Raw genomic sequence first — 230,686 nt, forward strand, 5'->3', positions numbered from 1 at the left:
TTTTGAGCGTAACAAGGGTCTATGGGGCGGTATTCCAGAAGTTTTGCGCTGGACCTGCATTGACCTGTACGACAATAACGGACTTTGTACAACCAACGTATCCTGCGGTGATTAGTGGAAGTCGCACGGGTATTTCAGGAGTCGCCTGTTTGCTTTGTGCTGTAAATGATGCAACGAATGTGGTCGATAATTCGAGTGCAAACTTTGCTGAAATTATTCTGACGGCAGGAGTTTTAGCCAACGGCTCGATTTCGATTAAAGATGGTGCTACAGTACACGCCGCAGGTGAGTTTGTAGGTTTTGATATTGAAAATGCGTCGTTGATTGGGGTAAACCTCGTAAATGCCGCGACTGTTTCGACCTACTTGAATGGTGTGCTTAGAGAAACGAGCGGAGGAAACTTAATTTCACTTGAACTGTTAAGCGCATCACGTCAAATTGTTGGATTTACCACCACACAAACCTTTGATGAAGTGCGAATTACTGTAGGTAACTTGGCTTCGTTAGATATTGGTAATACCAAAGTATTCAAGCTTATCATGAGGGGTGCTACTGCCGCAGGTTCTTTGCCTCCTGTAATCACAGCGACGACGGCAGCCAATACCTGTCCTAATGTAACGGTCAATTTGAATGCGTTGACAAATACAGGTACTGTACCAAGTGGTACGCATTTGGTTTGGAGTACTTCAAAAATTCCAACTTCAGCAGGTGATACACTGACAAATGCAACGGCGGTAACTACTGCGGGTAAATATTACGCTTTGTATTTCGACAAAAACACGGGCTGTTTTAGCTTCAGGGCCGACTCAGTGACCGTGTCAATAAACGCTTGTGTTTGTGCGGCAGGTTCGGTAGCTCCTACGTTATCAGCAACGGCAATTACCAATATATGTCCACTGCCAACCGTAAGTTTGACAGGTTTGGTGACAAGCACGTGTCCAATAGGTTCACTTTTGGAATGGCATACCACAAACACGGGCTTATCGGCCTCCACAAAAGTACTTCTACCAGGAACGGTGGGTGTAGGTGGCGTGTATTATCCTGTTTGCTATGATGCCATCAACAATTGTTATAGCCCTGCGCCAGCGGTTGGGGTCACGGTCACCCTTTCGTTGCCATGTGTGACTTTACCAGCAGTACAAACGGCCGTGACGGGAGAAGTCAAGACTGGAAATGCAGCTACTGAGTTACAACCACAAGGAGGACTTCCGCCATATACCTATTCAAATGGCGCTTCCGACCCTGGCTGCACCGCACCAGTTGGAGCAAACCCGCTACCTCTAGCTAGTAATTTGACCATTAATAGCACGACAGGTGCATACTCATACACCGCGCCAGCTACGCCAGGTACGTACTATTTCTGTGTCAAAGTATGTGATAGTACTAGCCCGATTGGGTTTTGCACAACTGTCACTTACACCGTAATAGTGACTTCCGCAGGGCCTGCAGGTACGATAGATTGCCCAAAAACCCTTATTTATCCAGCCCCAGTTGCAGGTACGCCAAGTCAGCATACGTTGGTGGTGACGGTCAATGTGACCACTGCGGGATGTTTTACGCCATTGACAGTGAGTGGTTCGGGCATAACACTCGCAAACGGTGTTACACAAGCATGTGCCACGAATACGGGAGTTCAGACATTGCACATTCCTATTCGCTATGACGGAACAGCGCTTGGTACGTTGAACTTCACCATTGGCTCTTTGACAACATGTACTGCTGATTTATTGACGATTACTCCTAAAAAGATTATTGCGGATGTCTGGACACTTGACAACTGTTCGGCAGTGCAGGTAGGACCACAATTGAAATAAATCATCATTACTCAACATAACGAACTTTGGATATGAGAACCAATAGAATCTTTATAGGTTGGGTAATGAGCATTGTTTGGTTTTTGGGTATATCTATAGGATATGCCCAAACGCCAACGGTGGATCTTACTACCCATCAGCCCACGGCGGCACCGCCAGCAGGGGCTACTTTTGAATGGCACAATGGCTTTCCTGTTTCAGCAGCCAACCTAATGACCAATACCCAGACGGCAGTAGCAGTCCCAGGGGTGTATTATGGTGTGTATAATTTTGGAACGTGTTACAGTCAAGCGTCGCCGCTTCGGGTGGCTACAAATTCTTGCCCTATCACAACGGTTGATTTACGGGCATTTGTAGATTCGACGGCCAAGCCATTTGGAACGATTGTTACCTTCCACAGCGCGCTTCCAGCAAGTAGTGTCAATAGGTTGACGGCTAGCGCCATAACTACTGCAGGGGCAGGTACGTTTTACGTAGCTTTTTATGATCCCGTGGCTTTATGTTTTAGTAGTGCAAGTGTGATTGTGGTGGCGAGCACCAGTTGCGTGATAAACTACCCACCTGTTGTTGTAGTTCCGCCTATTGTAACGAAGCCAGGGGTACCCAAGACGGTCTGCGGGGAAATCAATGACCCGAACGTTGGAGACACACATACGGTAACGGTATGTGGCGCAGCCAGCAAAGGGACGACTGTTCAGACGGTAAACAATCAGACGGGAAAACTCTGTATTACTTACACGCCTAATGTAGGCCAAACGGGAGTGGATAATGTATGTTTGGTTGTGTGTGATCAGGGCGGCTTGTGTGATACCGTCCGAGTTCCTATCACGATTGTGCCCGAGATACCGACTTCACCAACGAATCAGCCTCCTGTGGTGGTAGTGACGCCCATTATCACGGTACAAGACAGTACAACAACGACGTGTATGCCGATATTGGACCCGAATGGATTGGGAACCAATAGCTTCATCGTCTGCGGTGCACCCAAACACGGTACGGCGAATCCAATAACCACCGTCGGTGGGCAGTTGTGCATCACCTATACCCCTTCATCGGGTTATTTTGGACGGGATTCTATTTGTGTGATTGTGTGCGACAATGGCAGTCCGTCTCTGTGTGACACGGTGAGTATTCCAATTACGGTGTATCCACGGGTTCAGGTACCCACCATCCCCCAAGCACCGATTGTGTCCTTACCGCCAATCGTGACGAAGGAAGGTGTACCTGTGTCGATATGTGGGCCGATTAGTGACCCTAACGGCGGCGACACGCACACCGTAACGCAGTGTAATGTACCCTTGAAAGGCAGCGTATCAGGTTTGTCGGTCAACAACAGTAGCCACGAGGTATGTTTGACATACACGCCTCAGGCAGGCCAAACTGGGAATGACAAGGTTTGTTTAACGATTTGCGACCAAGGTAATTTGTGCGTGACCGTAGAAGTCCCCGTGACGATTATTCCGTCCAACTTCCCACCAGCTAATTACCCACCCGTTGTTGTAGTTCCGCCTATTGTAACGAAGCCAGGGGTAGCCAAGACGGTCTGTGGGGAAATCAACGACCCGAACGTTGGAGACACGCATACGGTAACGGTATGTGGCGCAGCCAGCAAAGGGACGACGGTTCAGACGGTAAACAATCAGACGGGGAAACTCTGTATTACTTACACGCCTAATGTAGGCCAAACGGGAGTGGATAATGTATGTTTGGTTGTGTGTGATCAGGGCGGCTTGTGTGATACCGTCCGAGTTCCTATCACGATTGTGCCCGAGATACCGACTTCACCAACGAACCAGCCGCCAGTGGTGGTAGTGACGCCCATTATCACGGTACAGGACAGTACAACAACGACGTGTATGCCGATATTGGACCCGAATGGATTGGGAACCAATAGCTTCATCGTCTGCGGTGCACCCAAACACGGTACGGCGAACCCAATAACCACCGTCGGTGGGCAGTTGTGCATCACTTATACGCCTTCATCGGGTTATTTTGGACGTGATTCTATTTGTGTGATTGTGTGCGATAATGGCAGTCCGTCTCTGTGTGACACGGTGAGTATTCCAATTACGGTGTATCCACGGGTTCAGGTACCGACCATCCCCCAACCACCGATTGTGTCCTTACCGCCAATCGTGACGAAGGAGGGTGTCCCTGTGTCGATATGTGGCCCGATTAGTGACCCTAACAGCGGCGACACGCACACCGTAACGCAGTGTAATGTACCTTTGAAAGGCAGCGTGTCAGGTTTGTCGGTCAACAACAGTAGCCACGAGGTATGTTTGACATACACGCCTCAGGCAGGCCAAACGGGAAATGACAAGGTTTGTTTAACGATCTGCGACCAGGGTAATTTGTGCGTAACGGTAGAAGTCCCCGTGACGATTATTCCGTCAAACTTCCCCCCAGCTTGTTTGACAATGGAGTTGAAGGTACTTCTTGAAGGCCCTTTTAACCCAAGTACAAGTAAGATGGAAACGACGCTCAACCAACGTGGATTGCTACCTGGCCAAACGCCAATCGGCGATTTTGCGGTGGCAACGCCAAAAGGGCAACCGTACAACGATGTGCCTTGGAACTATACAGGAACCGAAGGACACGCCAGTGGATTTATTTATCCAAATACAGTAGTTGACTGGGTGTTGGTGTCGTTACGGACTGATTCTGTGAGTGTAAGCAATGTTTGGAAAGGAGCGGGGCTGTTGCATGACGACGGTACGATTACCTTTATTCAACCATGTTATACAATAAACACGACAGCGTCGGCCTTGTTTGTGGTGGTCGAACACCGTAATCACCTCGGGGTAATGTCTCCCACAAAAGTGCCTATTGTAGCGGGTAAAATTTCTTTTGATTTTACCCAACAAGATAGCTACGTGACAACCGACCCGCCGTCGTTTGGACAAATCAAAGACGCCACCACCAACAAGTGGCTGATGTACGCGGCTGATGGCAATAAAGATGATTTCTTTGAAAACTTTGACATCAACTTCAACGACTCGAACAGGTGGAAACTCGAAAGTGGTATTTTTGACCAGTACAAAAAAGGAGACTACAACATGGATGCCGATGTGAACTTCTCTGACAGTGTACTTTGGAAGAAAAACAACGGACGTTATTCTCGTACTCCTCACTAATTCAGAAAAATGCGTTCGCCCTGCTTTGGTGGGGCGAACGTGTTGTTTCTCCGTAAAACGACTGGAATCATGAAAAAAATAACCTTATTATTCCTTCTCTTCGTCGGGCTGTGGAGTCAAGGAAACGCCCAAACCATGTTCAATGCCCGCCTTAGAGTAAGTAAAATCGACTGTAACGCCAAAATTGCCCAAGTGGATGTTGATGTTCGCGCGGTGTCAATGAACGATAATTTTAACATGGGAGATGCCAACTTTCGTTTTAGCTACGATAACCGTATCCTCAAAAACCCCATACTAAAAAAACAATACCGATTCAGTAGCGAAGCCGACAATGGCCAAGAATACGGCCCCCAAAACCTCAACGGCTCGACCGAAGGCCAGAGCAAAGGCTTGGTTTCGTTGAATTTGTTTTACACAGGTACGGGAAAAAGCCCCCAACGCTTGACGACGGATTGGACCACGATTGCCACCATTCAGTTTGATATTGTTAACACCACCACCGCTTCTACTTCACAATTGACGTGGTACACGCCTCAAACCTTTCCCAAATCAGGTTTGTCGCAGGTGTTGACGACAACCAGTGGCTATGACTTGAAGGAAGTAAGTGCAGGGCAGTTCTCCAACGGCTCGTTGGCAGCCCTGTCGGAAGCGTGTCCAAACGTGACAACGACTACGCCGCCAAACAACAATAACACCGCAGGAGGCGGCACGACAACAACAACGCCTCCCAACTCCTCAACAACCGACCCCACAGCCAACGTACCCGACCGCGTTGTGACGCCTACCGACGAGCCTGATTTGGTGATTCCCGAAGGGTTTTCACCCAACTCCGACGGCATCAACGACAAGTTTGTGATTACCAACAAACGTGGTATTAAGCTAAGTTTGGAAGTATATAATCGTTACGGAGGAGTGGTATATAGCAACGCCGATTACCGCAACGATTGGCAAGGGAAAAGTACTGATACGGGCAAAGAAGTCCCCGATGGTACCTACTTTTACATCATTAAGTTGGCCGACGGGCAGCTGTACCGTAAGGCATTTACGATTGTACGATAACTTTTAAATTTGTTGTAAATAATGCGAATCGGTACTAGAAGCCTAGTACCGATTTTTGTTTTAGCTCATCGCCCTGATGTGCCGTCGGGGCGAAAATGTGTATTAGTGGCTGCCACATTGGTTTACACGATTTTCAACGATTGAATTAATCCATCCTCAAATTCATAATGATACGTCATTGTAATCGGACTGCCAGGAAAAGTTCCTGATACTTCTGTTTTCAATGTATGTTCGATTTCTGAATATTCAAGAGGTTTCATCGTTGCTTGGTAGTGTTTATTGGCTTTTTCTATCCAATTTTCTATTTCTTTTCTTCCGTTGTGCGTTTTGCCCTCATCAAAAACTACGGCTGTTTCTGTAAAACACTTTGAATAAGCAGCGCTATCAAAGTTGTTTTGTGTTTTTACTAATTCTGCTACTACTTTCGGTAAGTTCATGTTTAATGTTTTAAGATTATTAAATTGTTGGCACTGTGCCACCATCTATTACAAAATTTGTCCCTGTTAAATAATTAGCCCTTGGTGAAACCAAAAAGCCAACGAATTCTGCTACTTCTTTCGGTTCGGCAGGCCTTCCAAAAGGTATTCCACCCAATGCGTCCATGACATTTTGCTGAGCTTCTTCTACAGTACTATTTGCATTTCTTGCGATTTCGCCCAACCAAGCTTTCGATGCTGTTGTATTTATCCATCCTGGCGAAACAGTTAGGACACGAACTCCTTTGGGGGTAACTTCATTTGATAAACTTTTGCTATAATTTATCAAGCCTGCTTTTGCAGCTGCATACGGCAATGTGGAATCATATAGCGGTAGTTTACCTTGAATGGAAGCTATGTGAATAATAACGCCACTTTTCTGATGTATCATTTGTGGTAAAAATCCTCTGTCCAGTCGAACAGGAGCAAGCAAATTAGCTTGTAGGGTTGATTCCCAATCTTTATCAGTTAATACAGCATAACCACCAGCAGGAGTTACTGAAGAACCAAGGTTGTTTACAAGAATATCGAGCCTACCATAAGTCGATAAGACCTCACTGACAACTTTTTGTGCATCTTCTGCCTTGCTTAAATCGGAAGGAATGAAATGCAGATTGCTGTTTTCTTTTTCTGGTGCGTTTCGTGCAGTAATGATAACTGTTGCCCCAGCTTGCAAAAGCCTTTCTGCAATCGCTCTTCCTGCTCCTTTTGTACCACCTGTTACCAAGGCAATCTTGCCCGATAACTCATTGTTGAAATCAAATTGTTGTTCCATTTGCTGAAATTATTTTATGCAAATTTGAGACTTATGTACGCTCCTCACAAGTACGGAATTGCGATTCAGATAGGGGTTAATTTTTCCCCTATTGCATAATTTGGAACATTGATTTACGCTCGTCTTATGTATGAACGAAAGATTTTGCCGAACTTAAATTGTGGTTTGGGTTTGATTGGCGAAGTGCTATACGGTAAGAATCTAGCCCGCTAAAAAGTTGGACTTGAACTAGGGTTCAACTTTTAAATTTGTGATTCAATGAGCAAACTGTCGATAGCGCGAGCGTTTCGCTTGTGCTGACTATTCCAAGGCTTCTAGCCTAGTTTGGTAATAGCAAGGCTAGAAGCCTGTAAATAAGGGATACGAGCGGGGACGCTCGCACCATCGAACGTCACTCGCCCCGACATTCGTCGGGGCGAAACAACCTAGCGTCTCCGACGCCATGGAAACGAATTCACTGCTTTTGACGAGTTACCCGATTCAAGGCAATCAGGGAGCCTAGCATGAGAGCGATGCCCATTAGTTGCGAGAAAGTGATGGGTTCTTTGAGCAAAAAATGTGCCGTCAATACCGCTACGGGCAGCTCGGCAGTAAGTACCAAACCGCTCGTCGAAGCACCAATTTTGGGCATACCGATGGCAAAGAGAATAGGGGGTAATACCGTACCGAAAAATGCTAAAAATACCCCCCATTTGAGCAGACCTAGGCCGAAGTGGTTTTCAAACACAAGGCTGTGGAAGTTCATCAAAAATATCGCGACCGCCGAGCCTATCATCATCCAGGCGCTTTTGGCTTGCCACGAAGTTGCTTTGTCGGCACGGCTGTTGATGACAATGTAAAGGGCATACACCACCGAGGCGCAGAGGACAATAACAACACCGCGCAACGACAACAAAAACGGCCCTTGCGCGAGTAACCCACTCGCCAATACGCTGCCCCCTAAAATAACAACCGTAATGATGCCTTCGGAAAGTAAAGGTCGTTTGCGGAAAAATAGCCATTCGAGCAATAAACTAAACCACGTAAACTGCATCAACAACACGATAGCGACAGAGGCGGGAATGTACTTGACCGATAGGTAGTACAAAAAAGTAGCCGCTCCAATAGCCGCCCCCGCCACGAGCAACAACGGAATTTGGGAACGGGAAGCGTTGGGTTTGCCCGATGCTCCCCATACGCCTAACAAAAGCAACGCCCCGAGCAGGGCTTGTAAAAACGCGATTTCGGCCGAATGATACCCGTAGCCGTAGGCCAACTTAACAAAAGAAGACAGAATTCCGTAACTAACAGCGCCCGTTAGTACCATCAAAATGTATTTAGTCATAAAAAAGATTGTCTAGCGATGAATACAATAAAAACTGCGTGCGTGGGCAGAAACTAAACAACCGAGCGGGCTTGCCAATAGGCAATAAAAGACACTTCTTCCAAGGAAGAGCCATCAAATACCAAGATAGGCTGCTTAGTTTAGCAGGCTACTGGCGGAGGAAGTAAGCTTGAAAATGTAGAAGGATACATAAACAAAAAATTGAATGAGGCGAAGGTAGCAATTTTTGGGGAAGTAGTAAAGCTGATAGCGCGAGCGTTTCGTTTGTGCTGACTATTTCAAGGCTTCTAGCCTATTTCGGTAATGGCAAAGCTGGAAGTCTGTAAATAAGGGGTACGAGCGGGGACGCTCGCACCATATAGCTATCAGTCTAAGCCACGTTTTTTTAATAATTCTTCTAACTCCTTGTTATTGTTTGGTTTCTTTAGCTGCTTATAAATGAGAATAACTGGAATCAACATTGGAATTAAGAATCCAAAATTCTTCTTTGAAGACAAGCTCCACGAAACAAGGCCGACTATTAATATTCCTGCAAGAAAACCAATGAATAAAGCATGGAAAATTTTGGAATTTTTCAGTTTTTGTTTCTCGGCTAATAGTTCTTCGTCGGTCATTTGGTAGATGTCTTTTGCATTCATATTGATTTGTTTAAGAAGTTAATATTTCCTACCGATAGTGCAATCTATTCCAAGATTTCAAGCCTTGAAATAGGGTACGAGCGGGGACGTTTGCACTGTCGAAATTATACGGCTATCTTTCTTGTATTACCATTGTTTCTTTACGTTTTTGAGTTTTTCGTTCTCAAATATAAGTAAAACTCTGTCAAGCGAAACGGTGTCTGATTTGAAGTCCATGTATTCAAATAGTCTATGGTCTTTAAGTTCTGTTTCAATTTGTTTTTTGGTCAAGTCCGTTTTGTTAATGATTTTAATTAGTTGGTTAAGATCATTTTCTGTGTCTGTGTAACCTTCTTTTTCGTATGTCATTGTTACGCCTTGGTTAGTAATCGAATATACTGAAAAAAATGTTACTGCAACCAAAATTGTCAAGCAACACCAAAATGCAATTTTCCATTTATTCATTTTTTGGTTTTTAAAAGTCAATTGCTAAAAAAAGCCCATCTGTCAGTCACCGATAGCACGAGCGTTTCGCTTGTGCTGACTATTATTCCAAAGTTTCTAGCCTATTTTGGTAATAATAAGGCTAGAAGCCTGTAAATAAAGGGTATGAGCGGGGACGCTCGCACCATCGAAAAGCGCCCTATAATTGAACCTGTATCCCAATCGTGTAAGTGCGAGCCCGAGGATAGGAGTCATAGTCTATACCGCGGTTTGCTGTATCTTGTCCGTACGCATTTACTTCGGGGTCCAAACTGCTGTATTTGGTGAGCAAAAATAGATTTTGCCCACTGATGTAAAAGCGACAATTACGTAGGTATTTGCTGGGGGGAAGCGTATATCCAATGGACATCCACTGTAGTCGGACAAACGAACCATTTTCAAGAAAAATGTTAGACCTACTCAATGTATTTGCAAAAGGGGAGGGATATATAGCATTTTGATTTGTTGGTCTCCATTGATTGTGATAAAACTGCGCTGTAATATTTGATGTGGCAGAAGTTAGGTTGGCCAGTAAGGCATTATTTAAAATTTTTTGCCCATGTTCTCCCCTTATTAGCAAAGAAAAGTCCATATTTTTATAGACTAGCTGCTGTTGAATACCCCAAAGAAAACTTGGGTTAGCAGTACCTGCCCAATTCAAATCAGGGACTCCATCTTTATCGGTATCTTTGTAAACAGCTTGCCCATTTGCATCCAATTTTTCGATGGTAAAGACCTGCCAACTGTTGGCAGGGCGATTTTCAATAAGTGCGTTATATTTGCCGTAAAGCGCAGGATACTCTAAGTTGGATAGCCTATTTTTTTGAAAAGTGCCCGTAAAGTAACTACTATGTTTAAATAGCTTATTGTTGGCGTCATCAAACTGGAAGCTCACCTCAATTCCCTGGTTTTTGAGTGTTCCCCCTGAATTAACATAAGGCGTACTGCCAGTAGTAGAGGGTACTACATATTGATATAAAATGTTTTTTGAGCTTCGATGGTAAATATCTATTGTACTTCTAATAATTCCTTTCTTTATCTCAAAACCAAGGTTTGTGTGTGCCTGTTTGGGTAGATAAAAAGGGTTAGAAAAATAAGCACTAGGTGGTTCGTTGGGAGATTGTATAGTTGACCATCCATGCGTAACTTTAGCGGTAAGAAGCAACGTTTCTTGGTTCCTAAGCCTTTCTAGCATTACCCAAGCCGCTCCAATGGCATTTGATGTCGTTGTATGGTTTGGGGAAATAAGGTTGGAATTTAATTCTCGCCTTTGGGATAGGCTAAAATTGAGCCTATTGGCGTAGGAATATTTTATCTGCCCGAAAAAGGCATTCCAACCTGTTTCAAGGGTATTTATTTGGATGCCAACTCCCGTTATTTTTTGATAGTAATTAATGTCTTTTCGTAGTTTGATGGCATTGTCGGAAATCAAGGTTGCATCAGAACTGTTTTGATGCACATAGTTGAGGCCTTCCATCTGTCTCGACAGCCCAGTTGTTAGCTCAAACGTGTGTTTTTTTAGTGCCAATCGGTAGTCCAGGCACGTTTCTAGGTGTTTGTTGGTAATATCAGCAATCATTTGAGAAAACCAAGGAAGGGTACTCGGGCCATTGTCATTACCAAAGCGGTCATTTTGAGAACTCCAACTGCCATATTGTGTTTTCCAAGAAAGATTTTTGGTAATGTTAATATGTAGAAAAGCGTTGTATTGAAGGTCAAATTGGTGGATTTGATGGGCACTAGACTGTATTAACTCAACAGGATTATACATATTAGGAGAACTTCTGAGAAAGGAGCCGTCAGCGTTGTAAATAGGCAAGACTGGAGAATAGCGAATAGCTTGAGAAACAGGATTCAGGAAAGAATCGTTATAAAGTTCATATTGCCCCATCATGTTTGTTGACATGTTACCTACCCAACCATTGAAACCTACACTAATTCTATTGCGCCACCAATTGGATACAAGCGAGACTCTTCCCGATAAACGCCCCGTATTGGTAGATTGGATAACCCCATTGTGTCGAAAATAACCAATAGAGGCCATATAGCTTAAGTGTGAAATACCCCCAGCTGCTTGAAGGTGATGCTGAGAAATCCCACCAAGCTGACTGATAGCTCGTAACCAGTCGGTTCCTTTGCCCAGCTCTTCGGGGTTGGGATATCGAGGCGGCATATTGTTCTGTACCCAAATTTCATTTACTCGTTGGGCATAGCTTGTTGCATTGAGCAATTGAGGTCGCCTAGCCATTGTTTGTACCGAATGAGATGCCTCATACGTAATTCGAAGAGGGCTTTCACTCCCTTTTTTGGTAGTGATAAGTACTAGTCCGTTGATGGCACGTCCCCCATACATAGCAGTTCCGATAGCATCTTTGTGAACTGTAATGGATTCAATGTCATAAGGGTTAATAACAGATAAAGGGTTGATGTCATATCGTGCTTTCCCTTGTATGAAAAAATTGTTATTGGTAAGTACACCGTACTGTGTGTTCATGGGTACTCCATCAATAACTATCAGTGGCTCAGCAGATCCATACAGTGCTCCTGTTCCCCTTAGCCGTAATGAGAAGACACTATTTGGAGCACCTGAAGTTTGCATTACCTGCAAACCAGCAATACGACCCGTTACTAATTGTTCCAATGTCCCTATTGGAAATGGAGTCTTTTTTGGAGCGTGTATCTGTCCATAACTACCTACAAAATTACGGGTGATTTGCTCCACAAATGGAGCCGATAGCAAAGAATCAGACTGTGCCAGCGCTTGCGAAAACATTAATACTGTTATACCAAGAGGAAAGACAATTCTCATATATGTTTGATAGCAATTGGAAATATGTCTTACAAAACTAAAAAAAGGCATTAAAAACCATTGCTAACCAATAAGAATTCGTTTTACCTTTTTCGCCCCGACAACATCCCGTCGGGGCAAAAAAGGTTTAGCGTCTCCGACGCCTTGGCAGGAAAAACTAAAACTGAATGGGTAACTCAATCACGGTGGTGTCCCAGCCCATGCGTAGTAGGGCATTGGGCCCTTTGGGAAACTGAATGGAAAAGTTTTCAATTACCGTTTCTGATTTTTTGGGCGTTACGGTAAAGCGAGCCACGTCGTTGGCTTCTTTGTACTGATACGCCCCCCAATAGTTGAGGTCTTTGTTCAAAATTACTACCCATTCGTTTTCATTGGGAATGGTAAAAAGGGAATACGTACCCGCCTTGATTTTTTTGCCTTGGAGGGTCGCATCTTGGTAAAACGTAATTTCGGTGTTTTCGTTGGCACCCGTTCGCCAAACTTGACCGTAAGGAATGAGTTTCCCAAAAATTTCACGGCCATTTTTCGCAGGGCGACTGTACAGAACGCGCACCAAGGCTTTTTCATCTCCTTTGCGGTCGTGGGCAAAGTTGTCAGGGAAGTAAGCCGCATCCATCGGACTTTTGTCCACGTTGCGAAACCCTTGGGCCGACGCTCCCACCCAAGCAAAAAGCACGAAAGCGATGATTACTAAGCTATTTTTCATAATTGTGAATTGGTTATCTGTGTATTGGTTATCCTTTATCCGTGTACTGGTTATCTGTTAACGAGGTTGATGTCAGCGAATAACAATTAACGGATAACAGTTAACGGACGACGTCCCCCTACCTCATACTAGGACGCGGTAAAACGGGGAGGCTTTCGTGGCCATCTTCGCCAACGGCTTGAACGGCAAAGAAATAATTGTCTTTGGAATAAGGCAACGTGAGGCCGTTTTTATCCGTAAAAAATTTCTTTTGCCAAAAAGGCCAGTTCGTTTCGCGCATCAACACGTAATAGCCTTTGATTTTGCCAGCCTTGGGCGCTTGCCAAAACAGCGAAGTGCTGTTGGTGAGGTTACGGGCTTCGAGCGTGACGTTTTGGGGCATCGACGGCGCTTTGGCCAAGTTCGACAGCGTAGCAAGGTTAACCGCCGTGTTTTTGCGCAAATACTCAAAATCCATGTTTTTGGCATAATCGCCGTATTCCACGCCTTTTTCGGTGCGCAGGTCTTGGTGCTGGTTGTTGAAATTTTCGTTCATTTCCGTCAAGCGTACAGCGGCAAAATCGCGGTTGACAAACGGAGTGTGGTCGCCGCCACGGAGGTAGCGGTCGTTGCGGTAAATGAGCTTGATTTCGAGGTTGTCCACGTAACGCTCGCCTATTTCCTTGACGTAACGGGCCAACGTACGTGCTTTCCCGTCGTTTTCGGTGCCGTATTGGCGAATGCCGTTGGCGCGTTTGTCGGTGTCAAACGCAGGTAATCCTTCGCTGAATACCCGCAGTTTGGTGTTGTCAATCAGGCGGGTGTCGGGGCTGTGGTTTGAGCCCATAATGTCGTTGTTGAGGAGCGCTTCCAAGTTCCATTTTTCGTTGGCGGCTTTTTCGGCCAAATGGTTCGCACCGTACAAGCCCTGCTCTTCGCCGCTGACTACCACAAAAATAATGGTGGCAGGAAACGAGGCTTTGCTCATTACCCGAGCCAACTCAATTACCGCTGCCGTGCCGCTGCCGTCGTCATTGGCACCTGGAGCGTCGGCTTCGCGGTTGTTGACGTCGGTCACGCGGCTGTCGATGTGCCCACTGACCATAAAGATGCGGTCGTCGTTGGGGTCGGTGCCTTTGAGGGTCGCCATCACATTCCCGATTTCGTGGGCCTTGTCCACGCGCCGCCCGTCGGGTTCCAGCATCCAGGTGTCAATGACAGCCGTCATGCGCCCGCCCGACTGCTTGGCGTATTCGTTAAATTTACTCAAAACCCATCGGCGCGCCGCGCCAATGCCCCTTTTGGGGTCGGTAACGGTGCTGAGGGTGTGTCGCGTGCCAAAACTGACCAATTTGTCAACGTGACAGCGGAGGCTGTCGGGCGAAACTTCGGCAACGAGCGACGAAATTTGCGGGTCGCGCAAAACGACCTGTTGTGCACGGACAAAAGACGAAACTAAGAGGGATCCAACAAGTAAAGTAGTGGTTTTTCTCATGCGTGTAGGTTTTGACGAATAACTTATGGCAACGACGAAAAGTTGATGGCAGGCGGCGACTTTGCGGCATTTCTTTGAAATGTGCCGTCGAGTGGGACAAAATCGTTGAAAAAACCACAATTTTTCAAGAAAAATGCGCCCTTTGAAAGTCCTCCTGCGTAGTCTTTTCGGTAGTTTTTGCGGGCCGTGGCGTCACCCGTAAACTTGGCTTCGGTCAGCTCTACCCATTGATTCTGAGACGTCCACACCCATTGGTTTCCGTACAAAGCCATGCGGGATTGGTTGCCCGTGTCAGGGGTGAAATTTTCCAAAAACGAATAAAGTGATTTGAGGTAAGTATTGGTTTTGGGACGCTTAAAACTGGCAATCAACCGCCATTGATTTTCTTCGGGGGCAAAGAAATAGGCCGTGTAACTGGTGTAATTGTCCGTGGTTGGTTTGCCCTGCAACAAAAAACGGTACGTGTTGCCTGCCTTCCACGGGTACTTGAGGTAGCTTTGGCCACCTGAGCCTTCGTTACCAAACTCCCCTGTGTAAACATCGGCGCCTTTTTTGAGCATCACAATCTTCTGGTCGTCGGGAATAGCGTTGGGGTTATCGGTAGAAAACGGACTCCAAACCGAAAACAGTACCCTACGCTCCGTCGGGGAGTTGACCTGCATTCCAAAATATCCTTCGCCAAAGCCGTTGGCCATGTAATACGAGCCTATCACGTCTTCTTTCTCAGGAACAGTCAGTTCGCTGTAAAACCACTCGATGTTTTGGTTGGCAGGAAGCGTATAGCGAAGGTGTACCGAAGGGCCTCGACGTCCCCAGTAAAAGTAATTGTCAGTATTGTTTTTGACAAAAATAGTACCACCCCCAAGCGCGCTTCCGCTGAGGGTAAATTGCTGTAAATCACCAAAGTTGTTGCCGCCTCGGCGCATACCTTGCGCGTCGATGGCAACATAGCCCGCTTGCGAGATTTCCCATTCGCCGATGGCGTATTCTTGCGTCGTAGTAGGGACGATTTTCACCTGAAAAGGTTTCCCCAAAACCGTAAATTGAACCTCACTTTCACCCGCCCCGCCTTTGAGGGTAGCCGAAAGTTTGAGCTTTCCTGCCTGACTTACCCGAACATAGGTGCGGCAAATTGTCGAAAGTTGATTCCATTGAACCAGTCCATCGTTGGTGATTTTTTCATTTTTATCGGTCGAATTCAGCAACCACGCGTTGCCTCCCACGGGTACGACTTGAGATGGGGTTTCGTGAAACGGAGCAGGAACTTGAGAGGTGGCAGTACAAGCCGACAAGCAGCTAAAGATAGCCCAAACGAGCAAATTAAAACGGCGAAATTGACGCATAGAAATGTAGAAAAGAGAGTGGTTTTGGTTGTTGGAACAAAACTACAGGAAAAAACGTGGAAATAGCTATCTATAACTTTTAGTAATAATTGATGCGTTTTTATGATTGGCGTACTATTGCAAAACGTTCTACTTTTGCTGTCGTAAATCTGACTGATTAAGCAGCGGATAAAACTGAAAAAAGTAATAAATTTTTCAAAAAATAAATCTTTTCTGTTAAAATCCGTGATAACCCGTGTTGGAACATCCGTTCAATCCGTGTCCCAATACCGTGCACCGATAAAATTACTAATAGTTATGATAACAACAGATATTTGTATTGTAGGAGCAGGACCCGTGGGGCTGTTTAGCGTTTTTGAAGCGGGACTTCTCAAAATGCGTTGCCATTTGATTGATGCCTTGCCGCAGGTAGGGGGGCAGTTGTCAGAAATTTATCCCCAAAAACCCATTTACGATATTCCAGGCTACCCCACCATCAAGGCGCAGGAGTTGGTGGACAACCTCATGGCGCAAATTGCCCCCTTCAAACCAACGTTTACGCTGGGCGAGCGCGTGGAAAAAGTAGAACGCCAACCCGACGGTTCGTTGATCGTACGTACGTCTGACGACACCGAGGTGCATTGCCAAGTGATGGTCATTGCGGGTGGTTTGGGGTGCTTCGAGCCACGTAAACCAGAAATTCCTGATTTGGAACGGTTTGAAGGCAAAGGAGTTGCTTACATGGTCAAAAACCCAGAGAAATTTAGGGACAAAAACGTGGTGATTGCAGGCGGTGGTGACTCTGCCCTCGACTGGACGGCCTACTTGGCCGACGTGGCCAAAAACGTCACCTTGATTCACCGCAGTGATTCGTTTCGTGGCGCACCCGATTCGGCCGAAAAAGTGTTTGAGTTGGCGCAACACGGTCGTATTAACCTGTTGTTGCAGTCAAATGTAGTCGGTCTAAACGGCAATGGTCATTTGAAGGAAGTCATTGTGGCGGCCAAAGACAAAAGCACCACCCAACTGTCGTCCGACTTTTTTATTCCGTTGTTTGGTTTGAGTCCCAAACTCGGTCCCATCGCCGATTGGGGGCTAAACATCAGTAAATCAGCCATTGAAGTAAACACGCTTGATTATTCAACCAACGTCGAGCGCATCTATGCCATTGGCGACATCAACACGTATCCTGGCAAACTCAAACTGATTTTAACGGGTTTCCACGAGGCAGCCATGATGTGCCAAAGCGCTTTCAAATACGTGTATCCCAATCAGCACCTCAGTTTTAAATACACGACGGTAAACGGAGTCAATGCTTTTTAATAACACTGCAAACGACATGATACAATTCACAATAGAAGACCGCACGGGTGAGCGCCAAGCGCTAGAAATTCCCGAAGGAATAGGACTCAACTTAATGGAGGTTTTGAAAGCTTCCGAGTATTCGATTTTGGCCACTTGCGGAGGAATGGCACTCTGTGCCACTTGCCACGTGGGTGTCTTGGACGGAGGAGAAAACTTGCCATCGGTAAGCGACGCCGAATTGGATATTTTGGACACTTTGCCCTCGGCTACCTCGTGCAGCCGACTCGCCTGCCAGCTACGCGTGGACGAGACCCTGCAAGGAACGACGTTTAAAATACTGGGGGAGGAGGAATAGCGCCTCCCCAATCTATAACTACTCTATTGACAGCCTTTTATTTCGGCCAGAAACGTACTTGTTTTTTCGGCAGAAAAGCCAGGGAGTAAGGTGATGGAGTTGCCTGCTTCATAGGCTACGTTGGCATTGGGCGTAAAGTTGACATTGCCCACTTTTTTATTGGAAGTAAGGGTCGTGGATGCCTTGAATCGCTCCTTTTCGGTGACCACGTTGTAACCTACTGCTACGGTATTGGTGGCTACTTTCACCGTGACAGTTTCCGTGCCGCCAGTGCTGCAATTGGCGGAATAAGAAGTAGTAAGCGCAGGGCTTACGGTGATTGAAGCCCCCGTTTGTGGGCTTGATTCACCCAACCAAGTTACCGTGCCCGCGCATCCACTCGCTGCCAGGGTGATGGACGTTCCTGGACAAATAGCGGGCCGCTCGGGTGAAATGGCAATGACCACTGGGATAGTGCAGTTTTTAGAATCTCCCGAGATGCTCCAGCCCTTGCCTCCCGAGGCGACGGGCGTAGTAAGGAGCGTGCGGGCCGTTTCTGCATTGCAGTACGTAAGATTTGAAGCGCGCATACTTCTCCCCGTAACCGAGCCAGCCGCAAAAGCGGTGAGCGTAGCATCGTAGTTGGCCACACTCATGCCGCAGTTATCCAAAAAGTAAGTGAGGTTGACATTAGCATTAAGTTGACTGCTCCAAGAGGCTAAACTTTGGTTAAATGCACTACAACCATAAAACATACTACCCAGATCGGTAACGGCAGCAGTATTAAAATTACTCACTGATTGGTTAAATGTACTACAACCCAAAAACATGTGGCTCATATTAGTAACCTTGTCAGTATTAAAACTGCTGACGGATTGGTTAAAGGCACTACAATCATAAAACATACCATTCATATTAGTCACAGCAGAGGTATTAAAATTGCTGAGTGATTGATTAAACGTACTACAACCCCTAAACATCCCACTCATATCGGTGACGGCAGCAGTATTAAAATTGCTTACAGATTGGTCAAAGGTTCTACAACCAGCAAACATATGGCTCATATTAGTAACCTTTTCAGTATTAAAACTGCTGACTGATTGGTTAAAGGCGTAACAATTCCCAAACATAAAGCTCATATTAGTAACCTTTTCAGTATTAAAATTGCTGACTGATTGGTTAAAGGTATTACAATCAATAAACATAGAACTCATATGAGTCACAGCAGCAGTATTGAAATTGCTTACTGGCTGGTTAAAAGCGTTACAACCTTCAAACATACCACCCATATTAGTCACAGCGGCAGTATTAAAATTACTGACTGATTGGTTAAAGTTTCTACAACCACTATACATAGACCCCATATTGGTAACCTTGTCAGTATTAAAGTTACTGACGGATTGGTCAAAGGCTCTACAACCAGTAAACATCCAACTCATATCAGTAACTGTGGCAGTATTAAAATTGCTGACTGATTGGTTAAAGGTATTACAACCATAAAACATATAGCTCATATTGGTAACTTTCTCAGTATTAAAACTGCTCACTGATTGGTTAAAGGAACTACAAGTATAAAACATCCCACTCATATTAGTCACAGCAGCCGTATTAAAACTGCTCACTGATTGGTTGAATGAATTACAAAAAGCAAACATATAACTCATATTAGTCACAGTGGCAAAGTTGGGGGTGTCAGTGGCCGTGAGTGTCATGTTTGAGCAGCCGTAAAAAGCCCTCTCCATACCCGCCCAAGTCACTGTGCCCCATTGCTTTACTTCCATAAGGCGTTGGCGGTCTGTTCCATTGTTGATGATAATCCTTTGAAAATTAACGGGGTCAATGCTTAGGTCGATGGTGGCATTGGCAGGTAAGTTTGTGATAGTGAGCGTACTTCCGCTAAATGTACCGCTGCCAGAGGCTGCTCCACCTACCTGCTGCCAAATATAACTTACGGTACCAGCGGTGGCTACGCCAAACGTCAAGGTAGTGGCAGCGCCACCTGTTTTTGATAAATCCCAACGGGTAATGAAGGGGGTGCTTTGGGCTTGGGCAGGGTGTAACATGGTTCCCCAAGCAAGGAAAGAAATAACGAGAAGTTGGAGGAAAGTTTTAGGCATAAAATGACTTTTTTTAAGGGAATACTTACAAATGTAGAAAAACGTAGGTTTTAAATACGAATACTTTAAGTGCTAAAGTACAAGTTATCCGTTCAATCCGTCTCATCCGCGTGCCATCAACGACGATTTTAGCCCACGGATGACTCGGATGCAGTAATAGGGCGCCAGAGAAGTTAAATGAAAAATAGGAGGAGAAATAGCTGCTTTATTGACATCCTTTTATTTGGGCTAGAAACGAACTTGTTTTTTCGGCAGAAAAGCCAGGGAGTAAGGTGATGGAGTTGCCTGCTTCATAGACCACGTTGGCATTGGGCGTAAAGCTGACATTGCCCACTTTTTTATTGGAAGTAAGGGTAGTAGATGCCTTGAATCGCTCCTTTTCGGTGACCACGTTGTAACCTACCGCTACGGTATTGGTGGCTACTTTCACCGTGACAGTTTCCGTGCCGCCCGTGCTGCAATTGGCTGAATAAGAAGTAGTAAGTGCAGGGCTTACGGTGATTGACGCCCCCGTTTGTGGACTTGTCCCACCCAACCAAGTTACCGTGCCCGCGCATCCACTCGCTGCTAGGGTAATGGACGTTCCTGGACAAATAGCGGGCCGCTCGGGTGAAATAGTAATCACTGCTGGGATAGTGCAGTTTTTAGAATCTCCCGAAATACTCCAACCCTTGCCCCCCGAGGCGATAGGCGTAGTAAGGAGCGTGCGGGCCGTTTCAGCATCGCAGTAGTTAAGATTTGAAGCGCCCATACTTCTACCCGTTACCGAGCCAGCCGCAAAAGCGGTGAGCGTAGCATCGTAGTTGGCCACACTCATGCCGCAGTTATCCAAAAAGCCAATGAGGTTCACATTAGCATTAAGTTGACTACCCCAAGAAGCTAAACTTTGGTTGAAAGAACGGCAATAAGCAAATATATAATTCATACTCTTGATGGAAGCGGTATTAAAATTGCTAATTGGTTGATTAAAAGTGCTACAACCAAAAAACATATAATTCATATCAGTAACTTTTTCAGTATTAAAATTGCTTACTGATTGGTTAAAAACAGTACAATCAAAAAACATATAACTCATATCAGTAGCCTTTTTAGTGTTAAAATTGCTCACCGATTGGTTAAATGAGCTACAATCAGAGAACATCGAACTCATATTAGTCACAGCAGCGGTATTAAAATTGCTGACCGATTGGTTAAAGGCATAACAACCATCAAACATCCCCCACATATCAGTAACTTTTTCGGTATCAAAATTACTGACCGATTGGTTAAAAGTGCTACAACCAAGAAACATCCCGCTCATAGTAGTCACAGCGGCGGTATTAAAATTACTTACTGGTTGATTGAAATTTCTACACTCCCAAAACATACTGCTCATGCGCGTAGCCTTTTGAGTATTAAAATTGCTGACCGATTGGTTAAATGAACTACAACCAGAAAACATCGACCAAAAATCAGTAACCTTTTGAGTATTAAAATTGCTGACCGATTGGTTAAATGAGCTACAATTACTGAACATTCCGCCCATAGTAGTCACAGCGGCGGTATTAAAATTGCTAACTGATTGGTTAAAGGCACGACAACCAGAAAACATCGAACTCATACTAGTTACAGCGGCGGTATTAAAATTGCTAACTGATTGGTTAAAAGAACGACAACCAGAAAACATATAGCTCATATTGGTAACGTTCTCAGTATTAAAACTGCTCACTGATTGGTTAAAGGCACGACAACCAGAAAACATATAGCTCATATTGGTAACTTTCTCAGTATTAAAATTGCTCACTGATTGGTTAAAGGCACTGCACTCCCCAAACATCCCACTCATATCGGTGACGGCAGCAGTGTTAAAATTGCTCACTGATTGGTTAAATGAACTACAGTAAGCAAACATATAACTCATATTAGTAACGGCAGCAAAGTTGGGGGGGGCAGTGGCAGTGAGTACCATGTTTGAACAACCCTCAAAAGCTCTTTCCATACTGCTCCAAGCCACCGCGCCCCATTGCTTTATTTCCATGAGTCGTTGGCGGTCTGTTCCGTAACTGATATTGATTCTTTGAAAATTAACGGGGTCAATGCTTAGGTCGATGATGGCATTGGCAGGTAAGTTTGTGATGGTGAGCGCCCTTCCGCTAAATGTACCGCTTCCAGAGGCTGCGCCACCCACCTGCTGCCAAGTATAGCTTACCGTACCAGCTGTTTCTACGGCAAAACTTAGTTCCGTAGCTGTCCAGCCTGGTTTTGATAAATCCCAACGGGTGATGAAGGGGCTGTTTTGGGCTTGGGTAGGGTGTAACATGGTTCCCCAAGCAAGTAAAAAAATAGTCAAAAACTGGAGTACGATTTTGGGCATAAAATGACTTTTTTCGAGAGAATACTTACAAATGTAGAAAAACGTAGGTTTTAACTACGAATACTTTAAGTGCTAAAGCACAAGTTATCCGTTCAATCCGTCTCATCCGCGTGCCATCAACGACGATTTTAGCTCAGGGATAGCTCAGATTTGACACAGTTTTTAGGAATGTAAAAATCTTCGGGTGCAGGAGAAGGATAAAAAAAAATGGGACTGGTTGTAAGCAACCAGCCCCACGGCAAAAACGGTTAATAATGAAAAAAACTATTGCCCCGAGTTAAACTGGAGCCATTCTACGCCAAACAAACCATTGCCTTCGGGCACCGATTTGGTGGTCGTGAAAACCAAATATAAATTGTGTACTTTGTTGTCAGGCTTGCGGAGCGATAACGTTACAGCCCCCATTTGACTGTTCGATACTTCGGTCTGACCAATCAACGCCCCCGTTGGACTATCCAAACGTACTTCGATGGTGCCGCCTACGGTGCGGTCAGGAGTGGCATACACCATGCACGATAAACTGCTGACATCGGTCAAATCCACGTCTTTGTAAAGTGCGTAGCTACCATTTTTCACTGGGGCCAATACTTCCGATTTTGTTGGAAGCTCAACCGTCGTGGCGTCTTTGGCTTCGTCGTTCCAAGTTGCTTTCAATTTGGCAGGACGCAAGGCCACTGTGCTTGTAGAAGTCTGAGGGCCAACGACAGGATTTCCTTTGTCGGTGTAGCTGGCTCTGAAAATATACGAACCTTCTTTTTGTTTAGCCGCCGTTACGTACTCGCCTTTCACAGGTTTTTTGTCAGGGCCTTTTTCGTTGCCCAACGACATGATGTACTTCACGATTTCTTTGGCTTCTTCTTTCTTGATTTGAGGGTGGGCGCTCATGGCTTGTTCGCCCCATACGCCACCACCACCGTTGATGATTTTATCGGCCAAACGGCTCTCAATATCGCGTGCTCCTTTGTATTTTTTGGCTACGTCGCGGTAAGCAGGGCCAATCGACTTCTTCACTACGTCGTGGCAGGCTTTACAATCCGACAAATCCATCAAGCGTTTGCCCGTCGCTACGCCCAAATTGGCTTGGTGGCCTTGTGCCAAAATCGTTTTGTCAAAGCCTTCCAAGTAATCCACCGTTACGGTGACATCCTCTGGATTGATTTTTTGATTGGCCAAACTGCCGTCTTCTTTGTCCGAAACTTTCACTTCGTAAGCAACGGGTTTGTTTTCCCAGTAAAACGATTTGTTTCCTGCCAATGCCACTTCTACTTTAGGAGGTTCGTTTCCTACTTTTACCTCTACGCTGCTGCTACTTGCGTTGCCTTTGCTATCGGTTACTTTGAGAGTAGCGGTGTAAATTCCTGGTTTTGTGTAGGTAAATGTTGGGTTAGCCACGGTACTTTTGGGCAAACCTTTTCCAAACGTCCACTCGTATTTGAGGGCATCGCCGTCGTAATCCACCGTTCCTTTTGATGAAAACTCCGCTTTCATGGGCGCTGCACCCGCTTTTTTCTGCACACTTGCCACGGCCAACGGCTTACGATTGCCCGCGTTGTAGGTGATGCGCGACAAGCGCGAGTCGTCGTTTTGGGCAAACCAAGTGTTACCGTATTCGAGTACGTATAACGAGCCGTCCACCGCAAACTGCATGTCGATAGGGTGGCTAAACTTGGTGTTAGGCATAAACTCTTCCATTTGCACAAAGTCACCGTCTTTGGTCATGGTCACGGGGTGAATCCAGTCGCGAATCCATTCGTAAGCAAACAACTTGCCGTCGTAGTGACGAGGGAATTTTACGTTGGTTTCTGGATAATCGTCGTAGTAGTAAACAGGCCCTGCCATGGCATTACGACCTCCTTTTCCTACAATCGGGCCAAACTCGGGTGAGTCGGCGTAGGGGTAAAAAATGAACGCTTTTTGTGCAGGAGGCAATTCGGTGATACCTGTGTTGTGGGGAGAATCGTTGATGGGCTTGAGCGGGTCAAAACGTTCACCCGATACTTTGGTGCCCATGTCATAGCGATTATAAGGACGGTTGTCGCCAATAAAAAGAGGATAGCCAAAATACCCTGCTTTACGGGCTTGGTTTACTTCATCATAGCCTCGCGACCCACGTGTTGGGCTGTCGTTGCCCGCGTCAGGGCCTACGTCACCCCAGTACAAATAATTGGTGCGTTGGTCCACCGAAATACGGTACGGGTTACGTGTTCCCATGGTGTAAATCTCTGGACGAGTTTTGGCTGTACCTACGGGGAATAAGTTACCCGCTGGAATGTCATACCCACCTTCAGGACGAGGCTTGATACGAAGTACTTTACCGCGCAAGTCGTTGGTGTTAGAAGATGTTGAGCGGCCGTCCCAATTGGCGCGACCAGGGCGACCATCGAGGGCACCGTAGCCTTCGTTGCCAAACGGATTAATGTCGTCGCCCGTTGAAAGGTACAAATTTCCTTGTTTGTCCCACGCAATCGACCCACCCGTGTGGCAGCAGTCGGTACGTTTGACGGGCACGCGCAACAAGACCTGTTCGGTGCTAGGCAGGAGCGTATCTTTTTCGGTATCGTACTTCATACGAACCAATCGCTGCGAAGTATCTGCTTCGGTCGATACGGGCGAATAGTACAGATAGACCCATTTGTTCTCTTTAAAATTGGGGTCTAGGTTGATACCCATCAAGCCGTATTCTTGCAGAATGTACACAGGTAGGTTGGCTACTACTTTGTACGAATTCGGTTTTTTGGGGTTGAACAATTTTACTTTCCCTTTGCGCTCGGTTAAGAGCACGCGCTGGTCTTCCAGTACTACAAGCTCAGTGGGTTCGTCGAGCTTTTCAAGTAGAATGTTTTTGGTAAAGCGGTTTTCCTCAGGAGGAGTGGAGGTTTGCCCCATCACTGAGGGCGACATCGCTGTTAGGAGCAAGCAAGCAGCCAGTGCCAATGATGACTTAGACCCAAAAAATGGCTTCATAATGTAGTTTAAAATGAAAATTTGTATTGTGTTACCTTATAAAGTACGGCTATCGAATAAACTAATTTGCTGACTTACAAGTTTTATGAATTATTAAGAAATTGTATATACTACGATGTAGGAGGTAAAATGAACTATCGAAAAAAATAATTCGTTCTTTTCTTGCACGGTTCATACAATTTAACCGATATTTGTCACGTTTTTTTTCAAAAACAAAATCACAAAAGTGGCCAAAACGCTCTCACATACTCGCTGCGCACATACTACGCCATTTATTTGTAGGTCCGAAAGGACACAATGATACTCGTTTGCCTATGTGGTAAACATACTTCGCACTTTCCCCAAAAATCATCAATTTTCAACACCAAAGCGGATTATTTGTCTCCGCAGAGGATTTAATCCTGACTAAACGACAATGTCAAACATCGAAATCGTATCTGACCAATACATTGTAGAAACAGCCGAAGAAAAACATTTTGACCTCGCCGAAACCATCTGCAAAGAGATGGAAGAAAGCGCCAAACAACGCGGAACAGGGATTGCCAAACGCTCTCCTGTTTACATCCGCGAAAAAATGGCCGAAGGTAAGGCAATCATCGCCACTACGCTTTTGGGCGAGTGGGTTGGTTTTTGCTACATCGAAACCTGGGAACATGGCAAATTTGTGGCTAACTCGGGGCTTATCGTTCACCCAGATCACCGTAAGAGTGGCATTGCAAAGGCCATCAAGCGCAAAGCATTTGAGTTGTCGCGCGTGAAATATCCTGAAGCAAAAATCATTGGTATCACTACGAGCCTAGCCGTGATGAAAATCAACTCGGATTTGGGCTACGAGCCAGTCACTTTTAGTGAGTTACCAGCGGATGATGCTTTCTGGAAAGGCTGTTCTAGCTGCGTAAACTACGACGTTCTGACGCGTACCAACCGTAAAAACTGCTTGTGTACGGGAATGATGTACGACCCGCATGTAGCCCATAAAAGTGGGAAAAAAGCACCTTGGGATTTCTTGAAAGAGTCGAAGTTGTACGAACGTTGGATGCGTCTCAAACAACGCGTGTTGCTACAACGCGAAATCAGAGAGGCAAAAGCACGTCATCGTCAACAAGAATTAGAAGTGGCGTAGGAAAAGCCTACCTTGCATACTAACCCGCTGGCGTTAAGGTCAGCGGGTTTATTTTTTTAGTAACCTTCCTTAGATTATCTTAACTTTGCGGCAACTAATTGTATTTACCACCGATGTCAGAAAAAAAGAAAGTTGTTTTAGCATTTAGTGGAGGTCTTGATACCTCGTTTTGTGTCAAATATTTGTCAGAAGACAAAGGCTACGAAGTTCATTCGGTATTGGTCGATACTGGAGGTTTTTCGGACGAAGAACTGAAGGCCATCGAAGCTCGTGCGTATTCGTTGGGTGTAAAGTCGCACGCGACTATCTCAAAAACAGCGGCTTACTACGACGAGTGTATCAAATACTTGATTTTTGGAAATATTCTGAAAAATAACACGTACCCACTTTCGGTGAGTGCCGAACGTATTTTTCAGGCGATTGCAGCGGCGGAGTTTGCCAAAGAAATTGGCGCAGCAGCCATTGCTCACGGAAGTACAGGCGCAGGAAACGACCAAGTACGTTTCGACATGGCGTTCCGCATCATCATGCCTGAAGCCGAAATCATCACTCCGATTCGCGATATGCGCCTTTCACGCGAAGCCGAAATCGAATATTTAAAGTCAAAAGGAGTTGATCAAGAATGGCATAAAGCAGCGTATTCTATCAATAAAGGTTTGTGGGGCACATCGGTAGGTGGAAAAGAAACCTTGACGTCAAATAACTACTTGCCAGAAAGCGCCTTCCCAACGCAAGTAAGCAAAACCGAGGCCGAACGTGTTACGTTGGGCTTTGAAAAAGGTGAACTTTGCTCACTTAATGGCGAAGCGATGAGTGCGGTAGAAGTGATTCAGAAATTGACCGAAATCGCCGCACCTTTCGGTATCGGACGCGACATCCACGTGGGTGACACCATCATTGGTATTAAAGGACGCGTTGGTTTTGAAGCAGCCGCGCCGTTGGTGATTATCAAAGCGCACCATACGTTGGAAAAACACGTATTGAGCGAGCAACAATTGTATTGGAAAGAGCAATTGGCCAACTGGTACGGAAGTCTGTTGCACAAAGGCCAGTTTATGGAGCCTGTGATGCGCAACATCGAGACATTCTTGGCCGATACTCAAGCGCACGTTTCGGGATTGGTACACATTCATTTGGCACCGTACCGTTTCCACGTTGAAGGCATTGAGTCAACATACGATTTGATGTCGTCGGTGTTTGGTAGCTATGGCGAAATGAACAACGCTTGGACTGGCGATGACGTTCGTGGTTTTGCCAAAGTTGCGTCAAACCAAGTGATGATTTATCAGAAAATCAGTGAGTTGAACCAGTAATTCGTTGTCTGTTAATTGTTATCTGTTATCAGTAGTGAACAACTAATAACAGATAACAATTAACGGATAACGAAAATCTCAAGGGCCGCATGAGAAAAGCTTTACCCTTTATAATCGCGTTTTTGTTGGTGGTGTTGGAGAGTAGGGCCCAAAACGAAGGGTGGGCTATCTGTAACAGCGGCGCTAATTTGTACTTCAAAATAGTAGGAAGTGGCAATCCCGTTCTCGTCGTTAGTGACGTGGGAAATTCTTCGAGCTACTTAAAAGAACTCGTCCAAAAGCTATCGGAAACCAACCGTGTTGTCTTCTACGACCCGCGTGCAACGGGCAAAAGCCGTTTTCCATACATTAGTGATTCTACGGTTAATTTCAACAAAGCCGTGGCCGACATTGAAGCCCTCCGAATGGTATTGCGTATCCCGAAATGGTCGGTGATGGCGCACGGTTTTGGGGCTAAAATTGCCTGTGCGTACGCGTCGCAAGCGGGTTCGCATTTGGGGCAGCTTATTCTTGTGAATCCCGTGTCGATGACAACCTTACCCAATAGCTCTGATGTGTATTTTGACACGCACGAGGACTATGGTTTTTCGGGAATGCTGTCGCAAGAAGTCATCAATCGGCGATTTGAAAAACTACAACAGCATCTTCAGACAATTTCGCCCGATTCGGTGGCACGCGCCAAAGCCATCATGGGTTTTCAGGCCGCCACTTACGTACACGATACCCTTCACGAGCCCATAGCGGCAGGGTTTTTGTACGAAAAAATTCAGAATATCGACGTAAAGAGCAGGGTAAGTAGTAAATTTGTTCCTAATCCGTTTGATTGTGTTACCAGCATTCGTCAGCGCGGAATCCCCGTCATGGTGGTATTGTCGCGACAACGCTTTAATCTCAGTGGATTGGTGAATTATTGGAAAAAAGCGCTGCCTGCGGCCTCTATTGCGGTGATTGACCGAGCGCATCATTTTCCTTGGTTGGACAATCCTGCGGTGTTTTACGCAAAAGTAAATACGTTCTTACAATCATTTATCCCCGAAACGAATGTCATCGTCGCCCAAAAAAAAGTTAGTCGTCCTGTCAGGCGCGGGTATCAGCGCCGAAAGCGGTATTAAAACCTTTCGCGATTCGGATGGATTGTGGGAAGGATATAGCATTGAGGACGTAGCCACGCCCGAGGGCTGGCGCAAAAACCCGCAGTTAGTACTTGATTTTTACAACGAACGCCGCAAACAGGCGCTTTCCGTCGAGCCAAATGCGGCTCATTTGATTTTGGCTGAATTAGAGCACCATTTTGACGTTCAGATTATTACCCAAAACGTCGATAATTTGCACGAAAAAGCAGGTTCAACCAAAGTGCTCCACTTACACGGAGAGTTGTTTCAATCGCGCAGTACGAAAAACCCCCGTTTGGTGTATGATATGAAAGGGTGGGAGTTGAATTTGGGCGACAAATGCGAACTTGGCAGCCAACTACGCCCCAATATTGTGTGGTTTCACGAAGAAGTGCCCATGATGGAACCCGCCGTTGAACTGACTGAGCAAGCAGATATTTTTGTGGTGGTTGGTACGTCGTTGGTGGTATATCCTGCGGCGGGCTTGGTGTACTACGTTCGTCCCCGTGTGCCGATTTTTGTGGTTGACCCCAAAACGCCAGAGTTGGCTGGGAGTACCAAGTACGTCACGTTTATTCCCGAAAAAGCAACGGTGGGTATGGAGCTGTTGGAAGAGACGTTGTTGGAAAAGTATTTATAGAAAATCATGAATCGTTTAATAAAAGATAATTTATCCCAGTTAAAAACAATTTTTCAAACACACAAGGTTGAAAGAGCCTATGTGTTTGGTTCAGGAGCAACTGAAAACCTCAATGATGAGAGCGATATTGATTTTTTAATATCGTTTGACAAAGAAATTGAACCGCTAGAGAAAGGGGAATTATGGTGGTCTTTGTATGATGCTCTAAAAACAGTTTTTAAGAGAGAAGTTGATTTATTGACGGAAAATTCACTTAAAAACCCTTACTTTATTAAAGAAGTATTGAGTACTAGGGAGTTAGTGTATGGACAATAAAGTCCATCGAACCAGTTAATATTTGGGCTATAATCATTAATTATCTCCCTATTTTAAAGGTAGAAGTACAACAGTTGTTGAACAGTTAAGAATATTTATACATACAAAATGCAACTTTTAGACGGTAAGGCCCTGTCGGCGCAGGTAAAAGCCGAAATCAAAGTAGAAGTGGATAAAATCAAAGCGGAAGGCGGAAAAACGCCTCATTTGGCGGCGATTTTGGTAGGAAACAACGGCGCAAGCGAAACCTACGTAGCGTCAAAAATCAAAAGCTGCGAAGAAGTTGGGTTTAAGTCAACGCTCGTGCGTTTGCCCGACACTACTTCAGAAGCGGAGGTTCTATCACACATCGAAGCTCTCAACAACGACGCAGACATCGACGGTTTTATCGTACAGTTGCCGCTTCCTTCTCACATTTCTGAAAACACCGTGATGGAAGCAGTAGCCCCTGAAAAAGACGTTGACGGCTTTCACCCCATCAACGTAGGTCGTATGTGCAAAGGCTTGCCTGCGTACATTTCGGCTACCCCGTTTGGGATTTTGGAAATGCTAAAACGCTACAACATCGACACCGCTGGAAAGCATTGCGTAGTAGTAGGACGTAGCCAGATTGTGGGGCTTCCGATGAGTATTTTGATGCAACGTAATACTGCCCCAGGCAACGCTACCGTGACGATTTGTCACAGCCGTACGCACAACTTAAAAGAGGTTTGCCAGAGCGCCGACATCTTGATTGCGGCCTTAGGACGCCCCGAGTTTATCACCGCTGACTACGTGAAAGAAGGCGCGGTTGTGATTGACGTGGGTATCACCCGCGTGGTGGACGAATCCAAAAAAAGTGGGTTTGCCATTAAAGGTGACGTTAAGTTTGACGAAGTAGCGCCCAAATCAAGCTACATTACCCCTGTCCCAGGTGGAGTAGGACTCATGACCATCTGTGGCTTGATGACTAACACGCTTTTAGCCTCGAAGAAGGCTATTTTCAAGTAGGGGATTTGGTTATCCGTTAACTATTATTTGCCATCAATACGAATAACGGTTAACAGATAACCAATAACTTTACCTAGCTAGGCATATAATTCAAATCATTGTTACGCTTGAGTTTGATGATACCCGTTGCGTTCAGGAATAAAATGAATGGATAGGTAGGGTCAAACTCATGCCATTTTACGCCAAAATTGGCCCTGCCACCTAATTTGTGGTGGTTGTTGTGATACGATTCTCCCATCATCAAAAAGTCGAATGGAAGCAGGTTTTTGGCCGTATCGTTTACTTTGAAATTGGTATAACCGTACTTGTGCGCGTACCAGTTGATGATAACTCCGTGCACAGGCCCCATCAAAAAGTGAATGGGCAACAGCAAAAACATCCACCAAGCCGTCGCAAATTTGATGTAAAATAGCGTGTACAAGACTCCCCAACCAATACGAATAATCCAATAATCGCCGAGGCGCTCCATAAACTGCCAGTGAGGAACATCCTTTTTAAACTTGGCAGGAATTTGGTCCTCGCGGTGTAAAATGTTGTTGTAATAATTCTTGGTTTTCCACATCATATCAAAAAGACTCGACGAAAAACTCGGCGAATGAGGGTCTTCTTCGGTGTCGGCATAGGCGTGGTGAAGGCGGTGCATTACCCCATACGCGTACGGACTCAAAAACGAAGAACCTTGAAAAATAAAGGTAAGTGTGTAAAAGAATTTTTCCCAAAACGGGCTCATTGTGAACATTTTATGAGCGGCATAACGGTGCAAGAAGAAGGTTTGCATCAAAAGAGACAAATACCAGTGGGCTACAAAAAAAACAAGAATATACATAAACGGAGAAAATGAATTGTGACTATACTACCACAAAAGTATCGGTCGGGTTTGGAAGAAAAGATGAGAAAAATCAGGTTTCTTTGTTTTTTAAAACCTCATAGAAAATGACATTTAACGATTTTAAACAAAGTCTCTCGCTCTCAGGACCATCGTCGGATTGTCCTATTTTAGTAAAAGCTCTATGGTACGACGCCAAAGGGCAGTGGGATGAAGCACACGATATAGCTCAGTCGCGTGAAGGCACGCGCGACTACGACCGCTTGCACGCGTATTTGCACCGCAAAGAAGGCGACCAATGGAACGCAGGCTACTGGTACCGCCGTGCCCGTGCCGAAATGCCTTCGTATTCGTTGGAACAAGAATGGGAAGAATTGGTAAAAATGTGGCTGTGATTTTGAATATCGAGGGTAGAAGGGAGAGTGTCGAATGTGTTTCTGGTTGCTCACAACCAGAAGACGCGACGTTGTCACGTGCCTCAGGTTTCTCAAAACCTGAGTAGTCTGTGCTTTTGGTTGCCCACAACCAGAGGACGCGACGTTGTAGGTAAATGCAAGAAGAAAAATACTTTTGGAGAACAGAATCTATTGACCCACTTTTTACTATTCTTTTTCCTATGAAGTCTTTCTTTTTTGCTTTGCTGTTATTGTCGGCATCTTTCTCAGGGTTTTCTCAAGATAAAATAGGGATTGTCAAACACAACCACATCGCACTTCAAGTGGTCGATTTGCAGGCGAGTGCGAAGTTTTATGGGGAAGTGTTGCAATTGGAACGCATTGAAGTGCCTGACAATTTAAAGGCGATTCGGGCGTGGTTTAAAATTGGCACTGACCAACAAATTCACCTGTTGGCTGGACGTACACAGCCCGTAGTCAACGACCGAAATGGTAGTCATTTTGCGATTTTTGTGGCTTCCATGGAAAAAGCAGAAGCGTACCTAACTCGCCTAAAACTCCCTTTTCACAAACAAACACGCTTTGATGGAGTCATTCAAATCTACGTTCCTGATCCTGATGGGTATTTGGTCGAACTCAACGAATGGAAACCTTAACGAGTGTCGAAGGTAGAATATCGAGTGCAGAGGGTTGCTTACAACCCGATTGAGCGCCAAGTGTGCTTCATATTTCGTTGAATTTGTTTCAGGTTTTGAGAAACCTGAAACACGTTGAGAAACCTGAAGCACGTTACGAGAATGTCGAATGTAGGGTGCCGCAGGTTGCTCACAACCTGCGTTTAAGTTTATCTGTTACTTCCTCGCATAAAAATACAAGTTAACTGACGGAACATTTCGGCGCTCGCTGAGGGTAAAATAACCTTTGTTGTTTAAGTCAAAACAAACGGCTTCGCCTTGAGGCTCAAAGATATACGGCAAGCTTTTGGTAGGGGCGCGAAGCAGCACTTCGCCTACAGTTTCGGTGGCTTTGCGTTTCCAATAATAAATGGCAGTATAGCCTCGAACGATAACTTCGGTACCAATTGTTGAAATTGCACCGCCTGTCAAATCAGCCCCGACGGTCATTTCTCCTACTTTTTCGGCAGTGATAACTTCCGTCGTAGATTGAGGGTAAGCCAAGCGATACACACGGGCGTTGGTGAGCCATTTGGTGACGACGTAAATGTCTTTTGTCAAAGGGTCAAGCAACAGCGTTTCGGAGTCATAAGCCCCGTCGGGAAAGCGAAAACGAATCCAATCAAAATTGGTAATTTTAGAGGTTAACGTGCTAGGCTCTGCAAAACGGTAGATTTGTTTGATGTCCCGAACGTTGGAGTTATCTCCAATATCAGCCAGATAAATGTACGACTCATTGGCATCGGGGCCTGGGCCAACGGCCATGTCTTCCCAGTCATAATTGATAAAAGGAGTGGTATAATTTGCCACAATTTTACCTTGACGGTCAAGTAGATAAATGCGGTCAGGCGAGCCAGCATCTTCGTGCGTCCAGAGAAAACCAGCTTGTTTTTTACTGTCGGCCAAGCCTGAAGCCTCGTCAAGTTCATCGGCAGGAGAAACAGCGTGAGCGGTCGGGGTTGCCGAAAAATTCTCAGACAACTCCGTGGGTTCACCAGGAGTTGGGGTCGGTTTTTCACACGATACTACTAAAAAGGCGCAGATACTTCCCAAATAACAAAGTTTATTCACGGCAGTTATTTTCAAAGTTTTGTAATAATCAGCTCCACGCGGCGGTTGAGCTGACGAGTTTCTTCGCGGTTGTTATTGGCAATTGGCCTACTGGAACCAAAGCCTTTGCCCGTAATTCGACTGGGGGAAATGCCTTTTTTAACCAAAAAAGCCTTCACAACTTCCACCCGCTGACGAGAAAGGGCTAGGTTTAAATCAAAATCCCCTCGGTTGTCGGTATGGCCTTGGAGCTCGATGTGCGCTGTTGGGTGTTCTTGCATAAATTTGAGCAAATTCTCCAATTCCGCACTCGACTCAGGCAGCAATTCTGGCTTGCTTTGGGCAAAACGCAGGTTCTGCAATACAATCGCTTTCCCAACAGAAACGTTTTTGTTGTCTAATGAAGTATAGTTTTTGGGAGGTTCGGGCGTATTTTCTTTGGGGGCTTCCTTGGGTAGAGGCGGAGAAACCACGGGCTGAGGGGCAACGGGGGTAGGGGTATTTACCACCAACGGCTGGCTGATTTTTTCTTCAAGTAGTTGAAAATCACGCTTGATGCTAGCGGGGTCAACCACGTAGTCGTACAATTTAATCATTGCTACAGCTCCGTCACTGGCTTCGTCTTTGACGATAAGGTCATCAAAGAAAAAGTTGAGCACGCCATCTTCGTCGATGATGCCTTGGGAAAAACGGTCAGTAAATTCAACTTTAGACTCCCCGTCCACGTACATTTTAAGCTGGTTTGTTCTGGCATCCCGCGCCACCACGTAGTGGGTATATTCGTTGGGGTTGACGGGGGCTTTGGTTCCGACTGCGAAATTGTAAAAATTGAGTTTACCGTAGAAGATATAGCACCCATTATCAGATTTACGATTTTTAAAATCAATGACTCGTTTCCAACTGTCTAAGGAGGTAAATCGGAAGTAAATCTCAATGGTATATGAACCGCTCAGGAAGCCATTGGCGGCACGGTTGTCAAATTGTAAACCACAGTTTCGGTCGAATACATAAACAGTGCGTTGGAGGTTTTTGAGTTCGGGAAGTTTTTCGTTTTGAAATGTGCCTTCTTGACCCAACACCTTGAGTTTCGGGAGCTTGCCCGACTCTTCTTCAAACGAGTTTTCAAAACGATAAACGGCAGTCCTCTGAGCTTGCACGCTCGACAACAACGCAACAATACACCATAAACACAGGATAGTGAAACGCATGGGCTAGAGTGGAAAGGGTGAATACTATGCCAAAAGTAGTGAAATTGATTCAGACTTTTCAGAGCCTTTCTATCTCCTCTTGGGTCAGCCCTGTTGATTTTAGAATGATTTCAATGGGGAGGCCATTATGTTTTAATTCGCGAGCAATTGCTTTTTTCTCGTCTTTGCGAACCCTTTCTTCTTCTTCTATTTGCATCGTCCACAACATACTAGCTTCATACCTTAGATTTTCGATGTGTTTATGGTAGTTGAGGCGTTCTTCTTCATTAAGGTTATCAACTCTCCAGAGTTCTTTGGCTTTCGAGATTCCTTTGGCTTTAAATTCGTCTTTGATTTCGTTGTTTTTAAAGTAATAAATCCATTCATCTAGTGAATCTTTGGCCACGTTATTGAACTGATTTACTTTTAAAACGTAATACTCGGGAAAAATTTGGTATGGTTCTATTTTTCCAAGAATTTCAATTTGTTTGTCCGAAAGCCTTAATCTGTCAGAAGTATGAATGCCTAGAAAGTCGGTTTTCCCATGATAGACGTAGTCGTTACCTTGGCCTAGGTCAAAATAGACGATATTGATGGAATAAACTTTTTTGATGTTTTTGTAAGGTTCCCCGACAGAAATATAATCAGTAATCACTTTGGAGGTGCCGTAAGCCATTCGATGAAAATAATCGTATTCATTTTGGTTCTGGATTTCTACAATCACTAGCTCTTCTTTGGCATTTTTAATAAGTATATCGACTCGATTAAACTTGTCAGAATCAATGCGTTGATTGCTTTCGCTCTCCAGAATAGTCTGAATCACAATATCTTCTTTGAACAATTCTGAAAGAAAGCCTTCCAGTACAGAGTAATCAGCTTTGTTCCTCAACAATCGCTTTATAGCCCAATCAAATCGTATTAAATTTCGGTTGTTCATTGTTTTGGTTTTTAAATTTTTGCCCTATTTCAGAATCTCCCCCGTCCACTGAAATCGCGAATCAAAAACCATTGGAGTTGTGTTGGTTACGTTGATTCGTTGCGTATCTGGGTGGTGGGGGTTGATGAGATAGTTAAATTCTTGCGGGACAATACTACTTGGAACTTTGAGCACTGCCGCTTCGCTGTCGAATACAAAATCGTCGCCAATTGTTTGGGTCGTGAGGGTAGGGGGCTTTGCATTCCAGTCGTCGGGTAAGTCGTTGAGGCTGACTTCCAAAATAGGTAGGTCGTCGGGAATGTCAATTTCGACGTAATATCTATCTAGTGGCAAGTCCTCGCTCAAATCGAGGTGAACGGAAACTTCCAAGGTCGCCAAGGCACGACTTTCGGCAGTATATACCAATCGGGTATGCAAACTATTCCATCGGTAGCCTTTGGTCATGGAAGCACCTATACCTAACAAAGTGGTTTTTAAGTATTTTTCTCGTTCAATCCTATAAACTTTCATTAGGCAAAATTTCCAAACTCAATTCGGTTGAGGCAAAAAGTTACTTCATCAATTCCCGTAACAGTATCTAATAAACTTTCGGGGGAGTGTCCACCAAGAGATAGGTTAGGTTTTTTTAACCAACGCTGAAATTTATCTTCCTCATTGTTAAACACTTCCAGTCCAAAATCAATCAGCTCAGTGATGAGGACTATTAATTCACTGTCGCGAGTGTCGAGCAACGAATGTTCGCTTTTTTTCTTGTTGTAGGTGGTTTGCGGCATTCCCACAATGGAGAGCACGGCCTTTACGGGGCGATTTAAGCGTTTGCTGATGAGTTCAATGCTATCGTACGGAATCCCACGTCGGATGATTCCTACTCGTTCCATCTTGTTACTCCAAGTATATTTTTTGCCTTCTGATTCAATCACCCATTTTTGGTGGGTTGTTGCTGCTTCGGATGCCTTTTTTACACTTCTTTGAGTGTTAAATGGCAAAGTATTACTGATTTTGTGTGCCATTATGCAACATATTTGTTGTGAAGATATAACAAATAGGTTGTATCTGAAAGTTCTTTGCGTTTAATTTGACGTTTCAATTCAACCAATTGCGATGAAACCTGCCTCAACCCTCGAAGTGTGGCTACGTGGGCCACTACCCGAAATTCCCGCTTTACTACAACCTGTGGCTCATGCACTTTTGCAAGCCCGCGAAGAGGTGGAAAAAATAGCCGAAGGGTTTCCCAACGAAAAACTATGGGAACGACCCGTTGGGGTAGCCTCGGTAGGCTTTCATTTACAGCACCTTACGGGGGTATTAGACCGTCTTTTTACGTACGCCAAAGGCGAAATGCTCAGTCCATCGCAACTCGAATGGCTGGCCAATGAAGGAAAGCCGCAGGCTGGTCAAGCGTCGTTTGAGGAACTGTTTCAGCATTTTAGCCAGCAAATCGACAAAGCCCTTGCCCAACTGAGCGCTACCGATACTTCTACATTGTTGGAGGGTCGCGGCGTGGGGCGTGCTCAAATTCCTTCTACGGTATTGGGACTTCTTTTCCATGCTGCCGAGCACACCCAACGGCACGTCGGCCAACTACTCGTGACGGTGGCAGTGGTGGGTAGGAATGTCGAAGGCAAAGTGCAGAATGTCGATTTATAAAAATAGGATGATTCAAAAACAAATGCCCCCAATATGTAAATGTTCGACATTTTGCACTCGACATTCGACACTTTCAAGATAGCTTTAGGTGAAGAATTGGATAGGGTTTGCCCAAGCCATCAGTTTCGGAGCGGTTAATGATTTGGAAACCCATTTTCTGGTAAAAACCTACGGCTTGGGGGTTTTGCTCATTGACATCGACCCGTGTTACGCCTAGTTCATGGATGGCGTGTTGAACAAAAAACGACCCCAATCCTTGTCCGCGAGCATCGGGGTGAATAAAAAGCATTTCAAGTCCATCGCCGTGGACACCCATAAAACCCATAATGGCACCGTCGGTACTCCGAATACATTCTAAATGGATGGCTTTGAGGTATTCGTTGAGAATGAGGGGTTTGAAGTAAAGAATGTCAGATTCGGGTAAAAAATGATGGGTGGCGCGCACCGAAGCTTCCCATACATCGGTGATTTCGACGTAATCGGTGACGGCGGCCATTTCAATGACGAACGGAGTAGAAAATTGTGGCATAGGTTTCAAACGTAATTTTTATAAAAGTACACCGATTGGAATGTTCTTGTATTTTTGCAACTCATTTTTCTGTTCCTAACCACTTCTTCAACCTATTTTATAATGGGCCCGACAACCAACTCATTTCTATTTTGCCGTAGCGCTGCGCGTTTATTCTGTTTTCTTTTGCTGTTTGGTTCAGTGTCGCTGAAAGCGCAGTTGGCTGCTCCTTCCTTGAAAATCAGCTGGGAAATTGTGGAAAACAACCACAAAGGTAAAACGGCTTCGTTGACTTCGTTTACTTTTACAAATACGTCTAAAAAAGCGCTTCCCAAGTCAGGATGGAGCTTGTTTTTTAATAACGTTCGTACGATAGATACGACGGTTTCTCCCGATTTTACCATTCGGCATGTCAATGGTGATTTGTTTCAATTGATGCCTACGGCGGCGTTTCAGGGGCTAAAAGCGGGTGCTTCCACCACAATTTCGTTTATTTCTTCGGCTTGGGTAGTCAATTTTACTGACGCCCCCGCGGGCTTGTATTGGGTGTGGGAACAACAGCCCGAACGCGGCTATCCGCTAACCGATTATACCATAAAGCCTTCTACCCAACCGCGCCAATACCAGCGTTTTGCGGGAGACAAATTGGGGTTGATTACGCCCGAAATGATTTTTAATCAAAACAAAGCGACGGAGGAAATTGCCGAAAAAGAATTGCCTAAAATTCTCCCTAGTCCACAACAATACCGCGAACGAGGTGGGTCGTATGTCATCACTTCTCAAACCGTTTTGTCTGTGCCTGAGGCATTTCGCAATGAGGCTAGTTATTTGGGTAGCCAACTTTCGTCGATGCTAGGTTCGCCTTTGGCGTTTTCTACCGAAAAACAAACCACTGGAATTGTACTTAAACAAGAAACCATGCCTAGCGAGGCGTACCGTTTGATGGTTAACCCGAGTGGAATCGAAATTACGGCAGGCGACCGAGCTGGGGCTTTTTACGGAATACAGTCGTTGTTGGCGTTGTTGCCACCGTCGGCTTGGGGAAAAACGCAGTCAAGTTTGTCTGTCACAGGCGTAGAAATCAGTGACCAGCCGCGTTTTGGGCACCGTGCGATTATGCTCGACGTCGCTCGGAATTTTCACTCAAAAGCGCAAGTAATGAAGTTGCTCGACTTGATGTCTTCCTACAAACTCAACGTGCTACACTTGCATTTTTCGGACGACGAAGGTTGGCGTTTGGAGATTCCATCCTTACCCGAATTGACGCAAATTGGCGCCGTGCGCGGCCACGGAACCGACCCCCTCAAATTGCTTCAACCATCTTTTGGTTCAGGCCCTGATGCTTCACAGAACGCAGGTACGGGCTATTACAGTCGCCAAGATTTCTTGGAATTGCTGCGTTATGCCACCGCGCGTCACATCAAAGTCATTCCCGAAATCGAAGCCCCTGGGCACGCCCGGGCGGCTGTGGTGGCGATGAAAGCCCGCTACTCCCAAAAAATGGCCCAAGGGCAAAAAGAAGAAGCTGAAAAATACCTTCTGCACGACCCCGCCGACCGCTCAGTGTATCGTTCGGTACAGTCGTGGAACGATAACGTGATGAACGTGGCCATGCCGTCAACCTACCGTTTTTTGGAAAAAGTAACCGACGAAATCGTGGCGATGTATCGTGATGCCAACGCGCCTCTCGAAACCATTCACTACGGCGGCGACGAAGTGCCAGGAGGCGTATGGACGCAATCGCCTGCGGTGCAGCAGTTGCGTCGTGACAATCCGAGTATTCAGTCAACCGACGACCTTTGGTATTATTTTTACGGAAAAGTAATAGACATTGCCCAAAAACGCGGTCTTTACGTCTATGGTTGGGAAGAAGTAGCGATGCGCAAAACCATGCTCGACGGTAAAAATTACGTCATTCCAAACCCTGATTTTGTGGGAAAAGGGGTACAAGTGGATGTGTGGAATAATGTGTTGGGCTGGGGAGCCGAAGACTTGGCCTATCGCCTTGCCAATGCGGGCTACAAAGTGGTGCTTTCGTGCGTTACGCACCAGTATTTTGACATGGCCTATTACAAGTCGTTTGACGAGCCTGGGTATTATTGGGGCGCGTACACCGACGTTGACAAGCCTTTTTCGTTTATTCCGTACGACTATTTCAAAAATTCAAAAGAAGACCGTTTGGGCAATCCGCTCGACCGCTCGATTTTCAATGGGAAGGAACGCTTGACGGATTACGGCAAACAAAACATTGTGGGAATTCAAGGATTGCTGTGGAGTGAGACGGTCAATTCGCCCGAACGGATGGAGTACATGATGTTGCCAAAATTACTTGGAATGGCCGAACGGGCGTGGGCATTGTCGCCAACGTGGGCGGAGAAAAACGACGATAAAGCCTATCAAAAAGCGTGGTCGGTGTTTGCCAATCAACTCGGCAAACGCGAGCTTCCTCGTTTGGATTTTCGCGCGGGCGGGTATGCGTATCGGGTGCCAACGGCAGGGGCTGTGGTTGAAAGCAACCAAGTAAAAGCCAACGTGCAACTCCCTGGACTGACGATTCGATACACCACCGATGGCTCCGAGCCTACAGCAACCAGTGCGGTGTATAGCCAGCCTTTGCCCGTAAGCAAAACGATTAAAATGAAGGTGTTTACGTCCAATGGACGCTCAAGCCGCACGGTAGAGGTGAATCCGTAGGAGGGGAAAATGATTTTTTACTTATTTTCATCAAAGTCTCCCATTAAATCCTGAAATGCAGTGGTAATAGCCTCTTTATAAGGGTTATCCTTTTTGATAATCAGAGAATTAAAGTAGGTTACATCCAGAAGCGGATCAATAAGCGAAATCATAATGACTAAAAAGCATTACGAGGCAGATTTTTTATGGTTAGGTAGGTGGAACAGCCTCAAGAATCTTGTTGGTTTCTCGGTAGCGCTCAGCCAATCGTCGTGAAACTTGTAAAGCTTTTTCATGCTTATCGGCTTTTGTTGAATTTTTTTAGTTTCCATGATGAGAATGTTTTTACAAATTTACAACGGTTCTTATCTTCATCTACGAAAACGATTTTGTGGGAAGGGGTATTGTCAAGGTAGTTAGCAGCCCCCTAAACCCCCGCAGGCTCAAAATAGACCTTCATCAGTTGATGGGCGGCGAGGGTAGGCAGGGCGTAAGTAACGCCTTTGGTATCAGCGAATTCGACTAAAAAAACATCTTTGTCCAATACCTCTACAATAGTTCCTAACTCTCCTTTACGGAGATTGGTGTGGGGCAATGCTTCCGTCAATACCACCACATCTAATAATTCAAGGGTTTCCATGTCTTTATTTGTTGATAACATAACAACTCGTTAGTCGTGGGAAATCTTCGTCAAATCTAACAATCCAGCTTGTTCTTACCAAGGCTTTTTTTGGTGGATTTTCTACCTCAATATCCACAACGTATAAGTCGCCATACTGGTTTGATTCCGTGAAATTAGCTTCATTTTTTAAAATAGATTGCAAAATAGCGTCTTTCAATTGTTGAAAATGCTCAATTGAGAACCCAAGTGCTGACTTAAATACCTTAGCTTTGTGTTTGCCAATGGGATGCGATTCTGATAAACAATAATCCATCAATTTTCGGTCGTCAATGAAGGCTCGATTAGCATTAAGCAGAGTCATGGAAGTAATGGTTTCGAACTCGATTTTGAAAATATAGATAAAATCTTGAAGGCTTTTTACTTCTCATTCAACCGCCTCACTCCCAAATACAATGGGTAGCTCAAAACCAAGAAAACTACGGCATACACACTGCTGCCAGGGTCTTGGAAACCTGCCCCAACTAGAAATGCCACCGAAGCAATGAGTACAATCCACGGCACGACAGGGAAGCCTGGGACTTTCCACGGGCGAGGAACGTTGGGTTCGGATTTGCGAAGATACAACAGCGACGCAAAGCCTGAGGTGTAGCCAATTACGAAGAAAAACGTAGCGATATCGGAGAGTTTGCCACTGGCTTCTTTCCCGCTCAAAATAAACACAATGGCCATCGCGACCGACAGCGGCATGGCAATGCTGGGCGTACCTCCTGCATTGACCCGTGTTCCCTGGCGAATAAACAACCCATCGCGACTCATCGAATACAACACGCGAGGGTTAAACATTACTTGCGCATTGACAATCCCCAAAATCGAAATCATCAAGAAAAAGGTCACTATTTTGCCCGATTGTTCCCCAAAAATGAGTGTAATGGCGTCGGCAGCGGCGAGTTTGGATTGTTGGAGAGCGGGCATGGGCAAAATGTATAAAATGGCCGCGTTGACCAATAAATAAATCACGACAATGAGCAACAGCCCTCCAATCATCGACTTGGGTAAGTTACGTGCAGGGTCGGCGTCCTCTTCGGCAAAATAGGCCGCCGTGTGCCAGCCGTCGAACGTGTAAAAAATAGCCTGTAAAGCAAAAATCAACGACCCAATCATCGAACCTTTGGCGACGGCATTGGTGGTAGTTTCGACGACTTGGTCGGTAGAAACATCGTTGCCGTACACAAAACAAATCACCACAAAGCCAAATAACCCAACGGCTTTGGCCACACTCATGATTTCTTGGGCACGGCTGGCGGTGCGTAGCCCCACCCAGTGCAATAAACCCAACCCAATGAGAATGGCTGTGGCCATGTAGCTTTCATAACCCGCCGTGGAGGGGAGAAGTAAAGCGATGTATTCGCTCATGGTAAATGCCCCAAAGGCCGTAGCCGCCGAGGTACCCAGCCAACTGTTGAACCCCACCACAAATCCTGCGTATCCTCCAAAAGCCCGCCGCGCATATACGTACCAAGCCCCTGCTTTTGGGAAAGTCACTCCTAACTCAATGGTACATAAGACTCCCAAAAGCGCATAAACACTTACCAGTATCCACACCCCCATGATGAGCCACGGGTCGCCAAGGGCTTGGGCAATAGGGCCTGGTTTTCGCAAAATTCCTGTGCCGATGGTTCCACCAATGGTGACGGCAATGCCGAAGCCTACGCCAAGAATTTTAAGCAGCTGATTGTCTTTAGGTTGGGTGTCTGTTGATTGCATTTCAATTAGGTTTAGGAAATTCCTTTCATTATTGTCGATACAACGATGAAAAGGGGAGTGGGCAGCCGTTGCTAAATTGGTAAAAAAAGGCCAATAAGCCTAATTTTTGGCGTCTTTTGGCATTTGTGAGATACTACTTCTGCACAAATAATCATTATCTTTGATACGATGTCTATTCCTAAACCCCTTTATCATTATGGAAACTCTTCACCAGTTTTTAAACAGAATTGCCAATCTTAAAACCTTTTTTGTGCTTTTGGCGGCGTATGTTGTATTCCCTGGGTATATTTTAAAAAACGCCGAAGCCAACATCAATCAGTTTGCAGGGAAACCCATTGGGCCTATTGACCTTACTTTTGGTTTAAATCCTTCCAAAACCCTAGAAATGGTGGCTGCGTATGGGGAGCAGGGGCGTTCCTATTACGCACAAGGGGAAATGACGATGGATGTCATTTATCCGATTGTTTATACTTTTTTATTCGCAGTTATTCTCACGCTATTGTTTCGAAATAAGCCATATACTCCTTTTCGGTATGTCAATTTGCTTCCTTTTGTCACAATGCTGTTCGATTTTATAGAAAATGTGTTTATTGTCATCTTGTTATACCGTTATCCTGAGCAGTCGATGATAGTGGCGGTATTGTGTGAAATAGCCAAATTGTTGAAGTGGTTATCGCTGGTTCCAGTAGTATTTGCAGTTCTGTACGGCCTTTTCAAAAAAATACGTATTCCTAATGCTTAACAATTATGACAAGTCAACAAACGCCCTCGGAAATTTATTCGTCATTAGAAACTACCATCAACCGTTACATTGCTTCGCTTGATAAATATACCAACGAACAATTTTTACACAAACCCGCCGAAGATGTTTGGTCGCTTGGACAGATGTATGAACACGTACTGATGACGGCTAATTTTTCTTTTTTGGCCAATACTGTTCGGTGTTTGGAACAACGCAAAGGACAACTTGGGGGTGAACATAATGCTTACGGCGATAATATTTTCAAACACAATGGTTTTCCGCCCATCAAAGTAAAAGTGCCTGAGGGCCTTGGAAAAATAGAACTTATCCCAAAAACCCAAGACGAATACCGCGAGCAATTGAAGAAAGTCTTGAGCGATGCCAAAGCGTTGATTGAACCCGTCGCCAACGACGCGGGAGAGTACAAGTGCTACCACCCTGTTTTTGCGTGGCTCAATGCCCACGAGTGGTTTCATAACCTAGAGATGCACAGCCGCCACCATTTGCGTCAACAGAAAGAGCTGGAGAGTTTAGTATTTTGAGACAATAATTCGTTATTTTTGTTAAAGATAAATTTTAGATAATAGACGGCTATGATACCCACTGCACAAACAACATCATTTCCTACCACGCTTGAAGAATTTGAGCGTTGGGAGTCTAACGATGGCTACAAATATGAATGGAATGATGGTGAACTGATTAGATTTACGGGAATGAAAAGAAAACATCTAAAAATTATTCAGGCTTTGAATCTTTTGTTTGATACAACAAAGGCAAAAAAACAAAAAGCACTACTTATTTGCGAACAAGATGTAATGCTAACGGGAATTCAAATGAGACGCCCCGATATGGCACTTTTTACTGATGAACAAATTAAAAGTGAAGGAGATGAACCTATTCCAGCTTTTTGTATTGAAATCATCTCTTCTAATGACCAAATCAACGACGTAAAGAAAAAACTCAAGGAATATTTCAAGCATGGTGTGAGAGTAGTATGGGTAATACTTCCCGAAGAAGACATGGTAGAAGTTTATACGTCAGTAAAAAACGTCAAAATTTGCTTAGAAGATGATATTTGTTCAGCCGAACCCGTGTTGGATGATTTTAAAATCTCAGTAAACGAATTACTCAAATAGTCTCTTTATTTTTCCAAAAGATACTTCACCATCAATTCGCCTGCGCGTTCGGACGCTCCTTTTTCACCCAAAATGGCTTTCACTTGTCGATAGTCGTTGATTTGTTGCGTTCGTTTGAGGCCATTGGGTAAAATAGCTTCTAGTTCGCTCGTAAGATTTTTGGGGGTCAGCTCATTTTGAATTAGCTCTTTAACGGCTTCTTTTTGCGCAATGAGATTGACCAACGAAATGTACGGAACCCGTATCAATCGCTTTGCAATGGCGTAGCTGACGCCCCCTGTTTTGTAACAAACTACCTGAGGGACTTCAAAAAGTGCAGTTTCGAGTGTGGCGGTACCTGAGGTGACAAGCGCGGCCGTAGCGACCGAAAGTAAGTCGTAAGCAGCGTCCGTGACGAGTTGTACCCCTTGTGCTACAAAAGGAGCATAGAGCGTTTGGGGAAGGTTACTAACAGCCGCAATCACAAATTGTGCACGGGGGAAGTGTGGCTTGGTTTGTACCATCAGCGTCAACATTTGCTCCACTTCTTGCTTGCGACTTCCTGGGAGTAGCGCCACAATGGGTTGGGCTGGGTCAAGTTGATGGTCGGCCAAAAAGGTTGGATTGGGCGTAAAATCGGCAATGGCGTCAAAAAGAGGGTTTCCTACGTAGTCCACGTCGTAGTTGTATCGGCGAAAAAACTCTTTTTCAAACGGGAAAATCACGAATAGGCGATCTACGTCGCGTTTGAGTTTGAGGGCACGTTTTTGATTCCAAGCCCACACTTTGGGCGAAATGTAGTAAAAGGTTTTAATGCCGTTTTCTTTAGCAAAACGAGCGATTCGCATGTTGAATCCTGCGTAATCAATCAAAATCACGACATCGGGTCGATAAGCGAGAATATCGGCTTTGCATTTTTTCATAAAACCCGAAATCGTACCTAGGTTTTTGGCCACTTCCCAAAAGCCCATAAACGCCATATCGGCATAATGCGTCACCAACTCAGCCCCCGCTTCTTGCATCATTTCACCACCCCAAGCCCGACATTCGGCTTCTGAATCGTGGCGACGAATGGCCTTAATGAGGTTGTTACCGTGCAAATCGCCCGAGCGCTCTCCTGCTATCAGATAATATTTCATGGGCTGCTAGTTGACCAATTTGGTGGAAAGCGAATCAATCTGAATCAATTGTTGTAAATAACGCAAATCGTAGCCTGTTCCTTTCGGACTAAGGAGTCCGATGCGATACGTGTCGGGGGCAAAATTTTCGTTGTAAACCGTCAATTCAAAACCAGGTTTATAGACCCGTGCCGAAGTGAAAAACGCGCGTTTCCCACCTTGAATGGGTAAAGTAGGAAGCAAATAGGTTTTATTTTTTGCTGATTTTAGCACCAAAAACACGCCAACACCTTCGCCAAATTCTGGCTGAAGCACGTCTGCATTAATCAAGGAAAACTGCGCAACTGTTTGAGGATGCCCAAAAAAATCAATGTTTTTTTGAGTGGTTGTAAGCGTAAGTTTCAATGCGTCGCGCTGAGTAGTATCGGCGGGTAAACTGAGTAATTGTTCAGTAGCGGCACCGAGTGGAAAATTTTCAAAACGGTATATGCCTTTTTGGTAGGCAGGAAGCGTGAAAAAATCGGCTAATTCGCTCCGAAAATGGGTGGTGAGTTTGCGGTGCTGTCGCCAGTTATAGTGGTCTGCAATGAGGCTTCGACGGCGTTCGTCCATATCTCTTTGGTATTGATACAAACTCATGGTCATAAAAACACCTCCAAAAACAACGGCTATCCGAAACACCCAAGAAGGAGAAATGGACTTCCAACTCAGCAACGCTAGGTACGTAAGTGTCAATAAATGAAGGGGATATAAACTATATCGACTCGTGAAAACCGAATAAACGTCGCGTCCTCCTCTTGATACCGCAATGATGCCAATCGTCAGAATCGAAAATACAAAAACCCCAACCCAAAGATAGGGACGACCCGAACGGGGGCGCTGAGGTGCCATAAATAGCTGATAGCCAAGCCACAACGTAATGCCTAGCAAACTCAACATTCCTACCAAAAACGAACTCCACAACAACCACTGAGGGCTACTGCCTTTGAAAGCCGCCATCCAGCCACCCGACAATGCCGCAAAACTTACCAGTAGATTTCCGACAAATTCGCCCGAGAAGGCCACTTTAGTCGCTTGTCCTACTTGATAATTGAGAAAATAAGCCAACAACGAGGCAATCATTCCGATGGTCCAGAAGGCACTTTTTTTCCAGTCTTGGGTCAAAAGTAAAACCGCTAACCCCGCAGGAAAAACCAGAAATCCGTTTCCATTGGTAAAAGTAGCGGCAAACCCAACGACCAAAGCCGCCCCAAAAGCCCAAGGGCTAGTGGAATAGGAAAGAAGAGCTAAGGTGCCGAATACCAGTAAGTTGAGGGTGGTATGCTGCATTCCATTAATTCCCCAAAGCGTCACATCAAACACAAAGGGGGTAAGGTACCACAACAATACTGGCAAGAAAAACCAAGCATTGAGTCCACGTTTGAGAAAACTCAAAAACCAAAATCCCAAAATCCCCAACAAACTCAGATTGACGACCCCAATCAGCGTTCGGTAATTGATAAACCCTTCTACGGCATAGTCTGTGAGCGCAATGGAGCGCGGAATAAGAATACGGTGGTCATTTTCAGGTTCTAAAAGCAGTTTGATTTTCTGCCACCAACTGAATTCTTGCGTCAAAAGCGTGTATTTTACCCGAACCAAATCATAGTCGTCAGTAATAGGAATATTGACAGCATACATGTTGATATACCACAGGTAGCTTCCGATGATTAGGAATACAAGTAGCCAGAAAAAAAGCCCGATACGTGGTTGATTCACAATGATTTTTGGGGATTGGAACGCGAATATCGTTTAAAGCGAGCTTATTCGCCGTAATACTCTACGTAGTTTTTGGGGGTTTCAATGAGCTTGATGTAGTGTAATTTGGCGTGAGGTGCCACTTCGTTTAGTCCTTTTGCTAGGATAGCCCAGATTTCAAGGACAAAATTTTCACAGCTAGGAATGATACCTTGCATAAAATCTACATCGAGATTAAGATTTCGGTGATCAACTTTGTCAACCACACTGTCTTTCATCAGTCTGCCGAGGAGTTTCATGTCCACCACAAAACCCGTTTCTGGGTTGATAGGGCCTTTTACTGTGACAATCAGCTCAAAGTTGTGGCCGTGAAAATTTGGATTGGCACAAATGCCAAATACTTCGGTGTTTTTTTCATCCGACCAGCTAGGGTTATATACCCGGTGGGCGGCATTAAAATGTTCTTTTCTTGTTACGTAAACTATCATTCTAATCGACAGTCAATAGTCCACAGCGCCGAGAGTGCCGTATTAAAAATAAGAGAAACGGAGTCACTTTGCTGTCTAATAAGTTTCGACAAAATTACGACCAAAAAACGGTATCCAAAAACATCCTAGATTTCATTGAAAATTCTTTAAAAAGTTAAATTTATTCATGGAATTTTCAATGATTTTTTGTGTGAAATAATACCTACCTTTGTAGCGTTTTTTTTGAGTATTTTTACTGTTCCAACTAATTGACTACCCACTATTTAAACGCCTTATCATAAGCTATTTCTATGATCATTGTCACTGGGGCTGCAGGCTTTATCGGAAGCTGTCTTATCAGCAAGTTAAACGAGGAAAATTTCAATTTTATCATCGCAGTTGATGATTTCTCGAAAATTGAAAAAGCACCAAATTTAGAAGGTAAAAAAATTCAAGAACGAGTGGAGCGCTCTGCTTTTTTTGAATGGTTAGACCAAAATTACTACGAAGTAGAGTTCATTTTCCACATCGGTGCCCGCACAGATACGACGGAGTTTGACCGTGATGTTTTGGAAGAGCTTAACGTTCGCTACTCACAGCAGATTTGGCAAAAATGTATCGATTATCAAATCCCGTTGGTGTATGCCTCTTCGGCGGCTACCTACGGTTTAGGCGAATTAGGCTACGACGACAACGAATCGCAAATCCCGCAGTTGAAGCCGCTCAACCCTTACGGGGAATCCAAAAACGATTTTGACATTTGGGCGTTGCAACAAGAAAAGAAACCTTTTTTCTGGGCAGGTTTGAAATTTTTCAACGTGTATGGCCCCAACGAATACCACAAAGGACGGATGGCATCGGTGATATTCCACGCCTACAACCAAGTAAAAGCCTCGGGTAAAATGCGCCTCTTCCGCTCACACCATCCCGATTTTAAAGATGGCGAACAAATGCGCGATTTTGTTTATGTAAAAGACCTACTGGAAGTATGTTCGTTTTTGATGCACCACCGTCGCAACTCAGGTATCTATAATCTTGGAAGTGGCAAGGCGCGTACGTTTAAAGATTTGGCCATCAATACATTTACGTCGATGGGGTTAGAGCCAAACATTGACTTTGTGGATACACCAGCCGACATTCGCGACAAGTACCAGTACTTTACCCAAGCTAATATGAACAAATTGCGTTCGATTGGCTACACCAAACCTTTCCATACGTTGGAAGAAGGTGTGAAGGATTATGTTCAAAACTATTTGTCGAAGGAAGCATATTATTAACCTTGAGGCAGGCTGTTTATCTCCCGCCTAAGCAAAAACCCCGACCACTGGTCGGGGTTTTGTCTTTTATGGCTTTGTAAGAGGAAAAAAAGCGATAGAACGGCTGTTAGAGCAATTCAACAAGGTCTTCTAATTTGTTGATGATAGTGCAATTGGCTCCCACTTCAATGTCTTGCCCGACTACTTGGTAGCCAGTAAGCAATATTTGAGCTTTGGGGAACTGCTGACAAAGTTTGTTGACGTATGTCTGAACTTCGTCGTGGGCAGGTACGGAGGTGATGCTTGCAAAGACATAGTCGGGTTGATGAACATCATAGGCAAAAACGAGCTCATTAAACGGCAGTGTTTGTCCCAAATAAACAACCCGATGGTGATGCGCCCGAATGACGTAGCTGGTAAACAACAGGCTGATTTCGTGCAATTCACCTTCTGGTAAAAACAGTAAAAATTTCTTAGAATTGGGATGGTATTTTATTACTTGACCGTCGATGGCAACAATGACTTTTTGTCGAATCAAGTTGCTCATAAAATGCTCTTGTGCAGGCCCAATAGAACCTGTAAGCCACAGCGTACCGATGCGAGTCAAGAAAGGATAAATGATATTGAGCATGGTATTTTCAAAGCCATTTTGAAGAAAATTGGTGCTAATAATTTTTTCAAAACGATCTTCGTCCAAGTCAATCATCGCAATTGTGAGGGCGTGAATTTGGTCTGGATAGTTCAGTTTTTGATCGGAAATAGCCATAACTTCTTGGCTAATTTCGTCCAAAGAAAATTTCGCAATGTCCGAAATTTTGTATCCGTGATCTTTCAGCAAAGAAATATTGAGGACCAACTTTAAGTCTTGGTCGTCATACATCCGAATATTGGTGTCAGTACGCTTTGGCTGAATAATGTTATAGCGTTGCTCCCAAATGCGAATTGTATGTGCCTTAATGCCAGAAAGTTGTTCTAAATCTCGTATGGAATAGTTACTCATTTGGCGTTCACTTTAAGTGTATCAAGCTTTTGGGTCTTACTGTATTGGCTTTTGCCAAAAGTCAATACATTTGCTCTTATTGTGGTAACTTTTTGTTTCCGAAAATGTTTTGACTTTTCTTTATCTGAATAAATAAAGTAGGATGTTGAGCCCCCAAAAAAACGAGCATTGAGCAAGGACGTACATGAATGCCACTGGATTTTCTTTGCGAAAATTAGCACGTTCAAAATACCAAAGTAAGCCCGCTGCAATAATGAACCAAGCGACGTAGTTTTGAAGAGGAATTGTGTTGTTTTCCCAACTCCAAAAGTCATACGTAATAGCGACTTTTTCAATCAAAAAGTCAAGAAAAACGATGCAGAAAGCAATAGAAATTATTCTGATGGGGGAGCTAACTTTCCAATCGACCATAAGAATACCTGCCGAATAAATAATTGCGAGCCAGTTAAGACCAATGGTCAATGGAACGCCAATGACTTTCCAGCCTAGTGTTTCACCGTACTGATAATGTCCAAAAATAAGACCTGTGTGGACGCCCAGTGCTTCTACACCAAATCCAATGAGATAGGTAACGATGCAATAAATCACAAAAGAACGGTTCCAGTCTTGGTGAAAAATCATCATGATGAACAATGAAGTTACCAAGTGAAAAGGAACGAGTGCTTTGAAGAACTCCTCGGATTCTCTAAGGAACAAACCTGCCAATCCAGTAAGGTTCATAGCAGGTAGTATAATCCAGCAGGTGTATTCAAAGGTGGACGAGGCGCGCAGAGATGAGAAAAATGTTTTCATATAAGTAGTACTTATCTAACAAAAACTCGGAGAAAAGGTTTTTTGAATCGATAAACACAAAAAATCCCAACGCTTTGCATTGGGATTTTTTTAGGGAGGAAGATGGGGTTCGAACCCACGGCCTTCGGAACCACAATCCGACGCTCTAACCGACTGAGCTACAACCTCCGTGTTTTGGGAGTGCAAAGATAAGCACACCTTTTTAAATTTTCCAAGCCTTAGCGCATTTTTTTCGTAGATTTGCAACATAATTTTGTAAACTATTTTAAATCATGACGCTGAAGAAACGCATAGACGAGGACATCAAGCAGGCCATGCGCGATAAAAATCAGGATACACTCCGCGCATTACGTGCCATTAAGTCGTTGATTCTCTTGGAAGAAACGAAAGAAGGAGCAAGTGGAGATTTGAGTGCCGACGATGAACTGAAGCTGTTGACCAAAGCCGCCAAACAACGTCGTGATTCGGCCTCTATTTATGAACAACAAAATCGTCCCGATTTGTTGGCAAAGGAAGTAGCCGAAATCGCGGTCATTGAAAAATATTTGCCACAACAACTTTCAGAGGAAGAAGTAAAGGCCAAACTCGTGGAGATTATCGAGCGGGTAGGGGCTAAATCGCCTGCTGAAATAGGTAAAATAATGGGCGTTGCTATGAAAGAATTGGCGGGCCAAACCGACGGTAAAGTGGTACAAACACTGGCGAAAAGCTTGCTCGTGGGATGAACACCCTAGATTTGCTCATTATTATCCCACTCGCTTGGGGAGCATTTAATGGCTATCGCAAGGGGCTACTCGTCGAAGTTGTCGGCGTAGCAGCCTTTGTGATAGCCATGATTGTGGGTTTTAAATTTCTTCGTTTTGGTACCGATTTGCTCGCACCTTACCTGACGGTAGAGCTTACGCGTAAGTTTTTGCCATTTATTGGCTTTTCAGTGATTTTCTTCCCGACCATCTTCATGGTCAACCGCATTGGGTATTCGTTACGCTCCATGCTGCGTTATACCATCTTAGGCACGCTCGACAACCTAGCAGGGGCTGCTGTTGGTATATTTACGTGGGTGTTTGGTATCAGTGTTTTCTTTTGGTTGCTTAGTACGATTGGGGTAGCCATGCCGCCCAAATACCGCAACGAAAGTTTTTTATACGAATATACCGTTCCCATTGCTCCCAAAATTATCAGTGTCATCTCTGATTGGATTCCCGTAGGTGGCAACCTCATTCGTGAATGGGGAAGAGGAGAGTAGGGAAGAACGTCGAATTTCATCTCTCATCACTCATCTCTCACCACTCCTTTATCGAACCCGCTGAATACTTTCAGACAAAACTTCATAGATGCCTTGCCAAGCAGGATAGCGTTCGAGGTAATCGAGGTGCGTTTCGATGGTTTGGTGGTCGCCACGGCGTGCTGGCCCCGTCTGGACGAGCGCAGGGTCGGGGCTTTGAAGGGCCTTGCGGAGTGTTTCGCGGATGAGGGGTTTGAGCAAGTCAAACTCTAGGTGCTCGGCATCCAAAATTCGTTTGGAGATGGCCAACAAATGATTGCTGAAATTGCAGGCAAAAACCGCCCCAATGTGCATTAATCGCCGTTCTTCGGAGGTCATAAGATAAACAACGTTGCTGATGCCTTGGGCCAATTGAATCAGCATTTTTTCCGTAACAGCTTCCGACGATTCGATGCAAAATGGTACATCAACTAGCGATAGTTCGACGTCTTTGCTGAACGTTTGGAGGGGATACAAAACGCCCGTTTTGGCAGGAATGTCGCTATAAATATCAATAAGCTGCTGAAATTCTGCCAGTGATTTTGTGCCTGAAGTGTGAACCACCGTACAGTTTTCGGGAAGTACCAACCGCGAAACCACGTCGGTAAGGGCATCGTCGGCAACGGCCAAAATGAGCAATTCGGCAGTGCTTTCGGCAAAGTCAAGGTCGGGTGCGATGTGGGTGTCGTATAGTTTATTGACAAGCCGACGAGCGTTTCGGGCATCGCGACTGTATATTTCGACAATATGGTGGCCTGCGTTTTCGAGGGCTTGGGCTAGGTGCCAAGCTACGTTTCCTGCTCCTACAAAAGAAATGCGCATAGTTTGGACAAGTCAGATTGAGGGTCAAATATAAAAAAATAACCCGTCGGCTGGTGAGCACGACGGGCGATCAAAGCAGGCTAGTTGAACGTTTGGTAATAAAAAATAGCTTTGGTGGCCTAAATGGCTTTTTTCCCAAACTGATACATGACCTTAAAGCGAATACCTAAGTTGCGGTTTTCGGTGAGGTACGATGGTTTTTGTAAATAAGGGGCAATATAAGTTTCTGCTTGGACGACAAGGTGTCTCCATTGTTTTTCAACACCAGCGGCCGCAATAAGGTCGTTTGACAGCGTAGGTTTAAGCACAAAATCTACCCGTTTTTGTGTCAATTCTCCGTTACGTTCGCGGGTATAAAAACTAAATGATTGACAAGCGGATAAATTAAAGTTGGTACCTCCCGATAATAAAAAGGCAAACCCGTCATTCATTGGCCAACGATACGTCAAACTCACGGGTAGTTGCCACAAAGTAGCACTGGTTGAGATATTGAACGCTTGAGGTGGCGCCATTGGCGGTTGAATGGGTCCTTTTTTGTTCCAATCTTTAAAATCGCTTTTCGTTTTTTCCTTAAAAATATCTTCGGTAAAGTATTGGGGCCCTATGATAAAAGCACGCGCTAGACCCACGTTTATACTCCAAAACTTGCCCAAAAGCAAGCTTGTATTGGCCGTATAAGTGGTTGAGCCATTGCTAATATTTAAGCCAACACCCATTCTGAATTTCATGTTTTTAAACGAAATTGAAGGAGGAGGAGGTGGTAGTGCGGCCGCTGAAGCCGCAGTGGTAGCCGCCGAAGTGGAGGTTGCCTGATTCGAAGGGTTTGATAACTTCGTATAGGCATACCGCTCTACTTTGGCTTCTGCGGGAGGGATACCCGCTAATTCTTCGATTTCGGTGCGGGGTTCTAGCAACGCTATGGCTCCCGACTCGCTTTCTGAAAGCGCACTTTCAGGGCGTATTCCATTGGATTCTTCAGAAAGAACTTTGGACGTTTGGTATGTGCCTGTATTTGTGTTGTTTTTGCTAGTTGATTGTTGCGAAACCAACGAGCTGTTTTTTGAATAAATCGACTCGCGAGCGGCAATTTGGTTGCGGTTGACACGACCCGCCTTTGCCGCGTTTTCACGAGCGGGGCGGACGGGATTGAGGACTGAGTTGGTATTTGCATTTACTCCATTTTCTCGCTGGATCACATCTTCTTTCTCAATTCCTTTTTTGTTGATAACATCGCTTTCAACTTCGCCCGACACGTCGCTAACAGCATCCACTTGTTTGGACGTACGTTCAAATGCGTTGCTGATTCGTTGGTTAGGACTTTGACGAATAATCTTTCCAACATTTTTGAGGCGTTCGGCTACGGCGGGTTCTTGGCCTATTGTTTCGTCGGGGCTTTCGTCATTTAAAGAAGGTACAGATGAATCATAGGTATTGAGTTTAGAAGATTTTACTTCGATGTATTTGGTAATATAAACAGTATCTATGCGGGTAGTCACTCGAACGGGAGCGTCTTTTTGCTTGGCAATAGTTGCTTTAAGCTCGACTACTTCGTGGTCCAGTTTTTTGTTGGTTCGATACTGATAGACATTGGCAAATACCATCATGGCAGCCGCTACACTAGCAGCAGTGTACCATGCAGTGCGCGCACTAAAGCGTTGGAAAAAGGGCTGTGAAGTATGAGCTGCTTGGTAAGCGGCAAACTTCGACCAGTCGTCTTCTTGAAAACTGGGCTGAATCCCTTCCAACTTTTGGCGTATAGCTTCGTCAAATTTATCGGGTTTCATTGTTGTTGGTAGCGTGTTTTCACACTTAGTTTATTGTTTTTGGGCTGAAAATCGCCGTTTAATTCAGTAATTTGGGGTACTCACTTAAACTTCTGTTCTACTTTCCCCTCGCTAAAAAGCGGGTATGATTGCTTGACTAACTCTTGCAAACGGGTACGGGCTCGTGAAAAATGCGAGCGTACGGTGGCTTCATTAAAATTGAGCACATCTGCAATCTCACGAAGCTGGTAGCCGTCCACCACGTGCATCGTAAAGACAGTACGATAAATCGGTTTCAACTGTTGCACCAAAGCCAAAATCTCCTCGGCAGATATTTGGTCAATGACCGAAGCGTCGTTTGATGGCTCGTGAATATTATCTAGCCCAATCTCGCCATGAAATTTTTGATGCTTTCGGTAATAGCTAATCGCGGTATTGACCACAATCGTCCGCAACCAAGCCTTGAAAGGTTGGGTGAGGTCGTAGCGGTCGATGTGCTGGAAAACCTTTAAGAAACTTTCGTTCAAAATTTCTTCAGCTTCTTCCATCGACGACGAATACCGCAAGCTGATTCCCTTGGCATAACCGAAAAATTGCTGAAAAAGCACCCTCTGCGCGCGGCTGTCGTTGCTCCTGCACGCTTGGATGACTTCCTCCAGGTCATCTTCGGTAAAGTTGGTTTTTTTTCGGAAAAACAAGGTAGTAACGGATTTGGATGGTTGTTAGCGGCTTCAATATCTGCCTGATATATACACGCCTGTACGCTACTTTGCGGCCTAGTGTTGCAACAAATTACACTTTTTTTTTCTTAAAAAAATTTAAAACTTTTTTGCCACGCCCTGCAAAAACCCTACGTAATGGCTACTGAAATCAATTTCCAACTATCAATTTTTCAACTTAACAAAAACAAACCATGAAAAAGACATTGTTTTTTGTGTTCGCGTTAGTAGGGCTATTTTTGGTGAGCTGCAACCGTGAAGACATCAACGTCAATTCGACAACGGAAGATTTGACAGAAGTAGTGCAGCTTTCGGCAGCTCGTGCTGCGGCCACAACCGACACGGTAACCAAACAAAAGTGTAAAGGCAAACTAACCGAAATCGAAGAAGCAGATTTGCCAGCAGCCGTAAGTTCTTACATTACCACAAACTACGCGGGAGCGGAAATTCAGTTTGCGGGAAAAGACGCAGCAGGACAAATTGTGGTAGGGTTGAAACTCGCTGACGGAACGCACACTGGCGTACTTTTTAACGCAGATGGTACTTTCAACAAAGTGCTTGAAAAGTATGGTAAAAAAGCAAAGTTGACAAGTGTAGAAATTGCTAGTCTGCCAGCGGCTATTACAACGTACATTACGTCGAACTACGCCACCTATACGGCGGTGAAAGCAGGAACAAATGACGCAGGGGATTTCTTTGTTGTGGTTGAACTTACATCGGGCACCGACGAAGAGAAAAAAGCATCTCGTAAAGTAGTACAGTTTACGGCAGCAGGTACGTTTACGCAAGAAACAACGCCGCCAGCGCACCCACAACGCGGTAAAAAAGGAAAAAAAGGCCGCTAGTTTAGCTCTTTCGCAACCCAAGCCATAAGCTTGGGTTGTTTTTCTTAATAATGTCTAGTTAGAAGTACATACACTATTACACACCTAAAGTTTATGAAAACAATCTCAAACCTCTTCTTAGGAAGCATTTTCGCGCTATTGAGTGCTGCCCTTTTGTCAAGTTGTTCCAAAACAACCGTCGATCCTGAGCCCGCCGACCAAGTGATTGGGTCGTACAACGGCACTACCTACACTGAGTCAATCAATGGCGTAGCCCAAAGCATTGACTTAACCAATACAAGTATCAAAGAAAACATAACGATTGAGATGTCAGTGGCCAAAAAATCGGCGAACATCGTCAATATTGTCTTGAAAATTTCGCAACGCGATAGCACAGGTACCATGCAATCTTATACCGAAACCTACGATTCCATTGAGCTCAAAGCCTTAGGCAATGGGTCATTTGATATGTTGTCGGTGGGTGAAACTATTGGGCAGATTGGCAATGGAGCCATAAAACTCCAAGAAACTTATACCGATACCGATGCCACAACGGGGGTTTCTGCTCAAGTGACAGTGACCATCGCGGCGGCCAAGGCGCTTTAAACCGTCGTCAGATTTTGACGATACATCTACACATAGAAAATTAATGCCACGCAACGACGGCAGGAAACGTACTCGAAGGTAATAAAACTACCGAACGACGTTACCGCCGTCGTTGTCGGCTTTTTGAACTATAATCCATACTTTATGAAACAATTATTACTCGTTCTTCTTTTGCTGGGGACGTTTGCTGGATGGGCGCAGGGGCCTGCGGAGGCAGAGCTTGTTATCAAAGACGAATTTTATAACAACAAGCCTTTGCTGTTTGTGTTGACTGATTTGAAGAAAAAGTACAATGTCAAGGTCGATTACGACGAAGAATTGGTCAAGAAGTACCGCGTATCGTATTGGTTTGATAATACCAAATTTCTCGATGGCTTGAAAGGCGTGCTGCGCGATACCAAAGAGCTTACCTTTTATATTACGGAGGCCAATACGGTTAAAATTGTCCCTAAAAACTCGCCTGAACTTCCGAAAGAGGCCCGTAAAGAATTTGATACGCGCTATCGTGGTGTACCTACCCGTACTGATTTTACGCTCGTGGGGCGAATTGTTGAAAAAGGAACTTCTGAAAACATGCCTTTTGCCACGGTAGCGGTTCGAGGAACCAACATTGGGGCACAGACCAACGTGGACGGATATTTTACGTTGTTGAAAGTGCCTTCCGATACTGCTACGTTGCTGGTTAGCTACGTGGGCTACAAAAATGCGACCGTGTTTCTATCCCCCAAAACACCGCTTGATAATTTTATTATCGAAATTGAGCCAGGCGAGCAGGAACTTGAAGAAGTGATGGTGTTGGGAGAAAAAACGGAAGTGCTAAAAGCCAACGAGATTGTGGGAATGATTAAAATGACTCCCAAAAATTTGGCCAAACTCCCCAACATCGGCGAACGTGACCCCTTTCGAGCATTTCAATTGATGCCTGGGGTCAGTGCCTCCAACGAATCGTCGTCGGGGCTATATGTTCGGGGAGGGACTCCCGACCAGACCCTCGTTTTGTACGATGGCTTCACGGTGTATCATGTCGATCACCTTTTTGGCTTTTTTTCAGCTTTTAATTACAACGCCCTCAAAGATATTCAGCTTTACAAAGGTGGTTTTGATGCCAAGTTTGGGGGGCGGATTTCAGCCGTGGCTGAAATTACGGGGAAGGAAGGAAATAAAAATAAAATCAACGCAGGCGCTGACTTGAGCCTGCTGAGTGCCAATGCCTACCTTGAAACGCCGTTGGGGAAAAAATTGACGCTTTTGGTGGCAGGGCGGCGCTCGTACAAAGGGCCGCTGTACGAAAAAATCTTTAATACGTTTACCTCCGAACGCCAAACGACGGTAGCCCAAACGGGATTCGGACGACCACCTGGTGGCCCAGGTGGTCGTTTTGGGAATAATGCCCTTCAAAACCAAACGGCGCAATCGTATTTCTATGATTTAAACGCAAAGTTGACGTGGAACCTCTCTAGAAAGGACATCTTGACGTGGAGTTTGTACAACGGAACGGATAAGATGGATAACTCGTCGGCGTCGTCGTTTAATTTTGGTCGCGGTGGTGACTTGGGGGCTTCCACTTCTTCCAATGACATTTCGGCTTGGGGGAATTTGGGAAGTAGCTTTAAATGGTCGCGGCGCTGGAACGATAAATTGTACAGCAATATGCTCGTAAGTTATTCTAACTTTTACAGTAACCGCGACAACACCCGCACCGTCGTAAGTACGATTCCTGCGACGGATACTTCGGTGGCGATTACGCGCAGACAAAATATTGGCCAGGTTGAAACCAATGATTTGAAGGATTTTACGGCAAAAATAGACTTTGAATACAAACTGACGCCGCATAACCAATTGGAGTTTGGAATCCACTCGACGGCCAATACCATTGATTATCAATACATCCAAAACGATACAGTCAATGTATTGAATAAAAGCGACCGCGGCCTCATCACAGCGTTTTATTTGCAAGACCAAATTCGGTTGTTTAATACCAAGTTGTTGTTGAAACCGGGTCTTCGCATCAATCATTTTAACGTGACCAATAAACTGTATTTTGAACCCCGCCTGAGTGCAACTTTTGCCCTAAGTGATAAAATAAAGCTCAAAATGGCGACGGGGCGTTATTTTCAGTTTGCCAAACAAATCAACCGTGAAGATTTGACGCAAGGTAACCGTAGTTACTGGTTGCTGGCCAACGGCGGAACGCTTCCCGTCACGCAGTCGGATCACCTCATTGTGGGGGGAAGTTATGAATACAAGCAGTACTTGGTGGACGTGGAGTTTTACCAAAAAAACAACACGGGTATCACCGAATATACCCTGCGTTTTGTGCCCCAAATCCGCCAAGGGTTGAGCGTTCAGGAAACGTTTTTTAACGGAAATGAAGTAGTACGCGGCGTGGACGTGTTGGTGCAACGCAAGTTTGGAGATTTCAACGGCTGGATAGGTTATACGCTCTCAGAAGCGCTTCGGAACGTGTCGGCGTTTTCTGATTTACCCTACCATTCCGACCAAGACGTGCGTCATCAATTTAAGTTTATTGGGGCATATCGTTGGAAAAACATCGACTTCTCCCTGACTCAAATAGTCTCGACAGGCCGCCCTTATACTTCCATTGTGGGGGCATACCAAGTTAAGTTATTGGACGGCTCGATACGTAATTTTACAATGCCGTCGGATAAAAATGCGACCCGTTTCTCGTCCTATAACCGCCTCGATATTTCGGCGACCTACAATGCGCGTTGGGGAAGCATCGGACTTTCGGTATTTAACCTATACAACCGCAAAAATGTGTGGTACAAACGTTTTGAAGTCATTACCGAAAACGGCGAAAGTGTGCTTCAAACTACTAATGTCAATTACTTGGGATTCACGCCAAACGTCACTTTCTCATGGAAACTCCGCTAGAAGGCGAGAGGAGACTGTGTTTTTGTAAACCTCAACATGAATTTTTCGATGAACTACATAGCAACTTTTTTCCAGAAATTTCAACAAATAACGCTGATGGGCCTGCTCTTAGGCGTGTTTGGCTTGGCGTCTTGTACCGACACGAACCAAGTGGTTTTTTCTAACCAAAAACCCGTCGTAGAAGCTTTCCTAGCGCCAGGAAAACCTGTAAGTTTAAAATTGACAACGGTGACTTCTTACGCCGCTTCGAGCGACGATGCTGATTCGGTTTCAAGACCAATAACGGGGCAAACGATTAAAATCCACGTAAGCAACGGGAAAGTTTTTACCTTAAAAGAAGTCAGCGAAGGAATGTACGAGTCGGCTGCGACAGAATTGGTGATTTTTGGCTTGACTTACACCTTAGATTTTGAGTATAAAGGATTGCCTGTTTCAGCAATTACCAGCATTCCGACACGCCCTACGGGTTTTGCCTTGAGCCGAAACGTAATTTATCGAACCCAAATCGACCTTAGTAGCGGCACGACGGGTGGTTTTCGTCCGCCGTCGGGGGAAGACCGTAGCCCAATTGAGGCAACGTGGAACAATCCCACCAGCGATTACCATTTTGTGGCGTTTATCAATACCGAAACAAACCCAACGCCTATTACAATTTTGCCCGCCGAAACTACCCAAAGCCCGTTTGCCCGTCGCTTCAATAACGAACCAACAACGGCGAGTTCGAGTAGCATTATGCCGCAGACATTTCAGTATTTTGGCAAGCATTACGCGGTTTTGTATCGGTTGAATGCTGATTATGCAGCGCTCTACAAATCAACAGGAACAACGACTCAAAATATCAGTACACCTCCAACGTCCATTACCAATGGTCTGGGTGTCTTTACGGGCGTAAATGCCGATACGCTGATTGTCAATGTATATCAGTTGTAGTCCGTGCAGGAGGTTGCTCGTATAGCGTGTAGGAGGTTGCTCACAACCTCCTTGATTAGCGTATAATGTGCAGGAGGTTGCTTACAACCTCCTTGGCTAGCGTATAGTGTGCAGGAGGTTGCTCACAACCTCCTTGATTGAGCGTATCTTTAGTAAAACTCAGGTTGTGAGCAACCTGAGACACAAGAAGGGAGGTTGTGAGCAACCTCCCTCACGCCCCCTCACGCTCTCTAATCGTGTTTTTCTTTTTGAAATACTTGAGCGCTATAAATGCTTGAGTGCCCCGAAAAAAGGTAAGCGATGACGCTCGATAAGGCAATAAAAACGCCACATTCGGCCCCAAAAAGCTCCATCCCCATCAGTGTACAGGCAATCGGCGTATTGGTCGCACCTGCGAAGACAGATACGAAACCCATCCCTGCCAGCAACGCCATCGGCAACGGAACGAAAGCCGAAAGTGCATTGCCCAACGTAGCGCCAATGAAGAAAAGGGGAGTGACTTCCCCGCCCTTAAAACCTGCGCCGAGGGTGAAGGTGGTCAACAAAAGTTTGAGTACAAAATCGTAAGGGGCAAGCGGCTCGGTAAAAGAGGCGACAATGGTTGGCACGCCCAAACCAATATGCCGAGTTGTTCCCAAAAGCCAAATACAAACCGCCAATACCGCTCCCCCAACCACGGGCCGAAGTGGGGGATAGGCAATGGTTCGTTTGAAAAAATCACCCCAAAAGTGTACGATTTTAGAAAAGGAAAGGGATGTTAGACCAAATAAAATGCCCGCAAAAACGACCCAAAGTAGCGTATCTGCATGAATATGAGGTACGTTGGGGATGCTATAATGCGTATGAGCTACTTGCCATGCGTGGCAGGTATAATCGGCGATCAGTGCCGTGAGAAGGCTAGGTAAAAGCGCTTCGTAGCGCATACGCCCCACAATCAGGACTTCGAGGGCAAAAACACTGCCCGCCAGCGGTGTCCCAAATACCGAGGCAAACCCCGCACTGATTCCAATGATTAGTAAAATGCGGCGGTCATCGTCCGAAAATCGGAAGAGTTTGGTAAACTGATCGGCAATAGCTCCCCCCATTTGAACGGCCGTACCTTCGCGCCCCGCTGAGCCGCCAAACAAGTGCGTAACTAGCGTTCCAAAAAGCACAAGCGGTGCCATTTTGAGCGGAACAATCTGGGACGGACTGTGAAATTCTTCGATGAGTTGGTTGTTGCCTTTTACCACATCTTGCCCCCAATAATAATAGGCGGCTCCGACGATAAACCCACCGACTGGCAAAAACCAGGTAATCCAAGCATGCGTTTCTCGCCAGTTGGTAACCCAATTGAGCGATACCAAAAAAAAAGCCGAAGCCGAACCCGCCAAAACTCCCACGATAAGGGCCATTACCAACCATTTGAACACAAAAAGAAAAGTAGCGCTGGGGAAGATGACGGATTTGTTATTTTTCACGGTTCGATGGGTTATTTTGCCCCGAAAAGTACGAAAAAGTGAATTATTACCCTAGAAAATTAGTATGCAACAGGCAGAGGGCTTGCTGTGAAAGATAAGTTGTGTAATTTTGAACATGAATTCTATCCTTGACTTTTTCCAATACCTCCTTAACTCCGAGGAACTTATCCGCACGGGAGGGCTAGTGCTCATAACGCTTATTATTTTTGCCGAAAATGGGCTGTTTTTTGCGTTTTTTCTGCCAGGCGACTACCTCGTTTTTTTGGCAGGTGTATTTTGTGCGCTCAAAATCCTCGACGTTCCCATCTTTTTGTTGCTGACATGCCTGTTTTTAGCCGCCATTGTGGGGTCTTTGACGGGCTACCTAACGGGACGTTTTTTTGGGGATCGCATACAAAATCGACCCGATTCGCTGTTCTTTAAGAAACAACACATCAACACCACCCGTAAGTATTTCGATAAGTACGGAAGTCGCACCTTGGTGATTAGTCGATTTTTGCCCGTTGTGCGCACCTTTGCGCCGATTTTGGCAGGATTGGTGCGGATGAACATTGGCGGCTTTATGTTGTTTAATGTGTTGGGAGCGGGATTGTGGATTTTTGGATTGACAGGTGGAGGATATTATTTTGGGGAAAAATTTCCGTGGATTATAGATTACGTACATTACATCATCTTTTTCTTTTTAGGAATTACGACGTTTACGGTAGTAAAAGGGTATTTTAACGCCAAAAAAGAAATTGCTGACGAATAAATTGCCAATATCAAAATAGCTAGTCGTTATTATGTTCGTTTTTCACATCGGTTTTTTGAACGTTGAGTGGGTTGACGTCTTGGATATTGCCTTGGTAGCTTTCCTTTTGTATCAGATTTACTACTTGGTGCGGGGAAGTTTGGCGAGTAGGGTATTTTTAGGGTATTTGTTGATTTACCTTTTTTACTTGGTCGTCAGGGCCATTGGTTTGGAATTGCTCACCAAAATCCTGGAGTATTTCATGGGTGTGGGCGCGGTGGCTTTGATTGTTATTTTCCAACAAGAGATTCGTCGTTTTTTGTTGTTTGTAGGAAAATCAACCGCTTTTGCCAATAACCGTCTCATTGGACGTTTTTTTCGCCAACCAACTTCGGCCGATAAAATCAATGAAATCAAGCCTATCATAGAGGCGGTTCGGGCACTGGCAGCTGAGTTTACGGGGGGCTTGCTAGTACTCAAGAAAAACGATGAACTCGATAAATACATCCAAACGGGCGAAGAGGTGGACAGTGTGTTGTCAAAACGCCTTTTTCTATCGCTTTTTAATCAATACAGCCCCATGAACGACGGGGGCGTCATCGTGGCCGATGGGCGCATCAAAGCTGCTCGTTGTATTTTACCCGTTTCGGATAGCGATGATTTCGGAAACTTGGGCTTCCGTCACCGCGCGGCACTTGGTATGAGCGAAGTAACCGACGCGGCGGTGATTGTCGTTTCGGAAGAAACAGGACGTATTTCGTTGGCCATAGAAGGCCAATTCCTTAGCAATATTTCGGCTTCAGAAGTCGAAGAACGCCTCAAAAAGTACTTGTTTGAGGTAGGCAGAAAGTAAACGGCGCCGTTTTTATCCTTCGTTTTTTAATAAGTACTTCCGACGGACATCGTTGAGAAGAAACTTCTTTTGGGCGGTAAAACTCTCAGGGTGAATTTGAGAGAACAGCTGCTCCCATTCCTGAAAACGCTCCGCTTCTTGTTGGCTAAAGGTTTTTGTGTCAATTTTTTTGGTGACAAGGTATTCTTCAAAAGTCATGGCAAAAAAGTTTGAGTATGAACCACTACTAGACTAAATCAAATCGGGTAAGGACGTCGTTGAAGTCGCTGTGCATTTGCTGAAAACGGGCAAACACACTTTTTAGGAAAACCTCGTCCGCGAAAACTTCTCTCAAAGCAGCTTCGTCTCCCAAAAAGTCCAATTGATTTACTTTATACATTTGTTCGTAAGGCCCAGCTTCAATCTTGACGATGTATTTTTCATTCCAAGTATAAAGCGAAATTTTGTACGAATCAGTCGTGGCGATGTCTCCAACGTAGCGCATGTAATTGTGTCTTATATTTTTGAAATTTACTCACACGCCTCTTTGCGGCGCGTATCAATGATGCTGAGGATTTTCCAGCCCGCAGGTGTTTTTATTAATTGAAACGCATTGACACCACAGTGGCTAAAATTGCCTTTGTAATAAAATTTGTAGGGAGTCCAAGCAGTAGCCAAGTCACCATCAATGCGAATTTGCATTCCTGAAAGGCGTTCGTCAAGGTCGCCAGGTGTAGCTTTGCCAATGCTTTTTAGAAACCCATCAAACGAATCGGACTTAACACTGATGTCACCTGATTTGGCTTTCACAATTGATTCGAGGCGGGCGTTGGCAAGCAATGTTTGGTGTACCATCGACGAGTCACTTTTTTTCATTCCTTCAAAAAGTTGTTGAATCGGCACTTTGACGGCAGCTTCTTCGGTTTGCGAAAAGCCAATAAATGACGTAGTGAGAAAAAAGCAAAGGAGAAAAAATGGTTTCATTGGTTTAGTAGAAGGTTGATGGAAACAAAAGAAGCGACGCTTGTTCGAGCGTCGCTTCAAATTTATAACAAATCCCGCAGAAATTATTTCGCTGCTACAACTGTATCAGCAGGAGTGGCAGCAGGAGCAGTAGTTTCTGGAGTAGCACCACCAAACAATTTTTCACGGATAGCGTTGGTACGTTGCTCCAATTCTGGTTTTGCCGTATATTTAATCTTGGTTTGACGAGCCGCCGAATCGGGATGAACGCCGTAAACGTATTCATCACCAGCACGCAAATCCGTCTGTTCGATGGTATTGTTCTTTTGATACTTACAAGAGGCTAAAGAAACCGTCAACAACAAAGCACTTATTTTCAAAAAGTTACGTTTCATCTTCAAGATTCGTTTATCAAATTTGTACAAAAATAGAGGTCAAATTTGAAAATGCCAACGTTTCTACATTTGTTTTGCAAAAAAAATGCCCTTATTGCCTTCTTAAATTTATCTATTTTCACATTGTCAAATTAACGGATGTCCTCACAATTAGATAAACTAACTCCCCGCGAAATAGTCGCCGAACTAGACAAATACATTATCGGGCAGCACGATGCCAAGCGCAACGTGGCGATTGCACTCCGAAACCGTTGGCGTCGGATGAACAGCACGCCCGAGATGCAAAAAGAAATTATTCCTAATAATATTTTGATGATTGGCGCGACGGGGGTCGGGAAAACCGAAATTGCCCGCCGCTTGGCCAAAATCGCCGATGCCCCTTTTGTGAAAGTAGAAGCTTCTAAATTTACGGAAGTGGGATACGTGGGGCGTGACGTCGAAAGCATGGTGCGCGACTTGGTAGAACAAGCCGTAAATATGGTGAAAACGGCCAAAAAAGAAGAAGTAAAACAAAAGGCACAGGACATCGTAGAGGAAATTATTTTGGATGTGCTGATTCCGCCGATGTATCCCAATAACACGCCCAAGAACAACAGCCGCCCAAGCGTAGGTTTTGAGATTACGGATGATACCGACGCCGTTAATCCTCCTCCGCCTGTTTCGTCGATGCCCGACCACGAACTCAACGAGCGCACACGCGTGCGTTTCCGCGATAAACTACGGGCGGGTGAACTCGAAAATCGGAAAATCGAGATTGATATGCAGTCTTCGTCGGCTCCAAATATTGGTGTTATGGGTGGACCTATCGACGATATGTCGATGATGAATTTGCAAGAAATGCTCGGTAACATGATGCCTAAGCGTAATAAAAAACGTAAAATGAGCATTGCCGATGCCCGCAAGATATTGTTGGAAGAGGAAGCAGCCAAGCTCATTGACATGGATGAAGTCAAAGAAGAAGCGCTGCTGAAGGCCGAAAATTTAGGAATTATTTTTATTGATGAGATTGACAAAATCGCCAATTCCAACGGAAAAGGCGGAGGCCCTGACGTAAGTCGTGAGGGGGTTCAGCGCGATTTGCTCCCGATTGTCGAAGGCTCAACGGTCAATACCAAACACGGCCCAATCAAAACCGATCATATTTTGTTTGTAGCAGCGGGGGCTTTTCACGTGTCTAAACCTTCGGATTTGATTCCAGAATTACAGGGACGTTTCCCGATTCGGGTCGAATTGCAAAGCTTGACGGAAAACGATTTTTACCGTATTTTGAAAGAGCCGCGTAACTCTCTCACGCGTCAATATTTTGCGTTGATGGAAGCCGAAGGTGTCGAATTGACGTTCCAAGATGACGCATTGCTAGAGTTGGCAAAATTGGCATTTACCATCAATTCAGAAGTGGAAAACATTGGTGCGCGTCGCCTTCAAACGGTGATGAGCACTTTACTCAATGACTTCATGTTTGACATTCCTGATGTTATCGGACCCAATGCCCACGTGATTGTGACCAAAGAGTTGGTGCAGGAGCGTTTGGCAGGGCTGGTCAAAAACCGCGATTTGAGTCAGTATATATTGTAATGCCCAACCTCCCGAATGTTCGCTTGCGTAGAGTACAAACATTCGGGAGGTTTGCTGTTTTAACGAATGTAATTTGTGCTTAACCTCCCGAATGTTCGCCTGCGTAGAGTACAAACATTCGGGAGGTTAGTTAACGAATAACAATTTGCCCTTCTAATTTCGCCAATAAGCCATCTCGATACTGCATTCCAATCGGAATCTGAGTGTGTGAATGAAATGATAACATATTGCCGCTGATGCTTTTGATTTTTGGCAAACTGGCAATGTACGATTTGTGTACCCGCACAAAGAGGCTTTCTGGCAGGCTTTCTTCCATTTTTTTCATGGTTAGGTACGTCACGATAAAACGGTCGCGGAGGTAAATTTTAACATAATCCTTCATTGCTTCTACGTACTGAATTTCATCAAATAGGACTTTGACCAAAGTTCCATCTTCTTTGACAAAAATCCCGTTGTCTTCCCCGCGAGGCGTTGGGGTAGTTTTTGCTTCGGTTTCCAGTGTCGGTTCTTGTAGTTCGTGGCGGCGTTTTTCGAGGATTTCTTTGGCCTCTCGCCGCTCTTTTACTTTTTGGATGGCCCTTAGAAAACGCTCAAAGGCGATGGGTTTGAGCAGATAATCAGTAACATCCAGTTCAAACCCATCGTGAGCATACTGGTGAAAGGCCGTTGTCATAATCACTTGTGGCCGATACGACAGCGATTTGAGAAACTCCAAGCCTGAGATTTGGGGCATTTCAATATCGCAAAAAATCAAGTCGATGGAGTGTTGCGATAGAAGCTCATAGGCTTCAAAGGCGTTGCTTGCCTTGCCTGCAAGTTCTAAAAAAGGAAGCCGTTTGACAAAAGTCTCGATGATTTCCTGGGCGATGGGCTCGTCTTCAACAATAATGCAACGGAGATTTTTCATAGCTCAAGTTTTAAATCAACTTTATACATTCCTTCATTTTCGATTACCTTCAATCGATGCTTGTTGGGGTACAAAAACGCCAATCTTTTTTGTACAGTTTCGATGCCCGAATGCTGGCAGTCGGGAACGTAGTCCGACTCAATTTTTAGCTCTAACACCGCGTCTTGCGTTTTTATATCGACCTCGCAGTTGGATTTTATACATTTAAAGGCTTTTTCTAACAGGGGGAAAATTAGTAATGGACTAATCGTCAGGCTGTCGAGAAAATGGGTTTTGAGCCGAAAATTGACGTTTACGTGGTCTGCGAGTCGCGTTTCTTGCAAATCAACGTAATTAATCATAAAATCCAATTCCTTCTGAAGCGCTACTTTCTCGGCATCTGTTTCATAAAGGGTATAGCGAATCATATTTGAGAGCTTGAGGGTCATTTGTTCGGCCTTTTTAGGATCGGTATTGACCACATTTTTGATGTTTTCGAGCGACTCATTGATAAACTGAGGGTTAATCTGCGATTTTAGAAGCTTTATCTCCAAGTCCATTTTGTTTTTATTCAGCGCATTGTTTTTGCGTTGCTCTAAGGCCAAGTCTATCATTATCTTTAAGGAAATGGGCAACCAACGGGAGGCTTGTATCAAAAATATAATAGGGTTGAGCAAAAAATCGGACAAGCGCTTCAGTAGCCCTCCTCCGTCGATATTGATCATTTTTTGGTAGTCTTGGTTGAACGTTCCAAAATCAAGGTGGTTTAGCGCAATTTGCCAGATGATTTCGTTGACAACTGTTTTGACCAAATGGCCTACTACATATACTAAAAACAAATAAATGACATACTTATAGTGCACAAACAGCCGACGCACACAGTACAACGCCAATCGGTAAGTGATGTAAAAAACGATGATGTTTCCGAACGACCAAAACAAGGCACCCGACGTGAACATATTGGTGGTAGAGCCGACGTAAATGGTATTGTTGAAAAACCAAAAAAGCCAAAACAAGAACTCAAAAATGCCTGCTCGTTTATCATAAAGGTAATCTAAGGTGGACTTCATAGCTGTTTGGGTTATCGTGGATTTGGAGCGAATGGTCGGGGTAAAGAAGCGATAGGCGGCGTTTGATATTGACCAAGCCTATTCCACCTACTTTCGTTTTCGATACTTTTAAATCGGGTTTTGAATTGTAGGTGTCGAAATGCAACTGATTGTTTTTCAGGGAAATGTGGATGTCGATTTGGGCGTGTTTGAGGTTGTCGCTTAGGCCATGTTTGAAGGCGTTTTCGACAAAAGGTAACAAAACCCGAGGGGCAATGAAATGCTTATTCACCGTGTTTTCGTCCACCTTAAAATCAATATGAACGTTTTGGTCGTGCCTGATTTTTTCGAGGCTGATGTAGTTTTTGAGGTAATTGATTTCTGAAAGTAGCGGTACGTTATTGCCCTTAGAATCATCAAAAGATTCTTTCAAAAGGCTCTGTAGTTGGCTGATGGCGGCGGTGGTGGTAGGCTTTTGGTTTAGAATGAGCCCATAGATATTGTTGAGCGAATTGAATAAAAAGTGAGGATTAAGCTGACTTTGCAAAAACCGAGATTCGAGGTCGTGGTTAAGGTCATTGAGGTGTTTTTGCTTGATGATATTTTCAATAAAGTACTTGACGGATTTTACGAAAATAATGAGTCCAAAATGAGACTTGAATTCAAAAAACACGACAAACGCAAACGATATGCTTCGAAAGTGTCCCCACAAACCGTATCGACTATAGACGTCGAGAAAGGCAAGGAAAGGGTTATCTTCTCTGGATGCTGAATAACTCACAACGGTATTGTTGCTGTACACTTCTTGAAGAAACGCGTGAGTGAAATAGCTAAAGACCGTAAAGTACCAGAAAGCGACGGGTAAAAAAAAGTACGAGTAGCGTTCTGTGACGAAGTAGGTAGGAAATAAATAATAAAAAATGGCGTAGGCAGCGGCTAAATTGGTGAGCCAGTACACATAAAAATGGACGCCGTATTTTAAGTCTTCAACGAAAAACTCGTTTGCAAGAAATGTATAGCTCAAGTAAATGTAACACAGATGGGCCAAAATACGCAGCCAAAGCCTAGAATTATAGAAATCTAAGGCTTGTTCAACGACATCAAATAGTTGTAGATTCGGTTGGTCGAGGCGATTCATACGTTCGTCTAAAAATTTGGGCAAATTTCGTCAAAGTGCATTAGTTTCTATCAATATGTGTCGGTGGTTATGTGCCTGCGGTTGCTATTTGTGCCTGCGGTTGCTCACAACCGCAGGAGTCTCAGTCAGTTGTAAGCAACCTCCTGCACCAGTCGTATTGGGGTCGGTTAGGAGTAACCTCCCGCCCATATCAGCACGATACGGGCGGTTGTGAGCAACCGCCCACACGTTCCCTCACGAATGCGACCTCGCACATATCACGTGCCTGCGGTTGCTCACAACCGCAGGAAATCGTCGTATTAGGGTTTGGTCGTAAGCAACCTAAACGTCCCATTTGTCGAGTTTTCGTCGAGAGGAAAGCGAGGTTCGTCAAAAAACTTTGGTAACGACAACGTATCCGTGCAGTTTTGAACCACGATTTCTAAACAAACCAAAGCGTATGGCAAACCGATTTTTTCTCTGTATTTTCTTACTTTTTGCAACTGAAAGCATGGCCCAAAACTGTGAATGCTCGGCGGTATTGGCTACGTATATCCAGAAAACAGAAGCCAACTATGCAGGTTTTCAAGACAAAGTAACTACCCAAATACGACCACGGTACGAACGATTACTGGATAGTTTGCGAACGGCAGCCCGTGACTTGCCAGGTGATAAACAGTGTTTTCAATTGGTACGGGCGTACAAGCGTTTTTTCAAAGACGGGCATTTTCAGGTTTCTTTTAATACACCCGAAGTAACGGTTCCCATTCGTACCATCAGCACCGACGAGCAGCAAGCGAAAAGCTACTTTGATGCCCACGTTGGCAAATTACACCCCTTGGAAGGCATCTGGGAAATCGTGGATGGTAGTTACCGCGTGGCACTCATGCGTGACCCACAACAACCCGATAAAATGGCAGCGGTGGTGTTGGCGGCTCAAAATAAAAAATGGCAAGTAGGCATGGTTAAATTTGAAGCCGCCGCTAGTGGCCCAAGCCCTTATAAAGGAATTTACTGGGCAGGCGACCTCAGTTCGTCTGAACGTACCTTTCCGCTGGAAGGAAACTTGCTCAACGTCCCTAATTCGGGCTACTGGGTACGGCAATATCCTCAAAAGGCAACCCCCGATGAGCTCGCTAAAGCACAGCAGGCTGAGGAGGAGTTTCATGTAAAAGCAATTGACAAACAAACTTTTTACGTACGAATTCCTTCCTTTGGTATTTCCTTTGAAATGGTGGATAGCGTCTTGAAAGCACACGATGCAACGATACGGAATTCCTCCCATTTGATTGTAGATATTCGTGACAACTTCGGCGGAATGAATGGGTCTTTTCCTGCCATTTTAAAATACCTCAATACCAATACTTTTCGAGATATTCACTCACATTTTAGAAGTACCCCCGACAATTTAAAAGCGGAAGAAGCGATGATTGACCGAGCGCTGACTCAAGGGTGGATTTCGGCCAAAGATGCAAAACCTTGGCAGGAATCACTGGCTAAAAACCGATTAAAAGTGGGACAAATGGTGGAATATCCTGCCGATACGATGTCGTACGGGGAGGTGCTGCCGTATCCCCAAAAAGTGGCGGTGCTAATGAATGAAAACTGCTACAGCAGCGCGGAGTACTTTGTGTTTTATGCCAAACAAAGTAAAAAAGTGACGCTCTTCGGCAACCATACAGGCGGAATGATGGACTATGGTAATGTGCGTGAACACGAGTTGCCGTGCAAAAACTTTGAATTACGCTTGCCCACCACCCGCACAGGTTGGGTCGATTATGCCCCCATCGACAACGTTGGTTTTCAGCCCGATGTTCAGATTCCAAGCTCGGAAAAAGATTGGATAAAATTTGTTCAAAATTACTGGCAATCAAAATAGCGTTTTAACCTTTTTTCTTAACAGTCATGAAACATCTTTTCGTTGTACTGACCCTGGTCAGCGGGCTATGCTTTGCCCAAAACAAAGGAAGCATCAAAGGACGCACGGTGGAAATAAGCACCCAAAAAGGGGTGGAGTTTGCGAGTGTAGCACTGTTGTTATCGTCAGATTCATCGCTTGTAAAAGGGGGCGTGACGGACACATTAGGGCGTTTTATGCTGCAAAATATCGCAGATGGACACTATTTGCTGGCCATTTCTAGCGTTGAATACCAGCGTTTTATGTCGGCTCCAATCCATATTAATGAAAACCAACGAGACTTGGATCTAGGGACGCTATTCTTACAAGCCGACCAAAAACAGCTCAACGAAGTCGTGGTGAAGGGGACTAAGCCTGTTTTTGAACAAAAAATGGGGAATATCATCGTAAATGTGGACAGCAAAATGTTCAAAACCGCCACCAATGCGCTTGAAGTTATGCGGCGTTCGCCAGGGTTATTGGTGGACATGAGCGGAAAAATTACGTTTAGAGGAACATCGCCCAAAATTTTGATTGACGGCAAAGACCTACGAATGACCGAAGAGCAGGAAAAAAACTACCTCAAGTCGCTGACCCCCGACCAAATCGAAACGATTGAACTCATGCCCACGCCGCCTGCCAAGTACGAGTCGTCGTTTCAGACGGTGATTAATATTAAGCTCAAACGTGATCAAAATTTGGGCGGGCGGGGCTCGATTTATGGGACGTATTTGCAGCACCGTTTTGCGACGGGCGACGCGGGTGGAAACCTAACGTATAAAACCCAAAAAATGGCGTTTTCGCTGAATACAGGCTGGAATTCATCCAATTGGTACCAAGAACTGACTGACCGACGTGTGATGGGGAAAGAAGGAAATAAAGATGTGTTTGAGTCGTATTCGTACCTCAAAAACCCCACCCAGAGTTTCAATGCGGTGGCAGGGGTAGAGTACGTGGTCAGTCCGCATCATAGCTTTGATTTTAAAGTTACGGGTGATGTGGGCAGGGCTCCCAGCTCAACCTATGCGGAAAATAAGTCGGTGTTGCGTGGAAATGAGCAACCGTTGACGGTGAGTCACAACCAAATGATGGAAAATAGTCGCTCTTTGACGGGATTAGCGGGCTATACATATAAAAATAACAAAGGCCGTGAGCTGATGGTGGAGGTGGCCTTGGCAGGTAGTCAGAAACCAGGAACGCAGAACATGGTATCGGAATTTGTGCGAAACAACGAACAAGTACGGGGTATCTCAGTTCAACGAAACGACCAACTCGCCAACTCAACTTTCAGAACATTGAATGCGATTTACACGGACGTTGTGGGGAAAGAGTGGAAATTGGAGGCAGGTTTTAAAATGAATTACGTAAAAAACCTTGCTAAAATTGACTACGATACGCTCATTCGGACGGATGCTTCTCGTTCGACTCCTTTGACAGTAGCGGATTTTCGTAAAGATTTTGGGCGAAGTAATGAGTTTACATTTGACGAAAACATCACGATGTTTTTTATGCAAATGAGCAAACAGGTTAAGAAGCTAGGTTTTACGGCAGGACTACGGGCAGAAAATACCGTTACGCAAGGTGAATCCGTCACATTGGGAGCGATTGTAAACCGCAACTATTGGAATATTTTACCTAACCTAACACTACAGTATAAACTCAACGACAACAGCAATTTGGTGTGGAGTTCGTCGCGCAAACTTTCGCGGCCTACTGTTTGGCAACTCAATCCTTTCCCTTTTTTCATCGACCCTTATACAGTAGCAATGGGAAACCCGTTTTTGTATCCTCGTATTCGGAATGTATCGGAGGTGACGTATTCGTACAAAAAACTCATGTTGGTCACGGGTTATAACTACAACCAAAACGGGGTGACTCAGTTGCCATTGTACAATGCCACGACGCGTCTTACGACTTGGCAGCAGGTTAATGCAAACAACCGTCGCCTATTTTTTGATGTGAGTCATTCAGCTACGTTACTGCCCAAATGGAACTATCAAATGTACCTCAGCACGGCCTACGGGGGCGAAAATGTCACCCTCAATGGCCAAAGCAATTCGGTGGCTGGGCTATCGGCCTCGCTCTGGGTGTCCAACATGTTCACGTTGCCCAAAGGATACACGCTCGAAGTATCAGGTTGGTACAATGTTCCCGAGCGTGCTAGTTTCTACCGTGCGCGCTCGTTGGGAGCAATGAATGTAGGCGTCCAAAAAAGCTTTGCCAATAACCGCTGGAATACGCAACTGAACCTCAACGATATTTTTTGGACGAGCATTTTTAGGGCAAACATCAAAGTGGATGATTCGGATATGACGTTTACCAACGTGCAGCCGCAGCGCTATGCGTCGTTTCGGGTGACGTACAATTTTGGGAAGTCGAAGTACCAAGCTCGGGGCCGAAAATCGGGGGTAAGTGAGGATGCGGCTCGTATTCGCAAATAATGCTGTGTTACTTTAATTGTCTCTTTTTCAACGGCTGCCTTTGTGCTTTGCAGAGGTAGCCGTTGCCATTTTTAGCCCTGTGCTGGTCGATACAAAAAGATTTTCCGAAAACTGGCGAATCTTATTGTTTATGTGGATAATGTCCTATATTTTGGGGTTTTATTCCAATAAACTACTTCAACCTTGAAAATAGCTATTTTGAAAGAAACCAAAACCTACGAAAAGCGGGTTGCGGTCACACCTGACATTGTTAAGTCTCTTCTCAAAGCGGGTTTTACCTGCGCCGTCCAACATGATGCTGGCGAGAAATCTTCCTTACTTAACACCGAGTACGAGAAAGCAGGCGCTCAAGTGGTAGCAGATGTCAAAACGCTCCTTGCCGACGCCGATGTCGTTCTAAAAGTCAACGCTCCTACGCTGGAAGAAGTGGCTCAAATGCGCGAAGGCGCAGTGAGCATTTCGTTTCTGTACGCCTACACGCAGCCTGAACTGGTTCAAGCCCTCAATGCCAAGAAAATTTCGGCCTTTAGCATGGATGCCGTTCCCCGTACGACCAAAGCCCAAAGCATGGATGCGCTCAGCTCGCAGGCCAACCTCGCGGGCTACAAGGCGGTATTGCTGGGAGCCAACGCGCTGGGTAAAATTTTTCCGCTGATGATGACGGCCGCAGGAACCATCAAACCCTCGCGGGTACTGATTTTTGGCGCTGGGGTGGCAGGATTACAGGCCATCGCGACGGCCAAACGTCTTGGCGCGGTGGTGGAAGTAACCGACGTTCGCCCCGAAACCAAAGAACAGGTGGAGTCGCTGGGTGGGAAGTTTCTGAGCGTCGAAGGCATGGAAGCCAACAAGTCGGAAGGTGGGTATGCCAAAGAAGTGTCGGCGGAGTTTCTCCAAAAACAACAAGACCTCATCAAACAGCGCATCAAGGACGCAGACATCGTCATCACAACGGCCTTGGTGATGGGTAAAAAAGCCCCCATTTTGGTGACGGAAGAAATGGTGAAGTCGATGAAAACGGGCAGCGTGATTGTGGATATGGCCGTAGAATCGGGCGGTAACTGTGCCTTGAGCGAAGCCAATCAGACGGTCGTAAAAAATGGGGTTACGATTATTGGAGAGTCAAATCTACCTGCACTACTCGCGACCAATGCCAGCGACCTGTACGCCAAAAACATCAGTACGTTGCTGTTGCATTTGGCCAACAAAGATGGTTTTAAGTGGGAACTGGAGGAGGAAATCACGAAAGGAAGCCTCATCACGCACCAAGGGCAGTTGGTCCACGCCTTTACCAAATCAATTTTAAAATAACGTCATCTTCAAACTATGGACGCAATCATCACATTTATTGGCGAAAACATACAACTCATCTACATCCTCATTCTCTCCATTTTTGTGGGGATTGAGGTGATTTCCAAAGTACCCTCCGCCCTGCATACCCCGCTGATGTCGGGTGCCAATGCCATCCACGGGGTAGTTATCATCGGGGCGATTATCGTCATGGGCCATGCCGAAGCGGGTAACTGGCCCGCGTTGATACTCGGCTTTTTGGCGGTTATTCTCGGAACACTCAACGTTGTGGGTGGTTTCGTCGTTACCGACCGTATGTTAGAAATGTTTAAAAAGAAAAAGTAACCGTCAACTGAAATGATACAACAATATTGGTTATACCTTATTTACCTTTTGGGCTCGGTATTTTTTATCGTAGGATTAAAAATGCTTTCGGGACCCAAAACTGCCCGTAATGGCAACTTCTTGGCAGCGGCAGGGATGGCGATTGCTATTTTGGGTACTATTTTTATGCATACCAACGAGGACGGCGAGCCTATTGGCAACTACGGCTGGATTTTCGGGGGGATTGCCATCGGAACAGTCGTCGGTTGGATTTCGGCCAAAAAAGTAAAAATGACCGATATGCCGCAAATGGTGAGCCTTTTCAACGGAATGGGAGGCGCTTGTGCGGCACTTATTTCGTTGGTCGAATTTGGACACCTGCACGACGATGCTTCTCCCGCCACCGTCCTGACGATTGTGGCAGGATTGGTCATTGGTAGCGTGTCGTTTTCGGGTAGTATCATCGCCTATGCCAAGTTGCAGGAAATTATGAAAAAAAACTTCCGCTTGCCTGCGCAAAACGTCCTTACCTTGGTGCTGTTGATAGCGACGTTAGGACTGACTGTTTACATTGCGTTGGGGCATCCAAGTGCGGTTTTGCTTTACACCGTTTTTGCGTTGTCGTTGGCCTATGGTGTCCTTTTTGTGTTACCAATTGGAGGCGCCGATATGCCAGTGGTGATTTCGCTTCTCAACTCTTTTACGGGAGTGGCGGCGGCTTTCGGTGGGTTTTTGTACGATAACCAAGTGATGCTGACGGGCGGGATTTTGGTAGGTTCGGCAGGTACGTTGCTGACGATTTTGATGTGTAATGCCATGAACCGTTCCCTTACAAACGTGATTTTTGGCTCGTTTGGCGGTGGTAGCGCTGCTGCCGCTGGCGGAGGTAGTGCCACAACGGGCGGGGCCGTAAAAAGCAGTACGCCTTCTGACGTGGCGATTATGATGAACTACGCCCAAAAAGTGATTGTGGTGCCAGGCTATGGTTTGGCAGTAGCGCAGGCGCAGCACGTAATTCACGAACTCGAAGCCTTGCTCGAACAGCGCGGGGTAGAGGTAAAATACGCGATTCACCCCGTGGCAGGACGGATGCCTGGGCACATGAATGTGCTCTTGGCAGAGTCGAACGTAGCCTACGATAAGTTGGTAGAAATGGAAGAAATCAACGACCAGTTTGCGACCACCGACGTGGTGTTTGTCGTAGGAGCCAACGACGTAGTAAACCCCGCAGCTCGCAGCAATCCCGCCAGCCCGATTTACGGAATGCCCATTTTGAACGCCGACAAAGCCAAAACGGTGATTGTCAGCAAGCGTTCGATGGCGGCGGGTTACGCTGGTATCGACAACGAACTGTTTTATTACCCCAACTGTATGATGTTGTTTGGGGACGCCAAAGATTCTATCACCAAAGTGGTAACTGAATTGAAAGGCATGGATTAATGGATTTCGTTAGTTTTCAGGAATAATAGGTGGACAGGCAATTCAACCGAATTGCCTGTTTTTTGTGCAAAATGCTCGGTTTTTTCGGGCGTTTTGCGTTTGTTTGAGGAGAAAACGTTTACCTCTTCCTTGAGAAAGTCGTTTATTTTAAATTTGCTGTTGTTGATGAACAATAACCAACTGAGTACTAAACCACACTACCAATTATTAGATGGACTTCGAGGTGTAGCGGCTATTGTCGTAGTATTTTTTCACCTTACCGAGCCACTCGCTAGCAGCCGCTTTACCAATGTTGTCAATCATGGTTACTTAGCCGTTGATTTTTTCTTTTTACTGTCTGGCTTTGTAATCGGTTATGCTTACGACGACAGATGGGACAAATTAACCGTTGGCAGTTTCTTGCGTCGTCGGTTCGAGCGATTACAACCGCTGGTAGTTTTGGGCATGACGCTCGGAGCTATGGGTTTTTACTTTACCGACTCCGCGATTTGGCCGAATATCCATACAGTCCCTTTGTGGAAAATGCTGGTTGTGATGCTGATAGGCTACACAATTTTACCCATACCTCTTTCAATGGATATTCGGGGTTGGCAAGAAATGCACCCACTCAACAGCGTCGCTTGGTCCTTGTTTTTTGAATACATTGCTAATATCCTTTACGCGCTAGGACTGAGAAAATTATCTAATAAAGCCTTGGCTGTTTTTGTTGCTTTAACAGGAATCTTGCTTCTGCATTTTGTAGTGACTAACCCAAACGGAGACGTTACGGGGGGATGGACTCTCAATTGGATGCACATGAGGGTTGGAATCACTCGAACGCTATTCCCCTTTTTTGCAGGTCTGCTTTTGTCACGAGTTGAACGACGGCTAATTTCTATCAAAAACGCTTTTTTGTGGTGTAGCTTGCTGCTAGTAGCTGTTTTGCTAATGCCAAGAATTGGCAGTGCCGACCATCTTTGGATGAATGGCTTGTATGAAGCTTTTTGTATCATCATTGTGTTTCCACTCATTGTATATACCGGAGCTAGTGGTGGGAGAAATGGCCAAACAGAAGAGAAGATTTGTGCGTTTCTGGGCAATCTTTCTTACCCTTTATACATGACCCACTACGTACTCCTCTATTTTTATGTGGCATGGGTAAGCAACCACAAAGTAACCTCCCTATCGCAGGCGTGGCCTTGCGCCTTGCTTACATTTTCGGGCGCTGTGTTGTTGGCATATGTGAGTTTAAAGTGGTACGATGAGCCAGTAAGAGCTTGGTTGAAAAAAAAGTTAAAGTAGTAAAACTTGAATAGTAAATCCCTCTCCACTATGGCTGAACAAAGTAGCATACAAGAGATATTTTTTACCTTTTTGATGCAGTATCAGTATCGGGAAGAAGACCTCGATTATACCGTCCTTCCTGCGCACGTGTCGGCTTTACAAACGCTCTCCCAGATTGGAAATTCGGGTATCAGTATTTTTGATATAAATAAGAAGCAAATTGCCTTTTATTCAGCCAACTATGGTAAGTTGTTAGGCTATTCACCTGCTGATTACGAAGGTTTAGGACATCAGTTTTTTGATGGTAAAATTCATCCCGAAGACAAAGTTCAACTGGCTCTGAATGGGATTTCTATCCTGAAAATGTTTAATGCGTTTTCGAGCGATGAAAAACTGAACCACAAGGTCATTTATGAATACCGAATGCTGAACGCCGAGAAGAAGTACGTTCGCCTTATTGAGCAGTATCAAATGCTGGAATTGGACCGAAAAGGGCAAATTTGGCTCATGCTCAGCATCGTGGATGTGTCGCCCAACCAAGAAGAAAACCTACCCGTTAAGTCCCAGCTATTGAACTTCCGAACGGGGCGTTTTATTCCTTTTGATACTCCCCCTAAAGCTGAATTGGAGTTGACCAAAAGAGAGTTAGAGATTTTAAAGTTGGTCAAAGAAGGGTTTTTAAGCAAAGAAATTTCGGACAAACTTTCCATCAGTGTGCATACGGTTAACACCCATCGTCAACGATTTTTGGAAAAATTAGGGGCCAATAACTCGTTTGAGGCCGTCAAATTTGCCTCCAAGTGGGGGCTTTTGGAGTAAACCTACTGATAAATCAGTATTGTGCTGGCAAGTGATTTGGGGGAATTTTGTGTCCTCAAATCACTCACTGCACAGTCCATGAAATATTTATTTTCTATCCTCTTTTTTTGGGGCATTGTCCTCACATCTGCCGCCCAGCCTACCCAAACCATTCGCGGAACAGTCATCAACGACGCTACTCATACCCCCATTCCGTACGCCTCCGTGGCTGTTCTTGCCACTACGCCTTTGCTGGGAGTGCTCACCGATTCACTCGGCAATTTTACCCTTTCCAACGTGCCCGTTGGGCGTTATACCCTCAGCGTGTCTTGCGTGGGTTACGAGCCTGTGCTCCTGCGCGAAACCGTGGTTAGTTCGGCCAAACAAACATTTTTGTCCATAAAATTAAAAGAAATCAGTCAATTGCTCGCTGAAGTGGAAGTGCGGCCTAAAGTCAACAAAGAACTTCCCCTCAACCCGATGGCTACCGTAAGTGCGCGGATGCTAAGCGTGGAGGAGGCCAAACGCTACGCGGGCGGTTTTGATGACCCTTCGCGGTTGGCGTCTTCGTTTGCAGGAGTAGCGGGCAACACCGACGATAACGGAATCATCGTGCGGGGCAATGCGCCCAAGTTTTTGCAGTGGAAAATGGAGGGAATTGAAATCCCTAACCCCAACCATTTTGGCGATTTGAAGTCGTTTGGGGGCGGGTCTTTGACGGCGCTAAGCAGCCAAATGCTGGCCAATTCCGATTTTTTTACGGGTGCTTTTCCTGCCGAATACAACAATGCCCTGTCGGGCGTGTTTGACGTTTCGATGCGAAAGGGAAACAACCAAAAGCACGAACACACCTTTCAGGCGGGGGTTATTGGCATTGACGCCTCGTCGGAGGGGCCGTTTAAAAAGGGAGGAAAAGCATCCTACTTGTTCAATTACCGCTATTCGACGTTGGCCTTGTTGACGCCCATTTTACCCGAAAATGTCGGCGGCCTGAAGTTTCAGGATTTCTCTTTTAAATTAAATTTTCCGACCAAACGAGCAGGTACTTTTTCGGTTTGGGGGATTGGGCTGGCCGATAAAACGGGCGCAAAAGCCAAAACCGATAGCACCCAATGGAAGTACGACGACGAGAGAGAACAAAACGATATTGAGCAATACATGGGAGCCGTAGGGGTAAAACATACATTGGTGCTCAAGAATAGTGCGTACCTCCAAACCACCCTCGCGGCCACTACAACAGGCACAGATTGGAGAACACAACGCCTCACGTCTGCCTTGGCTTTGGTACCAAAAAGCAATATTTCAGTGGCCAATGCTACGTTTGTTTTATCCTCTTTTATCAATAAAGCTTTTGGTACAAAACATACCAATAAAACAGGTATGTTGCTCACAGGAATGCAATACGACTTAGCCTTAGCCAAGGCGCAAGGAGGGAATGATGCTCCGCTAAAATCATTGGTCGATGCACGCGGGTTTAGTACTTTATTGTCGGCGTACAGCAGTTCTTCGTTTCAGCTGTCCCGCTCGCTTTCCATGAATGCAGGTATTAACAGCCAGTTTTTTTCGTTAAACAAGCACGTCACGCTTGAACCCCGAGTGGGATTCCGCTACCAGTGGAAACCCACTCACTCGGTGGGAGTGGCCTATGGGCTGCATAGCCGATTGGATCGTTTGAATTATTATTTTAACAATTCATTGGCAACGGGAGAAACGGCGGTCAATAAAAACCTAGATTTTACCAAAGCCCATCATTTAGTGTTAAGCTACGATTGGGCTATTTCGGACGTTGCTCATCTACGCATGGAGCCCTACTATCAATCGTTGTTTTCAGTGCCCGTGATGTTGGGAAGCTCATTTTCATTGCTCAACGTGCAAAATGACTGGTTCTTTGCCGAAAAGTTGCAAAATACAGGAACAGGGAGAAATTACGGGGTGGACATCACCCTCGAAAAGTACCTATCCAAAGGCTACTATTACTTGCTGACGGGCTCCCTTTTTTCGTCTGAATACAAAGGTGGCGATGGCGTATGGCGAAACACACGCTTTAATCGAAATTTTGTGGCTAATGTCTTGTTTGGAAAAGAATGGCAATTGGGCAACGAACACCAAAATGTGCTAAGCCTCAACGCTCGCGTTACGTACCAAGGAGGCAACCGTTATTCGCCCGTTAATCAGGCGGCGTCGGAAATAGCCAAACAAGTGGTTTTTGACGAAACGAAGGCATTTTCGATGCAAGTGGCTCCCGCACTCAATGTGCATTTTACGGCAAGTTATAAACTCAATAAGCGTAAAAGCTCCCGCGAAATTGCGCTGAAAATTCTGAACCTGACTTCCCAGCCTGATTTTAACGGGTTTCGCTATAACCTTCAAACCCGTGCAGTTGAGAAGGATTTGAACCCGATTGTTATTCCCAATTTGAGCTATAAAATCGAATTTTAAAGGGCGATAGCACGAGATGTTATCGTGCTATCGCGAACCATTACATTGCTTATTTGGACAATTGACTTGCCTCGTCTTTGGCCAAAATCGCCGCTGCTTCAGTATCGTCGTATTGTCGAATGAGTTGTTTTAGATCGGCCGTAAGCTGTTTTTGAATCTTCTGATAGGCGGGTTTGCCGTACAAATTATTCATCTCTTCGGGGTCTTTTTGGAGGTCGTACAACTCCCAAAACTCACCGTCTTTGTAAAAGCGAATCAGTTTGTAGCGGTCGGTGCGGATACCAAAGTGCGTCTGAACGCTGTGTTCGGCGGGGTATTCGTAATAGTGGTAATAGGTCGATTTGCGCGCTTTTTTGCTAAAAAACGACTGCCCTTGCATGTCTTCAGGAACACTCAGCCCTGCTTCTTGTAAAATAGTGGGGGCAAAGTCGGTATTGTTATGAATGGCTCGGTCGATGGTGCCTGCTTTGAGGCGTTTTGGATACCGAATCAGCATTGGCATGTGGTGCGATTCTTCGTACATAAATCGCTTGTCGAACCAGCCGTGTTCGCCCAAATAAAACCCTTGGTCGGACGAATACACCACCAAGGTATTTTCGGTTAAGCCTTTTTTGTCCAAATAATCAAGCACTTTACCCACGTTACGGTCGAGCGAAAGGAGGGTGCCCAAATAATCTTGCATGTACCGTTGGTATTTCCACTCATCAAGCGCCCGTCCCGACAGGTTTTGTTTCTTAAAATCGGCGGTTACTTGGTCGTAGTAAGCGAGCCACGCCTTGCGTTGGGCGGGGTTCATGCGTTTCACAAAAGGGTCGTTGCCCGCGTCCACTTTGAGGTCTTCTTTCAAGCGCATGGTTTTGGTGACGGTCATATCTTGGCGTTTGGCAGCAATCCGTCCTTCGTACGAATCGTAAAAACTCTTAGGAAGGGGGAATTTTACGTGGTCAAAAGCCCGCAAATCGGTGGTGTCAGGTTGCCAATTTCGGTGCGGACATTTGTGACCAATCACCAAACAAAATGGCTTCGAAGGGTCACGGTCTTGGTCGAGCCAATGAAGCGCTTTTTCGGTAATGACATCGGTAGCGTAGCCTTCTTGGCGAACCGTTTTTCCACCCATTTCGATAAAATCAGGGTTGTAATAAGCACCTTGCCCAGGCAACACCGACCAATAATCGAAGTATTGAGGGGTAGCTTCTAAGTGCCATTTGCCAATCCAACCCGTTTGATAACCAGCGGCTTGTAGGTATTTTGGGTACATCGGTTGGCCTGCGTCAAACTTGGTGAGGTTGTCGCGGTGGCCATTTTTGTGACTGTATTTCCCCGTTAGCAACGTAGCACGGCTAGGGGCGCAGAGGGAGTTGGTACAAAACATATTTTGGTACAATGCCCCCTCTTTGGCCAAGCGGTCGATGTTAGGCGTTTTGATGTAGGGACTGCCGTAAGCGCTGATGGCCTGCAAGGCGTGGTCGTCCGAAAACAAAATCAGGATGTTGGGGCGTTTATCTTTGGGCTTAAACGACAACAATCCCATGCCGAGTGTCAGCCCAAAGGCAATGGTGGTGAGGAAAGTTTTTTTCATGTTTTTCAGTTTCGTGTTTACAGTTTCGAGTTTGCTCTATGTTTCTTTCGAGCGGGTTGTGAGCAACCCTTGACACGAGCGTGCTACTTATCAATCACAATTCCTTCAAAATCTGCCAACTTAGAAAGCTTCAATTCGAGCACCCCGTTTTTCCACGAATACACTACGGGTTCTTTGTTGACCATCGAAAAAACCTTGGAAGGTTTGAACGGCGTTTGAACCCGAAAACTCAGGTTAGCAATGGGCAGAGGAGCAAAATACGTATTTCCACTAAAACCAGTAATATTCACCAAGTGCAAAATCAGACCATCGGAAACAGATTTATTCCTGTTTTCGGGTGTGTTTTTGGTATATTCTTTCAAAATCACCTCTACGCGTTCGTGGGCATTGGTTTGTACTAATTCCCCTGCTTCGGGATAAACGAGGTTGAGGGCATCGAGGAGAATGTTTTTGTGTTCTTCGTACCCGTGCAAGTAATAAAGCTTACCGAGGTTGATGGGCAATAGCACTGCTTTGCTCCGTGCATGTTGTTTCATCCCCATCGCAAAATACCCCGTCGGGTCGTGACCACCAATGATTTCGGGCGGGCCAGGGCGGCCTTTGGAAAGAATAGGTAATAGTCGTTGGTCGGTGCCCGAGAAGTCGTACAGTCCCAAGTTAAATTTCCAAAACACCATTTTTTGTTGGGCAAAACGTTTGAAAACCTGTTTGTTGTCGGGAGCAAGGTAAAAGCCGCTGCCTTCGTGGTCTTTGTTGATGATTTTTGCGCCAAACAATTCTTGCAAAGCCGCTGGGTTATCAAACATCGTTTGATTGGTGGCAATAAGCTGAACTCCCTGTTTGACAGCTTCTTTCAATGCCTCAATGGCGGTTTTGCTCAAATACGTAATGTCAGGTAAAATCACCACTTTGTAACCCTTTATTTTGGCGGCTAAATGCTCAATTTGGGCGTCTTCGATGATGTCAAAAGGCAAATGTGCTTCGCGTAACATGAGCTGAATGCCACGGTATTCTTGCATGGGATTGCCGCTGGGCCATGCGCCTGGGGCTACCACAGCTATTTTGGCCACCGAACCATACTTCCCAAAATAAGGCTCAAATTTTTTGTGGTGGGCGTATATTTTTTTGATGACTCCGTAATTGCGCTCGTCTTCGTAGCCGCGCATATCGCCCATCATGCTGATGTCGAGGCCAGAGCCATTGGCAATGTTTTCGTACAAACGAATGGATACTTCCTCGGGCTCCACGGCGTTGTAGCGCGACTGAAACGAGATTTGCTGAATACTACTGTTACTGATGATGTGGTTGGGAAACGAATTGATGGCATTGCCCACGTTGTCGGAGGCGGAGTAAGGCCAGTACGGCAAGCTGTTGGTTTGCGACTCGTGCCGAATGATGTCCACGAAACGATCCATGTAGGTGCAAATGGCGATTTGCTCGTTTTTCGACTTTACCAATGTATGCAACCGCTCCGACCAATCTTCGACCGTGAATTTTTTGAAAGCGAGGTATTTTTGAAAAACGGGGTCGGCTTTGTTTTCCTCGACGGGCAGCGACAGGCCATTGCTGTATTGCGCAAATCGCTTTTTATCTGCTTCGTTTTGGTCAATGCCGTGGTATTTGCCTTCGTACGGATTATTGACTTGGTACCCAGGCATGTTCAGGAAAATACCGTCGATGGGGTAGTTGTCGATGACCTCTTCGATGATTTTAAAAGCACACTCCTGAACGTAAGGCGCGTTGATGGACACCACGTACATATCTGTATTGATGATTCGTTCGCCTTTGGGAGAAATATAACACCAGTCGGGATGGACTTTGAAAATGCTTTCGTGAACGCGACTAAAATCAAACCGAACAATGACCTTGATGCCTTTTTGATGACAACGGGCAACAACGTCGCCCAGCATGTTGCCTTTCATGTAGGGGTTGGTGTAATGGAAAGGTAGTTTGGTGGGGTAAAACGCCATAATTCCACCCGCATTGATAAGTAGTGTATTGGCGGAACAAGCTTCCAAATCTTTCAGCAGTGAGTCGGCATTGAGGGTAGCGGCTTCGTAAGCAGGTAGGTTGGTTTGGATGACGCGCAGGTTATTGCGCTTCCACCAAGGCAAATCGGCAGGCCATGTGCTCGCTTTTTGGGCAAAGCTTAGGCAACTACACAAACTAAAAAATAGGCAAAACGTAACTGATTTTAACATTGAAAGGAGGGGTTAATCATTTCTCAAAGCATTTTATGGGTAACGTTTACCTAACTCTTGCTTATGTATTGCATTCTGCATTCGGTCAGACGACAGTCAGACCGTTTGATAGGTCATTTCGTTGTGCATTCGGTCAGACGATAGTCAGACCGCTTTATTGGCCATTGCGTTGTTTATCGGTCAGATGATAATCAGACCGCTTTATGAGCTCGGTCATCTTATATCGGTCTGACTGTCGTCTGACCTAGTCGTTTTTACAAACTATTTATGAAAAAGCTATTTTTGGTAAGCATTGCCCTTTCGCTACTGGCTTTGTGCGCGTTTCAAGCACCGCGTAAGGCGCCCAATATTGTTTTTATGTTGGCCGATGACCTCGGTTGGGCCGATTTGGGATGTTACGGCAATACGTTTCACGAAACCCCCAATCTCAATCAGTTGGCTACCGAGGGAGCGCAGTTTCAGCGAGCCTATGCTGCTTGTGCGGTTTGCTCGCCTACGAGGGCGTCCATCATGACAGGAAAATACCCCGCCCGCCTCCAAATCACCGATTGGATTCCTGGGGTGGTGTATCCTTATGCCAAGTTTCAGACGGCCAAAATGCGTTACGAATTGCCGAAAGAGGAAGAGATTTTGCCCGAACTATTACATAAAAACGGATACGCCACCTACCACGTTGGCAAGTGGCATTTGGGAGAAACCGAGGAGTTTTGGCCGCACAATCGGGGTTTTGATGTCAATATTGGAGGACATTCAAAAGGGCAGCCTGGGTCGTATTTTTATCCCTACAAAAACGTAACGCCTAACGCCGATTATTCCGTCAAATTCTTGCCCGAAGGTGGAAAAGAAGGCGATTATCTTACCGATTTTTTGACGGACCATGCGCTGAAGTTGATTGAAAAACACGCCAATAATCCACAGCCGTTTTTTCTCAATATGAGCTACTACCAAGTACACACCCCGCTGCAAGGGAAACCCGATTACGTTAAAAAATACGAGGAAAAGAAAAAGACATTGGGAGTCAGCAAGCCAAATCCCATCTATGCCGCCATGATTCAGAGTTTGGACGAAAGTGTAGGCCGAATCTTAAAAAAATTAGATGAGTTGGGAATGCGCGAAAATACAATTGTGGTGTTTACGTCGGACAACGGTGGGCTGGTGGAGGTCGATGGAAATGCGCCCCTGCGCGAAGGCAAAGGCTTTTATTACGAAGGCGGGATTCGAGTACCGTTGCTGGTGCGTTATCCTGCCGTAACTCAGCCGCGTTCTACGCCGCAAGACGTGGTCGCTAGTATTGATTATGTGCCTACGCTCCTCGAATTGGCGCAATTGAACAAGAAAAAAGACGTGGATGGGCAAAGTTTTGTACCGACATTGAAAGGGAAATCTCCCAAGGAAACGCGCACATTGTACTGGCATTATCCCCATTATCATACGCCGCAACGCCCGCCTACGGGGGCAGTGATGGCAGGAGACTACAAATTGATTGAGTTTTTGGGCGAAAACCGTTGGGAGTTGTACAACGTTCGTGACGACGTATCGGAGCAGCATAACCTTGTGACTGAAAAGCCCCAATTGGGAGCGCAATTACGAAAAAAACTCCAGCGCTGGCAGTCGGAGACGGGGGCAAGATTTCCGTCGCCTAACCCCAATTATGATTCGGAGAAACCCTTTCGAAATTCCATTACAGCTTGGAAAGGTGAAAATCGGCTGTAAGGTGTTTTCGGCTACCCAAAGCAAGTGTTTTCGGTTACTCCTAACCGAAAACCGAGGTTTCTCAAAACCTCGTTAAGTGTTGAACATGTATGGATTTTTGTTAACTTTGTTTAGAGCTCATGGTAAAGCCCCTTCTCCTATGAAATACCTTTGGTTGTCTTGGTGGCTTACATTTTCATTGGTACTAAATGCACAGCGCTATACCAAAGCAGATTCGCTCAAGATTTATGGATTACTCAATGCCGCAGACGCGGCTGAGGAGGTGTCTCAAGCATTACTTTTGGCAAAGCAGGCGTTGTCTTTGAGCCAACAAACAGCGATGTTGCGCGGTGAAGGTTGGGCTAATTTAAAAATCGCTTTTTTATTGGTAGAACACACGCCCAATACCGATGTGCGGCAATATTGGCAGATAGGAACCCGCATAGCCACACAACTCAATGACCCCTTCATGCTTGCATTGGCAGAGTTACAACAGGGTAAATATTGGATGTATAACAATGATTTACCCGTAGCAGAACAGTTTTTTCAAAAGGCGCTTACTACTTATTTTGACAAACAACCGTCGAACTATACGGCGGTATTGTACAATGATTTGGGGGTATTGGCAGGAAAACAAAACCAGCGCGAACAAGAAGCAAATTGGTACTTTAAAGCCATGAAACTGCACGAACAGCTTGGGGATTTGCATGGCTGGGCTAATTCGGCAGGCAATCTTGCCAATGCTTTCTATCGACTTGAGAACAAAGAGGAGGCTATCAAGTACGCCAAAGAAGCCTTGCGAGTTCACGCAAAAAATAACAATGTTTTGGGTTTGGCCACGGTAACAGGTAACTTGAGTACCATGTATTCAGCTTACAACCAGCTAGATTCGGCGACAGTTTATCGTCAAAAATCTGTCAAATATGCAACTATCAATGGGCAAAAAAAGCACCTAGTGCAAGCATACCAAAATTTGGCCTTGTTGCTTGAACGTCAGCAAAAATACCCAGAAGCGCTAGAGGCGATTGAGCAGTCGATTGCTTTAAGCCGAGCTACCAACGACTTGGCTAGTGCGGCGGCTAAAAGCCGTATTGCTGCCGAAATTTGCGCAAAAATGCAGCATAATGATCAGATGGTTCGGTATTATAGAGAGGCTGAGCGATTGGCTGATTCGCTTCAACGAAAAGATATTTTGCGCGATGTATATTTGAGCCAGTCTTCCTACTTTGCCAAGGTCAACGATTTTAAAAATGCGTACCTACATTCGGCCCAATACCACGCACTAAAAGATAGCTTAGAGGGCATACAGTTAAAAAAGAATATTTCAGATTTGCAGGTAAAATATGAATCGGAACGGAAGGATTTTGAAATAGCCAAGCTGAATGCCGAAAAACTCATTCGTCAGCTAGAAATAGAAAAACAAAAGGCGATTATTGTGGGGGATAAACTGGAAGCCCAACGGAAAGAAGATAAAATTCAACTCCTTACCCAGCAACAAAAGCTCCGAGATGCCATTTTTTCTCGACAAAAGGAGTTATTTGAAAAACAACTTTTGATTACTAAAAACAAGGAACAAGAACTTCAGTTGGCTCGTCAGCGATTGGAACTTAGCCAAAAAGATAAAGAATTGAAAGAACGGCAGCTTCAACGCCAACAGATGATTCAGATGGTGGGAGCAGGGCTGGTGCTGCTGTCGATGTTGCTTGCCTGGATTTTATTTAACCGTTATCAGCTTCGCAAAAAACTCCAAGAAAAAGAAGCGCTTCTGGCCGTCAGAAACACCATTTCAAAAGACTTGCATGATGAAATAGGCTCATCACTGACCAACGTTAATATTTTAAATGAACTAACCAAACGTACACTTTCTGTTCCAACTCAGGCCCAAGAATACCTTCAGCAAGCAGGGGAAAGTATCCAACAAATCAGCGAAAGTTTGGGAGATATTGTGTGGAACATTAATCCACAATATGACGATATTCAAAACTTGTTGGTTCGGATGCGCCGCTACGCCGCTGATATGCTCGATGGAGCTTCGATTCTTTACCAATTGGAATTCCCAGAAGACGTGAGTCACTTTAAACTTCCGATGGACAAGCGGCGAGACTTTTATTTGGTATATAAAGAGGCCATCAACAATTTAGTGAAATATTCAAAGGCCACCAAGGCGCAGATAAAGCTTGCCGTGATAGGAAATGTGTTGCATTTGCGAATAGAAGACAATGGAATTGGATTTGAGATGAATACCATTCGTAAAGGAAATGGCCTTAACAACATGCAGCACCGTGCCGACTTGCTCAAAAGTAAGTTTATGATTTCTTCTCAACCGCACAGAGGTACCTCAATTGAGCTTACTATGGAAGTATAACCGCAAACAAAAATCACCCAAAAGGGTACTTTACAAACCCATTAACATCCACTAATTTTGTGAAATGGCAACCTCACTCCTCATCTTTGAAGATAACAACCAACTTCGCCAGTCGCTCCAATTACTTTTGAACGATGGAATGTTTTTTAGCGTCAAAGCTGCGTTTGAAAACTGCTTGCGTGCGGCAGAAGAAGTCCTCTTGCATGAGCCCGATTTGGTCATTATGGATATCGATATGCCTGGACGTAGTGGGGTTGAAGGTCTTAAAGCTATCAAAGCAGTACGCCCAGCCACCAAAATCATCATGTTTACGGTGTTTGATGACGATGAGCAAATTTTTGAGTGTATTTGTGCAGGTGCTGATGGATATTTACTCAAACATACGCCTCCCGCGCGCCTCATGGCTGCTTTGCAAGAAGCAATGGAAGGGGGCTCGCCCATGAGTCCTCAAGTAGCCAACAAGATTTTTCACTACTTCCGACAGGCGTCAAAACCAGCGCCAGACTACAATTTGTCGGAGCGTGAAAAAGAAATTTTACAATTACTCATCAAAGGCAACGGCTACAAAATGATTGCTGCTGAGTGCTTTATTTCATTAGATACCGTTAAAAAACATCTCAAAAACATTTATACCAAACTCCACGTGTCGTGCGGAACGGAGGCTGTGGCCAAAGCCCTCAAAGAAAAAATTGTAGCCGTTTAACATATATAAACTTATGCTAAAAAGCCGTCGGGGAACTTATCCTCGGCGGCTTTTTGGTTTTAAAAATCACCCAAAAGGGTAATTGACGAGCGTGCGTTGACCCACTACCTTTGACCCATCAATTCAACATAACTTATTGATTATCATGAAAAAGCTAACAACATTATTATCGCTCGTATTAGGACTTGTAATCATGACAGCAAGAGTTCACGCTCAAGAGAGACGCACTACGTTTGACCCCATCAAGCATGGTTTTAAGTTTTCCAACGAATTTCAAACCCAGATTCAAATTGCGGGTCTTAATGGCCCTCGTTTTGGAGGTCTGTGCGGAGGGATGGTTTATTCGGCACTCGATTATTACAAAAACAACCAGCCTATTCCAGCCCAAACCCACCGCCCTGCTTCGGGTACAACTTTGCACCAGTATATTTTGACGAGACAAAATAACTCTACTTTACTCAACGTCAACGGTAGCTCAAATTCCGATAAGTGGGCCGAACTGATTTTTAATCCATTTGGCTGGCGTACCAATGAATTTTTTAACTGGGGGCTGCAAGGAACCAATGGTGGCAGGATACAAGAATTGGTCGAAATGATGCGCTCAGGAAGCCCAGTTCCACTAGGGTTATTTAAAAGCGGAAATGGCGGGGTAGGCCCTCACCATCAGGTCTTGGCTATAGGGTATGATTTGGGACGTTACAAAGGGGATTTGGGCGATAATAAAGAAGATTTTAAAATCTTTATCTATGATCCCAATTATCCGAACGAAACACAGACGCTGCGCGTCAATGTTACCGCCCAAAATTACTACTATCAAGAACGTCCAGCGAATAAGTGGCTCACGTACTTCGTAGATAAAAAATATACCACTGTGCGTCCACCTGTCATTTCTCCAACCCCCTTGGCCAACGATGGATTGGTGCGCCAATTACTGATTGAAATAGGCACAGGTGGCGACGACTTGCGTGGCGGTAATGACAATGTCAATGTGATTGTAAAATATGCCGATGGGTCAACGGATGTGTATGCCAATATCAATAAAAATGTCCGTTGGATGGACAATTATACCGAAAATGTACCGCTGACCCTTCGCCGTGCAGCTCCATTGAGTCAAATCAAATGTGTGATGCTCCAAACTACTTTTGGAGGAGGAATAGGAGGAGATAATTGGAACGTCGATTTGCTTCGGGTGGTAGCCAAAAGCAGTGACCAAGAGCGTGTTGTATTTGCCCAGACAGGCCGCCCGTTGGTACGATTTGATGGAAATAATCGCCCTTTTGAAGCTACTTTTCGCTAAAGCTCCCTAATCAGACATGAAACATCTTCTCACCCTCGTTTGTGCCGTAGTAGGGTTGTTTTTAGAAAACAACCAGGCCGTAGCTCAGTCGCCCGATAGCCGTATTTGTCGCTGCTTTTCTGAGGCTGTTACCACCAACTTTATGCTGGGTTCTAAGGCAATTTATGGCACTGTTGGCGTCATGATTTCACGAGATTTAGAATTGCCGCCCAGCCCCACACAACCCGTACAATTTATTATACCTACACTGCCAGTGCGTTCGGGTTGTCAGGGGCATTTCTCACTGTACATTACCAATAGTCGGAATGAAGTGCTTTACAATCAGACTTCTACGAGCAACGAATTTCGATATACTTTTCGAAATGTAAACGAAACCTACGATGTCATGTTGATGGCAACGGGGAGGTCAGTCACAGGGCGTGATGGAAATTGCAGCCGTTCGATTCGTTTCACTGTTAAGCCGCGCGTGTTAGCTCCTCGTTCCTGAATTTTCTTTACTTTTAATAACAACTACTTCCATGAAGCCTTCATTTTTTTCTTGCATTCTCATAACACTTTTGGCAGTTTCTTCTGTAGTGTTTTCTCAAACGAGCCAAATTCAGCCTAAACTCGCCGACCCCTCCGCTGCGGTGATTCGGGGAGCCAATTCAGGTCGCTTAGGTACTATTGACCCTGCCATTGATGACATCCGTTTTTCATTTCTAAAACTTAATACAGGCGACAAAATTCGTGTTACAGTCACCGTCAAAAACTTGGGTTTAATGAATTATGAAAGCGGAAGCAACCAGCAAAATGTTCAGCTTTGGGAGGAATATAGCAGCACAAATCGAAAAATGGTAAAGCTATTTCCCTTTCAAAACCTCAATGCAAATGCCTCTTTTAGTTTTTCGTACGAGCGCCCCGCCTTCAAGCCAAGCGATGAATTTCCTCCTCAGTACAAGGCAATTATTGTATATGAGCCAGATATTTTGAGTGATAATAATACAAAAAATGACGATTCGAAGGCGTCTAACAATTCGATGACGAAACATCCGCGAGACTAAGGCGACTCAGCCTTGCAAAAAGCGTCGAGGAAACCACCTCGGCGCTTTTTTGTTGATAACCTAGCATAGGTGGTGGCAACTGCTTTTGGTTACTCATAGCAAGTGCTTTCGGTTAATTACAGCAAGTGCTTTCGGTTACTCCTAACCGAAAACCGAGGTTTCTCAAAACCTTGTTAGGGAGTTTCGAGCGCTTTAATATTTTTCTAATGTAAAAAATTGGGCATTGCTTGGTAAATTGGGGCGTTGAAGTCACTTTTAGCATAAACTCTGACCCATGTCCAAACGCTTTTTAGGGCTGCTACTGTTTCTTGTGGGTAGCCTACACACCACTATTTCGGCGCAAGTGTCGGCCAGTCACGACCTTGTTTTTGATAAACTTCCGACGCGTTGGGACGAGGCATTGCCATTGGGGAATGGCTTTGTGGGAGAGTTGATTTGGCAAAAAGATGATAAGCTGCGTTTTTCACTCGACCATGCCGAACTCTGGGATTTACGCCCGATGGAAGGCATGAAAAAGCCTGAGTTTACCTACAAGTGGGTTCAAGAACAAATCAAGAAAAATAACTACAAAACGGTACAAGAATACGGAGATGTGCCGTATGAAAAAGAGCCTGCTCCCAGCAAAATCCCTGGAGCCGCCCTCGAAATCGCTTCAAAAGAATGGGGCGCCGTAACCAGTGCGCGTTTGGACATTCAACGGGCGGTGGCAGAAGTAAAATGGGCGAATGGAGCGCGCCTTACTTCTTTTGTTCATGCCAATTTGCCGTTTGGGTATTTTCGGTTAGAAGGCGTCAAAGAGATTGATATTCAGCTGTTGGCCCCCAAATACGAAGGCGAAGTGGACAAAACAGCGGGCGGCTCAGTAGCGGGCGACGATTTGGCACGGTTGGGGTATAAACAAGGGAAAGTAAAACAAAACTCAAAGTCGGCGACGTACCGCCAAAAAGGTTGGGGCGATTTTGAATACGAAGTAAGTGTTCGTTGGAAAGAAGTGGCTGACAAAACGTGGGAAGGCGTGTGGAGTATTTCGGCGCATTACCCCAACAAGCCCAAAACACCTGCCAATGAGTTGACGGCCACGGCTATGTCGTACGAAAAAGCGATGCTTCCGCACTTGAGTTGGTGGAAAAATTTTTTGGGAAAATCAAGCCTCAAATTGCCCGACCCATTGCTCGAAAAACAATACTACCTCGAACAATACAAATTTGGCAGTACGGCCCGCAAAGGAGCGCCGCCCATTTCGCTGCAAGCCGTGTGGACGGCCGACAATGGCCGCCTTCCACCGTGGAAAGGGGATTTTCACCATGACCTCAACACGCAGCTAAGTTATTGGCCGAGCTATGCCGCCAATCACCTCGACGAAGCAATGGGCTACCTCGACCACCTTGATGCCAACCGCGCGGCGTACCGCGAATACACCAAATGGTTTTTTCAAACGGATGGTATCAACGTCCCAGGCGTAACCACGCTGACGGGCGTGCCCATGGGAGGTTGGATTCAATATTCTTTTTCTCCAACGGTGTCGGCTTGGTTGTCGCAGCACTTTTACCTTCAGTGGCGCTACAGCATGGACCGCCGTTTTTTGCAAGAACGGGCGTATCCGTGGTTTAAACAAGTGGCCACTTTCCTCGAAAAAAACACCATTCTCAACGACGATTGGAAACGCCAACTGCCGATAGGCTCTAGCCCCGAAATCAACGACAACCGAGTGACGGCTTGGTTTTCGGAAAATACCAACTACGATTTGTCGCTGATGCGTTTTGCGTTTGGCAAAGCCGAAGAACTAGCCACCGAACTAAATTTGACGCAGGACATGGCCCGTTGGAAAAAACTGAACAAACAAATGGCCGATTATGCCTTGTCAGACAGTTTGGAATTGAAGGTTTCTCCGTCGCTGGCGTATGCGCAATCGCACCGCCATTTTTCGCACATGATGGCGATTCACCCGTTGGGGGATATTCAATGGGAAAAGGGGGAACGCGACCAAAAAATCATCCAAAAAAGCATAGCCTTACTTGATTCTATCGGGCCCGATTGGTGGTGCGGCTACTCGTACGCGTGGCTAGGAAGCCTGAAAGCGCGTGCCAAAGACGGCGCAGGGGCGGCCAAAACCCTCCGAACGTTTGCCTCGGCTTTTTGTTTGTCCAACTCGTTTCATGCCAATGGTGATCAAACCAAATCGGGTTTGTCCAAATTTACCTACCGTCCGTTTACCTTAGAAGGAAATTTTGCCTTTGCGGCGGGAGTTCAAGAAATGCTTTTACAGAGTTATTCGGGAGTAATTAGCGTGTTTCCTGCCGTTCCTGACGATTGGACTGAGGCATCTTTTCGTGACCTACGCGCGGAGGGGGCGTTTTTGGTAAGTGCCACGCGGACGGGCGGAAATGTGGATGAAATTCAGCTGTATTCAGAAAAAGGCGGTGTGGCTCGCCTGAAACTTCCTTTCAAAACGCATCTTGTAAAAGTACAACAAGGAATGATTGTGAAGCCCATTGATGAAACCGAAATTGAAATAGTAGCACAAAAAGGGGGAAAGATAGTATTGAAAAATGGCTACGAATAGGCCAGCATAAAAATATGACGATTTGTCCGTAACTTTGCCAGCCTTTAAACGAGCGATTATTGAATATGTATTCCCCAAAACCACTTATATTGGTCAGCAATGACGACGGTATTACCTCATTAGGAATCAGGACGTTAGTAGAAGTAATGCAGGAGTTAGGAGAAGTGGTGGTGGTTGCCCCCGATAGCCCTCAGTCGGGCATGGGACACGCCATCACCATCGGAGAGCCGCTTCGACTACACGCTACTCCCATTTTTGAAGGCGTAAAAGCCTACGAATGCAGCGGCACTCCTGCCGATTGCGTAAAATTAGGCAAGCACTATGTCCTCAAAGACCGTACGCCTGACTTGGTCGTAAGTGGTATCAATCACGGTTCAAACACCTCGATAAGTGTCTTGTACTCAGGGACAATGTCGGCGGCGATTGAAGGAGCCATCGAAGGAATTCCGTCGATTGGTTTTTCGCTTTGCGACTTTGCGTCTGACGCGGATTTTTCGCACGTTAGGCCGTATGTAAAACAAATCGCCAGCAATGTTCTTGCCAACGGACTACCAAAAGGGGTAGCGCTCAACGTTAATTTTCCGAAAAAATCGGAAGAAACCTTGAAGGGAGTACGTATTTGTCGCCAAACAAACGGCAAATGGCAAGAAGAATTTGACAAAAGAAAAGACCCACACGGCCGTAGCTATTTTTGGCTATCGGGCAATTTCGTAAATTTCGACGCAGGTCAGGAAGATACGTGCGAGTGGGCACTAGAAAATAACTACGTGTCGGTAGTTCCGTGCCAATATGATTTAACAGCCTACGAAACCATGAAGCTCATGCAGCAATGGCAATTCTAGTCTAACCTATAAAGAAAAGATACACAACACTAAAAACCCCTGATAGCATGGCACTTTTGGGAAACTTGTTAAAAGGAGGAATCAAGCTCTCAACTCGTATTCAGAAAGAAAATGTAGATTTTGCTAACATACAGCGTAAAACCCTGAGCAAGCTTCTTGCCAAGGCTCGTTATACGCAGTTTGGTGAAAAATACCAGTTTGAGGACATTCTCAACGCAGCCGTTTTTGACGAAAGCAAAACTTTTTACGAAAAATATAAAGAATTTGTTCCCGTTCACAACTACGAGAAAATCTACCGTGAGTGGTGGAGCATGGCGCGGGAAGGCGAGAAAAACGTCTGTTGGCCTGGGCGGGTTAAGTATTTTGCGTTGAGCTCAGGAACATCCGAAGCCGCTTCAAAATACATCCCCGTGACGAAAGCCATGGCCAAATCGTTTCGTAATACGAGTTTGCGCCAAATATTTTCGCTGGGACGCTACGAAGAAATTCCGAGTGATTTGTACGAGAAAAGTTTCTTCCTCGTTGGCGGAAGCATCGACCTGACGGCCATCGACGAAGGCCGTTTTGAGGGAGACGTAAGCGGTATCAACGCCAAAAACATTCCGTTTTGGTTTGAACGCTACTACAAGCCAGGGCGCGAAATTGCCCGCGAACGCGATTGGTCGCGTAAGCTCGAAAAGATTGTAGAGGAAGCCCCAAGCTGGGACATTGGTTTTATGGCGGGGGTGCCTGCGTGGCTTCAAATCATCATGGAAAAAATCATTGAGCGCTATAACCTCGATACCATCCACGACATTTGGCCCAACCTCACCGTTTTTGGTCACGGAGGGGTTTCGTTTGAACCTTACCGTGCAGGTTTTGAGAAACTTTTGGCGCGTCCATTGATTTACATCGACACCTACTTGGCTTCGGAAGGGTTTATTGCTTTCCAAAACCGCCCCCACGCCGATGGGATGCGCTTGGTGCTTGACAATGGCATTTTCTACGAATTTGTGCCTTTTAACGATAAAAACTTCAACGAGGACGGTGAGCTAATTTGCAATCCCGAAACGCTGATGATTGACGAAGTGGAAGAGGGCGTGGACTACGCACTTTTGCTTTCTACTTGCTCGGGGGCGTGGCGTTATTTGATTGGCGATACGGTCAAGTTTGTCAACAAAGAACGCGCCGAAATCGCCGTGACGGGTCGTACCAAGCATTATTTGAGCCTTTGTGGTGAACACCTTTCGGTCGAAAACATGAACAAAGCCATTGAATTGACGGCCGAAGAACTCGACATTACCATCAAAGAATTTACCGTAGCGGGCATTCGTTCCGATTCACTTTTTGCGCACCATTGGTATATCGGTACCGACGACCACGTGGCTCCCGAAGTGTTGCGAGAAAAAATAGACGGACACCTCAAAGTGTTGAATGACGACTACGTGGTAGAGCGCCGCCATGCGTTGAAAGATGTGTTGGTGACGGTCGTTCCTTCTAGTACATTTTACGGCTGGCTCGAAGCCAAAGGGAAAATGGGGGGGCAAAACAAAGTCCCGCGCGTATTGAAGAAAAACTTACTAACCGACTGGGAAAGCTACCTCCAAAAGCAAGGTCTAACTGTGTAAAAGTTAGTGTGGAGGGTTGCTCCCAACCCGACTTTTGCTAGAGCGCTTTATAAATAGAAAAGGAACCCAAAACACACCGTTTGGACATGATACCTACCCTTAGCATTATCCAAGCCGCCCACGAGCGCATTCGTCCGCACGTACACCGCACGCCTGTGCTTACGTGCCAAACGATTAACCGAATGAGTGGGGCAGAGATTTATTTTAAATGCGAAAATTTTCAAAAAATTGGCGCCTTTAAAGCCCGTGGAGGGGTAAATGCGGTGTTATCGTTAAGTCCAACGGAGTTAAAAAATGGCGTGACAACGCATTCGTCGGGCAACCATGCCCAGGCGATTGCGTATGCCGCAGGATTGGTAGGAGCCAAGGCGTACATTGTGATGCCTCGCACGGCTCCCCAAGTCAAAAAAGACGCCGTACGTGGCTACGGTGCTGAGGTAATTGAATGCGAACCCACGCTTGAAGCCCGCGAAAGTACCGTGGATGAGGTGATTGCCAAGTACGGCGCCACCATGATTCACCCCTTCAACGACTACCGTGTTATTGCAGGACAAGCCACCGCTACCAAAGAACTTATCGAAGATTACGGTAAGTTTGACACCATCATGGCGCCCGTGGGCGGTGGGGGATTGCTCAGCGGCACGGCCTTGGCAGCACATTACCTTTGCCCCACGGCCGAAGTCATTGCGGGTGAACCCGAAGGGGCGGCCGATGCGGTATTGTCCTTCAAATCAGGGCGGATTGAAAAAGCGCCTTACATCAATACCATCGCCGACGGACTGATGACTAATTTGGGGGATAAAACCATCGAAATCATTCGTTTGCACGTCAAAGATATTCTTCTTACGTCCGACCCCGAAATCATCGCTGCCATGCGTTTGATTTGGGAACGGATGAAAATTGTGATTGAACCTTCCTGCGCCGTACCTTTTGCGGCCTTGCTCCGTAACAAAGAGCGTTTTGCGGGCAAAAAAGTAGGCATCATCCTCACAGGCGGCAACGTGGACTTGGGGAAATTGCCGTTTTGAGAGTTGGTTGAACGTATCAAAACAAAAAGCTAGTATTTATTGCTCCAGAGGAGCTACATCTTAGTAGCAAGAATGAATCAGGTTCGAAATCAAGCCCCATCGGGGTGTCCTCTTTCTGAGCATCGGTTGCGCCGATGGGTTTTTCGGGGGAGGTTTTTTGTCTTTTTCTACTAAGATTTAGCCTCGCTGAGGCTTTTTTGTTTTTAATACGCTTAACCTGTCCCCTGAGTAAAGATGAAGATTTTAAAGCTTTATTAGCTAGGTTTTCAAACTAGCTTGAGAATTGGTGAAATTTAAAAGAGCGAGTTGAACTACACCATTGATTTTCATACTTAACCAGCCATTTTACAACCATGCGTTGCTCGCTCGTTACCGCTTGGACAACTATTGTCCTACTGATACAAGCATCCCTTTTTGTTCATGGACAAACCACCGCCACACTCACTGGCCACGTAGGAGATGCCACCACGGGAAAGCCCATGCCGTTTGCCAACGTATATGTGAATGGTAGCACGCGAGGAGCGGTGACCGACGAAAAAGGAGCATTTACGCTGGTTGGAATTCCGCTGGGTACGGTTGAAATTGTGGCTTCTTTTATTGGGTACGAATCCGAAAAACGTACGTTCAGGTTTGACAATGCCTCTCCCCAAAAAGCTGATTTTCGGCTAAAAGCAAGTGCACAAACCTTAGAAACGGTCATAGTACGGGGCAATCAAAAGCAACGAGAACAACAGCTACGTCAGTTTAAAAAGGAGCTTCTCGGTGAACCATTTGGTGGGCAGTGCCAGCTTGTCAATAGTGATGTGCTGTATTTTAACGAAGAGAACAATCACCTGTATGCGACGGCCAACGAGCCGTTAATGATTGAAAATCAGGCGCTGGGCTACCGATTGGTATATGATTTGCAACATTTTGATGCTGCGGCTTCAGGAAAGACGTATTCGGCGGGGACTGCGCGTTTTGAAGAACTAAAACCCGAAAGTGAACGGCAAGCCAATCGGTTTCGGCGCAATCGGTTAGCGGCCTACCAAGGCTCTATTCGGCATTTAATGGCCAGTTTGGTCGATAATACGTTTGAGCAGGCGGGCTTTATGGTTTTTCAGGAAGATGTCACTAAACCAATGCCCGCAGACCGTAAGTCCATTACGCTCGCCGCCGCCATTAGCGAATACAAGCGTTTGATTCCAGTCAAGGCTGCTACGTTGATTCAACCTGGAAAGATATCGACCGAACGCCGATTGGTTTCGTCCATGAAGCTCATTGTATTTTACAGGAATGCCTCTTCCAACTTTTCACCTTATCCCGATGCCCGTTACGAATACACCGAAATATCGCTCCCCAGCGGATACCTACAACTGGCTACCAATGGGGTGATTACGAAGCCTGAAGGAATGGTGGCGCAAGGCTCGATGGGCGATGACCGACTCTCGACCATGCTGCCCGCCGAATGGCAACCCGATGCGAATGCGAAGGAGTCACTTACAAACGATCCGTTGGCAATGCAGGGAAAAATTGCCCTACCTGATTCCAGCCTAAAACGCATTACTGCGGCTTTCAGTGAACGGTTTAAGTTGCTGGCTCCTACCTTGTTTGTACATATTGACAAACCCTTTTACGCCACTGGAGATCGGCTCTGGATGAGTACGTATTTACTCGACGCGGCCAACCATCAGCGGGCCAGTGGCGAAACGGCCATCCATGTGGACCTGCTTACGCCATCAGGCAAACTGGTGCAGCACCAGTGGGTGCGCATCGTGGAAGGACGTGGCGAAGGTAATTTCCGCTTGTCGGATACGCTCATGACGGGAACCTATCACCTGCGCGCCTATACCGACGAAGACGATGCCCAGCGACGCCCAGCGTTTGAGCGTTCGGTGACGGTCTATAACCTGCTTCGGAATAACAACGCAGCCATGCCTAATGATACTATCCCCAAGTTACTAGACATTCAGATTCTGCCAGAAGGAGGGCGTTGGATTTTGGGATTACCAGCACGTTTGGGCGTAAAAATTCTACAGCCCAATGGACACGGCTTGGCTATTTCGGGACGTATTGTTGATGATTTGGGAGTGGAAGTCGTTGGGTTTAAAACCAATCAGCAGGGGATGACGAGCGTGTTGCTAGAGCCCAAAGCACAGCGGACTTATTACGCCAATTTAACCTATAACAACCAGCCGCAACGTGTTCCATTGCCCAAACCAGAAATGGAGGGGCTGTTACTTTCGGCTGATGCAACCACCGACACCACCCGTCTAATGTTGACCATAAGGAGCTCGAAACGTACTGTAACCGACTCTGCCTATGTGATAATACAGCAGCACGGTCGGGTGATTGACCAGCGAAAAATTCTTTTGCAAAACGGCGTGGCGAAGATAAACTTGCCTATAACGACTTGGCCAGCAGGGTTTGCACAAATCACCCTGTATGATGCCGTCGGTAAGGCCCAGGCCGAACGATTGGTATTTGTCCCCGAATCTACTGCGCCAGTCCGTGTAGTGACGAGCTTGAACAAAAGCCGCTATCAGCCACGCGAGCAGGCCATTTTGAGTATCAATTTGAGTGATAATGGAGCACCAGTGTTGGCCGCTTTATCAGCCTCGATTACCGATGCCGACCAAGTGTTTGATGATACCGCCGAAGCTAACATTCACACCCACTTATTGCTGACGGGCGAGCTTCGAGGGCGTATCGAAACCCCCAACCAATATCTGAAGAATCGCTCTACGGAAACCCTGCAAGCACTGGACGACCTACTGTTGACGCAGGGCTGGCGACGCGTTAGTGGTACGCCCGAAACAGAACAGTTCGGTGGTGTATCGCTCAAAGGCCGTATTCTAAACGCTAAAAATCAACCTATTCCTGGGGCGAAACTCACGGTAGTATCGACAGGCACTGGCAAGTCTTTTGTAGGAACGGCAGGGGCTGACGAGCAGGGGCACTTCCGTCTCGTAGGAATGGCGGCGACTGATACGCTACAGTTAATGGTGCAAATTACGGATGAAAAGTCAAGAAAACTTTCTGCCAAAGAAGCCTTTTTGGTCTTGGAAACGTCGAGTAGTCAATGGGAATCGGGGCGCATAACAGCGTCACCCGATTGGTTAATGTTGCGGGCGGAATCGAAAGCGGCTCGGATTCGACAGGAGTCCAACGTTGATTTTTACCGTGATAAAACGGCTCAAGTCTTGCAGGAAGTGACGGTTCGAGCGCGTAAAATCGAAGAAAGACCTGAGGATGTTCAACTGCGGAGTTTGCACAATGCGGCCGATGCCGTTGTTGTGTTCGACGACAAGTCACCCGTTTTTCAAAATCTGTACGAAATGATTCAGGGACGGTTGACGGGCGTGACCGTTCAACGAGAAGGGGTGTCCCAAGCGCGTAGCTACAAAGTATTTATGCGGGGGGTAAATAGTTTCAAAAGCGGGATGCAACCCTTGTATTTGATAGATGGCGTGCCCATAGAGGACCGCGATGGAACCGCTTTGCTGTACTATAATGCAGGAGACATCGAACGCATCGAAGTGCTAAAAAATGCGGGTACTACTGGGACATACGGGGTTCGAGCGGGCAATGGGGTCATTGCTTTTTACACCAAACGTGCTCGGTCGATGCAGAAAAATTCTAAAACGAACGAAGGAATGACGCCAATTCAGTTCATTGGTTATCCGTCGGTACAACGCGAATTTTATGTGCCTCGCTACGACGCGGAGGCAGCAATAGGAAGTACTTCAAAGGTGGATTATCGGGATGTTTTATATTGGAAACCCTTAATGCAAACCGACGGACAGGGACGCAGTCAGTTGCGTTTTCCGTTGTCAGACGTAGTACGGACGGTGCGCGTGGTCATACAAGGAGTTACCGCCGACGGTCGTCCAGTGGTGGGCGTTCAGTTAATTCGGGTTCAATAACAGAGGGATTTATTTGCACCGAACGGGTCTAGACTCACCCCTATCATTCATTTTTTGTTGAGTTGGTATAAATGTTATCAACTTCTTCATTCTTTGATTTTTGTCCTTGTTAATGTCGTAATATTTTTCAGCCCATCTTCCAATCATTAAGGGCAGAAAACAAGCAATTAAGTCAAATTACGACTTTGATTGAAGCGGGGAAGATTCGTCCTATTTAGATAAAATCTTTCCTTTTGAGCAAACGAATGAGGCAATGGCTTATGTTGAATCGGGCCGTGCAAAAGGGAAGGTTGTTGTGAAGGCGAAATAGTTTGTCTATGCAGGGGCTTTGTAAAATGGCAGCTTTATGTTTCGGGTATTGAAGAAGTGGGTTAGAAGCATAAAAGCCCAATGTAGGGCTAATGTTGAAAGTAGCACAAGGCTGAATTACTTACGTCAGCCACTTTTTTATAATCGCATCGGCGAACCGATACAATGTTGGTGCTGCTGTCGCACTGGCGACCCCATTCATTCTCCAGTCAAGTGTCTATGTGCAAAAAGTCCACAAGTGTTTACTTACCAGTAAGTTGTCTCTGAATAGACTTAACAAAGTCCACTGTAACGCCAGCCACTTTTGCGATTTTGTCAAGGGAAAAATCCGTCTCTGTCAAGAGGTTTTTAACAAACTTCGTTTGTTCACGTTCTTGTCCACGAAGATAGAGAACGTCTCTTTCTTCTTTGATATATTCTGCGATGCTGTCCATAGCGGTTTTTAAATTTAGTTCTAAGTTACGAAGTTGAGCCAACACACGCAACTGATTAAAGTATCTATTTAACGAAAAATCACCTTTGGTAGTTTCTTTGATACGCACAAGTATCTGTTTTAGTGCATTTTCTGGGTTTTCGCCCTTGAAATTTGCCAAAATGCCTAATATGATTTCTTCAGGTTTGTCCGAACGTAGGAAAATCTGGTAGTCAAGTGTCGCAAGCGAAACAAGTGGATAGCTGAATTTCAACCGTTCTCTGTCAAGTTCGGTTGGCATTTTTGGATTGTCCGCCCCAAGAAAAATGACAAATTGCTTTACAGGTAACTCATATTTTCTTTCAAGCATGATAAAGTATTCTGCCATTCGATAAACCATTTTTGGTTCATCTTTCACTTGAAATTCAATTTGCAATACGAAAGTATCACCTTTGGTGTCAGTTACTTTTTTGAGTACGTCGGGTTTTCGTTCTTTGGTGTGTTGAATGTCATCAGGCAGTTCTTCCATAGAAACAGCCGTAATTTCGAGTACATTTTGCATGATACTTGAAATTACGGCTGCTTCGGCAGTGCGATTCGATATTCTCTTTAAAAATTTTGTCGTATTGTCCAGATTGCCGCTCACTTGATTGGCGTTTTTTCTTTTTTGCTTCCATGAAATAAAATTAATCATAATGAAGCATTTTTGAAAGATAAATTATTGTTGGCCTGAAAAGCAGAACGCCACGCTGGGAAGGCCGTTACAGTGGATTTTATAGGCCATTAAGTAGCTAATCAAAAGTTTTTGAGTAATACAATGTAGCCTCGGTAGAGGCGCAACATTTGTAGTAGCAGCAGGAGTTTTTTTAAATTTTTGCTTCGGAGAAGCATAACAAAAGCCAACGAGTTATGCTTCTCCGAAGCAAAAGGATTCTAACTTTATGGGCGGATTACTACTACAAAGGTTTCGCTTCGCCGAAGCGAAATAAACTATTAATACACTAAAATTTATGCGCAACTACTTAATTAGATATGCTACACCAATTCATAAAAAAATCCCGATCAAATGATCGGGTTCAAAAAAGAGAAATCCATTCAACGATAAACACATAAAAAAAAGGGTTTGGTCACCACTCACCGCCAGGCTTGCCGCCCGCCCGAGTTTCCCGAACGCTTTCGCGATTTCATGGCTGGTTTTCAGGCACCACGAAACCTTAGTTATTAGCCACAGCTTTTTGTCTCATTTTTGAATATCAATTTTGTCAATAATTGCTGAATAGTACTTTTCTAACATTTTTACGTTTCCAATTCTTTCAGATGTATTTTCATCATTTTTATCAGTATAAACAAGCCATTTATGATGTAATTCATTGAATATTTTTGTGCCATTTTCTGTCAAATCATTATTTAAAAAGTTCATATGAAGTATTCTACCTTGTTTATCTATTGGGTTAATTTTTAAAAGACCTTTGTCATAACAAAAACGTAGAAAGGTGATATGTAAGTCATATATTTTTTCGATAGTGTCTGAATAATTTTTATTTACTTTGAAAAGATAAGAAATGTCGATAACGAAATTCTTTTGGAAATATAAATCGTCATATGTCGTTCTGATCGCTTTTTCTAACAATTCCTTATCCTCTGTATCTTCGATATAAATTAGCTTGTAATATCCCCAATCAAAAGATTTTTCTTGAACTGCATTTGGAAAGAGTTTATTCAGATTTTCCGTCGATACTAATAGCAGTTTATTGTCATAAAGTACACCTATTCTTTTTCCATCTTTATACAAAACATAGTCGCTGAACATCTGTTCAATCATTATATTGTACACGCCTTTCGTTTGCTTGTATATAAAGTCTGCGTATTTTTTTGTCGTCATTTTTTTACTAGGCATTGTCGGTCTTTAAAGTTGCAGCCAACTCCTAAAGTGGCGCAATTTTATACGCCTTCTCTGCAATATAAACACTTTAAAAGTGAAATGCAAACTTCGATAATTTTCTTGTAATGGTTTGAATTTAAGTGATTTATGTGGCAATTTGGTTGTTTTAGCTTTTAATATACGCTTAAACAATCCAATATACGTATTGCGTGTTGTGATAACTGGGCATACGCCGTGGCCTATGTAGGGTGCGTTAGTGTGAGTTTTGAGCAGACTGGCCAAAATCGTTGCAGCCCCGAAAACGTAAAGCCACTGATAAGCACATACAAAAGTAAAAAAAGACGTCTTTTCATTGAATCTTGGGAGGGCTTGCCTCTTTTTCAAAGGCAATGTGTCGTTTGAAAAAAGAGAATTTTCTAATTTTGTACGTGCGTTAGAGCACCAAATTAAACCATTCTAACTTATAATTGCGAACCCCTTATTCGACATTCTGCATTCAAAAACTCGTCATTTAAAAAATGTCTCTCACTACTCTTGGACTCGAACTACCTACCGATCCGCGTTGGGTCAATATCGCCGAAATGCAGTTGGAAGAAATTCTCGTAGATCATGCTTATTGCGAGCAAAAAGCAGCTTCGGCTTGTATTTCGATGATTGTGCATTTTCCCGAAAAAGAAAAATTGGTCGAAGTAATGACGCCCGTCGTTGCCGAAGAATGGGCGCACTTTCGGATGGTTTTGAAAGAACTCCACAAACGCGGCTATAAACTCGGGCGCGCTCGTAAAGACGAGTACGTCAACCGCCTGCAAGAAGTGGTGAAGAAAAAAGGCGACCGTGACGAAGTGTTTCTCGACCGCCTTTTGTTTTGTGCGCTCATCGAAGCTCGAAGTTGTGAGCGGTTTAAATTACTGTCACAACATATTTCCGACGAGGGACTACGGAGCTTTTATCATGAGTTGATGATTTCGGAGGCAGGGCATTACCGAAACTTTATCGAATTGGCCGAAGAATACCTCCCCGCCGAAAAAGTACGCGAACGCTGGAAACAACTCTTGGCCGAAGAAGCCAAAATCATGCAAACCCTCGAAGTGCGTGGTGACCGTATGCACTAAGTGCTAGAACTAATCCAAAAATCAGCTATGAAACGTTTATTGTGTTTGTTTTTTGTGGTGCAAAGTTGGGCGGTGAGTGCCCAAAACTGCGATTGTCGCACCAACCTTGACTCCTTAATTCAAAAAATAAGTACCGATTATGCAGGGTATAGCGACAAAGTTAGCACCTCCAAAAATCGCCTTGCGTACGCTCGGATGGTGACGCAGTTGCGTATTCAGTCGATGCGCAGTCCGTCGCGGGCGGAGTGTTTTGATATTTTGGCTACCTATATCAACCATTTTCAAGACAAACACCTCCAAATAGGCGTTTATAACAAAGAACATGTTGCGAAGATTTTTGACCCACTTACTGAAAGTCAGGCGCGCCAGCTTACCCAAAAAGTACCTAGTTCGTCGCCCGAAGGGATTTGGTGGCATGATGAGAAAAAGCTCAAAATTGCGATTGTCAAAGACGGCAAAACACCCGATGCTTACAAAGGTATTGTACTTGAAAGTGCCGATACGACCTACAAAACAGGCCAGTTGTTTTCCAAAATCAGGAAAAATGGGACATTTTACAACGTCCACGAATTTGGCAGCTATTTGCTCAGCCTCGACCCGCGCGCGAAGTTTCAAGGGAATCTTTTTTACAATTATTTTCCTTGGAAACGACTCTTCCCGCACAATGCAACCCCTGCTGAAGAACAGGAGGTAGCCACTTGGCAAAACGGAAACAAAGGCTTGGCGTGTTGGAAGCCTTCACCCAATGTAGTGTGTGTACGAATCCCCACGTTTGGGATGCAATGGAGTCAATTTGAGGTATTTATCAAAAAGAACGACTCGCTCATTCGAGCTACTCCGTACTTGATTATTGATGTACGCAACAACGGCGGCGGCAATTTTGGCATGGAATTGCTATTGCCTTATCTATACACCAAGCCGTTTGTGGTAAAAGGAGGGCTGATGCAAGCCTCCATCAACAACAACCGCGTTTTTAGCAGCGATTATAGCAGTGACAGTACGTTGTTACGAAAATTACGCCAAAATATCGGTGCGTACGTTCCCCAGCCCGACTTCCCTGTGAGCTACGAAGCGGCCTTGCCCAATCCTAAGAAGGTGGTTGTTTTACAAAACGCACTGTGCGGGAGCGCCACCGAATACTCGATTCAGGTGGTCAAGGATTTTGAAAAAGTAATCACTATGGGTGAAAACACGATGGGGATGATGGACTACGGTGACCTGCGCCAACCTACCCCCATTCCGTGCCCCGATTTTACGTTTGTGATTCCTATTGTCAAATCTTCGTGGACAGACACTGCCCCCATCGACCAAACGGGTATTGCCCCCAAAATTCAGCTCAAGTCGCCCGAATCGGATTGGTTGGGTGAGGCAGTCAAGTACCTCGAAAATCAGAAATAGGTAACATGCTATTCGCGGATTTCTTTGCCTTTGACGGTCATTTCCCAGTCACCGAGGGTACCGTACAATACCAACGAGCCAAAGCGAAACTTGTCCACGATTTCGGTGCCTTCCGATACGCTGTCGTAAAAATCTTTATCGACGGGAAGCTCAAATTCGATGGCATTTATGGCGTTCCGAATGTGCTTTTTTACGCTCAACGAAAAGCTAGCCTGTTTCAATTTTAGCTTGAGGATGTACTTGGGCTTTTTGGCGGCATTGAGCAAGTCGAGTTGTGCTTTTAAATCGGTGTTTTCTTTGCGCAGGCGTTCCAACTCTTCGGAGTTTCCGCAGGAGGCCAACAGACCTACACACACAAGGGCAAGTAAGAGAGATTTGTACATGGGAGGTGAATTAATTGGTTTATTTTTTAGCTCGAATGTTGGAAGGGGCAACCCATTCGTCCCACTCATTGCCGTAATCGTTGTAATGAATATAGTGTAAACACGAATACGTTTTTAAAACTTTGGCGGGATACCATTTTTTGTCGTCGGCATAATACACCTCAACGGAAGAACCTACGGGGTAGCTTTTGGGACAAACGAACGGTTTTAAACGCGAAGACGCTACCCAATCGGTTTCGTTGTTGGTATAACTGTAAAAACGAACGTTGAACTTCTTTCCTGCGTCACTGTCCACGACAAATCCCAGCCAATCGGTACCGTCATAATCCACTTGGACGCGCTGACCAATCCGTTTGTCTTTTTTGGGAGAAACGTTGCTGCTGATGGCCCAAGTGCGCAAGGTTTCGGGGACAAAATAAGCCGCTTTTTGTCCTTCTACAATTGCCATTTCTTCGTCGATGTAGTTGGCGAGTTCACTCAGTGTAATTTTACCGTTTTGGTCGGTATCCACAAACGATTCTCCTTTTAGACCGTACAACAATGCATTGGAAAAAGTCCAGTTGCCCGTCGAGACATTGGTGGGAACGACGGAGTTGAGCGCGACATAATTGCGTTGGGGAAATTTACGAACCTCCTGCGACAACCCGCCCGAGTTACAACAATCGGCGGTAAAGAAAGCCGTATTTCCCGCAAAATTATCGTTAACAGTTCGTACCATTTCTTCGACCGACCAGTCGGTACCTTGGTAGCTGGCAAAGCAGACTTTTTTGGCGTCGTTTTTATAACCGTGCCCGCAGTAGTAAAAAAACAACACATCGTTGGGCTTGGCCTGGCGTAAAAACGGTGCCATCGCCGCCCGAATGGCTTTGGTGGTGGCTTGTTGGTCTTTGAGGTAGAGGATTTGTTCGGAAGGTACGCCTTGCTTTTGGAAAAATTGAATGATTTTAGCATCGACGCGCCCTTTTTTCTCAAAAGAGGCAAAGCTATTGGCATCGGCCCATTCCAACACGCCAATCATACATACCCACGTACGTTGCGGCTCAAAACTAGATTTAGACTGGGCTAGACTTGTTAGGGTAAGAAGGAAAAAGAGGCAGTAAAATTTCCAAAAAAGTTTTTCCATTTGGTTAGTCCAAACCTATCAGGTTTCGTTTACGGTTTAATTTGATTTTAAATAGGTCATCAATGCTTCCTCAAAATACGGAATAGCCTTATAATGAATTACTTCACGCGGAGCACTTGCCAAAACTTGGTACATCCGACGCGCGCGGTCGGGGGCTTTGGCTTCGTTGGCGAGGGTATTTTGATAAGTATGAATCCCAAATAAAATATACCCCGAACGAGGCAAACGCGTCAACGTTTGGCGTTCTACGCGCAGGTACAACCGTTCGCCGAGGGTGTCGGGGGTGAGGGTAGGGCCTACTTCTGCCAATTCTTTTCGCGAAGCCACAAAATACTTCGACGACATATCTAATGCGTTATGAATCTTGAAATTCCAGTTGAGACGCCACACGGGCCGATGGGCAATGATGCGTTCCATGAGTTTTTGGGCAGTCAACATCATGGAGCCGAGTACTTTCGGGATGTGCGTATGAATGTCCAAAAACGATTTGCCAAATTTTTCACCCAAATCCCAGTCGTTGGGGAAGCACAATTGGCCCGCTTTGAGCGAGACGGCTTCGTCGTTGGCCATCAGAAGTAAATCTTCTTGTACTTGGCGACCCACCCAATCGAGGGGTGAGAAAGGAAGGCTACTATTGTCTTCAAATACAAATGAAAGCTGTTCGTCCAAAAGGCGGTTATGCCAATGCCAAAGGTCGCCTTCTATCGTCAACTGAAAATGCTGAGGATAGAAGGCCGCCAGCGAGTGAAGCACTTTTTCGAGCACCTCCCACTGTGCCAAAAGGGTTTCGGGCAGTGCGTCGAAATAATAACCGTGGTCTTCGGCAAGTAGGCGACGTTTTTCGGTTATTTCGGCCACATAATGCTCATCTACTTCTACCAGCGGGTCGGTTTCTTTGAGGGGGAAAGTGCCCATGGTAAAAGAATAACGTTCCTCAAACGGAAAATAAGGCAGTAGCATAAGCGTAATATCTAAGCCCCTTTGGACAACGTCAAAGCAATTTGCCCCGCATGGTGAGCGTTGTGAAAAAGTACGTGGGAAAAGATTCTCATGCGCGAAACCGTACCAAAAAAGGGTGTATCGATGGGGTCGTTCCAAGCCTCTTCAGGGGTTGAATTGATGCAATTTTGCAACATATCAAACCCTTTTTGGAGCAGTGCACGGCTTGCTTCTACATCATTGCCTTGGCCTTCGTCGGTGTGCCCCATGGTGGTGTTGGTCACTTCGCTAGGCATTCCTAAAAAATACCCAAACAGGTTCATGGTTTCGGCTACATGGCGATAAATAAACCCAACGGAAGCGGTTTGGGGGTTAAGACGTAAATGGGCATTTTCAAGCGTGATTTGCTGAAAGGCAAAACTGCACGTCAATTGATTTTGTAAAAGTAGGTCGGTCAGGAGTTGTTTAGGCATATACAGAAAGTTTATCTTACAAAGATAGCAATTCTTATACAAGCACCTGAAGGGTGGGCTGGATTAGGTACGTACGGGCTTCGAGCGAAAAAACTTCGTCGTTTTTATAAAAAAACAAGGCACGGTTGCGGTCGGCTAATTCGCTTTTTAAGAAGGTGTTACAAGTGTCTAGTAACGGCTGTTGGCGTCCAAATTCATTGAGAAACCCCTCTATCGTTTTGAGCCAAAACCACGTAAGCGTTTCATGATACCCTCGTTCAAAACCAATAGGTCCTCCTACGGAGTGATTAAATAAGATGATTCGTTGGCGAACAAGCAGCATGGCTTGGGTCAACGTATATTGGCGTAAGTACCATATTCCCATCGCTAAATGTGCTTCGTGGGTCCAAGCCTCAGCAGGGAGAGTGCATGAGTTAAACCGTTCAACGAGCTGTTCAATGGTGGTTTCGTCGTCAAATAATCGCATTTTTATGGCGGAAGGAAGGTGAATGAGTAACAAATGTAAAAAGGCTTCTTTCAAAATAAAATAAATCTACCTTCTTAATGAAAATCTCTGTGAACGAGCTACTTTTGTCAATAGGGTTTCTTTTGTTAAGCACGATGAGCTGGGCACAAACCCGTGTTTTAACCAACCAAAAAGGTGAAAAATACACAGAGTTTGAGTATAAAACTCCGAACCAATCAACCTCGAAAAACAAGTACAAAGGGAGTATTTTTTGGCAAGATTCGTTGGCAATGGGAACATTTTCGGTAGCAGGTGGTGAGACGTTGACCAAGCCCGTACTTCTCGACCTATTGCATCAATGTGTTATTGCGTACTTTGATGATAAGTCGGTGCCAGTCAATAATTCCGATGCAACGATTGGCACTACGTCGTTTCGTTGTATCAAGGGGCGTTTTTACCAAACCCTTTTTGATGGAAAAGTAAAGTTATTGGTTAATCCCGTTTGCAGCTTAAAAGAGTATCCCAAAGGCTACAAAGATGGGTTGTCAGTTGGGGTGGACAATGACTTTAGTGGAGAAATAGAACGCAAATTTGAGTATGCCCTGTTATTTTCAAATCAAAAATTGCGCCCTATTCAGTTGAGTACTTACTCAGCGACAGTGGCATTTCTGCGCGAATACGATGGTTTGGAGTATCACATCGCACAATTTGGTAAAAAAATCACCAACGAAAGCGATTTGATTGCTTTGTTGAAATTTTTAGAAGCGCGAGACGTGTTTTAGTCTAAAACAGTTTTTTCTTCACCGAAAACATCATCCCAAGGTTTTTGTCAAAGAGTTGACCATAATCAAACGCAATGGTTGCTTTGGTTTCGAATCCGTATTTTTTCCAAGGGAAGATAAACGTAGCTAGGTATGAAAATTGGTTCGCTTTGGCAAACACGTCCTTAAAGTATTCTGGGAAGTTGTGGCTGTACGAAATTCGAGTAGAGAAGCGTGTGACCTGCCCAATGGTGCCATCTAACCCTGCATGAAATAGTTCTACGCTATTGTTGGCCACATAGTAGCCCCTTGTCAATTTATTGACGTAAGCAGGGGCAATGAGTGCGGGGTTCATGTCAAAGTAGCGGGTAAAAAAGGGTGTCCCGATGATAAAATGGTTATAAGTCCAGTCGGTTGTATATTGGGCGTGCCTAAAATAAGGGTCGGGTTCGTACCTATTACGCAAATCAGGATTCATACTATTGCCTTTGTCAAGCGTAGTGAGGTATTCGAGAGTAACCTGAGCAATATGAAGTCCTCGTCCTGTGTTTGCTTTGGCGTTTTTGAGACGGAGCCCATACAACCCGTCGGGGAAATTTGTAAAAGCTAGACCTGATTTATCTTCATAGGGGTGTTGGTGGTACAATAATACGTCCCAATGGCTTTGTTTGTACGAAAAAGCAAGGTCAATAGAACCCAAATGATTACCAATTTGATTGAACGTTTCAAATTCGGAATAACTTGTACCCTCGGGAGATTTGGCAATGGTCAAATAAAGGTAGTCTTTGAAAGACGAAGGGTATTTGCCGTCGGTAAGGACTCCTTGTATGGGATGAACTGGCGTACCACCCCACTGTACATAGTGGAGCAACCCTAAGAAAAAGTTGACCTTCCAAGTGGGTTTTCCGATTCGACCGTGAAAACTTTTTTGATGTAAATAGTAATTACGAACGGAATCTTGGCGACCAAACCAACCGTGAGAAAATGTGGCATGAAAAGCCAATATGTCTTTGGTAAAAGGGACCGAGACAAACCCTCGTGTACCAATATGAACTTTGGGAATGGGCAGGGCATTGCCCGACCAAGCGTAAGAGCCAGAGGAAAGTAGGGTATCGCCCAACCCAAAAAATTCTTTGCGACGACCTACATAGGCTTCAAATTGGCGATGACGAAAGGTGGCAGATGCCACGGGTAAAATAACCGAAGAAGTACGCCCTACATTGGCTATAATTTCGCCTTGTAAGTGAAGCTGGGCTTTACGGGGTTTTGTTCCGATAAAAGCTTGGGCACCTGTTTTCACAAATACAAATGGATTGGAGAGGGGAACGCTCCCAAATTGGTTAGAACGAAGCCAAAACGGTGTGTGCTGTGAGGTAGCGGCCACTCCACCCGTTTCCACAAAAAAACGAGTGGAGTCTTCTTGGGCGTTTGATGTTAACCCAAAACAGAGGACAGAAAAGAGTGTACAGATAAAGCGATGATACATAAAACGACTGAGTTGAGGCAGGATGCTGGTGCAATCAAAGGCATAAATGTACAAAATTTTCAGCGGCTGCTACGAAGGTATCACTTCTACCAACACCTCATGCCCTGCTAAATCGTAGTAGGTACAGGTCATTTTATCCATGCAAATAGCCCATTTTTCGATGCCCGTGTCTGCGCACATGGTAATGAAGGTCATAAAATCCGTTTTGCCTTGCTGGTGTGCGACTAATTCGGCCTTAAAAAGGGGATAGTTGGGGGACGCTGCAATCGCCAAAGGGGCGTACTTGGCGGGCACGGTAGCGGTGTGTTGGTTGGCGCCGTGGTAGTCGATGTGGCCGTCCGAAACGTAGGCTTCGTAATGGGTAACGCCTAGTGCCTTAATCTCTTGAACATAAGCGGGGAAGTCGGCGCCTGATTTTACTTTGCCGTGGGCAGCTTGAATTTGTTCTGCGGTAAACATTGCTTCTTGGTGTTTAAAAGTTACAGATTCATAGGTAGTTATAACCCTATGATTACCCTGCAAAGGTGTGACAATGGGCGGGCCTGTGATTGTAAAAAATCGTTTTTCTACAAGAAGCGTTTGAAGTTTTCGGGCGTATCTCCCGTAAATTGTTTGAAGTCTTTGATGAAGTGGGCTTGGTCAAAAAATTGGTTTTCGTAACAAATATCGGTCAGCGATTTTTGTTGGTCAAACTGAGCTAAAACGGTATTAAAACGTACAATCGACGCAAATTTTTTTGGCGTCGTACCCACAACTTTTCGGAAGCGCTTCTCAAACGGACTGGCGCTGATAAACAGCCGTTCGTTGAGTTCTTTTACCCGAATGCTTCCTTTGCTCTCGTAAATCAGCCTAACCGCCTCCACAATAAGTTTATCGGTTTCGATGTCTTTGAGTTGGGAAAGAAAAAACTGCTCGACGACTCGGAGGCGTTGTTTGTCGGTAGTGGCCGCAGCCAATTTTTCCTCAACTTCGTGGATGGTATTTTTGTCAAAAATATGCTCCAACGACAGGCTCAAATTGAAAAGTTCGTGCGTGGGTTGGGAGGCAAAATGGGCAAAACCCGTCTCGGTAAAATAGACCAAAATAGTACCGATATGAGCGGAGTTTTTGAAAACTTTGTAGCTGTCGGACATCCCAGTAATCCCCGCCGAAGCAAGCGATTGGACGATGTCGTTTTGGTAAGAAGTAAGCTGACCTCGGTATTGAAATCCAATCACAAGCCCCGACGACGGAAAGACTTTATAATCGCTTTCTTGGTCGTTTTCCGACACCACAAAACACTTAATGTACGGCTGGAGTCGGGCGGTTGGGGCATGTGTGTCGAATTTCATGGGTTACTCGGCTACTTTTTTTCGTTTGAATGAATAAACGTTACCGCCTGTTTGGAAATCGGAATTTGCCAAAAATCTTTGGGGCGGCTTTCGTTCAAAAACAGGGGGCCGCTGGGGCGTAATGCTTTCAAAATAGGTCGAAAACGTTCTTCACTGAGCCTTACGGCGGTACTGTCGGCGTATTCGGTCATCAAAATATAGCGAAATGCTGCGGTCGAATCAGGAGTCGTTTTTAGCACTTTATACGACGTAATAATGCCTTGTTTCAGAGCCTCTACGCGGAAAACCTGCCAATTTTGACGAATAAAATACGCCACTTCGGCTTCTTTGCCGTTTTTGACTTCCACAAAATCCATGATCCAGACCGATTGGGCTTTGACCGAAGGACTTACTACTGCAAAGATAAAGGCAGCGACGATTGTTTTAAGCGAAAAATAAAGGGATGATTTCATGGGTGACTACTCTTGTTGGTGTTTAAAACTTGGTGATTTTTTGGCAAGAGTAGGGTTAAAAATCCCTGTAATCGTCAAAAATGGTAAGATTGGACAAGATTTAGCTGCTTTTTCGACGAAATTCGCTGGGACTTTGTCCCGTAAATTTTTTAAAAGCGTTGTAAAAAGAAGCCCTCGTCCCAAACCCAACATCGTACCCCACGGCTTCAATCGTTGTTTTGTAAAATTGCTCCGAGCACAGTAACTCTTGGGCGGCTTCAATGCGGAATTTATTGACAAAATCGTTGAAACTCATCCCTTCGCACTCGTTCACAAGTTGAGAAAGTTGGTTTTCGTTGATGCCCATTTTTTCTGCCACTTCTTTTAGACGCAGTTTTTCGTTCAAAAACAGTTTCTCGTCTCGCATCAAGCGGTGAAGTTCCTGTTGCAATTGGACTTTTTGAGCATCAGCGAGGTTAGACTTCGCATATTTCGGAAGCATTACTTGGTACGTAGGTAAGTCGGACTGGCTTAGGAGTTTGATGCAACCTGCCATCAAGAAAAGGGAGATGATTTGGTAGGAAAAATACTCGTACTGGGGATAGGGCAGGAGCCAAATCAGCGCCGACGAAAGCAGATAAAGGGCATAGCCTGCGAGCAACAGTAGTAACCAACGTCGGGTAGAAATGATTTTGGGTAAAGAGATTTGTGCGGAGATGGGTCGAAAACGCCACCATTCATAAACCGATAGAAAAAAATAGCCTACGGCCAATGACACGGTAATGCCCGCAAATGCCAAAAAGTTGGGGGCAGGGTCGGGGAGGGCTTGCTGGAAAACAAGCACTTTGTCGCGGGCGCTTAGGGCATAAAAAGGCAAGGTATAAACCAGCAACAGAAGCGTAGGAGCAAAGTGAAGCCACTGAATTTTTTGCCACCTTGCTTGTGGGCGAAACAAAAAGTAAAAATACAGGTAAAACGTGACGGGACGCAGTAGTCCGAGCGGGTGGTTGAGTTTTAGTAAATGAGGGGAATTTTCAAATAACTGATTGAAATACAGGTTTTTGAGAAATATGCTAATGAAGCAGTTAAGCAAAAAAGCGATGAGGAAATAGTTAGCGATGGACGATTGTTGTTTGTTTCTCAACCAAACGCCTATGGCGACCAAAAGCGCAATACCTCCCCCCATCAAAATACTAAAATCGCTTATGGTGAATTTCATTGGTTGACGTAAATGGCTGTTTGCCTAAATCGCATATACACGTTTTAGGGTGTCATTGATTCTGTCAGTTAGGATTTCTACAAGTTCTTCGTCCATGTACTCGTAATCGTTGGGAATGGCCAATACCTCGATGGTAGGAAGTTCTAAGTGCCTGTAAAGCTCCTTAATTTTTGATTTATGCTCGTATTCCATCACTAAAACTAAATCAGCCCAATGCAAATCATTTTCGGAGATTTTTCGGTTGCTTTTGGGGCTTAATCCTGCCGAACGGATGCGAATACGGTTGTCGTTCAAAAACAGATGTTCCGCGGTTTTACTCCGTTTCTTGTTTTTTCCACAGATAACCAGCACGTTAGGATTGTCAGTCATATTGTTAGTTTGGGTGTACGAATAAATGCAGGATTTGGTAGTAATCCTTTTAAAACACATAGAGAACATTAGAATATACACATAGTAAACATAGACCTTAGATTTTTGTACTATGTGAAAATACTATGTGGCCTATGTGTTTATCTTTATTCTATTACCCAAGTCGAATGGTTATCGCTGATTTCATTAAAGGTAAATGAGCCATGAGTAGTTGACATAAAACTTTGGATGTAGATATATCTTTTGCCTGTAAAAGCCTTCACTTCCTATAAATCATCTTGCCAACGCGTTTGATATGCTCAACGAAATCTAGATAGGTAAGTGCAGAGAAATTGACTAAATCGACTCGGTAGGGTAACGAACTTTCGGGCAACTTTTAAGTCGGAGACGTTAAGCTACCCCGTCCTGACAGAACGTCGAGACGGGGTAAACAAAATTAGGCTTCGGCCTTTTTGGTGGACTTTTTAAAGCTTTTGAGCCCTTGAAGTGGCGTGTAGTGGTCGCTTTTGCGCGGGTAATAGCCCGTGCCGTTGTAGGGGCGTTTGTTGGGCGCACACTTGCAGGCATCCGAGCAGGAGCCTTCCATTTTCCAGCCGCAATCTTCGCACATCGGTACGTGGATATTGCATTCGTTGTTGGCACAGTTGACCATGCGGTCGGAAGGCGTCCCACAAACGTAGCAAGTCGAAATCACTTTTGGATTGACTTGGTTGACGTCCACCGTGAGGCGGTTATCGAACACGTAACATTTTCCCTCAAAATCTTCCCCACCCGCTTCTAGGCCGTATTTGATGATGCCGCCGTGGAGCTGGTAAACGTTGTCAAAGCCTTGGTCGAGGAGGTAAGCACTGGCTTTTTCGCACTTGATGCCACCCGTACAATAAGTAACAATCTTTTTGCCTTGACCTTTGAGGTGCTCAATTTCGTGCATATGCTGCGGCAATTCGCGCAGGTTTTCCATGTCAAACGTAATTGCTCCTTTGAACTTCCCAACGCTATGCTCGTAATTAGAGCGCATGTCAATCACCACCAAATCAGGGTCTTCTTTGAGCAATTGTTTAAACTGGTCAGGTTCTAGGTGCACCCCCGTTTGTTTGAGTGGATCCACGGGCAAGTCAGAGTTGACAATCTCTTCTTTGAGGCGTACGTGCAGCTTTTGGAACGTATGATTTTCGTGGTATTCGATTTTGAAGTCGATACTCGCAAAACGTGGATCGGCTTTCACCCACTGCATGTAAGCTTCGCAGTCTTCGATGAGGCCCGATACCGTACCATTGAGCCCCTCAGGGGCGATGATGATGCGCCCGAGGAGGTTGTTGTTGACACAAAATTCGTGTTGCGCATCGCGATAGGCCTGTGGGTCTTCGATGGGCACGTATTGATAGTATAAAAGAACACTGTAAGGTTTCATTTGACTCATAATAAGAAGTACAACATAAAGCTGAGTTCTATTTTTTCTGTGGTATAGTTAGAAATTGAAAATCAGCAAATAACGTTCCTGCAAAATTACAAAAAACTTAGGAGCTGGCCGAGAAGTAAGGGCGTGAGTCAGAAAAAGTATAAAAGTCTGACTATATTCGCATACTTTTTATGAAAGTTTTCGTCTAAAAATCGATACCACCACTTAAAACTTTATCATAACGGTTTAACTCTACCCTATCATGCACATTGCAATTACTGGAAACATCGGAGCAGGTAAAACTACGCTCGCTCGCAAGCTCTCAGAACACTACAAGTGGGGAGTTTTGTACGAAGCCGTAGAAGGAAACCCCTACTTGGCCGATTTTTATGAAGACATGGCGCGTTGGTCGTTCAATCTTCAGGTGTTTTTCCTCAACAGTCGTTTTTCGCAAGCCCAAAAGATTCGCTCGATGCACTATCAGACGGTGATTCAAGACCGTACGATTTACGAAGATGCGTTTATTTTTGCGAAAAATTTGGCCGATTCTGGTTTGATGGAAACCCGTGATTATCAGAATTACTTGATGATGTACGAAACCATCACCAATGCCATCAAAGCCCCCGATATTATTGTGTATTTGAAAGCGGATTTGCCCAAACTTCGCCGTCAGATTCAGAAACGAGGACGGGAGTTTGAACAAACCATTAGTGACGAATATTTGCTCAATCTCAACGGATTGTACGAAAACTTCGCCGATACGTACATCGATGGTACGCTGTTGACCATCGACGTCAACGACCTTGATTTTGAAAATAACCCCGATGATTTCAACTACATCGTCACCGAAATGAACCGTACCTTAGGGTATCGGTAGGGTGTGTCGGTCGGGTTGTGAGCAACCCGACTCACGTGCTTTGGGTTGCTCACAACCCGACCAACGACAAACTCAGTAAACAAAAAAGGGAGCCTAGGCTCCCTTTTTTGTTGCAGTATCAGGTGGTTTTCAAACTAGAAATCAGCATCGAAGCTAAGGGTTTGAACATCACGCTCTTTGGTGGAATTTTTCACCCCAGGTTTTTGGTACTCACCCACTTTCTTCTCGAAAAAATTGGTTTTTCCTTGGAGCGAAATCATGTCCATGAAGTCAAACGGATTGGTAGAATTGTAGATTTTCTTCAATCCCAACGACACCAAAAGGTGGTCGGCCACAAATTCGATGTATTGATTCATCAAGTTCGCGTTCATCCCAATGAGCGAAACAGGCAAAGCGTCTGTAACAAACTCTTGCTCAATGGCTACGGCGTCGCGGATGATGCTGTAAATATCTTCTTCGGGCAATTTATTGACAATGTGGTCGGTATAAAGCAAGCAAGCAAAGTCGCGGTGCAAACCTTCGTCGCGCGAGATAAGTTCGTTTGAGAATGCCAATCCAGGCATCAAACCACGTTTTTTGAGCCAGAAAATTGAGCAAAACGAACCCGAGAAAAAGATACCTTCTACGGCTGCAAACGCAATAAGGCGTTCGGCAAACGAACCGTTAGAAATCCAACGCAATGCCCAGTCGGCTTTTTTCTGCACGCACGGAATCGTGTCAATGGCGCGGAGCATACGGTCTTTTTCGGCTGGGTCTTTGATATAGCTGTCGATGAGTAATGAATACGTTTCGGAGTGGATGTTTTCCATCGCAATTTGGAATCCATAAAAGCACTTAGCCTCAGCGTATTGTACTTCACTTAGGAAGTTGACGGCCAAGTTTTCATTAACGATACCATCGGATGCCGCAAAGAAAGCCAAAACGTGCGAAATGAAGTGTCTCTCGCCGTCGTTGAGGTTTTCCCAGTGTTGAAGGTCAGACGCAAGGTCAATCTCTTCGGCCACCCAAAACGTTGCCACGTGGTTTTTGTAAAACTGCCAAATATCGTGGTGTTTGATGGGGAAAAGCACAAAGCGGTGGGGGTCTTCAACCAACAGAGGTTCTACGGCGTTGGCGACTTCTAATTGTGACATAATATTGCTAGATGTTAAAGTTTATCGGGTATGTTAGCGAAACAAATTTACCAACTTTGACGGACTGTGTCATTGACGTAGCGCACCTCCTTTTCAAGTAAGTAAAAAAATACAACCACCGTAGTGGCTAACTTGTTTCATGTGAGATAGTTCCGAAAAGTAAATTCTTGATATTTTTATGCGACCTACGTATAAGCGTTTGGAAAGTCAGAACGAACCATCGTATTTTTGGACAATTCACCCAAATAAACCTTTATGTCTCCATGGTATAAGCTCCAAAATGAGGAGCAAGCAGATTCGCCGTCGTTGTTGATTTATAAAGAGCGAGTGGCAAGTAATATTCAAAAGATGATTGACATTGCGGGCAATGCTGAGCGTTTGTACCCGCACGTTAAAACCAATAAAATGCCTGAGGTGGTCAAAATGATGCTAGCCGCAGGGATTTCAAAATTTAAGTGTGCCACCATTGCCGAAGCCGAAATGGCTGCCATGGCAGGAGCGAAGTACGTGGTGGTTGCCCACCAACTGATGGGGCCGAAAGTAAAGCGCTTGTTAGCGTTTCGTCAACAGTATCCCGACGTTTTTGTAGGTTCGTTGATTGATAGTGTGTCGGTGGCCAAAGAACATAACGATGTCTTTGGCGCAAGTGGCTTGGTCAGTGATGTATTTTTAGATGTCAACAACGGCATGGATCGCTCGGGGCACGCCCTTGATGGCGATATTCTTGGTCTTTATCAATTGTTGCACCAACTTCCCAATATCAGCTGTCACGGTTTGCACATATATGATGGTCACTTGCGGACGCCCGATTTTGAGTCGCGTCGTCACGAAGTGGAAGACGGATTTGTGGATGTCCAACATTTTCTAGAAGCCATCGCAGAAGCAGGATTGCCGCGCCCCATCATTGTAGCGGGCGGAACGCCTACGTTTACCGTTCACGCACTTCACGCCGAAACGTATTGCAGTCCAGGTACTTGTGTACTGTGGGATTGGGGCTACGGCGATAAACTTCCCGAACAGCCGTTTGAGTACGCGGCACTGGTACTTACCCGCGTGATTTCAAAGCCAAAAGCAGGTTTTATTACCGTGGACATGGGGCACAAAGCCGTCGCGGCCGAAAACCCGATTGACAAACGGATTCGTTTTTTGAATCTTGAAAATTATGAACTTGTTGGACAAAGTGAAGAACACGGCGTTATCCGCGTAGAAAATTGGGACACTATCAACGTTGGCGATGTGTTGTACGGCGTGCCATTTCACGTTTGTCCTACGGTCAACCTCTACGACGAAGCTTACGTAGTAGAAAATCAATCGGTAGTGGATACGTGGCAGGTATTGGGGCGCAAACGTAGGATTACAGTGTAGTTTCACCTTCCCGAAAGTTCCAAAACTTTCGGGAAGGTAGCTGAGAATCTGCCAACACTATTGGCGTGCCAGCGGTTTCTCAAAACCGCTATTGTCAGATTTGAGAATCTGCCAACACTTAAAGGACTTCTTCTGCATTGGCGGAGAAGTCCTTTTGTTTTCAGGTTGAACGCATTAAAATCTAGAGTTGCTATTGATTGCTCCAGAGGAGCTACATCTTAGTAGAAAAATGAATCAAATCCCCCCAAATCCCCATTTTTCTACTAAGATTTAGCCTCGCTGAGGCTACTTTTTAATGCGTTTAACCTGTTTTGTTTTTTAGAAAAATGATTTATTTTCTAAAAATAATTGTAAATTATATAAGTGCTAATATATATTTGTACCATGAATTTTTACCAAAAACTCGGCGGGTTGATTTTGGGAAGTCGCCTGCGCCGACTCAGTGAGTATTTTTTGTCGGAAGTCAACAAGGTCTATGCCGAAAAGGGTATTCCCTTCGATGCCTCGTGGTTTTCGATGTTTTATTTGATTTCAAAAAACGAACACATTTCGCTCATCGACCTTGCCGAAGCCCTCGAAGTATCGCACTCAGCGATAAGCCAATTGGCGAAAAGCTTGGAACAAAAAGGATTGCTCGAAAGCTATCCCTCCGAACACGACGGACGTAAGCGCTTGATTCGTTTTACCGAGCAGGGGCGTCAATTGCAAGAGGCCGTAGAACCCGTGTGGGCGGAACTTGACCAAGCGATGCAGGAGTTGATGCACGAAAACAAAGCGAATACCGCCCTGCTGTCGTCGCTGTTGAGTGTCGAACAAAGTTTTGCCCAAAAATCACTGAGCCAACGACTGTTGAAGCAGTAAACCAGTACTTAAACTTTATCCTATGTTTTTCTACGGTAAAGATACCCTGACGGTAGGGAAAACCCTGCAACTCGCCGAAGGCAAACTCCAAGGAGTGCTTTGCGAGGAGGTCGTTCAAAAAATAGAAGCAAGCCATCAGTTTGTGAAAAACATCGTGGCGCAGCACGAAACCGTTTATGGCATCAATACGGGCTTTGGGCCGCTGTGCGATACGCCCATTTCGGAAGAACAAACCAAGACGCTTCAATACAATTTGCTCATCAGTCACAGTGTGGGGGTGGGTAACCCGATTTTGCCCGAAATCGCCAAAACCATGCTGATTTGTAAGGTTCATGCCTTGGCGCAGGGGTATTCGGGTATCAGTCTCCATACCCTTCGGCGCATCCTTTGGCACATCGAAAATGATGTAATCCCCGTCGTTCCTGAAAAGGGTTCGGTGGGTGCCTCGGGCGATTTGGCACCTTTGGCGCACCTTTTTTTACCCTTGATTGGTTTAGGATACGTGTATTGGAACGCGCAAAAAGTGCCCACGGCGCACGCCTTGGCGCATTTTGAGTTGGCGCCGATTGAGCTAGGCCCCAAAGAAGGGTTGGCGCTCATTAATGGTACGCAATTTATTTTGGCTCATGCCGTGCGTGGGGTGGCTCGCTTGCACCACTGCCTCGAAATGGCCGACCTCATCGGGGCGTTTTCGTTGGAAGCGCTAATGGGTTCGGTGAAGCCGTTCGATGCCCGTTTGCACCAGATTCGTCCGTTTCGGGGGAGTATGCTAGTGGCACAGCGCTTACGGCGACTGATAGATGGCTCAGAGGTGTTGGCATCGCATACTGACTGCGGTCGGGTGCAAGACCCTTATTCGTTGCGTTGTATGCCGCAGGTACACGGGGCTTCCCGCAATGCGTGGCTGCACCTGAAAGAATTAACCGAAATTGAACTTAATGCCGTGACCGACAACCCCGTGGTGCTGGGCGACCACGATACCATCAGCGGGGGGAATTTCCACGGACAGCCTTTGGCTTTGCCGCTCGACTACGCAACCTTGGCCGCTGCCGAAGTGGGTAATATCTCCGACCGCCGTTGTTATTTGATGCTCGAAGGGCGTTTTGGCCTGCCCAAACTACTGTTGAAAGAAACGGGTCTGAACTCTGGTTTTATGATTCCGCAGTACACAACGGCAGCGTTGGTGTCCGAAAACAAATCGCTCTGCTTCCCTGCTTCGGCCGATAGCATTCCTACGTCGCTGGGGCAAGAAGACCACGTGTCGATGGGCTCCATCAGTGGTCGAAAACTGAACCAAGTGATTGATAACCTGGAGTATATTTTGGCCATTGAGCTGCTCTATGCGTCCCAAGCGCTGGAGTTTCGCCGACCGCTTCAATCGAGTGCGGTGATGGAAAAACTCTTGGGCGAAATCCGAAAACACGTGCCGTTTGCGACCGAAGATAAAATTTTCTCCGACGATATTGCTACCCTTCATCAACTGCTACAAACTGACATTCTTCCGAATCTCGTGAGTGAAACCTGTAACCTCAATGAGCACTATGACGACTTCCGAATTTATTAAGACTTACGCCAATCACCCGCACTACAAAGCACCGAGAGGAACGCAACTGCACGCCAAATCGTGGCAAACGGAAGCGCCGTTGCGGATGTTACTCAACAACCTCGACGCCGAAGTGGCCGAAAATCCCGACGAATTGGTGGTCTATGGCGGCATCGGGCAAGCGGCTCGTAACCGTGAGTCATTGCAAAAAATCATCGAAATTTTGTTGGAATTGGACGAAGAACATTCGCTGTTGGTGCAGTCGGGAAAGCCCGTGGGCATCGTTCGTACGCATCCGCAAGCGCCCCGAGTGCTCATCGCTAACAGTAATTTGGTGCCTGCATGGTCCACGTGGGAGCATTTTAATGAGTTGAGGGCCAAAGGGTTGATGATGTACGGGCAAATGACGGCAGGGAGCTGGATTTACATTGGTACCCAAGGCATTTTGCAAGGAACGTACGAAACCTTTGTAGAATGTGGTCGTCAACATTTTGGAGGAGATTTACGGGGTAAATTGCTGGTAACGGGTGGTTTGGGCGGCATGGGTGGCGCACAGCCGTTGGCCGCAACGCTGGCGGGAGCCACGTTTTTGGGCGTGGATATTGACCCCACCCGCATTCAAAAACGCCTCGAAACGCGTTACATCGACCGCATGACGCACAGCTACGACGAGGCCGTCGGGTGGGTGCTGGAAGCCAAAGCCAAAGGCGAAAACGTGTCGGTGGGATTGGTGGGTGACATTGGCGATGTGCTGCATCAATTGTTGGAAGATAATATTATTCCCGAAATTTTGACCGACCAAACCTCCGCACACGACCCGCTGAACGGCTACGTTCCCCACGGAATGAGTTTGGGAGAAGCTCAACAACTCCGCCAAGAAAACCCTGCGGATTACCAACTGCGCTCCAAAAAAAGCATGGCTCGACACGTGGGTTTTATGCTCGAAATGCAAAAAAGAGGTTCGATTGTGTTTGATTACGGCAACAACCTGCGGGAATTTGCCCGTCAGGGAGGCGAACCCAATGCGTTTAACTTTCCTGGGTTTACGCCTGCGTACATACGGCAGTTGTTTTGCGAAGGCAAAGGGCCTTTTCGATGGGTGGCGCTGTCGGGTGACCCCGACGATATTCGGGTGACGGACGAAGCACTCATAGCCGCTTTTCCCGAAAACAAAGCCTTGATTCGATGGCTTACTGAAGCCCAAACCAAGATTGCGTTTCAGGGCTTGCCTGCTCGTATTTGTTGGCTGGGTATGGGCGAACGGGAAAAAGCGGGTTTGATTTTCAATGAGTTGGTGAAAACGGGCAAGGTGAAAGCCCCGATTGTGATTGGACGTGACCACCTCGACTGCGGCTCGGTGGCGTCGCCCAACCGTGAGACGGAGTCGATGCTTGATGGCTCCGATGCCGTATCGGACTGGACGCTACTCAACCTCATGTCCAATACCTCGGGCGGGGCAACGTGGGTATCGTTTCACCACGGAGGAGGCGTGGGTATGGGCTACTCCCAACACGCTGGCATGGTGGTGCTTGCCGACGGAACCGACCGTGCCGAAGCCTGCCTTCGACGGGTGTTGTACAACGACCCTGCCATGGGTGTGTTTAGGCATCACGATGCGGGTTACGAAAAAGCGAGCCACTGGGCCGATAAATTTGGGTTGAGACTATGAAACTAATCGGGCCATTTACGCAGGTAGTGACCTTGCAGGGTTTGCCCGAGAAGGGCGCCCTTAAAGACGAAGCGCTGGAGGTCATCAAACACGGCGGGGTGTTGCTCCACAACGGACGGATTCAGGCCGTGGGTGGGTTTGAGCCATTGGTAAAAGCGTACCCAGAGGCGACGGTGGAAGAAATCACTCAGCCGACGGTGCTGCTGCCAAGTTTTGTGGATTGCCACACGCATACCTGTTTTGCGGGAAGCCGTGCCAACGACTTTGCCGCCCGTAATGCGGGAAAAACTTACCTCGAAATTGCGGCAGCGGGCGGCGGGATTTGGAGCAGTGTAAGCCAAACCCGAGCCTGCGACGAACAAACCCTTTTTAAGCTGACCCTAGGGCGGGTAGAACGTTTTTTACAGCAGGGCATCAAGACGCTCGAAATCAAAAGCGGATACGGATTAGACCTTGAGAACGAGCTCAAAATGCTGCGGGTGATTGGGCGGGTACAACAGCGATTGGGAGCGAAGGCTCGCCTCGTGCCCACCTGCTTGGCGGCTCACATTAAGCCCAAAGACTTTGCAGGTTCGCAGGAAGCGTATTTAGCATGGATAACGGCAGAATTGCTGCCCCAAATCCGCACCGAGCAACTGAGTCAACGGGTGGATATTTTCGTCGAGCAATCGGCGTTTGGACTTGCCGAAAGCAGGCAGTTTTTGCAGAAAACCAAGGCGTTGGGCTTTGACCTGACGGTTCATGCCGACCAGTTTACGGCGGGAAGTTCGACCTTGGCCGTGGAGATGGGGGCTTTGTCGGCCGATCACTTGGAAGCGAGTACCGAAAAGGAGATTCATGCCTTGGCGCAGTCGGATACGGTGGCGGTGGTGTTGCCAGGGGCGTCGTTGGGCTTGGGTGAGCCTTTTGCTCCCGCCCGCAGGCTCTTAGATGCGGGGGCTTGCGTGGCCATTGCCTCCGATTTTAACCCAGGTTCTGCCCCAATGGGCGACTTGCTGACCCAAGCGGCTATTTTGGCTACCTACCAAAAACTAAGCACCGCCGAGGTACTGGCAGGGCTGACGTTCCGAGCCGCTAAGGCGTTGAAATTAAGGGAAGTTGGACGGGTTGAAGTGGGTTATACGGCTGATTTACAGGGCTATGCTTGCGCCGATTTTCGAGAAGTTCTTTACCAACAAGGGCGGCTGAAGCCGTATAGGGTGTGGTGATAGGAGAACAAAATTTACTTTTCAGCAATAGGATTTTGTTGAACTGAAACAACAAAATCTATCGTAACATCATTGTCTTCTGCAATTTCTTCGATTGTGAGCTTTCCTCTTTTCAAAGCTTTTAAAACATTATCTTTATTTTTTTGATTTATGACTTCTTTAATTCTCTTGTTTTCATTTTTAACAGCCAAAGCATTAGCTGAAAGTGTCATTTCGTAAGCTAATTTTTGTTCGGGAGTCATGTTACGCAAGTCAACTTCGGAGATAGCTTTTTTTAGCCATTCTTCACTCCAAAACTCAGGAAACTGCGAAGAATCGGTAATGTTGTGTAAGTTTTTCATCGTAAAAACCAGCTTATCTAAGTCATTTTTGACTTCATGTTCTTTTTTTGTGAATTTATCCAACTCCAAAGTTATAAACGTTAATTGATCATCAATGGTTTCGTTTTGAGCGTTACGTAATATCGCAATGTTATGATAGTCAGAAATTTGAGGGAATATTGTTTTTGCCAATATCCCGATACAATAAATCTTGGGTAAGTTTTCAAAGCGATACTCGCCTTTCTTTACAAGCGTATTAAACCGATGTAAAGCATAGAATTTCATTCGTTGAATAAACTCAGGATACTCACTTAATTGCATTTCCACGATGAAGTGTTGGTTATTTTCGTCAATGCAGGCAATATCATAAATCCCACTACGACTATCAACAGTAATAGCGGTCAATTCATTTTTGACAAAAGCTATTTCTTTGATAGCTAAAGGCGAATTTATTAGTGCTTGAAGTGCTTTTTTAAGAAAAGTAGTATCTGCTTCATTTCCGAATGTAGCTTTAAAGCCATAATCGGATAAGATTGAAATAAATCTACCGTTATCGTTTGCTATGTCCATATTACAAATCTAGTAAAAACTGCTGATTGTAAATAATCGTATCTTCATGTACCGCTAAAACCATACCCCATGCCTCACCCCCCTCAACCCAACCTCTGGCAAGGCCGCAACGACGGCGATGCCCCCGATTTGTGGCGCTGGCACCAAGTGGTGGAATGCACACCGCTGGCCGAACTCACCGCCCGTAAAGCCATTGCCATACTGGGCTTTGCCTGCGATGAAGGCGTGCGCCGCAACAAAGGCCGCTTAGGCGCGAGTGCTGCGCCGAGTGTGCTTCGTTCGGTTTGTGCCAATTTTCCAGCACATTCGTTGACCAAAGGAGCGCTGGTGGACGTGGGCGATTGCGTGTGCGAAGGCACGCAGCTCGAAGAAGCCCAAAGCGAACTGGCCGATGCCGTGGCGCAACTTGTTCAATTGGGCTACCAACCGATGGTGTTTGGAGGTGGCCATGAAGTGATGTACGGGCATTTTCGAGGTCTTCGGAAGGCGTTTCCCCGCCAAAGAATCGGAATCATCAATTTCGATGCGCATTTCGACATTCGTGAGCCTGACCCTGCGGTGGGGGCGAGTTCGGGGACGGGTTTTTGGCAATTGGCGCAGGAAGAAAGCGATTTTCACTACCTGGCTTTGGGGATTCAGACCAATAGCAATACCCAACGTTTGTTTGCTACCGCCAAGCACTACGGCGTAAAGCACCTCTTGGCCGACGATTTTTACCCCGAAAATCTCATGCTTATTCTGCACACGATTGCGACTTTCATGGCACGGGTTGACAAGGTCTATTTGACGATTTGCATGGACGTATTTGCGGCACCGTATGCGCCAGGGGTGAGTGCATTGGCGTACAATGGCTTGGTACCCGACCGTACCTTTCGGCAGGCATTGCAAGCCATCGTTTCGTCGCCCAAACTCGTGAGTGCCGACATCGCCGAGCTTAACCCCCGCCTCGACATCGACAACCGCACCGCCCGCTTGGCGGCTAGTTTGGTGTTTGAAATGGTAAATGCTGGGGTGAAGTAATTTTTATTATAATCAGCCAAATTAGGGTAAAAATGGGGTAACTTGGCTGGTTATAAATTTATAATCAGCCAAGTTTTATGAAAAAGAAAAATTCAAAGTGTTGATATACAGATGGTTTTCTGCTAATTATCTAGAAAACATAGATCACTCTGTGTTTATTCTAATGTGTTCTATGTGTTTTGAAATAAATGCAATAAACTTTACATTCATTTACCCCCTAAAACTCCACTCGGTAGTTCAAGACAGGAATGAGCGGTAACTGATACACCGTACGGATTTCGTTGAGGTTAGAATCAAAGAAATGGTTATAGACATTTTGGCGGTTGGTGGCATTCTGAAGATCGAGAGAAAGCGTACTGGTGAAGCCGTTTTTGTTGCGCTTCCAACTTACCCGTACATCCGACCGAAAATACGCATCCAATTTGTCTTGGTTGGTTTGGGCATCTATCCATACCGTTTGTCCTTGGCGGCGAGAAGCTGCAAGGTCGATGGGCGTGGTACGATAGCCACCCATGTAAGTGGTTTTGAGGTTGATACCCAGTACGTTATTTTTTCCTTGACCTAGTTGCCATTCTTTTCCCACCAACACATTCAAGGCACTTCCTGCGTCAAAACGCGTGCTGCGCCAAACTTCGTCGGAGCCTTGGTAGCGCGATTTGAAAATTGAGCCACTGACGAGGTAATAAAAGTTATTGTGTAAAAAACGCTCCAACGTAAGCTCAAATCCGTAGTTTTCGCCTCGTCCGTTGTTGGCCAACTGTTTGGAAATAAAGCCATCCGCAACGTTGAGAATAGAGATAGCATCACGCTGGTTGGCGCTGACAGGTACGCCGTACAGCGACTGGTAATAAGCCTCGGTTTTGAGGCGAGTGTGTTCGCTCAAAAGTCGGTCGTACGAAAAGACAAGGTGGTGAGCCTTGGTGAAATTAAGCGACTGGTTGGGGTAACGATTAGGAATATCATCAGCCGTTGGAGAATAAAAATACAAGGCGAGCGGATGCGTTTGGCTATGAAGTCCGTAGCCTACTGCCAACGATTGCCCCGTAGCCAAGTCCCATTTGACCGACGCCCGTGGTTCAATACTTTGGCGGTCGTTGAGGAATAAACGCAGGGTATGCACCCCAAGATTGGCCGTGAGTCGTTCGGTGAGTTTATAATTGGCTTGCGCAAAGACCTGAAGGGTAGCGGTTTGGCCTTTGGACGATACATAGCGTTCCCATTTCTTCGCTTCGGCATCCCACGCTTCTCGGAAAAAATCGTACGTTTGGTGACTCCAAATCGCCCCCGTACGGAGCGCAAGGCGGGCGCTGAACTTGTAATTGAGTGTACTTGATACCGATAATTTGTTGAGTTGATAGTGTTCGTCGTAGCGGGGTTCAAAAACGTAGTTATAGGTGTAGCGTTTTTGGGTAAACCCGTTTTCGTAGGCCGAATAAAGCACGACTGTTTTTAGTAACGCATTGGGACTGAAGTTAAGCGAGTGCGTTGCTCCCCAAGCTCCCGTATTGGACTTAAATTTTTCATCAAAACGCTTGTCGCCTTCGGTTTTCCAGAGCGTTGAATCGGCTTTGGCTACGCCCGTGCTGCTGCTCAATCCGCCAAAACCAAAGAGCGTAAATTTCCCCCATTTTTGGGTAGGAAGCGAAATGTTGTACGAAATATCCTGAAAACGCTGGGCAAAATCACCGACGGGAAGGCCAATTTTACTCAAAAGTTCGAGGGTAGAGTAGCGATAGTTGACCAAATAAGAACCTTTATACGTAGAAGAAAAAGGCCCCTCGGCAGCCACGTCTAGCCCTAACAATCCCGCCTGAACGGTGTATTCGCGCTTTTGATTGTTGCCTTTACGGAGCCTAAGGTCAAACACGCCCGAGAGCGCATTTCCGTATTCGGCGGAAAAAGCGCCCGTCATAAAGTCGGAGTTGGTCAATACCTGCGCGCTCAAAATCGAAATGCCCCCGCCCGAAGCGCCCAAGCTCGAAAAATGGTTGGGGTTGGGAATATCAATGCCCTCCATTCGCCACAGTAAGCCGTTGGGCGAGTTACCCCGAATGACAATATTATTACCCCCATCGTCGGCTGACATTACCCCCGCGTAAGCCGTCGCCATGCGTGCAGGGTCGTTGACAGCGGCGGCGTAGCGTTGAGTTTCTTCGACCGAAAACGTACGCGCACTTACGGTGGCCATGTCGTTGAGAGGCTTGTCTTTTTCAACGGTCGGTTTGACCGTAATTTCGGCTAACTGCGTGATGTCTTCTTCGAGGCCGATGGTTAAGACCAATTCTTTGCCCGCATTGACAGTGATATTGCTCATAACACTCTCTTTGTAGCCCATATACGTCACTTTCAACGTTTGACGGCCTATCGGCACGTTGGGTAAAGCAAAGTCGCCATCGGTGCTAGTGGTCGTACCTCGGAGTGGTTGGCTATTTACCAGTACAATGCTCGCCCCTGCAATGGGCGTTTGGAGGCTCTTATCTACCACTATTCCACGTATAGTTTGGGTAAGGGTTTGGGAATGAGTTATTTGTGGGGTGGAAAGTAAAAGGAAAATGATTGTGATGAAAACATACGAGTAACGCGAAAAAAGGTGATGGAAACGATTGTTTTTAAAACGGATGTAGCTTTGCATGGCTTTTGAGGATTGTGATTTTTTAACAAAAAGAATCCCGTCACCGAGCAAAAGCGGTGTTGTAAAAGGCGAGTACAATTTACTAGGCTACCCTACTGGGCGACGGGAGAAAGTTGACAGAGGTTTGTTTTCTTGGCTATTTGCTAAGATGACAACTCGCTACAGCAATCCCCCTACGCCAGTAGATCGAAAGTTTAAAAAAAATGCCTAGACCAAGGCCACAACGGCGTAAATAATCATGGCCAAACACAAAATTACTTTCATTACAATACCCGACAAAAAGCCTAAAAATGATCCAAAAGCAGCTTTTAAGGCTTTATCGAAGGCCATCCCGCCGATAAGTTCGCCCACAAGCGCCCCCAAAAAGGCACCTAAAAATATTCCTAAGGCAGGAATGACAAAAAAGCCAAGTAGCAGCCCCAACGTAGAGCCCCAAGTGCCGTATTGACTCCCGCCAAATTTTTTGATACCCCAAATTGGTACGTAATAATCCAGAACAGTGATGATGACTGTCACAAACCCAAAGGAGTACATTACCCATGAGCTCATGGTGGCGTAGCTGCAAAAATAAAGACACAACAATCCAACAAAACTTAATGGCGGCCCAGGGAGCGGAAGAACGGCACCCGCAAGCCCTACCAACAGCCCAGCAATGGCTAAAATGAGTAAAAGGATGTCCATGAAGTTAACTGTTTAAAAACTAACATTCAAATAACAGAAAAAACGCTTAGGCATCGTATCTTTGCCGACTAAATTTTGAGCTGGCGGAAGTTAAATGCTAACGAAAGCGGCTCAGTCACCAAATCTCTCACAACTAAAATGTCAAAAGTCTTAATCATAGGAGCAGGAGGAGTAGGGGGCGTGGTTGCGCACAAATGCGCAATGAATTCGCACGTTTTCACCGAAATCATGCTGGCAAGCCGTACCAAGTCGAAATGCGATAAAATTGCGGCTGACATCAAAGAAATGCACGGGGTAACGATCCAAACGGCCGCAGTAGATGCCGACATCGTGGCGGAGCTTGTGGTGCTTATCAAGTCGTTTCAGCCTAAAATGGTGATTAACGTGGCCTTGCCTTACCAAGACCTGACCATCATGGATGCGTGTTTGGAAACGGGGATTCACTACCTCGATACGGCCAACTACGAACCAAAAGACGTGGCAAAGTTTGAGTATAGCTGGCAGTGGGCGTACCAAGAGCGTTTCAAAGAGGCAGGCTTGATGGCATTATTGGGCTGTGGGTTTGACCCAGGCGTGACGCAGGTGTTTACGTCGTTTGCCAACAAGCACCAGTTTGATGAAATGCACTACCTCGACATCATCGACTGCAACGCTGGAAACCACGGAAAGGCATTTGCTACCAACTTCAACCCCGAAATCAACATTCGTGAGATTACGCAGCCAGGTCGTTACTGGGAAAATGGGGAGTGGGTGGAAATTCCTGCGATGAGCATTCACAAGCCGATTGATTACCCAGGCATTGGCCCCAAAGAAAGCTACGTGTTGTACCACGAAGAATTGGAGTCGTTGGTGAAAAATTTCCCAACGTTGAAACGCGCTCGTTTTTGGATGACGTTTGGGCAGGCGTATTTGACGCACTTAGAAGTACTTCAAAACGTGGGTATGACGAGCATTGCGCCGATTAAGTTTCAGGGCATGGACATTGTGCCGTTGGAGTTTTTGAAAGCGGTATTGCCTCCGCCAGATTCGTTGGGTGAAAACTACACAGGACAAACGTCGATTGGTTGCCAAATCAAAGGAATTAAAGACGGCCAAGATAAAACGTACTACGTGTGGAACAACTGCGACCACGCCGAGTGCTGGAAAGAAGTACGTGCGCAGGCGGTTAGCTACACTACAGGCGTACCAGCGATGATTGGTGCGATGTTGATGTTGACCAACGCCGATTGGATGAAAGCAGGGGTTTGGAACTGCGAAGAGTTAAATCCAGATCCATTCATGGACTTGCTCAATCAGCACGGTTTGCCGTGGCACGAGCAAATCAACCAGCCGTTACCGCACGAGTATTAGTCGATAAACGTGCCCGTGGTTACTTATAACCACGGTATTTATAGCCCTTCCAAGGTTTCAAATCTTGGAAGGGTTTATTTTTTTATTGCAAAGCAGTGGTCGTTGCGTTATATACAGGCCATATCCCTGGTTTAGGTACGCTTACACCTTTGGTTATTCCTTTGACACCATTATCTGGGCCAAAATAGTAGAGTGGATGTCCTCTAAATACCAATTGTTTACGCCCAAAAACGTCGATGACCGAGAAATCGCTGGTCGATAAATTGCTGGGTAAATCGGTCGGCATAGCAATTTCTGCAATCGGCCACGTAGGGTTGTTGCTAAAGTCCGATTTGGTATAAACGTTGGTGTTCTTTTTGTCGGGAACGTAGCCGTAGAGCGTTTTTCCAGCCGCATCCACCAAATAAATGGTTTTGCCCGTTCCTTCCGTATAATCCGACATGTAATTTTTACCGTCGTTTCCTACCAACTGCGCATTGGCAAAAAACAACGAGTACGATGGCTTGGCTACAAACCAAACGTTGTTGAGTTTTTCTCCTGCCACATCTCCCGATTTGGTATCACCCGCATAATAATAAAGCGGCCAGCCCTTGTAGGCGGTTTGTTTGGTACCGTCAGCACGCGTAATAGTCGTAAAATCGGTAGCAGTTAAGTTGGTTCCGAGGGTGGGTGTTTCTTTGTAAAATACGGGCCAGTTGGTCAAGCACGAACCTGAGCACTGCGATTGGCCTGTAATGTCGGAGGCAAAATAGTAAAGCGTTTTGCCGTTTTCTCCCGTAAGCACTTGCCCCAATGAGGTTTGTCCTAGTGATACATCGAAAGTAGGGGTACTGTCGGTCGTGGTACAACCAGCTACCAGTAATAAAACTGCTAACCCGACAGGCATACAGGAGTTTTTAATCGTACGGAATACGGATGACTTGTTCATAGATGTAAGTAATCGTTTAATGGTTTACTTACAATACGGACAACCAATCACGCAGGTTGCGTCACCGTTTTAAATTTAATTTGAGGATGTATAGTTTTACCCGCAGACTTTCGCAGATTTAACTCGCAGATTCCGCAGAAAAAGGGCTCAATGAAGGAATTCATCTGCGCTTTCTGCGGCTCTAAATCAGCGCCAATCTGCGGGTAAATAATGAAATTAGTGGGATATGAGGTTCAAATTATCCTACTACTTCCTTATACTGCATTCGATAGAGGTTGGCATAAAAACCGTCGTGTTCGAGTAGCTCGTCGTGCGTGCCTTTTTCTTTGATTTGGCCTTTGTCAAGCACAATGATTTGGTTGGCTTTCTGAATCGTGCTAAGGCGGTGGGCAATCACGATGGCCGTGCGGCCTTTCATGAGCTTCTCAATGGCATTTTGAATCAATTCCTCGGTTTCGGTATCGACCGACGAGGTAGCTTCGTCCAACACAATGATTTTGGGGTCGTGTACCAACGCCCGTACAAACGAAATCAACTGCCGTTGTCCTACTGAGAGTGTTGCTCCACGTTCCATTACGTTGTAGTCGTAGCCACCAGGAAGGCGCTCGATGAAGTCATGCGCGCCAACGAGCTGAGCGGCTTCGATGATTTGAGCACGACTGATGTCAGGGTTTCCAAGGGTGATGTTGTTGTGAATAGTATCCGAAAACAAAAACACATCTTGCAGTACCACGCCGATATTGTGACGCAGCGCTCCCAATTCGTACTGGTGAATTTCTACGCCATCCACCATGATTTCGCCTTTATTTATATCATAAAAACGGCTCAATAAATTAATGACCGACGATTTACCCGCGCCCGTTGCTCCCACAAAGGCAACGGTTTGACCTGCTTTTACATCAAACGAAATATCTCTGAGGACGTATTCTTCTTCGTTGTAGGCAAACCACACGTTTTTAAACGATACTTCACCGCGCAGTTGGGTAGGGGCGTAGGTTCCGTTATTGACCGTATAATCGTCGCTATCAAGCAATTTGAGGATGCGGTCGGTACTTACAATCCCCATTTGAAGGGTGTTAAATCGGTCGGCTAGCATTCGTATGGGCCTGAAAAACAGGTTGGTAAACATGATAAAAGCCGTAACCGTCCCGAAGGTAATGTCGTTGTGGAGGATTTCGCGGGCACCGTACCACACAATCAAGCCCGTAGCAGCGGCCGCAATCACGTCGGCAACGGGGTAATACACCGAATAATACCAAATAGAACGAATATGAGCGTCGCGGTGTACGGTATTGATTTTTTGAAACTTATCCAGTTCGATTTTTTCGGCGCTGAAAATCTGCACGATGTTCATACCCGTAATGTGCTCTTGTACAAAGGCATTCAGATTAGAAACGGCCGTTCGTACCTCGTTGAACGAATCTTTGATTTTCTCCTTAAAAATGTATGTACTTATCAACATAAAAGGTACCGTGGCCAAACTTATCAAGGACAACCGCCAATCGGTATAAAACATGACGCCAATGATCAGTACCAATTGCAAAATATCGCCCGCTACGGCCGCCATGCCGTCGCTAAAAACGTCCGAAAGTGTTTCCACATCCGATACGGTACGCGTCACCAAGCGTCCAATGGGTGTTTGGTCAAAAAACTTAAGCCGAAGGTTGAGGATTTTTTCGTACAACTGCACCCGAATGTCGCGAATGATATTTTGACCCAACCAGCCCGCCAAGTAGGTATGAATGAACTGAATAATGGCTTGAAAAAACAATAAACCTACCATGACAGCCAGCATCTTAGCCAGGCCGTTGTAATCGCCCGACGCAATTTGATTGTCGATGGTATAGCGAAAAAGGAGTGGACTAAGCGGTGAAAGCGCTGCACTCACCAAAATGAGCGTTACGAGGGTATAAAATTGTTTCTGGTAAGGCTTAACAAACGTAAACAGGCGACGCAGGGTAGGCAAGTCAAAAATCTGTCCACTCTTTTTTTCTTCGTTCATAGCTTAAAGGGAAATGTATTTTACTAACCCAATTTACGTGGGTAAGAGTTTCGGAGAGTGGGGTTAATTTTTTACGGACTTAACTTTCGGGCTGTTTTTGCCGACAAAACAGGTTGACTTCAGCATTAATAAATAAAGGAAAATGCGGTAAAGGTGAACCAAAAGGTGCTGAAACATGGAAATACCTTTGAAGAGTTTTGGTAAGAACCCGATAATCAAACCCCATGTGTGCCCAAATGTAATTCCCTGCTTTGTTGAGGGTTTTATGGCGGTCGGTGGGCGGAGTGCCTAAGGTCGAAAGCAAAACATTTTTAGGTGTTGCATCGTAGGCACCCCATCGGCGGGTCATACGGAAAAGGCCACGAATGAGGGCTACAAGATATAATTCATTGGGTACAGCCACGACTAGGATACCTTTGGGGGACAGAAGTTGCTGCACAGTGCTAAGTTCAACGGCCATGATTTCGTCGGGGAGATGTTCAAACACTTCGAGGCAGAAAATGAGGTCGTAATGCTGGGACAGAATCTGTTCTTTGTTAAATGTAAGCTTATCTTGAGGCGTAAGGTTTACATTCGTTCTGGCTTCCGCTATGTATTTTTCACTTGGATCGAAACCAATGTAAGTAAAACTAGGAAAGCTTTCTTTCAAGTATTTGTACAATTCAGCGTTTCCACACCCAAAATCCAGAATGTGTAGATGAGGATGGGCATTGAAAGTTTGGGTTAATTTTTTGGCGACTTCTTTGAGCCGCTGGCGTTGAAGGTATCGTTTAACGGGATTTCGGTCTTTGAAAGTCAGTTCAGAATAGTTCATGTAATGGTAAGGTAAAGAGGCTTAAAAGAACGACGAAGATAGGCTAAAAAACAAAAAACCCCGCCAAAGACGGGGTTTTTTAGTGCTATGTATTCCAAAAATCAGATTTCTACGCCTTTAACGGTTTTGATAATACGAGCTGCCACTTTGTATGGATCAGCAGCTGAATTTGGACGACGGTCTTCCAAGTATCCTTTCCAACCTTTCTTCACTGCAACGATAGGGATACGGATAGATGCACCGCGGTCTGATACACCGTATGAGAATTGGTCAATTGATTGTGTTTCGTGCTTACCAGTTAAGCGGAGGTGATTGTCAGCACCATATACTGCGATGTGCTCAGCAACAACTGGAGCAAACGCTAAACAGATTTTATCGAAAGTTTCTTTGTTACCTGCTGTTCTCAAGATAGTGTTTGAGAAGTTAGCGTGCATACCAGAACCGTTCCAGTCAGTATCGCCGAGTGGTTTACAATGCCAGTTGATACCTACACCGTATTTTTCACCCATACGCTCCAACAAATAACGAGCTACCCAAATTTGGTCTCCAGCGTCTTTTGCACCTTTAGAGAAGATTTGGAACTCCCACTGACCAGCTGCTACTTCGGCGTTGATACCTTCAACGTTCAAGCCAGCTTGGAGGCAATATTCAAGGTGTTCTTCGATGATGTCACGTCCGTAAGCATTTTTTGCACCTACAGAGCAGTAGTATGGGCCTTGTGGGGCAGGATAACCATTGGCTGGGAAGCCAACAGGTTTGTTAATTTCGATGTTCCACAAGAAATACTCTTGTTCAAAACCAAACCAAAAATCGTTATCGTCATCTTCGATAGTAGCGCGGCCATTCGACTCGTGTGCTGTACCATCAGAGTTCAACACTTCGCACATTACTAAGTAAGCAGGCGTACCTAATTTAGAACGCTCTGGGTCTGGGCAAATGAAAACAGGCTTCAACAAACAGTCAGACGAACCGCCTGGAGCTTGTTCTGTCGAAGAACCATCGAATGACCACATGTCGCAGTCTTCCAACTTACCCGAGAAATCATTCTCAATCTTAGTTTTACTACGCAAACTTTGAGTGGGCTTGTAGCCGTCTAGCCAGATGTATTCTAATTTAGCCTTTGCCATTGACAATAAAATTTAAGGTGGTTGAATAAATCAGTTTGGTGTTGTTGTACTTTTTACGGATTCAAAAGTAAGGTGTTTTTTAATAAACACCAAATAAAATTTTACATTTTTTAATATTAGCCATCTATTATGAAAGAAAATTGTTAAATTTTATATAAATACACTAAAAAATTGCACAAATCTAAGTTTGTTCAAAAAGTGCCTATATCGTTTAGTGAAAATAGAAATGTGTAAAAAGTAAGAATGAAAAAAAGGTGATACACTGATAATTTTGGTAAAAGTACAAAATTTAGGATAAATACGCACTAGGACTTTTAAGCCTATTGGAATGCAAGAGAAAACAAAACCCCGTACTTCAAGGCTGAAATACGGGGTTTGTCAATAAGTGGGAAAGAGAAGATTATTTGGCTTTTCGCTCAATTTCCCGAAGATTCTCCATTTTCTTGAGGCGTAAAAATCCATTGATGTCTTCGAGGTGTTCTCTGACGCGTTGGTTGCCAAATTCATATACTTTTTCGGCCAGGCCGTCTAAGAAGTCACGGTCGTGCGAAATCAAAATGATGGTGCCGTCAAATGCCTTGAGGGCGTCTTTTAAAATGTCTTTGGTTTTAAGGTCGAGGTGGTTGGTAGGCTCATCGAGAATGAGGAGGTTGACGGGCTCCAACAACAGCTTAATCATGGCCAAACGCGTACGTTCGCCTCCCGAAAGTACGCCTACTTTTTTGTTGACACTATCGCCACCAAACATAAACGCGCCCAAAATATCTTTGATTTTGGTGCGAATCTCGCCCACAGCAATGTTATCAATCGTCTGGAAAACCGTCAAGTCGGGGTCGAGTAACGACGCTTGGTTTTGGGCAAAATACCCAATCATGGAGTTGTGCCCAATTTTGAGATCGCCTTGATATTCCAGTTCACCCATGATGGCCTTCACGAGCGTCGATTTCCCTTCCCCGTTTTTCCCCACAAACGCTACTTTTTGACCGCGCTCAATGGTGATACTCACGTTTTTGAAAACCAAATGGTCACCGTAGGTTTTGCTCAAATCTTCCACGATGACGGGGTAGTTGCCTGAACGGGGCGCAGGTGGGAATTTCAAATTGAGGGCAGAGGTATCTACTTCGTCCACTTCCACGATGTCCAGTTTTTCCAGCATCTTCACCCGCGACTGTACCTGCAGTGTTTTGGAATACGTGCCTTTGAAACGCTCGATAAACTCGGTGGTTTCGGCAATCATTTTTTGCTGGTCGCTGTACTGCTTCTGTTGTTGCTCCAAGCGTTCTTTGCGAAGCTGCAAATAGTGCGAGTAGTTTACCTTATAATCATAAATCCGCCCCATGGTGATTTCGATGGTGCGGTTGGTGATGTTATCAACAAAGGCACGGTCGTGAGAAATCACAATCACCGATTTGGCGGTATTGATCAAAAACTCTTCCAACCACTGAATCGACTCGATGTCGAGGTGGTTGGTAGGCTCATCCAGCAAAATCAAATCGGGGGTTTTGAGCAAAATTTTAGCCAGCTCAATACGCATCCGCCAGCCACCGCTAAACTCATTGGTTTTACGGGTGAAATCAGAACGCAAAAAGCCCAAGCCGAGCAAGGTCTTTTCGACTTCGGCATCGTAGTTGACTTCTTCGGTCGAGTAGTATTTTTCGCTCAATTCCGACACCCGCTCAATGATGGCCATGTAGTCGTCGGAATCGTAGTCGGTACGCGTTTCGAGCTGGTGATTGAGGGCATCAAGCTCGTTTTTCATTTCTTGCGCTTCGGCAAACGCCTTGAGGGCTTCCTCAAACACCGTAGCATCATCGACGGTGAGCAGGTGCTGCGGCAAGTAGGCGATGACGGCGTCGTTGGGGGCCGAAATTTTGCCGCGCGTAGGCTTATCTGCCCCCGCAATGATTTTAAGGAGCGTCGATTTTCCTGCTCCATTTTTGCCCATGAGGGCGATTCTGTCTTTTTCGTTGATGTTGAAGGTAATGTCGCTAAACAAAGCCCTTCCCCCAAACTCTACGGTTACGTTATCTACTGAAATCATTCAATTCGGTTTTTGAGCCGCAAAGATACAAGGAAAAGACCTGTTTTACGCCCCATTACACCAATCAAAAGACTTAAAAGTATAAAAGCGAAACTTATCCATTTCAAACGAGTGACAAGGGCAAGGGTTTTGAAAGGGTAAGAAATGTCTTGAAGGATTTGTCCTAAAAGGATATTTTCGACCACATCAGCCAAAAACAAAACAAAAATCACCAGTAAGCAGCACCTAAGTAAGGTGTTTGTCAAAAGTAACGTTTGTGCCTGCATTTCACGATAGACCCAGATTCCAAGTAAAAATGGATAGCAAATGAGGTACCAATAGTCAAGATGAACGACCTCAAGAAGTTGGCGTTTTTGGATAGAAGTAAGCAACTCAAACCGCTCCTCTAAACACTCGGCGGTAGGCCAGAAATTACAAGTAGCGTCTAAATTTCCCTGAAAAATAGCCGCTGTTGTAAGAAATAGGTAAGCCGTTAGACCACCTACAACGATGAAGAGAAGTGAAATTTTCATGGCTATGGTTTTTGGCGATTGATGGAACGATAAACGTGTTTATAGTCGGAGGGCTGACCGTGAATGCAGTCGAGGTAGGTTTGGGCAATGGTTCTGAATTTGTGAGGTTGAGGGTGAATCTCGTCTGTCCATTCATTTTTTTGCACTAACCCCCGCGAATCAACGTGAAATAGACGTCCTTTAGCCGTTGGGTGAAGCTCCATGAATTTTTCTTCAAGTTCAATCATCATTTCGTTGAAGAAATACATGCAAGCATAGAGAATATCCAGTTGCAATTGTTCACCAAATAATTTCTTAAAAATCAACGGTTTTTTCAACCACCAGCCATGCCCAATCCAGCGTAAGACAGGAATGTACCATTTGAGTGGGTTGATTCCCCAACCTTTATTGTCGGAAGGCACTAGAAAATCGTAGCCTTGGGTAATGATTTTTAGGTCGGGAAATTTTTCTCTGCCGCCTACCAACAAACTATGAAAGAGCGAATAATACTGCAAACGAAAGAGCATCATCAACGCAAAAAAGTCTTTGGATAAATAGCCAATGGCATCGTTCCACCTCTTTTCGTCTGGTTTTCGGGTATCCAAACTCACTTCTTTGGATAGTAGGTATGGTTTTTCGTGGGCGTTTGCGATTAGATGCTGTGCCCAAGCGCTGTGTGTTAACTCCGAAGTTTCATTGAACCGATGAGATACCATAAGCGCCATTCGACTCATTCCCCCTACGTCATTTCCCCCACCGCTCATCAGAAAAAAGTCGGGTTGGTGGACTGACAGCCCATTGACATATTCCCTGGATGCGAGAATATTGACCAGCCAATCGGAGGCCGAAGCAAGGCTGAAAACAGCCGTGTTTTTGTCCATACTAATCCAGTCGAGGATGTCCGTCAGGATGAGTGGATAATTAAACCAAGAATCACCTTCTGCCACCACTTTTTTGAGGTTACCTTGGGGCGGACGCATAATTTTCTTGACATACAAGTCTTTACGACGGTCGTTTTTGAGGCTATTGAGCCATCGTGTAGCTCCTTCTACCGCCGACCGCTCAAGTAATGTAGCTTCATCCATGTCAAAAACCGATTGAGTGATGGATTTTAGGTCGTCGCTCGAGGCTATTTGCATGAGATGGTTGAGGTCGTAGTGGGTAATTCGGTTGCTGGTTAGTTTTTTTATTAAGCAGTCTTTATCACCTGCGGGACAATCCGAGAATAAGTTCATGGTGTTTAGGGGTGTTAGGTTTAGGAAAACAGTGGTCGTACCTATGAATCTTTTCCAAGCGTCTTACTTTTCAACGAATTTCTGATATTGACGACATTTTTGAGCATATCAAACCAAAAAGGAGCTCCCGCGTTGATTGCCCCAATACTAATCAATAGACCCGCCAATTTTCGTATCCAATAGGCCAGCCAAGCGCCTATACCATTTTTGGTGCAAGTCGGAAGCTTTTCTAGTTGCCACCCCAACGGTATCGTCGTATTTTGGGTAACTTCCTCGCGGAGGTTTACCAACAATGTGTCTATTTTCTGACTAATGTTGTTGAGTTGAAGGGAATCTTTTCCTGCTAATTCTTTTTTGAGCGAGTCTGTTGAAGCGTTGGAAATGATGCTGTTGGCGGCTTGTAAATACGCCTGTCGAGCCTCTGGGTTTTGCCAGAGGTATTGAGAAATGGTTAGCGTATCAATATTTAATAAAGTGCAAAATGCAATCCCCGACAAAAACGTCCATAACTGTACGCGACGCTTGTACCAATCGGAAGTGCGTTCCATCGACTCGTCGAACCACTGGTCAATGGCTTTTTGGAAGGCTTCAATTCGTTTACTAGCGTCTTGGACAGTAGCTTTCACTTCGTTGAGAATGGAAAGAAGGCGCGTTTTAAGGTCAGAATCGGGTAGTGCATTGAGACTTTGCTCGATTTCTTCCAACGTACCGTCAAAATTGATGGGATGGTCAGCCACCAATTTATTGAGTACATCAAAAAGCACTTGCCGAAAAGTTCGATTGGAGATATAGGTAGGTTTGTCTCGTCGTTTGTAAATACCCCACACGTTGGTGTCTCTTTCGAGGGCTTGAATGAGCGGATGCGTATGAAATTTCTGACCCAGCGTATTGTCATTAGCAGACGACAACATTTGGCTGATACTATTGCGGAGCTGTTGTGCCCTCGTGTGCAGGAGGGCGTCAATCCATTCGTTGATAACAGTACAGGCAAGGCTTACTACCAAAAAAATCACAATAAGCCCAATAAGCACGTCGAGTGAAGTTAATACATTCATAATTAGTTGAGTTTAGGGAGGTGAAGGTAGTAAAAGTTGGGGTTAATACAAAGGTAATGGAAGCGTTGGCTCTTTCCACAGGGGAGAAGGCTCGTATTGAAGCAGGGATCGTTACGGAAAAAATACGGGAGATTTCCCCGCTTACTACCGTGGGTTTCCCGTACAAAAAAAAATACTATGCTAATACCTTTGCGATGAGTAAGTTCTTAGGTAACTTACGGAAGTAACCAAAATCTATGTCAAACCCTTTAATTTTTTACTAAGATGTCAATTTTAATATCAAGAGAAAGTTTGTTGACGTTAGGTAACCCATTTCCAAATGTATCGTCTTTTCAAGAGGCATTAAACTCTTACAACAAAAGATTGTTTGATTTTAATAATGTTGCAGGAGTTCATTTGTTAAATGACCCCAGGGTAATCTATTTTAAAATAGAAACTTTTCAACAAATTATCAATAGTGGTGTAACCCACTTAGTAGTTCGATTTGGATGCGAAAATAGAGAAAATCAGTATTGTAATCTTTCGCTGGTACTATGTGGAATGAACCGAGGTGTTGAGGTCGTGCAAACAAAGCATTATATTGGAAATTCTCGAATGGTTATTGGAAATGATATTACACACGAGGATAGTGGTACTATTAATGATTGGAAGTCAAAAGAAGATAACTATGTTAACAGAATTTTGAAATTATCAAGTAATAATAGCGGACGTAATGAATTTTTAGTTGACCACGTAATATATACCCATGGCGTTGCATATGAAATTGGTGAATTACGTAGTGAATGGTTCGATAGTGCGGTTAGTGATAAAATGGTAGATGTTGCTTGTTATTTTGTTAAAGTAGAAAACCATTTATCAGTTGCTTTTGCTGATGCTAGAATTAATCCACGTTTAGTAACCATAAATGACGTTGTTTACGATTTCGGCCAAGGTTGCTGCCCTCCTCAATAAATATACTTTATGAATACAGTAAATCATATTTACATGGCAATCCTGTCAGGTTGTTTCTTGACAGGGTTGATTTTTTACAAATCATTTATAAATCCAACTAAAATAATGTATTTTTATGTAGCTATAACTTTTTTAACAGAAATGTTTGGGTATTACTCTCTATATTTGAGTTCAGAAAAAAAGGTTAATTTTTTGTTATATAATATTTATGCTCCTATAAGTTTTCTAGTTATAAGCGTATATTTTTGTAAAATAATAAATGAAAAAAAAATAAAAAAAGTGATTTTTTTAATGATTCCATTAGTAGTAAGTATAAGTATTTTTCTTTCTTTTAGTTATTCAAATAAAATGCTAAATTATAGGGTTTTGTTGTTTTCAATGGGAGTTTTGATTGTTTATAGTGTTGTTTTCTTTAGGCAACTTTTAAATTCAGGAGATTCTTTTTTTGAAAATCCTGATTTTTGGATTGTAACAGGGATTTTATTTTTTTATACTGGGTATTTCTTCCTTTCAGGTTTTATCAATTACATTGCTACAAAAGATGCGGTACTAGCAAGAAAATTGTTTACAATCAACCACTTACTTAACATTATCTATTATTCACTCATAACGTATGGTTTTATATGTCAGCGGAAGTTAGCGAAGTCGTCATCATAGTATTGGCAGGGACTTTCTTAATGCTACTTTTGGTGACATTTATTGTTTCATTTTTCTTTTTACATCAACGCCGTCAAACTCAAAACCGCCAAGACAAAGCCGCCATGCAAGCAGCCTTCCAACAAGAAATCCTGCAAACACAGTTAGAGGTGCAAAACCTCACCATGCAGCAGCTAGGGCGGGAGTTGCACGATAACATTGGGCAGTTGCTGTCGGTACTGAGGATAAATCTCAATGTATTGGAAGAAACGGTAGAGGACGAAGGAACGAAAGTGCAGATAGCGGAAAGTAATCAGATTGTCGAGCAGACCATCGCCGATGTGCGGGCGCTTACCAAAAGCCTCGATGGCGATTTTGTCAAAGATTTTGGGTTGATCGACAGCCTTTCGCACGAATTACTGCGGATTCGTAAAACCCGCCGCTACCAAACCGAGATTATTACTTCGGGCACAGCTTACTCGCTCGGGTATCAGCACGAAATTGTCTTGTTTCGGATAGCGCAAGAAGTAATCAACAATGCTCTCAAACACGCCGCCGCCACTACCTTGCACGTATCCGTAGGGTATGAGCCCACAAATTTTGAAATTACTATTAAAGATAATGGTAAAGGATTTGATTACGAGGGTGTTATGAGAAACGAGTTGAGCAAGTCGGGGGCGGGACTGCGAAATATCCAACGCCGCGCCGAGCTTATTGGCGGAAAGTGCGTAGTGGAAAGTAAAATAAACGAAGGGACTACCGTTTGTATTAAAATTGAACATTTTCCAGTGGGGAATTAAGGGGCTGTATGAAAACTACGATTGCAATTGTCGATGATCATGAGTTGATGGCTAGAGCGCTGTCGGGTTTGGTTCAAAAATACGAAGCCTACGAGGTGTTGTATGAAGCAACTAATGGTGAAGAACTCATTAAGCACATCAAACTTGGCATGATTCCCCAAATTGTGCTGCTCGACATCAACATGCCCGTGATGGATGGCTACGAAACGGCGATGTGGCTCAAAAATAACCACCCCGAAATCAAGATTTTGGCTTTATCCATGAATGACAACGAAGCGTCCATCATCGGAATGCTTCGCAACGGCGCGCACGGATACCTGTTGAAAGGCTGCAAACCCTTTGAATTAAAACAAGCGCTTGATTCTCTGGTAGAAAGAGGGCGTTATTACACCGATTTTGTCACGAGTCAGCTCATTAAAAGCTTGAATCCTGAAACGTTGCTGGATCCTGTGGCCGCTTTGCACCTCAATGACCGAGAGATGGATTTTGTCCGTTTGGCGTGCAGTGACCTCACCTATGTGGAAATTGCTGACAAAATGTGTGTCAGTCCGCGTACCGTCGATGGGTACCGAGAGAGTGTTTTTCAAAAAATGGGGGTCAAAACCCGCGTCACGATGGTGATGGAGGCTGTTCGTCTGAAAATCGTGGAACTTTAAGGCTCGTAATAATACCCAAAAATAATCCCCATTTCGTCTTCACTCGTCAGACCAAATCGTACTGCTTTGGTCGTAGTATTGTTGTAGGTAATCTCCGACATCAACCCTTCGCCTTTTTTAAATTCCAACGCCACGGGGAAATTTTTAATCACAGGGTGTTCCCAATCGGTACTTTCGTAAACCACTTCACCGTCGCGAGCGCCTCCCACAATTTTAATGACAAATTTTTCGCCGAGTTTATGATTGTGCGACGTGAGCATGAGTACTTTCGTGGGTTTTGAAAACAGAAAGTTCTTCGTCACTACCGTCCGTTTGCCTGCGGGCAGGTTGAGATCTTGGTTGTTGAGGTCAAGCGAATTGGCCACAATTTTTACCTTCGACTTGTCGATTTTATACAAGTTGACATACACCTCTCCAGGAATTTTACCCGAAGTTTTGTTGACATAATGCGAGTTGAAATCAAACGAATAATTGGCAGGAACCCGAAGCGCAATGCCATCGGGGAAGCTATAATCATGTTCTTGGGTTTGCGTTCCTGCCCAGAAGACGTGGTTTTGCATACTCAAAAAAGTAAGCAAATTGCTGGTGCCATCGGCATTGCGTAAATCACGTACTTGCCCTAAAGACGGAAGATTTGCTTGGTTTTTGAAATCGTACAAAATAAAGTGGTGGCTTCCTGGGCGCATCCGAGATTGAATCCGATTGATGTACAATTCGGTGGTATTACCGACGGGTTTTCTGACAAAAATCTCCCGCTCAAACGTGTTTGAAACCTCAAAGGGTTCAAGGTGAAGTTGAAAGCCGTCATTTGGATTAGGCGCTTCGAGGGCAGTAAAATTACTGCCAAATCCTGAGCCGCAAAGTGGGACGGAATTAGTGATAAGTGCCGCATCGACCGACCCGCCCGACCGTGGCGCACCTGCTTCAATCCATTTGCGAACAAACTCAATTTCGCCCACCGAAAGGCTATTGGCGCCCAAAGGCATGGGGTTGCCGTACTGACGCCCCGCCAATAATGAGGCCCCACTGCAATTGATTTTGGTAAACAAAAAGCTTTTCGCAACATCCCCTGGCGTAATCAAGCGCATACCATCGTCTTTAGCGACGGTGTTTTTTGGGAATTTATTAACTAGATTGTCGTAAGAGACTTTGCTGGTAAGTACAAGGCCGTGTTGTTTGTAAGAAGCGTCTTGTTCGGACGAATGGCAGCCCGACGTGGCGCACGATTTATCGAAAATTTGGGTCTGAACCAATTTGAAAGAGCCTTCTTCTAGCACTGTTTCCGATTCGGTATGGCACGAAATCAGAACGATAAATAGGGCTGAAAAGAGAAGTAGTAAAGTAAGGAAACGGGTTTTCATGCTAAAAAATCTTAAAATCGTGTGAAGATAACGAATAAAAGTAAATTGTTGATGTTCAGGTTATTGATGTGAGGATTAAATTTTCAAAGTACATACGCCGTGTCATTGATTACTTCGTGACATTGGTTACTTCGTGGCATTGGTTACATCTAACCAATGCAGAGGTTTCTCAAAACCTCGTGCTGATTTTTCTTATGAAGGTTTTGAGAAACCTAATTCTTCTGGATATGAGTATCCAGAAGCACGTGTATTGTGGCATTGATTACTTCGTGACATTGGTTACTCCTAACCAATGCAGAGGTTTCTCAAAACCTCGTGCTGATTTTTCTTATAGAGGTTTTGAGAAACCTGAATCTTCTAGATATGAGTATCCAGAAGCACGTGTATCGTGGCATTGGTTACTCCTAACCAATGCATAGGTTTCTCAAAACCTCGTGCTGATTTCTTATGAAGGTTTTGAGAAACCTGAATCTTCTGGATATGAGTATCCAGAAGCACGTGTATCGTGACATTGGTTAGGAGTATCCAGAAGCACATACGCTACGTAGCCAGCAAGACAGAAGCACGTGCTAGTTCCTGCAAACATTTTATGCACAAACAACCTTCATACTGCGTACGCAAATCAGAAAGTGTTTGTTCGGATAGCGTGATTTCTGAACAAACACACGAACCCTGTGTTGTAAGCTGACAACGAAATGCTTGCCCACAGCGAGGGCAAACTGGAATTGGGCTTGAATTTGAGGAAGTTGCCATAAAATGGAAAAAAAATTTCGCAGGTTGTTTGATATATAAAAAACTTATATATATATTTGTTCACACAATTTAAGAAAATAGTAAGAAAACGAGCTAACAACCGATTTTATGGAAGCATCAAGTAATGAATTTTTACGAGGCACGCTCAAAACGATAGTATTAAAGCTTTTGGCCGAACAAGGACGTATGTACGGATATGAAATTACGCAGTCGGTCAAAGAGCGTACGAGCGGTGAAATAACGCTAACCTTTGGCGCGTTATATCCTGTGTTGCACAAGCTTGAACAAGACGGATTCCTGATGACAGAGTCAGAAGAAGTGGATGGACGGCTTCGCAAGTACTACTCGCTTACTCCGAGTGGAAATGCGACAGCCGTTCAGAAAGTATCTGATTTTGAGCGCTTTGTTGAAGCTATGCAAAGCTTGTTAAGACCCCAAAATGGGGAAATATCTCTCGCTAAACTCTGATTTTGGAATTGAATTCATAACCACTACCGACATGAAAAAATTAACTCCGCAACAACTTAGCACACTGCACGACCATCTTATTCGGCAAAACACCAATGATCGCTTAGTTTCCGAATTGCTCGATCACTTGGCTTGCGAAGCTGAAGAGTACCTCTGGAAAGGTTATAACTTTGATTTGGCGTTGGCAAAAATTACGCAAGAAGCCAACTCTATGGCCGTAAAGTACCTCCGAGATACCTACCAGCACGAGGTTGCCATGACCGAAGAACAACTTCAAAATGCGAGTTTGGACGATATTATCTTTGAGTTTCGCAACAAAGACTACGGTGCTTACGACCTGCGCCAAGCCTACCCATTTGCCTTGCGTAGTGCCTTAATTTTGGGAATTGGGTTGTTTTTGATGATGATGGCGTTTTTGTCGGGAATCGTCAAAGGCTCTTGGGACTTCTATTCTCCTTCAGGTTTAATGTGGGTGCTTGGCGTATCAGGGGTAGCCTATTCAATAGGCTCTTGGTTCCTGAAAAGCCAACAACTCAAGCAGTTGACAACCACTTAATTTGAAAATTGGTTAATTAATAACTGATTGATTTACAGCCATGAAACTGCTTCAATGGAAGTGGTGCGGTATTGCTTTGTGTTTTTTTGTTTCATTGTCGGTAGTGGCACAAAACAATACTTCACGCGAGCCCGTCTTTTCATTTGTGGAGCAACCCCCATCGTTTAAGGGTGGGAAGGATTCTCTATCTCTTTTTTTGAGAAAACACTTTGTCAATCCCGAAGCGGCCAAAAGTGCCAACGTGAATTGTAAAGTGATGGTCAAGTTTATTGTAGAACCTACAGGGCAGTTGTCCGATATTGAACTAGCTTGGAGTGCTGGTCATGGCTGCGATGAAGAGTCTCTGCGGGTTGTAAAATTATTTCCTCCTTGGGAACCTGGGCGGCAAAGCGGAAAAGCCGTGCGGGTTCGAGTTCATTTGACTCTTAACTATCCGTTTCAATAAAATAGCCTAAATACAACCATGAAGACAACAGTTTTAGCAGCGTATGATACGCTGGATGACATCGTTTTTGCCCAAAGGAATCAAGCCTATGGGGCGTATGAACTACGGAAGTCGTACCCTAAAGTGCTCCAAAAAGCGCTTATTATTGGAGTTACGGTGTTTTTGCTTATGTTGCTCGTTCCGACCATCTATGGAAAACTAAAAACGAATGAGCTGGCGCAAATAAACATGAAAGAATACACGCTTGAGAAAGTGCAAATGGAGAAAAAAGAAGAAAAGCCGCTACCCGAACTCGAAAAGCCCAAGGAAGAACCTAAGGTGGCGTCGGTTCGGTATCGGGTACCTGAAGTGGTTGAAAATCCGCCTATTGAGGAGATTCCTCCTATGGTAGAGGACTTGGAAAAAGCCAATCCAGGACAAGAAACGGTAGCAGGAACATCGGACGAAGTGGCGGTAGTGGCGCCCGTGGAAGATGCGCCTGCTCCCGAAATTACAAAATCGGTGGAGGTGGAAACCAAAGAACCCGAAGTATTTGAACGCGTGGAGGTTGATCCTGAGTTTGCGGGAGGAATCAATGGCTTACGTACATTTTTGATGAATAATTTAAGGTACCCGTCGCAAGCACAACGCAGCAACGTGCAAGGAAGAGTCTATCTGAGTTTTACGGTTGAGCCAGATGGTTCGCTTTCCAACATTAATGTTACCCGAGGAGTTGGGTTTGGTTGCGACGAAGAAGCCGTGCGTGTGATGAAACTCATGCCCAAATGGAAACCTGGCAAACAGTCGGGACGGGCAGTACGGGTAAAATTCAACATGCCCATTGTGTTTACGTTGGAATAAAACACCGTACATCATACAGCCAGATAGGTAAAAGGGTGAATAGTAGCTCTTTAAAGAGAGTTACTAACCCTTTCGCCAGCCATGTACCGTTTTATTCGCATCATTAGTGTTGTGTTGGCGCTGTCGGTCTATACCTGCGTGAGTCCATACGATATTCGTTTCAAGAACACACTGAAGGTAATTACAGTTGAGGGCCGACTCACCGACGAAGAAAAAGAGCAACAAATTGAGATTGCCGAAGCCGAGTTTGTGAACGATGCCCTGTACAAACTCCCGATTGAGGGATTAATAGTTCAGCTTAAAATCAATGGAAAAGAGGTGATCTCTATGGCCAATAAAGAAAACTACGTATATGTATTACCGACGAGTTTTAGAGCAAAAGCGGGGAATCGGTACCAATTGATTTTTACCAAACCCGACGGCACTCGTTATGAATCTGATGAAGAGTTGATGCAAGTGGTACCAACAATAGATGCTGTTTACCACGTATTTGCTACCGATGGACTCGTAAGAAAAGAGAAGCGATACCCAAGTCACTCGATTTACCTCAATTATCAAGATACTCCCCAAGAGAAAAACTATTATGTATGGTCGTGGACGTTGTGGGAGCGGCAGAACCTTTGCGTTTCGACCGATTACTATGATTTGTACTGTAATCAGCCTTGTTGGGAAATTTTACAAAGCGAGACGATTGACATCCTTAGCGATATTTTTAGCGATGGTAGGGGAGTCGTGGGAAAAAAAGTAGCTGAAATTCCGTTTTATCAGCCGTACGGAGCATTATTGGAGGTTCGCCAACAACGAATTTCGGAGAAAGCGTATCAATTTTTAAAACTCTTGCGCGATCAAAACCAAGGAACAGGTTCACTGGTGGACACCCCACCTGAGGCTTTGATTGGAAACATTCAAAACGTTACTAACCCAAACGAGGAAGTAGCTGGAGCTTTTATGGTCGCTAGTACCCAAACCAAGATGTATTGGTTAAGTAGAGAAGAAGCCATTGATAAAGCACAACCCGTCGGTTTATTGTGGCGCGACCCGATTATAAGGCCAACAGCTATCACAGCTCCTTGTATTACTAGCCCCACCCGCACGCCGTTTCAACCCCAAGGGTGGCGACCTTGATATTCAATCTCACACACTTGACAAAGCCTCCCGAGAACGTTGCTGTTCTCGGGAATTGCTGTGTTATGAGTGGTCCTTTTCGACAAAACCAAGAAAAAGAACGCTTTCCCTTTCCCTTTGCCTCTTGCTCCTTGCTCCTTGCCCTTTGCCTCTTGCTCCTTGCCTTTGCCTCTTGCTCCTCGCCCCTTGCCTCTTCACTTGCTCCTCGCCCTTTGCTTTCTACAACCCACCAATTCGGTAATTGATACCTACAGAGGCAAAATAGGGGCTTCCAAAGCCGAGTTCGCCGTTTAGTCCAATGCGTTCGGTGACGTAGCCACGTAGCCCGAAGACAATAACCTGTACTTGTGGCATGGCAAAACCAGCCCCTACTTTGTTGCCAATAATTCCGCGCCAAAGTCCGCCACCACCTGCTTCTTTGAAGATTTCATCCATCTTGCCATCTACCGCGCTAGAACTTCCACTGACGCCCCAAATTCCAATCCCAAGCCGTACGCCTGAGTACATGTCAAGCCGATTGGCATTGCCGTAGTGAAATAGCGCCCGCGCACCAATTGTAAGGCGCGACACCCCCAAGGTAACGTCGCCGAGATTTTCGTTTTTCTTATAGACAACGTCGTTGAGCTGGAGCGAAGATTTGTTAAAACTGACGGCGCCACCTACCGAAAACCAGTGGTTGATGCCGTAATCGTAGGCAAGGTTGATTTGCGGAGTAGTCGAAGCTCGCCCCGAAGAAAAAGCGACAGTCGTGTCAGACGATTGGGTAGAACCTGTGATATTCCCCCGAAAAAAAGAAAATAAACTTACGCCCGACTGAACGCTTACAACATGCTTGTAATCTTCGTTTTGTGCCGATGCACCTAGCGAACAGGCGACTAAACTTGCAACGAGAAAACTTTTTTTCATGGCTTTTACAATTAAATTAAATTTATTTTTTGGTATATAAAACGATAAAAATTCTGCAAATGTAGTGAAAATCAACAATTAAGCATTTTTGACCGAGATGGAAGGTACTCTTTATCCCAAGAATATTAAAAAAAGCATTTGAAGAATACAGCATCATTATGCACTTTTGTAAAAAGCCCTACTGATAAACAACGTTTCAATGGTATTCTTTTCCAACTATTATTGGTATATTCCAAATGAAAAACATTTTATCAAGGCATCCGATTCGGTTAGTGTGGCTTTTAATATGTTTGTGGGTAAGTCATAACGGCTTTTCTCAGCGAACTATTGCCAATCAAATCAACCAAATAAAAGGGAAAGTAACGCCTAAGCGATACCGCCCTTTTTCAACACCCTTCTCTTCGGCCAGGATTGCGGCCGATACCGCATTTGTCGAAGGCGCAACAGTTCATCGGTTTTTGATGAATCAGCCAGAAGTAGGACAATTACAGCTGGACAACAGCAACTTTATCGAAATTTCATTGCCAGTTTCGGCTACCAAAAACATTGAATTAGAACTGGTTCCTTACACTATTTTTGGTAAGAATTTCAAGGTTTTAAATGCCAAAAACGAAGTAGTTGAGCCGCAAAATTTGGGTAAGTTTTACCAAGGAATTGTCAAAGGTGACAACCAATCTACTGCTTCAGTTAGTATCATTGATGGAAAAATCAGCGGGATAATTTCCCAAAAAGAAGGCAATTTTAATCTAGGCTTGGAGGGCGACTCGGGGAACTATATCCTGTTTAACGAGCAAGATTTAAAACAAAAATCGAACTTTACCTGTGCCGCCGATGAAATGCCTGTGCGGGTAATGGGCCAAAACTTGGTGAAGGAAACGCCCGCCACAAGTAGCCTCGCGAGCAACGTTGCGTGTGGGTCGGTCGAAATTTATTTGGAAGCGGATTCGGCCTTGTTTGGTCAGCAAGGGAGTTCAATCGCCAATACGGTCAATTACATCAATTCGGTTTTTAGTAAAGTGGCGACTTTGTACAGCAACGAAGGGCTGTCGGTTGTTATTTCCGAAATAAAAGTGTGGAATACCACCGACCCTTACGTGGGTTATACGAGTACGGGTAATGTGTTGAGTGCATTCCGTAGTACGATTGGTACATCGTTTAATGGCCGTTTGGCACATTTTTTAAGCGGACGAAGCCTGGGAGGTGGGGTTGCTTATATAGATGTGCTATGTGCCAAATCGTACGGACATGGGGTGAGTGCAAACTTGAGCACATACAACCCTAATTTGCCTACTTATTCGTGGAATGTGGAAGTGATAACGCACGAGTTGGGCCATAATTTTGGCTCTCCCCACACCCAAAGCTGCTCGTGGCCAGGCGGCGCGCTCGACAACTGTTATGCCACCGAAGAAGGCTGTCCTCCTGGCCCTGCACCGACAAATGGTGGTACCATTATGAGTTATTGCCACTTGACATCAACGGGGATTAATTTTGCCAACGGTTTTGGAATGTATCCTGGCAATTTGATTCGGAGTCGAGCGCAGGATTGTTTGGGAAGTGCCGTTGCGCCGTCTAATCTTGCTGTTCTTGAGGTGTATAATACCCAAGTGTTGGTTTCATGGACGCACACGGCAGGGCTTTATACTGTCGAATACCGACAAGTAGGGGCGGGGTCGTGGATTTTAGCGGGTACGTCGGGAAACAAAAATCGGACAATTTCGTCTTTAACTCCTAATACGGCTTACGAATGGCGCGTCAATGCCAATTGCTCCGATTTTGTTACGGGGACTTTTACCACCAACAATACACCTTCGCCAGGTACCTACTGCATTCCTACGCACACCAGTGGATGCACGTATGGTATTTTAATAACAAGTGTACTGCTGGGAGGAACCACCCTTAGCAGTAATTCAGACTGTGCTTCGGGCGGGTATAGTTTTATCACTTCTCCTGTTAAAAGCTTGACATTAGGGCAGTCAAATAGTTTTACGGTGTCATTGGAAGGATATTATAACCCTGCTCAAATTGCCATTTGGGTCGATTTGAATAAAGATGCTCAGTTTCAGGCAAACGAAAGGCTTTTTACCACAACTTCTGCCAGAACACAGGCAATCACAGGAACCATTACTGTGCCAGCAGGAAGCAGTATTGGCCAAACCCGAATGAGAATTATTGTCAATTTTAGTAGCACCCCCACCAACCCATGTGGTACTTATACGTATGGTGAAACCGAAGACTATTACGTCAACCTTGTTTGTCCAGCACCTACCGCTTATACGGTGACAGGTGGAGGTAGTTTTTGTAGTGGAGGAGCGGGGGTGGCTGTGGGGTTAAGTGGCTCACAGACTGGCGTATCGTATCAATTAAAACGTGACAATACCGACGTAGGAACAGCCATGACGGGGACTGGCAATGCGTTGGCCTTTGGAAATCAAACTGTTGCGGGTTCATACACTGTGTGGGCGACCCCGTCGGGTTGTACAGCGACAGCCATGACGGGTTCCGTCTCGGTAAGTGTCATGGCTAATCAGACTTTGGCAGCGGGAGTAACGGTAAATGCTACAAGCTGCGGCGGTGCCAATGGTAGCATACCTTTTACGACCACAAACGTATCGAATGGAAGTTATCAATTGAGTTACACGGGAGCAGGCAGTCCCAAAACTGTGACAGTAAGTAACAATGCGTTTTCTTTAACGGGTTTATCCGTAGGGACGTATAGTAATTTTTCGATGACGGTGAATGGCTGTACCGCGAGTGATGCGACGACCAAAACGGTGAGTAATCCACCAAGTCCAGTATTGACTTCAGGGGCAATAACCAACGCCACCGTCTGTGGAGCTTCCGACGGGAGCATTGCTTTTTCAACGTCTTTTGTAACAAGTGGTACGTATCAGTTGAGTTACACGGGAGCGGGAAGTCCCAAAACCGTGACAGTGAGCAATAACGCGTTTGTGTTGGCGGGTTTGTCGGTGGGAACGTACAGTAATTTTTCGATTACGGCCAACAACTGTACGGGTACTGATGCGACGTCCAAAACGGTCGCTTATTCAATAGTGCCGACTTTAGCAGCGGGAGTAACGGTAAACGCTACAAGCTGCGGAGGAACCAATGGTAGCATACCTTTTACGACCACGAACGTATCGAATGGAAATTATCAATTGAGTTACACGGGAGCAGGCAGTCCCAAAACCGTGACAGTAAGTAACAATGCGTTTTCTTTAACGGGTTTGTCTGTAGGGACGTATAGTAATTTTTCGATGACGGTGAATGGCTGTACCGCGAGCGATGCGACGACCAAAACGGTGAGTAACCCACCAAGTCCAGTATTGACTTCGGGGGCAATAACCAACGCCACCGTCTGTGGAGCTTCCGACGGGAGTATTGCTTTTTCAACTTCTTTTGTACCAAGCGGTACGTATCAATTGAGTTACACGGGAGCGGGAAGTTCCAAGACCGTGACAGTGAGCAATAACGCGTTTGTATTGGCGGGTTTGTCGGCGGGAACTTATAGTAATTTTTCGATTACGGCCAATAACTGTACGGGTACTGATGCGACGTCCAAAACGGTCGCTTATTCAATAGTGCCGACCTTGGCAGCGGGAGTAACGGTAAACGCTACAAGCTGCGGCGGTGCCAATGGTAGCATACCTTTTACGACCACGAACGTATCCAATGGAAGTTATCAATTGAGTTACACGGGAGCAGGCAGTCCCAAAACTGTGACAGTAAGTAACAATGCGTTTTCTTTAACGGGTTTATCCGTAGGGACTTATAGTAATTTTTCGATGACGGTGAATGGCTGTACCGCGAGCGATGCGACGACCAAAACGGTGAGTAACCCACCAAGTCCAGTATTGACTTCGGGGGCAATAACCAACGCCACCGTCTGTGGAGCTTCCGACGGGAGTATTGCTTTTTCAACTTCTTTTGTACCAAGCGGTACGTATCAGTTGAGTTACACGGGAGCGGGAAGTCCCAAGACCGTGACAGTGAGCAATAACGCGTTTGTATTGGCGGGTTTGTCGGTGGGAACGTACAGTAATTTTTCGATTACGGCCAACAACTGTACGGGTACTGATGCGACGTCCAAAACGGTCGCTCATTCATTAATGCCGACCTTAGCGGCAGGAACGGTAACTCCGTCGGCTACTTGTGGCGGTATAGATGGCGCGATTGCCTTTACGACAACCAATATTCCAAGCGGAAATTACCAGCTTTCTTACACAGGTACTGGCAGTCCCAAAACAGTAGCTATTGCCAACAATTTGTTTACCCTAGCCAATATACCAGCAGGAGTGTATAGCAATTTTACTATTGTCGTGAATGGTTGCACGGCACTTGACCCAACCTCAAAAACGGTTAATACTCCTACGTCGATTGGGCTGTTGGCAAGTACAGTAACCAATCCTACGACCTGCGGAGGAGCCAACGGTAGCGTTGCGTTTACCACTACGAATATCCCCAGCGGGAATTACCAACTATCGTTTGTCGGTACAGGAAGTCCCAAAACCGTGTCGATTGTCAACAATGCTTTTACGTTAGCCAACCTCTCCGCAGGAACGTACAAAAACTTTTCTATTTCGTACAACTCCTGTGTTGCACTTGACACAACAACCCAAAAACTGGTCGAGCCAACACCTCCCAATGCAGGTAGCATTTCGGGAGCATTAGCTCTTTGTGTAGGTGTTCCTAATACGCTGACTACGAACGGCGTAGCGGGTGGAACGTGGAGCAGCGCAACGCCTTCGGTCGCGGCCATTCATCCGACTTCGGGGGTTATAACGGGGGGCAGTGCAGGAAGCAGCTTGGTTACTTATACCGTAACTGCCAACGGATGCTCGGCCAGCACTACCGCCACCGTGACGGTCAACGTTGCGAGTGCTGGAGGTAATTTGGCAGGAAGTGGGGCGGTTTGTACGGGTACCAACAGCTCGGTATTGACGTTGTCGGGCTACACGGGGGCATTGCAAAAGTGGCAATGGGCACTCACGCCTGATTTTAGTTCGGCTACCGATGTTTTCATTGCCGCCACCAGCGTGACCACACAGAACCTGACGCAAACGATGTACTATCGTGTTATTATCAAAAACGGGGTTTGTGATGCAGTTAGTTCGTCCACTGCCACCATCACCGTCAATCCACTTCCAACGGTCGGTTTTAGCGGCACAGCATCTATCTTCGTGGGCAATACTACCACAGTGTTCCCCGCAACGGGCGGGACTTGGATAAGCAATAGTTCAGTCAAAGCCAGTGTTACAAACGCAGGATTAGTGACGGGTTTGGAAGCAGGAACGGCCACATTTACCTTTACGGATACGACAACAGGCTGTAAAAATACTACCTCAACTTTGGTCGTGACCAATAATAGTAATTCTCCTTGTAACCAGACGATTACGTTGACAAGTCCAACCGATGACATTGCGACGGGTAGTGTGCTGAAACAATCCAATAACAGCATTAGGGCGGCCAATCGAGTGACAGGTACAACGACGGCGGTGACGTACCAGTCAGGTTCTTCGGTAACGCTCCAGCCAGGTTTTCAGGCCGAAGCAGGAACGGTGTTTAAAGCGCAAATAGGTGGGTGTAATTAAACACCCCCATTTTTGATTGCCCTAAACTTTGGCGAACTTTGCGTTGGGTAAACATCCAATGCCTTTAATTACTATGTCTGTTTTTGACTATAAAGCTGAGTTAGCCAAAATCCCCGCCGAACCTGGGGTGTACCGTTATTTTAGTGAAGAGGGGGAAATTATTTATGTCGGCAAAGCCAAAAGTCTTAAAAATCGGGTCAGTAGTTATTTTGTCAAAAACCACGCCGACCGAAAGACGCGTCGTTTGGTAAGTCAGATTCGTCGGATTGAATTTACCATTGTGCATACTGAATTTGATGCGCTGTTGCTTGAAAACCAGCTTATTAAACGGTATCAGCCTCGTTTCAATATCCTCCTGCGCGACGACAAAACGTATCCGTTTATCAAGATTTTCAATGAACCCTTTCCACGTGTAGAATCCACCCGCCGCGTTGATAAAAAAACGGGAACTTACTTTGGCCCTTTTGCCAATCCACGGGCCATGTATAATCTGTTGGATATGTTTCGAGAATTGTATTCGTTGCGTACTTGCAACCTCAACTTGTCGCCCGAACATATAAAGGCGGATAAGTACAAAGTGTGCATGGAATACCACCTCAAACGCTGCAAAGGGCCGTGCGTGGGCTTGCAGCCGTTGGAAGAGTATGAGCAGGAAGTGGCGCAAATTCAGCAGATTCTCAAAGGGCAAATGAGTATTCCGCAGCAGTATTTTAAGCAAAATATGGTGCAAGCGGCCGAAAAATTGGAGTTTGAGAAAGCGCACGACTGGAAGATAAAATTGGAATTACTCCAAAATTTTCAAACAAAATCGACGGTTGTCAATCCTAAAATTGGCAATGTCGATGTCATTGTGATTGCTTCCGACGAAGAGGCGGCTTATGTCAATTACCTCAAAATTGTGAATGGCTACATCATGGCAGCTCAGACGTTGGAGGTAAAGAAAAAACTGGAGGAAACCGACGAGGAAATTTTGGCCTTGGTACTCTTCGAAATGCGCACGACTTACGAAAGTGAGGCCAAAGAAATTATCACGAACATCGAGATTACCACCGATTTTAAAGCCGAAATCACCATTCCCAAAATTGGAGATAAGCGCAGTTTGCTGGAAATGGCGTTGAAAAACGTGCATTATTTCCGCAAAGAAAAAGCCGAACGCCAACTCATTGAGGCAAGTGCTACTACCAACCGCCGCGACCGCGTACTGATTAAACTCAAAGCCGACCTCCAGCTCAAAACATTGCCGCGCCACATTGAGTGCTTCGATAACTCCAACATTCAGGGGACAAACCCTGTTTCTGCCATGGTGTGTTTTAAAGAAGGACGGGCTTCTAAAAAAGATTATCGACATTTTTCGATTAAAACGGTGGTGGGCCCCAACGATTTTGCCAGTATGTATGAGGTCGTGACCCGCCGTTACACGCGTCTGTTGGAAGAAAATGCACCTTTGCCCGATTTGATTGTAATCGACGGTGGAAAAGGACAATTGAGCGCCGCTTGCGATGCTTTAAAAGCGGTCGGATTGTACGGAAAAGTCCCGATTGTAGGCATTGCCAAACGGTTGGAAGAAATCTATTTTCCCGAAGATACGCTACCGTTGTACATCGACAAAAAATCGGAATCACTGCGCCTGATTCAGCAGATTCGCGACGAAGCGCACCGCTTTGCTATCACCTATCACCGCGATAAACGTAGCCGAAATGCCATTGTGAGTGAACTTGAAAATGTGGACGGTATTGGTAAGAAAACAGCCGCTAATTTGCTCAAAGAGTTTAAAAGTGTGAAAGCCATACGTGAAGCAGATGCGGAGAAAATTGCAGCATTTGTTGGTAAAGACAAAGCCCAAAAAATCAAAGAGTATTTTGCCCAACAACAAGGAGAGTAATCCAACCGTTTTTATTTTTATAACAGCCAAATCTATGCGAATAATAGTTTCCCTCTTTTTTGTTTTAATCAACCTGACGGCTTTGGCCTCAGGCATCAAAGGGACGGTAAAAACCACCAAAGGTGAGCCCTTGCCCTACGCTACCATTGCCATCAAAGGAACCAGCACAGGCACCATCGCCAACGCCGAAGGGCGCTATGAGTTGTCGCTTGCGCCTGGCAAATACGAAGTGGTGTTTCAATATTTGGGTTTCAAAGCGCTGACCAAATCCATCGAAGTCACCAATGAGACCATCACGCTCAACATCGCTTTGGAAGAACAAGCCCTTACCATCAATGAAGTAAGAATTGGTTCCAAAAGTGAAGACCCCGCCTACACCATTATGCGTCGTGCCATTGCCAAAGCGCGTTTTCATGCGTTACAGGTGCAATCTTACAATGCGCGGGCGTATATCAAATCGTCGGGTTTAATAAAAAATATACCCTTTTATGCCGTGGGCTCGCTCAAAAAAGAAGGCATTGAAGAGGGGCGCCCGATTGTGAACGAAAGTGTGAGTGAAATTCGATTTAAACAGCCCAATACTTACAACCAACGCGTCATTTCGACCCGCAATACCCTCAACCAAGACGCCATAAGTCCCAATGCGTTTATTATGGCGAGTTTTTATAACGCTACGGTGGGAAATGCCGTTTCGCCCTTGTCGCCCAAGGCGCTAACTTATTACAAATTTGAGTACCAAGGCTCTTTTCGAGAGGGTGATTTGGAGGTAAATAAAATTAAAGTGATTCCGAAATCGTACGGAGAAGGAGTATTTAGAGGACAAATTTACATCATCGAAAACACCTGGGCCATTCACAGCCTTGACCTTGAAACAACGGCCGAAGGGCTTGATTTTCAGATGAAACAAGTCTATAATCCGTTGCAGGGTGTATGGTTGCCTACCACCAGCCGAATCCGTTTTGCGGGGTCGTTGTTAGGGTTTACGGGTGAGTTTAATCACGCAATTTCGCTGACTTACAACGACTTAAAAGTTAACCCTGCTTTTGTGGAAAATGTGGTGGTGTTGGACGAAAAAATCGAAAAGCCATCGAGTGATATTTCTAAAAAAGACCTTCGTACCAAAAAACTGAATGAATTGGCCGCGCAGCAAAAAGAGGTGTCGGGCAAGCAACTCAGAAAAATGCTAAAAGAGTACGAAAAACAAGACCGCAACGAGCGCAAAGCCCAAAAGGAAGATGTGAATGTGGTTCGTAGCGACTCTATTGTCATTGATTCCATGGCTAACAAACGTAATGATGCTTTTTGGAACGAAATTCGCACCATTCCGCTCACCGAACTCGAAACCAAAAGCTACCATCATTCGGATAGTGTACGGGTAGTAAAAGTGGCCAAAATAAAGGCTGATAGTACCAAGGCAAAGAAGGATTCAACCAATTTCGATTTGATGGCATTGTTATCGGGGCGCACCTTTAAGTTGTCGAAACAATGGCGATTGGAATACGAAGGGCCGCTGCGAGCGCAGAATTTTACCTACAATACCGTAGAGGGATATGTATTAGAAAGTAGCTTGAATTTTATTCGACGCTTCAAGCAAGCAAACACCTTTTACATCAAACCATTGGGGCGTTATGCCATTGGTCGGAGGGAGTTGTTGGGGACGCTAAGCACGGGTTGGCAGGGGCGCCGTCGCGGCATTTCATTGACGGGCGGGCGGTACGTGGCGCAGTTTAATCCAGCAAATCCTATTTCTCCTTCCATCAATACCTCTGCGACGTTGTTGTTTGAAAACAATTACATGAAAATATACGAAAAGGAATTTGGTCGATTGGCATTTAATTATGCGCGCTTGGCCGATGTGTTGAGTGTTTCGGGAGGGATTGAATTTGGACGTCGTTATGCCTTAGAGAACCTAGAAAACCAGCGCCCGTGGATTCGTTGGAATCAATACGCTTTTACGCCCAATGCGCCTTACAACCGCGAACATAGCCATCGACTCAACGCCCTCGAAGCCGATTCTTACTACACCTTTGCACCGCACAATGCCCTCACCCTCGATGTGGCCCTGACGTGGAAGCCTGGCCAAAAATACCGCCTGTACAACGGCCGAAAACGCTACCTCGAAAACAACAATCCGTCGCTGACGTTGCGGTACGCTAAAGGAATCCCGACGATTGGAAACAGTGCCGTTGACTATGATCGGGTGGAGTTTGATATTCGTCAAGACCTAGAAACGGGTATCAAAAGTGAGCTGCATTATGCCGTATCGGCGGGGGCGTTTCTTAATCGTCGGTCGGTGTATCTGATGGATTATAAGCATTTTATGGGAAATCGCACGTTCATTTTGTACGGCGATAGCTATACTCGATTTCGGTCGTTGCCTTTCTATGAATATAGCACGTCGGAACGCTATTTGGAAGCACACGTTACCAACGTTTACCGTCGTTTTTTGCTTACTCGCTTACCTTTTGTGCGCTTGGCTGGCCTAAAAGAGAACTTGATGGTACATTATTTACTAACTCCGATGGCCAAGCATTACACCGAAGTGGGTTATGCGTTGGATGGCCTTATTCCAAGGTTTCCGTTTTTTAGGGTAGAAGCGATTGCAGTCTTCAATAATTTCAAGTACGACCACACGGCATTTCGGGTGGGGACAACGTTTAAGTTTGGTAATTAAAACCCACCTTCCCGAAAGTTTAGACCTTCCCGAAAGTTTAAAACTTTCGGGAAGGTGGGGGAAGTTAAAACGCGCTGCGTATAGACGCCATGACTTTGGCCGTAGCACCCGCATTTTTCTGTACATAATCGTAGCAACTATCCGCCTTTTGCTGGCGGATTTCGAGGTTTTGATATACTTCAGTAAAAGCCGTCGTAAATTCTTGGGTAGTGGCAATCGTGGTAGCACCACCCAACTGCAACAAGTCCAGCGCTTCTTGGAATTTCTGATAATAGGGCTGCCCAAAGAAAATCGGCATTCCATACACCGCAGGTTCCATCGTATTGTGCAATCCATCCTTAAATGCCCCGCCGACGTAAGCAAAATCGGCATACCGAAATAGCGAAGCCAACATACCAATCGTATCTAGGAAAAGAATGTCGAGGGGAGAATGCAGAATGTCGAGTGGAGTTCCATCAACTCCAAACCGTAAACTGTAAACCGTAAACCGTTCACAGGGTTTCTTGAGTGCTTTTTGCCATTGTTGGATTTGTTCAGTATTGATTTCGTGAGGGGCAATGACGACCTTGAGCGGAGCTTCCCATTGGTTCAAAAAGGGAATCAGTACCTCCATGTCGTCGGGCCACGCCGAGCCAATGACCAAAAGCGGGTCTGTGCCTTTAAATGCTTCAATAGCAGGATAACTTTTGGCTTGTTTGGCAATTTGAACGACGCGGTCGAGGCGGGTATCACCTGCAACGGTCGCGGACGCATAGCCTACGGAATTGAGTAAGTGTTTGGATGCCTCGTTTTGTACCAAAATCTCGTTGAAACAGAACAACATTCGTCGGTAAAAGCCTCCGTAGGGTTTGAAAAACAGTTGGTTGGGGCGGAAAATTGCGGAAAATAGAAAAGTTGGAATTTGCCTTTTTTTGAGTTCGTGGAGGTAGTTGTACCAAAATTCGTATTTGATAAACAACGCCACGTCGGGTTGGACGCTATCCAAAAAACGCTTGACGTTTCGGGGGGTATCGACGGGTAAGTAACAAACTTCATCGACTTGGTCGTAGTCTTTGCGGATTTCGTAGCCCGACGGCGAGAAAAAACTCAGCACAATACGCGCATGAGGGTATTCGGTACGAATGGCTTCAATGACAGGCCGCCCTTGTTCAAACTCTCCCAGCGACGCCGCATGAACCCAGAAAACTTTAGATTCCCGCACGGGCGTCATATCTCGGAATGGCAAATCCTTCTTTGCCCTTTGCCCTTTGCCCTTTGCCTCTTGCCCTTTGCCCTTCGCCCCTTGCCCTTCGCCCCTTGCCCCTTGCCCTTTGCCCTTCGCCCTCTGCCCCTCCACCCATTTGCGCGTTTTGGGATGGAAAAGTGCGACGATGTTGGCCAGAAAGACCAAAAGATGTAAGCCAAGGGTATAGAAAAATGCGAACAATTTTTGAATAAGTTACGTTAGACCAGTAAAAGTATTCAATCAACCTCTTACGTGTCAAATTAAATGAACTGGAATCGACTCACTGACGTCGCTCAATTAGAAGAAATCAAGGAAGAATCCCACCAACATCCTGTTTTACTTTTTAAACACAGTACCCGTTGTTCAATTAGTGCCACTACACTACGTCGGTTGGAAAGAGATTGGAACGAACAAGAAGTCGGCAATCTCAAGCCATATTACCTCGATTTGATAGCGTACCGACCCATTTCCAATAAAATTGCCGAAGAATTTGACGTATGGCATGAGTCACCCCAAGCCATACTGATTCGCAACGGAGAAAGTGTTTTCGACGCCTCGCACTACGATGTGACCTTCGACGCAATCAAAGAACAAGTGGCCTCATAGTTTGCTAAAAACAATACACAGGTGCTTGTGAAGGAGCACCGTCGGATGGGTATTGAGCTGGTGTTGTTCGCGCAAAACTTCCTTTTCTCGGTCATTGTGCGCGTGTTTTGCCATCTTCTTAAAAGTCAGAAAAGAACGTAAGTAGAGGTACGCCCCAAAAAACACAAACCAAACCAAAGAGCTTACACTCAGTTGGTTGGCATAAACAGCTCGGTACCGCAATCCTGCCAAACTCGCCATCGTTCGCAGGCGCTGAACGTTGCAGAGATACACCCGACCGTTGTAGAGGTGCTGGTCGTCGTAACCTATCACCTCTGCTTCGTTCGATAAAAACATGTCGCTCCGTTCGGCTTCTACCCACACATTGGCCATTCGGCCGCTCATGCTGCTGTTGTTGGGTTTGGTGATAATCAGTAAGCCGTTCGGTTTGAGGATTCTAGCCAGTTCTTTTAGGAGCGAGGTCTGGTCAGGAATATGCTCAATCGTTTCCATCAAAAGCACATAGTCGGCGGAGTTTGACGCAATAGGCAAAGGCTTAGTCAAATCAATGGGAGAACAAGTCAACGCATCGCTTCGGAGGATGTCGGGGTGCATGTCAAAGGCACGAACGGTAGCCCCTGCTTTGTGCCAAAGATTAGCCACGTAGCCCGATCCCGCTGAGACGTCAATCACGGTTTTTTGCCGAACGTCATTTTGGGCAAGGTATTGGTGGATAAACGTCAGTGCATTGCCTTTGGAATGCGGAACCAGCTTGATTTGTTCTTTTAAAGTTGACATAAGGTGTTAGGATATATCCACGGGGCGGCTTTTGAGTTTTACCTTCCAGCGATCAATTTGTTTTTTGAGCCGTAACGTGGTATTTTCTTCAGGTTCTGGAAGGACTCCCAAAAATTTTGCCCCAATTTTAAGGTAATTTTTGAAAAAAGTATTGCTACTCAGCCCCCATTTTAATATAAATTGCGTTCGGCCGTCGTTGCGCTTGACCCGCGCGGTGCTTCGACTTGCAAAATGATACACCCTACTTTTGCCAATTCCCTTGTAATACCGAACCCCATAATGCCAGAGTTTTATCATAAAGTCGGGGTCGCTGTACATGCCAGGGAAAAACTCAATGCTTAACCCACCTACGGCCCGATACACAAACGTTGGTAACACCATCGGGTACCATTGGCTGCCATTCCAGTCGTTTTTGGGAAAGCTGGCGTATTCCGACAAAAAGGCTGCTTCGTCAAACTCTGAAGGGTGTTTGCCGTAGTTTTTGTTGGTAATCACACAGGCATTGCCATTGTCAAAACCTTCAATCATCGTTCCGCTGATGCACCACTTATCGTTTTTTTGCTGTTTTATTTCTTCCAACAAATAAAAATCCCAATCGGGACAAACATACATGTCGTCGTCGATAAACACCAAATAATCGGCCATGGCCAAGTGAGAAGCGGCGTTGAAGCCGTAACAAACCCCTGAGTTCTGGCTACTTTTGGTATAGCTAATATCTCCCTGCGCTTTTACCCATTCTTCGGTACCATCTTTTCCTTCGTTGACATGAACGACGATTTGGTGCTGATAACGGCTATTTTTTCGGAGGCTATTGACAAGACACCTGAGGTAGTCGAGGTTGTTCCACGAAGGAATGAGAATCGAAAAGACGGGAGAATAGGGGAGGGAGACTTTTGTGTGCGTAAACTCCATGAAAGTACTTTGAGAATGAAAAAACGGAGCCTCTCAGGGGGCGTTGATTGCCTCCTTGAAAAGCTCCGTCAAATTAAATTTACCAACCTTTTTGAAGAACGTACGCAATGTATCGAATGTCGTCTTCGGTCACGCGGGCGTGTAATGGAAGCACGAGATAGCGCTCTTCGATGGCATCCATTTTGGGGAATTGCCCTGGAGTACGGCCTCCAAAAATCGAATATTTATCGTTGCGATAATGCACTTGCCCCGACTCAATACCGTGTTCGCGGAGGTGACGCATGAGGTCTTCGCGGTGATCCACTTCGGCTGTGAGTAGCCATGCCGCGTGTTCACGATCTGTGTATTCACTACCAATCACCCGAATGCCTGGAATATCTTTGAGCAGCTCGCAGTACAAGCGGTAAAGCCGCTGACGATGTGCCAAATGTTCGTCAAATTCTTCCAAACCTGCCAAGCCTAAACTGGCTGCAATGTCGGTCATTTGGTATTTGTAACCTACTTCTACAATGTCGTTTTCCCAAATTCCTTTTTGTTTGCTGGTGCGGTCAATGCCAAACCAACGTAGTCGCTTTGCTTTTTCGACCAAGGTTGGGTCTTTTACTACCAACATGCCGCCGTCGCCCGTTGTAATGTGTTTGATGGCTTGGAACGAAAACATCGTAAAGTCGCTTTCGCTACCGATGTAGCGCCCTTTGTATTTGGCACCCACGGCGTGCGCCGCGTCTTCGATAATGAAGAGATTGTGCTTCTTTCCGAGTGCCCACAGCTCATCCATGTCGCAAGGAAGACCACCGTAATGAACGCAGACAATTGCCTTTGTTTTGGGCGTAATGAGTTGCTCCACGTGTTTTACGTCGATGTTGAGGTTGTCATCCACATCGGCAAACACAATGTTGACTCCCATGTAAAGGAATGGGATGTTGGTGGCCGTACAAGTAAATACGGGGGCAATGACTTCATCGCCTGGTTGCAAATCGGCCAACAAATATGCCAAGTGAAGCGCATCCGTCCCTGAGCCAACTGCCAAGCATTTGTTAGGGTACGTAAATTTTAACTCGAAGCGACGTTCAAATTCGTCCACTTTAGGGCCTTGGCCAATCCAACGTGAATGAAGGACTTCTGTGATGTTAGAAGCGGCTTTGGCAGGAATGTTAGGGTAGAACAGTACAATACCCTCCCTCGTATCCATAACAGGATACTCATTCATGGGTTTCTCCAGAATCTTGTCAAGAATCATACAAAGTTTGATAGATAATAGTACTCGTTTTTTCTCAAAATTGGGCTGTGGAAAGAAGTGTAGGCTAAGCACTTCTTTTGTTAGAGAGACAACATAACTTCTAATCGCTCAATAAAGATTCCTGAATATCCAAAAACCTTGTTTGTTTAGATATAAAACCGTATTGTCGAGACAAATATACAATAAATAGCGATAATGCAATATACAATATAGAAGAAAACAAGAGAAATCAAAATTATTTTTGAAGACTATTTCAGTGTATTGATTTACAGTGAGTTATTGGGTGTGTGGGGCCAGTTTGGTGCTGGAAAAATGGTGATTTTTAATGATTTTTGGGCTATTTTAAGGACTTTTTAACCACTTTGTAGTGACTTTTTAATCTGAAATTGGGCGACAAAAGCATTTTTTTTCAAAAGTTTAGTGTGATACCGCTTTTAGCCCGATGATAGAGCCAATTAAAGTAACAAGAAATAGGAGTCTCCAAAAAGTGATGGGTTCTTTAAATACAATGATGCCAATCAAAACAGTACCGACCGCACCAATCCCCGTCCAAACGGCATAAGCAGAGCCAAGAGGTAGTGTTCGAGTTGCTTTCAGCAAAAGCCCCATACTAGCACAAAGAGCGACCAAAAAGCCAGCGTACCATGCATACATTTCGTTGCCCGTGCTTGTTTTTGCTTTACCCAAACAAAAGGCAAATAGTACTTCAAACAAGCCTGCGATGGTCAAGATAATCCAATTCATTCCTTTTTAATTTTGAGCAAAGGTCTGAAATTAGCTTGGGACGGTATTTTACAAATGATAAATAATGAGGTCTATTTGAGTTCGGCTCTGATTCGGCTCAAACTCACTTGGGTTATCCCCAAATAAGAAGCAATGTATCCTAACTGAACGCGCTGAATGAGGGCAGGATTCTTCTGCAAAAGCTCGTTGTAGCGTTGGCTTGCCGTTCGGAACTGCCGAGAGATGAGCCGTTCTTCTGTTTTGACAAGCTCTTGTTCGGCAAATTTTCTACCCCAATTGGCAAGGTGAATGTCTTGGCCGAAAAGTTGTTGTAGGTCGTATATTTTGAGTTGATATAGGTCACAGTTATCCAGCAACTCTACGTCTTCATAGCCTTTCTGGTTTTCGACGTAGCTTTTCATTGAAATAACCGTGTCGCCCTCTTGTCCAAACCAAAACGTAATTTCATTGTCGGGGGTTTGGGCATAAGCGCGGACAATCCCCTTTTTGATAAAATAAATATCCGTTTCGATCTTGTCGGCTCGCAACAAAATGTGCCCTTTGGGATAGCTCACTTCGCGAATATACCTTTTGAGCGAAAGTCTCGACGGCGCTGGAAGCAAGTATATTTTATCAAGTAGTGGGTCTAGTAAATCAGGCTGACTTGCCGATGCGTCGTCCATTTTGCCTTGTATGGTCATCGTACTATTCCATTGTTTAGTAAACAACCTTCCCTTGGTATATGAGCGACTTAATGGGAGAGATGCGGGAAACTGCTTCGGCCGAACAGCTCGCATCTACCAATACCACATTGGCGTCGTCGCCTGCTTTGGGCCACTGCTGTTCGCCTTTGTCAGTAAGCGGCAAAGGGCCTGCGGTGGCCAATTTTAAGATTCTCGATAGCCCAAACTCCGTAGCATACCCGTACAGCTGAGCAGCCAAATTGGCTTTTTGTAATACGCTTCCTGTTCCGAACGTATTCCAATGATCTACAATGCTGTCGTTGCCCGTCATGACGTTGACCCCGTACTTCAACAGCGTAGGAATGGGCATGATGGTGTTCCCAAACGGAATGGTTGATAAAATTCCGATGCGGGCGGCCGCAAGTTTTTCGGCGATTTCTTCTTGTTTTCCTTTGTCGAGTTTGGCCAACGCAAAAGCGTGACTGACGTAGGTTTTGCCTTTTAACACAGGATTTTCGTTGACTTTTGCCATCAGATACTCAATGGTTTTGAGCCCAGATTCCCCCGATTCGTGCAAGTGAATGTCAATGCCTTTGTGGTGATCTAAGGCCAATTGGATGGTAAAATCCATGGTTTTTTCGATAGCGCCGTCTAGGGTAAACGGGTCAACGCCCCCAATGAAATCAATGTCCGTTTGAGCGGCTTCTTTCATGTACGGGGCTGAGTCGGTATAAAACACCCCATGCTGAGGAAATGCCACCAATTCAGCGCCAAAAACGTTTTTTTTGTTACGCAGGGCTGTTTGCAGGTTTTTCAACGATTGGAGCTTAGAAGTTGGCTCAATGTTGACGTGACTGCGGGCAAACCCCGTTCCGCGCGATTGTAGCAATTCGATGAGTTTTTCGGCTTTTTGGGTCGAATTTTTGAGCATTTCGGGCAAAATCTGCTGCTCTAGCGCAATCATGCCTTTTACGCCGTTGGTTCGTCTTTTGGTCGCCTGCCACTTGTCGCCGTAGAACGTTTTGTCCAAATGGATGTGCATGTCTTTAAACGAAGGCAGCATCAAAAGGCCCTTCGCGTCGATGGCATCAGCGGATGGTTTTTGGGAGCTAATGGTGGTTATTTTTCCATTCGTAATTTCCACCGAAAACAAGCCCGTTTTTGTGCCAATCACCTCCTCGCCTTCGTAGTCAAACCCTGTTTCAAGGCGTACGTTTTTTAAGGTATATTTGTTGGCATTGCCCGTGGAAGCCCCCCACGCAATTCCTTTTTCGGGAGAGAGCAGCGAAGTACTGGGTGCCAATGAAAGCCCAGATAAACCTACGATGGAGTGTTGAAGAAAGGCTTTGCGCGAAAGGGAGGACTGGTTCATGTGGTAAGTTGTTTTATCCTTTGGTAGATTTTTGATTGAGCAGCACCATCATTTCGTCTATGCGTTTTTGGCGTGTTTCGGGGCGTTTGGCAAAAAGCAATCGGGCCAATAGTTCCTTTTTAGCCGACTTACTCAGTCCCAAAAACTGAGTCATCAATCCCTCTTGCCCCACAAGTGCTTGTTCCAAATCGGGAGGAATGACTAAGGCTTCCACATCGTCGAGCATAGTCCAAGAGCCATTGCGTTTTGCCACTTCGATACTTGCAAAACCCGCTTCCGTCATCAGTCCCGCCTCGATAAGCTGGTCAACCTTTACTTTATTAATTTTTGACCACGTACTTTTTGCCTTGCGAGGGCAAAAAAACTGGTGCGATTTTTCGGAATCGACGGTTACTTTTTTGCTGTCTATCCAGCCAAAGCACAGCGCGACGTCCACAGCCTCGCTCCAAGTAATGGAGGGAATAGCCGACGATTTTTTATAAAAAACAACCCAAACGGCCTGTTGAGATTGGTGATTTTGTTCCAACCAAGCGCGCCATTCCGCACTATTTTTGGGGTAAAACACGTCGATAGTCATAGCTAGTGGCAGGGGCATCTCGCCCGTCATTTTTAACCAAAGCACCTCACCTAGCTAATATCCTCATGGAAAGATTGGGTTGCATAGCTACGGCAAGGCGACCTTGCTAAAGATAGATAGCAAGTGTATTGAAATAAGCTAAGTTTCAAGCGGCAAAGCCGCTGCAAAAGGGTTTGGCAAAGCAGCTTTATGATGAATTTTATGTTGAGTAGGGTATTGTTTCTATTAACAATTATACTAACCTCAATCTTTCATTCGTTTAATTTTTAACCATTTAATACGTTATTTTTTATTGAAAAACTACTACCTCACATTTCTATGAAAACTATCGTTTTATTCACAGTCTTGGCAGTAACATTGGGACTTTCTGCCTGCGAACAAATAGCTACCGAGGATTCGCCAACTCCCACGACCCCTGAGTTGACATTAGTCGAAAGAGCAAAAAAATATGCGGATGACCATCCTGAAATTCAATCCCCTGTCATAGTCACTAAACTTCCTAAATCTGCCATAATATTTCTTGGACCCACCACAACTTACACTTACAATTTTGACTATAACGCAGAGGATCAATTGAAAACTATATCAACTGATACGGGTCCTGTCTTTGAAGTTTCTACAGATTTTATTTCCCAAAAAGCTACCAGCAAATTCGGGGCAGAACAAATGACTTATCAACTTAACCGAGAAGGGCTTGCAGAGAATGCAGAGGGTATATTAGCGAGTAATGGGAAAAAAAACAAAACCCAATATTTTTACAAAAATGGGTATTTGATAGGTATGGCCGATGATTTCTATCTGACTACCTTAAAGTATAGCGGGAATGGAAATTTATTGGAATGGAATGGTGTAAATCATCAACGGGTCAGGGTTCAGATCTCCTATGAATATACCGATTATCCTAACAGTATTCATCAGGAAATATCCTCTTGGCAAACACCTCATTTCACTTACCGAGGGAGCTTTTTAGGGAAATACAGTAGTCATTTACTCAAGAGAGCAATCATGAAAGAAAACGGTGCCAGTACAACAATGGATTTTTCGTACACCTTTGACGCTGCTGGTCGTGTTTCTGGAATGCTGATTAAGCGAAATGGTGGATCAATTGATGTTTTGTACGAATATCGTTATTAGACCTCTGTAAAAATCCGCTTTTTCAGTTCTCCGATGTCGCGAGCGTCCCGCTCGTGACAAAAATTATCAGGCTTCTAGCCTTTGATTGCGAATGGCTTGGTAGTAACAAACACAAGCGAAACCCTCGCGCTATCAGGATTGTAAATTTTGAAATTTAGTCCTACGTTTGACGTATGAAACGCGACGATAGCCTGTGGAAAGCCATTTTGGAAGATGTTTTTGACGATTTTCTGCGATTTTTCTTTGAAAATGCTGATGAACTCTTCGATTTTGAGCGACCTTTTGAATTTTTGGACAAAGAACTCGAACAACTTTTTCCGACCAACCCTGACGATTTCTCGCCCAAATATGTGGACAAACTTGTAAAAGTTTTTACCAAGGAAGGGAGTGAGCAGTGGATTTTGGTTCATATCGAAGTGCAGGGAAGTAGCGATGCTACTTTTGAACATCGCATGTTTCAGTATTTTTACCGCATCTACGACAAATACCAACGCCCTGTGACGGCTTTTGCCATTCTGACCGACCGCAATAAGGGCTTTAAACCGAGTCATTTTCAACAAACCTATTTGGGTACCCGTTTGCGCTATGATTTTAATGTTTACAAGGTGTTGCATCAGCGAGAGGACTTACTTTTAAAAAGCGAGAACCCTTTTGCGATGGTTGTATTGACGGCATTGGTTGCTTTGAAGAAGGGGAAAATAACCGAAGACGAGTTGTTTAGCAATAAAGTGGCTTTGGCCAAAAGTCTTTTGGAACGACAATTCAGCAAAGACAAAATCAGGGCCTTGATGAACTTTTTAAAACTTTATGTTCGTTTTGGAGAGGTGGAAAAAAACCATAAATTTGAGGAAGAAATAGCACTGTTGGCCAATAAAACAAAGAAAACCATGGGAATTGAAGAATTTGTCTTGGAGCGTGAGCGGCGTATCGGCGAAAAGAAAGGTATCGAAAAAGGCATTGAAAAAGGCATTGAAAAAGGCATTGAAGCCAAAAGCCTCGCATTTGCACAAGCTTTGCTCGCCGAAACAGATTTTGATGATGCCAAAATAGCCTCTTTGACAGGGGTAAGCCTCGAAGTTGTGCAAAAATTGAGGGCATTACAAAAATAAAACGTCACGTTGTGACCTCTGCGCTTTCGCCAGGATGACTTTTAATCATCATCTCTCACCAAGAGACGAGCCATTGCGAGGGCATCTCATCTAGCTAATATCCTCATGGGAAGATTGGGTTGCATAGCTACGGCACAGGCGACCTTGCTAAAGATAGATAGCAAGTGTATTGAAATAAGCTAAGTTTCAAGCGGCAAAGCCCCTGCAAAAGGGTTTGGCAAAGCAGCTTTATGATGAATTTTATGTTTAGTAAGGTATGTTAAATAAAGAAAAATGTGCCGAAATAAACTAGCGTTTAAATCGGTACAGTTGTACTTTACACTAACAAAATCAAGTGGTTATGATTGACGCTTCCATTTTAAATCCGACTTCCATTTTCATGTTTCTGCTACATATTTTTTTAAGAACTCAACCTAACTGAGTAATCTTTCCTGAAATGGGATTGCCAATAAAACGCCAATAGGACCATTTGTGTAGTATGTATTGCATAATACCTTGCATAGCAATAAAATTGTAATAAAAAAGATATTATGCTGCACAAGATTGAGCCTCTCGAACAAATTCCTTTTTGGTTCCCAGGTCGTTGGGTTGGAGGAATTTCCATGATCATTGCTCCACTCCTACTATTGTTTTCTCAACTGCTTCTCCTCCAATTTGATTTCTTCTTTCCCCAACAACTTGAAGCATTTGATCAACTGCCAACTCAAGTGACGTCTGCTTATAGTCTTTTTCTGGCGGGCAATATCCTTTTGTGGCCAGCGGTAATCACTTTATCGAAATTGGTTGGGAAAAGAGAGCCCGTTTGGGCACAATGGGGAGGAACATTAGTGATACTGGGCTTATTTGCTCGTACCTTCCACTATGGGATCAATCATTTAGCCTTTCAATTAGTGAAGGTGCAAAATCTGCCACTGGCCACTAAGGCCGTCGCCGACTCCTATGGTGCTTTCCATATCGTCTCCAGCCTCTCGGCAGCCATCATGGTTGGCTGGGTTATCCTGGCCATTGGGACATATCGTTCAGGCGTGCTGAGTCTGGTAGGCTCCCTTGGCTTAGGTCTGATGTCGGCTTTGATGCTAGGGGTACTCAAAGGGGCTTCCCTTGTATCGGTCCTTGCTACAATGGGTCTCTGCGTAGCTCTGTTACCCCTTGGCAAAGGAGTGTTAATGGCTGGCCCCATGCCTACAGGTCGAACGATTCTAAGTTGGTCATTATTGATATTAGGCTTAGTTACCCTAATGTATTTTTTCGGAGAAGTAGGCTAATGAAATTGGATATGCATATCATAGTAATCTCATAAAACGCCCGTTTATAAAACAAAATTTATCTCCAAAACGGGCGCTTTGTGAGAATGGCTCTAGCTGCTCAAAACTTTTTCCAACCAATACATTACCGACCTCAAATTGTCGTCTCATAAATCAATGTCTCATTTTTGCAGGAAGGTTGACTTTGTGATACACTTTTAGGCAATAATGGCTTTGTGGCATTTTTTGAACGGTCGTTTGTAAAATGCCATAAAAATGATAGAAAAGCGCGATACTCTCGCTAGCTAAAGTCCCTATTTATTGCTCCAGATACCCACGAAACTACACAAAAAAAGCGCTGGGCAACCAGCGCTTTTTTGCTTTTATTTCTTCTCTTCCACGGGTGGGGGAGCGCCAAAACGCTTGTGGCTGTTTTTGAGTTCGCCGTGTGAATTAATCAAAATCAGCGTCAAGAGGGCAATGCTCGCGATGACAAGTACAAAGTTTTTGCCCCACTTTGATAGGTCGATGGCACGAGGCGTAAAACTGACCTCGGCGTTGCGGATAAGGACCGCTACCACCACCCAATTGACGATATAGAGGTATTGCTCAATGCGGTAGCTGCTCAAAAATGCCCCCGTTACTAGTAAGCTATACACTACATACAGCCCCCAATGCCCCAAAAACAAGGCATATACTTCGGAGGCGGAGTAGGAGAGTGGATTGGTTTTGGTGAGGTAGTAACGTACCCACCACAGCGCAGCCATCAACAAAACAAAAGCCAACGCCACCAACTGTACCGTACGGTAAATGTCGCTTTCGGGGGCAAAATCGAGTTTGCTAAAGATACCTTGCAGACGCTCGACCGAAAACGATTGTTCCCACACCACGTAAGGAATAAAGAGCATGGACATCAGCAGCGGAAACCAAGTTTTGGACTTTGGTTGGGTGTCGGCGGTGCGTTCCCATTCCGAGGTAAACGTGCCGTAGGCCATGCCCAATCCACCAAAAAAGCCCAACGAATATTCCATCACGTTCCAGAAATTGAACTTGATGCCCGTCAGTCCGCCCAATACTTGCAGGAAATTGCCAAACGCAAATCCAAAGCCGCCCCCAAGTCCCGAAAAGGCCGCTACGCGCAAGGCTGAGGTGTGGTTATTGCGGACGAGGTACCACGTCAGCGCGGCGGCCGCGCCAAACACCGCCGCCCACATTTCGGAGCGGGGAGGGGTCATGTACCATTCAAATTCTTCAATCAGGAAAAAATACGCAACGGCCGCGCCTACAACCATCTCAACGGTGGCTTCGTGCCATTTGACGGGTTTTTGGGGACTGTCGGCCAGCGCCAACCCAAACAATGCCCCTCCTACGTAGCCGTACAAACCTCCAATCACAAAGAGCATGAGCAGCCCGTAATAGACGTTGATAAAATCATCGCCGCGCCCGTAGCCGACCAAAATTCCGTAGCTGGCGATTCCGCCCAACCCCCAGCCGATGGCTCCCGCGAGGGTAGCGGCAAAGAGCTTGGCGTACCAGTCGGTGCGGCGCGCGACAAATAGAATGCTGAGGGTGCCCACTGCCCCCGCCCAAGCCGCACCGTACTCGTGCCCGAATTGGCCGCGAATGGCCCAAGCGGTTCCGAGCGACATCGCCACGAGGAGCATGGGGAAGTAAAGTTGTTTGTTTTTCATTGGATAAGAAAGGTGTTTATCAGGGTTTAGTATCGTTTTTAGATATACCTTTTTGCCCTTGAAAAAGGCTATTTGAGTAGTCTAAAAAACTAGCTAGTCAGTATTGTAATTATCCGATGAACATTAAAAACCTCCCACCCGTGGAAATAACAGAAAAGACCGTCAAAAAGAGTTTTGCGTGGCCTATTTTTGACGAAACCGAAGTAGAAGCCGTCGCCGAAGTGGTTCGTAGTGGCAAATGGGGCAACCCTGATTGTGGCGATTTGGTCGAGGAGTTTGAGAAAGAATTTGCGGCTTATTGCGGTAGTAAGTACGCCATTAGCTGCGTCAATGGCTCGGTGTCGCTGCGATTGGCCCTGATTGCCTGCGGCGTCAAGCCTGGCGATGAGGTTATCGTTCCTCCTTATACGTTTATTGCAACGGCATCAACGGTGATTGAGGCCAATTGTGTGCCTGTTTTTGTTGATATTGACCCTGAGACGTACAACATCAGCCCCGCGGCCATCGAAGCCGCCATTACGCCCCGTACCAAAGTGATTATTCCCGTGCATTTTGGCGGGCAGGCTTGCGACATGGACGCGATTATGGACATTGCAAAACGCCACAACCTGCGCGTTATCGAAGACGCCGCGCACGCCCACGGTGCCGAGTACAAAGGCAAAAAACTGGGGGCGATTGGAGACGTAGGGAGCTTCAGTTTTCAGTCTTCTAAAAACCTGACGGCGGGCGAGGGCGGCATCGTTGTCACCGACGACGACGAACTGTACGCCATGATGCACTCTTTGCGTAACGTGGGGCGTATCGAGGGTGGGCAGTGGTACGACCACTACAACCCAGGCTGCAACTACCGTATTACCCAAATGCAGGCCGTGCTGTTGTCGGCGCAATTGAAGCGGTTGGAGCAACAAACCCTCGTGCGCGATGCCAACGGCCTTTATTTGAATCAATTATTGGAAAATATCGAAGGTATTACTCCCCTGAAACGCGGTTTTGGCGAAACCCGTCACTGTTACCATTTGTACATTATCAAGTACGACAAAACGCATTTTAATGGGTTGTCGAAAGTGGAGTTTGTGGAGCGTTTAGCGGCCGAAGGCGTCCCTTGTTTTAGAGGATACCCCCATCCGCTGTACAAGCAACCGTTGTTCCAAAACAAAAACTTTATGTGTTATGCCATCCCCGATTACGTGGATTACAGCCAAGTACATTGCCCCGTAGCTGAGTACGCCTGCAGCGACGAAGGAGTGTGGATTTTGCAACACGGAATGTTAGGAACGAAGGAAGACATGGAGTCGTTTGCCGAAGCGATTCTGAAAGTAAAACGCGAGGCATAACCATCCACCAACTATTTCTTAACTCATGTTTAAACAACGTACTTTTTTGCTTTTGATTGCGGTGTTAGGTGGTATGCTGACGACCTATGCCCAATCGTTATCCCTCAAAAATGCCACCATTTTGGTATCGCCGTCGGTGCCAGTGCCTATGCGCGAAACGGCTCCTAAAGTTCTTACAGAAGAAATCAATAAACGGACGCAGTTGCTGCTCAAGCCCGCTACGGCTTGGCCCAAAACGGGCGTGACGGTGGCAATGGCGCTGTCGAGCGACCGTGAACTGTTCGGGAAAGCGCTACCTGCTCGAAAAGCGGGCGATGCGGCCGAGACTCGGGCGGAAGGTTTTCGGGTGGTGGTCGATGGGCAAACGCTCTGGATTATCGGTGCCGATGCCCGTGGGGTGTTGTTTGGAACGGGTTGGGTGCTGCGCCACTTGGAGATGTCGGCGGGGAATGCGTTGCTCGCACCTACGACCGACGTCGCGACGGCGCCCGCGTACCCGATTCGCGGACATCAGCTGGGCTACCGCCATACCGCCAATTCGTACGATGCGTGGACGGTTGGGCAGTTTGATCAATACTTCAGAGAATTAGCGATTTTTGGTACCAATGCCGTTGAAGGGATTCCGTTTCACGAAGATGAAAAACCCAATCCGCATTTTAAAATTCCTGCGTCGGAGATGCGGGTAAAAATGGGAGAGTTGTGCCAACAATACGACCTCGATTACTGGGTGTGGACGCCCGTGACGTTTGAGCTGACCGATGCCGACAAGCGTGCGGCGGAGTTGCGATTGCACGAAGAATTTTACAAAAAATGCCCCCGCCTCGACCACATTTTTGTACCAGGCGGCGACCCGGGTGACAATCACCCCAAATTGGTATTGCCTTTTTTGAAAGACTTACACCAGTTACTGACGAAGTACCACCCCAAAGCCAAAGTGTGGGTTTCATTACAGGGTTTTAATGTGGAGCAAACTGATTATTTTTACCGCTATTTGGCCGAAAATAGCCCCGATTGGCTGCAAGGCGTGGTGTCGGGGCCAGGAAGTCCGCCAATGGCTGAAACGCGTTTTCGTTTGCCAAAAAAATACCAGCACCGCCAGTACCCCGACATCACGCACAATGTTCGCTGTGAGTTTCCCGTACGCGGTTGGGACCAAGCCTACGCGCTGACCCTCGGTCGCGAAGCGTCCAATCCGCGACCTTACGCATTCTCTGAAATCCACCAAACGTACGCTCCTTTTACCGACGGCTTTGTGTCGTATTCGGACGGCTGCCACGACGACGTCAACAAGGTAGTGTGGAGCATGAGAGGATGGAATCCTACGATGGATGTACGTGAGATTATGACCGATTATACGCGCTTCTTTTTTGGAAAAACCGCCACTGAAAGCGCCGCCGATGGCATTGCCGCCCTCGAAAATAACTGGAAAGGCTCGCTGGTTCAAAACGGTGGGGTAGAGGCTACGTTTGCTTTTTGGAAAGGGCTGGAAACGGCTAATCCTGCTTTGAAAAACAATTGGCGTTGGCAGATGCTTTTGCTACGCGCCAACTACGACACCTACACTCGCCGCCGATTGGTGTATGAGCAATCGCTTGAAAAACAGGCAAATGGAGTGCTTTCTCAGGCAACAGAGCTAGGCACTGAAAAAGCCATGAACGAGGCGTTGAAGCTGGTCAATCGGGCCGACCAACAAAATTGTGCGCCTGAGTTACGTCAAAAAATAGAACAATTGTGTGCCGATTTATTCACGTCGATTGGTTTGCAAACAAGCGTCAAAAAACACAATGCCAAAGGCTATGAGCGTGGTTGTGTATTGGATTTTGTGGATTATCCGCTCAATAACCGTTGGTGGTTGGCCGATGAGTTTAAAAAAGTGTCCACTTTACCCTCGGAGGAAGCCAAAAAAGTACGTTTGAAAGAAATAGCCACGTGGGAAAATCCAGGGATAGGAAGTTTTTACGACGACGTGTCGAGCGTTGCGAAAGGGTCGCGCGTGAAGACGATTTCCGAAGATGCTACCGACGTGGCATGGTGGGAAGACGGTTTCAGTCGGACTCGTTTGTCGGCGCAATTGTTCCAGAAATGCCCTGAATTAGAATACGATAATCTTCAAATGGACGCGCGGTATATTGTTCGGGTAGTTGGGTCAGGAGAAGCGCTGTTGCGCGTGGATGGGCGTCGTTTGGAACCGATTACCTATAGTCGCGAACCTAATGGCGTTAAAGAATGGATTGTGCCCTTGACGTTGACCCAAGACGGAAAATTGCACGTTACGTTTGATGAACCCGAAGAGTCACACCTAAACTGGCGAAAGCAATCCAAAATCTCGGATGTTTGGTTGTGGAAGCAGTAGTTGCAACCATATAAGACATATAAGGGATTATAAGAAAAACTTATAGGCCCTTATATGTCTTATATGGTTCAAAAAATTAGCTGCAAAAAACTACAACTCCCGAATCCGAATAGCTCGGAAAGCGGCCTCGTCGCCGTGGTCTTGAAGGAGAATATGCCCCCCAGGCATTCCAAAATCCTCCACCTCCTTAAACTTACTCGCCGCCTTCGCCTGCTTAAACTCAGGACTGCCAATGGTATATTCGACCACTTTTACGCCGTTGAGCCAGTGCGTTACGCGTTTGCCCTCTACCCGAATCCGTCCACGATTCCATTCTCCGATGGGTTTTTGTTGGCGCGAATTGGGTTCCATCAATTCATACAAACTCGCTGTACGTCGTTTGTCGTTGGTATCGTTGGCAATGTCTTTGTTGCCCAAATCGTCAATCAGTTGATATTCTGGTCCTAACAGGGAACCGTTGGGGTATTTTTTGACAAAATATTTAAGACCTGTATTGGCACCAGGAGCGAGCTTAAATTCAAATTCTAAATCAAACTGCGAGTAGGTCTTTTTGGTAATAATATCTCCCCCCCGCACCACTGCTTTGCTTTCCCCTCGGCCTTTGTTGACCACCAATTCATTGTTTTCGATGGCCCAGCCTTCTTTAGGAAACTGGTCGCTTTTGGCCGAAGTCCAGCTTTGGGTTGATGTGCCGTTAAACAGCCATTCCCACGAACTTGGGGTGTGTAATTGTACCGATGGGTGCATGGTATATAGGCGGAATTGTTTGCCATCGTTTACCAGCATCCCGCTCGATTTGTCGCTTCCGAGAATAGGGTTTTGGTCGTATTTTGTCCAGTGAATGAGGTCATTAGAGACGGCCACGTTGGTGCTCCATTCGCGCCAATCTTTAAAAGCCGAGGCGTGGTAATAACCGTAGTATTTCCCTTGGTACTTGATGACTTGGTTCATCGCTACCGCAAATTTGTCGTAGCCATCAGGGCCTAAAGCAATGACAGGTTCATCTTGAACGTTCTTCCAAATTTTCAAATCGCGGGAGGTTGCGAGCCAAATTCCCAAGTCGGCCCGCTCGTAAAAGAGGTACCACGTTTTGTTTTCGTACCAAATCGCAGGCGTCCCGTAAGCCCCTTGGCTGATGGGTGTTCCGTTGGTTTGGCGAATGTCCAAATTGCCTTTTTCTTTCCAGTGAATACGGTCGGTAGAAGTAAGTAAATGAGCGACGTCGTCGCGGCCTTCGGCAAACATGTAATAAACGCCATTCACTTTCACCACTGACATATCTTCCACCCAATCCAGCCTATAAATAGGGTTTTGAGGATGGCGCTTCCAGTGAATTCCGTCCGTGGATGAGGCGTAACCGAGAAATTTGGTGGATTTGGGTTCGTTTTTGTAGCCCGTGTACCAAAGGTGGTAGGTATTTCCTTCGCGCAGGATATATCCCCGTTCGCGAATTTTTTCGTCCCACGTTTTTTGGCCTGTTCCTTCAAAAACGGGATTTTGAGGGTAGGTTTTGAAGTCCACGATTTCGGAGGGAAATTGGGCGAATGAATTATTTAAACATCCCAATAGCAAGAATAAAAATAATAAGATAGGCATGGTGGGTGAAATTAGATGATTCCATTTGGTCTTTGAGTCCTGTGTCCGTTTGTATCTATCTGAAAGTAGGTGCTTTTATATTCCTTTCGTATAGCAACTATCACGGGTTCTATTCCAGAAAAAACAGTCACCCAGATTGAATAAAAACCATGGCCGTAGGCAGTAAGTGCAATTTGTTCAGCCATGGCTTGGGTTGGATTTATGTGCCAATTTCTTAGTGAACTTTTGGCAATTAACCAAGCTTGTAACCTGAAAATCCAACGGCTATCGGCGTCTGTTGGAGCATTAAGACCACCAGGTTTTCTGTCTAGCCCCATGAGGTCGATTGTAGCCTGAGCGTTAGCTTGAACAGAGGTGGCTGCTGGTTGCATAGTATGCTGTTCTGAATAGACGAAAGCTAAATCGCAGTTATCTCTATCTGGCCAGAGGTATCCAATGCGAGAGGTATTGCGGTTGCCTTTGACGGTATTACAATACTTACAAGAAATCAAGAAGTTTTCCCAATCAAGCGGAGCGCCACCGTGACTTCGAGGTACGATATGCTCTACCTCCAACATATTGGTGACTTTCATTTCACAGTAGGAGCAACACCAGTCAAGTTTATCCCCTAAATCATTGCGGGCGTCTCCCCAGTTTGCATAGACGTTGGGCGCATTTCCTTTATCTACGGGTCTCATCGTCAGCTTGTTTGGTCAGTCTTATTTGGTTCATGAATGCGTCGTAAGCCTGGTTTTGGCTAAATGGTTGTAGCAATTCCGCGACTTTCAACTCCAGAGACTCTTCCACTTCTCCACTTTCTAGCGCTTTATAATATTCTTCCGCAGCATGATAAAGCTCTTTCTTCTTTTCGCTCCATTGGGGGTTTTCCACCTCCTGTTTAGTTTGAGCAATGTCTTCTATGCTCAGTTGATTGCCACCAGAGACTTCAATCGTGTTATTTTTAAGCTTTAACAATTGGCCTTCTTCCGCTTCTTGAATTAGAAAAGGGGAGTGGGTCGTAGCGATAAACTGGATATTTGGGAAAGCCTGTTTTAGCGAAACAATGATTTGTTTTTGCCACTCAGGGTGCAGGTGTAAATCTAGCTCATCAATCAATACAATGCCATTGCTTTTTTCTAACGCTTCTTCTTTTAGATGTGGGTTCAAGACAAGGCATTTATAGGCAATGTCGGCAAGCATTGCAAAAAGATTACGGGTACCATCGCTGAGGTATTCAAAGGGAAGTATTTTACCGTCGAACAGCTCTATTTTTAATCCTTGAATTTTGTCCTCATCAAACTCATAATATATATTTTTACAATTTGGTAAATTGTTGATAATGAGTTTTTTAATGGATATTAATGCAAAGTCTTCTTCTCTTTTTTGGATAGCTGACTGTTCTTTCCCTTTGTACCATTTTAGGAAAATTTTGAAAGTCGAAATCGCTTGTAAGCAGCTTTTATAAGCCCTAAATCTGCTGGCTATCACTTGCTTCGGCTCTTTGATAGTTTTACGCTCTATCAAATCTTTCCAAAGGCGTCCTGTAGAATAATATGCTAAAACAGGCATGGTGATTGGAACGCCATTTCTAACTTGTTTATCAAGTATTTCGGCAGTTTTTTTGATTGTATTTGCCCGCTTTGAAAGTGTGCTCCCATTTTCAGACACTTGCTCTCGCGTCCAAGAAATAAATGAATTATCAATGTAGCCCTGGGCCGTAATCTCCACGGGAAATTGTTTTTCCTGAAACCCATCAAACGTACGAAGACGCACATCGGCTTCTCGGATACTTCGAGAGTCGGTGCCGTTTATTCCTAAAAAAAGAGAGCCCATAGCGATAGTAAGAGCTTCAAGTACGGCTGATTTTCCACTGCCATTGTCGCCAATAATAAGATTAAAATGAGGGTGTAGCGGGACTGAAATTTCTTCAAATCCTCTGAAATTTTTGATGGTAATGTTATCAATCCTCATAATGGAACTATTTTTTGACAGTGATTACTTTTACGCTTGATAACGCTAGTCTTTACTCTTTCCCCAGTGAAAATGTGATGCCAAACGTGTTTTGGAAACGAACGGGTTTGCCCCATTTTACGGCGGGACTCCAGTTGTTCATTAATTTGATGAGACGTATTGCTTCTTCGTCGCAACCGCCACCGATGCCCTTGATGACCCGCACCGATTCTGGAATTACTTTCCCTTTTTCATTGATGATAAAGCCTAGCCATACCTTGCCGCTGATTTTCTCTTTGGCGGCCTTTTCTGGATATTTCATGTTGTTGGCAATGACATTGCTTATGCCTTTTAACCCAGAAGCGTAGGCGGCAGGAACTTCCACGTCGGGGGCGATAAAGCCTTCGGTGAGGCTTTTGGCGTAGATGTCGCTGCTATCGGCCAATACCCTCGCTTCGGCAGTGTAAGGCGATTGGGGGTAGCCGCTCACTTTACGAAAGAGTTCTCCTGCTCGTTGGAAGTCGAGTTGTTGGTAGCGTTGTTTGGCAAGGGTCCAATAGTTGGTCATCAGCGTGGCTTGTACGGTGCTGTCTTTGGGATTAATGTCTAATATTTTTTCATACACAGTCATGGTTACTTTGGCGGCGTCCGCATCTTTGGATAACTCCTGAATCGAACGCCAAAAACCTAAGCACTTGTCGCAGTTTTCGAGTTGCATGATGAGGTAGTCATCATTTTCATTGCCAGTTACTTGTTTTGCCTTTTCGTACAGTTCTTTGGCTTGTTGATACTTGCCTGCTAAAAAGAGTTTGTCAGCTTGAGCTTTGTGGCCAGTGCTGTCTTTGGGTGGGGTAGATTGCGCATGTAATGCGTTACTTATCAGGAATGTTAGTAGGGTCAGTAGTGTAAGAAATTTCATATTTTTGGGTTAGATAATTTTGGGCAAAAATACCTTGATTTCTTAATTCTTCCACTATTTTTAATGTCGCTTTATGCCTTTTTTCTTTTTAAAGTTCAACTATTTCATTATTCTCTAAAACTAAGAATGGCGGCAAAATTCCCTATTTTCCTGCTAAATACTTATTACGATATTCGATGGGGGTACAGCCTTTGATTTGCCGAAATTGCCGCGCAATGTTTTTACTGTCGGTGAGGCCCATGTCAAGCGCGATTTCAAAAACTGTCATGTCGGTTTCAAGCAGTTTTTGGGTAAATTTTTCAATCCGTAAATTGAAAATATACTTATAAATCGGGTATCCCGTAATGTCTTGAAAACGTTGCTCTAACGCCCGCCGCGACAATGGCACTTGTTTTACCACATCATCGACTTGCAGGTTTTTGTCGATGTTTTGGTGGATAAACTTCAAAGATGAAGCGATGTACTTGTCGTTGGTGGCATAAATATCAGTGGATTGGCGCGTGATGACTTGCGTTGGTTTTACGTAAATGTCGTAAAAATCCGACGTGCCGTGCTCAATCATGTGGTGCAACAATTTGGCCGCATCGTAGCCACCTTTTTCGGTATCTTGGGCAATGCTCGAAAGCGGAGGATCCGAAAATTCACAAATCATTTCGTCGTTATCGACACCCAACACGGCCACTTCTTCGGGGATACGGATATTGGCCAAACGACAGGCTTCCGTAATGTGCTGCCCTTGGTTGTCGTCGCAAGCCATGAGGGCAAGCGGTTTGGGGAGCGAATTGAGCCATTGGCTCAGGGGGCTAGGTTTGTAGTACCACAGTTCACTCGACCGCGACATGGCGTGCTCAAAATAATGCACAGGGTAGCCCGCTTTCCGTATGCGTGCTTCAAAACCTTCGGCCCGCTCGCGCGACCAAACAATGTCTTTGAAACCGTAAAAAGCAAAGTGTTTGAAACCTTTTCGGAGAAAATACTCGGCTCCTAGGTGCCCTGCTTCGTAGTGATCGCCTGTGATGTTGGGAATTTCTTTGAAACGCTCTTTAAAGTCTTGGGCAATGACGGGAATTCCTGCTTCCACGATTTTAGAAATCTTGGGGTCGTTGTACAACTGTCCAATGATGCCGTCGGCTTCCCATTCGAGCGCCCATTCCAAAATCCCGTCGATACCAATCGTTTCGCGCTGAAACAGGGGCATTCGACAAAAAATCCACGGGCCATGCTCTTTCGAGTACTTCGAAATTCCTTGAAGTAAGCCTTTGCTGTATTCTTCGGCAAAGTCGATGAGAAGGATAATTTTGTACATCTAGGAAAAAAGTTCTTTCCAACTTTTAATGGTCGCGTTGGTCACAAGGGGTTTTGCCCAAAAACCAATGCTCAAAATATATCCCAAAGTAATCATCAAAAACAACATCGCCAAACGTAAGCCTACTAATTCGGCCAACCCCCCAATGACGAGTGGCACCACTGCGCCGCCCGCGATGCCCGAACACAAAATCCCTGAAAACGTCCCGTGGTGATAAGGAACGGAATTGAGGGCCAACGAGACGATAATCGACCACATCACCGAAGCAAAAAAACCGCTCATTGGAAAGGCATACAGGGCCATTTCGAGCGGCCCAAACAAGCCTACTAACACCGAAACAATGGCTCCAACGGTGAAAAGCAGCAGTACCCGACGGCTATCGAAGAGTTTCAACAAAACAAGCCCTAAAATACAGCCAATGGTGAGCAAGCCCCAAAAATACGAAATCACCGAAGCACCTTCCGTCGCTGGGTCAACGTTGTGGTAGGTTTGCAGAAATTTTGACGTCCAGTTAGCAATGCCCTGTTCTGTACCGACGTACGCAAAAATTCCTAGAAAAAACAGGTAAACATAGCGGTTTTTGAGTAAGTCGTTGAAGGCGTTTTGGGTATCAATCTTCTCGTCTTCTTTGAGTTCTACTTCGGGAAAATGTACCATTTTTACGATGAAGACCATCAAAAGCGCTACCACCGCAAACACCCAATACAACGAAACCCATTTCAACTCAGCAGGTACGATGCCGTTGAGCGTAGAAATAAAAGCATTCACTTCTTGTCCCGAATGAACATTCAGTACTAAGTAGCTGTAAAGCATGGGACTCAAAAAAGAAGCACCGCCAAAAAACAACTGCGCCATCACGGAGTTGAAGGCAAAATTTGCTTCACCTCCTGCCACGCGAAGCAATGGATTAATGACCACTTGAAGCATGGCCATGCCGATGCCGATGATAAAAAGCGATAACAACGATACTGTAAACGTTGGAACTAGCGCGAATAACAACGCCCCACCAAATGCCAACAAAAAAGCCCAGAAAAGCACCTTTTTCTCACGGTATTTTTCGACCAATATCCCCGAAGGAATGGAGGCCACCCCATAGGCCACAAAAAAGGCAAACGGTAAAAAGCCCGCCAAGCCAATGCTGAGGTTGAAGCTATCGACAATGTCGGGGATAATGGGACCAAGAATATTACTCAAAAACGATATAACGAAGAAGATAACGAAAATGAGAATAACAATAAAGGTGTTTCTTTTCATGTGGTTTTGGGTTTTGGATTTGGTCGGGTTGTGAGCAACCCGCTGCACATTTTACTCGACACTCCATCTTACCTCAAGCTGCTCACAGGTACTTTGGCATCTTGCAATACCAACGCCGCAGCACCTAAGAGAGCGATGTCATCGTTTTGAGACTGAAGGATTTTGATTCTTTTGAGGGTTTCGGGATAGGCGAAATCCTCAAGCGCTTCGCGCATTCCTCCTTCAAAAAACGAGTAAGCTTTGGCAATAGAACCACCCAATACAATGGCTTCGGGGTCGTAGGTGTACATGGCCGCTTTGATGGCAAAACCCAAATGTACACCAAATTCTTGCCATAAACGAAGGGCTTTTTTGTCGCCGTCGAGTGCGGCGTTGCTCACAAGCAGGGCCGTAGTGCCGTGAATTGCTTCAAAGAAGTTGCTCCCTGCGTAGTATTCGAGGTTGTGCTCGCGGTAAGGCAAAAGACCGATTTCGCCCGCGCCGCAGTTGCTCCCGTTGTATAACTGATTGTCGATGATAATGCCTGACCCTAAGCCAGTTCCAATGGTCATTCCAACGACAGAATTGTAGTGTTGGGCAACGCCATAACGGTGCTCGCCGAGGCTAAAACAGTTGGCATCGTTGTTGACATAGACGGGTATGTTAAATTCTTCTTCCAAAATATCACGTAACGCTACTTTTTCCCACGAAGGGATATTGGCTACGTTATAAACGATGCCTTTTTCGACATCGACGACTGAGGGGACACCAATCCCAATGCTTCCAATGGGATGTTGGGTGAGAGGACGTATCAGGTCAAACAACTGCTCTAAAGTAGCCGACATGGACTCCTTCTCTTGGAGGAAAACTGTGTTTTGGTGGATAATTTCCCCGTTAAACTCGATTCCCGCTTTTACTTTGGTCCCTCCTAAATCTACTCCTATTTTCATTGGTGCTACTTTTTAAGTGTTAACGTTGCGTATGTACTTGAGCGAACGCGTGGTGGGTAATTATGAATTACGAATGATGAATTACAACTTACGAATGGGCTACTTTACTTCGACGGTGCGGCTTGCTTTGCCTGCGGCGTCAAATGCTTTGAGCTTGATTTTTCCTGTTACTTGGACAGGGGCGGTGTATTCGGGTGACTTATCGGTGGGTTCGCTGCCGTCGGTGGTGTAGCGTACCCGAAGTCCAGGATAAGCGATATTGGCCTTCAATGTTCCGTTTTCGACTACTGCCCCTGGCAGCGGAATGCGGTAGTTGTAGCCACCGTTGAGGTAGCTAAGGCGCGGTAGGTCTTTTTGGGCGAGGGTATTTACAAAAATATTCCAGCTTGCCTGAATCGCTTTTTCGCGCGCAGTGCGGTCGGCAATGGTTTCCCAAGGGCGCTCGGCGCTCCATGCACTTTCGGCAAAGCCCATCAGTTTGGGTAAGGTATAGTATTCGAGCATGTCACGGCCTTTGATGGTCTCGCTCCACAACTGGCATTCTACGCCAACGATATTTTTGCTGGCATCGGGCCGTAAACGCTCTACGTTATTGAATACCAAAGGCTTGCCAAAATTATTGGTATAAGTAGTTTTAAACATGTCGTATGGGGCAAACGTGTAGTTGTCGCGGGTATCGACAAAGCCAGCCCAGTAAAGACCCGGCTCTTGCGACTCATTGTTGTAGGCCAAATCAAAATAAAAATTGGTGACGTTGCACAACACTACAGGGTAGCCTGCATTGGCCAAACGATAACCTAAATCGGGGTCGTAGAGGTTGTTCCAGACGTAAGGGACCACGTTTTTGCCCGCAAACTCAGGATTGATCTTGAGCGCACCGTCTTTGGTTTTTGTTAATCCTACTTCCTCCCAACCGTGCACTTGGAGGCCGCGTTTTTGTAAACGAGGCAACAAACGGCGAATGAAATAAGCGTGGAGGTTATGAAATTCGCCGATGCTCGGGTCTTTTTTGAGCAGGTCTTGTGCCCAAGGTGACTTGGTCCACGCACCTCCTGCTACTTCGTCGCCCCCAATGTGGAAAATATCCAACGAAAGCCCCGCTTCTTTGTACATTTTGATGATTTCGTCGGTCACTTTTTCGTAAAAGCGGTAGGTGGACTCTTGCGTCACATCCGTCACGTTGTCTTTGTAGCTTTGCGCCGACAAATAAACAGATTCGTCCTTGGGATCCACCAAGCGGTATTCGTTGGCTTCTTTTTCTTTGCCTTCTTTCATCAAACGTTGATAACGCGCTTCCATCGCTTTGATGGCCGCCCGCGCGTGGCCAGGTAGGTTGACTTCAGGGATGATTTTGATGTGGCGAGCGTGGGCGTATTTTAAAATTTCAATAAAATCAGCTTTGGTATAAAACCCACTTCCGTGGCTTCCTTTGCCATAGGCTTGGGGGCCAGAGCCGTAGCCTGGGTGTAAGGCGGCATCTTTGTACGACTTAACATGCTGACGCTGACCGCCTACTTGCGTAAGTTCAGGCAGACCGTCGATTTCAACGCGCCAGCCTTCGTCTTCCGTTACGTAAAACAAAAAATGGTTGAGTTTGTAAAATGCCAACACATCCAACTGACGAAGAATGGTCTCTTTGGTTTGGAAATTACGGCCGACATCAAGGTGCATACTGCGGAACGAAAAGCGAGGAGCGTCTTCGATTTGCAGAGCTTCCAACGAAATGGTGCCTGATTTTTGGGCTAAAGCCGCCGTTGGAATGAGCGCGACAAGGCTCTGTGTGCCGTAAAACACGCCCGCTGCGTCGCTGCCAACGATGGAAACCCCTTGAGGACTCACGCCTAGTTTGTAAGCTTCTTTGCTAATTCCTTTAACACTCAACGCGGTGGTACTCAACGAAATGGTATTGGGTGCGGGCGACGCGTTTTTGGTTTTAAACTCGCTACCTGTCAGCTCTTTGAGGCGTTGAGCCAACAAATTGGCTTCGTTTTCAAGTCCTGCGGCGTAGTGAATCGGGGTGGATGAGGTCAATGAAAAAGAACCTTGCCCCGTCACCACACTGATGGGAGAGGGGATAATGCGTTGTAATTGGTTAGCCGCTACGGGGCTTACTTGAAGATTTTCGTTGTAGCGTGAGCTGGCCGTAATGATGGGGTCTTGGTCGTTGGGGCCACGCAAAAGTTGTTCTTTGCGCGTAAACGGCACAATCGCACATTTTTCTATGGGAACAATTTGTGATTCTTCGCCTTTGGCATCATAAAAGACAAAATATAATCCCAGTGGCGCATCAGTTTCTTTGATAACGCTCTCGGTACCACGGTAGCTAATGGCAACCGAATCGCCAGGCGCAAGACGAAATCCTTTGTTAGGAGAAAGCTTGTACCAGTCGCCGTTGATGTGCTCCAGTGTCGCGAGCTGGGGGGTAGGCGTGGGCGTAAGCGGGCGAGGAGCCATGTTAAAAAACAGTGCCCAAGCGCTATCGCCAAGGGTAAGTGAGCCATTGTTTTTGAGGTAAAATTTTGCTTCAAAAACATCATTAGGCCCTGCAAAATTGTCGGTCAATTCCCACGAAATAGCAATGTTACTTGCCTGATCGAACGCTCCTTCTGACGCAGATTTGCAGCCACTGAGCCACCAAATAAAAATACATAAAACAGTGATAGACGAAATAGTACGCATAAATACCGAGGTTAAGTAGCCCTAATAGTACGCTGATGCGTATTAAAAATACCATTCTGGGTACAGTATTTTTAATTCTTTCTTTAACCGACACCAACTAAGATGTCTCTTTCAAGCTCCCGTCTTATTTCGCTCGACGCGCTTCGTGGGTTTACGGTGGCCGCCATGATTATGGTCAACTTCCCAGGTAGTAGCGACCACGTTTTTTTTACGCTTCGTCACACCGTTTGGAATGGGCTTTCGTTTACCGACTTGGTAGCGCCTATTTTTTTGTACGTCATTGGGGTGTCCATTGTGTTGGCCTACTCAAAAAAGAAGGACGGCGACAAAAAAGAGCTGTATAAAAAAATCGTGATTCGGTCGCTGAAAATCTATGCAGTAGGGATGTTTTTGAACCTGATGCCTGATTTTAATCTTGCCGAAGCCCGTTGGACGGGAACCCTTCACCGTATTGCGTTTGTGTTTTTGGGATGCGCAATTTTGTTTTTAAATACCAATTGGCGACAGCAGGCGTGGATAACTGCTAGTATTTTGGTAGGTTATTGGTTGGCCTTAACCCTCATTCCTACCCCAGGTGTAGGCAAAGTAATGCTCGAACCAGGCGTCAACATTGTGGCGTGGTTTGACTCAAAGTTTTTGCCAGGAAAAATGTGGCAAGGCACGTGGGACCCCGAAAGTATTTTGAGTACGTTGCCTTCAATCGCTTCGGGTATCACGGGGATGTTGGCGGGACGCTTGTTAATCACCGATTTAAGCCCAAATCTGAAGGTCAATTACCTGATGACAGCGGGGGTGATTTCGTCGGTGCTGGGGTATTTTTGGGGACTTGGGTTTCCTGTCAATGAAAACCTTTGGACGAGTTCTTTTGTGTTGGTAACTTCTGGTTTTGCGAGTTTGCTGTTGGGGGCGTTGTATTTTACGGTTGATATTTTGGGAAAAACGAAAGGAACGCAAGTGGGAATCATCTTTGGAGCCAATGCTATTTCGGTATATGTGCTTGGCGACATCTTGGCCTTGTTTTTTTACGGAACCAAACTCGGTGATAAAACCCCAAACGAACACGCTGTCAATACCTTGGTGGGAATGGGAATGAGCCCGAACCTTGCAAGTTGGCTTTATGCCTTGTTTTTTGTAGCCATCAACTTCATCCCTGTCTATTGGCTTTATCGAAAAAAGATTTTTATCAAATTGTAACAGGGTCAGACGGTAGTCAGACCCCAAGCAGGTGATAGCAAACTAGCAAACGGTCTGACTATTGTCTGACCTGCGTGTAACACCAAGCCCATTTGGGGTCAGACGGTAGTCAGACCCCAAGCAGGTGATAGCAAACTAGTAAACGGTCTGACTATCGTCTGACCTGCGTGTAACATCAAGCCCATTTGGGGTCAGACGGTAGTCAGACCCAAATAACAAATTTTAAACATAAACGGTCTGACTACCGTCTGACCTCTGTGAGAGTATGAGAAAACAACTCATTTGCCTTTGTTTTGCGTTGTGGGGAATCCAAGCCACGGCGGAGGCGCAAAAAGTAAAATTCGGTGTGCTTTCGGACGTACACGTTCCGACCATGCACGATGCCAAAGAACGCTTGACGGCGTTTGTGGACAGTATGAAAACGGCCAAACCCGATTTTGTCGTTGATTTGGGCGATTTTGGAACCCCCGCGCCCAAGTATGCCTACGGTTTTGAGATTTGGAATAGCTTCCCTGGCCCAAAATACCACGTCATTGGCAACCACGAAATGGACGGAGGGTTCTCGCTGAAACAGGCGTTGGAGTACCGAAAAATGACTTCGTCTTATTATTCGTTTGAGCAAAAAGGGTTCAATTTTATCGTCCTAGACGGCAACGACAAAAAATCGCCTGACGTGAAAGGCTATCAAGAACACTTGAACCCGCCGCAAATAGCGTGGCTACGCGACGAACTTATGAAGGCCAAAGGGCCGATTGTGATTTTCTCGCACCAAGGCTTAGGCAAAGATGGGGTGGACAATGCGGAAGAAATTCGACAAATTCTTGAAAACCACAATGCAAAGGCGAAAAAGAACAAAGTGATTGCCAATTTCTACGGTCACATTCACTACGACCGCGCCGATAACATCAACGGAATCTGGTACGTCTGCATCAACTCCATGTCTTACAAATGGCTTGGGGAAGAATACGGTCGCGTTCGTTACAGCGAGGAAGTTGATAAAAATTTCAAATGGATAAAATACACGGCACCCTACCGTGATCCGCTGTTTACGGTGATTGAAATTTCTAAAAAAGGCAAAATTACTATGTCAGGGAAGAAATCGCAGTGGGTTGGCCTTTCGCCCAAAGAAGTAGGATTCCCGCAGGATAATAAAGACTACGATGTCCCCGAAATTCGCCCAAAAGTGTTAAAGTTTTGATGGGTAAAAGCCTCTTTTTTATGACAAAACTGCCACTATTATTGATTGCTTTTTTGACAGCGTTTATGAGTTTGGCCAAACCCATTGACCTCACCAAAGCGCGCATTTATACTTCTATTTCGGACAAACAAGTACTGCTCCGAAGCATTGAGACGCTTCAAGAAGAAGTAAAAAAACGAACCCAAGTAACGTGGGAAGTAACGGATAAACTACCAACCACTGCGACGCCGTTGGTGGTGATTGCGCTGGAAAAAGACGTAGCTCTTTTGCCGACTGCATGGCAAAAGGAGGTACAAAAACTGTCCACTATCTCAGCCGAAGGGTTTAAATTAGTGACGATTCCCGCCTCGCAGGCCGTATTGATAGTGGGTAAAGATGCGCGCGGTGTTTTGTACGGAGTAGGGCGTTTGCTCCGAAAATTAGTCATGTACCCCCAAAAAATAACCATCGACGAGGCGATACAACTAGCCACGAGTCCGCGCTATCCCGTGAGAGGACATCAGCTGGGCTACCGACCTAAAACCAATGCCTACGACGCTTTTTCGGTGGCACAATTTGACCAATACATCCGTGAACTTGCTCTTTTTGGGGCCAATAGCATCGAACTCGTTCCACCCCGTACCGACGATGATGTGAAAAGTGGGCACATGAAGCTGCCTGCCATGGATATGATTCGGGAGCAGTCGCGGATTTGTAAAGAATATGGGCTGGACGTTTGGATGTGGTATCCCAACATGGGCTCGAACTATACCCATCCCGATTCCATTCAAAGTGAACTTGACGAGCGTCACAAAGTGTTTTCGGCCATTCCAAAGCTTGATCACGTCTTTGTGCCTGGAGGTGACCCAGGCGATTTAGAACCCGATATTATGTTTGCGTGGCTTCAAAAAATGTCAGTGGTTTTGAAAAAATACCATCCCAAAGCCAAAATATGGGTGTCGCCGCAGGTATTCAAACCTAGTAAAAAGTGGTTCGATTCGTTTTTTGCTCAGGTCAATCGAGGGTATCCGTGGTTTGGTGGAGTGGTGTTTGGGCCGTGGGTAAAAATGCCCGTGCAAGAAATTCGTCGCATCACCAAAGCGTCGATTCCGATTCGGCATTATCCCGATATTACCCACAATTACAGTTCTCAATACCCCGTTCCTCATTGGGATTTGGTTTTTGCGCAAACCCTTGGTCGTGAAAGTATTAACCCTCGCCCGCACGACGAAAAAACGATTCACAATGCCTTGGATGAATACGGCGTTGGAAGTATCAGCTATTCAGAAGGCACCAACGACGACGTGAATAAATTTGTGTGGAGCGACCAAGATTGGAATCCCGAAACGCCCGTCATCGAGACGCTTCGCGACTATGCGCGTTTGTTTGTCGGAATGGATTACCAAGAAACCGTAGCACAGGGGCTTATTTCGCTCGAAAATACATTCCGAGGGCCGTTGTTGACCAACGAGTCGGTGGAAAGAACCCTGATGCAATGGCAATCCATGGAGCAAAAGGCATCGTTGGCAGTTTTGCAAAATCCCCGTTTTCAAATGGGGCTGATTCGGGCGTATTACGATGCTTATACGCGCCGTCGATTGTTGTACGAAACCGAATTGGAGCAACAGGCAAAAGATGCACTGCGGGGGGCGGTCAAAGGAAATTCGTTGGCGGCGATTCAACAAGCCAAAACGACCTTGGAACGGGCGTGGAAAGTGCCAATTTTGCCCCAATACCGCCAAAAATGCGTTGATTTAGCCGATTCTCTCTTCAAAAGTATTGGCGCACAGCTGACGGTTGAGCGTCACGGGGCGGTATCGGGACGTGGAAATTTTGTGGACAACATCGACCTACCGCTCAACGATTCGCCTTGGTTGTTGGACGAACTGGGTAAAATTGAAAAATTAAATAACGAAGCCGAACGTCAACAGAAAATAGACCAACTGCTCCACCGCACCGACCCAGGCGCGGGAGGTTTTTACGACCATTTTGGCGCACCCGAAAGCTGGCATCGGGTAGTTTCGGATGTTTCGTGGGAGAAAGACCCAGGTAGTTTACAATCACCACGGGTAAGTTTTGGCGTTGGAATCGTGGGGGAAGAGTGGGTGGACGAAATCAGGGCAACTGGTTTTAAAGGACAAGTAACGCCAAGAGCGTGGATGAAGCAGGTAAAAACCTTGTATGAGGAGCCGTTAAAGATTGCTTACAACGAGCTAGACCCCAAGGCAACCTACCGAATGCGGATTTCTTACACGGGGCGTTTTCGGTCGCGAATGAAACTAATGACGGATGACGGAGCCCTGATTCATGATTTTTTTCAAACGGGCGAAGAACCTCTCTTTGAGTTTGATGTTCCCCAAAAATCCACTGCCGACGGGAAAGTAACCTTTATTTGGACGTGTGGTGAAGGCGGTCAAGGCCCGCAAGTCACTGAAATTTGGCTAATGAAGAAATGATTTTACGACCTTCCCGAAAGTTCAAAAACACCTTCCCGAAAGTTTAAAACTTTCGGGAAGGTAAGTCAACGTTTGCTTTCTATTTGACTTTGCTAACTTCAATAGATAGCGTTGCTCCGTTTTTCTTTTGGACAACCATTTTTACTTGCTCAAAATCCTTATACCTGATGCTTCCAGTTAAGAGTGGGCAAAAGTCGAGTATCGGAATTTTATTTATTTCAATTACTTGGTCACCGACCTCTACTTTGTCCATCAACTCTTTGTTCCAAATTTGGCCAATAATAACTTTATTTTGGTTACTCAAGCCAAGCTCGAAGGGATAGGATGGTTGTTCATAATTAAATGATTTTTGACCGTCAAAAGGAGTAAAATAAAACTGCTTCCCAATATTATCTATGGTAACACTTCCGTAGTTTAATATTTCAGTTCCAATGCAAGAGTCGTCACCTTGAGTTGTTTGAAGGGTAACATTTTTTATAGAAGTGGAACCGATAAGTAATTCTTTGAGAAATAATAGAGACGTTTTTGAAGCGTTTTCAGCACCAAATAATCCAACCGTTGAATTTCCATAAGATTCTGACAGTTCAGTAAAAATGGCTTTTTTACTGAAAATTTTATAATGTCTCGAAGACAGGTTATAAAACCCGTTATATCCGCTGTCGAATAATACTGTCTCTTTCTCCTTCTTTTTGCCTAAAAGTTGTACTAAAATATATGGACTACTTTGAAAAGGACCCAAATTGAGTTGGGAAGAGTGCACTTTACGAACAAGAAGTTTGCTAATTTTATTGGTGATAGTCAAGCTACTATCTTGAAGAGAAAGATGAATAATTGAATTACGCAATTGGTTGCTACCAATTATGCCATCAACATTGAAACAATCAAATAGTTGGTTGTTTTGGATAAGAGAGATAGTACTGTCAAATGTAATCTTACCAATTTTCATAGATTGAATATAGCAAGTCGATAAGCTGTCTTTTAAGCTACTTTGGTCACCTACCTCTATTTTTTGAAGAGCCTTTAACGCTAGTTTTTTGTGAAGTTTTTCAGTAATAATAGTTGGAGCGCCAGTGTCAAGTATAAATCGAAAGTCTTGATTATCAATGGTTGCTTTGATTATGATTTTTCCAGCTTTAAACTCAAACGGAATTTTACTGAAGTATTCTGGTTCTCGTATTGTTCCTTGATTGAAGGTTTTGATTTGACCAAAAAGTGGGAGACAATACAGGGTGTATAGAATAGAAATAAGAAAAATTTTTCTGAACATAACTGGTTGAAGATTAAAATTTCCACCTTCCCGAAAGTTCAAAACTTACGGGAAGGTGTTTTTGAACTTTCGGGAAGGTAAATCGATTACAACTTTACTTTGCGATTCGGGCGAAATTCAAATGCTTGGTTATCTAAAGTTGTCGGCAACGAGGGATTATAGTCGAAGGTGCTTTTAACGCGAAAATTGTTGACTTTTTGGTCGGTTTCAACTCTTTTGATGAGGTAGCTATCCTTGGCAATCCAGGTAATTATATACCCTTCAAAACCACTTCCTTTGATTTTATAGCAAAGCGTTCCATTGATAGTTTCGTCGGTATCCAACTGCGCGTTTTTTGTAGATAGAAAAATGCTTTCTCCTAAAATATCATTGTTCGAAAAAAGTAACTCAGGGATTTGGATAGAAGTACGAGAGGACACCCCTCCAGCGGAGGAAAGAAGTACATCCAATGCTTGGTCTTTTAGGGTTTTGTTGGTAACTCCCCACCATGATTGGGCGAGTTTGTTGCCATCGCGGTTGATAACCATTAATGAGTTTGAATAACCTACTTCGTAAAATTCAAAGTTAAATCGTCCCTGTCTGTCGAAGGCTGTTTTGAAGTACTTCGCTTTTTCAAATGGCTGTTCTAAGTCGTAAAACTGTTGAAATACCTTGCCAGAATCAAGGTAAAAAACGGCATTTTTATAGACTGCCTGACTTTTAGCAAATACTTCTTGGGCGGTTTGAGCGCAGGCGCTTTGGAGGCTGAAAAGCACTAAAGAAAAAAGAGTGAAGATTTGTCTCATAAATACAGATGTCTTATAACACATAAAAAAATACAAATAAGTAGTTGCTAAACAGATGAATAAGTTTCTATTGGTATGTTTTTTGAAAATCGTTTTTCGACTGGGCAATATATTCATTACAGACATAACTTCAAAGATTTTGGCTAAGCAGTTAGTTTGGGCTAAGGTAGGCTAAAAATGAAAAAGCCGCTGATGGCAGCGGCTTTGGGGAGTGTTTTGATGAAAAGTAGTCAGGACGAAATTACCCTATTTTCTTGACCTCAACTGCCACGGGGCCTTTGGGGCGCATTTTTATTTGGAATGAAACTTTGTCTTTCTCTTTAACAGGCTCCTTCAATTCGTTGATATGCACGAAAATACTTTCGTTGGTCTTCGCGTCTTTAATAAAACCGTACCCTTTTTGCTCGTTGAAAAAATGAACACTACCAATGCGCTCCGAAGCCTCTTCCTCGGCGTTTTGAATCTCGGGCGAATACTCGCGGGGTTTTTCAGGTTGTTTTTTTACAAGTGAAGGTGGCACACTCGATAAGTTGCCATTTTCATCCACATAGGCCATCATGTCTTCTAGTCCTTTTCCTTTGCTAGACGACGCCAACCGTTCTTCTTTTCGTTCTTCTTTTCCTTTACGTTTCTTTATTTTTTTTTGTTCGCGCTCTTTCTTGGTAAATGTTGTTTTTGATCCGCTCATTTGGTACTTGGTTTAATGATGGTATTTCTTTGAATTAAATTGTGTAGCAGAGATACCAAAGAATTAAAGAATGCGGTTTGACGGCGTAGATTAATTGCCTTGTGTGATTGTACAACTAAAGGGAAGCGAACAAAAACAGGAAGTATTGGTATGCTGATAAACTTTCTAACAACAAACATACCATTATAATTTCACTATCTCTTCCCAAAAGTTTCAAAACTTTTGGGAAGAGGTAATTTCGCCCTTCAGATGGCGTATATTGGTTTATTTTTTCTTGTCTTTACGCGCTTTGTATTCCTTAAATCGGTTTTCGTACTCCTTGATTTGCTCGGGGGTAAAGCGGTTGAGGTAGGTCTCTGGCAAAGCGAGGAGTTCGGGCGCTAATTTAGGAGCGGTGTCGATTAATTTATTGCGACCACCCGCATTTTTGGTTAAGTCAAAAACATCGTAAAGCTCTCCCGCCACCGTATAGGCTTTGTACGAAAGCTTGTTGCCATCGACCGAAATGATTTGGTACAACTGCGTGTTAGAACCTGCTCTGTCCATCCAGTCTTGCAAGCCAATCGTGTACATTTTAGGCCCGCTCACCGACACTACATAGATAGGGCCATCGGGGTATTTACGGCTTTGCCCCAAAGGCATGTTAAGCCCACGCCCGTAGGTGTGGTCATGGCCTTGTAAAACCAAATCGACGTTGTATTTTTTGTAAATAGGTTCCATTTTTAAACGCCATTCATCGTTGTTACGCCCGTTGGCAGTCGAATAAATCGGGTGGTGGTGCGTTACAATTGTCCAACGATTGGGGTTTTTCTCCAATACGCTTACCAACCATTTGGCTTGTTCTTCCAATACGTTGGCATCAAGTAAGGCTGCCTGGGAGTTTAAAGAAACAAAACGTACGCCTTGATAATCAAAGTAATAGGCGGTTTCTTTGAGACTTGCTGGGCCATTTTCTGGTAAAACAAACGACGGCCGCCAATGGATAGATAATGACGATTTGCCAGCGGGGTCGCGGAAATATTCGTGATTGCCTGGGCTGGCTAGGGTTGGTACCATGCCGTTGATCCAGCCGCCAGCCTCAAACCACTCGCCCCATTGCCAATCGGCGTTGGAGGTTGTGATGAGGTCGCCCGCGTGAATCATTAAGCTTACAGAAGGCATGGCCGAATACGCCCCCCGAATGGTACGCGACCAGAGCGAACGAATGTCGTTTTGGGCATCTCCAAAATACAAAAATGAGAATGGAACGGCTTGGTCGTTGGCGGTTTTGAAATGAAACCACTCGCTCCAATATTCGCCCGCCCCCACACGGTAGCTGTATTTGGTGTTGGGTTTGAGGTTGGTAAAATGAACCGTATGATAAAGCACACGCTTTCCATCCACGACTACAGTTTCGGTAGTGGCAGGTACCAAGGTGGCTTTTTTGACAAAATCGGGCGACGCATCGGCTTCGTGAATGGCGCCAATGGCCGCAACAATGGTGGAATCCGTTCGCCAGTTGACCGACTGCGACGTGGCGGCGTTGTTTTCCTGCCAACCCATAATAACGCGGTCGGGATAAGGGGTGGGTGTGTAAGGTTTGTGCGTTTGTGCCGCGCTCGTTAGGGCTAAAAAACTGCCTACTAGGAGGCCAAAAACGCCTGATTTTTGGATAACTTTCATAGTAAAGGTCACTGACTTATGATTGTACAATTTGATCCATGAGGAGGTTGGCGCGGGCGCCAGTTTCACCCGTGCTTGGGCAGGTGCCTTCACCTCTGAGTTGCTGAACAATTGTTTCAATGAGAGGTTGTTGAACGTGTTCAGGGTACGGTATTTCAAAGGTTTCGGTACCTTCGGCGGTTTCAACGCGAATAGTAAAGCGCTCGAAAAATGAAAAAGTGATTTTTCCTTTTGAACCAATAAACTCTGATTCGTCGAGGCGTTGCTCGGGGTTGAGCGTGTAGCACCAGCTGCCTGTTCCCAATACGCCCGACTCAAATTCAAAGGAGGCAACTACAATGTCGTCGGCTTGGTACAAGCCTGCTTGGTTTCTGCTAATGCCTTTGGCCGACGCAATTGGGCCAAAAATATATTCTAACAAGTCGAACTGGTGCGATGCCAAATCGTGGAAATGCCCTCCACCCGAAATCGCGGGGTCAACGCGCCAACGCGGTTGGGCTCCGTCCCCAATTTCCTCGGAGTAGGGGTTGTAATGAATTTGAACTTTTACCAAACGTATATCGCCAATCGCTTTTTGGTCCACCAATTCTTTGAGTTTGAGAAAATAAGGCAACTGACGACGATAGTAGGCCACAAACAACGGCACACCCGTTTCGCGACTGATTTGGTTCATTTGTTCGCATTCGTCGGCACTGAGCGCCATCGGTTTTTCTACATACACGGCCTTGCCCGCTTTCATGGCCTTAGCGGCATATTCAAGGTGAACGTTGGGCGGGGTAGCAATGTAGATGGCATTGACGTCGGGGTCGTTGATAAGTTCATCGACATCGTTGTACCATTTGGGTACACCGTGACGTTGGGCATAATCGGCGGCTTTTTGGGCATCGCGGCCCATGACAGCGACGAGCGATGAATGGGGCACTTTGCTAAAAGCAGGCCCACTTTTCTTTTCGGTTACGTTGCCACAACCAATCATTCCCCAGTTGATATGTTCCATAAAAGCGAAAGTTTTCAATGAATACGTTGTTGTTTATTTGTGCTTGGCGTTTTTAAGATTGGGCTTGGAGCGCCATGTAGCTTCAGGCCCGAAACGGGTAAAGTACGTCTTTTTATCTAATTTTTCGTACGGTGGATACGCATAAATAAAGCGATTGGTTGACCAAAAAAAGACACTGACAACGGCAACGGTACTCAGTGCGCGCATCCAGGCTTTTTTATACAAACCGCTAAAAGATTGTTGTTGAAAATGGCTAAAGGTTTCACTACTATCAAAAATAGGCTCGTGCTCGCGTGGTAAGGTCAGTAACAGGAATGAAACCAGCATGGCATTGACGGTAATGACCCATTCGGTGAGCAAACGCGATGGATGCCAGCCAACGAGCGCGCGTTCAAAGTTGCCAATAATCATAACCCAAAGCAAGACCAGCAAAAGTAATTGTCCTTTGCCCAACCACGTTTTGGGGAATAAAGCAAGGGGCTCTTTGAAATGGCGTTTGAGGAGGAAGGCAAACAAGGCTACCAGCAGCAACCACGTCAGTCGAAACCAACCTTCGGGCGTAAAATGGAGAAAATCAATGTAAGGGAGGCGGCCCAAATAGGGGACATCCCAACGCGCAGGGACGGTTTCGGTACTTCCGTCGGAAAGTGTGATAGCCTGAGTCCAAACTTCTTGGTTGAGTCGTTCGCCCCATTCACTAACATTTTTAAATAAGTTGACGTACGTAATTCCGAGTAATACAAAAAGCGTCATTCCGCTCAATGCCCATTTTTCAGCCGACGTTTTTTGCGGTGAAGGGGCTGATAAAGGCAGACGTGCCGCTAAGATGGCAAACAAAGCCGCGATGGCAATGCCATTGACGAAACCATAGCTTTGTTCCAAGAAACTATGCCAGTTTTGTTGTTGCCAATTGCTCCAAAGCGCCAGTTGTTGAGTTTCGGTAGCAGGTAAAATTCGGGGACTTCCAAAGGCCATCAAGAGTTGTTTTATCCACTGAATGCCCGAAAAACCCAGCCCACCTATCGTGCCGCAAACAACGGATGCAAACGCTACTGATTGGTAACCATTGCGTCGCATCCAGAGAATCATTCCTACAAATACGCCCGTAATCCCTGCCCAGTCGTCGCTGCGCGGAGGTGTCATGCGCAAACCGCCAATGGACGTAAAAAAAAGGCTTCCTAGCACGGGGAAAATCAGAAACGAAACCAGCCAGCCGCCTGCCATATATACAATGAGTGAAGAGCCATCGCGGAATTTGCCAAAGCGATAAAAATAAAAGGTAATGCCTACCACGGCTCCGATGAACCAACCGACGTGCTGGGGGTAATCGCCAAACCATTGAGGCCAGTTGTTCAGGAAGTTATGGGCGTCGAAGGCCCCTTTTTTCGTTTCGGGGTCGATGTAGGTAGGGTCTCCCAGCGTATAGGTAAGCGCAGCGGCAAGCGATGGTAATACCCCCGTTTTTTGTAAAACCCATTGCCCTACCAAACCTACGAGCGCACCGCCTAGCAAGCAGAGCGGCAACCAAAAGCTCTTTTTGAAACGTTGTTCCCACGTATCGTACAAACCCGCCGCGAGTAGTGCAAAAAAGGCAGGTAGGTAGTCGGCATCAAACCAGTAAAGCGGGCTTTTGTGCCGCGACCAAGTATGGTCAAATGCAATGCCCGACTGTAGCCAGTTGGCAACAGGATCTTCGATGAGGTCTAAGACGAGCCAAGTCGCAAATAACCACCAAATGGGTTTTGTCAGGCGAATAAGGGTCGATTTGTCGGCAGCAGCGGCTAGTGCCGTTCCTGCACCTCCCAATGCGGCCCACAAAAAACCAATGTAGAACAAGGTGACATAACCGTAGAGTTGAGAGGGAGCGTGGCCGCTTTCGGTCGATGAAATGACTTGCATGTACGAAATGGAACCTCCAAATCCCCAACCAATTGCTCCAAAAAAAGCAAAATAGAGTACTTTTTCGCGCCAGTCGGGGCGACCAGAAAGCAAACAACCCGTGATGGCCGCCAAACATCCTGCAAAAGCAGCGCCATATTCATGTCCGAAGTTTCCGCGGATACCCCAACCAATGCCCAACGAAAGTCCTACCGTTACAAACGTTGACAGTCGCCGACTAGGGGTTGGGGTTGATGTAAAAAGTGACGTTAACATGCCGATGGGAGGTTACGTCAGATGACTAAATTGGGGGAATCATCGGATTGAACGGTGTCTCCAACGGCTTGTTTAATCACCGAAAGGTCATGACGGAGGCGTTGGGTAAAGAGGGCAATGTCAAAACTATGCACCACAATATTGGCCCCTTCGTTGATCCATTTGATTTGGCGCTCGGGTTCCAGCGAAAAATGAATGCCAATCGCGAGTCCATGGGCGCGGGTTTTATGAATGATGGTGCGAACGGCTTCCTCAAAAACGGGATGGTCGTACTGCTCAGGTAAGCCCAGACTCACCGACAAATCGTGCGGGCCAATGAACACGGCATCTAAGCCTTTGACCGACAATAAATTATCGAGGCGTTCGAGGGCAGGCACACTTTCGATGTTGGCAATACAAATGTTGGCGGCGTTGTGGTTGGCAATATACTGCGCAAGTTCGGCAGGCATTTCTGCGCCTTCGTGGAGGTATTGGTGCAGCACTTCGCCTTTCAGTGGGCGGTACTTTACGCCACCTACCAGCTCGCGAATTTGGGTGACGGATTCTAAATATGGTGCAACCACTCCCAACGCGCCGCCGTCAATCACTTGGCAAGCCAAAAATGGGTCGGGGCTGGGAATACGAACGATGGGCGTTATGTCCAAAGCGCGGAAAATTTGGCACATTTTGGCCAATTCGCCACGGTCTAGCGGAATGTGTTCGGTATCAATAAATACAAAATCAAGCCCTACTTTTTTGAGCGCCCCAGGCCACATCGGTGAGGTGGACGTAAAGCAAGTGCCATAGACATTTTGGCCGTTTTGTAGTTTTTGGAGTAAGCTAAGGGTCATGGTTGGAATCTGAAAAGGAAGTGTTTCTTAATAACAACGGTAGAAGTAATACGTTTGGGGCAAAGGATGAGGCTATTTATATGAGAATCTATTTTGGCACGTTTATTGGGAAAAGGTAATTTATTCACCAAAGGTGAGCAACATCAATAACTGTAAAAGACAATGGAAGCACCGAAAGAATTTGTAGCTTTGCTTCGAGATACACAAATGATTTTGGACAGTATGCCTGACGAAGCCCTCGATATATCGGTGGTTATACCACTTTTCAACGAAGAAGAATCTCTACCTGAACTTACTGCGTGGATAAAACGCGTGATGGATGAGCACCAATTTAGCTACGAAGTGTTGCTTATCGACGACGGAAGTTCCGACGATTCTTGGTCAATCATTCAAAAATTGGCGGTCGATAATCCGAGTATCAAAGGGATTCGTTTCAACCGCAACTATGGCAAAACGCCTGCCTTGCAAACGGGGTTTCAGGTGGTAAAAGGCAAAGTGGTCATTACGATGGACGCCGACCTCCAAGATAGTCCCGACGAAATTCCAGAGTTGTACCGAATGATTACCGAAGACGGGTACGATTTGGTGTCGGGCTGGAAACAAAAACGGTATGACCCGCTTAGTAAGACGCTTCCTACGAAGTTGTTTAATGCCGTAACGCGCAGTATTTCAGGGGTATATCTTCACGATTTTAACTGTGGATTGAAAGCCTACAAACAGCGAGTGGTAAAAAATATCACACTTTATGGCGAAATGCACCGCTACATTCCTGTGGTGGCTAAGTGGAATGGTTTCCGTAAAATCGGGGAAAAAGTGGTGCAACACCGCGCTCGTAAATACGGAAGCACGAAGTTTGGTTTAGAGCGTTTTGTCAATGGCTTTTTGGACTTACTTTCGATTACGTTTGTTCACCGCTTTAGCAAAGCGCCGATGCACTTCTTTGGCCTGTGGGGAACGCTCTCGTTTCTGATTGGTTTTTTGATTACGACGGGGTTGATTATCAGGAAATTGTATTTGATTTATACCCACGAACCTTATCGAAATGTGACCGAAAATCCGCTGTTTTACTTGGCGTTGGTTGCCATAGTCATCGGATTTCAACTTTTTCTAGCAGGGTTTTTAGGCGAAATGATGGTGAAGCAACATACCGTCAAACAACCCGATTATCTGGTTTCGGAACAGATTGGAGTTTAGCGTGAAGTTGGTTACTTATAATCAACCTGAGGTTGCTCCCCGCAGAATTTACCAAGTTTTTGAAAAACCTTGAGCGTCAGATTTGAGAATCTGACGTCACTTGTTGTGTGGTTGGTTACTTATAACCAACCTGAGGTTGCTCACAACAGAATTTACCAAGGTTTTGAGAAACCTTGAGCGTCAGATTTGAGAATCTGACGTCACTTGTTGTGAAGTTGGTTACTTATAACCAACCTGAGGTTTCTCAAAACCAAATTTACCAAGGTTTTGAGAAACCTTGAGCGTCAGATTTAAGAATCTGACGGCACTTGTTGTGAAGTTGGTTACTTATAACCAACCTGAGGTTGCTCCCCGCAGAATTTACCAAGTTTTTGAAAAACCTTGAGCGTCAGATTTGAGAATCTGACGTCACTTGTTGTGTGGTTGGTTACTTATAACCAACCTGAGGTTGCTCACAACAGAATTTACCAAGTTTTTGAGAAACCTTGAGCGTCAGATTTAAGAATCTGACGGCACTTGTCGTGTGGTTGGTTACTTATAACCAACCTGAGGTTTCTCACAACAGAATTTACCAAGTTTTTGAGAAACCTTGAGCGTCAGATTTAAGAATCTGACGTCACTTGTTGTGTGGTTGGTTACTTATAACCAACCTGAGGTTGCTCACAACCGAATTTACCAAGGTTTTGAGAAACCCTGAGCGTCAGATTTAAGAATCTGACGTCACTTGTCGTGTGGTTGGTTCCTTATAACCAACCTGAGGTTGCTCCCCGCAGAATTTAACAAGGTTTTGAGAAACCTTGGGCGTCAGATTTGAGAATCTGACGTCACTTGTTGTGTGGTTGGTTACTTATAACCAACCTGAGGTTGCTCACATCCGAATTTACCAAGGTTTTGAGAAACCTTGGGCGTCAGATTTGAGAATCTGACGTCACAAAAAAAAGCGCAGAACGAGTTTCTGCGCTTTTTTTGAAAAATAAAAACGGCCTATGTAGTTGAAATTTGAAATTATATAGCTTTCTTGCATATAAATAAATCCTTAAATCCAAAAATGATGATTTCTTATTTGCTAAGTTTGGTTTGTGGCCTTTACGGTGGCGGAGCCACTCAGGAAGTTGCCCAAGTAGAAAATCACTCAGTACGAATTGTCGGCAGTTTTCACGACAATACCACCAAAGATTTTCTCAAAAAAAGCACGATTCGCGCGGTGTTCAAGTCGGGAAAACAACTGACGTACGAAACCAATGCCAATGGAGGGTATGAAATTGTAGTGCCCGATTCGACCCAATCTCTAACGTTTGATTCGGAAGGATACCGTACCCATACGATTCCTATCACCTTTATTGGGAAAATTTCGAGCAAAGCGACTTTTTCCATTCACCCTGAAATGGTGCTAACAAAAGACTCGCTCCAAGTTTCGGAAAGCCATTCTCAATTGTTGCAGATGTTCTTTCTTTTTCCCGATGGAATGGATGTCAATCATTTAATTACGAGAAATAACTCCAAGGCTTTTACCAGTTTTGACTATCGTAAAACGTATAATAAAGGCAAACATTTGTCATGGCATGCCACCGAGTTATCTAAAGGTATATACGAATATAAATCGACGACGCCTGAAGGAAAAAAGCTGTATTACAAGCAATTTGAGGTAAAAGAAGGGTATAATTTTATGGAAGTTACGCCCCAGCCAGAAGAATTACTTTCACCGCCAGCGGTGGCATTAACTGACCAAGTGTTGTACTTTTCACAGAGTACGTATGAGTTGACTGAAGAGGTGAAAACGAGTTTGGATGCGATAAGTAAAGCCTTGCTTGCTCAACCACAGACCAAATTGCAAATCACGGGTCATACCGATAACGTGGGAGAATCTGATAAAAACCTCATTTTGTCGGAATACCGCGCCAAAGTAGTAGCGAGTTATTTGGAACAAAAGGGTGTTTCGGCAAGTCAATTGGTGGTAGAATGGAAGGGAGCAGCTGCGCCTGCGGTGTCAAATGACGCAGAAGATAACAAAATAAAAAATCGCCGAGTGGAGCTGAAGGTAATTCCGTGATAGGTTTAAATTGAAAGGTGTGATGCAGAGACGCAACCAATTATGCCTTGCGTCTCTGCGTTAAAATCCTTTAAAACTCTCCAAACTGACCGTACATATCCTTCAATTTGGGGTCACGTTCGGTGTTGCGGATGTCTTTTCGCATGGCTTTTACGCCTTCAATGTCAGTCAAAAGTCCCAGTACTTGATACGCCCCAAACCGCACAAAATAAGCAGGGTCATTGCGGGCCATGGTTTCTAGCATTGGCAACGCTTTTCGTTGTACCGAACCATCCGATTTGATGAGGTATTTGCCAAACACTTGTAAAAAATTATACATTTCTGCCGACTTCAAACGCTTCATTTTCACCATGAACCAGTCGTACTGATCGGGTTTTGCCAAGCCTGCGTAGTAATTGGCTACGGCCGTCACGATTTCGCTATTGGGGGCGTTTTCAAAGCGTTTGGCTACGTCAACTGCGTCGTCGGGCTTTCCGATAAGGTAGGCATCGAGTGCCGCCGATACCACCTGATACGAGCTGTCGTTGAGGGCTTCGCGGAAGAGCGGATCGTTGGAGTTATCCCCAAACGAGCCTAACGTAATGATGGCCTCAGTACGCACCCGTGCATGGGCATCCACGCGAGCTTTGCTTTGCACAAGTCGTTCTACTTCATTAAACTGCAAACCATCGTATTCGGAGAAGTTAGAAACGGCTAATTGTCTGATTTTCCAAAACTTATCGCTCATGGCTTGCATCATGAGTTGGCGCACGGTAGAGTCGGCGAGTTGGTTTTCTAAGCCCGTAATGGCCTCATAGCGAGCTAGGTATTTGTCGCAATGTTGGTACTGAAAGATTAATTCAGGCTTTGATTTCTCGTAATTAATCTCGCCCAGTAGTTGCCGCTCGGCGTCAAAATCCACCAAATCAGGGCGTTGTTTTACTGGAATTTCAAACGTCTGTTTTGCTTTGTTGACGACAATTTCATGGGTTTCTTTTTGACCATTTACCCAGACATCCACCTTGAGGGGTAAACGGTGAATCGGCGTATAGAGCGAGTCCTGCAACTGAGAGACTTTGAGTGTCACTTTGTCGGCGTCGTACGATTTTTCTACTTTCAACGTAGGATGGCCTGGTGACAAGAACCACTGATTGAAAAACCAGTTCAAATCTTCGCCCGTTACTTCTTCAAAGGATTCCCGTAAATCGTTCACTTCGGCGGTTCCGAACCCGTAGCGAATGAGGTAATTGCGCGTGGCGGCAAAAAAAGCTTCGTCGCCGATGTATTTGCGAAGCATGTGCAAGACAAGCCCTCCTTTGGCATACGAATGGTTGTCGAACATGTCTTCCATATCGGTGTAATTGTACCGAATGAGGGGTTCTTGTTTTTGTTCAGATTCGCCCAAATACTGCTGCAATGAGCCTTGTGCCCAAAAATCAGCTTGTTCGGCGCCGAGTTTGTGTTCGTTCCAGAGGTATTCAGAATAATTGGCAAACGCCTCGTTGAGCGGCAAATGTACCCACGATTCACACGTGACCAAATTTCCAAACCAATGGTGCATGAGTTCGTGCGCGATGACATCGTCGGAGTTTCCATCCAGCAAAGCGCGGGTATCAGTTTGAACATTTTCGGCATGAACGGTCATGGACGTGTTTTCCATCGCACCTGCCACAAAGTCGCGAACGGCAATTTGGGCGTATTTATCCCACTGAAATTCTACCCCAAATTTGCTTTCAAAGAAATCAATCATTTCTCGCGTACGTCCAAAAATGGCTTTGGCGTGCGGGGCATATTCAGGTTCGACGTAGTAACTGAGCTCAAGGCCATTGCGAATGGTATCGCGCGCCACGGCAAAATCGCCCACCACAAAGGCCGCTAAGTAAGGAGCATGAGGCAGTTTCTGTACCCAGCGGTCGGTGCGGGTACTGTCGGGGTTGAGGCGAGATTCGACGAGTTTTCCGTTGGAAAGCGTCTTAAAGCGTTTCTCAACCGTCAGACGAATGTCTTGGGTCATTTTTTCATTCGGGCTGTCCACCGTAGGCATCCAGCACGAATTGTACTCGGTCTCGCCCTGCGTCCAAATCTGCTGTGGTTTTCCTTCGTCTAGCCCGTCGGCATTGATGAAATAGAGCCCTTTGTCGCCCTTTGTGCCCACAATTCCCGCAGGAAGTTCGTTGGGTTTTGCTACGTAGTCGATAAGTACATGAAGGGTATCGAAACGCGAATATTTACGGCGCAATTTGATGTTTAAAAGGCGCTTGTCGTAGGTATATTCGAGCGGGTCGTTGATGTATTCGTAGATGTATTTTTTTTGCAGGGAATCGTATTTTTTGAGGGTATCTAGTTGGAAAATACCCTTAATGTCGAAGCCTTTCGCGTCTAATTCGAGGGTATTTTGGGGGTAAAAATAGGGCTTAAACGTAATGACGGCGCTCCCCAGCGCGTGCTGCCGTAGCCAATCGAAACGAAGGTCGAGTTGGGTGTGTAGAATGTCGTTTTTAAGGGTGCGGGTTGGGCGAATTGGCCCTTTTTTTGCCACCCAAGCAGGCGCTTTGCGAAGCGTGTCAGCAGGGGTACTTGTCTTCGAAAATGAGCAAAATGCTATAAAACAACTAAATAAAAGTAATGCGATTCGTTTTACCATTAGTTCAATCCTTTGTCTTTAGGACGTTGAAAGTCAGAAAGGTAATTTGTGAAAATGAGAAAAAAGCAGTGAGTTATCACAGATTCAATAATAACGCAAAGTTCGGAAAGGTATTGGAAACAACGCAACAATTCACAAAAAAAGCGCCAATCGATGTCACTCGACGGGCGCTTTTGCTGGTCAGACGATAGTCAGACCAAGGTTTTTGCTGGTCAGACAGTAGTCAGACTAGGGGTGTCGCGGTCTGACTATCGTTTGACCGCTGTCCAAACTTATACTAATTCGTTTTTCATCAAATACTCTGCAATCTGTACGGCGTTGGTGGCGGCTCCTTTGCGAAGGTTGTCGGCTACAATCCAGAGATTGAGGGTTTTAGGTTGTGATTCGTCGCGGCGAATACGTCCTACAAACGTCTCATCTTTACCGTGTGCTGTCAAAGGCATTGGATAAACTTTATTTTGCGGGTCATCTTGGATTACCACGCCTTCGGCTTGGCCCAAGATTTCGTAAATATCTTTGAGGTCAAACTCATTTTCAAACTCAATGTTTACTGCTTCCGAGTGACCACCAATCGTCGGGATACGCACCGTCGTAGCAGTAACGGCGATGTTATCATCCATCATGATTTTCTTGGTTTCGTTGGTCATTTTCATCTCCTCTTTGGTATAGCCGTTGTCCAAGAAAACGTCGATGTGAGGCAATACGTTAAGGTCGATGGGGTGAGGATATACCTTTGGAGCGTCTTGATTGCCAGCGCGTTCTGCAAAAAGTTGGTCAACGGCTGCTTTACCCGTTCCTGTCACCGATTGGTAGGTCGAAACTACCACGCGTTTGATGCCATAGCGCTTGTGCAATGGATTCAAAACAACCACCATCTGGATGGTTGAGCAGTTGGGGTTGGCAATGATTTTATCTTCTTTGGTCAACGTAAAAGCGTTGATTTCGGGTACTACCAATTTCTTGGTTGGATCCATACGCCAAGCTGATGAGTTGTCAACGACTGTGATACCTGCCTCAGCAAATTTAGGAGCAAGCGACAAAGAAGTTCCACCACCCGCCGAAAAAATAGCGATAGCTGGCTTTGCTGCAATTGCATCTTCAAAGCTAACAATGGTGTACTGTTTACCCTTGAACGTGACCTGTTTACCTACTGATCTTTCTGATGCTACTGGAATCAACTCAGTGATTGGGAAGTTACGCTCTTCGAGTACTTTGAGGATTTCGCTGCCTACCAAACCGGTAGCGCCTACTACTGCGATTTTCATTGGTTTGCTCTTGTTTGAGTTATTAAAAATTAACGGATGTACATAAAAAAATCGTCACCGCGAAGGTTAAGAATCTGGACAAACACGCTGGCATGATAGGGTCAATATCCCATCAGGCTCCGCGTGTCTATTTAGATTTCTTTGTGTTCACAGTGACGATTAAAAATGTGGGTGCAAAATAAGGTCTTTCTCAGAAGTAAGTCAAGAAAATAATGGATTTTTTGTAAAAAAGTTAAAACTTGGCAAACTTTTTTGTCATTTTATTAATCCATTGGCTTTGAAACGTTTCAAATTTTGTTCTGTCCAAAACCGACTGTTAGGTTTTAGAATGACGTTTAGCATTCCTTCGGTAGTGGGCTCGTTGGATGCCTGGAAATGCCTGATGATATCGATGGCCTCAATTTCTTGCCCAGAAAGCGCTTGTAACGATTCCCAAGAGGTAGGCAGTCCGTCGATGCTCAAAAAAGCTTTTCGAATTGACACTTTTTCTCCTTTTTCTATCCAATAGACCCCATCGGTTTTGGGCTTGATTTGGCCATGAAATTCACCCAACAAGCGTAAAAGTGGAAAGGCATGGTCTGATTTGTCGATGACCAAGGTACTATCGGCCTTGAGGTAGGGGCGTCGGAAGTCTTTTGAAACGTTAGGCGCTTGTGTTGTGGTAGGTACCGCATGACGTTGCCGCGAAACTTGGGCTAAACTATCTCTTTTCGACGAACTGAGGTGCTGGACAGGATGCCAAAACCATTGGGGAACAATTGGCATCCATCTGGTATCAAGTGCAATGGATGCGTTTTTGATTTTGTCACTTTGCGCTTGAATGGTAATGTTTGTTTCTCCATAAAACAGCATTGGAGTCGAGGCAAAATTTCCTTCGGCGTCAGTTGAGGCTTGAAAATGAAGAGCGGTGGAATCTGATTGTACAAGGCCAATCACAGGGCTGTTAGCCACGGGACGTCCGTTGGGTTGTTTTATTATTCCTCGTAATGTCAGCCCAGATTCGTACTCAAGCACCGTTGCATCCGACGAACTGTAGGGACGAACTTCGTGCGTGAGTAAGAGGGCGTCTAATGTTCGGGCAAGGTTGGTGGTTGTGGCGAAATAACACGCACTTAATTCACTTTCAAAAAGCTGAGAATGAAAGGAAGCATCGTCGTCTTCGTCGGACGAATGATAAAAAGCGCGATTGGCAATCGGATTATTGAGAGCGTCGAGCAGGGTTACTTGCATAACGCCTGTTCCTTCCAAATCTTCTTTGGCAATGCGGGCGGTAGTTAGATTCCCTTTGGGAGTAGCGATGGCCTCATAGACAATTTGCCCGCGTAAGTGAATCAGCAGGCGCATCGGTTTCCATTCTTGGGCTGAAAGGTTGTTGTAAATTTTAATGATGACCGTCGCCGTATCGCGCAGTACATCAACGTTGATGACGTAGCCTTTGGGCTGAATAGCAGGGAGACTGACTTCGTTTCCATTGCTTAATTTCGCTCGGAGGGGCTGGGTAGAGGGAGGCATGATAAAGAAGTTGCCGTACCCCTGTGCATTGGTTTTAACTGTCATCAGGGTATCGTTGGTGGCGTTGAGCACCCAACCATCAACCGCCACAGGAGCACCCGATTTGGTAAAACTACGAACCCCAACTCGATTGGGTAGTTCTGCAATCAAATGCCCGCTTTCAGGAAAAAATGCCACGCTGATTGAATCGTTTTGTGCAGATGAAACAGACGCGTCGATGACCTGAAAAGAGGTTCGTCCCCAAAAACGCTCATCAAAATGCCTTGCCCAGTTGTTGTACGCAATCAGCTGGTACGTACCTCCCTGCAATGAATCAGGAACCACCCAATGTCCCGAAAGTCGCCCGTTTTCTATCCATAAAGGTTGTTGCCAAACTACGTTGTTTTCGTTGCGAATGGCAAGATACACAATGGTTTGGGGGATAAATTGGTGGGAAGTAGCATCAATAACTTCTACTTGATAGCGAAGTGTGTCGCCCAGTGCAAAGTGCGATTGCGAGAGTTGCAGAAGAAACTTCTCTTGTTTTTGAAAATGAGGAATCAGCCCAGCTTGTTCGAGCAGCGTTGACGAAAGGCTGTCGTTGGGCTGGTAGTCGTTGGGAAGCAAATCCGCGATGCGTTTTTTACTCATGCTACCGCCCGTTTCAAATTGGTACGAATTTTCAGGAATACCATCGTACGAAAAGGCAAAAGCGGCTCCTTTGATGGTCAGCCAAGTGACTTCACGGTTGAGGTCGAAATACCAACTTTGTGGGTCGCGGCGATGGAGATAATGGATTTCGTACTTACGATTGGGCAAAATCACGCGTTGCAAAGCCACATCGGTATAAGCCAACGTATCGGGATTAATTTCAAGGAGGCGATTGTTCCTAAAATACCGATTTCGGGAAATTCGTTGCGTCGTGGTGTCCGTATCCAGATATACTCGAAAGCCTTCCGACTGACTTTTTTTGTGGGCTACGGCCCTTAAAAAATGGTAAATAGAGCCTCGATACGCGTCATTTCGGGCCAATTCCCACTCTTTTTGCTGGGCGTCATTTTTGGCCGTCATTTCCCGATATAACAACTTGCCGCTAAATTCGTAGGTAGTCGTAGTGGCATTAAACTGTTCTAATTGGTATTCAATATCATAGCCAAGCGATTTGTTGTGTATCTCAAAAGGGCGGGACGAAGTCGCATGAAGCACCTGTTTTTTTCGACTCAGGTCAATGAAATACGGGTCTTTGATTTCGCAGTTTCGGGCGTTTTTGGTACGCCCCAAAAACTCACGTTGAAAATCTTTGTATAGCCGTTTCCATTGTTTATCGCGTTTGCCTGCCACCTTGACTTCCGCTAAAAAACGGGTGTCAGGCTGGAGTCGAATCGAAAAACGACGGGTTTCGTCGGGACGTAAAACAACTTCTTGTTCAAACGATTTAAACCCCACCATCGACGCCACCACTTTGACGTAGCCCGAAGTCTGGACCCGCAGCGAAAAATTTCCTTTTACATCAGTTTGTGTCCCTTTGGTGGTGTTGCTGATAAAAACGTTGACAAAAGGCAGGGGCTGATTGGTTGCGTCGTCAATGATATTTCCCGTGAGGGTTTGGGCAATATTGGAAAAAGGCAGCCAAAGAAAAACCAACGCCAAAAAAACAAAACGGACTTGGTTTCTCGCACCGTGTGTTTGGTTTCTCAAAACCAAACAGTTATTGCGTCCTTGGTTTCTCAAAATCAAAAAGTTGTTGTGTGTTTGGTTTCTCAAAACCAAACAACTACCGAGTTGCAAGTGATTCAAAGCCTGTCTATTGAAACCGATGGAGTGGATGAAAATCGCCATACATTGCTAGGAGTGATGCAGTAATCTAAACGAACATCAAAGGCGTCGGCATCGGTGATAGTTGGTATTGGGTCAAAAAAAGACACGCCTACTTTGAGAACATTGGAGCGGCACTTTGCCAAAAAACGATCATAAAACCCTTTTCCATACCCAACCCGATTACCTTGGTGGTCAAAAGCTAAAAGTGGAATAACCACCAAATCTATCTTTGGTACTGGAAAATGGAGGGAAGTTGAAGGATTTGGCTCTAAAATTTCCCACTGATTTGAGAGAAGTTCGATGTCGGGTGTCCACAGATAATGCTCCATTTCACCCGTTTGAGGAAGGCTACGCGGAACGACGATGCTGGTACGGGGAAATTCGTGTTGAAGGGTATCAATAATGGGGAAGGTATCTACCTCGTTTTGGCGACGGATGGGCAAATAACAGTGAATGGCTTGGAAGTCAGCGACAGGAAAAGAAGCAAAAAACAGCCGCGCAATGGCTTGACTTTGCGCGGCTGTTTGGGTAGGAGACAAAGCCATACGTTGTTGTTTAAACACATGGCGTAGCTCTTTTTTAGTCATAATTTATTACTTAATTCCTCCCATCCAATCTTTTAGTGGGCGTTGAAGAATGAAGATTACTCCGCCCACGGCTAAGCAGAACCAAACGATGCTCATAAACATTTGGGGCATTTGCTGAACGTTTTCTTCGTCGAAACCTCCCGCAAACAAACCTGCAAAAAGGTTACCCAACGCCGCAGCTACAAACCAAATACCCATCAATTGGCTCAGGTATTTTTTAGGGGCAAGTTTGGTATAAGCACTTAATCCAACGGGACTCAAGCACAACTCACCAAGGGTATGGAATAAATACGTGAAGGTCAAGAACAAGGCCGAAGCTTTTACGCCAGTAAGGGCTATTTGCGCACCTACAACCATGATATAATAGCCTAATCCTAGTAAAAACAGACCAATCGCGAATTTCACCAACAAAGGAGGGTTAAATTGTTTTTTCTCCAAAAATACCCACAAACCACCCAAAACAGGCGCAAAAACGAGGATATAGAAAGGATTGAAGTTTTGGAACCAGCTCGACGGCATCCCAAAAGGAAGTTCCGAATAGCGGTCGGCAAAAATTTGCAGCGACGAACCTTGTTGCTCAAACCCAGCCCAAAACAATACGGCACCCCAGAAAAGAATGAACAGAATCACGATTCGTTTTCTTTCGGTGGTATCAAGCCCTGACGCAAAAATGAGGTTGAGGAAATAAACGATAACGATGGCTACCGCAATCACGCCCATTGAGGTAGCTACGGCTGCCTTGCTGCCCCATTGGAACATCCCGTTGAACTGCATGACCAGCATGAAAACTACCAACGCGCCGAGCAATCCCCACGTAATGGGATTAGTTTTTTCACTCGATTTTTCGGAAGCCAATGCTTTAGGCAACATGCCTTTGTCTTGGAGGTAGGTTTGGGCCGTAAAACGATAAACAAGCAAGCCCAAGAACATGGCTACCGCCGCTGCTCCGAAGCCGTAATGCCAGCCTACTTTTTGGCCAAGGTAACCTACAATCAAAATTCCCAAAAACGAACCCGTATTGATACCAATGTAAAAGATAGAAAAGGCGGCGTCACGTATAGCACCTCCTTCAGGGTATAACTCACTGACAATAGAACTGATGTTGGGTTTGAGGAGTCCAGTACCGATAGCTACAAGCCCTAATCCCGTAAAAAATACGGCCTGCGAAGCGGGAAACGCAAGTACAATGTGGCCCAGCATAATGGCGATACCGCCGTACCAAATGGCTTTGCGTTGACCCAAAACGTTATCGGCAAGCCAGCCACCAGGCAACGATAAAAGATAAACAGAGAAGGTATATAATCCGTAAATAGCGCCCCCTTCACCTTCGTTGAGGCCCATTCCCCCTGAGGTTTTATCAAGCAAAAATAACAGAAGGATGGCGCGCATACCGTAGTAGGAAAAACGCTCCCACATTTCGGTGAAAAACAGTACAAATAAGCCCTTGGGATGGCCAAATAGTGTTTTTTCGGACATAAAAAAGGTCAGTTTAGTTAGGTTTGGTTTGAGTGCTGAAAAAGTGCATTAAAAAAGTGGTAATCGAATAAAAACGCATACTCGATTACCACAAATGTAAAAAAAAAGCCTTGGAAACAAATAAAACCGCCTTGGATGGGTTATTTCCAACCTCCCCCCAACGAACGATAAATGCCAATGACGGCAAAATACTGACGCTTCCGCACGTCAATTAGGTCGATGCGTGATTGTAGGGCACTTTTACGGTTAAAAATAACCTCCAAATACGAAGCGCGACCCGTAGAAAACAAATCCGAAGCGGTTTGGATGGAGGTATTAAGTACATCCACCTCAGCGCGTTTGAAATCGTAAATTTTTTCGAGGTTATTGATTAGTACAAGCTGGTTATAGACCTCAAAATAGCCGTTTAGAATGCTACGCTGATAGTTGTAAACGGCCTCCACCTGCGCCGCTCTTGCCATTTTTAGTTCGGCTTTGAGGGCGGTTTTGTTGAATAGCGGCACGGCCAGCCCACCAATGAGGTTGTAAGCAATGGATTGGGGTGAAATCAAAAACTGAGGATTGAAAGATTGAAGCCCAAGTGCGCCTGTGATGTTGAGTGACGGATAAAACGCCGCCTTTGAAATAAACACCTCAGCTTTGGCCGCAGCCAGTTCCAATTCTGCCTGTTTTACGTCGGGGCGGTTTTTGAGCAAATCTGCCGGTACGCCCGCTTTGATTTGATTTGGAAGCCCCGTCATAAACAAATTTCGGGAGCGAATGATTGGGTTTGGATACCTGCCTAACAGAAAATTGATGCGATTTTCGGCTTCACGTACGCGCTGCAAAATCTCTGCCTCCAGGCCTTGGGTGCTGAGAAGCTGTGCTTCAAACTGCTTTACTGCCAGTTCGTTGGAGCGGCCTGCGTCTTTCTGAATCTTGATAATGTTCAATTCGTTTTCTTGCAACGTAATTGTTTCTTTCAACAAATCAAGTTCGCGGTCGAGCGCCATCAGCTCGTAATACAACGAAGCAATGTCAGAAATTAGGTTCGTTATGACAAAATTACGCCCTTCGACTGAGGCCAAATACCGAGCCAAAGCTGCTTCTTTTCTGGCCCGCAATTTCCCCCAAATATCCAATTCCCATGAGCTTTGAAGTCCAACGTTGAAGTCAGGTAAATACTCGGGAATGCGCTGATTTTCAGAGATATTGTTGGAGAAATTGGTGTCGTAGTTCCCGATGCCATCCATGGTATATTTCCCAAAACGGCGCTGTCCAACAGTACCAGCACCCGTCACAAAAGGCAGCGTAAGCCCTTTTGCGCGTTCAGCTTGGGCTTTGTTGGTTTCGATGCGCTGAAGCGCAATGCGAATATCGAAATTGTTGGCTAATGCGGTATCAATAAGCGATACCAAATTAGGGTCGGAAAAGTAGCTTTTCCAGTGAATATCAGCGGCATTGCTGCTGTGAGCAGCGCCATTGAAAGAATCGGGCGTTGGGGCAAACGTAGGTAACTGTTCGGGCGCTTTGAGTGATTTACAGCCCGAGAAAAACAGGCCGCCAACAAACAGCCCTAACAGGAGGATATGGGTGAGTTTACGCATTGACTTCGTGGGTTAGGTGGGCAACTTCTTTTTTCTTTTTGCGCGACAATCGGTCGGAGAGGGTTTCAAATACCACGTACAAACCTGGTATTAAAATCACCCCAAAGATTGTCCCGAAGAGCATTCCGCCCGCAGCGGCTGTTCCGATGGTACGGTTTCCGATGGCACCTGCACCTGAGGCCATCATAAGCGGAATCAAGCCCGCAATGAAGGCAAACGAAGTCATCAAAATGGGACGTAAACGGGAGCCTGCTCCTTCGATAGCCGCCTGCAACGGCGTGAAACCTTCGCTGCGTTTGAGAATGGCAAACTCGACAATCAGAATGGCGTTTTTACCCAACAAACCAATCAACATCACCAGCGCCACTTGGGCGTAAATGTTGTTTTGTAACCCCAAAACCGCCAAGAAGAAAAAGGCACCAAATATCCCAGTTGGCAGCGATAAAAGCACGGGAAGCGGTAGCAAAAAGCTCTCGTACTGCGCCGCAAGCAACAGATACACGAAAATAAGACAGATGATAAAAATGTAAATGGCTTGGTCGCCCGACAAGATTTCGTCGCGCGTCATGCCCGACCATTCGTAGGTGTAGCCTTTGGGTAGTTTCTGAGCGGCTACTTCTTGAATCGCCCGAATGGCATCGCCGCTACTAAAACCTGGGGCGGCGTCGCCATTGATCATTGCTGCCGTAAACATGTTGTAGCGCGTAAGTTGTTCGGGGCCATACACCCGTTCTGTTTTGACAAAAGCGGAGTACGGCACCATTTCGCCTTCGGTGTTTTTAACGTACAGTTTGAGAATATCCTCAGGTTGCATTCGGTACTCAGGCGATGCTTGCACCATTACTTTGTACATTTGCCCAAAACGAATAAAGTTGGTAGCATAAAAACTACCAATAAGCGATTGCAGGTTGTTCATGGCATTGTCAATCGAGACGCCCTTTTGGGCCGCTTTTTCGTTGTCAACGTGAATCAAATACTGCGGAAAACTCGCGTCATAGCTCGTAAACGCATTGACCACTTCAGGGCGTTTGTTGAGTTCTTCAATAAATGCCTTCGTTACTTTTTCCATCGCTTGCAGATTGCCACTTCCCGTGCGGTCTTGAAGACGGAATTCAAATCCGCTGGCGTTTCCGTAACCAGGCACGGCAGGCGGCGGGAAAAACTGAATGTCGGCGTCTTTGATGTGTTTGGTTTTTTCGGATAACAAAGCAATCACGTCATCGACCGATTCTTTGCGACTTTCCCACGGTTTGAGGTTCATCATTCCCATACCAAATGAAGCCCCCGCACCGTCGGTCATCAAACTAAAGCCCGATAAAGTCGAAATCGACTCCACGGCATCGAGTTTTAGGCTTACTTTTTCAATTTCATCGACCACGGCTTCGGTACGTTCGAGGGTAGCGCCCGACGGCGTCGTGATGTTGGCATAAATCGTACCTTGGTCTTCCGTTGGAATAAAGCCCGATGGAAGCACGAGGTTGGTTCCCCAGGTGGCAGCGATAAAGAACACCAACATGGCAAACGTCACAACTCGGCGATTGGCAATGACGTTAATCAGTGAGCGATAACGGTCTGAAACTCCGTTGTACCAGTTGTTGAATCCGTCAAAAAAGCGGGTGAGCAGCGTGGCTTTCTGACCGTGGTGGCTTTTGAGCATGATGGCGCAAAGCGCGGGTGTAAGCGTCAGGGCGTTGATTCCCGAAATCACAATCGAAATGGCCATCGTAATCGAAAACTGGCGATAAAATACCCCCGATGGGCCGTCCATAAACGCTACGGGCACAAACACGGCCGTCATAACGAGCGTAATCGCCACAATGGCGCCGCTGATTTCGTTCATGGATTCGATGGTGGCGTCTTTGGCATTTAGCCCTTTTTCTTCCATCTTGGCGTGAACAGCCTCGACGACCACAATGGCGTTGTCAACCACAATCCCGATGGCCAATACCAAGGCAAACAACGTGAGGAGGTTGATGGAGAACCCGAATAGTTGCATAAAGAAAAATGTACCAATAAGCGAAACAGGTACGGCCAAAGCAGGAATGAGCGTAGAGCGGAAGTCTTGCAAGAAGATAAACACCACCAAGGCCACCAAAATAAAGGCTTCAATCAAGGTCTTGATTACCTCGTGGATAGAAGCATCCAAAAAGCGCGACACGTCGTAGCTGACAGTGTAGGTCATGCCTGGCGGGAACGATTTCTGCAACTCCGTCATTTTGGTTTTGATGTTGGCAATCACCGCACTTGCGTTAGAGCCAGGGCGTTGCTTGAGCAAAATCGCGGCCGATGGACGGCCGTTTTCTTTGGATAAAACGTTGTAGTTCAACGAGCCAAATTCGATGTCGGCCACGTCTTTCAAGCGTAAAATATCACCACTTGGATTGGCCTTAATGATGATATTTTCGTACTGTGCTTGGTCAGTAAATTTTCCCGTGTAGCGAAGTACGTACTGCAATGACTGCGATTTGCGGCCAGAACTTTCCCCGATTTTTCCAGGAGCAGCTTCTACGTTTTGGTTGCGGAGGGCCGAAATGACGTCATCGGCCGAAACGTTGTAAACCGTCATGCGGTCGGGTTTGAGCCATACCCGCATCGAATATTCCCGTTGCCCCATAATGTTGGCAAAACCAACGCCATCGACACGTTTCAATTCTGCCACAACGTTGATGTCGGCAAAGTTGTACAAAAACTCTTCATTGGCGGTGGTATCTTCACTCAAGAGGTTGATATACATCAACATACTGTTTACTTCTTTTTCGGTCGATACCCCCGCTTTGATAACCTCTTCGGGCAATTCGTCGAGGACGGTTGCTACCCGTGTTTGGACGTTTACGGAAGCCAAATCGGGGTCGGTGCCTACTTTAAAGTAAACCTGAATGATACTGGTACCGTCGTTGCCCGACACGGAAGTCATGTAGGTCATGCCTGGTACGCCGTTGATGGCACGTTCGAGCGGTGTTACCACGGCCTTAGAGCAGGCTTCGGCGTTAGCCCCTGTGTATTTGGTCGTTACCGTTACGGCAGGAGGAGCGATGTCGGGATATTGGGTCACGGGGAGCTGGGTCATGGCAAGCAGCCCTAGCAGCGTGATGATGAGTGATATAACAATCGATAGGACGGGCCTATTGATAAACAAGGTAAACATGATGATACGTATTTGTGTGGGACAATGGGTTTTACAGCAGGCATTATTGCTGCGTCAATTGCGAACGAATTGTGGCGAACGACTTCATTTCAGGTTTGATACTCATGCCGACGCGCATGTCTTGCAACCCTTCATAAATGATTTTGTCGTTCGGACTAATCCCCGATTCCAATACATACAAGTGTGGCATTCGGAGTTTAGGCACAAAACTTCGCATTTGGACTTTGTTTTGGTTGTCCACTACATAGACGTAGATTTTATCTTGAATTTCAAAGGTTGATTTTTGAGGAATTACGAGGGCGTTTTTTACTTTACGCAACACCCGCACTTTACCACTCGAACCGTGTTTGAGGATACGTTCGGGATTGGGAAAACGCGCCCGAAACGCAATGCTTCCCGTGGCGTTATCAAACTCACCTTCAATGGTTTCGACGTATCCTTTGTGCGGATGCCCTTCGCTGTTGGCCAGAATCAATTCAACCTCAGTTCGATGGTCAGTTTGCTTATTGTTGGTCGCAAATTCGAGGTATTCTTTTTCCGAAACGTTAAAATAAGCATATACTTCTTGGTTGTCGGAAATGGTGGTCAACAACGTTCCTTCGTCAATCAAACTTCCGATTTTGTTAGGAATACGGTTGATGATGCCGTCGAAAGGCGCTTTGATTTCCGAAAAAGACAGCTTGAGCTTGGCGCTTTGCTCTTGCGATTCGGCCTCTTCGATGCGGGCATTGAGGGCGTCGAGTTTGGCTTTGGCCATGTCGTATTCGGTTTTGGATACCACATTTTTGTCCACCAATTTTTTGACGTTTAGTAGGTCAAGTTCAGCGGTTTTGGCCTCAGCAATGGCACTTTTTAGCACAGCCGTAGCGCGCAATAAATCCCCTTTATATTCTTGATTACTGATACGGAAAAGTACTTGTCCTTTGCGTACTGTTTTTCCTTCGTCCACGTGAATGCTTTCAATATAGCCCTTGACCCGAGCACGAATTTCAACGTTTTTAACGGAGTTGATGTCCGAAACATAGTCTGTATGATAGACGGTGTCAATCGTAATTGGTTGAATAACAGGGTACTTCTCTTGGGTGGTGGTTTGGTTTGAATCAGCAGTTGAGCAGGCCGAAATGCACAGCCCAATCACCGAAGTGAGGATTAATGGTACTCTCATAAGAAATAATGGTTGTGTTGAAATATACAGTAATGGAAAACGCAGAGCGAAAGACTTGGAAAACCAAGTCCTCAGAGCGCTCAAAATGAGGCCCTAGTAAAAGAAGTTAGCTAAAGTTTGGAGGCGGAGAAATGGGTTCAATTTCTCGCGTTTCAAGAAGTCCTAAATAATGGTCGAAATTAGCGTCCAACTCATCGGTGAGTTGAATGGATAAAAATTCTACGTCAAACGGGGGCCAAATAAGGCCAATGCTGAAATCCTCAAGAAAAGAACTCTCACTTCCTTTTTCATTGGAAGGGGCATCTGTGTGGCTTGCGATGGAATTAACCAACGAAACAGTAAGCAAGGAGAGAAAGTTTTGGGGACGTTGATGACAGGTGTTGTCGCGGTAAAGCGTGGCCGTTTTTTCTAAAATTATCGGTGGCACAGGGGCAATACATAGGTGAATCATTTGAAGGAGTAAAGCCCAACAAACGATTTGTTTTAGAATGTATGTGACACTTGCTGATTTCATGCTCTATGGCAAATATACCACTAAAACCCATTTTATCCACAGTATGTTCGTTAAAAAACGGCGTTTGGAGTGGATTTGTCGAGCAGAATGCCTTTTTTACAAAGAAGCAAGTTGCTCGGATACCATGGCTAGTTCGGGGCTTACATCAACATCAATGGCGATTTTTTGCAGTTTTTGGAGTAAATTTTCTAAAAATAGACGATGACTAGCGGTATTGGGGTACAGCGGACGATGTCCGAGCGCTTGCCGAATCTTTTGCCATTCTTGGATAAATTTTTGTAACTCTTTGGTAAAATAAGCGTTAGCAAATCGCTCGAAAATATAGTCCTCGGCTTGTTCGTTGGGGTGAATAAGGTCAGATTTGTAGAAGCGATAATCGCGGAGGTCGTCGAGTAATAATTCGTAGGCAGGAAAGTAAGCATGGCCCCGCTCCGAAAGTTCGTGACAAGCCACGCGCAGCAACGACTTACTGACGGCGTTGAGCGGCAGCGTATCGCGGGTATGGCGTACGGGGCTGACCGTAAAAATGACTTTAAGAGAGGTTGGAAGTTTGGTGAAAAATCCGTCAAAAGCGGCCACGATTTGCTCGGTTTGGAGCAGTTTCCGTTGGAAGGCCGAACTCGGTGTTTTATGGCAATTGGCGACCCACTGACCACTTTCGAGGTGACGATACACAAATGCCGTACCCAAGGTGATAATGAGCACTTCGGTGCGAGAAAGCCATTGCTGAACGGCAGCCAATGTAGTAACAAGCCGTTCCTGCAGTTCTTCGCGTGAAGCCGCCCACAACGACGAATGAAAATCGTAATGAAACCAAACTCCTTGGTGTTCAACGTACAAACGCTCGTCGGGTGGAGTTTCTTCTAAGGCATGATGCAAGAGTTTGACGATAGACAACGGGTTAAATAGCGTTCCAAACGGATTGGAAAGGGTCGGGATTTTATTCTCAACGAGCTTTGTGCCAATCACTTCTGCAAAGCACGAGCCCAGCGTTAGTACGGGGGTTTGCAAGGTGATTTTGTCAGGACTTTCGGGGACAATCAGCTCGGTTCGGAAGTGCATAGAGGGAAAATTGGGTAATCAGAGCGAATTGATTTCTTCTTGGGTTAGACCTGTCAATTTTATGATTAAACTTGGGTCTAAGTTTTCATGTTTCATGCCTTTGGCAATCTCCATTGCCTTTTGTTTTTTAGCACGATCTTCGGCATCAATTTGCATTGTCCAAGCCATGCTAGCTTGGTACCTGAGGTTTTCAATATGATGATGGTAATTGCGTAACTCTTCTTCGTTTAAGTTATCCACCCGCCAAAGTTCCTTCGCTTTGGCAATTCCTTTGGCGTTGAATTCATCTTTAATTTCGTTGTTTTTAAAGTAATAAATCCATTGGTCCAACGAATCTTTGGCAACGTCGTTAAACTGATTCACTTTTAAAACGTAATACTCAGGGAAAATTTGAAACGGCTCAGATTTGCCTAAAATCTCGACTTGTTTATCAGAAAGACTTAATTTGCCTGAGGTATGAATTCCATAAAAATCGGTTTTTCCGTGGTAAACATAATCATCGCCTTGCCCCAAGTCAAAATAGACAATGTTGATGGCATATACTTTCTTGATATTTCTATACGGTTCTCCCACTGAGATGTAATCAGTAATCACCTTTGAAGTACCATAGGCCATTCGATGGAAATAATCGTATTCGTTTTGATTTTGGATTTCAATGATGACTAGTTCTCCTTTGGAATTTTTAACCAACATATCAACCCGATTAAACTTATCAGATTCATAACGTTGATTGCTTTCACTTTCTAAAATTGTTTGGATCAGAATGTCGTCGCGAAGCAGCTCGGATAAAAAACCTTCTAACACCGAAAAATCGGCTTTATTTCTCAACAATCGCTTAATTGCCCAATCGAATCGTATTAAATTTCGGTTGTTCATAGGGGACATTTTTTCCAAAATTAATCATTTTTTTTGACGAATTTTGGGACGAGTTTACGTTAGTCCAATCTCCCTACTTATGAAACAACTCCGCTCTATTTTGACTTTGGCAGGCTTTTTTGCGTTGATGAGCGCTTCGTCGCTCCATGCCCAAGAGTTTCTGGGTCAGCACAGTAGCAATTATGCGGGTATCAATCGTGCCACGTTCAATCCGTCGGCGATTGCGGGAACGCGCTACCGTTATCACATCAATTTGGTTTCGTTCAATACCACCGTCAACAACCGCTATTTCAAGTATTTTCGGAGCGATGCCCTGTTTCACCCCTTTCGGAATGCGTACGCCGAATCGGATATGTACGGAAAATCGAAGCTGACAGGAACACTTACCCAGGGGGAAAATGTAAATGTATTGGCCGAGTTACGGACACCTTCGGGCTACGTGGGTGTGGGGAAAAACAATTGGCTAGTGGTGGGCTTTCAGACGCGCTTACGTGGGTTTGTGCAAGGCTCGGGAGTACCTTCGGCCCTTTTTGATGCCTATAAATACCGCCTCGACGACGGCCTTACCACGGCTTCGACGGGGAGTTTTACCAATTTTACCATGAACCAACACTCGTTTTTTGAAACGGGTCTCACAGTGGCGGCGATGCCTTTGCGGTTGGATGGACTGATTCGGGTGAAAGTAGGAGCCACTCTAAAGCGGCTGTCGGGGGCGAGGAATGTTTTTTTGACCATCAAAAACGCCAATTACCAAGTTAAACCCCTCAATGCCGACGAATATGTGATGGAGTTGGGAAATGTAAGTTACGAATATGGCTATACCCACCCCGTTCAGTCGTTTAGTTTGGGAAGCCTGTTTTCGTCCGACTACGGCTCGGGAACGGCTATCGACCTTGGAGCGACGGTCGAAATTGGGCGCATTCGCCAGCACGCCGAAAATCAGGCCAATTACATTGCCAGAATCGGGGTGGCACTGACGGATGCAGGACAGATTTCGTACCCTTCGACGGGCAAACAATACAGCGGTACGCTGAGTAAATTGACCATTAACCAAAATCAACTCATTGATATTGGTAATAATTCGGTAAAAGGATTAGAAACAATACTCGGGACGGCGAAGCCTGCCACTTACGCTTCATCGACAGCCCTGCCACGTACGCTGAACATTGATGCTGATGTGCAATTGGCCAAGTCGTTTTTTGTGAATGCTACGTGGATAAAACCAACCAACGTAGGCTCATTGCCCACGCATTTAGCCCAGCCGCAGGTGTTTTCCCTGACACCACGTTTTGAAGGGGAAGATGTTGAGTTTACCCTTCCTGTTACTTGGTGGGAAGGAAACAGCAAACCCACCATTGGTTTTTCGGTGCGCTTTGGCCCTGCCTACATCGGATTCAGCAACTTTGGAGGGTTAGTGAGCAAGGCCGTTCAGCCCCGTGGTTCATTGGCCTATTTCGGCATCCAGTTGTGGGGACTTAACGACAAGAAAAAATAACTACCCACCCGCCTTTTTAGCCTTGTAGCCTTTGGCCAACAGCCACGTTACGATTTTGTCGCGAAAATCTCCCTGAATCAATATTTCACGGTCTTTGGCGGTGCCGCCCGTGCCGCAGAGGTTTTTGAGTTGTTTGGCTAAGGCTTCCATATCGCCCGTTTTGCCCGTCCATCCTTTGATGGCCGTCACTACTTTTCCGCCTCCTTTGCGTTCGAGCCATACCTTCAGGTCTTGTTGCTGAGGCGTAGGAGTCTCCTGTTCTTCGTCCGAATCGTCAAATTGAAAGCTGGGGTCGGTGGAATAGACGATGCCGTTGCGGTTATTTTTTGCCATGATTTTCTTCTTTTGCCCCGAAATAGCAGCTTTTTAGGCGTTTTTTCAAGGATTATGGTTCAAATCATCATTTGAGACGTGCCAAATCATATTTTGGAGCGTGGGCCGTGTTGGTGAACTGCACCTTTGCATCATCAATCGCAACGAAGCGGTTGTCCAAACTTTCTTACAACCATGAAAAAGGCCTTAGCTTCATTTGTCATTTTCGCCGTTATCGGTACTTCGTGTACATCGCTCCATTCAACGACCTATATCAAAGCACAAGACAGCTTTATTTTGGGAAACAACGAACACGGACAGTTTTCGGTCAAACTTAAAAATGCCTCCACCTCAAATGTAGAAATTTGGGAAGCACCCGTAGCAGGCGGGAGACACTCGCAAGTCATTGTCAAACCTAATGAAACGGTGAAGGTAAAGGTAGATAAAAATACCGCTTTGCGCATCGAAAATAAATCCAGTGAAAATCAAGCGGCCGTAGAACTTCACGTCAAAGGCGACACGGGATTATCAATGGGCTATAAAAACTAATCATCACTTACGCACATGAAAAAGCAATTATCAACCATTGTATTAATCATTTCTTTAGGGGTATGTTCGTCGGTCTTTGCACAAGACAAACCCAAAAGCATCACTGTGACTTTCAAAAACAATAGCCTTTTGATAAGAAAGTATTCATTTATCACTTATGCCCCCAACGAAACTGGCAACGGTACAACGGCCGATTATATGCTACCTTATACCACCAAAGAATTTAAAGTTGTGCCTGGTACAAAATTTTATTTGGCTTCTCAAAAGGAAGTAAAAGTCGTAATGAGCGGCAATAAGCTTGGAGGAGCACCTTTTTGTATTGCTAAAGTCGAAGATGATGGCAAGACGATTAATTTGCGAAAAAACTAACTGCCAAGATTGGCTTAAAAACGAAAAATAGTAGGATAAAAACTGTCATACTTTTTGAAAAACCGTTAGATTGAAGCCTTTAAAATGAATTCCGATGAAAGCCCTTCTATTTTTTGCCCTTTTGGGGAGTAGTTTGGTGCTAAAAGCCCAGAGTCAATCAGATACCATCGCTTTTAGCCTCAACCGACAAAACAATATTTGCATCAAAGCCCGCATCAACAACGCCGATACGTTAGTATTGATGTTTCATTCGGCTTCTACGGGAATCACTTTAACGAACGAAACCGTCGCCAAAAAACTTTCTCTAAAATTAGACAACGCAAACACCGTACAAACGTGGGGTGGTACTGCCGAATCTCGGTATAGCAATGGCAATACGATGATAATCAATGGCTTGAAATGGGAAAATATGACCATTTACACCAACGAAAATACGGGAGAAGGCACCAGTGGAAAATTTGGATATGATTTGTTTACGGGAAAAATAGTGGAAATTGACTACGATAAAAAACGCTTGATTGTTCACAAAACCTTGCCCAAAGTAGTAGCTAAATACACTAAAAGTAGCTTCAAAATCATTCAAGGGAGTATTTACATCGGGGCGGCATTGACAATAAGCGAGGAAATCTATCAAGACGATTTTATGTTTCATACGGGTTACGGAGGGAGTATTTTGTTAGATCCTAAAATAGGCGAAAAATACAGAATGCAGTCTCGACTCGTCACCATCAGTACCTCCGAGCTGCGCGATTCGTTTAACAATATCATCAAAATTGAAACCAAGCAACTGCCTCAAATCAGCCTCGGAGGCGAAGCACTAAAAAACGTCCCCGTTAGTTTTGCGGCCCAATCTTCAGCAATTCCCATGAAAGTACTGGGCAACGATTTATTGAAGCGTTTCAACGTCATTTTTGATTTTCAGAAAAACGACATTTACTTCAAAACAAACGAACTCAAGGCCATGCCTTTTGCGGTTAAAAAATAGCCTCTCTGCCTCTTTCTTTGCTTCATTTACCTCTTAATTAGGTTCAAATGATGATTTGGCACGCCTCAAATCATGTTTTGAAGCGTGCAAGCTGTGCCCTTATTTGACCTTTGTATCATCAATCGCAACGACGCGCTTGGCTAAAATCACAAAAACCATGAAAACAGTACTTTCTAACATCATCACGCCCGTTTATACCTCTACTTGGTACTCAGATTTAGTATTGGCCATTCCACGCATTGTGGGTTGCTATTTTTTAATGGTCAATTTTGGCGGTAGTAAGTTTCCTACACCCGATTGGTTTGTGGAAGACGTATCCAAGTTTGGTGGTATTTTCGCTTTATTCCCTGCATTTTTTGCGTGGGCTGCCGTATTGGCCGAAACCTTCGGTGGGGCGCTGTTGGTGCTTGGCTTGGGGACTCGGTTGGCAGGTTTTATGGTGGCTTGTACCATGTTGGTGGCTATTTTCTTCCAAAAATGGGGTGGCGAAGTATGGGAAATGCTACCTGCGATGGGCTTTCTTTGGATTTCGTTGTACGCCATCGTGATGGGGTCAGGAAGAATAGGGTTGGATCATTTTATTGCTCAGAAATTTAAAAAATAACGTCTTCATTATCACCTTTTAAATCAACAATTGCCATGAAAAAGTTAACAATGATTCTTGCCCTTTTGATGACGGTCTGTTTGTACACCCAAGCCCAACGTGGGCCACTACGCGGTACGGGCAAACTCATGACCAAAACGCTGGATTTTCGCGATTTTGATAAACTCTCTTTTGAAGATTTGGACGGGAAAATTGACGTTGAAATTGGCAAATCCTTTTCGGTAAAAATCGAAATTGACGAAAATTTGGAGCCACTTTTAGAGGTCAAAAAAGAAAGCCAAGAGGGCATGTTAAGCATTAGCCTCAAAGGCAACTACAACAATAAAATGTACATCGAAGATACCCGCATCAAAGTAAAAGTGACTATGCCCGAAGCGTCGGTGATTCAGCACCGTGGCAACAGTAGTTTGCAGGTTACGGGGATTGTAGGACAGTATTTTAGAATAGAAAATTACGGCAATGGCAACGCCACGCTCCAAGGAACGATTGATGAACTCGACGTCAAAAAGAACGGTAACGGAGAAGTAAAAGCCCAAGGACTCGTGGCCAAAACCGCCAAAGTAAAGAGCTACGGCAACGGTAATGTACGTGTAAATGCCCAAATATCGCTCATGGCACATGGCTCAGGGAATAACAGCGTGATGCAGTTTGGCCCAGGCAAAATTGACCCTATGTCGGGGATTATGGGCAACGGCGAAGTTAGAAAAATGTAGCCGTTTCAAAACTTAATTGTCGGTGGATAGTTAAAACGTATAGTCACATTCGCGGAACAGCCAATAGTTGTAAGCACTTTGATATAACGATGTCTATTTATCAAACACCCCTCCAATTTGGCTATTTTTTGGCCTTGCTTTTTGCCGTTTTGTTGTTGATTCGAGGTTGGAAAGAAGAACGGCTTTCGGATAAGTTTCTGGGCTTAGTGATGTTTTTTTTGGCCATGGAAATTCAGGATTACACCTTTGGGTTTTCGGGAATTAATATTCTCTGGGAAAAATACGACGGCTTTCCGCGCTACTTTCACCTTGCGTTTGCCCCCACGATTTATTTCTACCTCAAAGCCCAAATCAACCGCGATTTTCGGTTCAAAGCGAGCCATTTGTGGCATTATTTGCTCTACGGTATTTATTTTTTGGTCAATATTGTCGTCTTTGTTCAGGGGCCAAAAGTAGTGAGCGCCTTCCGTAGTTCGGAGTTGTCGTACTGGTTGGGTTGGCTAGAAAGCATCGCCATTTGGGGTTCTTACATCTATTATTTTTATCAATCACTACGTCTTTATAAAGAATACCGTCTATGGGTTGAAACACAGTTTTCGGATACTGATACGATTAGCTTTGTGTGGCTTCGCAATTTTATTTACCTCATCATTGCGGGCGAAGTGTTCAAATTAGGCTGGTCTATTGCCGACCGCGCTTTGGGGGATTTGCCCTTTGAGCAAGATTGGTGGTGGCATTTGTTTACGGTCGCCATTATTTGTTACGTAGGCATCATGGGGTATTCGCAACATCAGCCCGCTCGCTTATCGTACACCAAAGCTGAGGTGGTTCCTGAGCCAGAAGAAGGTGAAATTGTTAAAAATTCGGATTCTCCTGTAGCCAATTATTCAGAATGGAAGCCCAAAATTGAGCAAGTAGTTGGGGAACAACGCTTGTATCTTCAACCTGATTTGTCGCTAAGTGACGTAGCCCAGCGCCTTAAAACCAATACGTCGGTGCTGTCGGCGGCTATCAATCAGAATTTTGAAAAAAACTTCAACGATTTTGTCAATTACTACCGCGTAGAAGAGGTAAAACGCCAACTTAAAAACCCCGAGAACAGCCACTTGTCGCTATTGGGAATAGCGTTGGAGTGTGGTTTTAATTCAAAATCCACCTTTAATCGTGCCTTCAAGAAATTCACTGGAAAGTCACCGAAGGAGTTTGAGTAGAAACAAAAGCGCTTGGCATGGTGTTGTACAAAAAATACCATTAGAAGCGTATGTCATCACATCCCGCCATTAAACCCAGCCCCATCGGTACCAAAGGTCTTTGGATAGCCCTGACGGTGTTGGTGTTGTGGTTTGCTCAC

Annotated in this window: 195 protein-coding genes and 1 tRNA gene (2 of these 196 only partly in view); 90 read left to right on the forward strand and 106 right to left on the reverse strand. The window is 45.4% G+C overall.

Going from position 1 to position 230,686, the window contains the following annotated elements; translation table 11 throughout:
- The 3 genes from AC23N5_RS07390 to AC23N5_RS07400 form a co-directional block, all read left to right on the forward strand.
- Window positions 1-1,814: the end of a beta strand repeat-containing protein gene (locus AC23N5_RS07390; protein WP_487755050.1), read on the forward strand. Its footprint begins 4,186 nt before the window's first position; only the last 1,814 of its 6,000 coding nucleotides appear in the window; its start codon lies off the left edge, out of view; the stop codon is at window positions 1,812-1,814.
- A gap of 32 nt (window positions 1,815-1,846) precedes the next feature.
- Window positions 1,847-4,951 (forward strand): Ig-like domain-containing protein, encoded by a 3,105-nt coding sequence (locus tag AC23N5_RS07395; protein ID WP_487755051.1) that lies wholly within the window; start codon window positions 1,847-1,849, stop codon window positions 4,949-4,951.
- 69 nt (window positions 4,952-5,020) lie between these two features.
- Window positions 5,021-6,010, forward strand: coding sequence for a T9SS type B sorting domain-containing protein (locus AC23N5_RS07400; protein ID WP_487755052.1), 990 nt, complete (start codon window positions 5,021-5,023; stop codon window positions 6,008-6,010).
- A 122-nt stretch (window positions 6,011-6,132) separates the two neighbouring features.
- Here the strand turns inward: AC23N5_RS07400 and AC23N5_RS07405 are convergent, their stop codons facing one another.
- From AC23N5_RS07405 to AC23N5_RS07445, 9 genes are all read right to left on the reverse strand, one after another.
- Window positions 6,133-6,447: a nuclear transport factor 2 family protein gene (locus AC23N5_RS07405; protein ID WP_487755053.1), complete on the reverse strand. Its 315-nt coding sequence runs from the start codon at window positions 6,445-6,447 to the stop codon at window positions 6,133-6,135.
- 19 nt (window positions 6,448-6,466) lie between these two features.
- A complete protein-coding gene (locus AC23N5_RS07410) occupies window positions 6,467-7,261 on the reverse strand; it encodes an SDR family oxidoreductase (RefSeq protein WP_487755054.1) in 795 nt (264 codons plus the stop codon).
- Window positions 7,262-7,715: 454 nt separating this feature from the next.
- Window positions 7,716-8,585 (reverse strand): EamA family transporter, encoded by an 870-nt coding sequence (locus AC23N5_RS07415; RefSeq protein WP_487755055.1) that lies wholly within the window; start codon window positions 8,583-8,585, stop codon window positions 7,716-7,718.
- 365 nt (window positions 8,586-8,950) lie between these two features.
- Window positions 8,951-9,223, reverse strand: coding sequence for a hypothetical protein (locus AC23N5_RS07420; protein WP_487755056.1), 273 nt, complete (start codon window positions 9,221-9,223; stop codon window positions 8,951-8,953).
- Window positions 9,224-9,349: 126 nt separating this feature from the next.
- Window positions 9,350-9,667: a hypothetical protein gene (locus tag AC23N5_RS07425; protein WP_487755057.1), complete on the reverse strand. Its 318-nt coding sequence runs from the start codon at window positions 9,665-9,667 to the stop codon at window positions 9,350-9,352.
- A gap of 178 nt (window positions 9,668-9,845) precedes the next feature.
- Entirely contained in the window at window positions 9,846-12,545 is a 2,700-nt protein-coding gene (locus tag AC23N5_RS07430; protein ID WP_487755058.1) for a TonB-dependent receptor plug domain-containing protein, read from the reverse strand.
- 106 nt (window positions 12,546-12,651) lie between these two features.
- Window positions 12,652-13,200, reverse strand: coding sequence for a DUF2911 domain-containing protein (locus AC23N5_RS07435; RefSeq protein ID WP_487755059.1), 549 nt, complete (start codon window positions 13,198-13,200; stop codon window positions 12,652-12,654).
- Between the two features lie 118 nt (window positions 13,201-13,318).
- Window positions 13,319-14,674 (reverse strand): M20/M25/M40 family metallo-hydrolase, encoded by a 1,356-nt coding sequence (locus tag AC23N5_RS07440; protein WP_487755060.1) that lies wholly within the window; start codon window positions 14,672-14,674, stop codon window positions 13,319-13,321.
- Window positions 14,675-14,697: 23 nt separating this feature from the next.
- On the reverse strand, window positions 14,698-16,017 hold the full coding sequence (locus AC23N5_RS07445) for a DUF3472 domain-containing protein (protein ID WP_487755061.1): 1,320 nt from the start codon (window positions 16,015-16,017) through the stop codon (window positions 14,698-14,700).
- A 297-nt stretch (window positions 16,018-16,314) separates the two neighbouring features.
- On the opposite strand from AC23N5_RS07445, the gene AC23N5_RS07450 reads away from it, so the two are divergent.
- Together AC23N5_RS07450 and AC23N5_RS07455 are read left to right on the forward strand one after the other, a co-directional pair.
- Window positions 16,315-17,319: an NAD(P)/FAD-dependent oxidoreductase gene (locus AC23N5_RS07450; RefSeq protein ID WP_487755062.1), complete on the forward strand. Its 1,005-nt coding sequence runs from the start codon at window positions 16,315-16,317 to the stop codon at window positions 17,317-17,319.
- 16 nt (window positions 17,320-17,335) lie between these two features.
- The gene (locus AC23N5_RS07455; protein WP_122934462.1) at window positions 17,336-17,656 is read left to right on the forward strand and encodes a 2Fe-2S iron-sulfur cluster-binding protein; all 321 of its coding nucleotides are present in this window, start codon (window positions 17,336-17,338) and stop codon (window positions 17,654-17,656) included.
- A gap of 23 nt (window positions 17,657-17,679) precedes the next feature.
- Here the strand turns inward: AC23N5_RS07455 and AC23N5_RS07460 are convergent, their stop codons facing one another.
- From AC23N5_RS07460 to AC23N5_RS07470, 3 genes are all read right to left on the reverse strand, one after another.
- Window positions 17,680-19,752, reverse strand: a complete 2,073-nt coding sequence (locus AC23N5_RS07460; RefSeq protein WP_487755063.1) for a BspA family leucine-rich repeat surface protein — start codon at window positions 19,750-19,752, stop codon at window positions 17,680-17,682.
- Between the two features lie 205 nt (window positions 19,753-19,957).
- A complete protein-coding gene (locus AC23N5_RS07465; RefSeq protein ID WP_487755064.1) occupies window positions 19,958-22,105 on the reverse strand; it encodes a BspA family leucine-rich repeat surface protein in 2,148 nt (715 codons plus the stop codon).
- 264 nt (window positions 22,106-22,369) lie between these two features.
- Window positions 22,370-25,069: a PQQ-dependent sugar dehydrogenase gene (locus tag AC23N5_RS07470; RefSeq protein WP_487755065.1), complete on the reverse strand. Its 2,700-nt coding sequence runs from the start codon at window positions 25,067-25,069 to the stop codon at window positions 22,370-22,372.
- Between the two features lie 415 nt (window positions 25,070-25,484).
- Here AC23N5_RS07470 and AC23N5_RS07475 point away from each other — a divergent pair, with 415 nt between their 5' ends.
- The 6 genes from AC23N5_RS07475 to folD all read left to right on the forward strand — a co-directional run bounded on the left by AC23N5_RS07475 (window position 25,485) and on the right by folD (window position 30,562).
- The gene (locus AC23N5_RS07475; RefSeq protein WP_183971843.1) at window positions 25,485-26,192 is read left to right on the forward strand and encodes a GNAT family N-acetyltransferase; all 708 of its coding nucleotides are present in this window, start codon (window positions 25,485-25,487) and stop codon (window positions 26,190-26,192) included.
- A gap of 113 nt (window positions 26,193-26,305) precedes the next feature.
- Window positions 26,306-27,505, forward strand: coding sequence for an argininosuccinate synthase (gene argG / locus AC23N5_RS07480; RefSeq protein ID WP_183971842.1), 1,200 nt, complete (start codon window positions 26,306-26,308; stop codon window positions 27,503-27,505).
- Between the two features lie 89 nt (window positions 27,506-27,594).
- Window positions 27,595-28,617, forward strand: coding sequence for an alpha/beta fold hydrolase (locus AC23N5_RS07485; protein WP_183971841.1), 1,023 nt, complete (start codon window positions 27,595-27,597; stop codon window positions 28,615-28,617).
- Window positions 28,547-29,257: an SIR2 family NAD-dependent protein deacylase gene (locus AC23N5_RS07490; protein ID WP_487755066.1), complete on the forward strand. Its 711-nt coding sequence runs from the start codon at window positions 28,547-28,549 to the stop codon at window positions 29,255-29,257. Before AC23N5_RS07485 ends, AC23N5_RS07490 begins: the two co-directional genes overlap by 71 nt.
- A gap of 6 nt (window positions 29,258-29,263) precedes the next feature.
- Window positions 29,264-29,572, forward strand: coding sequence for a nucleotidyltransferase family protein (locus AC23N5_RS07495; protein ID WP_487755067.1), 309 nt, complete (start codon window positions 29,264-29,266; stop codon window positions 29,570-29,572).
- 108 nt (window positions 29,573-29,680) lie between these two features.
- On the forward strand, window positions 29,681-30,562 hold the full coding sequence (gene folD, locus AC23N5_RS07500; protein WP_183971838.1) for a bifunctional methylenetetrahydrofolate dehydrogenase/methenyltetrahydrofolate cyclohydrolase FolD: 882 nt from the start codon (window positions 29,681-29,683) through the stop codon (window positions 30,560-30,562).
- A gap of 73 nt (window positions 30,563-30,635) precedes the next feature.
- On the opposite strand, the gene AC23N5_RS07505 is transcribed toward folD, so the two are convergent.
- Window positions 30,636-31,388: an acyl-CoA desaturase gene (locus tag AC23N5_RS07505; protein WP_183971837.1), complete on the reverse strand. Its 753-nt coding sequence runs from the start codon at window positions 31,386-31,388 to the stop codon at window positions 30,636-30,638.
- A 107-nt stretch (window positions 31,389-31,495) separates the two neighbouring features.
- Between AC23N5_RS07505 and AC23N5_RS07510 the strand changes: the two genes are divergently transcribed.
- Entirely contained in the window at window positions 31,496-31,783 is a 288-nt protein-coding gene (locus AC23N5_RS07510) for a hypothetical protein (protein ID WP_183971836.1), read from the forward strand.
- Between the two features lie 221 nt (window positions 31,784-32,004).
- Window positions 32,005-32,439 (forward strand): VOC family protein, encoded by a 435-nt coding sequence (locus AC23N5_RS07515; RefSeq protein WP_487755068.1) that lies wholly within the window; start codon window positions 32,005-32,007, stop codon window positions 32,437-32,439.
- Window positions 32,440-32,634: 195 nt separating this feature from the next.
- Here the strand turns inward: AC23N5_RS07515 and AC23N5_RS07520 are convergent, their stop codons facing one another.
- From AC23N5_RS07520 to parS, 5 genes are read right to left on the reverse strand one after another with little or no spacing between them, the layout of a single operon-like run.
- Entirely contained in the window at window positions 32,635-33,543 is a 909-nt protein-coding gene (locus tag AC23N5_RS07520) for a PE-PGRS family protein (protein WP_487755069.1), read from the reverse strand.
- Entirely contained in the window at window positions 33,540-34,715 is a 1,176-nt protein-coding gene (locus tag AC23N5_RS07525) for an OmpA family protein (protein ID WP_487755070.1), read from the reverse strand. The genes AC23N5_RS07520 and AC23N5_RS07525 overlap by 4 nt, the downstream gene beginning before the upstream one ends.
- Before the next feature lie 58 nt (window positions 34,716-34,773).
- The gene (locus tag AC23N5_RS07530; protein ID WP_487755071.1) at window positions 34,774-35,631 is read right to left on the reverse strand and encodes an Rpn family recombination-promoting nuclease/putative transposase; all 858 of its coding nucleotides are present in this window, start codon (window positions 35,629-35,631) and stop codon (window positions 34,774-34,776) included.
- A gap of 24 nt (window positions 35,632-35,655) precedes the next feature.
- Window positions 35,656-36,141 carry an RES family NAD+ phosphorylase gene (locus AC23N5_RS07535; protein WP_487755072.1) on the reverse strand — a complete coding sequence of 162 codons (486 nt, stop codon included), beginning with the start codon at window positions 36,139-36,141 and terminating at the stop codon, window positions 35,656-35,658.
- Window positions 36,141-36,641 (reverse strand): type II RES/Xre toxin-antitoxin system antitoxin, encoded by a 501-nt coding sequence (gene parS / locus AC23N5_RS07540; protein WP_487755073.1) that lies wholly within the window; start codon window positions 36,639-36,641, stop codon window positions 36,141-36,143. The genes AC23N5_RS07535 and parS overlap by 1 nt, the downstream gene beginning before the upstream one ends.
- 91 nt (window positions 36,642-36,732) lie before the next feature.
- Here parS and AC23N5_RS07545 point away from each other — a divergent pair, with 91 nt between their 5' ends.
- Window positions 36,733-37,278, forward strand: a complete 546-nt coding sequence (locus AC23N5_RS07545; RefSeq protein WP_487755074.1) for a DinB family protein — start codon at window positions 36,733-36,735, stop codon at window positions 37,276-37,278.
- 73 nt (window positions 37,279-37,351) lie between these two features.
- Here AC23N5_RS07545 and AC23N5_RS07550 read toward each other — a convergent pair whose 3' ends face one another.
- Window positions 37,352-37,807 carry a GNAT family N-acetyltransferase gene (locus AC23N5_RS07550; RefSeq protein ID WP_487755075.1) on the reverse strand — a complete coding sequence of 152 codons (456 nt, stop codon included), beginning with the start codon at window positions 37,805-37,807 and terminating at the stop codon, window positions 37,352-37,354.
- Between the two features lie 102 nt (window positions 37,808-37,909).
- On the opposite strand from AC23N5_RS07550, the gene AC23N5_RS07555 reads away from it, so the two are divergent.
- Window positions 37,910-40,480 carry a family 20 glycosylhydrolase gene (locus AC23N5_RS07555; RefSeq protein WP_487755076.1) on the forward strand — a complete coding sequence of 857 codons (2,571 nt, stop codon included), beginning with the start codon at window positions 37,910-37,912 and terminating at the stop codon, window positions 40,478-40,480.
- Window positions 40,481-40,886: 406 nt separating this feature from the next.
- On the opposite strand, the gene AC23N5_RS07560 is transcribed toward AC23N5_RS07555, so the two are convergent.
- Genes AC23N5_RS07560 through AC23N5_RS07570 form a run of 3 tightly spaced genes read right to left on the reverse strand, consistent with a single transcriptional unit; the run spans window position 40,887 to window position 42,845 of the window.
- Entirely contained in the window at window positions 40,887-41,099 is a 213-nt protein-coding gene (locus AC23N5_RS07560; RefSeq protein ID WP_183972253.1) for a DUF4926 domain-containing protein, read from the reverse strand.
- A 4-nt stretch (window positions 41,100-41,103) separates the two neighbouring features.
- A complete protein-coding gene (locus AC23N5_RS07565; RefSeq protein WP_487755077.1) occupies window positions 41,104-41,442 on the reverse strand; it encodes a DUF6883 domain-containing protein in 339 nt (112 codons plus the stop codon).
- A 56-nt stretch (window positions 41,443-41,498) separates the two neighbouring features.
- Window positions 41,499-42,845: an APC family permease gene (locus AC23N5_RS07570; protein WP_487755078.1), complete on the reverse strand. Its 1,347-nt coding sequence runs from the start codon at window positions 42,843-42,845 to the stop codon at window positions 41,499-41,501.
- Window positions 42,846-43,041: 196 nt separating this feature from the next.
- On the opposite strand from AC23N5_RS07570, the gene AC23N5_RS07575 reads away from it, so the two are divergent.
- The 3 genes from AC23N5_RS07575 to AC23N5_RS07585 are packed head-to-tail and all read left to right on the forward strand — an operon-like array spanning window position 43,042 to window position 44,723.
- Window positions 43,042-43,587: a hypothetical protein gene (locus tag AC23N5_RS07575; RefSeq protein WP_487755079.1), complete on the forward strand. Its 546-nt coding sequence runs from the start codon at window positions 43,042-43,044 to the stop codon at window positions 43,585-43,587.
- Window positions 43,588-43,592: 5 nt separating this feature from the next.
- Window positions 43,593-44,129 carry a DinB family protein gene (locus AC23N5_RS07580; protein WP_487755080.1) on the forward strand — a complete coding sequence of 179 codons (537 nt, stop codon included), beginning with the start codon at window positions 43,593-43,595 and terminating at the stop codon, window positions 44,127-44,129.
- A 51-nt stretch (window positions 44,130-44,180) separates the two neighbouring features.
- Entirely contained in the window at window positions 44,181-44,723 is a 543-nt protein-coding gene (locus AC23N5_RS07585; RefSeq protein WP_122932014.1) for a Uma2 family endonuclease, read from the forward strand.
- 5 nt (window positions 44,724-44,728) lie between these two features.
- On the opposite strand, the gene lpxB is transcribed toward AC23N5_RS07585, so the two are convergent.
- The 3 genes from lpxB to AC23N5_RS07600 are packed head-to-tail and all read right to left on the reverse strand — an operon-like array spanning window position 44,729 to window position 48,042.
- Entirely contained in the window at window positions 44,729-45,841 is a 1,113-nt protein-coding gene (lpxB, locus tag AC23N5_RS07590) for a lipid-A-disaccharide synthase (RefSeq protein WP_487755081.1), read from the reverse strand.
- Window positions 45,842-45,847: 6 nt separating this feature from the next.
- Window positions 45,848-47,578, reverse strand: coding sequence for a hypothetical protein (locus AC23N5_RS07595; RefSeq protein ID WP_487755082.1), 1,731 nt, complete (start codon window positions 47,576-47,578; stop codon window positions 45,848-45,850).
- A gap of 44 nt (window positions 47,579-47,622) precedes the next feature.
- The gene (locus AC23N5_RS07600; RefSeq protein WP_028527066.1) at window positions 47,623-48,042 is read right to left on the reverse strand and encodes a 6-pyruvoyl trahydropterin synthase family protein; all 420 of its coding nucleotides are present in this window, start codon (window positions 48,040-48,042) and stop codon (window positions 47,623-47,625) included.
- A 293-nt stretch (window positions 48,043-48,335) separates the two neighbouring features.
- Between AC23N5_RS07600 and rfaD the strand changes: the two genes are divergently transcribed.
- Window positions 48,336-49,301 (forward strand): ADP-glyceromanno-heptose 6-epimerase, encoded by a 966-nt coding sequence (gene rfaD / locus AC23N5_RS07605; RefSeq protein WP_183971822.1) that lies wholly within the window; start codon window positions 48,336-48,338, stop codon window positions 49,299-49,301.
- A 106-nt stretch (window positions 49,302-49,407) separates the two neighbouring features.
- Here rfaD and AC23N5_RS07610 read toward each other — a convergent pair whose 3' ends face one another.
- From AC23N5_RS07610 to AC23N5_RS07620, 3 genes are all read right to left on the reverse strand, one after another.
- The gene (locus AC23N5_RS07610) at window positions 49,408-50,280 is read right to left on the reverse strand and encodes a MerR family transcriptional regulator (RefSeq protein WP_487755083.1); all 873 of its coding nucleotides are present in this window, start codon (window positions 50,278-50,280) and stop codon (window positions 49,408-49,410) included.
- Window positions 50,281-50,400: 120 nt separating this feature from the next.
- On the reverse strand, window positions 50,401-51,072 hold the full coding sequence (locus AC23N5_RS07615) for a carotenoid biosynthesis protein (RefSeq protein WP_183971820.1): 672 nt from the start codon (window positions 51,070-51,072) through the stop codon (window positions 50,401-50,403).
- A 93-nt stretch (window positions 51,073-51,165) separates the two neighbouring features.
- A tRNA-His gene (locus tag AC23N5_RS07620) sits at window positions 51,166-51,241 on the reverse strand.
- Window positions 51,242-51,344: 103 nt separating this feature from the next.
- Here AC23N5_RS07620 and AC23N5_RS07625 point away from each other — a divergent pair.
- Together AC23N5_RS07625 and AC23N5_RS07630 are read left to right on the forward strand one after the other, a co-directional pair.
- Window positions 51,345-51,797 (forward strand): GatB/YqeY domain-containing protein, encoded by a 453-nt coding sequence (locus AC23N5_RS07625; protein ID WP_487755084.1) that lies wholly within the window; start codon window positions 51,345-51,347, stop codon window positions 51,795-51,797.
- On the forward strand, window positions 51,794-52,318 hold the full coding sequence (locus AC23N5_RS07630) for a CvpA family protein (RefSeq protein ID WP_028527070.1): 525 nt from the start codon (window positions 51,794-51,796) through the stop codon (window positions 52,316-52,318). Before AC23N5_RS07625 ends, AC23N5_RS07630 begins: the two co-directional genes overlap by 4 nt.
- A gap of 48 nt (window positions 52,319-52,366) precedes the next feature.
- Here the strand turns inward: AC23N5_RS07630 and AC23N5_RS07635 are convergent, their stop codons facing one another.
- The 3 genes from AC23N5_RS07635 to AC23N5_RS07645 all read right to left on the reverse strand — a co-directional run bounded on the left by AC23N5_RS07635 (window position 52,367) and on the right by AC23N5_RS07645 (window position 55,619).
- On the reverse strand, window positions 52,367-53,158 hold the full coding sequence (locus AC23N5_RS07635; RefSeq protein ID WP_183971818.1) for a Rossmann-like and DUF2520 domain-containing protein: 792 nt from the start codon (window positions 53,156-53,158) through the stop codon (window positions 52,367-52,369).
- A 119-nt stretch (window positions 53,159-53,277) separates the two neighbouring features.
- Window positions 53,278-54,942, reverse strand: a complete 1,665-nt coding sequence (locus tag AC23N5_RS07640) for a hypothetical protein (protein WP_487755085.1) — start codon at window positions 54,940-54,942, stop codon at window positions 53,278-53,280.
- Window positions 54,943-55,022: 80 nt separating this feature from the next.
- Entirely contained in the window at window positions 55,023-55,619 is a 597-nt protein-coding gene (locus AC23N5_RS07645) for an RNA polymerase sigma factor (protein ID WP_487755086.1), read from the reverse strand.
- A gap of 215 nt (window positions 55,620-55,834) precedes the next feature.
- On the opposite strand from AC23N5_RS07645, the gene AC23N5_RS07650 reads away from it, so the two are divergent.
- From AC23N5_RS07650 to AC23N5_RS07665, 4 genes are all read left to right on the forward strand, one after another.
- A complete protein-coding gene (locus AC23N5_RS07650; protein ID WP_487755087.1) occupies window positions 55,835-56,485 on the forward strand; it encodes a hypothetical protein in 651 nt (216 codons plus the stop codon).
- 93 nt (window positions 56,486-56,578) lie between these two features.
- Entirely contained in the window at window positions 56,579-57,070 is a 492-nt protein-coding gene (locus tag AC23N5_RS07655) for a hypothetical protein (RefSeq protein WP_183971814.1), read from the forward strand.
- A gap of 144 nt (window positions 57,071-57,214) precedes the next feature.
- Window positions 57,215-59,965: a carboxypeptidase-like regulatory domain-containing protein gene (locus AC23N5_RS07660; RefSeq protein WP_487755088.1), complete on the forward strand. Its 2,751-nt coding sequence runs from the start codon at window positions 57,215-57,217 to the stop codon at window positions 59,963-59,965.
- A 96-nt stretch (window positions 59,966-60,061) separates the two neighbouring features.
- Window positions 60,062-60,895, forward strand: a complete 834-nt coding sequence (locus tag AC23N5_RS07665) for a DUF4249 family protein (RefSeq protein ID WP_487755089.1) — start codon at window positions 60,062-60,064, stop codon at window positions 60,893-60,895.
- A gap of 230 nt (window positions 60,896-61,125) precedes the next feature.
- On the opposite strand, the gene AC23N5_RS07670 is transcribed toward AC23N5_RS07665, so the two are convergent.
- On the reverse strand, window positions 61,126-62,289 hold the full coding sequence (locus AC23N5_RS07670) for a voltage-gated chloride channel family protein (RefSeq protein WP_487755357.1): 1,164 nt from the start codon (window positions 62,287-62,289) through the stop codon (window positions 61,126-61,128).
- A 181-nt stretch (window positions 62,290-62,470) separates the two neighbouring features.
- On the opposite strand from AC23N5_RS07670, the gene AC23N5_RS07675 reads away from it, so the two are divergent.
- Together AC23N5_RS07675 and cdaA are read left to right on the forward strand one after the other, a co-directional pair.
- Entirely contained in the window at window positions 62,471-63,106 is a 636-nt protein-coding gene (locus AC23N5_RS07675; protein WP_183971811.1) for a DedA family protein, read from the forward strand.
- A 31-nt stretch (window positions 63,107-63,137) separates the two neighbouring features.
- Entirely contained in the window at window positions 63,138-63,938 is an 801-nt protein-coding gene (gene cdaA, locus AC23N5_RS07680; protein ID WP_028527079.1) for a diadenylate cyclase CdaA, read from the forward strand.
- Window positions 63,939-63,950: 12 nt separating this feature from the next.
- Here the strand turns inward: cdaA and AC23N5_RS07685 are convergent, their stop codons facing one another.
- From AC23N5_RS07685 to AC23N5_RS07700, 4 genes are all read right to left on the reverse strand, one after another.
- The gene (locus AC23N5_RS07685; RefSeq protein ID WP_487755090.1) at window positions 63,951-64,136 is read right to left on the reverse strand and encodes a hypothetical protein; all 186 of its coding nucleotides are present in this window, start codon (window positions 64,134-64,136) and stop codon (window positions 63,951-63,953) included.
- Between the two features lie 28 nt (window positions 64,137-64,164).
- Entirely contained in the window at window positions 64,165-64,422 is a 258-nt protein-coding gene (locus AC23N5_RS07690; RefSeq protein ID WP_028527081.1) for a hypothetical protein, read from the reverse strand.
- Window positions 64,423-64,448: 26 nt separating this feature from the next.
- Window positions 64,449-64,901 carry a nuclear transport factor 2 family protein gene (locus tag AC23N5_RS07695; protein WP_487755091.1) on the reverse strand — a complete coding sequence of 151 codons (453 nt, stop codon included), beginning with the start codon at window positions 64,899-64,901 and terminating at the stop codon, window positions 64,449-64,451.
- Window positions 64,902-64,984: 83 nt separating this feature from the next.
- Window positions 64,985-65,275, reverse strand: coding sequence for a hypothetical protein (locus AC23N5_RS07700; RefSeq protein WP_122931996.1), 291 nt, complete (start codon window positions 65,273-65,275; stop codon window positions 64,985-64,987).
- A 138-nt stretch (window positions 65,276-65,413) separates the two neighbouring features.
- Between AC23N5_RS07700 and hslU the strand changes: the two genes are divergently transcribed.
- Window positions 65,414-66,850 (forward strand): ATP-dependent protease ATPase subunit HslU, encoded by a 1,437-nt coding sequence (gene hslU / locus AC23N5_RS07705; RefSeq protein ID WP_487755092.1) that lies wholly within the window; start codon window positions 65,414-65,416, stop codon window positions 66,848-66,850.
- A gap of 130 nt (window positions 66,851-66,980) precedes the next feature.
- Here hslU and AC23N5_RS07710 read toward each other — a convergent pair whose 3' ends face one another.
- Genes AC23N5_RS07710 through AC23N5_RS07720 form a run of 3 tightly spaced genes read right to left on the reverse strand, consistent with a single transcriptional unit; the run spans window position 66,981 to window position 69,923 of the window.
- Complete coding sequence (locus AC23N5_RS07710; RefSeq protein WP_487755093.1) at window positions 66,981-67,757, reverse strand: LytR/AlgR family response regulator transcription factor; 777 nt, start codon at window positions 67,755-67,757, stop codon at window positions 66,981-66,983.
- Complete coding sequence (locus AC23N5_RS07715) at window positions 67,754-68,806, reverse strand: sensor histidine kinase (RefSeq protein ID WP_487755094.1); 1,053 nt, start codon at window positions 68,804-68,806, stop codon at window positions 67,754-67,756. Before AC23N5_RS07715 ends, AC23N5_RS07710 begins: the two co-directional genes overlap by 4 nt.
- Window positions 68,778-69,923 carry a sensor histidine kinase gene (locus AC23N5_RS07720; protein WP_487755095.1) on the reverse strand — a complete coding sequence of 382 codons (1,146 nt, stop codon included), beginning with the start codon at window positions 69,921-69,923 and terminating at the stop codon, window positions 68,778-68,780. The genes AC23N5_RS07715 and AC23N5_RS07720 overlap by 29 nt, the downstream gene beginning before the upstream one ends.
- A gap of 439 nt (window positions 69,924-70,362) precedes the next feature.
- Here AC23N5_RS07720 and AC23N5_RS07725 point away from each other — a divergent pair, with 439 nt between their 5' ends.
- The 8 genes from AC23N5_RS07725 to AC23N5_RS07760 all read left to right on the forward strand — a co-directional run bounded on the left by AC23N5_RS07725 (window position 70,363) and on the right by AC23N5_RS07760 (window position 81,794).
- Window positions 70,363-71,781: a S41 family peptidase gene (locus AC23N5_RS07725; RefSeq protein ID WP_487755096.1), complete on the forward strand. Its 1,419-nt coding sequence runs from the start codon at window positions 70,363-70,365 to the stop codon at window positions 71,779-71,781.
- 26 nt (window positions 71,782-71,807) lie between these two features.
- Window positions 71,808-74,240: a TonB-dependent receptor gene (locus AC23N5_RS07730; protein WP_487755097.1), complete on the forward strand. Its 2,433-nt coding sequence runs from the start codon at window positions 71,808-71,810 to the stop codon at window positions 74,238-74,240.
- Window positions 74,241-74,423: 183 nt separating this feature from the next.
- Window positions 74,424-75,551, forward strand: a complete 1,128-nt coding sequence (locus AC23N5_RS07735; RefSeq protein WP_487755098.1) for a Re/Si-specific NAD(P)(+) transhydrogenase subunit alpha — start codon at window positions 74,424-74,426, stop codon at window positions 75,549-75,551.
- A 15-nt stretch (window positions 75,552-75,566) separates the two neighbouring features.
- Window positions 75,567-75,875 carry an NAD(P) transhydrogenase subunit alpha part 2 gene (locus AC23N5_RS07740; RefSeq protein WP_028527091.1) on the forward strand — a complete coding sequence of 103 codons (309 nt, stop codon included), beginning with the start codon at window positions 75,567-75,569 and terminating at the stop codon, window positions 75,873-75,875.
- A 12-nt stretch (window positions 75,876-75,887) separates the two neighbouring features.
- Window positions 75,888-77,294, forward strand: a complete 1,407-nt coding sequence (locus AC23N5_RS07745) for an NAD(P)(+) transhydrogenase (Re/Si-specific) subunit beta (RefSeq protein WP_487755099.1) — start codon at window positions 75,888-75,890, stop codon at window positions 77,292-77,294.
- Between the two features lie 165 nt (window positions 77,295-77,459).
- The gene (locus AC23N5_RS07750; RefSeq protein ID WP_487755100.1) at window positions 77,460-78,575 is read left to right on the forward strand and encodes an acyltransferase family protein; all 1,116 of its coding nucleotides are present in this window, start codon (window positions 77,460-77,462) and stop codon (window positions 78,573-78,575) included.
- A 30-nt stretch (window positions 78,576-78,605) separates the two neighbouring features.
- Window positions 78,606-79,376 carry a LuxR C-terminal-related transcriptional regulator gene (locus AC23N5_RS07755; RefSeq protein ID WP_487755101.1) on the forward strand — a complete coding sequence of 257 codons (771 nt, stop codon included), beginning with the start codon at window positions 78,606-78,608 and terminating at the stop codon, window positions 79,374-79,376.
- 78 nt (window positions 79,377-79,454) lie between these two features.
- The gene (locus AC23N5_RS07760; protein WP_487755102.1) at window positions 79,455-81,794 is read left to right on the forward strand and encodes a TonB-dependent receptor; all 2,340 of its coding nucleotides are present in this window, start codon (window positions 79,455-79,457) and stop codon (window positions 81,792-81,794) included.
- Window positions 81,795-81,843: 49 nt separating this feature from the next.
- Here the strand turns inward: AC23N5_RS07760 and AC23N5_RS07765 are convergent, their stop codons facing one another.
- Window positions 81,844-83,373, reverse strand: a complete 1,530-nt coding sequence (locus AC23N5_RS07765; RefSeq protein WP_487755103.1) for a sulfatase family protein — start codon at window positions 83,371-83,373, stop codon at window positions 81,844-81,846.
- A gap of 83 nt (window positions 83,374-83,456) precedes the next feature.
- Window positions 83,457-85,574 (reverse strand): alpha-amylase family protein, encoded by a 2,118-nt coding sequence (locus AC23N5_RS07770; protein ID WP_487755104.1) that lies wholly within the window; start codon window positions 85,572-85,574, stop codon window positions 83,457-83,459.
- Window positions 85,575-85,841: 267 nt separating this feature from the next.
- Here AC23N5_RS07770 and AC23N5_RS07775 point away from each other — a divergent pair, with 267 nt between their 5' ends.
- The 12 genes from AC23N5_RS07775 (at window position 85,842) to AC23N5_RS07830 (ending at window position 102,929) form a co-directional block, all read left to right on the forward strand.
- Window positions 85,842-87,287: a sulfatase gene (locus AC23N5_RS07775; RefSeq protein ID WP_487755105.1), complete on the forward strand. Its 1,446-nt coding sequence runs from the start codon at window positions 85,842-85,844 to the stop codon at window positions 87,285-87,287.
- Window positions 87,288-87,426: 139 nt separating this feature from the next.
- A complete protein-coding gene (locus AC23N5_RS07780) occupies window positions 87,427-89,631 on the forward strand; it encodes a tetratricopeptide repeat-containing sensor histidine kinase (RefSeq protein WP_487755106.1) in 2,205 nt (734 codons plus the stop codon).
- A gap of 64 nt (window positions 89,632-89,695) precedes the next feature.
- Window positions 89,696-90,334 carry a response regulator gene (locus AC23N5_RS07785; protein ID WP_183971792.1) on the forward strand — a complete coding sequence of 213 codons (639 nt, stop codon included), beginning with the start codon at window positions 89,696-89,698 and terminating at the stop codon, window positions 90,332-90,334.
- Window positions 90,335-90,479: 145 nt separating this feature from the next.
- The gene (locus AC23N5_RS07790) at window positions 90,480-91,631 is read left to right on the forward strand and encodes a hypothetical protein (RefSeq protein ID WP_487755107.1); all 1,152 of its coding nucleotides are present in this window, start codon (window positions 90,480-90,482) and stop codon (window positions 91,629-91,631) included.
- Between the two features lie 16 nt (window positions 91,632-91,647).
- Complete coding sequence (locus AC23N5_RS07795) at window positions 91,648-92,118, forward strand: hypothetical protein (RefSeq protein WP_487755108.1); 471 nt, start codon at window positions 91,648-91,650, stop codon at window positions 92,116-92,118.
- 31 nt (window positions 92,119-92,149) lie between these two features.
- On the forward strand, window positions 92,150-92,674 hold the full coding sequence (locus AC23N5_RS07800; RefSeq protein WP_183971789.1) for a hypothetical protein: 525 nt from the start codon (window positions 92,150-92,152) through the stop codon (window positions 92,672-92,674).
- A gap of 274 nt (window positions 92,675-92,948) precedes the next feature.
- Complete coding sequence (locus AC23N5_RS07805; protein WP_487755109.1) at window positions 92,949-95,237, forward strand: glycosyl hydrolase family 95 catalytic domain-containing protein; 2,289 nt, start codon at window positions 92,949-92,951, stop codon at window positions 95,235-95,237.
- Window positions 95,238-95,302: 65 nt separating this feature from the next.
- Entirely contained in the window at window positions 95,303-96,079 is a 777-nt protein-coding gene (gene surE / locus AC23N5_RS07810; protein ID WP_487755110.1) for a 5'/3'-nucleotidase SurE, read from the forward strand.
- 47 nt (window positions 96,080-96,126) lie between these two features.
- A complete protein-coding gene (locus AC23N5_RS07815; protein WP_183971786.1) occupies window positions 96,127-97,686 on the forward strand; it encodes a GH3 family acyl-acid amido synthetase in 1,560 nt (519 codons plus the stop codon).
- A gap of 86 nt (window positions 97,687-97,772) precedes the next feature.
- Complete coding sequence (locus tag AC23N5_RS07820; protein ID WP_487755111.1) at window positions 97,773-98,714, forward strand: threonine ammonia-lyase; 942 nt, start codon at window positions 97,773-97,775, stop codon at window positions 98,712-98,714.
- A 353-nt stretch (window positions 98,715-99,067) separates the two neighbouring features.
- Window positions 99,068-102,619: a carboxypeptidase-like regulatory domain-containing protein gene (locus AC23N5_RS07825; protein WP_487755112.1), complete on the forward strand. Its 3,552-nt coding sequence runs from the start codon at window positions 99,068-99,070 to the stop codon at window positions 102,617-102,619.
- A 253-nt stretch (window positions 102,620-102,872) separates the two neighbouring features.
- Complete coding sequence (locus AC23N5_RS07830; RefSeq protein WP_487755358.1) at window positions 102,873-102,929, forward strand: hypothetical protein; 57 nt, start codon at window positions 102,873-102,875, stop codon at window positions 102,927-102,929.
- A 241-nt stretch (window positions 102,930-103,170) separates the two neighbouring features.
- On the opposite strand, the gene AC23N5_RS07835 is transcribed toward AC23N5_RS07830, so the two are convergent.
- Complete coding sequence (locus AC23N5_RS07835; RefSeq protein ID WP_487755113.1) at window positions 103,171-104,034, reverse strand: RpnC/YadD family protein; 864 nt, start codon at window positions 104,032-104,034, stop codon at window positions 103,171-103,173.
- A 546-nt stretch (window positions 104,035-104,580) separates the two neighbouring features.
- Window positions 104,581-105,222 (reverse strand): hypothetical protein, encoded by a 642-nt coding sequence (locus tag AC23N5_RS07840; protein WP_487755114.1) that lies wholly within the window; start codon window positions 105,220-105,222, stop codon window positions 104,581-104,583.
- 518 nt (window positions 105,223-105,740) lie between these two features.
- Here AC23N5_RS07840 and AC23N5_RS07845 point away from each other — a divergent pair.
- Together AC23N5_RS07845 and AC23N5_RS07850 are read left to right on the forward strand one after the other, a co-directional pair.
- Complete coding sequence (locus AC23N5_RS07845) at window positions 105,741-106,334, forward strand: MiaE family protein (protein ID WP_487755115.1); 594 nt, start codon at window positions 105,741-105,743, stop codon at window positions 106,332-106,334.
- A gap of 27 nt (window positions 106,335-106,361) precedes the next feature.
- Complete coding sequence (locus AC23N5_RS07850) at window positions 106,362-107,732, forward strand: S41 family peptidase (RefSeq protein WP_487755116.1); 1,371 nt, start codon at window positions 106,362-106,364, stop codon at window positions 107,730-107,732.
- Between the two features lie 8 nt (window positions 107,733-107,740).
- Here the strand turns inward: AC23N5_RS07850 and AC23N5_RS07855 are convergent, their stop codons facing one another.
- Genes AC23N5_RS07855 through AC23N5_RS07875 form a run of 5 tightly spaced genes read right to left on the reverse strand, consistent with a single transcriptional unit; the run spans window position 107,741 to window position 111,116 of the window.
- Window positions 107,741-108,115 (reverse strand): hypothetical protein, encoded by a 375-nt coding sequence (locus tag AC23N5_RS07855; RefSeq protein WP_487755117.1) that lies wholly within the window; start codon window positions 108,113-108,115, stop codon window positions 107,741-107,743.
- Between the two features lie 19 nt (window positions 108,116-108,134).
- Window positions 108,135-109,238, reverse strand: a complete 1,104-nt coding sequence (locus tag AC23N5_RS07860) for an agenet domain-containing protein (protein WP_487755118.1) — start codon at window positions 109,236-109,238, stop codon at window positions 108,135-108,137.
- A gap of 36 nt (window positions 109,239-109,274) precedes the next feature.
- Window positions 109,275-110,198 (reverse strand): heme-dependent oxidative N-demethylase family protein, encoded by a 924-nt coding sequence (locus AC23N5_RS07865; RefSeq protein ID WP_487755119.1) that lies wholly within the window; start codon window positions 110,196-110,198, stop codon window positions 109,275-109,277.
- Between the two features lie 11 nt (window positions 110,199-110,209).
- Window positions 110,210-110,650 carry a DinB family protein gene (locus AC23N5_RS07870; protein ID WP_487755120.1) on the reverse strand — a complete coding sequence of 147 codons (441 nt, stop codon included), beginning with the start codon at window positions 110,648-110,650 and terminating at the stop codon, window positions 110,210-110,212.
- 34 nt (window positions 110,651-110,684) lie between these two features.
- A complete protein-coding gene (locus AC23N5_RS07875; protein WP_221225781.1) occupies window positions 110,685-111,116 on the reverse strand; it encodes a hypothetical protein in 432 nt (143 codons plus the stop codon).
- Window positions 111,117-111,193: 77 nt separating this feature from the next.
- Between AC23N5_RS07875 and AC23N5_RS07880 the strand changes: the two genes are divergently transcribed.
- Window positions 111,194-111,877: a hypothetical protein gene (locus AC23N5_RS07880; RefSeq protein WP_487755121.1), complete on the forward strand. Its 684-nt coding sequence runs from the start codon at window positions 111,194-111,196 to the stop codon at window positions 111,875-111,877.
- A gap of 1 nt (window position 111,878) precedes the next feature.
- On the opposite strand, the gene AC23N5_RS07885 is transcribed toward AC23N5_RS07880, so the two are convergent.
- The 7 genes from AC23N5_RS07885 to trhO all read right to left on the reverse strand — a co-directional run bounded on the left by AC23N5_RS07885 (window position 111,879) and on the right by trhO (window position 118,103).
- Window positions 111,879-113,342: a capsule assembly Wzi family protein gene (locus AC23N5_RS07885; protein WP_487755122.1), complete on the reverse strand. Its 1,464-nt coding sequence runs from the start codon at window positions 113,340-113,342 to the stop codon at window positions 111,879-111,881.
- 69 nt (window positions 113,343-113,411) lie between these two features.
- Entirely contained in the window at window positions 113,412-113,801 is a 390-nt protein-coding gene (locus tag AC23N5_RS07890; protein ID WP_487755123.1) for a DUF1398 domain-containing protein, read from the reverse strand.
- A gap of 107 nt (window positions 113,802-113,908) precedes the next feature.
- Window positions 113,909-114,673 carry a helix-turn-helix domain-containing protein gene (locus AC23N5_RS07895; protein WP_487755124.1) on the reverse strand — a complete coding sequence of 255 codons (765 nt, stop codon included), beginning with the start codon at window positions 114,671-114,673 and terminating at the stop codon, window positions 113,909-113,911.
- Window positions 114,674-114,684: 11 nt separating this feature from the next.
- Window positions 114,685-115,125 carry a hypothetical protein gene (locus tag AC23N5_RS07900; RefSeq protein WP_487755125.1) on the reverse strand — a complete coding sequence of 147 codons (441 nt, stop codon included), beginning with the start codon at window positions 115,123-115,125 and terminating at the stop codon, window positions 114,685-114,687.
- A 100-nt stretch (window positions 115,126-115,225) separates the two neighbouring features.
- A complete protein-coding gene (locus AC23N5_RS07905; protein ID WP_487755126.1) occupies window positions 115,226-116,323 on the reverse strand; it encodes a helix-turn-helix domain-containing protein in 1,098 nt (365 codons plus the stop codon).
- Window positions 116,324-116,347: 24 nt separating this feature from the next.
- Entirely contained in the window at window positions 116,348-116,692 is a 345-nt protein-coding gene (locus AC23N5_RS07910; protein ID WP_487755127.1) for a protein-tyrosine-phosphatase, read from the reverse strand.
- Between the two features lie 436 nt (window positions 116,693-117,128).
- Complete coding sequence (gene trhO, locus AC23N5_RS07915) at window positions 117,129-118,103, reverse strand: oxygen-dependent tRNA uridine(34) hydroxylase TrhO (protein ID WP_487755128.1); 975 nt, start codon at window positions 118,101-118,103, stop codon at window positions 117,129-117,131.
- A gap of 250 nt (window positions 118,104-118,353) precedes the next feature.
- Between trhO and AC23N5_RS07920 the strand changes: the two genes are divergently transcribed.
- Window positions 118,354-118,968, forward strand: coding sequence for a deoxynucleoside kinase (locus tag AC23N5_RS07920; RefSeq protein ID WP_122931960.1), 615 nt, complete (start codon window positions 118,354-118,356; stop codon window positions 118,966-118,968).
- 134 nt (window positions 118,969-119,102) lie between these two features.
- On the opposite strand, the gene AC23N5_RS07925 is transcribed toward AC23N5_RS07920, so the two are convergent.
- On the reverse strand, window positions 119,103-120,101 hold the full coding sequence (locus tag AC23N5_RS07925) for a ribonucleoside-diphosphate reductase small subunit (protein ID WP_487755129.1): 999 nt from the start codon (window positions 120,099-120,101) through the stop codon (window positions 119,103-119,105).
- A gap of 255 nt (window positions 120,102-120,356) precedes the next feature.
- Here AC23N5_RS07925 and AC23N5_RS07930 point away from each other — a divergent pair, with 255 nt between their 5' ends.
- The 5 genes from AC23N5_RS07930 (at window position 120,357) to hutI (ending at window position 126,747) form a co-directional block, all read left to right on the forward strand.
- Entirely contained in the window at window positions 120,357-121,466 is a 1,110-nt protein-coding gene (locus AC23N5_RS07930) for a D-TA family PLP-dependent enzyme (protein ID WP_487755130.1), read from the forward strand.
- A gap of 384 nt (window positions 121,467-121,850) precedes the next feature.
- Window positions 121,851-122,327, forward strand: a complete 477-nt coding sequence (locus AC23N5_RS07935; RefSeq protein ID WP_487755131.1) for a MarR family winged helix-turn-helix transcriptional regulator — start codon at window positions 121,851-121,853, stop codon at window positions 122,325-122,327.
- Between the two features lie 22 nt (window positions 122,328-122,349).
- Window positions 122,350-123,891 (forward strand): histidine ammonia-lyase, encoded by a 1,542-nt coding sequence (hutH, locus tag AC23N5_RS07940; RefSeq protein WP_487755132.1) that lies wholly within the window; start codon window positions 122,350-122,352, stop codon window positions 123,889-123,891.
- On the forward strand, window positions 123,869-125,539 hold the full coding sequence (hutU, locus tag AC23N5_RS07945) for a urocanate hydratase (protein WP_487755359.1): 1,671 nt from the start codon (window positions 123,869-123,871) through the stop codon (window positions 125,537-125,539). The genes hutH and hutU overlap by 23 nt, the downstream gene beginning before the upstream one ends.
- Complete coding sequence (hutI, locus tag AC23N5_RS07950) at window positions 125,536-126,747, forward strand: imidazolonepropionase (RefSeq protein WP_487755133.1); 1,212 nt, start codon at window positions 125,536-125,538, stop codon at window positions 126,745-126,747. Before hutU ends, hutI begins: the two co-directional genes overlap by 4 nt.
- Window positions 126,748-126,761: 14 nt before the next feature.
- On the opposite strand, the gene AC23N5_RS07955 is transcribed toward hutI, so the two are convergent.
- Entirely contained in the window at window positions 126,762-127,637 is an 876-nt protein-coding gene (locus tag AC23N5_RS07955; RefSeq protein ID WP_487755134.1) for an Rpn family recombination-promoting nuclease/putative transposase, read from the reverse strand.
- 69 nt (window positions 127,638-127,706) lie between these two features.
- On the opposite strand from AC23N5_RS07955, the gene hutG reads away from it, so the two are divergent.
- On the forward strand, window positions 127,707-128,657 hold the full coding sequence (gene hutG, locus AC23N5_RS07960; protein WP_487755135.1) for a formimidoylglutamase: 951 nt from the start codon (window positions 127,707-127,709) through the stop codon (window positions 128,655-128,657).
- A 217-nt stretch (window positions 128,658-128,874) separates the two neighbouring features.
- Here hutG and AC23N5_RS07965 read toward each other — a convergent pair whose 3' ends face one another.
- Together AC23N5_RS07965 and AC23N5_RS07970 are read right to left on the reverse strand one after the other, a co-directional pair.
- On the reverse strand, window positions 128,875-131,289 hold the full coding sequence (locus AC23N5_RS07965; RefSeq protein ID WP_487755136.1) for a TonB-dependent receptor: 2,415 nt from the start codon (window positions 131,287-131,289) through the stop codon (window positions 128,875-128,877).
- 207 nt (window positions 131,290-131,496) lie between these two features.
- Entirely contained in the window at window positions 131,497-131,970 is a 474-nt protein-coding gene (locus AC23N5_RS07970) for a DUF456 domain-containing protein (RefSeq protein WP_487755137.1), read from the reverse strand.
- 138 nt (window positions 131,971-132,108) lie between these two features.
- On the opposite strand from AC23N5_RS07970, the gene AC23N5_RS07975 reads away from it, so the two are divergent.
- Complete coding sequence (locus AC23N5_RS07975; RefSeq protein WP_183980540.1) at window positions 132,109-133,320, forward strand: saccharopine dehydrogenase family protein; 1,212 nt, start codon at window positions 132,109-132,111, stop codon at window positions 133,318-133,320.
- A gap of 82 nt (window positions 133,321-133,402) precedes the next feature.
- Here the strand turns inward: AC23N5_RS07975 and AC23N5_RS07980 are convergent, their stop codons facing one another.
- The 8 genes from AC23N5_RS07980 to AC23N5_RS08015 form a co-directional block, all read right to left on the reverse strand.
- Window positions 133,403-134,248, reverse strand: a complete 846-nt coding sequence (locus tag AC23N5_RS07980) for a hypothetical protein (protein WP_487755138.1) — start codon at window positions 134,246-134,248, stop codon at window positions 133,403-133,405.
- 238 nt (window positions 134,249-134,486) lie between these two features.
- On the reverse strand, window positions 134,487-136,250 hold the full coding sequence (locus tag AC23N5_RS07985; protein ID WP_487755139.1) for an ABC transporter ATP-binding protein: 1,764 nt from the start codon (window positions 136,248-136,250) through the stop codon (window positions 134,487-134,489).
- Window positions 136,251-136,329: 79 nt separating this feature from the next.
- Window positions 136,330-137,064: a class I SAM-dependent methyltransferase gene (locus tag AC23N5_RS07990; protein WP_487755140.1), complete on the reverse strand. Its 735-nt coding sequence runs from the start codon at window positions 137,062-137,064 to the stop codon at window positions 136,330-136,332.
- Window positions 137,065-137,165: 101 nt separating this feature from the next.
- A complete protein-coding gene (locus AC23N5_RS07995; protein ID WP_487755141.1) occupies window positions 137,166-138,191 on the reverse strand; it encodes a glutamine synthetase beta-grasp domain-containing protein in 1,026 nt (341 codons plus the stop codon).
- Between the two features lie 400 nt (window positions 138,192-138,591).
- Complete coding sequence (locus tag AC23N5_RS08000) at window positions 138,592-140,232, reverse strand: ABC-F family ATP-binding cassette domain-containing protein (protein ID WP_487755142.1); 1,641 nt, start codon at window positions 140,230-140,232, stop codon at window positions 138,592-138,594.
- Complete coding sequence (locus AC23N5_RS08005) at window positions 140,229-140,744, reverse strand: hypothetical protein (RefSeq protein ID WP_487755143.1); 516 nt, start codon at window positions 140,742-140,744, stop codon at window positions 140,229-140,231. The genes AC23N5_RS08000 and AC23N5_RS08005 overlap by 4 nt, the downstream gene beginning before the upstream one ends.
- A 2-nt stretch (window positions 140,745-140,746) precedes the next feature.
- Window positions 140,747-141,958: a hypothetical protein gene (locus AC23N5_RS08010; protein WP_487755144.1), complete on the reverse strand. Its 1,212-nt coding sequence runs from the start codon at window positions 141,956-141,958 to the stop codon at window positions 140,747-140,749.
- 41 nt (window positions 141,959-141,999) lie between these two features.
- A complete protein-coding gene (locus AC23N5_RS08015; RefSeq protein WP_487755145.1) occupies window positions 142,000-143,013 on the reverse strand; it encodes a hypothetical protein in 1,014 nt (337 codons plus the stop codon).
- A 264-nt stretch (window positions 143,014-143,277) separates the two neighbouring features.
- On the opposite strand from AC23N5_RS08015, the gene AC23N5_RS08020 reads away from it, so the two are divergent.
- The 4 genes from AC23N5_RS08020 to AC23N5_RS08035 are packed head-to-tail and all read left to right on the forward strand — an operon-like array spanning window position 143,278 to window position 146,056.
- Window positions 143,278-143,964, forward strand: a complete 687-nt coding sequence (locus AC23N5_RS08020; RefSeq protein ID WP_487755146.1) for a hypothetical protein — start codon at window positions 143,278-143,280, stop codon at window positions 143,962-143,964.
- A 33-nt stretch (window positions 143,965-143,997) separates the two neighbouring features.
- Window positions 143,998-144,621, forward strand: a complete 624-nt coding sequence (locus tag AC23N5_RS08025) for a hypothetical protein (protein ID WP_487755147.1) — start codon at window positions 143,998-144,000, stop codon at window positions 144,619-144,621.
- A complete protein-coding gene (locus AC23N5_RS08030; protein WP_487755148.1) occupies window positions 144,588-145,400 on the forward strand; it encodes a sensor histidine kinase in 813 nt (270 codons plus the stop codon). Before AC23N5_RS08025 ends, AC23N5_RS08030 begins: the two co-directional genes overlap by 34 nt.
- Before the next feature lie 8 nt (window positions 145,401-145,408).
- A complete protein-coding gene (locus tag AC23N5_RS08035) occupies window positions 145,409-146,056 on the forward strand; it encodes a response regulator transcription factor (RefSeq protein WP_183973203.1) in 648 nt (215 codons plus the stop codon).
- Here the strand turns inward: AC23N5_RS08035 and AC23N5_RS08040 are convergent.
- The gene (locus AC23N5_RS08040) at window positions 146,053-147,417 is read right to left on the reverse strand and encodes a monooxygenase (RefSeq protein WP_183973205.1); all 1,365 of its coding nucleotides are present in this window, start codon (window positions 147,415-147,417) and stop codon (window positions 146,053-146,055) included. The two genes, AC23N5_RS08035 and AC23N5_RS08040, sit on opposite strands and share 4 nt — an antisense overlap.
- A gap of 540 nt (window positions 147,418-147,957) precedes the next feature.
- Complete coding sequence (locus AC23N5_RS08045) at window positions 147,958-148,170, reverse strand: cysteine-rich CWC family protein (RefSeq protein WP_487755149.1); 213 nt, start codon at window positions 148,168-148,170, stop codon at window positions 147,958-147,960.
- A 108-nt stretch (window positions 148,171-148,278) separates the two neighbouring features.
- Here AC23N5_RS08045 and AC23N5_RS08050 point away from each other — a divergent pair, with 108 nt between their 5' ends.
- From AC23N5_RS08050 to AC23N5_RS08070, 5 genes are all read left to right on the forward strand, one after another.
- Window positions 148,279-148,638, forward strand: a complete 360-nt coding sequence (locus AC23N5_RS08050) for a PadR family transcriptional regulator (RefSeq protein WP_183973209.1) — start codon at window positions 148,279-148,281, stop codon at window positions 148,636-148,638.
- Between the two features lie 31 nt (window positions 148,639-148,669).
- A complete protein-coding gene (locus AC23N5_RS08055) occupies window positions 148,670-149,194 on the forward strand; it encodes a hypothetical protein (protein ID WP_487755150.1) in 525 nt (174 codons plus the stop codon).
- A gap of 40 nt (window positions 149,195-149,234) precedes the next feature.
- Entirely contained in the window at window positions 149,235-149,639 is a 405-nt protein-coding gene (locus AC23N5_RS08060; protein WP_183973213.1) for an energy transducer TonB, read from the forward strand.
- 18 nt (window positions 149,640-149,657) lie between these two features.
- A complete protein-coding gene (locus tag AC23N5_RS08065) occupies window positions 149,658-150,479 on the forward strand; it encodes a TonB family protein (protein ID WP_487755151.1) in 822 nt (273 codons plus the stop codon).
- 81 nt (window positions 150,480-150,560) lie between these two features.
- Entirely contained in the window at window positions 150,561-151,604 is a 1,044-nt protein-coding gene (locus AC23N5_RS08070) for a DUF4249 domain-containing protein (protein WP_487755152.1), read from the forward strand.
- Window positions 151,605-151,823: 219 nt separating this feature from the next.
- Here AC23N5_RS08070 and AC23N5_RS08075 read toward each other — a convergent pair whose 3' ends face one another.
- Window positions 151,824-152,510: a hypothetical protein gene (locus AC23N5_RS08075; protein WP_487755153.1), complete on the reverse strand. Its 687-nt coding sequence runs from the start codon at window positions 152,508-152,510 to the stop codon at window positions 151,824-151,826.
- A gap of 236 nt (window positions 152,511-152,746) precedes the next feature.
- Between AC23N5_RS08075 and AC23N5_RS08080 the strand changes: the two genes are divergently transcribed.
- From AC23N5_RS08080 to AC23N5_RS08090, 3 genes are all read left to right on the forward strand, one after another.
- Complete coding sequence (locus AC23N5_RS08080; RefSeq protein WP_487755154.1) at window positions 152,747-158,098, forward strand: GEVED domain-containing protein; 5,352 nt, start codon at window positions 152,747-152,749, stop codon at window positions 158,096-158,098.
- Between the two features lie 73 nt (window positions 158,099-158,171).
- Window positions 158,172-159,980 (forward strand): excinuclease ABC subunit UvrC, encoded by a 1,809-nt coding sequence (gene uvrC / locus AC23N5_RS08085; protein WP_183973221.1) that lies wholly within the window; start codon window positions 158,172-158,174, stop codon window positions 159,978-159,980.
- Between the two features lie 34 nt (window positions 159,981-160,014).
- Window positions 160,015-162,654, forward strand: coding sequence for a DUF5686 and carboxypeptidase regulatory-like domain-containing protein (locus AC23N5_RS08090; RefSeq protein WP_487755155.1), 2,640 nt, complete (start codon window positions 160,015-160,017; stop codon window positions 162,652-162,654).
- Window positions 162,655-162,718: 64 nt separating this feature from the next.
- Here the strand turns inward: AC23N5_RS08090 and AC23N5_RS08095 are convergent, their stop codons facing one another.
- Window positions 162,719-164,080, reverse strand: a complete 1,362-nt coding sequence (locus tag AC23N5_RS08095; RefSeq protein ID WP_487755156.1) for a 3-deoxy-D-manno-octulosonic acid transferase — start codon at window positions 164,078-164,080, stop codon at window positions 162,719-162,721.
- A gap of 63 nt (window positions 164,081-164,143) precedes the next feature.
- On the opposite strand from AC23N5_RS08095, the gene ytxJ reads away from it, so the two are divergent.
- On the forward strand, window positions 164,144-164,485 hold the full coding sequence (gene ytxJ, locus AC23N5_RS08100; protein WP_122931923.1) for a bacillithiol system redox-active protein YtxJ: 342 nt from the start codon (window positions 164,144-164,146) through the stop codon (window positions 164,483-164,485).
- On the opposite strand, the gene AC23N5_RS08105 is transcribed toward ytxJ, so the two are convergent.
- From AC23N5_RS08105 to AC23N5_RS08135, 7 genes are all read right to left on the reverse strand, one after another.
- Window positions 164,480-165,262: a class I SAM-dependent methyltransferase gene (locus AC23N5_RS08105; RefSeq protein ID WP_487755157.1), complete on the reverse strand. Its 783-nt coding sequence runs from the start codon at window positions 165,260-165,262 to the stop codon at window positions 164,480-164,482. The two genes, ytxJ and AC23N5_RS08105, sit on opposite strands and share 6 nt — an antisense overlap.
- Window positions 165,263-165,268: 6 nt before the next feature.
- Window positions 165,269-166,174 (reverse strand): glycosyltransferase family 2 protein, encoded by a 906-nt coding sequence (locus AC23N5_RS08110; RefSeq protein WP_487755158.1) that lies wholly within the window; start codon window positions 166,172-166,174, stop codon window positions 165,269-165,271.
- Window positions 166,175-166,253: 79 nt separating this feature from the next.
- Complete coding sequence (locus tag AC23N5_RS08115) at window positions 166,254-167,384, reverse strand: DegT/DnrJ/EryC1/StrS family aminotransferase (RefSeq protein ID WP_487755159.1); 1,131 nt, start codon at window positions 167,382-167,384, stop codon at window positions 166,254-166,256.
- Between the two features lie 447 nt (window positions 167,385-167,831).
- Entirely contained in the window at window positions 167,832-168,158 is a 327-nt protein-coding gene (locus tag AC23N5_RS08120; RefSeq protein ID WP_183973233.1) for a DMT family transporter, read from the reverse strand.
- A 71-nt stretch (window positions 168,159-168,229) separates the two neighbouring features.
- The gene (locus AC23N5_RS08125; protein WP_487755160.1) at window positions 168,230-168,838 is read right to left on the reverse strand and encodes a Crp/Fnr family transcriptional regulator; all 609 of its coding nucleotides are present in this window, start codon (window positions 168,836-168,838) and stop codon (window positions 168,230-168,232) included.
- A gap of 16 nt (window positions 168,839-168,854) precedes the next feature.
- The gene (locus AC23N5_RS08130) at window positions 168,855-170,192 is read right to left on the reverse strand and encodes an amidohydrolase (protein WP_487755161.1); all 1,338 of its coding nucleotides are present in this window, start codon (window positions 170,190-170,192) and stop codon (window positions 168,855-168,857) included.
- A gap of 13 nt (window positions 170,193-170,205) precedes the next feature.
- A complete protein-coding gene (locus tag AC23N5_RS08135) occupies window positions 170,206-170,787 on the reverse strand; it encodes a YdeI/OmpD-associated family protein (protein WP_229601313.1) in 582 nt (193 codons plus the stop codon).
- A gap of 300 nt (window positions 170,788-171,087) precedes the next feature.
- Here AC23N5_RS08135 and AC23N5_RS08140 point away from each other — a divergent pair, with 300 nt between their 5' ends.
- The 3 genes from AC23N5_RS08140 to AC23N5_RS08150 all read left to right on the forward strand — a co-directional run bounded on the left by AC23N5_RS08140 (window position 171,088) and on the right by AC23N5_RS08150 (window position 174,277).
- Window positions 171,088-171,903, forward strand: coding sequence for a hypothetical protein (locus AC23N5_RS08140; protein WP_487755162.1), 816 nt, complete (start codon window positions 171,088-171,090; stop codon window positions 171,901-171,903).
- 173 nt (window positions 171,904-172,076) lie between these two features.
- The gene (locus AC23N5_RS08145) at window positions 172,077-173,012 is read left to right on the forward strand and encodes an Rpn family recombination-promoting nuclease/putative transposase (protein ID WP_487755163.1); all 936 of its coding nucleotides are present in this window, start codon (window positions 172,077-172,079) and stop codon (window positions 173,010-173,012) included.
- 530 nt (window positions 173,013-173,542) lie between these two features.
- Window positions 173,543-174,277 carry a hypothetical protein gene (locus AC23N5_RS08150; RefSeq protein ID WP_487755164.1) on the forward strand — a complete coding sequence of 245 codons (735 nt, stop codon included), beginning with the start codon at window positions 173,543-173,545 and terminating at the stop codon, window positions 174,275-174,277.
- A 362-nt stretch (window positions 174,278-174,639) separates the two neighbouring features.
- Here AC23N5_RS08150 and AC23N5_RS08155 read toward each other — a convergent pair whose 3' ends face one another.
- The gene (locus AC23N5_RS08155; RefSeq protein WP_487755165.1) at window positions 174,640-175,947 is read right to left on the reverse strand and encodes a hypothetical protein; all 1,308 of its coding nucleotides are present in this window, start codon (window positions 175,945-175,947) and stop codon (window positions 174,640-174,642) included.
- A 116-nt stretch (window positions 175,948-176,063) separates the two neighbouring features.
- On the opposite strand from AC23N5_RS08155, the gene AC23N5_RS08160 reads away from it, so the two are divergent.
- Both AC23N5_RS08160 and AC23N5_RS08165 read left to right on the forward strand, forming a co-directional pair.
- A complete protein-coding gene (locus tag AC23N5_RS08160) occupies window positions 176,064-177,281 on the forward strand; it encodes a DegT/DnrJ/EryC1/StrS family aminotransferase (RefSeq protein ID WP_487755166.1) in 1,218 nt (405 codons plus the stop codon).
- 25 nt (window positions 177,282-177,306) lie between these two features.
- Complete coding sequence (locus tag AC23N5_RS08165; protein ID WP_487755167.1) at window positions 177,307-179,634, forward strand: beta-N-acetylhexosaminidase family protein; 2,328 nt, start codon at window positions 177,307-177,309, stop codon at window positions 179,632-179,634.
- A 90-nt stretch (window positions 179,635-179,724) separates the two neighbouring features.
- Here AC23N5_RS08165 and AC23N5_RS08170 read toward each other — a convergent pair whose 3' ends face one another.
- The 8 genes from AC23N5_RS08170 to AC23N5_RS08205 form a co-directional block, all read right to left on the reverse strand.
- Window positions 179,725-181,230 (reverse strand): 3-keto-alpha-glucoside-1,2-lyase-like domain-containing protein, encoded by a 1,506-nt coding sequence (locus AC23N5_RS08170; protein ID WP_487755168.1) that lies wholly within the window; start codon window positions 181,228-181,230, stop codon window positions 179,725-179,727.
- 11 nt (window positions 181,231-181,241) lie between these two features.
- On the reverse strand, window positions 181,242-181,907 hold the full coding sequence (locus AC23N5_RS08175) for an HNH endonuclease (RefSeq protein WP_487755169.1): 666 nt from the start codon (window positions 181,905-181,907) through the stop codon (window positions 181,242-181,244).
- Window positions 181,891-183,180 (reverse strand): AAA family ATPase, encoded by a 1,290-nt coding sequence (locus AC23N5_RS08180; RefSeq protein WP_487755170.1) that lies wholly within the window; start codon window positions 183,178-183,180, stop codon window positions 181,891-181,893. Before AC23N5_RS08180 ends, AC23N5_RS08175 begins: the two co-directional genes overlap by 17 nt.
- Window positions 183,181-183,232: 52 nt before the next feature.
- On the reverse strand, window positions 183,233-184,078 hold the full coding sequence (locus AC23N5_RS08185) for a TonB family protein (protein ID WP_487755171.1): 846 nt from the start codon (window positions 184,076-184,078) through the stop codon (window positions 183,233-183,235).
- A 142-nt stretch (window positions 184,079-184,220) separates the two neighbouring features.
- Window positions 184,221-185,384, reverse strand: a complete 1,164-nt coding sequence (locus AC23N5_RS08190) for an AraC family transcriptional regulator (protein ID WP_183973256.1) — start codon at window positions 185,382-185,384, stop codon at window positions 184,221-184,223.
- Window positions 185,385-186,638: a sugar MFS transporter gene (locus AC23N5_RS08195; RefSeq protein WP_487755172.1), complete on the reverse strand. Its 1,254-nt coding sequence runs from the start codon at window positions 186,636-186,638 to the stop codon at window positions 185,385-185,387.
- A 68-nt stretch (window positions 186,639-186,706) separates the two neighbouring features.
- Complete coding sequence (locus tag AC23N5_RS08200) at window positions 186,707-187,567, reverse strand: ROK family protein (protein ID WP_183973260.1); 861 nt, start codon at window positions 187,565-187,567, stop codon at window positions 186,707-186,709.
- Window positions 187,568-187,666: 99 nt separating this feature from the next.
- The gene (locus AC23N5_RS08205) at window positions 187,667-190,246 is read right to left on the reverse strand and encodes a family 20 glycosylhydrolase (RefSeq protein ID WP_487755173.1); all 2,580 of its coding nucleotides are present in this window, start codon (window positions 190,244-190,246) and stop codon (window positions 187,667-187,669) included.
- Window positions 190,247-190,348: 102 nt separating this feature from the next.
- Between AC23N5_RS08205 and AC23N5_RS08210 the strand changes: the two genes are divergently transcribed.
- The 3 genes from AC23N5_RS08210 (at window position 190,349) to AC23N5_RS08220 (ending at window position 195,073) form a co-directional block, all read left to right on the forward strand.
- A complete protein-coding gene (locus tag AC23N5_RS08210) occupies window positions 190,349-191,440 on the forward strand; it encodes an acyltransferase family protein (RefSeq protein WP_487755174.1) in 1,092 nt (363 codons plus the stop codon).
- A 265-nt stretch (window positions 191,441-191,705) separates the two neighbouring features.
- Window positions 191,706-192,638: a metallophosphoesterase family protein gene (locus AC23N5_RS08215; RefSeq protein WP_487755175.1), complete on the forward strand. Its 933-nt coding sequence runs from the start codon at window positions 191,706-191,708 to the stop codon at window positions 192,636-192,638.
- A gap of 20 nt (window positions 192,639-192,658) precedes the next feature.
- A complete protein-coding gene (locus tag AC23N5_RS08220) occupies window positions 192,659-195,073 on the forward strand; it encodes a hypothetical protein (protein ID WP_487755176.1) in 2,415 nt (804 codons plus the stop codon).
- Between the two features lie 79 nt (window positions 195,074-195,152).
- On the opposite strand, the gene AC23N5_RS08225 is transcribed toward AC23N5_RS08220, so the two are convergent.
- From AC23N5_RS08225 to AC23N5_RS08255, 7 genes are all read right to left on the reverse strand, one after another.
- Window positions 195,153-196,382 carry a retropepsin-like aspartic protease gene (locus AC23N5_RS08225; RefSeq protein ID WP_487755177.1) on the reverse strand — a complete coding sequence of 410 codons (1,230 nt, stop codon included), beginning with the start codon at window positions 196,380-196,382 and terminating at the stop codon, window positions 195,153-195,155.
- Between the two features lie 44 nt (window positions 196,383-196,426).
- Complete coding sequence (locus tag AC23N5_RS08230) at window positions 196,427-197,125, reverse strand: hypothetical protein (protein WP_487755178.1); 699 nt, start codon at window positions 197,123-197,125, stop codon at window positions 196,427-196,429.
- Between the two features lie 241 nt (window positions 197,126-197,366).
- A complete protein-coding gene (locus AC23N5_RS08235; protein WP_183973276.1) occupies window positions 197,367-197,813 on the reverse strand; it encodes a cold-shock protein in 447 nt (148 codons plus the stop codon).
- 264 nt (window positions 197,814-198,077) lie between these two features.
- Complete coding sequence (locus tag AC23N5_RS08240) at window positions 198,078-199,475, reverse strand: purple acid phosphatase family protein (RefSeq protein WP_487755179.1); 1,398 nt, start codon at window positions 199,473-199,475, stop codon at window positions 198,078-198,080.
- Between the two features lie 16 nt (window positions 199,476-199,491).
- The gene (locus AC23N5_RS08245; protein ID WP_487755180.1) at window positions 199,492-200,472 is read right to left on the reverse strand and encodes a Gfo/Idh/MocA family protein; all 981 of its coding nucleotides are present in this window, start codon (window positions 200,470-200,472) and stop codon (window positions 199,492-199,494) included.
- Window positions 200,473-200,505: 33 nt separating this feature from the next.
- Window positions 200,506-202,626, reverse strand: coding sequence for a hypothetical protein (locus AC23N5_RS08250; protein WP_487755181.1), 2,121 nt, complete (start codon window positions 202,624-202,626; stop codon window positions 200,506-200,508).
- A gap of 17 nt (window positions 202,627-202,643) precedes the next feature.
- A complete protein-coding gene (locus AC23N5_RS08255; RefSeq protein WP_487755182.1) occupies window positions 202,644-203,456 on the reverse strand; it encodes an HpcH/HpaI aldolase family protein in 813 nt (270 codons plus the stop codon).
- A 222-nt stretch (window positions 203,457-203,678) separates the two neighbouring features.
- Between AC23N5_RS08255 and AC23N5_RS08260 the strand changes: the two genes are divergently transcribed.
- Both AC23N5_RS08260 and AC23N5_RS08265 read left to right on the forward strand, forming a co-directional pair.
- Window positions 203,679-204,650, forward strand: a complete 972-nt coding sequence (locus AC23N5_RS08260; RefSeq protein ID WP_487755360.1) for a glycosyltransferase family 2 protein — start codon at window positions 203,679-203,681, stop codon at window positions 204,648-204,650.
- Window positions 204,651-205,698: 1,048 nt separating this feature from the next.
- Window positions 205,699-206,700, forward strand: a complete 1,002-nt coding sequence (locus tag AC23N5_RS08265; protein ID WP_487755183.1) for an OmpA family protein — start codon at window positions 205,699-205,701, stop codon at window positions 206,698-206,700.
- 70 nt (window positions 206,701-206,770) lie between these two features.
- Here AC23N5_RS08265 and AC23N5_RS08270 read toward each other — a convergent pair whose 3' ends face one another.
- The 11 genes from AC23N5_RS08270 to AC23N5_RS08320 all read right to left on the reverse strand — a co-directional run bounded on the left by AC23N5_RS08270 (window position 206,771) and on the right by AC23N5_RS08320 (window position 224,308).
- Window positions 206,771-209,323, reverse strand: coding sequence for a M1 family aminopeptidase (locus AC23N5_RS08270; protein WP_487755184.1), 2,553 nt, complete (start codon window positions 209,321-209,323; stop codon window positions 206,771-206,773).
- 272 nt (window positions 209,324-209,595) lie between these two features.
- Window positions 209,596-210,588, reverse strand: a complete 993-nt coding sequence (locus AC23N5_RS08275) for an aspartate-semialdehyde dehydrogenase (protein ID WP_487755185.1) — start codon at window positions 210,586-210,588, stop codon at window positions 209,596-209,598.
- Between the two features lie 255 nt (window positions 210,589-210,843).
- Window positions 210,844-213,777 (reverse strand): carboxypeptidase-like regulatory domain-containing protein, encoded by a 2,934-nt coding sequence (locus tag AC23N5_RS08280; RefSeq protein WP_487755186.1) that lies wholly within the window; start codon window positions 213,775-213,777, stop codon window positions 210,844-210,846.
- A gap of 95 nt (window positions 213,778-213,872) precedes the next feature.
- Window positions 213,873-214,484, reverse strand: a complete 612-nt coding sequence (locus tag AC23N5_RS08285) for a 5-formyltetrahydrofolate cyclo-ligase (protein WP_487755187.1) — start codon at window positions 214,482-214,484, stop codon at window positions 213,873-213,875.
- 6 nt (window positions 214,485-214,490) lie between these two features.
- Window positions 214,491-215,960: a peptide MFS transporter gene (locus AC23N5_RS08290; RefSeq protein ID WP_487755188.1), complete on the reverse strand. Its 1,470-nt coding sequence runs from the start codon at window positions 215,958-215,960 to the stop codon at window positions 214,491-214,493.
- 140 nt (window positions 215,961-216,100) lie between these two features.
- Window positions 216,101-217,546 (reverse strand): TolC family protein, encoded by a 1,446-nt coding sequence (locus tag AC23N5_RS08295; RefSeq protein ID WP_487755189.1) that lies wholly within the window; start codon window positions 217,544-217,546, stop codon window positions 216,101-216,103.
- Entirely contained in the window at window positions 217,539-220,691 is a 3,153-nt protein-coding gene (locus AC23N5_RS08300; RefSeq protein ID WP_487755190.1) for an efflux RND transporter permease subunit, read from the reverse strand. The genes AC23N5_RS08295 and AC23N5_RS08300 overlap by 8 nt, the downstream gene beginning before the upstream one ends.
- A gap of 43 nt (window positions 220,692-220,734) precedes the next feature.
- The gene (locus AC23N5_RS08305; RefSeq protein ID WP_183973300.1) at window positions 220,735-221,856 is read right to left on the reverse strand and encodes an efflux RND transporter periplasmic adaptor subunit; all 1,122 of its coding nucleotides are present in this window, start codon (window positions 221,854-221,856) and stop codon (window positions 220,735-220,737) included.
- Between the two features lie 106 nt (window positions 221,857-221,962).
- Entirely contained in the window at window positions 221,963-222,370 is a 408-nt protein-coding gene (locus AC23N5_RS08310; RefSeq protein WP_487755191.1) for a hypothetical protein, read from the reverse strand.
- 96 nt (window positions 222,371-222,466) lie between these two features.
- Entirely contained in the window at window positions 222,467-223,432 is a 966-nt protein-coding gene (locus tag AC23N5_RS08315; RefSeq protein ID WP_487755192.1) for a GSCFA domain-containing protein, read from the reverse strand.
- 18 nt (window positions 223,433-223,450) lie between these two features.
- Window positions 223,451-224,308, reverse strand: coding sequence for an Rpn family recombination-promoting nuclease/putative transposase (locus AC23N5_RS08320; RefSeq protein WP_487755193.1), 858 nt, complete (start codon window positions 224,306-224,308; stop codon window positions 223,451-223,453).
- A 79-nt stretch (window positions 224,309-224,387) separates the two neighbouring features.
- Here AC23N5_RS08320 and AC23N5_RS08325 point away from each other — a divergent pair, with 79 nt between their 5' ends.
- Window positions 224,388-225,803 (forward strand): DUF5723 family protein, encoded by a 1,416-nt coding sequence (locus AC23N5_RS08325; protein ID WP_487755194.1) that lies wholly within the window; start codon window positions 224,388-224,390, stop codon window positions 225,801-225,803.
- Here the strand turns inward: AC23N5_RS08325 and AC23N5_RS08330 are convergent, their stop codons facing one another.
- A complete protein-coding gene (locus AC23N5_RS08330) occupies window positions 225,804-226,136 on the reverse strand; it encodes a translation initiation factor (protein WP_183973312.1) in 333 nt (110 codons plus the stop codon). It lies immediately after the preceding gene.
- Between the two features lie 174 nt (window positions 226,137-226,310).
- Here AC23N5_RS08330 and AC23N5_RS08335 point away from each other — a divergent pair, with 174 nt between their 5' ends.
- The 7 genes from AC23N5_RS08335 to AC23N5_RS08365 form a co-directional block, all read left to right on the forward strand.
- Window positions 226,311-226,664 carry a hypothetical protein gene (locus tag AC23N5_RS08335; protein ID WP_487755195.1) on the forward strand — a complete coding sequence of 118 codons (354 nt, stop codon included), beginning with the start codon at window positions 226,311-226,313 and terminating at the stop codon, window positions 226,662-226,664.
- A gap of 15 nt (window positions 226,665-226,679) precedes the next feature.
- Window positions 226,680-227,033, forward strand: a complete 354-nt coding sequence (locus AC23N5_RS08340) for a hypothetical protein (RefSeq protein WP_487755196.1) — start codon at window positions 226,680-226,682, stop codon at window positions 227,031-227,033.
- A 94-nt stretch (window positions 227,034-227,127) separates the two neighbouring features.
- Window positions 227,128-228,018, forward strand: coding sequence for a hypothetical protein (locus AC23N5_RS08345; RefSeq protein ID WP_487755197.1), 891 nt, complete (start codon window positions 227,128-227,130; stop codon window positions 228,016-228,018).
- Between the two features lie 157 nt (window positions 228,019-228,175).
- Entirely contained in the window at window positions 228,176-228,622 is a 447-nt protein-coding gene (locus AC23N5_RS08350; RefSeq protein ID WP_487755198.1) for a DoxX family protein, read from the forward strand.
- Between the two features lie 35 nt (window positions 228,623-228,657).
- Complete coding sequence (locus AC23N5_RS08355; protein ID WP_487755199.1) at window positions 228,658-229,335, forward strand: GIN domain-containing protein; 678 nt, start codon at window positions 228,658-228,660, stop codon at window positions 229,333-229,335.
- A gap of 89 nt (window positions 229,336-229,424) precedes the next feature.
- Entirely contained in the window at window positions 229,425-230,546 is a 1,122-nt protein-coding gene (locus tag AC23N5_RS08360; RefSeq protein ID WP_487755200.1) for a helix-turn-helix domain-containing protein, read from the forward strand.
- A 50-nt stretch (window positions 230,547-230,596) separates the two neighbouring features.
- On the forward strand, window positions 230,597-230,686 hold the 5' end (the start) of the coding sequence (locus AC23N5_RS08365) for a fatty acid desaturase (RefSeq protein WP_183973320.1). It continues 651 nt past the right edge of the window; the window shows 90 of its 741 coding nt (coding positions 1-90); the start codon lies at window positions 230,597-230,599; its stop codon lies beyond the right edge, outside the window.

Source organism: Runella sp. R5_40 (genome assembly GCF_057652295.1).

What these genes read in the sequence shown, in the direction of transcription:
- trhO (WP_487755128.1), bottom strand. Translation starts at nt 118,103, where the DNA reads ATGAAACCTTACAGTGTTCTTTTATACTATCAATACGTGCCCATCGAA.
- AC23N5_RS07490 (WP_487755066.1), top strand. Translation starts at nt 28,547, where the DNA reads ATGTCATCGTCGCCCAAAAAAAAGTTAGTCGTCCTGTCAGGCGCGGGT.
- AC23N5_RS08115 (WP_487755159.1), bottom strand. Translation starts at nt 167,384, where the DNA reads ATGAATGAGTATCCTGTTATGGATACGAGGGAGGGTATTGTACTGTTC.
- AC23N5_RS08295 (WP_487755189.1), bottom strand. Translation starts at nt 217,546, where the DNA reads ATGCGTAAACTCACCCATATCCTCCTGTTAGGGCTGTTTGTTGGCGGC.
- AC23N5_RS07580 (WP_487755080.1), top strand. Translation starts at nt 43,593, where the DNA reads ATGACAAGTCAACAAACGCCCTCGGAAATTTATTCGTCATTAGAAACT.
- AC23N5_RS07970 (WP_487755137.1), bottom strand. Translation starts at nt 131,970, where the DNA reads ATGGACATCCTTTTACTCATTTTAGCCATTGCTGGGCTGTTGGTAGGG.
- AC23N5_RS07885 (WP_487755122.1), bottom strand. Translation starts at nt 113,342, where the DNA reads ATGTATCATCGCTTTATCTGTACACTCTTTTCTGTCCTCTGTTTTGGG.
- AC23N5_RS08210 (WP_487755174.1), top strand. Translation starts at nt 190,349, where the DNA reads ATGTCTCTTTCAAGCTCCCGTCTTATTTCGCTCGACGCGCTTCGTGGG.
- AC23N5_RS07550 (WP_487755075.1), bottom strand. Translation starts at nt 37,807, where the DNA reads ATGCCACAATTTTCTACTCCGTTCGTCATTGAAATGGCCGCCGTCACC.
- AC23N5_RS07850 (WP_487755116.1), top strand. Translation starts at nt 106,362, where the DNA reads ATGAAACGTTTATTGTGTTTGTTTTTTGTGGTGCAAAGTTGGGCGGTG.
- AC23N5_RS07700 (WP_122931996.1), bottom strand. Translation starts at nt 65,275, where the DNA reads ATGAAACGTAACTTTTTGAAAATAAGTGCTTTGTTGTTGACGGTTTCT.
- AC23N5_RS07870 (WP_487755120.1), bottom strand. Translation starts at nt 110,650, where the DNA reads ATGCCTAAACAACTCCTGACCGACCTACTTTTACAAAATCAATTGACG.
- AC23N5_RS07420 (WP_487755056.1), bottom strand. Translation starts at nt 9,223, where the DNA reads ATGAATGCAAAAGACATCTACCAAATGACCGACGAAGAACTATTAGCC.
- AC23N5_RS08290 (WP_487755188.1), bottom strand. Translation starts at nt 215,960, where the DNA reads ATGTCCGAAAAAACACTATTTGGCCATCCCAAGGGCTTATTTGTACTG.
- AC23N5_RS07865 (WP_487755119.1), bottom strand. Translation starts at nt 110,198, where the DNA reads ATGCTACTGCCTTATTTTCCGTTTGAGGAACGTTATTCTTTTACCATG.
- AC23N5_RS07745 (WP_487755099.1), top strand. Translation starts at nt 75,888, where the DNA reads ATGATACAACAATATTGGTTATACCTTATTTACCTTTTGGGCTCGGTA.
- AC23N5_RS07860 (WP_487755118.1), bottom strand. Translation starts at nt 109,238, where the DNA reads ATGGAAAAACTTTTTTGGAAATTTTACTGCCTCTTTTTCCTTCTTACC.
- AC23N5_RS08260 (WP_487755360.1), top strand. Translation starts at nt 203,679, where the DNA reads ATGCCTGACGAAGCCCTCGATATATCGGTGGTTATACCACTTTTCAAC.
- AC23N5_RS07820 (WP_487755111.1), top strand. Translation starts at nt 97,773, where the DNA reads ATGATACCTACCCTTAGCATTATCCAAGCCGCCCACGAGCGCATTCGT.
- AC23N5_RS07575 (WP_487755079.1), top strand. Translation starts at nt 43,042, where the DNA reads ATGGAAACTCTTCACCAGTTTTTAAACAGAATTGCCAATCTTAAAACC.
- AC23N5_RS08300 (WP_487755190.1), bottom strand. Translation starts at nt 220,691, where the DNA reads ATGTTTACCTTGTTTATCAATAGGCCCGTCCTATCGATTGTTATATCA.
- AC23N5_RS07610 (WP_487755083.1), bottom strand. Translation starts at nt 50,280, where the DNA reads ATGAGTAACTATTCCATACGAGATTTAGAACAACTTTCTGGCATTAAG.
- AC23N5_RS07925 (WP_487755129.1), bottom strand. Translation starts at nt 120,101, where the DNA reads ATGTCACAATTAGAAGTCGCCAACGCCGTAGAACCTCTGTTGGTTGAA.
- AC23N5_RS07415 (WP_487755055.1), bottom strand. Translation starts at nt 8,585, where the DNA reads ATGACTAAATACATTTTGATGGTACTAACGGGCGCTGTTAGTTACGGA.
- AC23N5_RS08235 (WP_183973276.1), bottom strand. Translation starts at nt 197,813, where the DNA reads ATGAGCGGATCAAAAACAACATTTACCAAGAAAGAGCGCGAACAAAAA.
- AC23N5_RS07430 (WP_487755058.1), bottom strand. Translation starts at nt 12,545, where the DNA reads ATGCCTTTTTTTAGTTTTGTAAGACATATTTCCAATTGCTATCAAACA.
- AC23N5_RS07650 (WP_487755087.1), top strand. Translation starts at nt 55,835, where the DNA reads ATGAAAAAGACATTGTTTTTTGTGTTCGCGTTAGTAGGGCTATTTTTG.
- AC23N5_RS08185 (WP_487755171.1), bottom strand. Translation starts at nt 184,078, where the DNA reads ATGAAATTTCTTACACTACTGACCCTACTAACATTCCTGATAAGTAAC.
- AC23N5_RS07615 (WP_183971820.1), bottom strand. Translation starts at nt 51,072, where the DNA reads ATGAAAACATTTTTCTCATCTCTGCGCGCCTCGTCCACCTTTGAATAC.
- AC23N5_RS08160 (WP_487755166.1), top strand. Translation starts at nt 176,064, where the DNA reads ATGAACATTAAAAACCTCCCACCCGTGGAAATAACAGAAAAGACCGTC.
- rfaD (WP_183971822.1), top strand. Translation starts at nt 48,336, where the DNA reads ATGATCATTGTCACTGGGGCTGCAGGCTTTATCGGAAGCTGTCTTATC.
- AC23N5_RS07455 (WP_122934462.1), top strand. Translation starts at nt 17,336, where the DNA reads ATGATACAATTCACAATAGAAGACCGCACGGGTGAGCGCCAAGCGCTA.
- AC23N5_RS07750 (WP_487755100.1), top strand. Translation starts at nt 77,460, where the DNA reads ATGAACAATAACCAACTGAGTACTAAACCACACTACCAATTATTAGAT.
- AC23N5_RS08060 (WP_183973213.1), top strand. Translation starts at nt 149,235, where the DNA reads ATGAAACTGCTTCAATGGAAGTGGTGCGGTATTGCTTTGTGTTTTTTT.
- hslU (WP_487755092.1), top strand. Translation starts at nt 65,414, where the DNA reads ATGTCCTCACAATTAGATAAACTAACTCCCCGCGAAATAGTCGCCGAA.
- AC23N5_RS07760 (WP_487755102.1), top strand. Translation starts at nt 79,455, where the DNA reads ATGAAATATTTATTTTCTATCCTCTTTTTTTGGGGCATTGTCCTCACA.
- AC23N5_RS08305 (WP_183973300.1), bottom strand. Translation starts at nt 221,856, where the DNA reads ATGAGAGTACCATTAATCCTCACTTCGGTGATTGGGCTGTGCATTTCG.
- AC23N5_RS07995 (WP_487755141.1), bottom strand. Translation starts at nt 138,191, where the DNA reads ATGGCAAAGGCTAAATTAGAATACATCTGGCTAGACGGCTACAAGCCC.
- AC23N5_RS07555 (WP_487755076.1), top strand. Translation starts at nt 37,910, where the DNA reads ATGGGCCCGACAACCAACTCATTTCTATTTTGCCGTAGCGCTGCGCGT.
- AC23N5_RS07935 (WP_487755131.1), top strand. Translation starts at nt 121,851, where the DNA reads ATGAATTTTTACCAAAAACTCGGCGGGTTGATTTTGGGAAGTCGCCTG.
- AC23N5_RS08315 (WP_487755192.1), bottom strand. Translation starts at nt 223,432, where the DNA reads ATGCACTTCCGAACCGAGCTGATTGTCCCCGAAAGTCCTGACAAAATC.
- AC23N5_RS07525 (WP_487755070.1), bottom strand. Translation starts at nt 34,715, where the DNA reads ATGCGTTTCACTATCCTGTGTTTATGGTGTATTGTTGCGTTGTTGTCG.
- hutI (WP_487755133.1), top strand. Translation starts at nt 125,536, where the DNA reads ATGAAACTAATCGGGCCATTTACGCAGGTAGTGACCTTGCAGGGTTTG.
- AC23N5_RS08000 (WP_487755142.1), bottom strand. Translation starts at nt 140,232, where the DNA reads ATGATTTCAGTAGATAACGTAACCGTAGAGTTTGGGGGAAGGGCTTTG.
- AC23N5_RS08240 (WP_487755179.1), bottom strand. Translation starts at nt 199,475, where the DNA reads ATGAAAGTTATCCAAAAATCAGGCGTTTTTGGCCTCCTAGTAGGCAGT.
- AC23N5_RS08065 (WP_487755151.1), top strand. Translation starts at nt 149,658, where the DNA reads ATGAAGACAACAGTTTTAGCAGCGTATGATACGCTGGATGACATCGTT.
- AC23N5_RS07895 (WP_487755124.1), bottom strand. Translation starts at nt 114,673, where the DNA reads ATGAAATTCGACACACATGCCCCAACCGCCCGACTCCAGCCGTACATT.
- AC23N5_RS07710 (WP_487755093.1), bottom strand. Translation starts at nt 67,757, where the DNA reads ATGAAAAATCTCCGTTGCATTATTGTTGAAGACGAGCCCATCGCCCAG.
- AC23N5_RS08325 (WP_487755194.1), top strand. Translation starts at nt 224,388, where the DNA reads ATGAAACAACTCCGCTCTATTTTGACTTTGGCAGGCTTTTTTGCGTTG.
- AC23N5_RS07485 (WP_183971841.1), top strand. Translation starts at nt 27,595, where the DNA reads ATGAGAAAAGCTTTACCCTTTATAATCGCGTTTTTGTTGGTGGTGTTG.
- parS (WP_487755073.1), bottom strand. Translation starts at nt 36,641, where the DNA reads ATGGCACACAAAATCAGTAATACTTTGCCATTTAACACTCAAAGAAGT.
- AC23N5_RS07985 (WP_487755139.1), bottom strand. Translation starts at nt 136,250, where the DNA reads ATGAACGAAGAAAAAAAGAGTGGACAGATTTTTGACTTGCCTACCCTG.
- AC23N5_RS07780 (WP_487755106.1), top strand. Translation starts at nt 87,427, where the DNA reads ATGAAATACCTTTGGTTGTCTTGGTGGCTTACATTTTCATTGGTACTA.
- AC23N5_RS07570 (WP_487755078.1), bottom strand. Translation starts at nt 42,845, where the DNA reads ATGCAATCAACAGACACCCAACCTAAAGACAATCAGCTGCTTAAAATT.
- AC23N5_RS07510 (WP_183971836.1), top strand. Translation starts at nt 31,496, where the DNA reads ATGACATTTAACGATTTTAAACAAAGTCTCTCGCTCTCAGGACCATCG.
- AC23N5_RS08070 (WP_487755152.1), top strand. Translation starts at nt 150,561, where the DNA reads ATGTACCGTTTTATTCGCATCATTAGTGTTGTGTTGGCGCTGTCGGTC.
- AC23N5_RS07930 (WP_487755130.1), top strand. Translation starts at nt 120,357, where the DNA reads ATGTCTCCATGGTATAAGCTCCAAAATGAGGAGCAAGCAGATTCGCCG.
- folD (WP_183971838.1), top strand. Translation starts at nt 29,681, where the DNA reads ATGCAACTTTTAGACGGTAAGGCCCTGTCGGCGCAGGTAAAAGCCGAA.
- AC23N5_RS08285 (WP_487755187.1), bottom strand. Translation starts at nt 214,484, where the DNA reads ATGACTAAAAAAGAGCTACGCCATGTGTTTAAACAACAACGTATGGCT.
- AC23N5_RS07665 (WP_487755089.1), top strand. Translation starts at nt 60,062, where the DNA reads ATGGGCCTGCTCTTAGGCGTGTTTGGCTTGGCGTCTTGTACCGACACG.
- lpxB (WP_487755081.1), bottom strand. Translation starts at nt 45,841, where the DNA reads ATGAAATATTATCTGATAGCAGGAGAGCGCTCGGGCGATTTGCACGGT.
- AC23N5_RS08190 (WP_183973256.1), bottom strand. Translation starts at nt 185,384, where the DNA reads ATGTACAAAATTATCCTTCTCATCGACTTTGCCGAAGAATACAGCAAA.
- AC23N5_RS08130 (WP_487755161.1), bottom strand. Translation starts at nt 170,192, where the DNA reads ATGAACCAGTCCTCCCTTTCGCGCAAAGCCTTTCTTCAACACTCCATC.
- AC23N5_RS08020 (WP_487755146.1), top strand. Translation starts at nt 143,278, where the DNA reads ATGTCAATTTTAATATCAAGAGAAAGTTTGTTGACGTTAGGTAACCCA.
- AC23N5_RS08045 (WP_487755149.1), bottom strand. Translation starts at nt 148,170, where the DNA reads ATGGCAACTTCCTCAAATTCAAGCCCAATTCCAGTTTGCCCTCGCTGT.
- AC23N5_RS07800 (WP_183971789.1), top strand. Translation starts at nt 92,150, where the DNA reads ATGAAGCCTTCATTTTTTTCTTGCATTCTCATAACACTTTTGGCAGTT.
- AC23N5_RS07765 (WP_487755103.1), bottom strand. Translation starts at nt 83,373, where the DNA reads ATGAAAAAAACTTTCCTCACCACCATTGCCTTTGGGCTGACACTCGGC.
- AC23N5_RS08360 (WP_487755200.1), top strand. Translation starts at nt 229,425, where the DNA reads ATGTCTATTTATCAAACACCCCTCCAATTTGGCTATTTTTTGGCCTTG.
- AC23N5_RS08255 (WP_487755182.1), bottom strand. Translation starts at nt 203,456, where the DNA reads ATGACCCTTAGCTTACTCCAAAAACTACAAAACGGCCAAAATGTCTAT.
- AC23N5_RS07625 (WP_487755084.1), top strand. Translation starts at nt 51,345, where the DNA reads ATGACGCTGAAGAAACGCATAGACGAGGACATCAAGCAGGCCATGCGC.
- AC23N5_RS08055 (WP_487755150.1), top strand. Translation starts at nt 148,670, where the DNA reads ATGAAAAAATTAACTCCGCAACAACTTAGCACACTGCACGACCATCTT.
- AC23N5_RS07755 (WP_487755101.1), top strand. Translation starts at nt 78,606, where the DNA reads ATGGCTGAACAAAGTAGCATACAAGAGATATTTTTTACCTTTTTGATG.
- AC23N5_RS08245 (WP_487755180.1), bottom strand. Translation starts at nt 200,472, where the DNA reads ATGGAACATATCAACTGGGGAATGATTGGTTGTGGCAACGTAACCGAA.
- AC23N5_RS07955 (WP_487755134.1), bottom strand. Translation starts at nt 127,637, where the DNA reads ATGGACATAGCAAACGATAACGGTAGATTTATTTCAATCTTATCCGAT.
- AC23N5_RS08090 (WP_487755155.1), top strand. Translation starts at nt 160,015, where the DNA reads ATGCGAATAATAGTTTCCCTCTTTTTTGTTTTAATCAACCTGACGGCT.
- AC23N5_RS08155 (WP_487755165.1), bottom strand. Translation starts at nt 175,947, where the DNA reads ATGAAAAACAAACAACTTTACTTCCCCATGCTCCTCGTGGCGATGTCG.
- AC23N5_RS08030 (WP_487755148.1), top strand. Translation starts at nt 144,588, where the DNA reads ATGTCAGCGGAAGTTAGCGAAGTCGTCATCATAGTATTGGCAGGGACT.
- AC23N5_RS08145 (WP_487755163.1), top strand. Translation starts at nt 172,077, where the DNA reads ATGAAACGCGACGATAGCCTGTGGAAAGCCATTTTGGAAGATGTTTTT.
- AC23N5_RS08355 (WP_487755199.1), top strand. Translation starts at nt 228,658, where the DNA reads ATGAAAAAGTTAACAATGATTCTTGCCCTTTTGATGACGGTCTGTTTG.
- AC23N5_RS07530 (WP_487755071.1), bottom strand. Translation starts at nt 35,631, where the DNA reads ATGAACAACCGAAATTTAATACGATTTGATTGGGCTATAAAGCGATTG.
- AC23N5_RS08110 (WP_487755158.1), bottom strand. Translation starts at nt 166,174, where the DNA reads ATGGAGTTTACGCACACAAAAGTCTCCCTCCCCTATTCTCCCGTCTTT.
- AC23N5_RS07475 (WP_183971843.1), top strand. Translation starts at nt 25,485, where the DNA reads ATGTCAAACATCGAAATCGTATCTGACCAATACATTGTAGAAACAGCC.
- AC23N5_RS07445 (WP_487755061.1), bottom strand. Translation starts at nt 16,017, where the DNA reads ATGCGTCAATTTCGCCGTTTTAATTTGCTCGTTTGGGCTATCTTTAGC.
- AC23N5_RS08105 (WP_487755157.1), bottom strand. Translation starts at nt 165,262, where the DNA reads ATGTCAACTTTAAAAGAACAAATCAAGCTGGTTCCGCATTCCAAAGGC.
- AC23N5_RS08350 (WP_487755198.1), top strand. Translation starts at nt 228,176, where the DNA reads ATGAAAACAGTACTTTCTAACATCATCACGCCCGTTTATACCTCTACT.
- AC23N5_RS07805 (WP_487755109.1), top strand. Translation starts at nt 92,949, where the DNA reads ATGTCCAAACGCTTTTTAGGGCTGCTACTGTTTCTTGTGGGTAGCCTA.
- AC23N5_RS07535 (WP_487755072.1), bottom strand. Translation starts at nt 36,141, where the DNA reads ATGAAAGTTTATAGGATTGAACGAGAAAAATACTTAAAAACCACTTTG.
- hutH (WP_487755132.1), top strand. Translation starts at nt 122,350, where the DNA reads ATGTTTTTCTACGGTAAAGATACCCTGACGGTAGGGAAAACCCTGCAA.
- AC23N5_RS07785 (WP_183971792.1), top strand. Translation starts at nt 89,696, where the DNA reads ATGGCAACCTCACTCCTCATCTTTGAAGATAACAACCAACTTCGCCAG.
- AC23N5_RS08015 (WP_487755145.1), bottom strand. Translation starts at nt 143,013, where the DNA reads ATGAATGTATTAACTTCACTCGACGTGCTTATTGGGCTTATTGTGATT.
- AC23N5_RS08345 (WP_487755197.1), top strand. Translation starts at nt 227,128, where the DNA reads ATGAAAGCCCTTCTATTTTTTGCCCTTTTGGGGAGTAGTTTGGTGCTA.
- AC23N5_RS07640 (WP_487755085.1), bottom strand. Translation starts at nt 54,942, where the DNA reads ATGAAACCCGATAAATTTGACGAAGCTATACGCCAAAAGTTGGAAGGG.
- AC23N5_RS08275 (WP_487755185.1), bottom strand. Translation starts at nt 210,588, where the DNA reads ATGAAAATCGCAGTAGTAGGCGCTACCGGTTTGGTAGGCAGCGAAATC.
- AC23N5_RS08205 (WP_487755173.1), bottom strand. Translation starts at nt 190,246, where the DNA reads ATGCGTACTATTTCGTCTATCACTGTTTTATGTATTTTTATTTGGTGG.
- AC23N5_RS07725 (WP_487755096.1), top strand. Translation starts at nt 70,363, where the DNA reads ATGGCAAACCGATTTTTTCTCTGTATTTTCTTACTTTTTGCAACTGAA.
- AC23N5_RS07515 (WP_487755068.1), top strand. Translation starts at nt 32,005, where the DNA reads ATGAAGTCTTTCTTTTTTGCTTTGCTGTTATTGTCGGCATCTTTCTCA.
- AC23N5_RS07405 (WP_487755053.1), bottom strand. Translation starts at nt 6,447, where the DNA reads ATGAACTTACCGAAAGTAGTAGCAGAATTAGTAAAAACACAAAACAAC.
- cdaA (WP_028527079.1), top strand. Translation starts at nt 63,138, where the DNA reads ATGTTCGTTTTTCACATCGGTTTTTTGAACGTTGAGTGGGTTGACGTC.
- AC23N5_RS07465 (WP_487755064.1), bottom strand. Translation starts at nt 22,105, where the DNA reads ATGCCCAAAATCGTACTCCAGTTTTTGACTATTTTTTTACTTGCTTGG.
- AC23N5_RS07410 (WP_487755054.1), bottom strand. Translation starts at nt 7,261, where the DNA reads ATGGAACAACAATTTGATTTCAACAATGAGTTATCGGGCAAGATTGCC.
- ytxJ (WP_122931923.1), top strand. Translation starts at nt 164,144, where the DNA reads ATGAACTGGAATCGACTCACTGACGTCGCTCAATTAGAAGAAATCAAG.
- AC23N5_RS08050 (WP_183973209.1), top strand. Translation starts at nt 148,279, where the DNA reads ATGGAAGCATCAAGTAATGAATTTTTACGAGGCACGCTCAAAACGATA.
- AC23N5_RS07660 (WP_487755088.1), top strand. Translation starts at nt 57,215, where the DNA reads ATGAAACAATTATTACTCGTTCTTCTTTTGCTGGGGACGTTTGCTGGA.
- AC23N5_RS08025 (WP_487755147.1), top strand. Translation starts at nt 143,998, where the DNA reads ATGGCAATCCTGTCAGGTTGTTTCTTGACAGGGTTGATTTTTTACAAA.
- AC23N5_RS08340 (WP_487755196.1), top strand. Translation starts at nt 226,680, where the DNA reads ATGAAAAAGCAATTATCAACCATTGTATTAATCATTTCTTTAGGGGTA.
- AC23N5_RS07770 (WP_487755104.1), bottom strand. Translation starts at nt 85,574, where the DNA reads ATGTTAAAATCAGTTACGTTTTGCCTATTTTTTAGTTTGTGTAGTTGC.
- AC23N5_RS07990 (WP_487755140.1), bottom strand. Translation starts at nt 137,064, where the DNA reads ATGAACTATTCTGAACTGACTTTCAAAGACCGAAATCCCGTTAAACGA.
- AC23N5_RS08080 (WP_487755154.1), top strand. Translation starts at nt 152,747, where the DNA reads ATGAAAAACATTTTATCAAGGCATCCGATTCGGTTAGTGTGGCTTTTA.
- AC23N5_RS07450 (WP_487755062.1), top strand. Translation starts at nt 16,315, where the DNA reads ATGATAACAACAGATATTTGTATTGTAGGAGCAGGACCCGTGGGGCTG.
- AC23N5_RS08150 (WP_487755164.1), top strand. Translation starts at nt 173,543, where the DNA reads ATGCTGCACAAGATTGAGCCTCTCGAACAAATTCCTTTTTGGTTCCCA.
- argG (WP_183971842.1), top strand. Translation starts at nt 26,306, where the DNA reads ATGTCAGAAAAAAAGAAAGTTGTTTTAGCATTTAGTGGAGGTCTTGAT.
- AC23N5_RS07815 (WP_183971786.1), top strand. Translation starts at nt 96,127, where the DNA reads ATGGCACTTTTGGGAAACTTGTTAAAAGGAGGAATCAAGCTCTCAACT.
- AC23N5_RS07835 (WP_487755113.1), bottom strand. Translation starts at nt 104,034, where the DNA reads ATGATTAATTTTATTTCATGGAAGCAAAAAAGAAAAAACGCCAATCAA.
- AC23N5_RS07690 (WP_028527081.1), bottom strand. Translation starts at nt 64,422, where the DNA reads ATGCGCTACGTTGGAGACATCGCCACGACTGATTCGTACAAAATTTCG.
- AC23N5_RS08170 (WP_487755168.1), bottom strand. Translation starts at nt 181,230, where the DNA reads ATGCCTATCTTATTATTTTTATTCTTGCTATTGGGATGTTTAAATAAT.
- AC23N5_RS07440 (WP_487755060.1), bottom strand. Translation starts at nt 14,674, where the DNA reads ATGAGAAAAACCACTACTTTACTTGTTGGATCCCTCTTAGTTTCGTCT.
- AC23N5_RS08310 (WP_487755191.1), bottom strand. Translation starts at nt 222,370, where the DNA reads ATGAAATCAGCAAGTGTCACATACATTCTAAAACAAATCGTTTGTTGG.
- AC23N5_RS07795 (WP_487755108.1), top strand. Translation starts at nt 91,648, where the DNA reads ATGAAACATCTTCTCACCCTCGTTTGTGCCGTAGTAGGGTTGTTTTTA.
- AC23N5_RS07880 (WP_487755121.1), top strand. Translation starts at nt 111,194, where the DNA reads ATGAAAATCTCTGTGAACGAGCTACTTTTGTCAATAGGGTTTCTTTTG.
- AC23N5_RS07715 (WP_487755094.1), bottom strand. Translation starts at nt 68,806, where the DNA reads ATGAAGTCCACCTTAGATTACCTTTATGATAAACGAGCAGGCATTTTT.
- AC23N5_RS08175 (WP_487755169.1), bottom strand. Translation starts at nt 181,907, where the DNA reads ATGAGACCCGTAGATAAAGGAAATGCGCCCAACGTCTATGCAAACTGG.
- AC23N5_RS07655 (WP_183971814.1), top strand. Translation starts at nt 56,579, where the DNA reads ATGAAAACAATCTCAAACCTCTTCTTAGGAAGCATTTTCGCGCTATTG.
- AC23N5_RS08320 (WP_487755193.1), bottom strand. Translation starts at nt 224,308, where the DNA reads ATGAACAACCGAAATTTAATACGATTCGATTGGGCAATTAAGCGATTG.
- AC23N5_RS08135 (WP_229601313.1), bottom strand. Translation starts at nt 170,787, where the DNA reads ATGCCCCTGCCACTAGCTATGACTATCGACGTGTTTTACCCCAAAAAT.
- AC23N5_RS07565 (WP_487755077.1), bottom strand. Translation starts at nt 41,442, where the DNA reads ATGACTCTGCTTAATGCTAATCGAGCCTTCATTGACGACCGAAAATTG.
- AC23N5_RS07790 (WP_487755107.1), top strand. Translation starts at nt 90,480, where the DNA reads ATGAAAAAGCTAACAACATTATTATCGCTCGTATTAGGACTTGTAATC.
- AC23N5_RS08220 (WP_487755176.1), top strand. Translation starts at nt 192,659, where the DNA reads ATGACAAAACTGCCACTATTATTGATTGCTTTTTTGACAGCGTTTATG.
- AC23N5_RS07965 (WP_487755136.1), bottom strand. Translation starts at nt 131,289, where the DNA reads ATGCAAAGCTACATCCGTTTTAAAAACAATCGTTTCCATCACCTTTTT.
- AC23N5_RS07720 (WP_487755095.1), bottom strand. Translation starts at nt 69,923, where the DNA reads ATGAATCGCCTCGACCAACCGAATCTACAACTATTTGATGTCGTTGAA.
- AC23N5_RS07910 (WP_487755127.1), bottom strand. Translation starts at nt 116,692, where the DNA reads ATGACTGACAATCCTAACGTGCTGGTTATCTGTGGAAAAAACAAGAAA.
- AC23N5_RS08010 (WP_487755144.1), bottom strand. Translation starts at nt 141,958, where the DNA reads ATGAACTTATTCTCGGATTGTCCCGCAGGTGATAAAGACTGCTTAATA.
- AC23N5_RS07905 (WP_487755126.1), bottom strand. Translation starts at nt 116,323, where the DNA reads ATGAAATTCACCATAAGCGATTTTAGTATTTTGATGGGGGGAGGTATT.
- AC23N5_RS08215 (WP_487755175.1), top strand. Translation starts at nt 191,706, where the DNA reads ATGAGAAAACAACTCATTTGCCTTTGTTTTGCGTTGTGGGGAATCCAA.
- AC23N5_RS07740 (WP_028527091.1), top strand. Translation starts at nt 75,567, where the DNA reads ATGGACGCAATCATCACATTTATTGGCGAAAACATACAACTCATCTAC.
- AC23N5_RS07425 (WP_487755057.1), bottom strand. Translation starts at nt 9,667, where the DNA reads ATGAATAAATGGAAAATTGCATTTTGGTGTTGCTTGACAATTTTGGTT.
- AC23N5_RS08265 (WP_487755183.1), top strand. Translation starts at nt 205,699, where the DNA reads ATGATGATTTCTTATTTGCTAAGTTTGGTTTGTGGCCTTTACGGTGGC.
- AC23N5_RS08125 (WP_487755160.1), bottom strand. Translation starts at nt 168,838, where the DNA reads ATGACCATACAAGGCAAAATGGACGACGCATCGGCAAGTCAGCCTGAT.
- AC23N5_RS08040 (WP_183973205.1), bottom strand. Translation starts at nt 147,417, where the DNA reads ATGAAAACCCGTTTCCTTACTTTACTACTTCTCTTTTCAGCCCTATTT.
- AC23N5_RS07920 (WP_122931960.1), top strand. Translation starts at nt 118,354, where the DNA reads ATGCACATTGCAATTACTGGAAACATCGGAGCAGGTAAAACTACGCTC.
- surE (WP_487755110.1), top strand. Translation starts at nt 95,303, where the DNA reads ATGTATTCCCCAAAACCACTTATATTGGTCAGCAATGACGACGGTATT.
- AC23N5_RS07840 (WP_487755114.1), bottom strand. Translation starts at nt 105,222, where the DNA reads ATGACGACAAAAAAATACGCAGACTTTATATACAAGCAAACGAAAGGC.
- AC23N5_RS08005 (WP_487755143.1), bottom strand. Translation starts at nt 140,744, where the DNA reads ATGAAAATTTCACTTCTCTTCATCGTTGTAGGTGGTCTAACGGCTTAC.
- AC23N5_RS07505 (WP_183971837.1), bottom strand. Translation starts at nt 31,388, where the DNA reads ATGTATATTCTTGTTTTTTTTGTAGCCCACTGGTATTTGTCTCTTTTG.
- AC23N5_RS07900 (WP_487755125.1), bottom strand. Translation starts at nt 115,125, where the DNA reads ATGAAATCATCCCTTTATTTTTCGCTTAAAACAATCGTCGCTGCCTTT.
- AC23N5_RS08140 (WP_487755162.1), top strand. Translation starts at nt 171,088, where the DNA reads ATGAAAACTATCGTTTTATTCACAGTCTTGGCAGTAACATTGGGACTT.
- AC23N5_RS08250 (WP_487755181.1), bottom strand. Translation starts at nt 202,626, where the DNA reads ATGTTAACGTCACTTTTTACATCAACCCCAACCCCTAGTCGGCGACTG.
- AC23N5_RS07400 (WP_487755052.1), top strand. Translation starts at nt 5,021, where the DNA reads ATGAAAAAAATAACCTTATTATTCCTTCTCTTCGTCGGGCTGTGGAGT.
- AC23N5_RS08120 (WP_183973233.1), bottom strand. Translation starts at nt 168,158, where the DNA reads ATGAATTGGATTATCTTGACCATCGCAGGCTTGTTTGAAGTACTATTT.
- AC23N5_RS07545 (WP_487755074.1), top strand. Translation starts at nt 36,733, where the DNA reads ATGAAACCTGCCTCAACCCTCGAAGTGTGGCTACGTGGGCCACTACCC.
- AC23N5_RS08230 (WP_487755178.1), bottom strand. Translation starts at nt 197,125, where the DNA reads ATGAGACAAATCTTCACTCTTTTTTCTTTAGTGCTTTTCAGCCTCCAA.
- hutG (WP_487755135.1), top strand. Translation starts at nt 127,707, where the DNA reads ATGCCTCACCCCCCTCAACCCAACCTCTGGCAAGGCCGCAACGACGGC.
- AC23N5_RS07980 (WP_487755138.1), bottom strand. Translation starts at nt 134,248, where the DNA reads ATGAACAAGTCATCCGTATTCCGTACGATTAAAAACTCCTGTATGCCT.
- AC23N5_RS07635 (WP_183971818.1), bottom strand. Translation starts at nt 53,158, where the DNA reads ATGCGCATTTCTTTTGTAGGAGCAGGAAACGTAGCTTGGCACCTAGCC.
- AC23N5_RS08330 (WP_183973312.1), bottom strand. Translation starts at nt 226,136, where the DNA reads ATGGCAAAAAATAACCGCAACGGCATCGTCTATTCCACCGACCCCAGC.
- AC23N5_RS07630 (WP_028527070.1), top strand. Translation starts at nt 51,794, where the DNA reads ATGAACACCCTAGATTTGCTCATTATTATCCCACTCGCTTGGGGAGCA.
- uvrC (WP_183973221.1), top strand. Translation starts at nt 158,172, where the DNA reads ATGTCTGTTTTTGACTATAAAGCTGAGTTAGCCAAAATCCCCGCCGAA.
- AC23N5_RS07855 (WP_487755117.1), bottom strand. Translation starts at nt 108,115, where the DNA reads ATGTACAAATCTCTCTTACTTGCCCTTGTGTGTGTAGGTCTGTTGGCC.
- AC23N5_RS08195 (WP_487755172.1), bottom strand. Translation starts at nt 186,638, where the DNA reads ATGAAAAGAAACACCTTTATTGTTATTCTCATTTTCGTTATCTTCTTC.
- AC23N5_RS08200 (WP_183973260.1), bottom strand. Translation starts at nt 187,567, where the DNA reads ATGAAAATAGGAGTAGATTTAGGAGGGACCAAAGTAAAAGCGGGAATC.
- AC23N5_RS07670 (WP_487755357.1), bottom strand. Translation starts at nt 62,289, where the DNA reads ATGGCCCTTATCGTGGGAGTTTTGGCGGGTTCGGCTTCGGCTTTTTTT.
- AC23N5_RS08075 (WP_487755153.1), bottom strand. Translation starts at nt 152,510, where the DNA reads ATGAAAAAAAGTTTTCTCGTTGCAAGTTTAGTCGCCTGTTCGCTAGGT.
- AC23N5_RS07685 (WP_487755090.1), bottom strand. Translation starts at nt 64,136, where the DNA reads ATGACTTTTGAAGAATACCTTGTCACCAAAAAAATTGACACAAAAACC.
- AC23N5_RS08165 (WP_487755167.1), top strand. Translation starts at nt 177,307, where the DNA reads ATGTTTAAACAACGTACTTTTTTGCTTTTGATTGCGGTGTTAGGTGGT.
- AC23N5_RS07695 (WP_487755091.1), bottom strand. Translation starts at nt 64,901, where the DNA reads ATGAAACCATTTTTTCTCCTTTGCTTTTTTCTCACTACGTCATTTATT.
- AC23N5_RS08335 (WP_487755195.1), top strand. Translation starts at nt 226,311, where the DNA reads ATGAAAAAGGCCTTAGCTTCATTTGTCATTTTCGCCGTTATCGGTACT.
- AC23N5_RS07395 (WP_487755051.1), top strand. Translation starts at nt 1,847, where the DNA reads ATGAGAACCAATAGAATCTTTATAGGTTGGGTAATGAGCATTGTTTGG.
- AC23N5_RS07560 (WP_183972253.1), bottom strand. Translation starts at nt 41,099, where the DNA reads ATGGAAACCCTTGAATTATTAGATGTGGTGGTATTGACGGAAGCATTG.
- AC23N5_RS07775 (WP_487755105.1), top strand. Translation starts at nt 85,842, where the DNA reads ATGAAAAAGCTATTTTTGGTAAGCATTGCCCTTTCGCTACTGGCTTTG.
- AC23N5_RS07825 (WP_487755112.1), top strand. Translation starts at nt 99,068, where the DNA reads ATGCGTTGCTCGCTCGTTACCGCTTGGACAACTATTGTCCTACTGATA.
- AC23N5_RS07460 (WP_487755063.1), bottom strand. Translation starts at nt 19,752, where the DNA reads ATGCCTAAAACTTTCCTCCAACTTCTCGTTATTTCTTTCCTTGCTTGG.
- AC23N5_RS07585 (WP_122932014.1), top strand. Translation starts at nt 44,181, where the DNA reads ATGATACCCACTGCACAAACAACATCATTTCCTACCACGCTTGAAGAA.
- hutU (WP_487755359.1), top strand. Translation starts at nt 123,869, where the DNA reads ATGACGACTTCCGAATTTATTAAGACTTACGCCAATCACCCGCACTAC.
- AC23N5_RS07675 (WP_183971811.1), top strand. Translation starts at nt 62,471, where the DNA reads ATGAATTCTATCCTTGACTTTTTCCAATACCTCCTTAACTCCGAGGAA.
- AC23N5_RS08035 (WP_183973203.1), top strand. Translation starts at nt 145,409, where the DNA reads ATGAAAACTACGATTGCAATTGTCGATGATCATGAGTTGATGGCTAGA.
- AC23N5_RS07470 (WP_487755065.1), bottom strand. Translation starts at nt 25,069, where the DNA reads ATGAAGCCATTTTTTGGGTCTAAGTCATCATTGGCACTGGCTGCTTGC.
- AC23N5_RS07435 (WP_487755059.1), bottom strand. Translation starts at nt 13,200, where the DNA reads ATGAAAAATAGCTTAGTAATCATCGCTTTCGTGCTTTTTGCTTGGGTG.
- AC23N5_RS07495 (WP_487755067.1), top strand. Translation starts at nt 29,264, where the DNA reads ATGAATCGTTTAATAAAAGATAATTTATCCCAGTTAAAAACAATTTTT.
- AC23N5_RS07730 (WP_487755097.1), top strand. Translation starts at nt 71,808, where the DNA reads ATGAAACATCTTTTCGTTGTACTGACCCTGGTCAGCGGGCTATGCTTT.
- AC23N5_RS07890 (WP_487755123.1), bottom strand. Translation starts at nt 113,801, where the DNA reads ATGTTTACCGCAGAACAAATTCAAGCTGCCCACGGCAAAGTAAAATCA.
- AC23N5_RS07845 (WP_487755115.1), top strand. Translation starts at nt 105,741, where the DNA reads ATGTCTCTCACTACTCTTGGACTCGAACTACCTACCGATCCGCGTTGG.
- AC23N5_RS08180 (WP_487755170.1), bottom strand. Translation starts at nt 183,180, where the DNA reads ATGAGGATTGATAACATTACCATCAAAAATTTCAGAGGATTTGAAGAA.
- AC23N5_RS07875 (WP_221225781.1), bottom strand. Translation starts at nt 111,116, where the DNA reads ATGCGATTATTTGACGACGAAACCACCATTGAACAGCTCGTTGAACGG.
- AC23N5_RS07975 (WP_183980540.1), top strand. Translation starts at nt 132,109, where the DNA reads ATGTCAAAAGTCTTAATCATAGGAGCAGGAGGAGTAGGGGGCGTGGTT.
- AC23N5_RS08270 (WP_487755184.1), bottom strand. Translation starts at nt 209,323, where the DNA reads ATGGTAAAACGAATCGCATTACTTTTATTTAGTTGTTTTATAGCATTT.